Origin of the sequence: Arthrobacter oryzae (genome assembly GCF_003634095.1) — a bacterium.
Lineage (GTDB): Bacteria > Actinomycetota > Actinomycetes > Actinomycetales > Micrococcaceae > Arthrobacter > Arthrobacter oryzae.
Genome location: NZ_RBIR01000003.1, coordinates 340538 through 563493, shown reverse-complemented (window position 1 = coordinate 563493; position 222956 = coordinate 340538). Strand labels below are relative to the sequence as shown.

Annotated in this window: 203 protein-coding genes, 3 tRNA genes and 1 pseudogene (1 of these 207 cut by a window edge); 85 read left to right on the top strand and 122 right to left on the bottom strand. The window is 66.8% G+C overall.

Annotated elements, in window-relative coordinates; translation table 11 throughout:
- Positions 1 to 730: 730 nt before the first annotated feature.
- Genes rpsN through rpmB form a run of 3 tightly spaced genes read right to left on the bottom strand, consistent with a single transcriptional unit; the run spans position 731 to position 1444 of the window.
- On the bottom strand, positions 731 to 1036 hold the full coding sequence (gene rpsN / locus C8D78_RS10260) for a 30S ribosomal protein S14 (RefSeq protein WP_043485315.1): 306 nt from the start codon (positions 1034 to 1036) through the stop codon (positions 731 to 733).
- A gap of 4 nt (positions 1037 to 1040) precedes the next feature.
- The gene (gene rpmG / locus C8D78_RS10255) at positions 1041 to 1208 is read right to left on the bottom strand and encodes a 50S ribosomal protein L33 (RefSeq protein ID WP_003798558.1); all 168 of its coding nucleotides are present in this window, start codon (positions 1206 to 1208) and stop codon (positions 1041 to 1043) included.
- Positions 1208 to 1444: a 50S ribosomal protein L28 gene (gene rpmB / locus C8D78_RS10250; protein WP_011693744.1), complete on the bottom strand. Its 237-nt coding sequence runs from the start codon at positions 1442 to 1444 to the stop codon at positions 1208 to 1210. Before rpmB ends, rpmG begins: the two co-directional genes overlap by 1 nt.
- Before the next feature lie 505 nt (positions 1445 to 1949).
- On the opposite strand from rpmB, the gene C8D78_RS10245 reads away from it, so the two are divergent.
- The 3 genes from C8D78_RS10245 (at position 1950) to C8D78_RS10235 (ending at position 4727) form a co-directional block, all read left to right on the top strand.
- Positions 1950 to 3386, top strand: a complete 1437-nt coding sequence (locus C8D78_RS10245; protein ID WP_120953233.1) for a ferredoxin reductase family protein — start codon at positions 1950 to 1952, stop codon at positions 3384 to 3386.
- A gap of 290 nt (positions 3387 to 3676) precedes the next feature.
- A complete protein-coding gene (locus tag C8D78_RS20115; protein ID WP_341867116.1) occupies positions 3677 to 3931 on the top strand; it encodes an FMN-binding protein in 255 nt (84 codons plus the stop codon).
- Positions 3932 to 3971: 40 nt separating this feature from the next.
- Positions 3972 to 4727, top strand: coding sequence for an FAD:protein FMN transferase (locus tag C8D78_RS10235; RefSeq protein WP_120953227.1), 756 nt, complete (start codon positions 3972 to 3974; stop codon positions 4725 to 4727).
- 17 nt (positions 4728 to 4744) lie between these two features.
- Here the strand turns inward: C8D78_RS10235 and C8D78_RS10230 are convergent, their stop codons facing one another.
- The gene (locus C8D78_RS10230) at positions 4745 to 5506 is read right to left on the bottom strand and encodes an SGNH/GDSL hydrolase family protein (RefSeq protein WP_120953224.1); all 762 of its coding nucleotides are present in this window, start codon (positions 5504 to 5506) and stop codon (positions 4745 to 4747) included.
- Positions 5507 to 5581: 75 nt separating this feature from the next.
- Positions 5582 to 6061: a MarR family winged helix-turn-helix transcriptional regulator gene (locus C8D78_RS10225; protein WP_120953221.1), complete on the bottom strand. Its 480-nt coding sequence runs from the start codon at positions 6059 to 6061 to the stop codon at positions 5582 to 5584.
- A gap of 103 nt (positions 6062 to 6164) precedes the next feature.
- Between C8D78_RS10225 and C8D78_RS10220 the strand changes: the two genes are divergently transcribed.
- The gene (locus C8D78_RS10220; protein ID WP_120953218.1) at positions 6165 to 6452 is read left to right on the top strand and encodes a YciI family protein; all 288 of its coding nucleotides are present in this window, start codon (positions 6165 to 6167) and stop codon (positions 6450 to 6452) included.
- Between the two features lie 34 nt (positions 6453 to 6486).
- Here the strand turns inward: C8D78_RS10220 and C8D78_RS10215 are convergent, their stop codons facing one another.
- Positions 6487 to 7323, bottom strand: coding sequence for an SGNH/GDSL hydrolase family protein (locus C8D78_RS10215; protein WP_120953215.1), 837 nt, complete (start codon positions 7321 to 7323; stop codon positions 6487 to 6489).
- Positions 7324 to 7843: 520 nt separating this feature from the next.
- Here C8D78_RS10215 and C8D78_RS10205 point away from each other — a divergent pair.
- Positions 7844 to 8338 (top strand): FBP domain-containing protein, encoded by a 495-nt coding sequence (locus C8D78_RS10205; RefSeq protein ID WP_120953337.1) that lies wholly within the window; start codon positions 7844 to 7846, stop codon positions 8336 to 8338.
- Between the two features lie 136 nt (positions 8339 to 8474).
- On the opposite strand, the gene C8D78_RS10200 is transcribed toward C8D78_RS10205, so the two are convergent.
- The 5 genes from C8D78_RS10200 to C8D78_RS10180 form a co-directional block, all read right to left on the bottom strand.
- Positions 8475 to 9875, bottom strand: a complete 1401-nt coding sequence (locus C8D78_RS10200) for a flavin monoamine oxidase family protein (RefSeq protein WP_425266683.1) — start codon at positions 9873 to 9875, stop codon at positions 8475 to 8477.
- On the bottom strand, positions 9875 to 11392 hold the full coding sequence (locus C8D78_RS10195; RefSeq protein WP_244208335.1) for an APC family permease: 1518 nt from the start codon (positions 11390 to 11392) through the stop codon (positions 9875 to 9877). Before C8D78_RS10195 ends, C8D78_RS10200 begins: the two co-directional genes overlap by 1 nt.
- Before the next feature lie 59 nt (positions 11393 to 11451).
- Positions 11452 to 12885, bottom strand: coding sequence for an aminobutyraldehyde dehydrogenase (locus C8D78_RS10190; RefSeq protein ID WP_120953206.1), 1434 nt, complete (start codon positions 12883 to 12885; stop codon positions 11452 to 11454).
- 118 nt (positions 12886 to 13003) lie between these two features.
- The gene (locus C8D78_RS10185) at positions 13004 to 13738 is read right to left on the bottom strand and encodes a cache domain-containing protein (RefSeq protein WP_120953203.1); all 735 of its coding nucleotides are present in this window, start codon (positions 13736 to 13738) and stop codon (positions 13004 to 13006) included.
- The gene (locus tag C8D78_RS10180) at positions 13731 to 14504 is read right to left on the bottom strand and encodes a FadR/GntR family transcriptional regulator (protein WP_120953200.1); all 774 of its coding nucleotides are present in this window, start codon (positions 14502 to 14504) and stop codon (positions 13731 to 13733) included. The genes C8D78_RS10185 and C8D78_RS10180 overlap by 8 nt, the downstream gene beginning before the upstream one ends.
- Before the next feature lie 311 nt (positions 14505 to 14815).
- On the opposite strand from C8D78_RS10180, the gene C8D78_RS10175 reads away from it, so the two are divergent.
- A complete protein-coding gene (locus tag C8D78_RS10175; protein ID WP_120953197.1) occupies positions 14816 to 16072 on the top strand; it encodes a CaiB/BaiF CoA transferase family protein in 1257 nt (418 codons plus the stop codon).
- Here the strand turns inward: C8D78_RS10175 and C8D78_RS10170 are convergent.
- A complete protein-coding gene (locus tag C8D78_RS10170) occupies positions 16041 to 17573 on the bottom strand; it encodes a PucR family transcriptional regulator (protein ID WP_120953194.1) in 1533 nt (510 codons plus the stop codon). The two genes, C8D78_RS10175 and C8D78_RS10170, sit on opposite strands and share 32 nt — an antisense overlap.
- Positions 17574 to 17685: 112 nt before the next feature.
- Between C8D78_RS10170 and C8D78_RS10165 the strand changes: the two genes are divergently transcribed.
- Genes C8D78_RS10165 through C8D78_RS10150 form a run of 4 tightly spaced genes read left to right on the top strand, consistent with a single transcriptional unit; the run spans position 17686 to position 22720 of the window.
- Positions 17686 to 19071, top strand: coding sequence for an aminotransferase class III-fold pyridoxal phosphate-dependent enzyme (locus tag C8D78_RS10165; RefSeq protein WP_120953191.1), 1386 nt, complete (start codon positions 17686 to 17688; stop codon positions 19069 to 19071).
- Positions 19072 to 19102: 31 nt separating this feature from the next.
- Positions 19103 to 20281, top strand: coding sequence for an acyl-CoA dehydrogenase family protein (locus tag C8D78_RS10160; RefSeq protein ID WP_120953188.1), 1179 nt, complete (start codon positions 19103 to 19105; stop codon positions 20279 to 20281).
- Between the two features lie 60 nt (positions 20282 to 20341).
- Positions 20342 to 21823 carry an aldehyde dehydrogenase family protein gene (locus C8D78_RS10155; RefSeq protein WP_120953185.1) on the top strand — a complete coding sequence of 494 codons (1482 nt, stop codon included), beginning with the start codon at positions 20342 to 20344 and terminating at the stop codon, positions 21821 to 21823.
- Positions 21824 to 21853: 30 nt separating this feature from the next.
- A complete protein-coding gene (locus C8D78_RS10150) occupies positions 21854 to 22720 on the top strand; it encodes a 3-hydroxyacyl-CoA dehydrogenase family protein (protein WP_120953182.1) in 867 nt (288 codons plus the stop codon).
- Between the two features lie 80 nt (positions 22721 to 22800).
- Here the strand turns inward: C8D78_RS10150 and C8D78_RS10145 are convergent, their stop codons facing one another.
- The 3 genes and pseudogenes from C8D78_RS10145 to C8D78_RS10135 all read right to left on the bottom strand — a co-directional run bounded on the left by C8D78_RS10145 (position 22801) and on the right by C8D78_RS10135 (position 28867).
- Positions 22801 to 26343, bottom strand: coding sequence for an ATP-binding protein (locus tag C8D78_RS10145; protein ID WP_120953179.1), 3543 nt, complete (start codon positions 26341 to 26343; stop codon positions 22801 to 22803).
- Positions 26344 to 26594: 251 nt separating this feature from the next.
- Positions 26595 to 27392, bottom strand: a pseudogene (locus C8D78_RS10140) (DUF4194 domain-containing protein); the annotation flags it as partial.
- A 2-nt stretch (positions 27393 to 27394) separates the two neighbouring features.
- Complete coding sequence (locus tag C8D78_RS10135) at positions 27395 to 28867, bottom strand: DUF3375 family protein (protein WP_120953176.1); 1473 nt, start codon at positions 28865 to 28867, stop codon at positions 27395 to 27397.
- Between the two features lie 306 nt (positions 28868 to 29173).
- Here C8D78_RS10135 and C8D78_RS10130 point away from each other — a divergent pair, with 306 nt between their 5' ends.
- The 3 genes from C8D78_RS10130 (at position 29174) to C8D78_RS10120 (ending at position 32538) form a co-directional block, all read left to right on the top strand.
- Positions 29174 to 29500: a LysO family transporter gene (locus tag C8D78_RS10130; protein ID WP_120953173.1), complete on the top strand. Its 327-nt coding sequence runs from the start codon at positions 29174 to 29176 to the stop codon at positions 29498 to 29500.
- A gap of 149 nt (positions 29501 to 29649) precedes the next feature.
- Positions 29650 to 31581 carry an acyl-CoA dehydrogenase family protein gene (locus C8D78_RS10125; protein ID WP_244208346.1) on the top strand — a complete coding sequence of 644 codons (1932 nt, stop codon included), beginning with the start codon at positions 29650 to 29652 and terminating at the stop codon, positions 31579 to 31581.
- Between the two features lie 144 nt (positions 31582 to 31725).
- Complete coding sequence (locus tag C8D78_RS10120) at positions 31726 to 32538, top strand: hypothetical protein (RefSeq protein WP_120953170.1); 813 nt, start codon at positions 31726 to 31728, stop codon at positions 32536 to 32538.
- A gap of 38 nt (positions 32539 to 32576) precedes the next feature.
- Here C8D78_RS10120 and C8D78_RS10115 read toward each other — a convergent pair whose 3' ends face one another.
- Both C8D78_RS10115 and C8D78_RS10110 read right to left on the bottom strand, forming a co-directional pair.
- Positions 32577 to 32888 carry a YchJ family protein gene (locus C8D78_RS10115; protein ID WP_244208345.1) on the bottom strand — a complete coding sequence of 104 codons (312 nt, stop codon included), beginning with the start codon at positions 32886 to 32888 and terminating at the stop codon, positions 32577 to 32579.
- A 373-nt stretch (positions 32889 to 33261) separates the two neighbouring features.
- Positions 33262 to 33894, bottom strand: a complete 633-nt coding sequence (locus C8D78_RS10110) for a TetR/AcrR family transcriptional regulator (protein WP_120953169.1) — start codon at positions 33892 to 33894, stop codon at positions 33262 to 33264.
- A 127-nt stretch (positions 33895 to 34021) separates the two neighbouring features.
- Here C8D78_RS10110 and C8D78_RS10105 point away from each other — a divergent pair, with 127 nt between their 5' ends.
- The 3 genes from C8D78_RS10105 to C8D78_RS10095 all read left to right on the top strand — a co-directional run bounded on the left by C8D78_RS10105 (position 34022) and on the right by C8D78_RS10095 (position 36527).
- Complete coding sequence (locus C8D78_RS10105; RefSeq protein WP_120953166.1) at positions 34022 to 34585, top strand: NAD(P)H-dependent oxidoreductase; 564 nt, start codon at positions 34022 to 34024, stop codon at positions 34583 to 34585.
- A 155-nt stretch (positions 34586 to 34740) separates the two neighbouring features.
- Positions 34741 to 36030, top strand: a complete 1290-nt coding sequence (locus C8D78_RS10100; RefSeq protein ID WP_120953163.1) for an aminotransferase-like domain-containing protein — start codon at positions 34741 to 34743, stop codon at positions 36028 to 36030.
- Between the two features lie 68 nt (positions 36031 to 36098).
- Positions 36099 to 36527 carry a universal stress protein gene (locus C8D78_RS10095; RefSeq protein WP_120953160.1) on the top strand — a complete coding sequence of 143 codons (429 nt, stop codon included), beginning with the start codon at positions 36099 to 36101 and terminating at the stop codon, positions 36525 to 36527.
- Positions 36528 to 36532: 5 nt separating this feature from the next.
- On the opposite strand, the gene C8D78_RS10090 is transcribed toward C8D78_RS10095, so the two are convergent.
- A complete protein-coding gene (locus tag C8D78_RS10090; RefSeq protein WP_120953157.1) occupies positions 36533 to 38167 on the bottom strand; it encodes an AMP-binding protein in 1635 nt (544 codons plus the stop codon).
- Positions 38168 to 38391: 224 nt separating this feature from the next.
- Between C8D78_RS10090 and C8D78_RS10085 the strand changes: the two genes are divergently transcribed.
- Positions 38392 to 38730: a hypothetical protein gene (locus C8D78_RS10085; RefSeq protein ID WP_120953154.1), complete on the top strand. Its 339-nt coding sequence runs from the start codon at positions 38392 to 38394 to the stop codon at positions 38728 to 38730.
- A 539-nt stretch (positions 38731 to 39269) separates the two neighbouring features.
- Here C8D78_RS10085 and C8D78_RS10080 read toward each other — a convergent pair.
- The 4 genes from C8D78_RS10080 to C8D78_RS10065 form a co-directional block, all read right to left on the bottom strand.
- Positions 39270 to 40832: a dihydrolipoamide acetyltransferase family protein gene (locus tag C8D78_RS10080; RefSeq protein WP_120953151.1), complete on the bottom strand. Its 1563-nt coding sequence runs from the start codon at positions 40830 to 40832 to the stop codon at positions 39270 to 39272.
- A gap of 9 nt (positions 40833 to 40841) precedes the next feature.
- Positions 40842 to 41822 (bottom strand): alpha-ketoacid dehydrogenase subunit beta, encoded by a 981-nt coding sequence (locus C8D78_RS10075; RefSeq protein WP_120953148.1) that lies wholly within the window; start codon positions 41820 to 41822, stop codon positions 40842 to 40844.
- Complete coding sequence (locus C8D78_RS10070; RefSeq protein WP_120953145.1) at positions 41822 to 43093, bottom strand: thiamine pyrophosphate-dependent dehydrogenase E1 component subunit alpha; 1272 nt, start codon at positions 43091 to 43093, stop codon at positions 41822 to 41824. The genes C8D78_RS10075 and C8D78_RS10070 overlap by 1 nt, the downstream gene beginning before the upstream one ends.
- A 147-nt stretch (positions 43094 to 43240) precedes the next feature.
- Positions 43241 to 44359 (bottom strand): histidinol-phosphate transaminase, encoded by a 1119-nt coding sequence (locus tag C8D78_RS10065; protein WP_208641920.1) that lies wholly within the window; start codon positions 44357 to 44359, stop codon positions 43241 to 43243.
- Between the two features lie 84 nt (positions 44360 to 44443).
- Between C8D78_RS10065 and C8D78_RS10060 the strand changes: the two genes are divergently transcribed.
- The gene (locus C8D78_RS10060) at positions 44444 to 44833 is read left to right on the top strand and encodes a phage holin family protein (RefSeq protein ID WP_120953142.1); all 390 of its coding nucleotides are present in this window, start codon (positions 44444 to 44446) and stop codon (positions 44831 to 44833) included.
- Here C8D78_RS10060 and C8D78_RS10055 read toward each other — a convergent pair.
- Together C8D78_RS10055 and C8D78_RS10050 are read right to left on the bottom strand one after the other, a co-directional pair.
- On the bottom strand, positions 44781 to 46199 hold the full coding sequence (locus C8D78_RS10055) for an alpha/beta hydrolase family protein (RefSeq protein WP_120953140.1): 1419 nt from the start codon (positions 46197 to 46199) through the stop codon (positions 44781 to 44783). The two genes, C8D78_RS10060 and C8D78_RS10055, sit on opposite strands and share 53 nt — an antisense overlap.
- Positions 46199 to 46522: a hypothetical protein gene (locus C8D78_RS10050; RefSeq protein WP_120953137.1), complete on the bottom strand. Its 324-nt coding sequence runs from the start codon at positions 46520 to 46522 to the stop codon at positions 46199 to 46201. Before C8D78_RS10050 ends, C8D78_RS10055 begins: the two co-directional genes overlap by 1 nt.
- A gap of 239 nt (positions 46523 to 46761) precedes the next feature.
- Here C8D78_RS10050 and purB point away from each other — a divergent pair, with 239 nt between their 5' ends.
- The 4 genes from purB to C8D78_RS10030 all read left to right on the top strand — a co-directional run bounded on the left by purB (position 46762) and on the right by C8D78_RS10030 (position 50036).
- On the top strand, positions 46762 to 48204 hold the full coding sequence (gene purB / locus C8D78_RS10045) for an adenylosuccinate lyase (RefSeq protein ID WP_120953134.1): 1443 nt from the start codon (positions 46762 to 46764) through the stop codon (positions 48202 to 48204).
- Positions 48201 to 48872, top strand: coding sequence for a histidine phosphatase family protein (locus tag C8D78_RS10040; protein ID WP_120953131.1), 672 nt, complete (start codon positions 48201 to 48203; stop codon positions 48870 to 48872). Before purB ends, C8D78_RS10040 begins: the two co-directional genes overlap by 4 nt.
- A gap of 85 nt (positions 48873 to 48957) precedes the next feature.
- Positions 48958 to 49461, top strand: a complete 504-nt coding sequence (locus C8D78_RS10035) for a GNAT family N-acetyltransferase (RefSeq protein ID WP_120953129.1) — start codon at positions 48958 to 48960, stop codon at positions 49459 to 49461.
- A gap of 140 nt (positions 49462 to 49601) precedes the next feature.
- Positions 49602 to 50036 carry an acyl-CoA thioesterase gene (locus C8D78_RS10030; RefSeq protein WP_120953126.1) on the top strand — a complete coding sequence of 145 codons (435 nt, stop codon included), beginning with the start codon at positions 49602 to 49604 and terminating at the stop codon, positions 50034 to 50036.
- 116 nt (positions 50037 to 50152) lie between these two features.
- Here the strand turns inward: C8D78_RS10030 and C8D78_RS10025 are convergent, their stop codons facing one another.
- The 3 genes from C8D78_RS10025 to C8D78_RS10015 all read right to left on the bottom strand — a co-directional run bounded on the left by C8D78_RS10025 (position 50153) and on the right by C8D78_RS10015 (position 53120).
- Positions 50153 to 50545, bottom strand: a complete 393-nt coding sequence (locus tag C8D78_RS10025) for a nuclear transport factor 2 family protein (RefSeq protein ID WP_120953123.1) — start codon at positions 50543 to 50545, stop codon at positions 50153 to 50155.
- A 118-nt stretch (positions 50546 to 50663) separates the two neighbouring features.
- Entirely contained in the window at positions 50664 to 51854 is a 1191-nt protein-coding gene (locus C8D78_RS10020; RefSeq protein WP_120953120.1) for a 4-hydroxybenzoate 3-monooxygenase, read from the bottom strand.
- A 183-nt stretch (positions 51855 to 52037) separates the two neighbouring features.
- Complete coding sequence (locus tag C8D78_RS10015; protein WP_120953117.1) at positions 52038 to 53120, bottom strand: FUSC family protein; 1083 nt, start codon at positions 53118 to 53120, stop codon at positions 52038 to 52040.
- Positions 53121 to 53429: 309 nt separating this feature from the next.
- Between C8D78_RS10015 and mscL the strand changes: the two genes are divergently transcribed.
- Positions 53430 to 53945, top strand: a complete 516-nt coding sequence (gene mscL, locus C8D78_RS10010; protein WP_244208333.1) for a large conductance mechanosensitive channel protein MscL — start codon at positions 53430 to 53432, stop codon at positions 53943 to 53945.
- A gap of 97 nt (positions 53946 to 54042) precedes the next feature.
- Complete coding sequence (locus C8D78_RS10005) at positions 54043 to 54912, top strand: ACT domain-containing protein (protein ID WP_120953114.1); 870 nt, start codon at positions 54043 to 54045, stop codon at positions 54910 to 54912.
- Between the two features lie 69 nt (positions 54913 to 54981).
- Here the strand turns inward: C8D78_RS10005 and C8D78_RS10000 are convergent, their stop codons facing one another.
- Entirely contained in the window at positions 54982 to 55941 is a 960-nt protein-coding gene (locus C8D78_RS10000) for a diacylglycerol/lipid kinase family protein (protein ID WP_120953112.1), read from the bottom strand.
- 217 nt (positions 55942 to 56158) lie between these two features.
- Between C8D78_RS10000 and C8D78_RS09995 the strand changes: the two genes are divergently transcribed.
- Positions 56159 to 56347 carry a hypothetical protein gene (locus C8D78_RS09995; protein WP_120953109.1) on the top strand — a complete coding sequence of 63 codons (189 nt, stop codon included), beginning with the start codon at positions 56159 to 56161 and terminating at the stop codon, positions 56345 to 56347.
- 27 nt (positions 56348 to 56374) lie between these two features.
- Here the strand turns inward: C8D78_RS09995 and C8D78_RS09990 are convergent, their stop codons facing one another.
- The 12 genes from C8D78_RS09990 to C8D78_RS09935 form a co-directional block, all read right to left on the bottom strand.
- The gene (locus C8D78_RS09990; RefSeq protein WP_120953106.1) at positions 56375 to 57181 is read right to left on the bottom strand and encodes an IclR family transcriptional regulator domain-containing protein; all 807 of its coding nucleotides are present in this window, start codon (positions 57179 to 57181) and stop codon (positions 56375 to 56377) included.
- A gap of 141 nt (positions 57182 to 57322) precedes the next feature.
- Positions 57323 to 58051, bottom strand: a complete 729-nt coding sequence (locus tag C8D78_RS09985; protein WP_244208332.1) for a 3-oxoacid CoA-transferase subunit B — start codon at positions 58049 to 58051, stop codon at positions 57323 to 57325.
- Position 58052: 1 nt separating this feature from the next.
- Entirely contained in the window at positions 58053 to 58754 is a 702-nt protein-coding gene (locus tag C8D78_RS09980; RefSeq protein ID WP_120953103.1) for a 3-oxoacid CoA-transferase subunit A, read from the bottom strand.
- A gap of 13 nt (positions 58755 to 58767) precedes the next feature.
- Positions 58768 to 59967 carry a thiolase family protein gene (locus C8D78_RS09975; protein WP_120953100.1) on the bottom strand — a complete coding sequence of 400 codons (1200 nt, stop codon included), beginning with the start codon at positions 59965 to 59967 and terminating at the stop codon, positions 58768 to 58770.
- Positions 59964 to 60464 carry a 4-carboxymuconolactone decarboxylase gene (gene pcaC, locus C8D78_RS09970; protein ID WP_120953097.1) on the bottom strand — a complete coding sequence of 167 codons (501 nt, stop codon included), beginning with the start codon at positions 60462 to 60464 and terminating at the stop codon, positions 59964 to 59966. Before pcaC ends, C8D78_RS09975 begins: the two co-directional genes overlap by 4 nt.
- A complete protein-coding gene (locus C8D78_RS09965; protein WP_120953094.1) occupies positions 60461 to 61279 on the bottom strand; it encodes an alpha/beta fold hydrolase in 819 nt (272 codons plus the stop codon). Before C8D78_RS09965 ends, pcaC begins: the two co-directional genes overlap by 4 nt.
- The gene (locus C8D78_RS09960) at positions 61272 to 62822 is read right to left on the bottom strand and encodes a lyase family protein (protein ID WP_120953091.1); all 1551 of its coding nucleotides are present in this window, start codon (positions 62820 to 62822) and stop codon (positions 61272 to 61274) included. Before C8D78_RS09960 ends, C8D78_RS09965 begins: the two co-directional genes overlap by 8 nt.
- Entirely contained in the window at positions 62819 to 63394 is a 576-nt protein-coding gene (gene pcaG, locus C8D78_RS09955; RefSeq protein WP_120953088.1) for a protocatechuate 3,4-dioxygenase subunit alpha, read from the bottom strand. Before pcaG ends, C8D78_RS09960 begins: the two co-directional genes overlap by 4 nt.
- Positions 63387 to 64283, bottom strand: coding sequence for a protocatechuate 3,4-dioxygenase subunit beta (gene pcaH, locus C8D78_RS09950; protein WP_120953085.1), 897 nt, complete (start codon positions 64281 to 64283; stop codon positions 63387 to 63389). The genes pcaG and pcaH overlap by 8 nt, the downstream gene beginning before the upstream one ends.
- Before the next feature lie 42 nt (positions 64284 to 64325).
- A complete protein-coding gene (locus C8D78_RS09945; RefSeq protein ID WP_120953082.1) occupies positions 64326 to 66341 on the bottom strand; it encodes a bifunctional sugar phosphate isomerase/epimerase/4-hydroxyphenylpyruvate dioxygenase family protein in 2016 nt (671 codons plus the stop codon).
- Positions 66341 to 67222 (bottom strand): shikimate dehydrogenase, encoded by an 882-nt coding sequence (locus tag C8D78_RS09940; protein ID WP_120953079.1) that lies wholly within the window; start codon positions 67220 to 67222, stop codon positions 66341 to 66343. The genes C8D78_RS09945 and C8D78_RS09940 overlap by 1 nt, the downstream gene beginning before the upstream one ends.
- Before the next feature lie 170 nt (positions 67223 to 67392).
- Complete coding sequence (locus C8D78_RS09935) at positions 67393 to 68235, bottom strand: IclR family transcriptional regulator (RefSeq protein WP_208641919.1); 843 nt, start codon at positions 68233 to 68235, stop codon at positions 67393 to 67395.
- Between the two features lie 225 nt (positions 68236 to 68460).
- Between C8D78_RS09935 and C8D78_RS09930 the strand changes: the two genes are divergently transcribed.
- Complete coding sequence (locus C8D78_RS09930; protein ID WP_120953076.1) at positions 68461 to 69777, top strand: MFS transporter; 1317 nt, start codon at positions 68461 to 68463, stop codon at positions 69775 to 69777.
- Between the two features lie 132 nt (positions 69778 to 69909).
- Here the strand turns inward: C8D78_RS09930 and C8D78_RS09925 are convergent, their stop codons facing one another.
- Entirely contained in the window at positions 69910 to 70998 is a 1089-nt protein-coding gene (locus C8D78_RS09925) for an ATP-dependent DNA ligase (protein ID WP_120953073.1), read from the bottom strand.
- 163 nt (positions 70999 to 71161) lie between these two features.
- Here C8D78_RS09925 and C8D78_RS09920 point away from each other — a divergent pair, with 163 nt between their 5' ends.
- Complete coding sequence (locus C8D78_RS09920; protein ID WP_120953070.1) at positions 71162 to 71398, top strand: hypothetical protein; 237 nt, start codon at positions 71162 to 71164, stop codon at positions 71396 to 71398.
- 4 nt (positions 71399 to 71402) lie between these two features.
- On the opposite strand, the gene C8D78_RS09915 is transcribed toward C8D78_RS09920, so the two are convergent.
- The 3 genes from C8D78_RS09915 to C8D78_RS09905 form a co-directional block, all read right to left on the bottom strand.
- A complete protein-coding gene (locus C8D78_RS09915) occupies positions 71403 to 71717 on the bottom strand; it encodes a MoaD/ThiS family protein (protein WP_244208331.1) in 315 nt (104 codons plus the stop codon).
- A gap of 8 nt (positions 71718 to 71725) precedes the next feature.
- Positions 71726 to 72856: a WD40/YVTN/BNR-like repeat-containing protein gene (locus C8D78_RS09910; RefSeq protein WP_120953067.1), complete on the bottom strand. Its 1131-nt coding sequence runs from the start codon at positions 72854 to 72856 to the stop codon at positions 71726 to 71728.
- A gap of 104 nt (positions 72857 to 72960) precedes the next feature.
- Positions 72961 to 73170 carry a hypothetical protein gene (locus C8D78_RS09905; RefSeq protein ID WP_120953323.1) on the bottom strand — a complete coding sequence of 70 codons (210 nt, stop codon included), beginning with the start codon at positions 73168 to 73170 and terminating at the stop codon, positions 72961 to 72963.
- A 150-nt stretch (positions 73171 to 73320) separates the two neighbouring features.
- On the opposite strand from C8D78_RS09905, the gene C8D78_RS09900 reads away from it, so the two are divergent.
- The 4 genes from C8D78_RS09900 to C8D78_RS09885 all read left to right on the top strand — a co-directional run bounded on the left by C8D78_RS09900 (position 73321) and on the right by C8D78_RS09885 (position 77026).
- Positions 73321 to 73806 carry a universal stress protein gene (locus C8D78_RS09900; protein WP_120953064.1) on the top strand — a complete coding sequence of 162 codons (486 nt, stop codon included), beginning with the start codon at positions 73321 to 73323 and terminating at the stop codon, positions 73804 to 73806.
- A 211-nt stretch (positions 73807 to 74017) separates the two neighbouring features.
- Positions 74018 to 74377 carry a metal-sensitive transcriptional regulator gene (locus C8D78_RS09895; RefSeq protein ID WP_120953061.1) on the top strand — a complete coding sequence of 120 codons (360 nt, stop codon included), beginning with the start codon at positions 74018 to 74020 and terminating at the stop codon, positions 74375 to 74377.
- 66 nt (positions 74378 to 74443) lie between these two features.
- Complete coding sequence (locus C8D78_RS09890; protein ID WP_120953058.1) at positions 74444 to 74674, top strand: heavy-metal-associated domain-containing protein; 231 nt, start codon at positions 74444 to 74446, stop codon at positions 74672 to 74674.
- Between the two features lie 57 nt (positions 74675 to 74731).
- Positions 74732 to 77026: a heavy metal translocating P-type ATPase gene (locus C8D78_RS09885; protein WP_120953055.1), complete on the top strand. Its 2295-nt coding sequence runs from the start codon at positions 74732 to 74734 to the stop codon at positions 77024 to 77026.
- A 45-nt stretch (positions 77027 to 77071) separates the two neighbouring features.
- On the opposite strand, the gene C8D78_RS09880 is transcribed toward C8D78_RS09885, so the two are convergent.
- Both C8D78_RS09880 and C8D78_RS09875 read right to left on the bottom strand, forming a co-directional pair.
- Complete coding sequence (locus tag C8D78_RS09880; protein ID WP_120953052.1) at positions 77072 to 77344, bottom strand: DUF2277 domain-containing protein; 273 nt, start codon at positions 77342 to 77344, stop codon at positions 77072 to 77074.
- A 98-nt stretch (positions 77345 to 77442) separates the two neighbouring features.
- The gene (locus tag C8D78_RS09875) at positions 77443 to 78396 is read right to left on the bottom strand and encodes an EamA family transporter (RefSeq protein WP_120953321.1); all 954 of its coding nucleotides are present in this window, start codon (positions 78394 to 78396) and stop codon (positions 77443 to 77445) included.
- Between the two features lie 216 nt (positions 78397 to 78612).
- Between C8D78_RS09875 and C8D78_RS09870 the strand changes: the two genes are divergently transcribed.
- Positions 78613 to 79155 (top strand): CGNR zinc finger domain-containing protein, encoded by a 543-nt coding sequence (locus C8D78_RS09870; RefSeq protein WP_120953049.1) that lies wholly within the window; start codon positions 78613 to 78615, stop codon positions 79153 to 79155.
- A gap of 81 nt (positions 79156 to 79236) precedes the next feature.
- On the opposite strand, the gene C8D78_RS09865 is transcribed toward C8D78_RS09870, so the two are convergent.
- The 3 genes from C8D78_RS09865 to C8D78_RS09855 all read right to left on the bottom strand — a co-directional run bounded on the left by C8D78_RS09865 (position 79237) and on the right by C8D78_RS09855 (position 81660).
- Positions 79237 to 79602 (bottom strand): hypothetical protein, encoded by a 366-nt coding sequence (locus C8D78_RS09865; RefSeq protein WP_120953046.1) that lies wholly within the window; start codon positions 79600 to 79602, stop codon positions 79237 to 79239.
- A gap of 82 nt (positions 79603 to 79684) precedes the next feature.
- The gene (locus C8D78_RS09860) at positions 79685 to 80278 is read right to left on the bottom strand and encodes a hypothetical protein (RefSeq protein WP_208641918.1); all 594 of its coding nucleotides are present in this window, start codon (positions 80276 to 80278) and stop codon (positions 79685 to 79687) included.
- Between the two features lie 26 nt (positions 80279 to 80304).
- Positions 80305 to 81660: an MATE family efflux transporter gene (locus tag C8D78_RS09855; RefSeq protein ID WP_244208330.1), complete on the bottom strand. Its 1356-nt coding sequence runs from the start codon at positions 81658 to 81660 to the stop codon at positions 80305 to 80307.
- Positions 81661 to 81838: 178 nt separating this feature from the next.
- On the opposite strand from C8D78_RS09855, the gene C8D78_RS09850 reads away from it, so the two are divergent.
- On the top strand, positions 81839 to 82273 hold the full coding sequence (locus C8D78_RS09850) for a DoxX family protein (protein WP_120953039.1): 435 nt from the start codon (positions 81839 to 81841) through the stop codon (positions 82271 to 82273).
- A 151-nt stretch (positions 82274 to 82424) separates the two neighbouring features.
- Positions 82425 to 83399 (top strand): acyl-CoA thioesterase, encoded by a 975-nt coding sequence (locus tag C8D78_RS09845; protein WP_120953036.1) that lies wholly within the window; start codon positions 82425 to 82427, stop codon positions 83397 to 83399.
- A 3-nt stretch (positions 83400 to 83402) separates the two neighbouring features.
- On the opposite strand, the gene dnaB is transcribed toward C8D78_RS09845, so the two are convergent.
- On the bottom strand, positions 83403 to 84788 hold the full coding sequence (gene dnaB / locus C8D78_RS09840) for a replicative DNA helicase (RefSeq protein WP_120953033.1): 1386 nt from the start codon (positions 84786 to 84788) through the stop codon (positions 83403 to 83405).
- A 745-nt stretch (positions 84789 to 85533) separates the two neighbouring features.
- Between dnaB and C8D78_RS09835 the strand changes: the two genes are divergently transcribed.
- Together C8D78_RS09835 and C8D78_RS09830 are read left to right on the top strand one after the other, a co-directional pair.
- On the top strand, positions 85534 to 85998 hold the full coding sequence (locus tag C8D78_RS09835; protein WP_120953030.1) for a hypothetical protein: 465 nt from the start codon (positions 85534 to 85536) through the stop codon (positions 85996 to 85998).
- 3 nt (positions 85999 to 86001) lie between these two features.
- Positions 86002 to 86571: a hypothetical protein gene (locus tag C8D78_RS09830; RefSeq protein WP_120953027.1), complete on the top strand. Its 570-nt coding sequence runs from the start codon at positions 86002 to 86004 to the stop codon at positions 86569 to 86571.
- A gap of 43 nt (positions 86572 to 86614) precedes the next feature.
- Here the strand turns inward: C8D78_RS09830 and C8D78_RS09825 are convergent, their stop codons facing one another.
- The 6 genes from C8D78_RS09825 to rpsF all read right to left on the bottom strand — a co-directional run bounded on the left by C8D78_RS09825 (position 86615) and on the right by rpsF (position 90782).
- On the bottom strand, positions 86615 to 87244 hold the full coding sequence (locus C8D78_RS09825; protein ID WP_120953024.1) for an FMN reductase: 630 nt from the start codon (positions 87242 to 87244) through the stop codon (positions 86615 to 86617).
- Between the two features lie 659 nt (positions 87245 to 87903).
- A complete protein-coding gene (locus tag C8D78_RS09815) occupies positions 87904 to 88764 on the bottom strand; it encodes a PhzF family phenazine biosynthesis protein (RefSeq protein ID WP_120953018.1) in 861 nt (286 codons plus the stop codon).
- A 247-nt stretch (positions 88765 to 89011) separates the two neighbouring features.
- Complete coding sequence (gene rplI, locus C8D78_RS09810) at positions 89012 to 89464, bottom strand: 50S ribosomal protein L9 (protein ID WP_120953015.1); 453 nt, start codon at positions 89462 to 89464, stop codon at positions 89012 to 89014.
- 17 nt (positions 89465 to 89481) lie between these two features.
- Positions 89482 to 89721 carry a 30S ribosomal protein S18 gene (gene rpsR / locus C8D78_RS09805; RefSeq protein ID WP_003800144.1) on the bottom strand — a complete coding sequence of 80 codons (240 nt, stop codon included), beginning with the start codon at positions 89719 to 89721 and terminating at the stop codon, positions 89482 to 89484.
- A 125-nt stretch (positions 89722 to 89846) separates the two neighbouring features.
- Positions 89847 to 90422, bottom strand: a complete 576-nt coding sequence (locus C8D78_RS09800) for a single-stranded DNA-binding protein (RefSeq protein WP_120953012.1) — start codon at positions 90420 to 90422, stop codon at positions 89847 to 89849.
- Positions 90423 to 90476: 54 nt separating this feature from the next.
- On the bottom strand, positions 90477 to 90782 hold the full coding sequence (rpsF, locus tag C8D78_RS09795) for a 30S ribosomal protein S6 (RefSeq protein ID WP_026266755.1): 306 nt from the start codon (positions 90780 to 90782) through the stop codon (positions 90477 to 90479).
- A 271-nt stretch (positions 90783 to 91053) separates the two neighbouring features.
- Here rpsF and C8D78_RS09790 point away from each other — a divergent pair, with 271 nt between their 5' ends.
- Positions 91054 to 91740 carry a DUF1345 domain-containing protein gene (locus C8D78_RS09790; protein ID WP_120953009.1) on the top strand — a complete coding sequence of 229 codons (687 nt, stop codon included), beginning with the start codon at positions 91054 to 91056 and terminating at the stop codon, positions 91738 to 91740.
- Positions 91741 to 91753: 13 nt separating this feature from the next.
- Here C8D78_RS09790 and C8D78_RS09785 read toward each other — a convergent pair whose 3' ends face one another.
- The 13 genes from C8D78_RS09785 to C8D78_RS09725 form a co-directional block, all read right to left on the bottom strand.
- Positions 91754 to 93094, bottom strand: coding sequence for a M18 family aminopeptidase (locus C8D78_RS09785; protein ID WP_120953006.1), 1341 nt, complete (start codon positions 93092 to 93094; stop codon positions 91754 to 91756).
- Positions 93095 to 93451: 357 nt separating this feature from the next.
- Positions 93452 to 94915 (bottom strand): amino acid permease, encoded by a 1464-nt coding sequence (locus C8D78_RS09780; protein ID WP_244208329.1) that lies wholly within the window; start codon positions 94913 to 94915, stop codon positions 93452 to 93454.
- A 284-nt stretch (positions 94916 to 95199) separates the two neighbouring features.
- Complete coding sequence (locus C8D78_RS09775) at positions 95200 to 95904, bottom strand: response regulator (RefSeq protein WP_425266685.1); 705 nt, start codon at positions 95902 to 95904, stop codon at positions 95200 to 95202.
- 16 nt (positions 95905 to 95920) lie between these two features.
- Positions 95921 to 97300 carry a sensor histidine kinase gene (locus C8D78_RS09770; RefSeq protein ID WP_120953000.1) on the bottom strand — a complete coding sequence of 460 codons (1380 nt, stop codon included), beginning with the start codon at positions 97298 to 97300 and terminating at the stop codon, positions 95921 to 95923.
- Positions 97301 to 97334: 34 nt separating this feature from the next.
- Positions 97335 to 98225: an ABC transporter permease gene (locus C8D78_RS09765; protein ID WP_120952997.1), complete on the bottom strand. Its 891-nt coding sequence runs from the start codon at positions 98223 to 98225 to the stop codon at positions 97335 to 97337.
- A 3-nt stretch (positions 98226 to 98228) separates the two neighbouring features.
- Positions 98229 to 99170, bottom strand: coding sequence for an ABC transporter ATP-binding protein (locus C8D78_RS09760; RefSeq protein ID WP_120952994.1), 942 nt, complete (start codon positions 99168 to 99170; stop codon positions 98229 to 98231).
- A 214-nt stretch (positions 99171 to 99384) separates the two neighbouring features.
- Positions 99385 to 100881 (bottom strand): bifunctional phosphatase PAP2/diacylglycerol kinase family protein, encoded by a 1497-nt coding sequence (locus C8D78_RS09755; protein WP_120952991.1) that lies wholly within the window; start codon positions 100879 to 100881, stop codon positions 99385 to 99387.
- Positions 100882 to 100936: 55 nt separating this feature from the next.
- Positions 100937 to 102124 (bottom strand): MFS transporter, encoded by a 1188-nt coding sequence (locus C8D78_RS09750; RefSeq protein ID WP_120952988.1) that lies wholly within the window; start codon positions 102122 to 102124, stop codon positions 100937 to 100939.
- A complete protein-coding gene (locus C8D78_RS09745; RefSeq protein WP_120953317.1) occupies positions 102121 to 102894 on the bottom strand; it encodes a DeoR/GlpR family DNA-binding transcription regulator in 774 nt (257 codons plus the stop codon). The genes C8D78_RS09750 and C8D78_RS09745 overlap by 4 nt, the downstream gene beginning before the upstream one ends.
- 140 nt (positions 102895 to 103034) lie before the next feature.
- Complete coding sequence (locus C8D78_RS09740; protein WP_120952985.1) at positions 103035 to 104717, bottom strand: ABC-F family ATP-binding cassette domain-containing protein; 1683 nt, start codon at positions 104715 to 104717, stop codon at positions 103035 to 103037.
- A gap of 42 nt (positions 104718 to 104759) precedes the next feature.
- Positions 104760 to 106769, bottom strand: coding sequence for a penicillin-binding transpeptidase domain-containing protein (locus tag C8D78_RS09735; RefSeq protein WP_120952982.1), 2010 nt, complete (start codon positions 106767 to 106769; stop codon positions 104760 to 104762).
- Positions 106770 to 106857: 88 nt separating this feature from the next.
- Positions 106858 to 107514, bottom strand: a complete 657-nt coding sequence (locus C8D78_RS09730; RefSeq protein WP_120952979.1) for a response regulator — start codon at positions 107512 to 107514, stop codon at positions 106858 to 106860.
- Entirely contained in the window at positions 107511 to 108995 is a 1485-nt protein-coding gene (locus C8D78_RS09725) for a sensor histidine kinase (protein WP_120952976.1), read from the bottom strand. Before C8D78_RS09725 ends, C8D78_RS09730 begins: the two co-directional genes overlap by 4 nt.
- A gap of 187 nt (positions 108996 to 109182) precedes the next feature.
- Here C8D78_RS09725 and C8D78_RS09720 point away from each other — a divergent pair, with 187 nt between their 5' ends.
- Both C8D78_RS09720 and C8D78_RS09715 read left to right on the top strand, forming a co-directional pair.
- Positions 109183 to 110307, top strand: coding sequence for an ABC transporter permease (locus tag C8D78_RS09720; protein WP_120952973.1), 1125 nt, complete (start codon positions 109183 to 109185; stop codon positions 110305 to 110307).
- Between the two features lie 45 nt (positions 110308 to 110352).
- Positions 110353 to 111108, top strand: coding sequence for an ABC transporter ATP-binding protein (locus tag C8D78_RS09715; protein WP_244208328.1), 756 nt, complete (start codon positions 110353 to 110355; stop codon positions 111106 to 111108).
- On the opposite strand, the gene C8D78_RS09710 is transcribed toward C8D78_RS09715, so the two are convergent.
- The 5 genes from C8D78_RS09710 to C8D78_RS09695 all read right to left on the bottom strand — a co-directional run bounded on the left by C8D78_RS09710 (position 111105) and on the right by C8D78_RS09695 (position 117180).
- Complete coding sequence (locus tag C8D78_RS09710; RefSeq protein WP_120952970.1) at positions 111105 to 112553, bottom strand: phytoene desaturase family protein; 1449 nt, start codon at positions 112551 to 112553, stop codon at positions 111105 to 111107. The two genes, C8D78_RS09715 and C8D78_RS09710, sit on opposite strands and share 4 nt — an antisense overlap.
- A complete protein-coding gene (locus C8D78_RS09705; protein ID WP_208641928.1) occupies positions 112546 to 114015 on the bottom strand; it encodes a glycosyltransferase family 87 protein in 1470 nt (489 codons plus the stop codon). The genes C8D78_RS09710 and C8D78_RS09705 overlap by 8 nt, the downstream gene beginning before the upstream one ends.
- Positions 114016 to 114225: 210 nt before the next feature.
- Positions 114226 to 114366 (bottom strand): hypothetical protein, encoded by a 141-nt coding sequence (locus C8D78_RS19690; protein ID WP_167467887.1) that lies wholly within the window; start codon positions 114364 to 114366, stop codon positions 114226 to 114228.
- Between the two features lie 750 nt (positions 114367 to 115116).
- Positions 115117 to 115701 carry a histidine phosphatase family protein gene (locus tag C8D78_RS09700; protein WP_208641917.1) on the bottom strand — a complete coding sequence of 195 codons (585 nt, stop codon included), beginning with the start codon at positions 115699 to 115701 and terminating at the stop codon, positions 115117 to 115119.
- Positions 115702 to 117180 carry a CCA tRNA nucleotidyltransferase gene (locus C8D78_RS09695; RefSeq protein ID WP_120952967.1) on the bottom strand — a complete coding sequence of 493 codons (1479 nt, stop codon included), beginning with the start codon at positions 117178 to 117180 and terminating at the stop codon, positions 115702 to 115704. It abuts the gene before it with no gap.
- Positions 117181 to 117351: 171 nt separating this feature from the next.
- On the opposite strand from C8D78_RS09695, the gene C8D78_RS09690 reads away from it, so the two are divergent.
- From C8D78_RS09690 to trxA, 5 genes are all read left to right on the top strand, one after another.
- Positions 117352 to 117900 (top strand): NUDIX hydrolase, encoded by a 549-nt coding sequence (locus C8D78_RS09690; RefSeq protein ID WP_244208327.1) that lies wholly within the window; start codon positions 117352 to 117354, stop codon positions 117898 to 117900.
- 71 nt (positions 117901 to 117971) lie between these two features.
- Positions 117972 to 120035 carry a murein biosynthesis integral membrane protein MurJ gene (gene murJ / locus C8D78_RS09685; RefSeq protein WP_425266682.1) on the top strand — a complete coding sequence of 688 codons (2064 nt, stop codon included), beginning with the start codon at positions 117972 to 117974 and terminating at the stop codon, positions 120033 to 120035.
- Positions 120036 to 120209: 174 nt separating this feature from the next.
- Complete coding sequence (locus C8D78_RS19820; RefSeq protein ID WP_208641916.1) at positions 120210 to 121805, top strand: protein kinase family protein; 1596 nt, start codon at positions 120210 to 120212, stop codon at positions 121803 to 121805.
- Positions 121806 to 122064: 259 nt separating this feature from the next.
- Entirely contained in the window at positions 122065 to 123021 is a 957-nt protein-coding gene (trxB, locus tag C8D78_RS09665) for a thioredoxin-disulfide reductase (RefSeq protein ID WP_120953307.1), read from the top strand.
- Positions 123022 to 123058: 37 nt separating this feature from the next.
- Positions 123059 to 123385, top strand: a complete 327-nt coding sequence (trxA, locus tag C8D78_RS09660; protein WP_120952949.1) for a thioredoxin — start codon at positions 123059 to 123061, stop codon at positions 123383 to 123385.
- A gap of 6553 nt (positions 123386 to 129938) precedes the next feature.
- Here the strand turns inward: trxA and C8D78_RS09655 are convergent.
- The 8 genes from C8D78_RS09655 to rpmH all read right to left on the bottom strand — a co-directional run bounded on the left by C8D78_RS09655 (position 129939) and on the right by rpmH (position 135636).
- Positions 129939 to 131177: a ParB/RepB/Spo0J family partition protein gene (locus C8D78_RS09655; RefSeq protein ID WP_120952946.1), complete on the bottom strand. Its 1239-nt coding sequence runs from the start codon at positions 131175 to 131177 to the stop codon at positions 129939 to 129941.
- Between the two features lie 68 nt (positions 131178 to 131245).
- A complete protein-coding gene (locus C8D78_RS09650; protein WP_120952943.1) occupies positions 131246 to 132313 on the bottom strand; it encodes a ParA family protein in 1068 nt (355 codons plus the stop codon).
- An 86-nt stretch (positions 132314 to 132399) separates the two neighbouring features.
- On the bottom strand, positions 132400 to 133050 hold the full coding sequence (rsmG, locus tag C8D78_RS09645; protein ID WP_120952940.1) for a 16S rRNA (guanine(527)-N(7))-methyltransferase RsmG: 651 nt from the start codon (positions 133048 to 133050) through the stop codon (positions 132400 to 132402).
- A gap of 16 nt (positions 133051 to 133066) precedes the next feature.
- Complete coding sequence (locus C8D78_RS09640) at positions 133067 to 133651, bottom strand: Jag family protein (RefSeq protein WP_120952937.1); 585 nt, start codon at positions 133649 to 133651, stop codon at positions 133067 to 133069.
- Positions 133651 to 134628, bottom strand: coding sequence for a membrane protein insertase YidC (yidC, locus tag C8D78_RS09635; protein ID WP_120952934.1), 978 nt, complete (start codon positions 134626 to 134628; stop codon positions 133651 to 133653). Before yidC ends, C8D78_RS09640 begins: the two co-directional genes overlap by 1 nt.
- 15 nt (positions 134629 to 134643) lie before the next feature.
- Complete coding sequence (gene yidD, locus C8D78_RS09630) at positions 134644 to 135054, bottom strand: membrane protein insertion efficiency factor YidD (RefSeq protein WP_425266681.1); 411 nt, start codon at positions 135052 to 135054, stop codon at positions 134644 to 134646.
- Positions 135047 to 135457 carry a ribonuclease P protein component gene (rnpA, locus tag C8D78_RS09625; protein WP_120952927.1) on the bottom strand — a complete coding sequence of 137 codons (411 nt, stop codon included), beginning with the start codon at positions 135455 to 135457 and terminating at the stop codon, positions 135047 to 135049. The genes yidD and rnpA overlap by 8 nt, the downstream gene beginning before the upstream one ends.
- 41 nt (positions 135458 to 135498) lie before the next feature.
- The gene (gene rpmH / locus C8D78_RS09620) at positions 135499 to 135636 is read right to left on the bottom strand and encodes a 50S ribosomal protein L34 (protein WP_003800212.1); all 138 of its coding nucleotides are present in this window, start codon (positions 135634 to 135636) and stop codon (positions 135499 to 135501) included.
- 463 nt (positions 135637 to 136099) lie between these two features.
- Between rpmH and dnaA the strand changes: the two genes are divergently transcribed.
- From dnaA to C8D78_RS09570, 11 genes are all read left to right on the top strand, one after another.
- Positions 136100 to 137521, top strand: coding sequence for a chromosomal replication initiator protein DnaA (dnaA, locus tag C8D78_RS09615; RefSeq protein ID WP_120952925.1), 1422 nt, complete (start codon positions 136100 to 136102; stop codon positions 137519 to 137521).
- A gap of 597 nt (positions 137522 to 138118) precedes the next feature.
- Positions 138119 to 139243, top strand: coding sequence for a DNA polymerase III subunit beta (dnaN, locus tag C8D78_RS09610; protein WP_120952922.1), 1125 nt, complete (start codon positions 138119 to 138121; stop codon positions 139241 to 139243).
- Positions 139244 to 139344: 101 nt separating this feature from the next.
- The gene (gene gnd, locus C8D78_RS09605; protein ID WP_120952919.1) at positions 139345 to 140229 is read left to right on the top strand and encodes a phosphogluconate dehydrogenase (NAD(+)-dependent, decarboxylating); all 885 of its coding nucleotides are present in this window, start codon (positions 139345 to 139347) and stop codon (positions 140227 to 140229) included.
- A 27-nt stretch (positions 140230 to 140256) separates the two neighbouring features.
- The gene (gene recF / locus C8D78_RS09600; RefSeq protein ID WP_120952916.1) at positions 140257 to 141474 is read left to right on the top strand and encodes a DNA replication/repair protein RecF; all 1218 of its coding nucleotides are present in this window, start codon (positions 140257 to 140259) and stop codon (positions 141472 to 141474) included.
- Entirely contained in the window at positions 141471 to 142031 is a 561-nt protein-coding gene (locus C8D78_RS09595; RefSeq protein ID WP_120952913.1) for a DciA family protein, read from the top strand. The genes recF and C8D78_RS09595 overlap by 4 nt, the downstream gene beginning before the upstream one ends.
- Positions 142032 to 142443: 412 nt before the next feature.
- Entirely contained in the window at positions 142444 to 144543 is a 2100-nt protein-coding gene (gene gyrB / locus C8D78_RS09590) for a DNA topoisomerase (ATP-hydrolyzing) subunit B (RefSeq protein WP_120952910.1), read from the top strand.
- A 59-nt stretch (positions 144544 to 144602) separates the two neighbouring features.
- A complete protein-coding gene (gene gyrA, locus C8D78_RS09585; protein WP_120952907.1) occupies positions 144603 to 147338 on the top strand; it encodes a DNA gyrase subunit A in 2736 nt (911 codons plus the stop codon).
- Positions 147335 to 147967, top strand: coding sequence for a DUF3566 domain-containing protein (locus C8D78_RS09580; protein ID WP_120952905.1), 633 nt, complete (start codon positions 147335 to 147337; stop codon positions 147965 to 147967). The genes gyrA and C8D78_RS09580 overlap by 4 nt, the downstream gene beginning before the upstream one ends.
- A gap of 98 nt (positions 147968 to 148065) precedes the next feature.
- Positions 148066 to 148139 (top strand) — tRNA-Ile (locus C8D78_RS09575).
- A 62-nt stretch (positions 148140 to 148201) separates the two neighbouring features.
- The gene (locus C8D78_RS19960) at positions 148202 to 148324 is read left to right on the top strand and encodes a DLW-39 family protein (protein ID WP_341867115.1); all 123 of its coding nucleotides are present in this window, start codon (positions 148202 to 148204) and stop codon (positions 148322 to 148324) included.
- Positions 148325 to 148395: 71 nt separating this feature from the next.
- Positions 148396 to 148471 (top strand) — tRNA-Ala (locus C8D78_RS09570).
- 75 nt (positions 148472 to 148546) lie between these two features.
- Here the strand turns inward: C8D78_RS09570 and C8D78_RS09565 are convergent.
- A complete protein-coding gene (locus C8D78_RS09565) occupies positions 148547 to 148915 on the bottom strand; it encodes a cupin domain-containing protein (RefSeq protein ID WP_120952902.1) in 369 nt (122 codons plus the stop codon).
- Positions 148916 to 149031: 116 nt separating this feature from the next.
- On the opposite strand from C8D78_RS09565, the gene C8D78_RS09560 reads away from it, so the two are divergent.
- Positions 149032 to 149976, top strand: a complete 945-nt coding sequence (locus tag C8D78_RS09560; RefSeq protein WP_120952899.1) for a DMT family transporter — start codon at positions 149032 to 149034, stop codon at positions 149974 to 149976.
- A gap of 31 nt (positions 149977 to 150007) precedes the next feature.
- Here C8D78_RS09560 and C8D78_RS09555 read toward each other — a convergent pair whose 3' ends face one another.
- Together C8D78_RS09555 and C8D78_RS09550 are read right to left on the bottom strand one after the other, a co-directional pair.
- Complete coding sequence (locus C8D78_RS09555; protein ID WP_120952896.1) at positions 150008 to 150880, bottom strand: glycosyltransferase family 2 protein; 873 nt, start codon at positions 150878 to 150880, stop codon at positions 150008 to 150010.
- Between the two features lie 189 nt (positions 150881 to 151069).
- A complete protein-coding gene (locus tag C8D78_RS09550) occupies positions 151070 to 152059 on the bottom strand; it encodes a hypothetical protein (RefSeq protein WP_120952893.1) in 990 nt (329 codons plus the stop codon).
- A 155-nt stretch (positions 152060 to 152214) separates the two neighbouring features.
- On the opposite strand from C8D78_RS09550, the gene C8D78_RS09545 reads away from it, so the two are divergent.
- Both C8D78_RS09545 and C8D78_RS09540 read left to right on the top strand, forming a co-directional pair.
- On the top strand, positions 152215 to 152760 hold the full coding sequence (locus C8D78_RS09545; protein ID WP_120952890.1) for a peptidylprolyl isomerase: 546 nt from the start codon (positions 152215 to 152217) through the stop codon (positions 152758 to 152760).
- 9 nt (positions 152761 to 152769) lie between these two features.
- Positions 152770 to 153639, top strand: coding sequence for a rhomboid family intramembrane serine protease (locus C8D78_RS09540; protein ID WP_120952887.1), 870 nt, complete (start codon positions 152770 to 152772; stop codon positions 153637 to 153639).
- A gap of 1138 nt (positions 153640 to 154777) precedes the next feature.
- Here the strand turns inward: C8D78_RS09540 and C8D78_RS09535 are convergent.
- Both C8D78_RS09535 and C8D78_RS09530 read right to left on the bottom strand, forming a co-directional pair.
- A complete protein-coding gene (locus C8D78_RS09535; protein ID WP_120952884.1) occupies positions 154778 to 155383 on the bottom strand; it encodes a DNA-3-methyladenine glycosylase I in 606 nt (201 codons plus the stop codon).
- Between the two features lie 160 nt (positions 155384 to 155543).
- Positions 155544 to 155798 (bottom strand): cell division protein CrgA, encoded by a 255-nt coding sequence (locus tag C8D78_RS09530; RefSeq protein WP_120952881.1) that lies wholly within the window; start codon positions 155796 to 155798, stop codon positions 155544 to 155546.
- 441 nt (positions 155799 to 156239) lie between these two features.
- Between C8D78_RS09530 and C8D78_RS09525 the strand changes: the two genes are divergently transcribed.
- Positions 156240 to 156881, top strand: coding sequence for an anthranilate synthase component II (locus tag C8D78_RS09525; RefSeq protein ID WP_120952878.1), 642 nt, complete (start codon positions 156240 to 156242; stop codon positions 156879 to 156881).
- Between the two features lie 21 nt (positions 156882 to 156902).
- Here C8D78_RS09525 and pknB read toward each other — a convergent pair whose 3' ends face one another.
- The 7 genes from pknB to C8D78_RS09490 are packed head-to-tail and all read right to left on the bottom strand — an operon-like array spanning position 156903 to position 166662.
- Positions 156903 to 158897 (bottom strand): Stk1 family PASTA domain-containing Ser/Thr kinase, encoded by a 1995-nt coding sequence (gene pknB, locus C8D78_RS09520; RefSeq protein ID WP_120952875.1) that lies wholly within the window; start codon positions 158895 to 158897, stop codon positions 156903 to 156905.
- Between the two features lie 6 nt (positions 158898 to 158903).
- Positions 158904 to 160751: a protein kinase domain-containing protein gene (locus C8D78_RS09515; RefSeq protein WP_120952872.1), complete on the bottom strand. Its 1848-nt coding sequence runs from the start codon at positions 160749 to 160751 to the stop codon at positions 158904 to 158906.
- The gene (locus C8D78_RS09510) at positions 160748 to 162205 is read right to left on the bottom strand and encodes a peptidoglycan D,D-transpeptidase FtsI family protein (protein ID WP_120952869.1); all 1458 of its coding nucleotides are present in this window, start codon (positions 162203 to 162205) and stop codon (positions 160748 to 160750) included. The genes C8D78_RS09515 and C8D78_RS09510 overlap by 4 nt, the downstream gene beginning before the upstream one ends.
- A complete protein-coding gene (locus C8D78_RS09505) occupies positions 162202 to 163647 on the bottom strand; it encodes an FtsW/RodA/SpoVE family cell cycle protein (protein ID WP_120952866.1) in 1446 nt (481 codons plus the stop codon). Before C8D78_RS09505 ends, C8D78_RS09510 begins: the two co-directional genes overlap by 4 nt.
- Positions 163644 to 165434, bottom strand: coding sequence for a PP2C family protein-serine/threonine phosphatase (locus C8D78_RS09500; protein ID WP_120952863.1), 1791 nt, complete (start codon positions 165432 to 165434; stop codon positions 163644 to 163646). Before C8D78_RS09500 ends, C8D78_RS09505 begins: the two co-directional genes overlap by 4 nt.
- Before the next feature lie 2 nt (positions 165435 to 165436).
- Positions 165437 to 165919, bottom strand: coding sequence for an FHA domain-containing protein FhaB/FipA (locus C8D78_RS09495; RefSeq protein ID WP_120952860.1), 483 nt, complete (start codon positions 165917 to 165919; stop codon positions 165437 to 165439).
- Positions 165916 to 166662 carry an FhaA domain-containing protein gene (locus tag C8D78_RS09490; RefSeq protein ID WP_120952857.1) on the bottom strand — a complete coding sequence of 249 codons (747 nt, stop codon included), beginning with the start codon at positions 166660 to 166662 and terminating at the stop codon, positions 165916 to 165918. Before C8D78_RS09490 ends, C8D78_RS09495 begins: the two co-directional genes overlap by 4 nt.
- Positions 166663 to 167045: 383 nt before the next feature.
- Here C8D78_RS09490 and C8D78_RS09485 point away from each other — a divergent pair.
- Positions 167046 to 167128 (top strand) — tRNA-Leu (locus C8D78_RS09485).
- A 226-nt stretch (positions 167129 to 167354) separates the two neighbouring features.
- On the opposite strand, the gene C8D78_RS09480 is transcribed toward C8D78_RS09485, so the two are convergent.
- The 8 genes from C8D78_RS09480 to C8D78_RS09445 all read right to left on the bottom strand — a co-directional run bounded on the left by C8D78_RS09480 (position 167355) and on the right by C8D78_RS09445 (position 175129).
- Positions 167355 to 167744, bottom strand: a complete 390-nt coding sequence (locus tag C8D78_RS09480) for a cupin domain-containing protein (RefSeq protein ID WP_120952854.1) — start codon at positions 167742 to 167744, stop codon at positions 167355 to 167357.
- 82 nt (positions 167745 to 167826) lie between these two features.
- Complete coding sequence (locus C8D78_RS09475) at positions 167827 to 169227, bottom strand: NAD(P)/FAD-dependent oxidoreductase (RefSeq protein ID WP_120952851.1); 1401 nt, start codon at positions 169225 to 169227, stop codon at positions 167827 to 167829.
- Positions 169224 to 170093: an ABC transporter permease gene (locus C8D78_RS09470; protein ID WP_120952848.1), complete on the bottom strand. Its 870-nt coding sequence runs from the start codon at positions 170091 to 170093 to the stop codon at positions 169224 to 169226. Before C8D78_RS09470 ends, C8D78_RS09475 begins: the two co-directional genes overlap by 4 nt.
- The gene (locus C8D78_RS09465) at positions 170093 to 170965 is read right to left on the bottom strand and encodes an ABC transporter permease (RefSeq protein ID WP_120952845.1); all 873 of its coding nucleotides are present in this window, start codon (positions 170963 to 170965) and stop codon (positions 170093 to 170095) included. Before C8D78_RS09465 ends, C8D78_RS09470 begins: the two co-directional genes overlap by 1 nt.
- 96 nt (positions 170966 to 171061) lie before the next feature.
- Positions 171062 to 172252, bottom strand: a complete 1191-nt coding sequence (locus C8D78_RS09460) for a polyamine ABC transporter substrate-binding protein (protein WP_120952842.1) — start codon at positions 172250 to 172252, stop codon at positions 171062 to 171064.
- A gap of 12 nt (positions 172253 to 172264) precedes the next feature.
- A complete protein-coding gene (locus C8D78_RS09455; protein ID WP_244208325.1) occupies positions 172265 to 173410 on the bottom strand; it encodes an ABC transporter ATP-binding protein in 1146 nt (381 codons plus the stop codon).
- 153 nt (positions 173411 to 173563) lie between these two features.
- On the bottom strand, positions 173564 to 174163 hold the full coding sequence (locus C8D78_RS09450; RefSeq protein WP_120952836.1) for a helix-turn-helix domain-containing protein: 600 nt from the start codon (positions 174161 to 174163) through the stop codon (positions 173564 to 173566).
- Positions 174164 to 174436: 273 nt separating this feature from the next.
- The gene (locus C8D78_RS09445; protein WP_120952834.1) at positions 174437 to 175129 is read right to left on the bottom strand and encodes a TetR/AcrR family transcriptional regulator; all 693 of its coding nucleotides are present in this window, start codon (positions 175127 to 175129) and stop codon (positions 174437 to 174439) included.
- 184 nt (positions 175130 to 175313) lie between these two features.
- Here C8D78_RS09445 and C8D78_RS09440 point away from each other — a divergent pair, with 184 nt between their 5' ends.
- The 4 genes from C8D78_RS09440 (at position 175314) to C8D78_RS09425 (ending at position 179814) form a co-directional block, all read left to right on the top strand.
- Positions 175314 to 176702 (top strand): flavin monoamine oxidase family protein, encoded by a 1389-nt coding sequence (locus C8D78_RS09440; RefSeq protein ID WP_120952832.1) that lies wholly within the window; start codon positions 175314 to 175316, stop codon positions 176700 to 176702.
- Between the two features lie 41 nt (positions 176703 to 176743).
- Positions 176744 to 177667 (top strand): universal stress protein, encoded by a 924-nt coding sequence (locus tag C8D78_RS09435; RefSeq protein WP_120952829.1) that lies wholly within the window; start codon positions 176744 to 176746, stop codon positions 177665 to 177667.
- Positions 177668 to 177681: 14 nt separating this feature from the next.
- Positions 177682 to 179214 (top strand): APC family permease, encoded by a 1533-nt coding sequence (locus C8D78_RS09430; protein ID WP_120953305.1) that lies wholly within the window; start codon positions 177682 to 177684, stop codon positions 179212 to 179214.
- A gap of 117 nt (positions 179215 to 179331) precedes the next feature.
- Positions 179332 to 179814, top strand: coding sequence for a pyridoxamine 5'-phosphate oxidase family protein (locus C8D78_RS09425; RefSeq protein WP_120952825.1), 483 nt, complete (start codon positions 179332 to 179334; stop codon positions 179812 to 179814).
- 34 nt (positions 179815 to 179848) lie between these two features.
- Here C8D78_RS09425 and C8D78_RS09420 read toward each other — a convergent pair whose 3' ends face one another.
- Positions 179849 to 180487 (bottom strand): NADPH-dependent F420 reductase, encoded by a 639-nt coding sequence (locus tag C8D78_RS09420; protein ID WP_120952822.1) that lies wholly within the window; start codon positions 180485 to 180487, stop codon positions 179849 to 179851.
- A 51-nt stretch (positions 180488 to 180538) separates the two neighbouring features.
- Positions 180539 to 181174, bottom strand: a complete 636-nt coding sequence (locus C8D78_RS09415) for a hypothetical protein (RefSeq protein ID WP_120952819.1) — start codon at positions 181172 to 181174, stop codon at positions 180539 to 180541.
- A 206-nt stretch (positions 181175 to 181380) separates the two neighbouring features.
- On the opposite strand from C8D78_RS09415, the gene C8D78_RS09410 reads away from it, so the two are divergent.
- Positions 181381 to 181758, top strand: a complete 378-nt coding sequence (locus C8D78_RS09410) for a VOC family protein (RefSeq protein WP_120952816.1) — start codon at positions 181381 to 181383, stop codon at positions 181756 to 181758.
- Between the two features lie 29 nt (positions 181759 to 181787).
- On the opposite strand, the gene C8D78_RS09405 is transcribed toward C8D78_RS09410, so the two are convergent.
- Positions 181788 to 182396, bottom strand: coding sequence for an NADPH-dependent FMN reductase (locus C8D78_RS09405; RefSeq protein ID WP_120952813.1), 609 nt, complete (start codon positions 182394 to 182396; stop codon positions 181788 to 181790).
- Positions 182397 to 182543: 147 nt separating this feature from the next.
- A complete protein-coding gene (locus C8D78_RS09400) occupies positions 182544 to 182948 on the bottom strand; it encodes a DUF5997 family protein (RefSeq protein WP_120952810.1) in 405 nt (134 codons plus the stop codon).
- Between the two features lie 78 nt (positions 182949 to 183026).
- Here C8D78_RS09400 and C8D78_RS09395 point away from each other — a divergent pair, with 78 nt between their 5' ends.
- The 10 genes from C8D78_RS09395 (at position 183027) to C8D78_RS09350 (ending at position 190777) form a co-directional block, all read left to right on the top strand.
- A complete protein-coding gene (locus tag C8D78_RS09395) occupies positions 183027 to 183779 on the top strand; it encodes a LysR family substrate-binding domain-containing protein (RefSeq protein ID WP_244208324.1) in 753 nt (250 codons plus the stop codon).
- 228 nt (positions 183780 to 184007) lie between these two features.
- Positions 184008 to 184328, top strand: a complete 321-nt coding sequence (locus C8D78_RS09390; protein ID WP_120952807.1) for a DUF6221 family protein — start codon at positions 184008 to 184010, stop codon at positions 184326 to 184328.
- Between the two features lie 117 nt (positions 184329 to 184445).
- On the top strand, positions 184446 to 184748 hold the full coding sequence (locus tag C8D78_RS09385; RefSeq protein WP_120952804.1) for an urease subunit gamma: 303 nt from the start codon (positions 184446 to 184448) through the stop codon (positions 184746 to 184748).
- Positions 184749 to 184758: 10 nt separating this feature from the next.
- Positions 184759 to 185121, top strand: a complete 363-nt coding sequence (locus C8D78_RS09380; RefSeq protein ID WP_120952801.1) for an urease subunit beta — start codon at positions 184759 to 184761, stop codon at positions 185119 to 185121.
- Complete coding sequence (gene ureC / locus C8D78_RS09375) at positions 185118 to 186878, top strand: urease subunit alpha (RefSeq protein ID WP_120952798.1); 1761 nt, start codon at positions 185118 to 185120, stop codon at positions 186876 to 186878. Before C8D78_RS09380 ends, ureC begins: the two co-directional genes overlap by 4 nt.
- A gap of 19 nt (positions 186879 to 186897) precedes the next feature.
- Entirely contained in the window at positions 186898 to 187380 is a 483-nt protein-coding gene (gene ureE / locus C8D78_RS09370; protein ID WP_120952795.1) for an urease accessory protein UreE, read from the top strand.
- A 126-nt stretch (positions 187381 to 187506) separates the two neighbouring features.
- Positions 187507 to 188172: an urease accessory protein UreF gene (locus tag C8D78_RS09365; RefSeq protein ID WP_120952792.1), complete on the top strand. Its 666-nt coding sequence runs from the start codon at positions 187507 to 187509 to the stop codon at positions 188170 to 188172.
- A gap of 27 nt (positions 188173 to 188199) precedes the next feature.
- Entirely contained in the window at positions 188200 to 188817 is a 618-nt protein-coding gene (gene ureG / locus C8D78_RS09360) for an urease accessory protein UreG (protein ID WP_120952789.1), read from the top strand.
- The gene (locus tag C8D78_RS09355; RefSeq protein WP_425266680.1) at positions 188814 to 189722 is read left to right on the top strand and encodes an urease accessory protein UreD; all 909 of its coding nucleotides are present in this window, start codon (positions 188814 to 188816) and stop codon (positions 189720 to 189722) included. The genes ureG and C8D78_RS09355 overlap by 4 nt, the downstream gene beginning before the upstream one ends.
- Positions 189723 to 189739: 17 nt before the next feature.
- The gene (locus C8D78_RS09350) at positions 189740 to 190777 is read left to right on the top strand and encodes a HoxN/HupN/NixA family nickel/cobalt transporter (RefSeq protein ID WP_120953296.1); all 1038 of its coding nucleotides are present in this window, start codon (positions 189740 to 189742) and stop codon (positions 190775 to 190777) included.
- Positions 190778 to 190786: 9 nt separating this feature from the next.
- Here C8D78_RS09350 and galK read toward each other — a convergent pair whose 3' ends face one another.
- The 6 genes from galK to C8D78_RS09320 form a co-directional block, all read right to left on the bottom strand.
- Positions 190787 to 191959 carry a galactokinase gene (gene galK / locus C8D78_RS09345; protein WP_120952786.1) on the bottom strand — a complete coding sequence of 391 codons (1173 nt, stop codon included), beginning with the start codon at positions 191957 to 191959 and terminating at the stop codon, positions 190787 to 190789.
- The gene (galT, locus tag C8D78_RS09340) at positions 191956 to 193095 is read right to left on the bottom strand and encodes a galactose-1-phosphate uridylyltransferase (RefSeq protein ID WP_120952783.1); all 1140 of its coding nucleotides are present in this window, start codon (positions 193093 to 193095) and stop codon (positions 191956 to 191958) included. Before galT ends, galK begins: the two co-directional genes overlap by 4 nt.
- A gap of 50 nt (positions 193096 to 193145) precedes the next feature.
- Positions 193146 to 195311 carry an alpha-galactosidase gene (locus C8D78_RS09335; protein ID WP_120952780.1) on the bottom strand — a complete coding sequence of 722 codons (2166 nt, stop codon included), beginning with the start codon at positions 195309 to 195311 and terminating at the stop codon, positions 193146 to 193148.
- Positions 195312 to 195470: 159 nt separating this feature from the next.
- Positions 195471 to 196835: an ABC transporter substrate-binding protein gene (locus tag C8D78_RS09330; protein ID WP_120952777.1), complete on the bottom strand. Its 1365-nt coding sequence runs from the start codon at positions 196833 to 196835 to the stop codon at positions 195471 to 195473.
- Positions 196836 to 196939: 104 nt separating this feature from the next.
- A complete protein-coding gene (locus C8D78_RS09325) occupies positions 196940 to 197851 on the bottom strand; it encodes a carbohydrate ABC transporter permease (RefSeq protein WP_120952774.1) in 912 nt (303 codons plus the stop codon).
- A gap of 11 nt (positions 197852 to 197862) precedes the next feature.
- The gene (locus tag C8D78_RS09320; protein WP_120952771.1) at positions 197863 to 198819 is read right to left on the bottom strand and encodes a carbohydrate ABC transporter permease; all 957 of its coding nucleotides are present in this window, start codon (positions 198817 to 198819) and stop codon (positions 197863 to 197865) included.
- A gap of 171 nt (positions 198820 to 198990) precedes the next feature.
- On the opposite strand from C8D78_RS09320, the gene C8D78_RS09315 reads away from it, so the two are divergent.
- Both C8D78_RS09315 and C8D78_RS09310 read left to right on the top strand, forming a co-directional pair.
- Entirely contained in the window at positions 198991 to 200283 is a 1293-nt protein-coding gene (locus C8D78_RS09315; RefSeq protein WP_120952768.1) for a Gfo/Idh/MocA family protein, read from the top strand.
- 1 nt (position 200284) lies between these two features.
- The gene (locus C8D78_RS09310; protein WP_120952765.1) at positions 200285 to 201337 is read left to right on the top strand and encodes a LacI family DNA-binding transcriptional regulator; all 1053 of its coding nucleotides are present in this window, start codon (positions 200285 to 200287) and stop codon (positions 201335 to 201337) included.
- A 31-nt stretch (positions 201338 to 201368) separates the two neighbouring features.
- Here the strand turns inward: C8D78_RS09310 and C8D78_RS09305 are convergent, their stop codons facing one another.
- The gene (locus C8D78_RS09305; RefSeq protein WP_244208323.1) at positions 201369 to 202130 is read right to left on the bottom strand and encodes a GntR family transcriptional regulator; all 762 of its coding nucleotides are present in this window, start codon (positions 202128 to 202130) and stop codon (positions 201369 to 201371) included.
- Between the two features lie 105 nt (positions 202131 to 202235).
- Here C8D78_RS09305 and C8D78_RS09300 point away from each other — a divergent pair, with 105 nt between their 5' ends.
- The 5 genes from C8D78_RS09300 (at position 202236) to C8D78_RS09280 (ending at position 208996) form a co-directional block, all read left to right on the top strand.
- Positions 202236 to 202994 carry a LamB/YcsF family protein gene (locus C8D78_RS09300; protein WP_120952762.1) on the top strand — a complete coding sequence of 253 codons (759 nt, stop codon included), beginning with the start codon at positions 202236 to 202238 and terminating at the stop codon, positions 202992 to 202994.
- 85 nt (positions 202995 to 203079) lie between these two features.
- Positions 203080 to 204417: an MFS transporter gene (locus C8D78_RS09295; RefSeq protein WP_120952760.1), complete on the top strand. Its 1338-nt coding sequence runs from the start codon at positions 203080 to 203082 to the stop codon at positions 204415 to 204417.
- A 34-nt stretch (positions 204418 to 204451) separates the two neighbouring features.
- Positions 204452 to 206164: a 5-oxoprolinase subunit B/C family protein gene (locus C8D78_RS09290; RefSeq protein ID WP_120953290.1), complete on the top strand. Its 1713-nt coding sequence runs from the start codon at positions 204452 to 204454 to the stop codon at positions 206162 to 206164.
- Entirely contained in the window at positions 206164 to 207924 is a 1761-nt protein-coding gene (locus C8D78_RS09285; RefSeq protein ID WP_120952757.1) for an acetyl/propionyl/methylcrotonyl-CoA carboxylase subunit alpha, read from the top strand. Before C8D78_RS09290 ends, C8D78_RS09285 begins: the two co-directional genes overlap by 1 nt.
- A gap of 133 nt (positions 207925 to 208057) precedes the next feature.
- Complete coding sequence (locus tag C8D78_RS09280) at positions 208058 to 208996, top strand: 5'-3' exonuclease (protein WP_208641915.1); 939 nt, start codon at positions 208058 to 208060, stop codon at positions 208994 to 208996.
- 65 nt (positions 208997 to 209061) lie between these two features.
- Here the strand turns inward: C8D78_RS09280 and C8D78_RS09275 are convergent, their stop codons facing one another.
- The 5 genes from C8D78_RS09275 to C8D78_RS09255 form a co-directional block, all read right to left on the bottom strand.
- Entirely contained in the window at positions 209062 to 210222 is a 1161-nt protein-coding gene (locus tag C8D78_RS09275) for a glycerate kinase (RefSeq protein ID WP_120952754.1), read from the bottom strand.
- A gap of 1 nt (position 210223) precedes the next feature.
- Positions 210224 to 211711 (bottom strand): C4-dicarboxylate transporter DctA, encoded by a 1488-nt coding sequence (dctA, locus tag C8D78_RS09270; protein WP_120952751.1) that lies wholly within the window; start codon positions 211709 to 211711, stop codon positions 210224 to 210226.
- A gap of 129 nt (positions 211712 to 211840) precedes the next feature.
- A complete protein-coding gene (locus C8D78_RS09265; RefSeq protein WP_120952748.1) occupies positions 211841 to 212938 on the bottom strand; it encodes a tartrate dehydrogenase in 1098 nt (365 codons plus the stop codon).
- A 117-nt stretch (positions 212939 to 213055) separates the two neighbouring features.
- Positions 213056 to 213979, bottom strand: coding sequence for a LysR family transcriptional regulator (locus C8D78_RS09260; protein ID WP_120952745.1), 924 nt, complete (start codon positions 213977 to 213979; stop codon positions 213056 to 213058).
- A gap of 135 nt (positions 213980 to 214114) precedes the next feature.
- Positions 214115 to 214999, bottom strand: a complete 885-nt coding sequence (locus C8D78_RS09255; RefSeq protein WP_120952742.1) for a carbon-nitrogen hydrolase family protein — start codon at positions 214997 to 214999, stop codon at positions 214115 to 214117.
- Positions 215000 to 215341: 342 nt separating this feature from the next.
- Between C8D78_RS09255 and C8D78_RS09250 the strand changes: the two genes are divergently transcribed.
- Positions 215342 to 216796 carry a purine-cytosine permease family protein gene (locus C8D78_RS09250; protein WP_120952739.1) on the top strand — a complete coding sequence of 485 codons (1455 nt, stop codon included), beginning with the start codon at positions 215342 to 215344 and terminating at the stop codon, positions 216794 to 216796.
- A gap of 74 nt (positions 216797 to 216870) precedes the next feature.
- Here C8D78_RS09250 and C8D78_RS09245 read toward each other — a convergent pair whose 3' ends face one another.
- Positions 216871 to 218850 (bottom strand): APC family permease, encoded by a 1980-nt coding sequence (locus C8D78_RS09245; protein ID WP_120952736.1) that lies wholly within the window; start codon positions 218848 to 218850, stop codon positions 216871 to 216873.
- A 168-nt stretch (positions 218851 to 219018) separates the two neighbouring features.
- Between C8D78_RS09245 and C8D78_RS09240 the strand changes: the two genes are divergently transcribed.
- A complete protein-coding gene (locus C8D78_RS09240; protein WP_120952733.1) occupies positions 219019 to 219462 on the top strand; it encodes a DUF1003 domain-containing protein in 444 nt (147 codons plus the stop codon).
- A 74-nt stretch (positions 219463 to 219536) separates the two neighbouring features.
- Here C8D78_RS09240 and C8D78_RS09235 read toward each other — a convergent pair whose 3' ends face one another.
- Complete coding sequence (locus C8D78_RS09235; RefSeq protein ID WP_120952730.1) at positions 219537 to 220142, bottom strand: PadR family transcriptional regulator; 606 nt, start codon at positions 220140 to 220142, stop codon at positions 219537 to 219539.
- A 185-nt stretch (positions 220143 to 220327) separates the two neighbouring features.
- Here C8D78_RS09235 and C8D78_RS09230 point away from each other — a divergent pair, with 185 nt between their 5' ends.
- On the top strand, positions 220328 to 221068 hold the full coding sequence (locus C8D78_RS09230) for an SDR family oxidoreductase (protein WP_120952728.1): 741 nt from the start codon (positions 220328 to 220330) through the stop codon (positions 221066 to 221068).
- Positions 221069 to 221110: 42 nt separating this feature from the next.
- On the opposite strand, the gene C8D78_RS09225 is transcribed toward C8D78_RS09230, so the two are convergent.
- Together C8D78_RS09225 and C8D78_RS09220 are read right to left on the bottom strand one after the other, a co-directional pair.
- A complete protein-coding gene (locus tag C8D78_RS09225; RefSeq protein WP_120952725.1) occupies positions 221111 to 221512 on the bottom strand; it encodes a hypothetical protein in 402 nt (133 codons plus the stop codon).
- 90 nt (positions 221513 to 221602) lie between these two features.
- Positions 221603 to 222956, bottom strand: partial view of a PEP/pyruvate-binding domain-containing protein gene (locus C8D78_RS09220; RefSeq protein ID WP_120952722.1) — the 3' portion only. The gene runs 1313 nt beyond the window's last position; only the last 1354 of its 2667 coding nucleotides appear in the window; the start codon falls outside the window, past its right edge — the gene reads right to left on this strand; it ends in the stop codon at positions 221603 to 221605.

Sequence of the window (222956 nt, the reverse complement as noted above, 5' to 3'; positions counted from 1 at the left end):
AACCGCCACCCCCGGGAAAACGGGAGAAAACGGCTGCACAAAATTTGAAACCAGCTAAAAACACCAGACCACACCACGGGGTGGCGGGCCCGGCAAATTCAACCAATTCAATACAATAAATTGGTATCAACAAACTTGGCACACTATTGAGTTCTCAAACAACAGACACACCCGGCACCACCACAACCAAACAGTCGAGGATCGCTCCGGAGCAACTTTTCAAACTTACCCGAGTCCGGACCGCTTTGCAAATCAGCGTTTCCGCGACCCGCAAACCATCCAACCCGCCCCACCCGAACCCGGAGCGCACAAAACGCCGACCAGATCCGGTCTTGAAATTTAGGGGATTGGCCGCCTCCGGTTCCCAGCTTCTCGCTGGTCTCCCTCTCGGCGACTTAGAAAACAATACACCCACCACGCCCCCACCGCAAACCCACACCCCCACCCACCCAAAACCCCGCCACCACAAGCCAAAACACCCCACACACCCCCCAACCACACACCCCACCGCCACGAAACCGCCCTGTGTGGTGCGTCACCGTGACATGGGGTCGCGGGGCACGCCCGGTGCCGCCCGCCGAACCCGCCAAGGACTCCACAGACTCCACGGGCTTCAGGCCGATGGGCCGGCGTTCAGCACCCGGCTTTGGGAGGGCCGTTAAACGCAAGAAGGGCCGGCAACCAAACGGTTGCCGGCCCTTCTCAAGCCACTGGACTCAGGAGTACTGAATTACCAGGAAGACTTCGTGATGCCCGGGAGCTCACCGCGGTGAGCCATGTCGCGGAAGCGAACACGGGAGATACCGAACTTCTGGAACGTGCCGCGGGGGCGGCCGTCGATGATGTCGCGGTTACGCAGGCGAACCGGCGATGCGTTGCGGGGCAGCTTCTGCAGGCCGAGGCGTGCAGCTTCGCGTGCTTCATCGGTTGAGTTGGGGTCAACCAGAGCCTTCTTCAGTTCGAGGCGCTTTGCAGCATAACGCTCGACGATGACTTTACGCTGTTCGTTCTTAGCGATCATTGACTTCTTAGCCATGTGTTTAGCGCTCCTCTCGGAATTCGACGTGCTGGCGGATTTTGGGGTCGTACTTCTTCAGGACCAGACGGTCCGGGTCGTTACGACGGTTCTTGCGCGTCACGTAGGTGTAGCCCGTGCCCGCGGTCGACTTCAGCTTGATGATCGGACGTACGTCCTTATCCTTTGCCATTAGAGCTTCACTCCTCGTGCCAGGATGGCGGCGACGACTACGTCAATGCCGCGCACGTCGATGGTCTTGATGCCACGTGCAGAGACCTGCAGCGTGACATTGCGGCGCAGGGAAGGAACCCAGTAGCGCTTCTTCTGGATGTTCGGATCGAACCGGCGCTTGTTGCGACGGTGCGAGTGCGAAATGCTGTGTCCAAAGCCCGGCTCGGCTCCGGTCACCTGGCAGTGTGCTGCCATGACGACTCTCCTCAAAAGTTCAATGAAACGGCTAGCGGAGTTCCCGCTGACCGTGCGCTGGGCGGCGTCCGCATCCGGCTCCCGCCCCGACCGACAGTTCCCCAGGATTCTTGGCAGACGGCATAAAACCGGCTGTTTCCTCACTGCGGTGACGATTGTGGGCCACGGGCACCGGGCGTTGGCGGTCCGTGGGACAGCCGCTGCGAAGTGCCGGGATGCTGGGCGAATACAGGAATGCGCGCAACTTGAGCCCCTAACTACCGGCCGTCATGACCGTCGATTTCTCAGACGAGTCCTGCCAACCGGAGCAATTGCACACGCTCCGCGCCACCTAGCGCCTACCAAGTCTACGAGTTCGACGAATTAAAGACCAATCCGATGCCGCATGGTGTAAGGGACGGTTGTGTCCAGCATGTCCGCGGACCCGGCCCGGTTCCGCCCGAGACATATGCCTGGCGAAGCATTTTCACAGCGAAATGAAAGGCTCCCGGGCCATTCTGGATTCATGAACACACAACTTCTGACGACTCGTCCCGAGGTTCGCCGCAGCTCCCGTGGCGCCGTGAACCCCTTTAAGGGGCAGCACCGGCGGCGGTTGTTGAGAGCGGATCTGTTGACCGTGCTCTTCTGGGCGTCCCTGGCAGGCGCCGTCGCTTTGTGGCTGGCCGACGGCGGAGCGGCCGGCTTCTCGACCCCCGCCGGAGCCTTCACCGCGCTGGGCATTGTGGCCGGCCTCGCCGGCATGGACCTGGTGCTCGTCATGCTGCTCCTGGCAGCGCGCATTCCACTGATCGACCAAACAGTCGGTCACGACCGGGCGCTTGAGTTCCACCGCAAGCTGGGCAAACCGGCACTCTACCTCCTGCTCGCGCATGGAATCCTCATCGCGATCGGCTACGGCATGACGGAAGGACTGGATCCTGTCAGCGAGGCCGTGAACTTGTGGGTCCAGGTCCCTGACATGTGGCTCGCCTATATATCCATGCTTCTGTTCATCGCCGTGGTGGTCACCTCACTTGTGGCCGTCCGGCGTCGGTTCCCGTACGAATTCTGGTACGCCGTCCATCTCCTCACATATGCCGCTGTCCTGACCGCAATTCCGCACCAGTTCAGCGTCGGAGGCCTTTTCGCACCGGGCACGTGGCAGCGCTGGTACTGGCTGGCCGCCTGCATAGGCACCGGCGCCGCACTGCTGCACAACAGGGTTCTGGAGCCGATCGTGGCCACTACCCGGCACAAACTCACCGTCAGCCGCGTTGTGAAGGTGGCTCCCGGCGTCGTCAGTATTGAGATGACCGGACGTCACCTGGACGAACTCACGGGAACCGGCGGCAGGTTCTTCATCTGGCGGTTCCTCGCCCCCGGCATGTGGTGGCACCCGCACCCCTTCAGCCTTTCGGCCGAGCCCCTCCAGCTCGGCGCCAGCGGCTCGTTGAGGATCACCGTCCGGAACCTGGGCAGCGGCTCGTCCCAGTTGGTCCGGCTGAAACGCGGTACGAGGGTAGCCATCGAAGGTCCGTACGGTCTCTTCAGCACCGCGGCCCGGAGCCGGAATCACGTCGTGATGATCGGCGCGGGCATCGGGATCACGCCCATACGGGCCTTGTTGGAAAGCACCCCTTTCACCTCAGGTAACGCCACCGTGATCCTGCGTGGCCACAGCGAAAAAGAGTTGTACCTGGGCAAAGAGATCCTGGATCTTTGCCAACGCCGTGGCGCGACGCTGTACCACCTGACCGGGCGCCGCCCGGACGGCGTCGAGACGTGGCTGCCTGCCGAGGCAGCCCGCTCGGGATACAGGCTGGCGAGCTACGCACCACATCTGCTCGAGGCCGACGTCTACGTCTGTGGACCGGCGGCCTGGGCACAGAACGTCCTCAAAGACGCACGAGCAGCAGGCGTGCGGGAAGATCAGCTTCACTACGAAAGGTTTGACTGGTGAGAATTCGTGCAGCAGTTTCAGCAACCCTGGCCTCCGTCGGCATCCTATTGGTTGGATGGCAGTCCGGCAGCCACGTAAGCCCGACTGCAGGGTCCTCCATCGGCACCTCTGCCGGAACCGCCGGTTCGACCGGCAAGTCCGCCGCCACTGGTGGGGCATCCGGGAATAGTTCCGGCGCGAGCTCCTCGGGAGCAGCGTCCGGAACCGGGACCACCGGAACCGCCGGCTCAACGGCAACCACCAGTTCAGGGGCCGCTACCGGAAGCGGGAGCGGGACCTACGCGGGTTCCGTGAGCCAGACCCGCTACGGGAACGTCCAGGTGCAGATCACGGTCAGCGGAGGGAAGATCACCGATGTAACGGCCCTCCAGCTCACGGATGAAGACCGCCGGTCCGTTGCCATCAGCAGCGAGGCGGCCCCGCTCCTGCGCGACGAGGTGCTGCAAGCCCAGTCGGCGAACGTACAAACAATCAGTGGTGCCACCGTAACCAGCGATGGCTACCTCTCTTCCCTGCAGGCGGCCCTCGATGCAGCCAAGCTCTGAGCTGGGGGGATCGGCCCTGAAGGCCAGGACCTTTGACTCCATGGGCACCGTTGTCAGCCTGACCGTTCCTGCGGGTGCCCTGCCCCGCACCGCCGGAGGCGCTGAGCTCGACGAGCTCGATGAGGCAGCTGCCGCCGTCGAACGCGTGTTTGCCGGGTTTGATGAAACCTTCAGCCTGTACCGCCCCGATTCCGAGGCCAGCAGGCTGGCGCGCGGGGAACTGTCCCTGCGGAAGGCATCCGCCGGGATGCGGGACCGCTACGCGGATGCGCTCAGCTGGCGGCTCATGACGGAGGGCGCCTTTTCCCCGGAACGGCCCGACGGCGTGCTGGACCTTTCCGGGATCATCAAGGGTTATGCGATCCGGCAGGCCGGTGAGGTGCTGCGCGGCCGCGGAATCACCGACTGGTGCCTGAATGCCGGGGGCGATGTGCTGGTGATGGGCTCGCCCGTTCCGGGCACCGGAGCAGCCTGGGCGGCCGGTGTTGTTGACCCGCAGGACCGCGCGGCCCTGCTTTCCGCTTACGAACTGGGCGGCACGGGCCCCCGGCAGGCGCTTGCGACATCGGGTTCGGCGGAACGCGGTGACCACATCTGGACGGCGGGCGCAGGTGGAACCGAGTTCACCCAGGTCTCCGTCGCCGCAGCGGACATTGTCACGGCAGACGTGCTGGCGACGGCGATCGTCGCCGGCGGGACCGCGATGCTGCACCGGGCGACGGACGGCTGGGAGATCGACGTGCTCGCCGTGCGCCGCGACGGGGAACTGCTCGCGACGCCGGGATTCCGCGCCTAGCTGCCCTGCCTGCCAGGTTAGAGGTGCGTGAGCTGGCCGTACTTCGGCGCCAGGCCGTCGCCTGAGGACTTGCCGGTGACGCGCCGGACAACCCACGGGCCGGCGAATTCACGGACCCACCGGGCATTGGCCCGGATGGCGTCTCCACGGCTCAACTCCGGAACCGGCGTCATGGGCGGGACGTCAATCGAGTGATCGTGTGCCAGGACGGTGAGCACGCGCTTGGCCATGTTCGCGTGGCCAGCGGCGGACATGTGCATCCGGTCCGTGGCCCACATGCCCCAGTCGTAGTACTCGCTGAAGCGCCAGTAGTCGACCAGCAGGGCACCGTGGTCGCCGGCGATTCCGCGCACCAGTTCGTTGTAGATGGCGGTGCGGCCGCGCATGGTGCCGAAGATCTTCGAGCCGCGCGCGTCGAAGCCGGTGAACATCACCACGGTTGCGCCGGTCGCCGTGAGCTTTCGGATGCCCGCGTCGTATTCCGCGAGCAGGTCATCGATGTCGATCCTGGGCCGCAGGATGTCGTTGGCGCCCGCGTAGATGCTCACAAGGGTGGGTTTGAGTGCGACGGCGGCATCGACCTGTTCGGCCATGATCTGGCGGAGTTTCCTGCCGCGGATGGCGAGGTTCGCGTACCCGAAGCACGGATCGGCGGCGCCGAGTTGCTCGGCCACCCGGTCCGCCCAGCCCCGGACACCGTTGGGACGGCTGGGGTCGTCGTCGCCAACGCCTTCAGTAAAGGAGTCTCCAAGGGCTACATAGCGGGACGTGAAATCCATGCGTCCAGTCTGCCAGCAGTTGCCGCAAGCAACAAAGACGGGAGTGCCCGACGGCGGCGCCGTCCGCCGCCGTGCTCAGCTGTCGCGCAGGATCCAGTGGTCGTCGTCGAGGCGGGCCACGATCTTCTCGCCGATCCTGGCCAGGTCCGCGACATCCTTGGGGCTCAATGCGTCGAGGAAGAGCGACCGGACGGCCTCGACGTGACCCGGGGCGAGCTTCACGATCGTAGCCATGCCGGCGTCGGTCAGATGCGCCGTGGTGACGCGGGCATCGCCGGGGTGCGGCCGGCGCTCCAGCCAGCCTCGGCTCTGCAGCTTGGTGACCACATGGGAGAGCCGGGACAGCGAGGCGCTGGTGCGCGCCGCGAGCTCGCTCATGGGCAGGAAACGCCCCTCCGCCTCGGAAAGCATCGCCAGAACGTTGTAGTCAAACAGGGAGAGCTTGCCCGCGGCATGGAGCTGGGTATCCAGGGCGGCCGGCAGCAGGGTGTTGATGCTCAGCTGGGCCAGCCAGGCCCGGCGTTCGTCGGCGTTGAGCCAGCGGGGTTCGGTCATGGCTACATTCTAGGAGACTCGAAGCTTGACGATTCAACTTCGGCCCGGGTGATTCCGGAAAGGTCTCCGCCCGTCCGCACCCTGCTACCGGTAGGCTGACCCCATGTACGTAGTCTCCCTGACTTACAAGGTCCCCGACGATATTGTGGAGTTCCATCTTCCGGCGCACGTGACCTGGCTGCAGGCGGCCTTCGATGACGGCGTCTTCATGGTCGCGGGGCGTAAAATTCCCCGCACTGGCGGCCTGCTGCTCTCCAACGCGGACCGGGCCAGCCTCGACGCCGCATTGGCCAAGGACCCGTTCTATGTCAACGGCGTGGCCGACTTCGAGGTCATGGAATTCCATGCCAACAGGGTGGCTCCGGGCTACGAAAACCTGCTGGACAGCTAAGCCGGGTCCAGCGGCGGGGACCGGCTGCCGCCGGCTAAACGCCGCGCTGTCCATGCAGCAGCTTCTTTAGACCGCCCTTGCGCGGAACCTGCACGGGTTCGGGCCAGCGTGGCCGAAGCTGGTCACCGAGGGTGACCCCGCGGATCTTCCGCCCGAACAGGGGCAGCACCCAGTCGTGCACCCAGCGGCGCTGCCGGCGCTCCCACTCCCGCAGGCCCGGCTTCACGGGCGGCTCCCACTCTTTTGGCTTGATCTTGTGGGGCACGCCGAGATGGTCCAGGACCTGCCCCGCAAGGTATTTGTGGCCTGCCTTGGACATATGAAGCCGGTCCGAATCCCACATCCGCGGGTCGTGGAAGGCGTCGAAGCACCAGTAGTCCACCAGCACCGCTCCGTAGCGGCCTGCGACCTCGCGGACGCGCCGGTTGTAGGCGGCGTTGCGCTTCCTCAGCGGTTCCAGAAGGGCCGAGACCTTGACGTCGAAGCCGGTGAACAGGACCAGAGTGGCCCCCGTGCCGGCGAGAGCAGCCACCAGCGACTCGTAGTCCCGCATGAGGGATTCGATGTCCGTTCCGAAATCCAGGATGTCGTTGCCGCCCGCGTACAGGGTGATGAGCGTCGGTTCTATGGCCAGGGCCGGTCCGAGCTGTTCGGCGATTATGTGGCGCAGCCGTTTGCTGCGGATCGCCAGGTTGGCGTACTCCCACCCCGGCTGCGCCTTGGCCAGTTTCTCCGCAACCCGGTCCGCCCATCCCCGCACCCCGTTGGGGAGGCGGGGATCGTAGTCACCGACCCCCTCGGTGAACGAATCACCCAAGGCCACATAAAGGTGCCGCCCGCCTCGATCCGGAAGCAAAGGAATTGAAGCCACCCCAGCACACTAGCCAACCCAAAAAGCCGGCAGGGAACAGCCGGGTGAACGGGCGGGGAATCAACACCTTTGCGGGAATCCGCTAGCCACTGGGGAGGTGCAGTGCCTCAAGGAGCCCCCTGAAGGTGAGCTACCCCGGCGGAAAGCGAGACTGGACAGGGGTCCTGCGCTTTGCAAGGATGGGCTCGCCGGGGAATCGGACCCGGAGAATTCGTGAGAACGAATTGTTGGGAATTGTTCAGACGGGGGAAGTGAGCATGGGCATCGCAACGATGACTGCTGCCACGGTGAGCGGGGTGGCCGTTGTGGCCTGCTACGCGGCCGCGCCGTTGCCAGCCCCTGCCGTGCAAACCCGTCCCGCCGCGGACTAATCCCGCGCGGACGCCCGGTCCTCACCGGAATCGCAGGCTGGCGGCCCTCTGCCCACCCTTCCGCCCGGTCGCGCTGCACGTTCGCGCCGCACGTTCGACCGGCCCGGAGCCATCCGATTCCGAAAGTTTCCGTCATGCAAAAATTCGCCATGCAACCATTCATGGCCCAGCAGATCCGCTCGTCCTTCATCAATGCGAGCCGGTCAGAGGCCGCGAAACTCAACCTGCCCAAGAACTTCGACACCCTCGACTGGGAACGACTCGACTTCCTGGCTTGGCGGGACCAGAAGATGCCGCTCCGCGGCTATCTCGTGGTTCCGGGGCCGAAGGGTCCCATCGGCATCATGCTCCGGGCACCCGAAGGCGGAGCCAAGAAGAACCGTTCCGTGCTCTGCGAACTCTGCAGGGACGTGTTCTCCAAGGACGACGTTCTGCTGTGGGTGGCCAGGCGCGCGGGGCAGTCGGGCCGCAACGGGAATACCGTGGGCACCTTGATCTGCGCCGATTTCCTCTGCTGCCGCAATGTGCGGGTGGAGCCCCCGGCCAACGAGATCAACCCGGACCCCGCCGCCGTCGTGCTCCGGCAGATCGACGGGCTGGTGGCGCGGACGGCCCAGTTCGTCGAGCGCGTACAGGGAACATAGCTCCCGCACAAGCAACGCGGGGTCACTTACGGCCCATAAATGCCACCGTAATGGACCGTAAGTGACCCCGCCTTGCCGTGCCTTGCCGTGTGGAGGCACAGCCGGGTGGCGAGGAAACTGCGCGGCGGCGCGAGTGCTACGCGGCGGCCTCCGTGTTGGCGGCGTCGCGGTCCAGGATCCGGGCGGCCGTGGCCCGGCCCATCCGGACCGCTCCGTCGACATGCTGGTAGCCCTCGGCTGCCAGGTCCGAGGACGCCCAGTAGATGGATCCCACCGGGGTGAGCTGGTCCGCGCCGTAGCGATGCAGGCCGCCCAGATCGTAGCTGGAGGCAAAGGCGCCACGGGTCCATTCCTCGGAGGCCCAGTCGGACTCGTAGTACACCACCGGTTCCAGGGTCTTCGGGCCCAAGGACTCCGCCATGGCCGAAAGGATCGCCCGGCGCCGTTCGCCGGCGTCGAGCGCAAACATCGCGTCTGCCTTCTCATCCGGTACAAAGGCAACCAGGGTGCCGCGCGGGTCCTCGTGGTTGGTGTTGTCGTAGATTTCCTGGACCACCAGATCGGGACTGAAGCAGGTCCCGGAGAGGCCCTCTTCGCGCCAGAACGGCGTTTCGTAGACGGCGTGCACCTTGATGACGAGGCCCAGCGACTGGTGCTGGTGCATCTGGTGCTGCCGGCGCGGCAGCGGCGGCTCAAAGCTCACGCGCGAGTACAGGTTCGGCGGCACGGCCATGATGGCGTACCGGGCGCTCACGGTGGCCCGGTCCGAGACGGCGGTGACGCCGCCGCTGTCCCAGCGCAGGGTCCGCACCGGAGAATCAAGGACGACGTCGTTGCCCAGCCCAGCGGCGATGGTCTCCGACACGAGCTGCATCCCTCCCACCACTCGCTGGTCCAGCAGCAGGTCCTCGTCCACCAGGTTTGAGAACGAGCCCGCGGATGCCGCCATCAGCACAGCCTGCAGCGCGGAGAAGGAGTGCGCCGGCTTGGTGAGCATGCCGCCGGCCAGGAAGTGGCCGATGTTGGCGCAGGCCTCCTCGTCATCGGAAAGCTGGCGCATCCAGTGGTGCAGCGAGACGGTGTCGAGTTCGCGGGCCCGGGGGTGCGCCCAAGGCTCCTCGGCGCCGATCTCGGCGGCCAGCTCATCCAGGATGCCAATAAGCCGGCGCATTTCGGCCTCGGTGCGCTCGGACACCGGGAACATTTCCCCCGTGTAGAGGCTGCGGGTGCCGTCCGGGGCGACATAGACGGACTCACCCTCGCGGTAGCGGCTGAATGTTTCCAGGCCCAGCTCGCCTAGCAGGCCCTTGAGTGCCGTCTGGTCCGGCGAGATCCACTGGCCGCCGATTTCCAGCATGGCGCCGTCAATGGTGCTGGTCCAGGTCCGCCCGCCAACGCGGTCGCGGGCCTCGAGCACGGCAACCGTCAGGCCCGCCGCTTTCAGGTCCCGGGCCGCGTTGAGCCCGGTCGGGCCTGCGCCGATGATGACGACATCGCGTTCAATACTTTTCACCGTTTGCTCTTTCGTTTGGCACATTAGTTGACCGCAGCTTGCCGGGCACTGCCGGCACGCAGCCTGGCGGCGACGTCGATGGCGTCGCCGGCCGGCGCCGTCGACTTGGCATCCGGGCGGGCCAGCAGGAGGTAGAGGAGGCCGGTACCCGCCACAACGGCAAAGCCGATCAGGACGGTCCAGTCGGTAAGAAAGACGCCCGTGGATCCGGGCCAGGCCAGCAACACCATGGCAAAGATGCCGTAGGCCAGGGCCGCGACATTGACCGCGAACCCTGCGGCGCCCAGGCTGAACGGCCCCGCAGGACGCCAGCCCTTGAGGCGCTGGCGCAGGGAGGCCAGCACCACCGACTGGAAGGCAATGTAGATGCCCAGTACCGCAAAGGAGGTGATCTGCGTGAGCAGTTCGTCGGACCCCAGATAGATAATGACGCAGATGGCCAGGGGGATGCTCGCGGCGACAATGAGGGCGTTCGCGGGCACCTTGGCGGTCCCTGAAACCTTGGAGAGCCAGCGGTGGCCGGGCACCATGCCGTCACGGGCAAAGGAGAAGATCAGCCGGCTCGCCGCCGCCTGCAGGCTCAGCACGCAGGACAGGAAGGCCGTGATCGCAACCACCAGGAAGATCTTGGCACCCACTGCGCCGAGGGCCGATTCCAGGATGGCGGGGATCGGGTCCGTATCCTGGCCGTTGACGATCTCCTGCAGATTGGGCGCCGCCAGCACATAGCCGCCGAAGGAGAACAGCGCGGAGACGCCTCCCACCACAATGGTCATCATCATGGCGCGCGGGATCCGCCGGGCCGGGTTGGCGACCTCCTCCGCGACGTCGCCGCAGGCTTCAAAGCCATAGAACAGGAACAGCCCGGCCAGGGCGGCTCCCATGAAGGCGTTCAGGTAGCTGCCATCGCCCTGCACGCCCATCGAGTCAAAGAACACGCCGAAGCTCTGCTTGCGCTGGAAGATCAGCAGGTACAGTCCGACGGCGATCACGCCGATCAGCTCGGAAGCCAGCCCGATCCGGGCCACCCGGGCCATCGTTTTGGTGCCAGTGAAGTTCAGGACAAGTGCCACTACCAGGAGCAGCACCGTCAGTCCCAGCGTGCTTTCGCGGGTCACCTCAATCCCGAACAGGCTGGCCAGGAAGCCGCTGCCAAATTCGGCCACCGCGGTAATGGTGACAATCATGGCCCAGATGTAGACCCAGGCCGCCATCCAGGCATAGCGCCTGCCCCACAGCCGTCTGGTCCACGGATAGATGCCGCCGTGGATGGGGTATTGCGAGACCACCTCGCTGAATACCAGTGCCACCAGCATTTGTCCGGCCCCCACGATGAAGATCCAGAAGACCGACGGCGGGCCGCCGGCCGCCATGGCGATGGCGAAGAGGGAGTACACCCCCACCAGCGGCGAAAGGTAGGTGAAGCCGAGGGCAAAATTGGCCCAGAGGGACATGGACCGATCGAAGGAATCCTGGTAGCCCAGGACGGCAAGATGTTCACTATCGTTGAGCTCGGCGGTACTGCGTGGTTCGGTGGACAAAGGGGTTTCCTTCCGACGACGTTGGCGGGGGTGCTGGCGGGGGATGACGGTGGTGCGACTTAGCCGATGTAGCTCATGACGTGCTTGATCCGGGTGTAGTCCTCCAGCCCGTACATGGACAGGTCCTTGCCGTAGCCGGAGTGCTTGAATCCGCCGTGCGGCATCTCCGCCACCAGCGGGATGTGGGTGTTGATCCACACGCAGCCGAAGTCCAGTCGCTTGGCGAACTGCATGGCCCGGGTGTGGTCCTTGGTCCACACCGAGGACGCCAGCCCGTAGTCCACGTCGTTGGCCAGGGCCAGGGCTTCGGCGTCGGTGGAGAACTTCTGCACCGTGACGATCGGGCCGAAGACCTCGCTCTGGACGAGCTCGTCGTCCTGGTTCAGTCCGGACACTACGGTGGCCTCGTGGAAGTACCCCACGGCCCCGTGGCGCTTGCCGCCAACTTCTACGGTGGCGTGTTCCGGCAGCCGTTCCAGGAATCCGGCGACGCGCTGCAGGTGGTCGGCGCTGCTCAGCGCGCCGTACAGGATTCCTTCGTCGGCGGGGCCTCCGGTCCGGGCGTTCTGGCGCACTTCCTCGGCGAAGGCAGCCACGAACTCATCGTGGATGTCCTCGTGCACCAACAGCCGCGTGGCCGCGGTGCAGTCCTGGCCCGCGTTGTAGAAGGATGCCGGGACGATCCCCGCCACCGCGGTGGCGATGTCGACGTCGTCGAACACGATGACCGGAGCCTTGCCGCCCAGCTCCAGGTGCACGCGCTTGACGTCGGCGGCCGCGGCTCCGGCCACCTCCATGCCGGCCCGCACGCTGCCGGTAATGGACACCATCTCGGGGGCCTCGTCGGCCACCAGGGCTTTGCCGGTCTCACGGTCGCCCAGCACAACGTTGAAGGCGCCGGCGGGAAGGAATCCGCTGGCCAGTTCGGCAAACAGCAGGGTGGAGCTTGGCGTGGAATCGGAGGGCTTGAGGACTACGGTATTGCCGGCCGCGAGCGCGGGAATGACCTTCCATGCGGCCATCATCAGCGGGTAGTTCCAGGGGGCCACCTGGCCGATGACGCCGATGGGCTCGCGCCGGATCGAGGAACTGTGGTCCGCGAGGTATTCGGCGGTGGCGCGCCCTTCCAGAGTCCGGGCTGCGCCGGCGAAGAAACGGATCTGGTCCACGAGCACGTCGATCTCATCCGGGACAATTCCGCCCCGGGGCTTGCCGGTATCGGCGCATTCGAGGTCGGCCAGTTCCTCGGCCCGGGCCTCGACGGCGTCGGCAATGTGCAGCAGCGCACGCTGGCGTTCCGCCGGCGTGGATTCGCTCCAGATTTCAAACGCCGCCGCGGCTGCGGCGTACGCGGCAGCAACGTCCTCAGCGGTGGAAACGGGCGTTGTGGCGATGACCTCTTCGGTGGCCGGATTGTGGATCTCCAGCCGGCTCGTGGCGGCCGAGTCAACAAACTGGCCGTTGACGAAGTTCCGCAAATTCCGCACGCTCATGGGGTTCCCTTCAATGAATTGGGTACGCGGGCCACATTGCGGGCCGCGTCAGGATGTGACCTGACTCACGGCCACACAGTGAGAGTACACCTTATTCATCTGAAATGGGATGTTTAAATTATCGAGCTGTGGGCGCCATGACTTTCAGGTTGGTTCCGGGGCACGCAACAGCACTCCCCGAGGCCTGCCCGGCATCTACGAGCGTCCCGACGGGGAGTTGCGGATCAGTGGAGACAACCACCCGGCCCGCGGCGCTCACCAGCGCCGTCGGAACACCCACGGCGCGCATCAGCGGCAAAGCGTCCCGCTCCAGCCGGCGCACCAGGACGTCCGCGCCGACCACTCCCGCCATGGACCCGCCGACGACGACGGGTGCGGTGAGCGTGAGGATGTAGTCGCACGTGCACAAGTGGTCCACATACGGTCCCGTGATGTGGCGGGCACCGGTGGCTTCGGGAACCCGGTACCACTCCAGCGCACTGAGGTCCCGAAGGTAGTCGGCGTACTCGCGCGATGCCAGGTCCAGCTGGCTCGGCTCGGTGGTGGTGCCCAGGATCGGGTTGTCCTCCAGCGGGCCCAGCCACCAGGCAAAATGGAGGCCCTTGCCGCGCACCACGCCGGGCGCCGCGATGAATCCGGCGCCGATCAGGAGCGGGTCGGCGGCCGTGAGTTCGGGCTCGACCATCGCGTACACGGCGGGATCGACGTCCCCCGCGCCCCAGGCAGTTGAGGCCTCGACCTGGTTCCGCCAGTGGTCCAGGGTGCCGAAGACGCCGTTGAACAACGCCCCGATGGCCGCCGCGCAGTCCCGCACCCGGGACTGCACGGGGTCCGCGCTGTGGTTCTCAGCCATCGGCTGCTTCTCCTTGCTCAAGCCGCTCCTTGGCTGCCAGCAGCCAGGCGGAAAGGTCGCTTATCTGTGCCCGGACCGAGGCGCGGGCGCCGGCGGCGTCATGGGCGGCTATCGCCCCGGCGGTGCGTTGGTTTTGTGCGTAGACACGGGCCCGCATGGCGGGGTCCGTCAGGCACAGCCACAGCATGGGGCCAAACTCTGCCTGGAGGCGGATCTGCTCGCGCACCAGCCGGGGCGATTGGCTGACGACGGCGATTTCGAGGTAGAAACCGCCGGCGTTCCGGCCGGAATCGCGTGCGGAGCCGAAGTCGGCGTCCTGAAGCCAGGCGGTCAGCCGCTCGGCTTCATCGGCGGACGCCAGCTCAGCCGCACGCTCCGCGCACCCAGCCGCGAGTGTGCCGAAATAGACGGCGAGGTCGGCAATCTCCACCTGCGAAAGTCCGCGGAGCCTGGCCTGCAGGAGCTTCTCGGGTGTCTGCTCGGCGGCGAGCACAAAGCTGCCGCCCTCGCGTCCGCGCCGGGTCTCCACCAGCCCGGCGTCGCGGACAGCCCCAAGCCCGTCGCGCGCTGTCACGAGGGCCACGCCAAAGCGCTTGGCCAGCTCCGCCTCACTGGGCAGCCGATCGCCAGGAGCCAGCACGCCCAACAGAATGGCATCGGTCAGCCGTTGGGCCACCTGCTCGGACCTGCCCGCGCCTGTCAGCTGGGCGAAGACGGCGGCCCGGGCCCCGCGCGAGGGCGCATTGGTGGATGGTTCCTGGCTCACCGCGGTGCCTGCGCCAGGCCATGCCCCGGGCAGCCCGGTACCGGGCGGCCATGCTCCGGGCAACCCTGCACCGGGCTGCCCTGCACCGAAGGATCTGCTTCCATAGCGCCACTCTATCGGCCATACCGGGGCGCGGCCCGCCCCGCCGGCCGCAGGCCGCACACGCTTCCGGCCCATCTGTTGTGCAGACCGCCCAGCACTTAGTCGGTTCATCCAATGTCAGGCCCATTACGCCTTGTTAGGCTTCGAATCCTTGAACAGATGCCCGGGGCACGGCGATGTGCCGCGGGCAATCCACGAAGGGACTCCCCATGGCTCCGACTCCCGGCCCCGCTCCCCGCTCCGCGTCTGGTTCCGCCGGCCGGGACACCGCCAAAGAGCCCGGTCATGGCCCTGCCGGACCGTTGTCGGGTCTCCTGGTCGCGGATTTCTCGCGCGTCCTGGCCGGCCCGCTGGCCACCATGACGCTGGCCGATCTGGGCGCCCGCGTGATCAAGGTGGAACGCCCCGGCACCGGGGACGACACCCGCAGCTGGGGGCCGCCGTACTCCCCCACCGGGGCCACCTACTTTGAGAGTGCAAACCGCAACAAGGAGTCGGTGTGCCTGGACCTCACCGACCCCGGGGATCTACAGCTGGCCAGGGAGCTGGCCCTGCGTGCCGATGTCCTCGTGGAAAACTTCAAGCCCGGCGGCATGGCCAAACTGGGTCTGGGTTATGCGGAGCTTTCGGCCGCCAACCCCGGCCTGATCTACGCCTCGATCACCGGTTTTGGCTCCGCCGGCGGGGCCAACCTGATGGGCTATGACTTCATAGTCCAGGCCCTGGGCGGACTGATGAGCATCACCGGGGAGAAAGACGGCAGCCCAACCAAAGCCGGCGTCGCCCTGGTCGACGTCCTGACGGCCAAGGACACCACCATTGGCGTCCTTGCCGCCCTGGCGGCCCGTGCCGGCTCTGGGCGCGGGGCCCATCTGGAACTCAACCTGCTCTCCAGCCTGCAAGGGGCACTGGCCAACCAGGGCCAGGCCTACCTGGGCGCGGGGAAGGTTCCGCACCGCATGGGCAGCGCCCACCCCTCGATCGTGCCGTACCAACTTCTCCAGTGTGCTGACGCGCCGTTGGCGGTGGCCTGCGGCAACGACGGGCAGTTCGCCAAGCTCACCCAGGTTCTGGGTATTGCCGGGCTGGCCAGCGACCCGCGCTTTGCCACCAACAACGCGCGTGTGGAGTACCGCACGGAACTGATACCCCTACTGGAGGATGCCCTGTCGTCGTCCTCCGCCTTGATCTGGCAGGACAAACTGATCGACGCCGGCGTCCCGGCCGGCCATGTGGCAGGCATCGACGAGGGTCTTGAGTACGCCGAGTCGCTGGGGCTGGAACCGACCATCGAGGTCCGCGACGCGGCGGGCCAGCCGGCCGGGCGGCAGATCCGCCATCCCATTACCTGGACGCCGGCGTTCCCGGTGCCCGCGGCGGCCCCGCCGTCGCTTGGCGAACACAGCGACCCCGTCCGGGCCTGGCTGGCCGGCGCTACACCCAGCGCAGGGCCAGCCAGAGGCTAGCCGCGACGTCGGGATCGTCCGGATCCGCCTGCAGCAGTTCCGCCGCAATTCCCATGCGGTGGCGCAAAGAGTTCCGGTGGATTCCCAGCTCCCGCGCAGCGCCCTCCCACTGGCCCCGGTGCCGGAGGTAGGCGCGGACGGTGCCGACCAGATCGGCCCGCTGGTACCCCTGCAGCTGCGCCACCCAGCCCCGGGCCCGCGGGTCCAAGGCTCCCTCCGGGGCGTCAACAATCTGCCCGGCCGGCAGCGCTCGCACCATGGCGGCCAGCTGTCCGGCCTCATCGTGCACACGTTCCAGCGGCATCGGCCGGCTCAGCACGGCCGTGACCGCGGCGTTCCCGCCGCCGTCGCGCGGGCCCGACGGCGTGGCACCGCCGCCGTCGTACCACTTCGGCGGTGCGTCGGCGGCACGGTATTCCGTATCCAGCAGGTAGTAGCTGAGGCCGCCGGCGGCATGGCGCAGGCGGCAGGACTGCAGGGCACCGCCGACCTGCGGCCATCCGGTCCCGGCCCGCAGCCTCGACTCCAGCTCCCGATCCGTCCCCGGGGACGCGGCCGCGGGATCCGTCTCGCCGCGCATCACCAGGAGCCGGACGGCACCGGTGGGCGGGACGATCCCCAAATCCGGGGCCAGGGCCCTGCCGGCGTCAACGTGGCCGGTGAGAAAAAGCTTGGTTACGGCCGAGCCGAGCGCGGCGGCCGTGGCGTCGCTCTCCTGCTGCTGAGCGGCCTTGAGTGAGAGCAAGACGCACACTGTCATGATGATCTGCCGGTCGGCACGGGTCAGTTTGCGGCCGGCGCCAATGGCCAGGAACCCGACCGTGCGCCGCCCCACCAGAACGGGATACTCCACGACGTCGGTGCCGTGAATTTGGAAAGTGGAAGCCGAATGGGTCACGGCCATGTCAAGACGCGATGCCTCCCTGCGCAACTGCCCCACAATCGTGTGGTTGTCGGCCGGCCACAGCGTTTCCGCCCCGTTGTCCGCCGGAAGGTACGCCACCCAGCCGCCCAGCGCCTGGGCCAGCGCCTTGACCACGGACGGAAGCGCATCCGGCTGCGTCGCCGCACGGGCCAGCGCTGTCTGCGTGCCGAGGCTGGCGGTCAGGTCCGCCTGGCCTTCCCTGCCCACGAGGTCCCAGTAGGCGCGGGAGACATTCATGAACGGCGTGCCGTCGGGCACCACCAGCAGCTCCAGCCCGGCTTCGGCGCACGCGGCGCTCAACGCCGGGGGCACCTCATCCACCCCGGCCCCCAGGCCCAGGCCGAGGGCTGCAATGTTGCGCTCCACGAGGCGCCGGACGTACGCGTGCACCTTGGCGTCTCCGCCCGAGACGGGGATGCCCGTGGTGAGGAGGAGCTCGCCGCCCTCCAGATACGGCGTGGGATCGTCGAGCTCGGAGATGTGCACGCCCGAGATCTGCCGCACGGCCACGGTACCGCCCGTGGCCGGGTGGAGATCGTTGCCGAGCTGGCTGTGCAGTTGGGCCAGGCTGATCACTCGGTGGTCCTTTCAGGCAGCCACGAATCCTTTAGATATTCTATCCATAATTGGCCTAACAGTGGATGTATTATCCAATGTCAGCCGGGAGAACGGACATTACCTTGTCTACATGACCAGTTCCACAGAGAGCCTCCCCCAGACCCGCCACCTTGCCACCGCCATTCCCGGTCCCGCCTCCACGGCGCTGCACCGCGAGCGTGAAGCTCAGGTCAGCTCGGGTTTCGGCGTGACCCTGCCCGTCTTCATCAACCGCGCCTCCGGCGGCATCCTGGAAGACGTTGACGGCAACCGCATCATCGACTTCGCCTCCGGCATCGCCGTGACCAGCGTGGGCGCCACGAACCCCCAGGTCCGGGCGCACGTGGCCGCCCAGATGGGACGGTTCACCCACACCTGCTTCATGGTGACCGAATACGAGTCCTTCACACAGGTGGCCGGGTGGCTGAATGCGCACGTCCCGGGAGACTTCCCGAAGCGCACCGCACTCTTCTCCACCGGCGCGGAAGCCGTGGAAAACGCCGTCAAGATCGCCCGCGCCGCCACGGGCCGGGAGCGGGTTCTGGTCTTTGACGACGCCTACCACGGCCGCTCCCTGCTCACGATGGCCATGACGGCCAAGATCAACCCGTACAAGAAGAACTTTGGCCCTTTCCCGGGCGAGGTCTTCCGCGCCCCCACGGCCACCCGCTTGTGGGCCGGCGGCCGTGAGGAAACGACCGCTGCCACCGCCCTGGCCGGCGTCGAGGCGCTGCTGCTCGAAAACGGCCCCGAGACGTTCGCCGCCATGGTGATCGAGCCCATCCAGGGCGAAGGCGGTTTCCTGGTGCCCGCCCCCGGTTTCCTGGCCGGGCTGCGGGAACTGGCCACCAAACACGGCATCGTGCTGGTGATGGATGAAATCCAGACCGGCATCGGACGGACCGGCAAACTCTTTGCCAGCGAGCACGAGGGCGTCGCCGGCGACCTCACCCTGACCGCCAAAGCATTGGCGGGCGGCCTGCCGCTGAGCGCGGTCACGGGCCGGGCCGAACTCTTGAACGCCCCGCACGCCGGCGGCCTGGGCGGCACGTACGCCGGAAACCCGGTGGCCTGCGCCGCTGCGCTGGGTGTCTTCGAGGCCTTCGAAGACGGCACGCTGCTCGCGAACGCCCTGACCATCGAGGCAACCGCCCGCGAGGTGCTGCAGCCCCTTGTGGACAGCACGGCCATCATTGCCGAGTTCCGTGGCCGCGGCGCCATGCTCGCTGTCGAATTCGCGGACAAAGCAACGTTGGAACCGCGCGCCGATCTCGCCGCCCAGGTGGCGGCAGCCTGCCACCGGCAGGGCGTCCTGGTCCTGGTCTGCGGCACTTACGGCAACGTGATCCGGCTTCTGCCGCCCCTGGTCATCGGCACGGACCTGATCCGCGACGGCCTAAATGTGCTGCGTAACGCCATCGTGGCCGCCAATGACACTCAGACAGACACCGCCAGCGCGGCGCTGGCAGCCGTCTAAGTCCCCGCCCCGCACACTCCTGGAGAACACCATGAACGAATCCTCTGACCTGCTGAGCCCGTCTGACCTGCTGAATATCGAATCCCTCTTCAGCCCCGAAGAGCTGGCCATGCGGGACAAGGTACGGTCCTTCGTAGACAGCACCATCCGGCCCAACATCGCCACCTGGTACGAGCAGGCCGTCTTCCCGGTCGGAATCATCAAGGAGATGGCCGGGCTGGGCCTGCTTGGCATGCATTTGAAGGGCTATGGCTGCCCGGGCCGCTCGGCTGTGGAATACGGCATCGCCGCCATGGAACTCGAAGCGGGCGATTCCGGCCTGCGGACCTTCGTCAGCGTGCAGGGCTCGCTCGCAATGAGCGCCATCTACAAACACGGCTCCGAGGAGCAGAAGAACCAGTGGCTGCCCAAGATGGCCGCAGGCGACGTCGTCGGCTGCTTCGGCCTGACCGAGCCCACTGCCGGCTCCGATCCCGGCAGCATGAAGACCTTCGCCCGACGCGACGGCGACGGCTGGGTCATCAACGGCTCCAAGCGCTGGATCGGCCTCGCCTCGATCGCCCAGATCGCCATCATCTGGGCCATGACCGAGGACGGCGTACGCGGCTTCATCGTGCCCACCGACACCCCCGGGTTCAAAGCCACCCCGATTGAGCCCAAACTCTCCATGCGCGCCTCCATCCAGTGCGACATCGAACTGAGCGAGGTCCGCCTCCCGGTCACTGCGCTGCTGCCGAACGCCAAAGGACTCCGCGGCCCGTTCGAGTGCCTCAATGAGGCCCGCTACGGCATCATCTGGGGAGCCATGGGGGCCGCGCGCGACAGCTACGAGACCGCGGTGAGCTACTCGCAGGAGCGCCTGCAGTTCGACAAGCCGCTGGCCGGGTACCAGCTGACCCAGGAAAAGCTGGTCAACATGGCCCTGGAAATCAACAAAGGCATGCTCCTGGCGCTGCAGATCGGCCGGCTCAAGGAAGCAGGCCAGCTCAAGCCGCACCACATCTCCGTGGGCAAGCTCAACAACTGCCGCGAGGCCATCCAGATCTGCCGCGACGCCCGCGCCATGCTGGGCGGCAACGGCATCACTCTCGACTATTCGCCGCTGCGGCATGCCAACAACCTCGAATCGGTGCGCACCTATGAGGGCACCGACGAGGTCCACACACTGATCCTCGGCAACCACATCACCGGCATCCCGGCCTTCCGCTAGGGCGCTGCAAGCAAAGAAACGGCAGAAACGCCCACAAAAGACAGCCAGTAAGGAACGGCAATGAGCACAGCAGTCGAACTGCAGCATTACATCTCGGGCACCTGGTTTCCGGGCGACGGCGGCATCATCACCTCCGTCAACCCGGCCCGCCCCGCCGAGACGGTGGCGCATGGCCTGCAGGCCGGACCGGCCGACGTCGACCGCGCCATGGCAAGCGCCGCAGCGGCGAAGCATGGCTGGGCCCGCACCCCCGCCCACGAACGCGGCGCAGTGCTGCTGCGCACGGCGGCGATCCTCGAAGCCAACTCGCAGGCCTGGGGTCTGGAGCTGGCCCGTGAGGAGGGAAAGACGCTTGCCGAGGGCCAGGGCGAGGTGCTGCGCGCCGCGCAGATTTTCCGTTACTACGGCAACGACGGCGACCGCGAGGCCGGGGCGGTATATTCCTCCCCGCGCCGGGGGGAGAAGATCTTCGTTACGCGCAAGCCGCTGGGGGTGGTGGGCGTCGTGACGCCGTTTAACTTCCCCATCGCCATCCCGGCGTGGAAGATTGCCCCCGCGCTGACGTACGGCAACACGGTCGTCTGGAAGCCCGCCAGCACCGTGCCGCTGCTGGCCATGCGACTGACCCAGGCGCTGGAACAGGCCGGGCTGCCCGAGGGCGTGCTGAACCTGGTGATTGGACCCGGGGCCATTGGGACCGCTCTGGTGGAGCATCCGGCGCTGGACGGACTGTCCTTCACCGGATCCACCGGCGTCGGCCGTACCTTGGCCGCCGCGGCCGCGGCTCGCGGCGTGCCGATCCAGGCAGAGATGGGCGGAAAGAATGCCGCCATCGTCCTGGCCGATGCGGACCTCGAACTGGCCGCCGAGCAGGTCATGCTCGGCGCTTTCCGCTCCACAGGGCAGAAGTGCACGGCGACGTCGCGGCTGATCGTGGCGGACGAAGTCGCCGATGAATTCCTCGCCGGGCTGGCCGCCCGGGCCCAGTCCCTGCTGGTGGGCGACCCCGCAGATCCGTCCACCCAGATGGGACCCGTCGTCAGCGCCGACGCCCGGGCATCCATCCAGCGCGGCATCGCCACGGCGCTGGACCAGGGCGCCGGGCTGCTGACGGGCGGCCTCCCCTATGACGACGCGGCGCGGGCCGACGGCCACTTCGTTGCCCCGACGATCCTGGAACTCACGGGGGCACGCCACGCTGATGTCTGGCGCGATGAGCTCTTTGGCCCTGTGCTCAGCGTCCGTCGGGCAGCCTCAACGCAGGAAGCCTTTGACCTGGCAAATGACAGCGACTTCGGTCTCTCCGCGGCACTCTTCACGCAGGACGTCACGCTGGCGCTGGAGGGAATGGAGGAGCTGGACGTCGGGATCCTGCACGTGAACTCCGAATCGGCCGGCGCCGATCCGCATGTGCCGTTCGGCGGGGCCAAAAAGAGCGGCTACGGCCCCAAGGAGCAGGGGCAGAGCGCCAAGGAGTTCTACACGCACACCACCACCGTCTACCTTCGGGGCGGCCGGCCCTTGTCCGGCGCACAGTCCTAGCAGCCCTTCCCCACCGAACCGGAGAAAACGATGCCACCCCGCACCACCATCACGCACGTCCTCGTCATCGGCGCCGGCGCCATGGGGTCCCAGATTGCGCTGACCGCGGCCCTGGCCGGGTACACCACCACCGTGCAGGACGTGTCCCGGAGCCAACTGGACGACGCCGCGGCCCAACTGCGTGGACGAACGGACAAAATGGTGAATTCCGGCAAACTGGCCGCGGAGCAGGCCGAGCGAGCCCATGCCCGGCTTGAGTTCAGCACCGATCTGGACGCGGTGGCGCCCTTTGCAGACTTTGTCATCGAGGCCGCTACCGAACGGCTGGAGATCAAGAAGGCCATCTTCGCCCGGCTCGGCCAGCTTGCCCCGCCTCATGCCATCCTGGCCACGAATTCCTCCACGATCGGTTCCTCTGCGGTGGCCGGGACGACCGGCCGGCCCGGTCACGTGTGCAACATGCACTTCTTCAACCCGGTGATGGTCATGGAATGCGTGGAGGTGGTCCGGCACGCCGGAACGACCCAGGAAACCGTGGACGCCACCCTCGACTTCGCCCGCAGCCTGGGCAAGGCGCCGGTGCTGATCAACCGGGAGGTGCCGGGCTTTGTTGCCAACCGGCTGATGGGTGCCGTGCAGAGGGAGGCCCTCGCGCTGCTGGCCGGCGGCGTGGCCAGCATGGAAGACATCGACGCCACGGCCAAGACGGCCCTGCGCCACCCGATGGGGCCCTTTGAGCTGATGGACCTGGTGGGGCTGGACGTTGTGGACTACATCGCCCAGGCCACCTATGCGGCAACGGGCGACCCGGCCGACGCCCCGGACGAGTCTGTCGCCGCCCTCGTCCGGACCGGGAAGCTGGGCCGCAAATCCGGCGCCGGCTGGTACAGCTACTAGCAACGCGGGGTCACTTACGGTCCATTACGGCGGTGTTTATGGGCCGTAAGTGACCCCGCGTTGCTTTAAAGGGGGTGGGGTCAGCGCAGGACTATGTCCACCGGGTTCGCCTCGGACCGCCACGTGCCTTCCGTCCCGGGGCGGGGCGCAATCACCGGCGCGGTCAGGACACCGGAGCGGTTGGTGCGTTTGTCCCGCAGGATCTCCGTCACCGAACCCAGATGCCGGGAAAGGTCGATCACGTTCTCCGGCGCCGCCAGCAGCAGCTGGAAGCCGAACTCGTGCAGCGCCTTGATGCCCGCGCCGGCGAATTCCTCCGAGGCGAGCACGAAGGCCTCGTCCATCATCACGGTCCCGTAGGTGGTGAAGCCCTGCTCGGCGATGCCCAGCTGGTAGCTCAGCGCCGCGGCCATGATGAACGCGGTGAAGCGCTGCCGCTCGCCGCCGGACATGGAGCCGGTGTCCGCGTGCATGAACACCTCAGTCTTCTTCGCGCCCTTCACCGCACCCTTCACCGCATCTTGGGAACCGGCAGCGCTGGCACCTTTACCCGGCACCTCGCGGTGCTCCTTGCACTGGATGAAGAGGTGCCCGCGGACGTCCAGCACCTCGGCCCGCCAGCGCCGGTCCTCCGGGGTCTGCGAACCGAGCCTCTTCACGAGCGTTTCAAGCGACTTGTAGCGGTTGGTGAGCTCGGCGTCGTCGTCCGTCTCCGCCCCGGACACCGGTCCGGACGCGCCGGCCGCCGCGGACTTGCCCGGCCGGGTGTGCCGGACCTTGAGCGCGTTCTGGATGGCGTCCTTGAACTGCTTCGCCGTCGCGGGCAGCGTCTGCTTGATGTCCAGCTCCAGGAAACTGCCCTCGTGGAAGTTGACCTCGGACAGGATCCCGTTCAGCGGCAGGATGCGGCTGGTGATGGCGCGGCGTTCCTCGTCCAGCAGGTGCAGCAGCGTGGAAAAGGACTCGTGCGTGCGCTGGTTGAAGAACTGCCGGAACTCGGCCTCCTGGGCGGGCAGCCCGTCGCTGACAATCGCGTGGTACCGGGCTTCGAACTCCCCCGCCGCGCCGATCGAGGTGCCGTGGTCCGCGGAAATCGCCGTGCCCCATTCGCGGACGAAGCCCTCGAAGATGCGGGTGAGACGCTCCGAGGTGGCCTGCCCGCGGGACTCGGCCCCGTGCAGTTCCGCGAGGAGCCGGGTGCGGACCTGGTTGGCGAGGTTGTCGAGCTCGTGCATCTCCGTGATGTCGCCGAAACCGGTGAAGTACGGCGCCAGCGCCGCGATGCTGGCCTCCGACGGCGGCGACTGCGCCAGGCGGCCGCGGGCGGCGTCCAGCAGCGAATCAGCGGTTGTCATCCGCGCGTCGAGGGCCTTGTACTCGCTCTGCAGCACGGCCGCTGCCTCGGTGTGGGACTGGTGCTTCTGCCGTGCGGCCTCGATGTTGGCGCGCAGCGGCTCCAAGTCCGCCTGCGCGGCGAGGGCATCCTGGAGGCGCCGCTCAATCCGGTTCAGCTCCTCCGCGGCCACGGCCGCCGAGACCTGCTCCCAGGGCCGGTGGTCGTCGGCAACGCGGCGCAGGGCCTCCAGCTGCCGGCTCATTCCCTGGTGCGACTCTTCCCGGCTTTGCGCCAGCTCGGCGGCCTTGGCCAGTTCCTGCTGCAGGTCCTCGACCTGGCCCGCCACGAGCTCCAGCTTGGCGGCGTTGTCGAAACCAAGGACGTAGTCCTGCCGGGACGTGAAGCGGTCATCCTTTTCCACCGTGTGGCGGTTGCGCTTGACCACGCCGCCCAGGCTTAGGCCTTTGTCCAGGCCGGCCAGCTGGTCCGGATCTTCCACGCACGGGTAGGCGAAATCCAGCGCAATCCGTTCGCGGAGCCAGGCGCTGGCCTCCGCCAGCGCCTCGGCGTGAGGGCCTGCGGCCAGCCCGGCGTCGGTAAGGAAACTGAGCTTGGTCAGCAGATCGCCGTCAGTCACGGCCGCCAACGCCGGCGCTCCGCCTGCCAGGGGCCTGGAGACATCCACCGCGCGCAGTGCCCCGCGCACGGAATGGTCGTTGAGATACCGGGTCACGGCGGCGAAGTGCTCGCCCGGCACCAGCAGCGTGGTGGCCAGGCTCCGCAGCGCGCGCTCGGCGGCCGGGCGCCACTGCTCCTGGCCCTCCGCGAGGTCGATCAGTTCGCCGCCAAAAGGCATATGTTCGTCCGGCACCCCGGTGGCCGCCGCGATGGCGCTCCGGTTTTCGATGCTCGACGGCGGCAGCAGGGACTTGCGGGTCTTCAGCGATCCAAGTTCCTGCTGGGCGGCGGCAAGCTCACGCTTCCTGGTGGCGTGCCCGTCAAACGCCTCGAACCTGAGCTCCTTGAGCGCCTCGGAATCGTCCTGCAGTTCAGCCGAGCGTGCCGCGGCGTGGGCATGGGCCTGCTCCCAGCCGGCGGCCGACCACTGAAGGTCCAGTCCGGCATCGGACAGCGCCTTGCGGGTCGACTCCTCCACCTCCTGGCGGAGCTTGAGGCCCACCCGGGCGTTTTCCAGCGACTGCTCGATCGCGGAAATCGCGTTACCGCCCTGGTTGTTGTAGTCCGCTTCCAGCTGGCGGAGCTCTTTGGCGAAGCCATCGCGGACACCGCGTTCGGCGGCGAGGTCCCGGGCTTTCGCCTGGCCGAGCTCCTTCAGCGTTGCCAGGGTCTTCTCGTGGATGGTGACGGCGAGCTGCTGCCGGTAGGCCTCGAACTCCGCGCCGGAAAGCTCCCGCAGCCGGTTGGCGTCGAGCAGCGCCTGCGCGTACTCCTTGTTCAGCCCGGGGACGGGAGCCAGCTGGTCGCGCTGCTGCCGCACGTCCTCGAGGCGCTGCCGGATGGACATGAGGTTACTGAATTCCTCGACGACGTCGTCCGCGGCGGCCAGTGTGGCCGGGGCGTCGAGGACCTGGTCGCGGAAGAAGGTGTTAACGCTGCCGCCGAGCCCCTTGCCGGCCTGGATGACGCGCAGCAGCGGCAGGGCCTGATCCGAGTTGATGCCCAGGAGGCGGCGGAAGCGCTCGGCGAATGCCTTGTGGACATCGAAGACCTGCGCATCCGGGAAGGTCGCGTCGAGCGCGGACTTGGTGAACCGCTTGTCCGCGATGCCCTCGATCGCCGCGAGGTCCAGCGGCTTGTTGTCGATCACGTAGAACCGGCCGACGCTCGATTCCGTGCCGTTCTTGGGTAGATCGAACAGCGCCGAGACAGTGACCTTGGTGCCGGCGGCGTTGTCGAACGTCAGGGCGACGGCGGACCAGGTCGCCCCGGGTCGCTGGAACGCACTCGCCGAGCCCTCCCCAACAGCCTTGTCGCCTACCTTGCCACGCATGTACGTGAACGTGGTGCGCTTGTCCTCGACTGCTCCTCCGGCTCGTTGCGCCGCAGCTTCGTTGGAGCGCGGACGGGCATCGAAGACCCGGAGCATGGCGTCGAACAGCGTGGACTTGCCGACGCCGGAGTTGCCGGTCAGCAAGGTGCCGTTGCGGTCCACGTGCATTGTGTGGGCGCCATGGAACGTGCCCCAGTTGACCACCTGGACCAGGGCCAGGCGCATCTGGCCGGGGTTCGTGAGCTCGCCCATCGGCAGCATGGTTGCGATGCTCACTTGTTGGCCTCATTTGTTTCCGTGGTTGCGTTGGACGCCGACGGCGATGCCGCCCCCGCCCCTTCGCCGGACGGCCCTGCTGCAAGCAGCAGGCCGTCCGGCTCCGACAGGCCCGATGCCACTCCCGGGGCGGCATCGCCGTCGTCGTCGTTGTTCAGGTCACCTTGGGCGTCCGTAGCGGCTTCTGTGTCGTTGTCGGCGTTACCTTTGGCGACATTGCCGTCCTCGTCGCGGGTCGGCTCCGTATCGCCGTCGTCGTCCGGGTCGTCCGTGTTTGCCGGGGTGTCGCCGTCGAGCTCCAGCAGGGGTTCGGTTCCTGACTGGTCGGTGCTGGCTGCCACCAGGGCTTCGATTTGGGCCGGGATGTCGCCGATGTTTTCGAACGGGAGGGCCAGGGGGAGGGCGTTGGAGATCGTGTAGACCTCGTCCAGGCCGGTGGTGAGGAGGAGTTGGCGGGCCAGAAGTTTGGTGATGGCGCGGTTGACGACGTCGGCGTCCCGGAGCGCGTCCTGCTGGCCGGAGGGCTGGTAGTGGGCCACGAGTTCGGCGATTTCCTCGCGCGTGATCGTGGGGTCTGTCTGCGCGGTGACGTGGCGGTCCAGGAGGAGGCGGAGCCGGAGCAGGACGATGGTTTCGACCCTGCTCAGGGCGCGCTGCTGCCGCAGGATGCTGGAACGGGTGCTGCCGCCGATCGCCTCGGGGTCCACGGGGCGCAGGACGGCCACCTTGCGCTCGTGGTCCAGCTGCAGCGTCAGGAAGAGTTCGGAGAGGCGGCTGCGCAGGATCAGCTGGTTGTCCAGGAGCGTGGTCCAGAGTTTTTCGTCGCGGCCGCCGTCAATGTAGGGACCTTTGAGAAGCTTCACAAGCGCCTGCCGGACCTTCATCGGGAGCACGCCCGTGTCGCCGGGGAAGAATGCCGCGCCGTCCACGAAAGTGTCCCTTGGGGTGACCGTGAAGGGGTCGCTCCGCACGTGGTCGCCCTGGCGGACGGGCTCCGTGGCTGCGCCGGTGTCCACCGCGTCAGGCTCTTCCTGGGCGAGTTCAGTCATCTTCAATCCTTCGTGAGCGTGACGACGGGCAGGTATGCGGTACGGGTGGTGCCATCGATTTGTTCATATTCGATGGGGCCCCAGGCCTCGCGATCGAAGCCGGCGCCGTCATGGAGGGTCTGCGAGAGGAGGGCCCGGATGGAGTTGATGTGGCGTTCCCCTGCGGGGAGCTGCGCCCAGGCCTCCGTGAGGGTCGAGGCCCCGGCGAGCGCGGCGCGGATGACCTCCTGCTTGGCCTTGGCGGTCCGGGGCGAGCGGGCGCGGTCCGAGTCGGAGAACGCGATGGGGTCCGCCAGCTTGGGCGGGGCCGCGAACTCGTCGGGGTCGAAGAGCTTGACCATGGCCAGCGACTCGAAGCCGGCACTGAACAACACCGGACCGGGGACCAGGCCGGGCCGGTCGCGCTCATACGGCAGGGAGCGGATGGCCTGCTCCGCCTCCCGCAGGACCTTGCGGAGCCGGACCGACTGGCGGAAGTCATCGCTCTGGACGTACGTGTTCAGGCTCTCGCTGAGCTTGCCGTAGATCCTCTGGATCTGGCTGTGCTGGCTGCGGAGCTCGGCAACCAGGTTCTTGAGGGTCTCGCGTTCGTTGTGGCTGAGCTCGTCCGCGAACTGGCGGCTCAGCACCTCGCCGATCGCGGACCGGAATCTCAGCTGCTGCTGCGGGTCGTCCAGGAACGCGGTGAAGGAGCGGAAGGTCCGGCCTTCGGGGCTCTGCCGCAGCCGCTTGTCGGCCTCGAGCACCTGGGCCATGGTGGCGCCCTTGCTCAGCGACTCCTCGATGATCTGGTTGCGCAGCTCCCCCACGAGCTCCTCGATCCGGTCACGCATCTTCTTGTAGTCCGCGGGCAGGCTCGCGGCGAGGTCCAGGATGTTGCCGGCGGCCTCGACGGCATCGTCGTCGTCGAGCAGTCCGTCAAAGTCCCCCGAGCTGATGTCCTCCATCAATTGCCGGCGTTCGTCGATCTCCTCTTCGAGGGATTCTAGCCGCGCGCTCTGGTCCGGGTTGGTCTCGTTGGCAAGCTTCTCGACATCGCCGAGCAGGGTGCCCAGCCGTGAGCCGTTCAGCGTGGACCGTTCGCTCGACAGGCTGTCCAGGAAGGCGAGAACGCGGGCGGCCGGCTCGGTGACTTCGTAGACGATCTGGCCCGACTGGTTCCGTCGCGTCAGGAAATTCTTGCGGGTCCACTCGTCCGCGTATTTCTTTCCCGAGGCCGCGCCGCTGGCCGGGCCGCCCTGCTGCTCTCCCGTGCCGGGGGCCTGCCGGCGGAGCTGCTCCAGGAAGGCATCGACGTCGGCATGGAATTCTTCCAGCGGCAGCTGCGCGCGGGTGCGCGTGAAGGATGCCTGCAGCACGGCGATCACCCACGGCGCCGAGCGCGTCAGGGCCCAGGCGGGTCCTTTGGTGAGGAGCTCGAGGTCCCGAAGCCGGGCGCTGATGGCGTCGGCTGATGAAACGGCGGAACGGGACACGCGCTCTCCTTCGGCTTCCTGGGCTTGGTTTGGGTGGCGTGGCAGTGCAGCGGATTCGAAAAACTGCCAGGTACAAGGTTAACGCAGGGCTCCGGCAGGATTGATCGTTCTCGGCTCTCCCGCCGGTACGGGGCTGAACAGCCGGAACTGGTGAGCCTGCCGCTACCGCGCCGTGACCTACGCCCCGGTAGCATTTCGATCCCGTATCAAGAGGCGGGCAACGTCCAAAGGACCCTAGATCCGCACGTCTCCGGCACCCTACGCTCGGGCTACTGATTCAACCGAAGCAACGGTGCAGGGGGAAGAATGCAGTTCGACCTAAGCGCAGTGGAAACGGGCACGATGGTGGTCATTGGCACCCTCGTGTTCGCCCTCTTGATCGGCCTTTTCATGATGGTGTCCGTCTTCGCCGCCATGGTCCTCGTTGGCGTGGGACGGCTCGCCTGGTACCTCTTGGCCGGCGCGGTGGTGGGCTCGGTCCACGGCATCAACCGTGGCTGGGACCGCCTGGTCCGGCACGCCTCGACCGTGGAACTGCCCGGCGACTTCCAGGTCGACTTCGGCTCCGACTATCAAGGGCAGACGGCCCCTAGCACAGGCACCTACCCGCGAGTAGTATTGCGGGACAGCTGAAGGGTCCTCCACCCGCGGCGGATCCAGGCTCAAACCGGCCACCCGGTTAGAGGAGATGCCCAGTGAGCTCCGCCATTGAAGATCCCGCCACCGCTCCCCAAACGCCTACACCTAATACTCCGGCACCTCATACTCCGGCGCCGGACCACATCGGCCCCGCCGCGACTGCCGCCGACGCGCGGGCCGTTGCCGAGGCAGCACGCGAGACCAGCTGGAACCAGCCCAGTTTCGCCAAGGGCCTCTACCTTGGCAGCTTCGACCTCGGCCTGATCCACCCCTGGCCCGAGGCGCCCGCGGACGACGTCGAACGCGGCGAGGCGTTCATGGCCCGTCTCACAGACTTTTGCCGCACGATGTCCGGGCGGACCATCGAGCGCGAGGACCGGATCCCGGACGAATACCTCAAGGGACTCGCCGAACTCGGCGCCTTCGGAATGAAGATCCCCCGCGAATACGGCGGGCTGGGCCTCACGCTCGTGTACTACGGCCGCGCACTGGCCCTGCTCGGCTCGGTGCATCCGAGCCTCGGTGCCCTGCTCTCCGCGCACCAGTCGATTGGCGTCCCGGAGCCCGTCAAGGTCTTCGGCACCCCGGCACAAAAGCAGGAATACCTGCCCCGCTGTGCCGCCGGAGCCATCACGGCCTTCCTGCTGACCGAGCCCGACGTCGGCAGCGACCCCGCCCGGATGGGCAGCACCGCAGTTCTCTCCGACGACGGCGGCTACTACGTCCTGGACGGGGTCAAGCTGTGGACCACCAACGGCGTCATCGCCGAACTCGTCGTGGTCATGGCGCTGGTGCCGCCGCGCACGGACCCGGACGGGACCGACCACAAGGGCGGCATCAGCGCGTTCGTGGTGGAAATGGATTCCCCCGGCATCACCGTGGAAAACCGCAACACCTTCATGGGACTCCGCGGGCTTGAAAACGGCGTCACCCGTTTCCATCAGGTCAGGGTCCCGGCGGCCAACCGGCTGGGACGCGAAGGCCAGGGTCTGAAAATAGCCCTCACCACCCTCAACACGGGCCGGCTCTCGATCCCAGCACTGTGCGTCGCCTCCGGCCGGTGGAGCCTGAAGATCGCCCGGGAGTGGTCCAACGCCCGCACCCAGTGGGGACGCCCGATCGGCCAGCACGAGGCCGTGGGCAAGAAAATCGCCTTCATCGCGGCCAGCACCTTCGCCCTGGATGCGGTGTTCGAACTCTGCGCGGAAATGGCCGACGCCGGGCAGAAGGACGTCCGGATTGAGGCGGCGCTGGCCAAGCTGTGGTGCACCGAGATCAGCTGCCTCATCGCCGACGAGCTCGTGCAGATCCGCGGCGGCCGCGGCTTCGAAACCGCTGACTCCCTCGAAGCCCGCGGTGAGCGGGCCGTCGCCGCTGAACAGCAGCTGCGGGATTTGCGGATCAACCGGATCTTCGAGGGGTCCTCGGAAATCATGAAGCTGCTGATCGCCCGCGAAGCAGTGGACGCGCACCTGGCCGCCGCGGGAGACCTCGCCTCCGAGGACGCCCCACTCTCGGACAAGGCGAAGGCCGCAGTGGGAGCCTCCGGCTTCTACGCGAAGTGGCTGCCCAAACTCGTGGCCGGCGCCGGGATGGACCCCCGGTCATACAACGACTTCGGCCGGCTCGCCAAGCAGCTGCGCTACGTGGAGCGTTCGTCCCGACGGCTGGCACGGCAGACCTTCTACGGGATGGGCCGCTGGCAGGCCAAGCTTGAGCACAAGCAGGCATTCCTCGGCCGGATTGTGGACATTGGCGCCGAGCTCTTCGCGATGGCGGCGTGCTGCTCCCGGGCCGAGATGCTGCTGCGAACCCAGCCCGAACGCGGCGCCTCCGCCTACGAACTCGCGGAGGCCTATTGCGAACAGGCCCGTGTCCGCGTTGACGAATACTTCGACCGGCTGTGGCGGAACACCGACGACGCCGACCGTGTCCTGGCCCGGAAGACCCTGGCCGGCGACTATGCCTGGCTGGAGGCCGGGGTCCTCGACCAGTCAGAAGGCACCGGACCGTGGATCGCCGATGCCCGCACCGGCGCCTCAGTGAAGGAGAACCTGCACCGCAGATATCGCTGAGGGACCACAGACGGGACGCGGAGTGGCCGCTGACGGGCAATAACGGATAGTAAGCATCCTTGCTAACGGGATTGCCTCATGGTTAGGTGGACCCGAGACGGCACCCCTGACGTGCCGGTCATTCAGCGAAAGTGAGCAGTCCCCATGAGCAGCACCGCAGGCCCCGACGAAACGACGCCCCGCCATGCCACGCCGGAGACCGGCCAGACCGTGCCCCTGACCGCGGTCCGCACCCATGACGGATCCGGCCGCGACGAACCCGTCCGCACGCCCGTCCGCGAAGAGCCTGTCCGCGACGTACCCGTCCGTGACACCGCGGCCGGCACCGTGGTGGAAGAGGTTCCCACCCGCGAAACGGTGGTGGCCCGGGAGAAGGAACAGTTCGGCGGCATCAAGGTCGGCTCGGCATTCTTCGGCTGGCTCGCTGCCACCGGCACCGCCGTCCTGCTCACCGCGCTGGTGGCCGCCGGGGGCACCGCCGTCGGCCTGGCCACCAACACCAACGTCCCCGAGGCCGTGAACCAGGCTTCAAATAACCAGACGATCGGGCTGACCGGCATCATCGTGCTGCTCGTGATCCTCCTGGTCGCCTACTACTGCGGCGGGTACGTGGCAGGCCGGATGGCGCGCTTCAACGGCGCCAGGCAGGGGTTCATGGTCTGGGTCTGGGCCCTGATCGCCGCGATCGTGGTCGCCGTGCTGGGCATGGTCGCCGGGCAGAGGTTCAACATCCTGGCAAGCTTGAACAGCTTCCCGCGCATCCCGGTCAACGAGGGCCAGCTGAACACCATGAGCATCATCGCCGCGGTCGTCGTGGCCGTGGTGGCCCTCGTGGGCGCGGTGCTGGGCGGCCTCGCCGGCATGCGTTTCCACCGCAAGGTGGACCGGGCCGGCTTCGCCGCGGTGGCAGCGGCCGACGAGCGCCCGGCCGGGACCTCGTCAGCCGGGAACTTCTAAGCCCGGAACCGCCAGCTGCATGGCATCAATGCGTGGTGTCAGCCGGACACGACGGCGTCGAGGTAGTACCAACGGCGGTCCTCGCGCACAAAGCGGCTGGTTTCGCGTTGTACACCGCGTTCGCCGTCGTGCCGGTAGTGCGCCGCGAACGTCACCACACCTTCACTATCCAGCGGACCGCCCCGGCTGGTTGAAATGATGTCCAGGCGGCGCCACTGCATGCCCGGGTCCAGCCCCAGTTCCGCGGGACGGGTGTCCGGGTGCCAGGTCCGCAGCAGGTAATCCGCGTCCCCGACCACGAAGGCGCTGTACCGGGAGCGCATGAGCTGTTCCGCCGTTTGGCCAGGTATCGGAGCATGGACCGGTTAGTTCCGGATCGTCGTTGTCTGCGCGGATCCGGCTGCCGTGGCGGCGGGTCCGAGGGGCCGCATACAGGCCGGGATGACAAGAGTGTTCACAACTTCGGTCCTTCCGTCGTCCCCGGTCCGGCAGTGGGTTCCGCCGCCGTTTCGGGTTCATGGGGCCAGGTGTTTTCCGGCCGCCCGCAGGCCTTGCGGCTGGGTCCTTGTGGACCATGTTGCGGGTCACATTCCAGAGGAAGCTATCACATATGCCGGGCCGCCCCGGCCCGCCCCGGCCGGACACGGCAGGGCCTCTACCAGATCGTTATGAATAACTCTGTGGAATGGATTTGACCGGCGGGACGGTCTAAACGGCGCGGTTTTAGGCGCCTGCGACCACCCGTGTGACAAGCTCGCGCCAGGATTCCGCGAGCCGCTCAGGGTCGATGCCGTGCACGCCGACGGCATGCAGCAGCAGCTCCGGCTCGAGCGTCGCCGCCAGCGCCGAGGCCATAAGCCACGGGTCCGCCGTCACGCCAGCCTCGCGCAGCAGCATCTCAAGGTGCCGGTGCCAGAGGACGGCTGCCGGGACATCGAACCTGTTGTGGGCCGACGCATCGGCGGCGCGGGCCAGTTCGCCGAACTCCAGGATCCAGGAAACACGTGCCGCACCGACGGCTACCAGCCGGTCCAAGGCTGGCGCGCCGGGGCCAATGGGGGGCGGGCCGAACATGAACCTGCTCTGGAATTCGGCCTCGGCGCCACTCAGGAGCGCCATCATCAGCCCGGCGCGGCTGCCGAAGCGCCGGAAGACGGTCCCCTTCCCGACGCCGGCGCGCCGGGCCAGCAGGTCCATCGTCAGGGCGTCGGCGCCGGATTCGCCAACGATTTCCCGGGCGGCACAGAGCAGGAGCTCTCTGTTGCGTGCCGCGTCACGGCGCTCGGACTCTGCGGCGGGTCCCGCGGCAGGCCCTGCCCCGGGCTGGGCGCCGGGACGGATGGGAATGAGGCTCACATCGCTGATTGTAGCCCCTGGGAATACAAACGGACCGCAGTCCGTTTAGCTACGGTGAAGGCCATCAAAGCCTCCACGACCCGCAGCCGCGGGATCCATCCCCGCGGCGTGACGCACAGGAGTATCCATGTCCAAGAACACCGTCCTCACCCTCGTCGGCAGCCTGCGCGCCGGCTCCACCAACCTGCAGCTCGCCGAGGCCATCCAGCTCAACGCTCCGGAACAGGTGGACGTCATCATCCACGAAAGCCTCGGCAACATCCCGTTCTACAACGAGGACCTCGACATCGAGGGCCAGGTGCCCGCCGCCGCCGCCGCACTGCGCGCCGCAGCCAACGACGCCGACACCATCCTGCTCGTCACGCCGGAACACAACGGCACGGTTCCGGCATCGCTCAAGAACGCCATCGACTGGCTGTCCCGTCCGTTCGGCGCCGGCGCCCTCGCGGGCAAGCCGACCGCCGTCGTGGGCACCGCCTTCGGTCAGTTCGGCGGCGTCTGGGCCCAGGATGAGGCCCGCAAGGCGGTCGGCATCGCCGGCGCCCAGGTCCTGGAGGACGTCAAGCTGGCAGTCCCCGGCTCCATGGTCCGCTTCGCCGAGGTCCACCCCAAGGACGACGCCGAGGTTGTCGAGCAGATCAAGGGCGTGTTCGACGCGCTGGCCGCAGCCCGCACCGCAGAAGCAGCCTAGTCCGCCGCACCCCGCCATCCCAGGGCCCCCGTCAGCATGCGCCTGACGGGGGCCGCTGGGTTTTCGGTCCGCAATGCCCTGACTGCAGGCAGAGCGCCAAGTTTTGAGAAAACAATAGTTTCCCCCCGGACAACCTGAGTAGTATCGTTGGGACTGTGACCCACGAAACACTTGATGCAGCCGTAGTACTTCCGGCCGAGGCAATTGACGCAATCGAACGTGCGGCTACGTCCGCCCACCGCCACGAGATCCTGTTCTCGGAGCGCGCAGCAAACATCAAACAATCGGCCGTCCGGGATGTCTTCGACATCTCGATGCGCCCCGGCCTCGTCTCCCTCGCCGGCGGAAGCCCGTATCTGGAGTCCCTGCCGCTGGAACGCCTGGGCGAGACTGCCGCGAAGATCATCGCAGAGCAGGGCATGATCGCGCTGCAATACGGCAGCGGCCAAGGCACAGAGGAGCTTCGCGCCCAGATCTGCGAGGTCATGGCGGCGGAAGGGATCCTCAATGCCGACCCCGCGAATATTGTCATCACCGCCGGCTCCCAGTCCGCGCAGGATGTGGCCGCCAAGGTTTTCTGTAATCCGGGCGATGTGGTCCTCGTGGAGGATCCCACCTATGTGGGTGCTCTCAACACGTTCGAGGCCTACCAGGTGCAGGTCGAAACCGTTGCGATGGATGAGGACGGCATCGTTCCGGACCGGCTGGAAGCCAAGATCGCCGCCCTCCAGGCCGCCGGCAAGAACATCAAGTTCCTCTACACCATCCCCAGCTTCAACAACCCGTCCGGGATCACCCTGTCAGCCGAGCGTCGCCAGGCGGTGGTCGATATATGCCGCGGCGCGAATATCTTGGTGCTGGAAGACAACCCCTATGGCCTGCTGCGCTTCGACGGCAAGCCGCTGACCCCCTTGCGGGCAGCAAACCCCGACGACGTCATCTACATGGGGTCCTTCTCAAAGATCTTTGCCCCGGGCCTGCGGATCGGCTGGGCCCTCGTCCCGGCCCACCTGCAACGCCGCTACTATCTGGCGGCGGAGGCCGTCACGCTGTGCCCGCCGACGCTGAACCAGATGCTGGTCTCGGCGTATCTGCGCGATTACGACTGGCGCGGCCAGATCGAAACCTACCGGGGGCTGTACGAGGAACGCTGCGAGGCCATGCTGGCCGCGCTGGCCGACTACATGCCGGAGGGGCTGAGCTGGACACGTCCCGACGGCGGCTTCTTCGTGTGGGTCACGCTGCCGGAGGGTGTGGACACCTACCCGCTGCTGAAGAAGGCCATCGACGCCGGCGTCGTCTTCATCCCGGGAGCGGCATTCACGCCGTCGGACGACCCCTCGAACAAGATCCGGCTGGCATTTAGCGCCGTGCCGCCCGAGTCGATCCGTGAGGGCGTGCGGCGACTCGCGCCGGTCCTGCGTGAAGCGATCGAGGCGCTGTAGCCTGAGTCTCCAGTACGGTTAGTTGGCACGGTTGGTTTAGCGGAGTTTGTAGAACATAGGAGCGGTCCATGACCGGAATTATCGTCGTCGGCGTCGACGGCAGTGAGACTGCCCTGCGGGCGGCGCACACCGCGCGCGACCTTGCGGCTTCGGTAGGGGCCACCCTTCATGTGGTCAGCGCCTTTGACAGCGACAAGACCCAGGTCTTCGCCAGCGGCGGCGACAAGTGGATCGTCTCCGACGCCGGAAACGCGGAGGAGGTTGCGCGGACCGTCGCCGACGGCCTGCGCCGGCCCGACACCAACGTCACCTATGCGGCCGCCCGGGGCAAGCCCGCCGAGGCCCTGATCCGGGAAGCCGAACGGACCGGCGCCCGGATGATTGTGGTCGGCAACCGCCGCATGCACGGGATCGGCCGCGTCCTGGGGAGCGTTGCGAACAGTGTGGCCCACAACGCCCCCTGCGACGTCTACATCGCCAAGACCGACGCCGACTAGGCCCCCTACGCCTTCCCGGGAAGCGCGGCCGGCGCTGCCTCCGGCACAGCGGCCTGCTCCGCGGGCCGGAGCATCCGCCGCAGGATCTTTCCTGAGGCGGACTTCGGCACGGCCTCGATAAACTCCACGCGGCGGATCTTTTTGAACGGTGCCACCGTGGCCGCCGCGAAGGCCATGACGGCGTCGCCGTCCAAGGCGTCGCCGTCGGGTCCGGGCTGGCGCACCACGAACGCCATGGGCACTTCCTGGCCGTCGGCGTCGGGGGATCCGATCACAGCGGCGTCAGCAATGCCGGGGTGGGTCAGGAGCAGGGCCTCAAGCTCCGCCGGGGCAATTTGGTACCCCTTGTACTTGATCAGCTCCTTGAGCCGGTCCACGATGGTCACAACCCCGTCCGCCCGAACCGTGGCGATGTCCCCGGTGCGCAGGAACCCGTCCGCGTCAAGGGTGTCCGCAGTCTCCTCCGGCCGGTTGAGATACCCGAGCATCACGTTCGGCCCGCGGCACAGCAGATGGCCCGGCGCGCTGGTCCCTTCCGGGGGAACCGGAATGTCCTCCCCCGTAGCCGGATCCACGAGCCGGCACTGCATGTTGGGCACCGTGTATCCCACGGAGCTGACGGGGACGTCGCGGCCGTCGCGCGGAATGAGATGGGACACGGGACTCATTTCCGTCATGCCATAGCCCTGCAGTACCCGGCATCCGAGGCGTTCCGACAGTCGGGCGCCGAGCTCCCCGTCCAGCGGCGCCGCCCCGGAGAGGGTGGTGTGCACGGAACTGAGGTCGTACTCGCTGACCAGCGGATGCTTGGACAGGGCCACGGCTACCGGCGGGGCGATGAACAGGTAGCTGCACCGGTGCTCCTGGATGATCCGCAGGAACTCGGCGAGATCGAACCTGGGCATTGTGACGAGCCGGGCCCGCTGGCGCAGTGCCAGATTCAGCAGCACGGTAAGCCCGTAGATGTGGAAGAACGGGAGCAGCGCCAGGAGCCGGTCCTCGGCGCCGACGTCGAGCAGCCCCCGGGACTGTTCCACGTTGGCCACGAGATTCCGGTGGCTGAGCATGACGCCCTTGGGCCGGCCCGTGGTCCCGGACGAATACGGCAGCACGGCCACATGTGTGGCGGGATCGAACGAGATCCGGGGCGCCGGCGCCCCGGCGGCCAGCAAGTCGCCCAGCGAGGGGTGCCCGTCGGCGCCGTCGAGCACCACCAGCCGCGCGGCCGGGATGCCGCTTCTTTCGGCCGCCTCCCGGGCCGCCGGGAGCAAAGCCGAGACGGTGAAAAGCCAGCCAGCGCCGGCGTCGGCGAGCTGGCTGGCGATATCGTCGGCCGTGTACAGCGTGTTAATGGTGGTTACCGTGGCGCCCGCCCGCAGCAGCCCGTGGAAGACGGTGGCAAAGGCCGGGATGTTGGGGCACAGGATGGCGGCCACGCCATTGACCCCGAGGCCTTGGGCGGCCACGGCCCCGGCGAGGGCATCGATCTGGTCCCGCAGCGAACGGTAGGTGGTTTCCGCGCCGCTGACGCCGTCGACGATCGCGATCCGGGCGAGGTCCTCCTCTCCCAGTCCGCCGAAGAGGTAGTCGTAAATACCGAGGTTGGGAACATCGACGTCGGGGTACGGGCTTGAAAACACGCAGCATCTCCTTTGATCGGCGTCCGCCGGTCCGGCGGCGGTTGGTGTCACTCTAGTGCCGCAGTGCGTGTGCCGGACAGGACGGCACGGACTTGACGGGGATCACCCCCTTCCGTGGGCAGCCTCACCGTCTGGCGAGCCGTGGGGCAGGGAGCGGTTCACTAAAATGGGAAGTGCCCTGCGATGGTGCGGACATCCGAGAACCCACCCATCAAGGGAGCCCCATGATCACTCTTCAGCGACGCCAGCTGGTTGGCCACGACATCCTCCTCGCCCGGCACGGCAACCACATCAGCGCCATGCGCGTGGACCGCGGCGCCGGCCGCGTTGTCGCATTGCTGGACGACGGATCAACGGACAGTGCCCCCAACCTGATTGCCCCGGGCCTGCGCACGCCCGACACCTTGCGCAGCGTGCTCCGTGAGGACTGGAAGTTCCTCACCGGAATCAGTGCGTGCGGAGTGGGGCTCGCGGGCCTGATGTTTGGCGCCGTGGCCGCCCTCGCCGGCATGAGCGGCAATCCCGCGCTGGCACAGATGCTGACCGCGTACTCGGGAAACTAACCCGCCGGGCCGAGCGCCCGATGCCGGCCTCATCATGAGGGAACCCTTGACGGAGCCCCGCAGCTGACGTGTGCAGCGGCGGGGTTCTTTTTTGCCTCTTGGCCGCGGCCGTGTCCAGCGCTGCATCCCAGTTACACCCCGCTGGCCGCCGTCGCCGCGTTCCGGACCCGACGCTCCAGCCCAGTTGCACACCGCTGGACGCCGTGGCCCCCCAGGGAAACCGCGGAATCCCGCAGATCCAGGGCGGAGGAAGCCGGAGCAACTGAGAAGGAACGCTACGGCCGCCCGGATACGGGCTACGGGCTACGGACTGCGGCTTGGGCCCAACACGCCATCCCCTTGCGGACCGCGACGCCGATGCGGCCCGGACCCGACGCTCCAGCCCAGTTACACCCCGCTCGACGCCGGGGCCGCCCAGGGAAGCCGCGGAATCCCGCGGATGCAGGGCCGGGGAAGCTGGAGCAACTGGGAAGGAACGCTGCGGACTGCGGCCTCCGGGATACGGGATACGGCCTGCCGGCTGCCGGCTGCGTGCCGTGTCAGTCCAGCAACAGGGCCGGCTCTTCCAGGATGGCGGCGACGTCGGCCATGAAGCGGGCCGACAGGTCACCGTCCACCACCCGGTGATCGAACGAGCCGCCGAGCGTGGTGATCCAGCGCGGAATGACCTCGCCGTCCAGGACCCACGGCTTCTGCTTGATGGTGCCGAACGCGACGATCGCGACCTCGCCCGGATTGATGATCGGTGTGCCGGTATCGATCCCGAGTGCGCCGATGTTCGTCACGGTGAGCGTGCCGCCCTGCATCTGGGCGGGCTGGGTCTTGCCGGCCCGCGCCGTGGTGGCGAGCTCGTTCAGGGCCAGGGCCAGCTGCTTGAGCGAGAGATCCTGGGCGTTCTTGATGTTCGGCACCATCAGTCCGCGGGGCGTGGCGGCCGCGATGCCCAGATTCATGAAGTGCTTGACGTGGATTTCCGCGGAATCGCTGCCGTCCGGGTTGTCCACCCACGTGGCATTGACGCTCGGGTTGCGCGCAGCGGCCCAGATCACGGCCTTGGCCAGGATCAGCAGCGGTGAGACCTTGATGCCCTCGAAATCGCGGGAGGCCTTCAGGCGCTTGACGAATTCCATCGTGCGGCTGGCGTCGACGTCGACGAAGATGCTCACGTGCGGCGCCGCGAAGGCCGACTCCACCATTGCTTTTGCGGTGGCCTTGCGGACGCCCTTAACCGGGATCCGCTCGATCCGCTGGTCCTGCGGGCGGCCGGTTTTGCCCCAGAACGAGTCAGCCTTGTCCACCTCGGCATCACGCTGGGCCTGGTAGCTCACCAGGTCCTCGCGGGTCACCTCGCCGCGGGCGCCGGTGGGCACGACGTCGGCCAGGTTGATGCCGAGGTCCCGGGCGATCTTGCGGACCGGAGGCTTGGCCAGCACTTTGCCGACCAGGCCGCTGATGGCACCGCCGAGCGTGGGGCGCAGGTCGTCGGCGACAGCGGGCGCGGCTCCTCCGGCCGGATGGCTGACGGTATCCGGGTTGATCCAGATGTCGTGGGCCTCGACCCCTGCCCGGTCAGCGCCGGACATCGCTACGGCTGCCTGGTGTTCGCGATCCGGGGCCGGGGCTGCCGGGGTTGCGGACGCTGCGACCGCGGACGCCGGGGCCTGGGATGCCGTGGCCGGGGCTGCCGAAATCCGCCGCCGGCGTTTGACGGCGTCGGCCTTGGGGCCGGAGCCCACAAGCGGGCCGCCGGCCGGAGGACCGGCCGACTCACCGGCGTCAGACGTGTCAGCCTGCAGCGTGCCGTACATTGGTGCCGCGGCTGGCGCGGCAGGCGCCTGGGCAGCCGGAGCCGGCGCGGCAGGTGCGTCACTGACGCTGATGATCGGCGTGCCGACCTCCACCGTGACGCCCTCCGCCACCAGCAGTTCTGTGACCGTTCCCGCGAACGGGGAAGGCAATTCCACGAGGGACTTGGCCGTCTCGATCTCGCACAGGACATCGTTGATGGCCACGGTGTCGCCGGCCTTGACCTTCCAAGCGACGATTTCGGCTTCCGTAAGCCCTTCGCCGACGTCGGGAAGGTTGAACTTGTTGAGCGTCATGGGTCCTCGTTAGTACGCGAGGGCGCGGTCCAGCGCCTCAAGAATGCGGTCAATGTCCGGCAGGTAGTCCTCTTCGACCTTGGCCACGGGATACGGCATGTGAAATCCGCCGACCCGGATGACGGGGGCCTCGAGGGAGTGGAATGCCCGTTCGCTGATCCTGGCGGCGATTTCGCCGCCGATGCCGCCGAACGTGGGGGCCTCGTGGGCCACCACCAGGCGGCCAGTCTTCCGGACCGAGGCTGCGACGGTGTCGAAGTCGATCGGGGAAATGGAGCGGAGGTCGATCACTTCGACGCTGCGCCCGTCCTCGGCGGCGGCCTCGGCCGCGGCGAGGGCCACGGGCACCAGGGGCCCGTAGACCACCACGGTGGCGTCGGTTCCCTCGCGGAGAACGTGCGCCTTGAAGGGGTTTGCGGACGCGCCGGGATTCTCAGTGTCGACGTCGCCCTTGAGCCAGTAGCGGCGTTTGGGCTCGAAAACGATCACCGGGTCCTGGCAGTCGACGGCCTGCTGGATCATCCAGTAAGCATCGTGCGGGTTGGACGGCGTGATGATGCGCAGGCCGGCCGTGTGAGCGAAGAGCGCTTCCGGGGATTCCGAGTGGTGCTCGATCGAGCCGATGCCGCCGCCGTACGGGATGCGGATGACGACGGGCACGGTCAGATTGCCGTTGCTGCGCGAATGCATCTTCGCCAGCTGCGTCGTGATCTGGTTGAACCCCGGGAACACGAAGCCGTCGAACTGGATTTCGCAAATGGGCTGGTAGCCGCGCAGCGACAGGCCGATGGCCGTGCCGATAATCCCCGATTCGGCCAGCGGGGTGTCCACGACGCGGTCGACGCCGAAATCGGCCATCAGTCCGTCGGTGACCCGGTAGACCCCGCCAAGGGCCCCGATGTCCTCGCCCATCAGCAGCGAGCGGGGGTTGTTGTTCAGCGTGGCCCGCAGGCCCTCGTTGATGGCTTTCGCAATGGTCATGGTGGTCATCAGTTGGCCGCCTCCGTGACTTCGGTTTCTGCCTCAGTGGATTGGACCGGGGCGGCCGTGTCCTCGTCGGCAAACCCCGCACTGTATTCCTCGAACCAGGCCAGCTCCTCGGCGACCAGCGGGTGGGCCTCCACATACGTGTTGGCAAACGCGGTTCGAATGTCCGGGGTTTCGAGGTCGTGGGTGGTCTTGCGGACATAGGCGGCGAGTTCGTCGCCGTCGGCCCTGACCTGCTCGAAGAAGGCATCGTCGGCGAGGCCCTGCGCCCGGAGGTACTTCTCCAAACGCTCCAGCGGGTCTTTGGCCCGCCACAGGCCTTCCTCGGCGGAGCCGCGGTACTTGGTGGGGTCATCGGCCGTGGTGTGTGCCCCGACCCGGTACGTGAACGCCTCGATCAGGACGGGACCGTTGCCCTCGCGGGCCTGTTCCAGCGCCCACTCCGTGACGGCGTGGACGGCGATTACGTCGTTGCCGTCCACCCGGATCCCGGGGAAGCCGTAGCCCTTGGCGCGGTTGGCCAGCGGGATGCGGGTCTGGACCGAGCTCGGCACGGAAATCGCCCAGTGGTTGTTCTGGCAGAAGAAGACGACCGGAGCCTGGTAGGAGGAGGCGAACACCATGGATTCATGGACGTCCCCTTCCGAACTGGCGCCGTCGCCGAAGTACACCATGACGGCGGCATTGGGCTCCGCGGGCTCGGCCCCGGCCCGGCCCGCGGCGGCGGCCGCCAGCTTCTGGTCCCGCTGGATGCCCATCGCATAGCCAACGGCGTGCGGGGTCTGGGCGGCCAGGACCAGCGTGTACAGGTGGAAATTCGTGTCCTTGGGATTCCAGCCGCCGTTGGAGACGCCCCGGAACTGACGCAGCAGCTCGGCGAGATCCACGTTGCGCGTCAAGGCCACCCCGTGCTCGCGGTAGGTCGGGAAGATGTAGTCCTGCGGCTGGCTGGCGCGGCCGGAGCCGATCTGGGCGGCTTCCTGCCCGGTCAGCGGGACCCACAGGGCCAGCTGACCCTGCCGCTGCAGGGCGGTGGCTTCCACATCGAAACGGCGGATCTTGGCCATATCGGCGTAGAACCCCCGGAGGGTGCCCGGATCCAGTTTCTCGGCGTACTTTGAGAAAACCGGGTCGGAGCCCAAGGTGCCGTCAGGGCCCAGCAGCTGCACCATGGGCTCCGCCGGGGCACCCAGATGCGCCTCGGCTTCCGCTTCGAGCTGGTCATCCATGTCGGTTCCGTCGAACTCGGTAGAGGGCAGATGTGTGGTGCCCATACCGTCTCCTTGCTTGCCGCATCCGAATGCGCCGCAATCGCTGGGATACATGCCGAACCGGGAATACATTCCTAATTCGGCATATATTTTGGCTTACTCGTCCTTACTCTAGCCGCACGGCGCGGCTTGACCGCGTCATGTTAATCGCTAGGAACGCCGTGGAGGTTTTGTATAGATCGCACAGAGCTCCAGAAAACGGGTGTTGGCCTCCGTTTCGCCGATGCTGACCCGGACCCCTTCCTCGCCGAAGGCTCGCACTGACAGCGCCCGCTCCGCCGCCATCGCGGCAAATTCCGCACTGTTAGCACCCAGATTGAGCCAGACAAAGTTGCCCTGGGCCTCCGGAACGAACCACCCGAGGTCGCGCAGTCCGGCCGTGACACGGTCCCGCTCATCGACCAGGCTTTGTACCCTTTCTACAACATCGGCGAAGTGCTCAAGCGACGTGACAGCAGCGGTCTCCGCGATCTGGGACACCGCAAAGGGTGTCGCGGTGACTCGCAGGTGCTGGGTCAGGTCGGGGTGGGAGACGCTGTAGCCGACGCGGAGCCCGGCGAGGCCGTGCGCCTTCGAAAACGTTCGCAGGACCACGACGTTGGGGTCCTTGCGGTACATGGAAATGCCGTCCACGGCGTCCGTGGCACGAACAAATTCCTGGTACGCCTCGTCGATGACCACCACTACATCCGAAGGAACGGCCTTGATGAAGGCCTCCGTTTCCTCTGTAGTCAGAATGGGACCGGTCGGGTTGTTGGGCGTGCACAGCAGGATCATCCGGGTCCGTGCCGTCACGGCGGCCGCCATGGCATCCAGGTCATGACGCCCGTCCGCGGTCAACGGGATCCGCACGCTTTCGGCCCCGGCCAGACCGACGCAGATCGGATAGGCCTCGAACGAACGCCAGGCGTAGATGACTTCGTCGGCCTTGCCGTCGTCGTTTTGGCCGGCAAACGTGGCGAGCAGCTGGTTCAGGGCGCCCAGGCTGCCGGCGCCCGTGACGATGTCCTCCGCGGGAACCTCCAGGAACCGGGCGAGCGCTTCGCGAAGCTTGCTGCTGAGCGGATCCGGGTAGCGGTTGAAGTCGGTCTGCGCCGCGATGGCCTGCTGCACTGCAGGGATCGGGGGCAGCGGGTTTTCGTTGGAGGACAGCTTGTAGCTGACCAGCCCATCCACTGGGACGGGCGGTTTTCCGGCCGCGTAGCGGGGGAGGCGGTCTACCACTGGCCGGGGCCTGATGCCCCCGGCCGGGTTCTCTGATGAAGTCATGCCAACTAGCCTACTTCGGGTCTCCGGGGTTATTCGGGGATATGGTCCCTGCCGCTGCCGCCGGGCGTATGACAGCATGGGCCCATGCGCGCATTCATCGTCCGAGTCATCATCAACGCGCTGGCCTTGGCCATCGCGTGCTGGATCCTCACCGGCCTGGATATTTCCACCACCGGCAACAGCACCTTCAGCATCATCCTGGGCTACTTGTTCATCGGTCTGATCTTCGGTCTGGTCAATGCCTTCATCAAACCGATCGTCAGCCTCCTGTCGCTGCCGATCACCATCCTCACCCTGGGCCTTTTCACGGTTGTCATCAACGCGGGAATGCTTTACCTGACGTCCTGGATCAGCAGTTACACCGTCGTGCACTTCACGATCGACTCGTTCTTCTGGACCGCGGTGTTCGCCGCCATCATTATTAGCTGCGTTTCCCTCGTGGCGAGCTTCCTCCCCGCGCTCGATCGCTGGTAGCCGGGCCGCCCAGCGCCGGCCGCGACTCGCGGCGAAGTGAGAACCGGTTCACCGTCGCCGTGCCGCCGGCGCCCACGACGGCGGCCAGCGCGGCCGTGGCGTCACGCAGCGTCCTGTCCGGGCTCCTCGAGACGAGCGCGGCCCCCTCTGCGTAGTTCTCCAGCCGGTGCCCCGGACCCAATCCGAAGTCCTTAATCGGCGGAAGTTCCAGCGGGTTAGTGAGCGTCACGGTCACCCGGTCCCGAGTATCCGGGTTGGCCGCTCCGTCCGCCCCCGGCACCCAGTCCTGTTCATGTTCCAGGTGAAGGCTGCGGATCCCCGGCTCCGGGGTGATGGCGCCGACGGGCGATCCTGCCGTCAACACGAACTTGAGGTCGTACTCCGCCAGGAAAGCCCGGTCCTTGCTGAGGTTCATCGCGTGGATGCCGCCTTGGCTGTAGCCGACGGCCACGAGTTGGTCCCCGGGCGTGGCCCCGGCCTGCTGCAAGGCCTGCCGGATCGCCGCGGCCGTCGACGACGAGTCGTAGCCGAGGGCCTCTGCGATTCCGGCGGGATCAAAGGGGTTGGCGCCTTCCGGCGTGCCGCCCAGTTGGGTCCCGGGGATGATCACCACCCATGCCGGCCGTCCCGCGCCGTTAACCTCGATGACTTCGATCCGCCCGTCCTGCTCCCCCACGGCTCCGGCCCGCCGCAGCAGTCCGGCCGGGGAAAGGTCGACTTTGGCGGAAAACGTCTCCCGGCCCACCACGCTGACCGGCCGGGGTTTGAGAAACACGAGCCCCGGGGCCTCCGTCGCGGTCCGAACCAGTTCGCGGACGTCCGCAGGCCCGCTGAAGGATCCGAGCACTGCGGCCAACGGGGCAGGCAGGCCCAGCAGCGCGGCAAGATTCCGTGGTGCCGTGGTGACCCAGTCCTGGACGGCGTCGCGCACCCCGGGGAGGGCGAAGGGTCCCGGCGCGGCGCCGTACTCGGAGCCATGAAGTCCCAGCCGAAGCAGCAGGGCATTGCGGGCCTCGGCATACTCGTACTCCCGGTGGCTGGCCCGGACGTCGTCGCGGATATGCTGCAGCCTGGACCGGACACGGCCCACGTCCCGGCCCGCCTCCCCCACCGCGATGATGGCGTTGCTTCCGCTGGCGTAGGAGTCGGGCTGATACGGGAAGAGCGCATGCTTCACGCCGTCAGCCTCCATCTCAACTGCCTGTAGCTGCCGGACCAGCCCGTCGAGTGCCGAGGCGCCGGCAAGCAGCTCCTCAAACTGGAAGCTCAGCCCTCCGATCCCGCCCCGGATGCGCAGGCTTCCGTCAGGTGCCGGCGGGGAAACCCGGGGCGCGCCGCCGGAATCAGCCGGGGTAGCTTCGGCCATCAGGGGCCCGCCCGGCCCGCGGACAGTGTCACGGTCTGGGCGTGCCGGCGCACCGCGGTCACGGCCTCCAGCAGTGCATCCCTGCTGCGCCGCAGCGCCGCCGCCTGCAGGGACAGGGTCCCCCGGTAGGCCCGGCCGGCCGGCGACTGCCAATTCTGTAGCTCAACGCGGGCCAGGGCGGCGAGCACGGCGTCCGTCTCATCGGCGCACCGCGCAACGCGAGCGGCGAGCTGCTGGACTTCGTAACTGCGCGAGGCGCACGCGAGGGCGTCGGCGGCCGTCACGCCACGAGTTGCCACGCTGCCTGCGGCTCCAGACTGCATGCCACTTCCCGGCGGCCTCCCATCGCTCGGTGTTATCCCACGACCCGGCGTCATCCCAATGCTCATGAACCGACGCTAACCGGCGGCCCCAACCCACTGAAGCGCGCCGTCGGGCTATGTGGACAATGTCCCGGGTTGCCGGGCACCGCCGGGCACCGCCAGCCGGACAATTTCACGCGGCGATGTCATAAGGACAGGTGCGCTTAAGACGCGGCGGCACTTCATGAAAGAATCGGCACATGCCTGAAACTGCCGCCACAGCTGATACCCGCACGCCGTCCGGACGCCTGGCACTTGCCGCGTCGGACCACCAGATCGCGCTCGGCCCGCTGGATGGCCGCTACCAGTCCGCCGTTGCGCCGCTGGTGGACTACCTGTCCGAGGCCGCCCTGAACCGCGACCGCGTGGCAGTGGAAGTGGAGTGGCTGATCCACCTGACCGGCAACAGCGTGCTGCCCGGCACCGGCCCGCTCACGGCAGCACAGCGGGAGCAGCTGCGCGCCATCGTCACGGAGTTCGACGCCGCGTCAGTCGCCGAGCTGGCCGAGATCGAGGCCGTCACGGTGCACGACGTCAAGGCCGTGGAGTACTACATCGGCCGCCGCCTGCCCGGCATCGGGATCGATCACCTGACCGCCCTGGTGCATTTCGGCTGCACCTCGGAGGACATCAACAACCTCTCCTATGCCCTCGGCGTCAAGGGCGCGGTCCAGGACGTGTGGCTGCCTGCCGCCCGCACCCTGGTTGCCCAGATCAGCGCCATGGCCGAGGACAACCGTTCGGTGCCGATGCTCTCGCGCACGCACGGCCAGCCCGCCACGCCCACCACACTGGGCAAGGAACTCGCGGTCATTGCGCACCGGCTCAACCGGCAGCTGGACCGGATTGACCGGACCGAATACCTCGGCAAGATAAACGGCGCCACCGGTACCTACGCCGCCCACGTCGCATCCGTCCCGGGTGCCGACTGGGAGCAGGTGGCGAAGAGCTTCGTTGAAGGCCTCGGCCTGACGTGGAACCCGCTGACCACCCAGATCGAAAGCCACGACTGGCAGGCAGAACTCTATGCCGACGTCGCGCGGTTCAACCGCATCCTGCACAACGTCTGCACCGACATCTGGAGCTACATCTCGATCGGCTACTTCGTGCAGATTCCGGTGGCGGGCGCCACCGGATCTTCCACCATGCCGCACAAGGTGAACCCGATCCGATTCGAAAACGCGGAGGCCAATCTCGAGATCTCCTCCGGACTCCTGGACGTGCTGGGCTCCACCCTGGTCACCTCCCGCTGGCAGCGGGACCTCACCGATTCCTCCTCGCAGCGCAACATCGGCGTGGCGTTCGGCCACTCCCTGCTGGCCATCTCAAACGTCGCCAAGGGCCTGGACCGGCTCAACGTTGCCGGCGACGTCCTCGCCGCGGATCTTGACACCAACTGGGAAGTCCTCGGCGAGGCCATCCAGATGGTCATGCGCGCCGAGGCCATCGCCGGCGTCGAGGGGATGGAGAATCCGTACGAACGGCTCAAAGACCTGACCCGCGGACACCGCGTGGATGCCGCCCGGATGCGCGAATTCGTCCAGAGCCTGGGCTTGTCCGCCGACGCCGAAGCCCGGCTTCTGGCGCTGACCCCCGGCCGCTACACCGGCATCGCGGACAAGTTGGTGGATCACCTCAAGTGAGGCTCCTGCTCATCCGCCACGGCCAGACCCCCGGGAATGTTCTCGGGCAGCTGGACACTGCCCATCCCGGCCCGGGGCTGACGGAACTCGGCGCGCAGCAGGCTACCGCCCTGGCGAGGTCGCTGGCGAATGAGCGGATCGGACTTCTCTACGCTTCAACGTTGATCCGCACCCAGATCACGGCACAGCCGCTGGCCGCGATGCGGGGCCTCGACGTCGGGATCCTTGCTGGCCTGCGGGAAATCGAAGCCGGGTCGCTGGAGAAGCTCACAGACCAGGAATCGCACGTTCGCTACTTCGGGACGGTCGCTGCCTGGACCGCGGGGGATCTGGACCGCCGGATGCCGGCCGGCCCCAGCGGCCACGATTTCTTCGACCGCTTCGATGACTCGATTGCCCGGATTGCTGCGGCAGCCGACGGCGCAGCCGGATCCGGCGCCGTGGCCGTGGTGAGCCACGGCGCCGCCATAAGGGTCTGGGCCGGGCGGCGTGCCGTCAACGTGGACCCTGAATTCGCGCTCCGCCATGTCATCGCCAACACCGGCATTGTGGCGCTGGAAGGCGATCCCGACGCCGGATGGCGGCTCATCCACTGGGATGAAAGTCCCGTGGGCGGCTTGGCCCTCGCGGATCCGACGGCGGAGGATCCCACCGGCCGTCCGGCGTAGCGCAACGCTTACCGGCAGGAAACACAGCCGAAACCGCTGACGCCTAGCCTTAGGCTGCATAACCCTTCGGCGAATCGAGGCAGTGATGCAGACCAACCCGCGGCTCAACATCCGTCAGGTCACTTGGGCGAACCCCGTCGGCGCGGACCTGAGGGCCGCCCAGCAGGCGGAGCTCGACGCCCGCTTCGGCCGGTCCGACCACGAACCCGGACCGCCGCCGTCGGAAGCTGACACCGCGGTGTTCCTCGTGGCGCACGACAAAGCATCCGGCCAGCCGGTCGGCTGCGGCGGCCTGCGCATGCTCGACGCCCACACCGCCGAAATCAAGCGCCTCTACGTGCTGCCCTACACCCGCGGCTCGGGGGTGGCGAGCTCAATTCTCGCGGCGCTCGAAGCCCATGCTTACGCCCTGGGGATCACCACCCTGACCGCGGAGGCCGGCTCGGTACAGGCCGACGGACGGCAGTTCTACGAGAACGCCGGCTTCGTATCCGTGCCGAACTTTGGACCGTACGTCGGAGTGGCGCATTCGTACTGCTACACAAAGCCGATCGATTCGCACAGCGCCGCGCATACCGCCATGGCGTGAGGCCGGCCGGGCTGCGGCCCCGGAGCAACTCCGGCCGCCCGGTGGCCAGGGCGTTCCAGGCGTCCTGTCCTCCCGTCAGGGCATCCTTGCGCGCTGCGTCACACAACACCGGCGGCCACGGAGTCGGCTACTCTCGCACTATGGAATCGGCCGACATCACCTTCCGTACCCGCAAATGGGTGCGGCCCGAGGACCTCAACGCCAACGGCACCCTGTTCGGCGGCAGCCTGCTGAAGTGGATCGACGAAGAGGCGGCTATTTACGCGATCCTGCAACTGGGCAACGGCCGGGCCGTCACCAAGTACATCTCCGAAATCAACTTCGTCAGCTCCGCGGTCCAAGGCGACCTGATCGAAATGGGCCTGACCGCAACCCGATTCGGCCGGACATCGCTGACCATGCGCGCGGAAGTCCGGAACATGATCACGCGCCAGAGCATCCTCACGATTGAAGAGATCGTGTTCGTGAACCTGAGTCCCTCCGGGAAGCCGGAGCCGCACGGATACACCGAAATCACCTACGACCGGGACCGGATTCCGACGCACCACCTGACCGAGACCCTGGAACAGGACTAGTCGCCCCGTCGGCTGCCTCGGAGGCGGCCGGCAGCCCTGGCAGTCCTTCGGCCGCCGCGCCCTGGCGCAATCTGCTGCTGGTTGGACCTGCGTGCGTGTGCCGCCGACGTGTTCGGTCAGGTCCAGAAATCGTCGGCTTTGGCCGTGTCCTCGAAGAATTCCCGCCCCTCCGCAATCTGTCCGTCGCGGACCACGAACGTGATGACGGTGGGCATGTCCAGGGTTTTGCCGTTCGCTTCCCCATGGGTTTGCTGGATCGCGACGGTATGTTTCTCACCGCCGACGATGTCCTGGACATTGGCTTGGAAGTGACCCTGGGTGCGTGCTCCGAGTTCACCGAAGTACGCCAGGATCGCGTCGCGGCCCTGTTTGGTTCCGGACAGCACGCCGCTTCCGGCAACGTGCCAGACTGCATCCTCCGCGAACATGCCGCTGAGGGTAGCCATATCCCCTGAGTTGAAGGCCGTGTACCCTCGCCGGACCAGTTCAACATTCTCTGCGGTTCCCATGATCGAACACACCTCTCCGTCATCCTTGTCGGGCCGTGCTGGGACGGTTAAAGGCTAGTCCTGGCCCCCGGGCCTGTCGATGGAAATATGCACTCGTTCCGGGGTCCCTGCCGACGTCCTAGCGGGCGCCCGGCCAGCCGGTGTAGGCCTCGGCGAGGTAGGCGCTGCCGTGGCGGGATGACACCACGGAATGGAGCTCGCCGAGCTGGCGTGCGCGGGAGAAGTCGTCGGCGTCGGCGGCAGTGTGCAGCATGGAGGTCATCCAGTAGGAAAACTGCTGGGCCTTCCACACCCGGTCCAAGGCACGGCCGCTGTAGGCATCCAGGAGCACGGTGGAGCCGGTGGAATAGAAGCTGTCGAATCCCTCGAAGAGGACCCTGACATCGTTCAGTGCCAGGTTCAAGCCCTTGGCCCCGGTGGGCGGGACAGTGTGTGCGGCGTCGCCGGCGAGGAACAGGTTGCCGTGCCGCATGGGGGCATGGACAAAGCTGCGGAATTTCAGGACCGTCTTGTCGATCACGGGCCCTTCCTTGACCTCGAAGCCGTTGCCGTTGACGCGGCTGCGGAAAGCGTCCCAGATGCGGTCCTCGTCCCAGTTGCGGACGTCCTCGCCGGGGTCGCATTGGAAGTACATCCGCTGGACCGTCTCGGTGCGCTGACTGATCAGGGCGAAACCATGCTCTGAGTTGGCGTAGATGAGCTCTTCGGAGCTGCGCGGCGCCTCGGCCAGGATGCCGAACCAGGCGAAGGGGTACTCGTGGAAGTACCACTTGCGCTGCGCCTCGGGAATCTGGACGCGGCAGTGGCTGCGTGAGCCGTCCGCGCCGGTGATGAAGTCGGCCCGGAGTTCGTACTCGACGCCGTCCGCGTCCGTGAACCAGACTTTGGGCTTGGACTCGATGTCATGGATTGTGGCGTCCGTGACGGCGTATCGGACGTCCCCGCCGTCGGCCTTCCGGCGTGCGGAGAGGTCCAGGAACACGTCGGTCTGCGGGTAGAGCCACACCGATTCCCCGACGAGGCCTTGGAAGTCGATTCGGTGGCTTTCACCGTTGAAGCGCAGTTCGATCCCGTCGTGGCGGTGGCCGTCACGCAGGACGCGGTCGGAGACACCGCCGTCGACGAGCATGTTGACCGAGCCGGCCTCCAGGATGCCCGCGCGGACCGTTTCGGCGATCTCCTGGTGGCTGCGGATCTCGAGGACGACGGATTCGATGCCGGCCCGGGCCAGCAGGTGCGACAGCATGAGTCCTGCCGGCCCGGCACCCATGATCGCCACCTGGGTGGTGAGGACTTTACGCTGTGACATGTGCTTCTCGCTTCGTTGCGGGGTCCCGGCGGTCAGCGGCCCGGGCGATTCGATCGTCTGGCTAACAGTGTGCCCCCCGCGTCCTGATTAGCGTTACACCTTTTCCGTTCAATGGAATCCCATGCCCGGCGCCTCTCCCCAAGCCGTCTTTGCGCCGGCCCGAACGGCCGTCGCAGTACACTCCTAGGAAAGGCGCCCGGGCGCCGCCGTCCCACGGCGTGACCTCAGGCGCCGCCATGCCCCGGGCGCCAGCACGACGGCGATGCCAACTGCTGCGCCGATGACCGTCTCCACAATTCTGTCGCGGAGCAGGATGCTGGGCGGCACGGGCGCCACGAGGAGCGTGGAGGTCAAGGCCAGCGGCGTGACGAAGACCTGCGCCAGCATGTACTGCCGCGCGATGAACATCTCGGCCCCGAACTGGCACGCTGCGATCACCAGCACGGTCTGCCAGGGCGTCGGCCGCAGGAGCAGGATCCCGGCGAGCAGGACCAGCCCCAGGGCGGTGCCGGCGATGCGCTGCAGGCCGCGGCTGACGCGGTGCCGGGTGGTGTGCCCCACGAGCGGGACGACGGCGGCCACCATCGCCCAGTAGTTGTGGCCCACGCCCAGCCATTCACCGGCCAGGGTCCCCAGCGTTCCTGCCAGTCCTGCCGCCACGAGGTAGCCGGCGCTTTCCAGCCAGGCTGCGCGCTCCTCCGCCGGCGTCAGGCTCACGGGTTTCGGGCTCACCCACGGGCTCCGGCGGCCCCGGGCCACGCGGGAGGACTGGCCGATCAGCAGGCAGAAGAGGACCGTAAGGACTGCCACCAGCATGCACTGCCACAGCGGCGGCTGGTTGGGGATCGAGGCGATGGCCGCGAAGGCAAAGATATGGAACAACGAACCCGACGGACGCAGGCGCCACCGTGCGACCACCAGCGAGCAGGCGCCGGCCACCAGGGTGGTCGCCCCCACCAGGACCCACGTGGTGCCTGCGGGCGAGAGCCTTGCCAGCGCATCCACACGCGCCGTTACTGCGGCCAGGAACATCACCAGCAGCATGAGTCCGCCGGCCCGCACCTGGAGGCTGAGCCGCCGGGCGTGCGCCTCATTCCGGCCGTAGATGCCGGTGAAAGCGCCGAAGGAGGCAAAGATGGCCAGGTCCAGCCTTCCCAGCAGCAAAAGGGTGATCAGCGGGACGAACACGCCCACGGCGCAACGGAGGGCGACCCGGTGGTCTTTGTTGCCCGGAGCAATGGTGAACATCTCGGCGAGCAGCTTCACCTCGCCCGCCCGACGGGTGCACTTTCACGGGTCCGCTTCATGGCATCGGTTCCTTGGGAACGCGGCTTCACGGGCGTGCTTTCATGGGTCGGAGCGCCTTTCGCAGCGGGTCGGGTTGTTGCGGCGGCGGCGCTGGCATCCACAGTGGATTTTACGCCGGATCCCCGCGGCTGCAGCATCTGATCCCATTGATTGGGATCTGCCGGAACCCAGGCGGGGTGGTAGCGTCTATCGGTTGAATCAAGCACCCGTGGATCAGGCAGCCGATTCACGGCAGAGACATCCAGCAACGCACACCGGAGGTTCCCCATGCTCAAAGGATTCAAGGATTTCATCCTTCGCGGCAACGTGATCGAACTGTCCATCGCCGTCGTCGTCGGCACCGCCTTCACGGCCCTGGTCGGCGCCTTCACGTCAAACATCGTGAATCCGATCATCGCGGCTGCCGGCGGCGTCAAGACCGAGGGCTTGGGCTTCCATATCTGGCCGGGCAACGACAAGACGTTCGTCAACATCGGGGCTGTGCTCACGGCCTTCCTGACCTTCCTCATCACCGCCGCGGTGGTGTACTTCATCTTTGTTGCACCGATGAATCGGATCAACAGGATGGTCAAGAGCCGGCTGAGCGCGGCCGAACCCGAGGAAGAACCGATCCCGGCCGACACCGCCCTGCTGGCCGAGATCCGGGATCTGCTGGCGGGGCTGACCAGCCAAGTGCCCGACGGCGGCCGTGCAGGAGCGCAGGACGGCGCAGCGGAGTATGCGGCCGGGAACACAGAAGGGATCGTGGACGCGGACAGCCCCCGCCACGTGGCCAGCCGCTAACCTCAGCCGCTAACCGTCTGCCGCAGCCGGCTGCGGCGGTCCGAAACCGTCACGCGGCGGCAATCCGGCCGAAACAGCCGCCCGGAATCATGGGAGCATGACGCGCAAAGCCGCAGGCAGAACCCCAGATAAAGCCCAGTCCCCCGCTCCCTCCGAGTTGAGCTGCGAAGTGTGCGGCCAGATGCCCGAACCGACCAAGACCCGGCTGACCCTGGCCAATATCGCCGTGATGCTTCCCATCGAATTGCTGGTGCATGCCGCGGTAGTGGGAACGCACCTGCCCTACGTCGCCAAGGTCATGGTCCTTACCATGACCGCGACCATCCTCGTGATCTGGGTGGCCGAACCCTCAGCGGCCCGGATGCTCCGGGGCTGGCTGCACGCCCCGGCCCTGCGGCACCGTAAACGGCTCGTCGCCGCGCCTGCCCTGTGGCGGGCCCGGACCGTCCTGAAGGACAGGCCAGGGTCGCTGCAGAAGCTCACCCAAGCGTTGGCCGGGCTGGACACAAATATCCTCAGCATCCACGTTCACCCCGTGGCCGGCGGCGTGCTGGACGAGTTTGTGCTCTCCGCACCGGGGGATGTGCGCGAGGCCGAGCTCCTGCGGGCCCTGCGTGCGGGCGGCGGAGCAGATCCGCACGTCTGGCCGACCACGGCCCTGGCCATGGCCGACGGCCAAACGGGGGCCCTGAGCCTGGCCGCCCGGATCGCCGCCAGCCCGGAGGAACTGCCGCTGGCTGTCGCGGAGCTGCTGCGGGCCAGGATCGTCACGGGAACCGGAGCGGGCAGCGCCGATGTGGCGCCGCCGGCGGGCCCGGGCGGGACCGTGCTGAGGATCCCGACGGCGTGGCACGGACCCATCACGTTCTCCCGGCCCGGCGAGCCGTTCACCCCGGCCGAATCCGCCCGCGCGCACCGGCTGGCCGAACTCGCCGAGATCGTGGCGCACCGGCCGGCGGCGCACTAACTGCCCGGGGCACGCCGGCCGAACGGCCCGGGCCCCGTCAAAGAACGCGCTTAGTGCTTGGCGGGCCCGTCAGATGGCCGTCATGCGGACGGTGAGGGCGTCGTGGTCCACCGAGACCTTGAGGTGTTTGGCCTTGCCCAGCGGATCGCCGTCGAGCTGGAATTCCTGCTCGTGGGCGAGTTCGATTTCGGCTGATTTACCAGCGAAGTACTCGACCGACGCGTTCTTCGGGTTGTTCCGGCCGAAGACACCGGCCAGCACGCTCAGCCAGCCCAACCGGCCGACGGGGGCCAGGATCACGACGTCGAGGATGCCGTCATCGACCTTAGCGTCGGGGAAGATCTCCACGCCGCCCATGATTTTGCCGCAGTTTCCGACCATGACGCTGCGGATCCGGCGCCGCACGGGGTGCTCGCCGTCCATGCTGATCTTGGCCCTGATGGGCTTGCCCGGAAGGTGCCGGATGCCCGCTTCAACGTACGCGAGCCAGCCTACGCGGTCCTTCAGCTCGTCCACGGTGTTGGCCATGATGGCGGCGTCGTAACCGAGGCCGGCCATGACTAGGAAGATGTGCTCCTCCTCGGCGTGGTCCAGCGTGGCCCTGACGACGTCCACCTTGGCGTCCGCGCCGCTCAGGGCGTCGTAGCTCGCCGCCACGGGGTCGGTGATGTCGACGCCGAGGTTGCGGGCCAGCAGATTTCCGGTACCCAGGGGCACCAGGCCCAGGGGCGTTCCGGTGCCCGCCAGGACCTCCGCCACGCAGCGGACCGTCCCGTCGCCGCCGGCGGCGATCACGACGTCGACCCCGGCTGCCAGGGCCTCGCGCGCCTGGCCGATGCCGGTGTCCTCCTTGGTGGTCTCCAGCCAGAGCGGCTCGGCCCAACCCTGGGTCTCGCACAGGCGGAAGAATGAGGCCCGGAAGCTCTCTCCGGGAGACTTCATGGGGTTAATGACCACGGCGGCCCGCCTGGACGCTGTAGTGTCCACGGTCTCCAGGGTGTCCGACGTCGCGGTTTTGTTCTCTGTCATGGCGTCCTTAGGGGGCGAATGGCGGGAGAGGTCCCGAAGTGAAATCCTAGCCGCTGGGCCGCGCATCTTCGGCAGGGCGGGCTGGAATCGTGGACGCCCGCTCCGCGGTGTCACTAGACTGGGGTTCGTGATGGGCCGGGGCCTGCGCTCCGGACGCCGAAAGCGGGGGGAAATGACTGAACCAGAGAAGTATTCAGCAACGGCTGAAGCATCCAGCATGGATCCCCACGATTGGGGCCGGGCGCTGGCACTGGCGCTCACGCGGCTGGCCGAGCAGATCGCGCCCGAAGGCAGCGACGACATTCACACCCTGCTGGTGGGCCGGGACCTGCACCTGAAGATCAGTGACGAACCCGCGGGTGTCACGATCAGGGTTTCAGCGGAAAACGTCGCGAACCCCGGCTAGCCGCGACCGTCCAACCGGTCCGAGGCGTCACCGCCCCGGGGCTAGGTCCTCGGAAATGAGTTCCGCCGTGGCCACCGTCGCCTCGCGCACCGCGGCCAGATAGGCGTCGGGGTCTGGCTGGGCGGACACCGCCTGCGCCTGCAGCGAGACGTTGATCGCCGCCACCACCTTGGGCCCGTCATGGACGGGAGCCGCAATGGACATCAGTCCCAGCTCGAGCTCCTGGTTCAGCAGGCACCATCCCTGGGCACGGACGGTGTCCAGCTCGGCCAGGAGGGCTGCACGGGTGCCGATCGCCCCGGGAGTCAGGGCCCGGATCTCGGCGGCAGCGAGGTATTCCGCCAGTTGCGCCGGCGGGAGCGCCGCGAGCAGCACGCGTCCCATGGAAGTCGCGTAGGCGGGGAACCGGGTGCCCACGGTGATGCCGACGGTCATGATCCGCCGGGTCGACACCCGGGCGACGTAGGCGATGTCCGTGCCCTCGAGGACCGCGGCCGACGTCGACTCCCCCAGCTCGAGCGAGAGTTCCTCCAGGTGCGGTTGGGCGAGCTGCGGCAGCGACAGCCCGGACAAGTAGGCGTAGCCCAGCTGCAGCACCTTGGCGGTCAGGGCAAAGATCTTGCCGTCCGTGCGGACGTAGCCCAGCTCCACGAGCGTGTGCAGGAACCGCCGGGCGGTGGCCCGGGTCAGTCCGGTTCGGGCCGCAACCTCGGTCAGCGTCATCTTGGGGTGGTCCGTGTCGAAGGCGCGGATCACCGCGAGCCCGCGCGCCAGCGACTGCACGTACTGGTCGCTGGCCGCGGGCACGCCGCCGCCTTTGGCTGCTTCAATCATTTATCGCCTCCCGGTCCCGGATCACTTTATCCCTGTGCCGGCTGTCCCCGGGGTACCGGAGCAAGGCGTCCGGCGCAAGGCGCCCCGGGCAAAGCGCCCCAAGGCAGCCGTCCCGGGGCGCGCCATCCGTGCGCAGGGGTGTCAGCTTGCGTCCACGTTCGCCGCCCGGAGCGGCACGGGAACCATGTCCTGGAGTTCCTCGAGCGTGCACCCGAAGGTCTCCCGGACCTGGACGCCGTCGGGTCCGGTGAGGAAGACGGCTTTGTCGGTGTAGACGCGGGTCACGCAGCCGATCCCGGTGAGGGGGTAGGTGCACGCCTCCACCAGCTTGGACGCGCCGTCGCGGGTCAGGAGCGTCATCATGACGAAGACGTCCTTGGCCCCGGTGGCCAGGTCCATGGCGCCGCCGACGGCGGGGATCGCGTCCGGGGCGCCGGTGTGCCAGTTGGCGAGATCGCCCGTGGCCGAGACCTGGAAGGCGCCGAGCACGCAGATGTCCAGGTGGCCGCCGCGCATGATCGCGAAGGAGTCCGCGTGGTGGAAGTAGGACGCCCCGGGCAGTTCGGTCACCGGGATCTTGCCGGCGTTGATGAGGTCGCCGTCGATCTGGTCCCCGGTGGCTTCCGGGCCCATGCCGAGCATGCCGTTCTCGGTATGGAGCGTGATGTTCTGCTCCGGCGCGAGGTAGTTCGAGACCAGGGTGGGCTGGCCGATGCCGAGGTTCACGAAGGATCCGGGGGCGATGTCGCGGGCCACGAGGCGGGCGAGGTCGTCACGGCCCAGCGGCTGGTCGGACGCCTGGATCGTGGCCCGGATGCCGGCGTGGATGCCGGTCTGGGAGCCCGCCGCGCTGTTGGACTGGATGCTCATCTCAGGCCACCTGTTCTGTCTTGCCGGCGGCTGCAGCTCCGCTGGAATCGATACGGACAATGCTGTTGACGTAGATTCCGGGGGTCACGATGGTCTCCGGATCCAGGCTGCCCGTGGGCACGATCTCCGAGACCTGGACGATGGTGTGTTTCGCGGCCGCGGCCATGATGGGTCCGAAGTTCCGGGCGGTCTTGCGGTAGACGAGGTTGCCCTTGCCGTCCGCCGTGAGCGCCTTGATGAGGGCGACGTCGGCGTGGATGGGGGTCTCGAACACCTGCCATTTGCCGTCCAGGTAGCGGGTTTCCTTGCCCTCGGCGAGCATGGTGCCGTAGCCGGTGGGCGTGAAGAACCCGCCGATCCCGGCGCCGGCGGCCCGGATCCGCTCGGCGAGGTTCCCCTGCGGGACGAGTTCGAGCTCGACCTCGCCGGCGCGGTACTTGGCGTCGAAGTGCCAGGAGTCGGATTGCCGCGGGAACGAGCAGATCATCTTCTTCACCCGGCCCTCCTTGATCAGCAGGGCCAGGCCCTGGTCGCCCTGGCCGGCATTGTTGTTCACGACGGTCAGGTCCGTCGCGCCGCCGTCCAGTAGCGCGTCGATGAGTTCGAACGGCTGGCCGGCATTACCGAAGCCGCCGATCATGACGGTGGAGCCGTCCTTGATGCCGGCGACGGCCTCGCCGACCGTGTCAATGAAATTCAGCATGTCTGCGCTCTCCTTATGCCGAAGCGTCGGCGGTGACGTTTTCGAGGACGACGGCGAGGCCCTGGCCGACGCCGATGCAGATGGCGGCGACGCCCCAGCGCTGGCCGGAGGCCTGCAGGGACCTGGCCAGGGTGCCGAGGATGCGTCCGCCAGAGGCGCCGAGCGGGTGGCCCATGGCGATCGCGCCGCCGTGCCGGTTTACGATTTCCGGGTCGATGCCCCAGGCGTTGATGCACGCCAGGGACTGCGCGGCGAACGCCTCATTCAGTTCGACGGCGCCCACCTGGTCCCAGCCGATGCCGGCCTTCGCGAGGGCCTTGTTCGCGGCCTCCACCGGGGCGTAGCCGAAATACTGGGGGTCGTTCGCGTGCGCGCCGCGCCCGGCGATGCGGGCCAGCGGGTCCATCCCCAGCAGCCCGGCGGCGGCCTCGCTGCCCAGCCACGCCGCAGAGGCGCCGTCGGAGAGCGGCGAGGCGTTCCCGGCGGTGACGGTGCCGTTCACGGTCCGGAATACGGTCTTGAGCCCTGCGAGCTTCTCCGCAGAGGAGCCCGCCCGGATGCCTTCGTCGCGGACCAGGTCCGTGCCCGGAACCGGGGTGACCAAGCGGTCATAGAAGCCCTCGTCCCACGCCGCGGCGGCCAGGTTGTGGGAGGCCGCGGAGAACTCGTCCTGCGCCTCGCGCGTGATCCCGTACTTGTCGGCCAGCCGTTCGGTGGCCTCGCCCAGGGAGACGGTCCAGTCAGCCGGCATGGCCTGGTTCACCAGCCGCCAGCCCAGCGTGGTGGAGGCCAGGTTCAAGTCCCCGGCCGGGTAGGGCTTCTCGGTCTTGGGCAGCACCCAAGGAGCGCGGGACATCGACTCGACGCCGCCGATCAGCATGAGCTCGGCGTCACCGGTGTTGATCTGCCGGGAGGCGATGATCGCCGCGTCCAGCGAGGATCCGCACAGCCGGTTGACCGTGGTGCCCGGGATTGAGACCGGCAGCCCGGCCAGCAGGGTGCCCATCCGGGCGACGTTGCGGTTTTCCTCGCCCGCGCCGTTTGCGTTGCCGAACACCACTTCGTCGATCCGCTCGACGTCGAGGCCCGGGGCACGCTTCACCGCCTCGCGGATCACGTGCGCGGCGAGGTCGTCCGGTCGGACGCCGGCAAGGCCGGACCCGAACTTCCCGAAGGGCGTCCGCACGGCGTCGTACACAAAAGCCTGGTTCATGATTTCTTGTCCATTTCAGTGGTATCCGCTGCTGCGGCGTCCATGTCTGTTTCGTCCATCGCTGTGCTGTCCATTGAATGGAACACCTGCTGCGCGGTCTTGAAGGCGGTGTTGGCGGAGGGGACCCCGCAGTAGATCGCGGTCTGGAGCAGGATTTCCTTGATCTCGTCCCGGCTCAGGCCGTTGGTGATGGCTGCGCGGATGTGCATGGCCAGTTCTTCCCAGTGCCCGTGAGCCACCATGGCGGTAATGGTGACGGCTGAGCGCATCTGGCGGCTGATCCCGGGCCGGGTCCAGATGCCGCCCCAGGCGATCCGGGTGATCATGTCCTGGAAGTCCTCGGTGAAGGAATCCTTGTTCGCGTTGGCGCGGTCCACGTGCGCGGCGCCGAGGACCTCGCGGCGGACTTTCATGCCGCCGTCGTAGATCTCCTGGCTTGTCGCGCCGGGCTGGACTACACCATTGCGTTCGGGCCCGGTCAGTTCGGCGCCGGTCATTCGCGCGCTCCCTGCGTCTCGGTCCAGGTGATGAGGCTCTTGAGCAGCTCGGCGACGTGGCCCGGCGCTTCGAACGGCGCCAGGTGTGCCACGCCCTCCAGGCTGACGGCCGTGGCGGTGCCGCCGCCGGCCGTGATGCCCGCGGCCACTTCCTCGGCCATCGACGGCGGGGCAACAGAGTCCAGGGCCCCGGCGATGACCTGGGTGGGGACGCGGATGGTGCCCAGCTGGTCCCGCACGTCGAAGCCGGCCAGGGCCTCGCAGCAGAAGGCGTAGCTGAAGCGGTCGGCGTCCCGGAGGGTGTGCAGGAGCCGGCCGCTGAGCTCGGGCTGACGCTCCATGAACCCCGGGGCGAACCAGCGCTCCGCCGAGCCCTGGATCATTACCGGGGTACCCTGCGTGCGCACGGTTTCGGCGCGTTCGAGCCAGTCCCCGGGCGTGCCGATTTTCGCGCCCGAGCACTGCACGGAGAGGCTCTTAAGCCGGTCGCCGTGCTTGATGCCCAGTTGCAGGCCGGTCGCCCCGCCGAGGGACACCCCGGCGTAGTGGAAGCGCGCGCCGGGGGCGATCGAATCGACCAGGCCGATCACGGCGTCGGCCAGTTCGGCGACGGTGAAGGTCTCCTGCGCCGCGGGCGAGACGCCGTGCCCGGGAAGATCCCAGGCGACGACGTCGGCGTCGGCTCCAAGGATGGTGCCGGCCTGGCTCCAGAGCAGCGAGGACGTCCCGAGCGAGGGCCCGACGACGAGGAGGGGCTTGTCGCCGAGCGGGCGCTGGGGCGAGAGCAGGACTGCTTTGACAGTGGGTCTAGCCACGGGGGGCTCCGTTCTGGAGTTGGTGGGCGGTGGAGCGGTCGTATCCCGGTGAGGCCGAGCCTGCGGCGTATTCCGGATACGCCGCCAGGATGCGACGGGAGATCACGGCGGCCTGGCCGAGGTAGTTGGCAGGGTCCAGGAGCTCCGCAAGCCGGGCGTCCGTCAGCAGCTCTGCGGGGACTGCCGCGCGGAGCAGTGTCCGGTAGGTGCCCGCCTGCTCCGCGGCCGGGGCCTGGAGCGTTTTGTCCACGACGTCCTGCAGGCGTTGCTTGCCGGTCCGGCCCGATCGCGCGTCGGCGCCGTGCACGTCCAAAGGCGGAGGGCCGTCCAGAAGCGGCGCGACGGCAGCGCTGACAGCTTCGGAGAGCAGCAGCGGTCCGGCGAGGCCGAGGTTGCGGCGCATCGCCGCGGGGAAGACCTGCAGCCCTTCGGTGAGTTCGCGCAGCAGACCCGCGGCGCCCAGGGCCAGGCGGAGCAACTGGCGCAGGGCGGCCCATTCGCTGTGCCAGGCGCCGTCGGGGCGTTCGTCGTTGAAATTAGCCGCCGCGAGGTGCAGCTGTGCGGCCAGGGCCGGGGACTGCAAGGCGGCGCTGCGGATCAGCACGGACAGCATCGGGTTCTGCTTCTGCGGCATGGCCGAGGACACGCCGCGTCCCGCCGCGCGGGGTTCCGCGAGCTCAGCCACTTCCGGCCGGCTCAGGAACAGGACGTCGGCGGCCAGCTTCCCGGCCGCGTCCGTCACGGCGGCCAGGGCATCGCCGAGTGAGGTCACGGCCAGGCGGTTGGTGTGCCACGGGGCGGGAACGGTGGCCAGGCCCAGCCGGGCGGCGAGCCGGTCCGCGAGGTCGAACGGGGTGGGCGGCACGGCGGCGGCTCCAGCCCCGGCGTCCCGCCCGGCTCCGGACGTCAGCACGGTGCCGGCGGCAAGGGTCCCGGCGGCGCCGCCGGTCTGCACCGGCAGCTCGAGGGTCTCGAGCCGGCGTGCGGCGGCGGCCAGCCCGGCGAACCACTGCGCGGCCCGCAGACCGAAGCTGTAGGGCAGCGAGTGCTGGGTCAGGCTCCGGCCGACGCAAAGGGTGTCTGCATGGGCGTCGGCAAGGGCGGCGAGGGCGGACGTGGCCGCCTTGACCTCGGCGAGCACCTCGCGGACGGCCCCGGCGGCCAGCAACATGAGGGCCGAGTCGAGTACGTCCTGGCTGGTCAGCGAGGTGTGGACCGCCTGGACGGCGCCCAGGCCGGCACTATCGAGGCTCCTGACCTGTTCGCGGAGGTCGGCGAGCAGCGGGATAACGGGGTTGCCGCCGCCCTGCGCCCGGACTGCGATGCCCGCGACGTCGTAGCGCTGCACGTCCGCGGCGGCGGCCACCACCGCGGCGGACCCGGCCGGGGCGAGGCCCGTCTCGTCCAGGACCGCCGCCCAGGCCGCCTCGACCTTCAAGACGGCGGCGAGCACGGCACGGTCCCCGGTCAGCGCCGCCACAATCGGCGACGCCGCCACGGGACTCAGCAGGCCAAAATCGCCGTCGGTTTCGAAGAAGGTCACTTCGAGGCACCCTCTGCGTCGCTAAAGTCCAGGAACACGGTCTCGCCGTCGCCCTGAAGACGGATGTCCCAGGTCAATCCGCCGTCGGCATCCCGGCGCGCTATGAGGGTCCGGCGCCGGTCCGGCGCCAGGGCGGACAGGAGCGGATCCTTGGCCAGGGCCTCCTCGTCCTCCGGCAGGTAGACCCGGGTGAACAGGCGGTTCATCAAGCCCCGGGCAAAGACGGCGACGGCAATAAACGGCGCCGCGCCCTCCTCGGTGGGGCCCGGGTTGACCGTGGTGAAGGTGAAGTCGCCGGTGTTGCCCACGGCGCTCCGGCCGAAGCCGGTAAAGGTGTAGCCGTCTCGAACCAGGGAGCCCGTGCGGTGCGGCACCTTGCCGTCCGCGTCTGCCTGCCAGATCTCCAGGATCGCGTCCGGGATCGGGTGGCCGGCGCCGTCATAGACAGTGCCCTGGAGCCGGATGGAACCCGGGGAGCCGGGGGCCAGGAGCTCGCGGTCCTTGGCGTAGGGCAGCGCGTAGCCGTAGAACGGGCCCACGGTCTGGCCCGGTGTCGGGGTGAGTTTACTCATGGTCATCTCCTTCTGCTCCCAGGGCTTCGTTTTCGGTCCAGGTGCGCTTGGACCCGGTCAGGACAATGTCCCAGTTGTACGCCAGAGCCCATTCAGGCTTGGTCTGCTCGTGGTTGTAGGTGGCCACGAGCCGGTCGCGGGCGTCCTGGTCCACGATCGACTGATAGATCGGGTCCAGCGGGAAGAGCTGGTCACCGGGGAAGTACATCTGGGTGATGATCCGCTGGGTGAACTCCTGCCCGAACAGGGAGAAGTGGATGTGGGCGGGCCGCCAGGCGTTGAGGTGGTTCTTCCACGGGTAGGCGCCGGGTTTGATGGTGGTGAAGCTGTAGGAGCCGTCGGCACCCGTGATGCAGCGGCCGACGCCGGTGAAGTTGGGGTCCAGCGGTGCCGGATGCTGGTCCCGCTTGTGGATGTAGCGGCCGGCGGAGTTCGCCTGCCAGATTTCCACAAGCTGGCCGGCCACGGGACGGCCGTCACCGTCGAGCACGCGGCCGGAGACGACGATGCGTTCGCCGAGCGGTTCGCCGTTGTGCTGGATGGTCAGGTCCGCTTCCAGCGCGTGCACGTCCATGTGCCCGAACGCCGGGGAGTAGAGCTCGATGGTTTCCGGGTCCGCGTGGTGCAGGTCCTTGGTGGGGTGGCGCAGGACGCTGCTGCGGTACGGAGCGTAGTCAAGACGCGGCTGGGTTTCGGCCGGGGCGCCGTTCTTGAGCGCCTGCGCGTAGGCCTCGCCGATCGCCTTCATCTCCGCGCTGAGGTCCGCCTGGGACTCTGCGGCGGCATCGAGCGGCGCGTACGTTTTCGGTGCGGCCTCCGTGGCTTCGTCGGACACGTCCTCGGTCAGCGGATCCGCGTTGTAGATCTCCAGATTGATTTCTTCAGGCACAGCAGCCTCCTTTCGTTGGTGTGATTGTTGTTCGGGCGGGGATCAGGAACTGCGGGTTAGCTGGTGCAGGTGGTCGTACTGGACGGCGTGCCGTACCGGGGCGTTGGGCGCTCCGTAGCCGTCGTAGGCTCCCCGGCGCTCCACCATTTCGAAGAACACGCTGCCGACCGTCGCCGTGTAGAAATGCAGGAATTCGCCGTCGGCGTCACGGTCATAGAGCAGGTTGAGCTCGCGGAGCGTGGCCAGGAATTGGGGGTCCAGCGCGAACCGGGCATCGAGGTCCTCGTAGTAGTTCGCCGGGATCTGCAGGAAGTCCAGGCCGCGGTCCCGCGCCGCCCGGGCCGTGGCCACGAGGTCATCCACCGCGAACGCCACGTGTTCCTGGTAGGTGCGGCGGTGCCCTGTCCCGGACCCGCCGGCCCCGGACGTTCCGGCGGCTTCCTGCTGCAGCAGCGGCGCCAGGTTCAGCACCAGCCGGACGCCCCGGTCCTGTGTCAGCATCACCTGGGACCGGACCAGTCCGCTGGGGCTGGCCACCTCGGCGTACGGCTGAGGTTCCAGCGCGAGGGCGCTCGTGTAGAACAGGACGGCCTCATCAAAGTGCTGCCACGGCTGGGCGAGGTTCACGTGGTCGATCACCGCGCCGGCCCCTGACGCGTCCCGCGGCAATGCCTGTGCGGACACCCCGGGTTCCCCGAATTCACCGACCCAGGCTGGAATGCCGTCCGGAGTGCCCTGGCACAGGAAGATCTCGGTCGAGTCTGGCGCCGCGAAGCCCTGGAAGACTTCCTCGTTGGCCTGGCTCTTGCGCGGCACGGCGGGTGCCTTGAGCTGCTGGGCGCGTGCCGCGGCGACGACTGGAGAGTCGACGTCGAACCCCACGGCCGAAATTGCTGCGGAAATGGGAGCGTCGGCGGCCGTCCGCTGGCCCGGGGCGCCGGCCGCGGCGCCACCGGAGACACCGCCGGACGCGGCCGGCTCTTCATTGATGATCAGACGGGCATGGCCCATAGTCCACAATTGCACGTTCTTGGTCCGGTGCCGCCCGTCGAACGCAAACCCCAGCTGGCCGAGCAGGGTTTCCAGGCCGGCGGTGTCCCCGGCCCGGACCTCGGCGAAGTTGAATCCGGCGGGCTCGGCCACCCGGGGCAGCGTGGCGAGCTCCATCGGGTACCGGCGCCGGGCACCTGCGGGGGCCACGCCGCCCGTCGCACCGGCCGCGGCGGGGGCCGGGTTGGCCTCGAGCCACCGGGCGCTCTGCTCCTCGAGCCAGATCAACGACCGCATGGCATCGACGGCCGTGCGGTCGACGTCGGCCTGGCGGAAGACGTCGTTGAAGACCTCAAGGGACACCGGGCCGCTGTAGCCGGCGCGGACCACGTGGCCCATGAACTTGGCGAGGTCGAACTGGCCCTCACCCGGGAACACCCGGTAGTGCCTGCTCCAGGACAGCACGTCCATGGACAGTTTGGGGGCGTCGGCCACCTGGACGAAGAAGATCTTGTCCGCGTTGAAACCCCCGATCGGGGCGGTGTCCCAGTCGCGGGAGAGGATGTGGAAGGAGTCCAGGCAGGTGCCCAGGTTGGGGTGGTCCACCAGGTCCACCAGCCGGTGGGCGTGCTCGTAGTCGTTGACATACTTCCCCCAGGCCAGGGCCTCGTAGGCGACCCTGACGCCGTGCTCCCCCGCGAGGTCCGCGAGCCGGGCGAGCTGGGCGGTCCGGAGCTCGTCATCGTCAATCGTGGCGGTGCCGACGTTGGAGCACAGCAGCATGGTGTCCATGCCCAGGCGGGACATGAGCCGGAACTTGGCGTCCGCGCGGCGCAGGTTGGCGGCGAGCAAGTCCTCGGGAACGCTGTCGAAGTCGCGGAACGGCTGGTAAAGGTCCAAGGTCAGGCCGAGATCGGCGGCCAGCTTGCGGACGTCTTCCGGGCTCAGCGGGGACGTGACCAGATCCTGTTCGAAAATTTCGATCCCGTCGAACCCGGCAACGGCGCAAGCCTGCATCTTTTCCCGCAAGGTTCCGGACAGGCAGACGGTGGCGATCCCGGTGCGCATCAGGCGGCCACTTCTTCTGCGGCCACGAGGTCCAGGAAGTGGGACCGCATGCGGTCGGCGTCCGGCTCGCGCCCGGTGAAGATCCGGAAGGAGTCCGCCGCCTGGCCCACGGCCATCCGGCCGCCGTCGAGAACCTCGCAGCCCTTGGCCCGGGCGGCCCGGACGAGTTCGGTTTCGATGGGCCGGTACACGATGTCGGCCACCCAGTGCCGGGACTCCACGAGGGACATGTCCAGCGGCACGCCCGGATGGGCCGCCATGCCCACCGGGGTGCAATGCACGAGTCCGTCGGCCAGCGGCATGAGTTGCGGCAGCTCTGCCGTCGTCCGCGCGGTGACGGTCCGACCCGGGAAAAACCCGGCGAGTTCGGCCGCGCGGGCGGCGCCGCGCGCCACATCGGTGTCCACGAGGTCAAGCTCCCGGACTCCCGCCGTGAGCAACGCGTAGGCGACGGCGGATCCGGCGCCGCCGGCCCCCAGCTGCACCACGCGGTCCAAGGTGGCGCCGGGGAGCCCGGAGGCCAGCGCGGCCGCGAACCCGGAAAAGTCGGTGTTGTGGCCAATGAAGCGGCCGTCGCGGATGACCACGGTGTTGACGGCGCCGAGGCGCCGGGCGTCGGGCGAGATCTCGTCGAGGTAGTCCAGCACGAGCTGCTTGCAGGGGTGCGTGATGTTCAGTCCGTTGAACCCGAGGTTCCGGGCGCCGGCCAGGAGCTCTCCCACGGCCTGGCCGGGCAGGCCGAGTTCCATGAGGTCGATGGGGCGGTAGAGGTACCGGAGGCCCTGAACGTCGCCTTCGCGTTCGTGCATGTAGGGCGTGAGGGAGGGCATGACGCCGTCTCCCACGAGGCCCACGAGGAAGGACTCTGCTCGATTGCTCATCCGGTTAGCTCCTTTGACAACGGCACTCGGCGGGCGGTGACGCTTTGCAGCGTCCGCGGCGGGCCGGGTGATAGGGATTACACTACAGACTTTGTTCACATGTTGCACTAGTGTTCGAATGACGAACATATTATTACGGCATCGGCGCCTGTGGCCTCAGCCGCGGACGGTCACTGCTGGGGCAGGCGGGCGGACAACTCCGCCGCGGCCGCCTGCAGGAGGGGCACCAGGGCCACGAGGGCCTCCATGCTCAGCCGGAACACGGGCACGGCCGTGGCGAGGGAGGCGAAGGCGTGCCCCTGGGCATTCAAAACGGGCACGGCGACGGCGCGCATGCCGAGCTCGTTTTCCTGGTCCATCGTGGCGTAGCCGCGGCGGCGGACCAGTTCTATTTCCGCCCGGAACGCCTCACGGTCGGTAATGGAGTGCTCCGTCAGCGGCTCCAGGGGCAGGTCCTCAAGGAGCCGGGCCCGGGTGGCGTCATCGGCAAACGCCACCAGCGCCTTGCCCACCGAGGTGGTGTGCAGTGCGCCGAGATGGCCGGGGTCGCTGGTGACCCGGAAGGTCTGCGGGCCGTCCACTTTGTTGACCGTCAGGTGGTGGAGGCCGTCCCGGACCGAGAGGATGGTGGCCTCGCCCGTTTCCTCTGTCACCCGCCGCAGGATGGGCAATGCCGTGCCGGCGAAGCCGTGGTGGTTGGAGACGCGCTGGCCCAACTGAAAAACACGCAGGCCCAGATGGTAGCGGCGGCCATCCGGCTCGTAGTCCACAAAGCCGTCCCGCGTCAGCGAGCCGAGGAGGCGGTACGTGGTGCTGAACGGCAGCTCGGCCCGGCGCGAGATCTCCGCGGCACTGGCACCGCGCGGCTCGTCGCCCAGCAGGACCAGGAGCCCCAGGGCCTTGCCCACCATGTCCGTCCGCGAGTCTTCCTTGGCGGCCCTAGCCGGCTTGGCAGCGGCTTCCGCCGCGTACTCGGGGGCGGCGGTCTCGTCTGTGGCTTGATTCACCCTCATGAAACGATGTTCCCACATAGTGAGAGCTATTTCTAGATGGTGATTATTTTTCTTGACAAGTGACCACGCTCACAGCCAAAATTGCTACATGGCACAAGTAGCTCCCACCATGTGGCTACTAGTCCGGGTCTTTCCACGGACCTCCGGCTGCACCACACTTAACCAAGCGGCAGCCGAGACCTTCCTGATCCATCCGCGACAACGTCGTCACACAAAAGGAACATCATGAGCCACACCGTCCCGTCCACGACGCCGGGTACCATCACCGGAGGGACGCCAAAGAAGGCGGCCCTTGCCAGTTTCCTGGGCAGCGCCGTCGAGTATTACGACTTCTTCATCTTCGGCTCCGCAGCGGCGCTGATCTTCCCGCACGTCTTCTTCCCGGACGCCGACACCAACGCGGCGATCATGTCGTTCGCCACCTTCGGGTTCGCCTATGTGGCCCGCCCGATCGGCGCCGTCGTCCTGGGCCACTTCGGCGACAGGGTGGGCCGCCGGAAGGTCCTCATGTTCACGCTGCTGCTGATGGGCGCCTCCACCTTCGTCATCGGCTGCCTGCCGGACTTCAAGACGGTTGGCTGGTGGGCTCCGGCTCTGCTGGTGCTGGCCCGTCTCTGCCAGGGCTTCTCCGCGGCCGGCGAGCAGGCCGGCGCCTCCTCCATGACGCTCGAGCACGCCCCGGACAACCGCCGGTCCTTCTTCACCTCCTGGACCCTGACCGGCACCCAGGGCGGCCAGATCCTCGCCGCCCTCGTCTTCATTCCGGTCCTGGCCTTGCCTGATGACATCAAATACACCATCGGTTGGCGCATCCCGTTCTGGCTCAGCGCAGTGGTGGTACTCATCGCGTTCTTCATCCGCCGCACCCTGCACGAGCCGCCGGCATTCGAGGAAGCCCGGCAGACCGCCCAGATCTCCAAGCTCCCCGTTGCCGACCTGCTCAAGAGCCACTGGCGCGACGTGCTCCGCGTCATTGCCTGCGCCTTCATCGCCGCCGTGTCCACCGTCTTCGGGACCCTGGCCATCAGCTACGCCAAGAACGTCGCCGGTGTGGACGGCACCACCACCCTCTGGCTGGTGGTCGGCGCCAATTTCCTGGCCTTGGGCACCCAGCCGCTGTTCGGCATGCTCGCGGACAGGATCGGCCGCAAGCCGGTCTTCATCTACGGCGCCCTGTCCAGCGCCGTCCTGACCCCGGTCTTCCTGCTAAGCCTCGAGTCCGGCAGCGTCCCGCAGATGTTCCTGGCCGCCGTCGCGTTCTTCTCCTTCGGCTACGCTGCGGCGAACGCCGTCTGGCCCTCCTTCTACGCCGAGATGTTCAGCACCAATGTCCGGTTCTCCGGCCTGGCGATCGGCACCCAGCTGGGCTTCCTGATGGCCGGGTTTGCCCCGGCGATCGTGGCTGCGATGGGTGGCATCAAGCCCGGCGGCTGGGTCCAGATCACCATCTTCACCGCAGTCATCTGCGTGATCGCCGCCGTCGCGGCACTGACGGCCAAGGAAACGTTCCGGGTCCCCACCAAGGAACTCGGCCTCCGCTAAGCCGGAGCTGCGCTCCCGCCCGCTTGCCGGCCCGATTGCCCGGCGTGTCCACAGGACACGCCGGGCTTTTCGGTGTGTCGGGGCACGGCCGGAAAAGCAACCGGGAAGGAGCGCAGAGGAGGCCGGCCGCGACTAGCCGTTGCCGGCGCTGAGCACCGAGGCCAGATCGAACTTCACCGGCTCCTCCAGCTGCTCATACGTGCAGGAGCGCGGATCGCGGTCGGGACGCCAGCGCACGAACTGGGCCGTATGGCGGAACCGTGCCCCCTCCATATGGTCGTACTTCACTTCCACCACGCGCTCGGGCCGGAGCGGAACGAAGGACAGGTCCTTGCCGCCGCTCCAGCGGCTCCCCTCGGCATTCCGCGGCGTCCGCGTCCCCTCCTCCTGCCGGCCCCAGGCCCAGGGGTGGTCCTCGAATCCGGCGACCAGCTCCTGCAGCTCGGCAAACAGCTCCTTGCGCCGCGCCATCGGGAAGGCGCCCACCACCCCGACGCTCGCCAGAACCCCCGCGGCGTCGTAGAGCCCCAGCAGGAGCGAGCCGATCCTGTCCGCGCCGGACGTGTGCACCCGGTATCCCGCGAGCACGCAGTCCGCGGTGCGTTCGTGCTTGACCTTAACCATCGCCCGCCTGTCCGGCTGATAGGTGCCGTCCAGCGCCTTGGCCACGATGCCGTCGAGTCCGGCGCCCTCGAACTGGCGGAACCAGCGCTGGGCCGTGTCCCGGTCGGGGGTCGCGGCAGTGAGATGGACCGGTGCCGCGCTGGCTGCGAGCACGCGTTCAAGCTCCTGCCGGCGTTCCGCGAAGGGTTTTCCCGTGAGGTCCTCGTCCCCGAGGGCCAGCAGGTCGAAGGCCACGAAGCGCGCCGGGGTCTGCTCCGCGAGCAGCCTCACCCGGCTGGCGGCCGGATGGATCCGCTGCTGGAGTGCGTCGAAGTCGAGCCGGTCCCCGGAGGCCGCCACCAGGATGATCTCGCCGTCCACCACGCAGCGTTCCGGCAACTGCGCCTTCAGCGCCGGGACGAGTTCGGGGAAATAGCGCGTCATCGGCTTGCCGTTCCGGCTGCCGATCTCCACCTCGTCGCCATCCCGGAAGATGATGGAGCGGAAGCCGTCCCACTTCGGTTCATACAGCCAGCCCGTTCCGGCGTCCGGCGCCGGCAGCGCGGGAAGGGCTTTGGCCAGCATGGGCGCCACGGGAGGCATCAGCGGCAGTCGCATATCGCCCATTCTTGCGCCGCGGACCCGGCGCCGCCAGCCCCCGGCGCCGCGAAAAAATAAACCGGCCCCTTACCGTGCCGAAACGCAGCCGCAACATTGGCGCCGGACACTGGAAGTGCCGGCAAGAGCAGGCACTTCCAGCTCCAGTCCAGGAGGCCCCGCCATGTTGAAGGAAGCGAAAGCCCATGTAACCCGGATCCGCGCCCTCGACCAGCTGCACCGCGGCGACGAGATCGAGGCGCGCCTGCGTGTCGGCCCGAACTATGACGACGTCGTGATCCGCCGCGGCAGCGTCCAGGAAACAGCCCCCGGGATCGGCGTCGTGTGGATCATGGACCGCCATTCCGGCATGCGCAAGGCAATCAACGCGGACGAATGCACCGTGTGGCGGGTCGCCTGAGCCGTCAGCCTCCTGCCACGGACTGGATGACAAGGACCTCTTGGCCGGGCGCCACCGGCGTCACCAAGCCCTGCAGCCGCCGAATCTCATTCCCGTTGACGTATATATTCACGTAACGGCGAACGGATCCGGTCTCGTCCCGCAGCCGCCGCGACAGTGCCGGGTACTCCCCGGTCACCGTGTCCAGCAGCCACGCCACCGTAACCGCCGCCTCCGCGGGCGCAGTCAGGACCGACTGCCCGCCGGCGAGCGGTTGGAGGACGCTGGGCAGGACCACACTGATCGCTGAATCCGGGGGTGCAGGCAGGCCGGTATTCACGCCCCCGCCTATCCCTTTGACTGGGCCGGCAGCAGGGCCGCGGTGACGGCTGCTGCCCGCACGCACAATACGTCCGGCAGGTGCGAGGCGACTTCCGTGAAATTCTCCCCCTCGTCGGCGCTGGCGTAGACGCTGCCGCCGCGAGTTCCGAAGTAGACCCCTGCAGGCTCGGCCTCGTCGACGCACGCAGCATCGCGCAGCACGGCGTTGTACTCGGGGTTCGCCAGCCCGGCGTCGAGCCGTTTCCAGCTGGCTCCGGCGTCATCGGTCCGGTGCACCGCCAGCTTCCCGTCCGGCGGAATCCGCTCGCCGTCGGCCTTCAGCGGGATCACCCAGGCCGTGCCGGCCCGGCGCGGATGCGTCAGCATGACAAAGCCGAAGTCCGCCGGCAGCCCCTCGGCGATCGACTCCCACGATTCGGCGTCGTCGTCGCTGCGGTAGACACCGTGGTGGTTCTGCGCGTACAGCCGGCCGTCGACGGCGGCGTCCGCGGCGATCTTGTGGACGCACTGGCCGAATTCCGGGAAGGGATCCGGCATGAAGCGCGCGGAGATCCCTTTATTGCGCGGCTCCCAGGAGGCCCCGCCGTCGAGGGAGCGGTAGACCCCTCCCGTGCTCATGGCAACGTGGACCTTCTCACCCGTAGGGTCAACGACGATCGAGTGCGCCGCCGCCCCACCGTAGCCGGCACCCCATTCGCTGCGGTGCGGGTGGTCCCAGAGGCCCGTGTTGAGTTCGAAGTGTTCGCCGCCGTCGGTCGATTTCCACACCGAGATCGGCTCGCAGCCTGCCCACACGACGCCGGGACGGGAGTCGGCGTCGGGATAAATCTGCCAGACCCGTTCCAGTGCGGCATCGGTACCGTCGGGGAAGGTGATGGCGCCGTTTTCGGGTTCGTTCCAGGTCTCGCCCAGGTCATCCGAGTGGAAAACGGTGGGACCCCAATGCTCGGAACGGACGCCCACAAGGATCCGGGTCCGGCCGTCCCGGGTATCGATGCCGATACTTGGGACTTCACTCATCAGGAAGTGCGGGCCGGAAAGGGACCAGTCTTTGCGGTCCGGGCTCGTCGCCAGCCAGAGACCTTTCTTGGTGCCGATCGCCAGGACGTAACTATCTGCAGTAGCCATGCCCCCCATGCAACCATCCGCGTCGGAAGGCCGCAATGGTTTTCTTCCGGCGCCGCAAGATTCCGGCTCAACCGCACGGCGCCGTCAATGTCCTGCCCGTCCGGATTGCGCCATCAGTCGACGAACTCCGACTGCGTCTCGATGAAGTCCCAGTCCGCGACCGTCAGAGCCGCGCCGCCGGCGGGCAGTTCGCCGGTCCGCGGTCCGCCGGCATCGGCGATCCCCCGTTGCACGGCCTCGGGCAATTCGGCGGTCCGGAGGTTTTCCCGGAGCCATTCCTTGCTCGCCAAATCCAGATCCAGCCACCACATGTAAATCTCCACGGCGGCCACCTCCTCCTGTGTCCTTCAACCGTAGGCCCCGTTCCCGGGGTGTTCAAGGGAAGCGGCGGCAAGGAGCGCCCGCAACCCCGGAGCCGCGCGAACGGGGAGTAAGCCCCTGTTCAGGGCCGCGTCACGCCGCAACAATGAAGTATGTCCGCAGAGTCTGTCAACGGCCCGTCGCCTCTCGTGGTGGGCGTGCTTCCGGGACAGCACCCCGAGGTGCTGCAGACCGCGGCAATGCTCGCCAAGCGCCTCGCGGCGCCCATGGTCTGCGCCTACGTGGATGAGGCAAGCTACCTCGTGGAGTGGGATCCGGCCCGGTCCGCGCACCGGCTCTCACGGCATCCGGATGCTGACAACGCCCGGATCCGGGAGACAACCCAGAAGTTGCATGCGGTCCTGGAGGAACACTGCGCGGGCCTGGGCGTCGAGTGGACCCTGCGCACGCTCGCGGGCGACCCTGCCCGGGCGATCGGGAAGCTCGCTACGGATGCCAACGCACTCATGATCGTGGTGGGGACACCCGAACGCGGCATGGGCCACCGCATTACCGCCGCGCTCAACGGCTCCGTGGCGGCCTGGCTGAGCCACCATCAGGAGCATCCGATCCTGATCGTTCCGGCCGCGAGAAAATAAACCGAAAGTTGTTATTCGAGGTGCTGGCGCTATCCGTCTACCGCCGAGTAAGCTCAATGTGTAGGCCGAAGGAACCGACGCCTACCCCAAAAGCTGCTCCGGAGTGCGTATCCCCCAATAACGCACTCCGGAGCTCTTTAATTTCCGGAGCATGCCCGCGGAATGGCCCCGGACACTTGAAACATACCCCTAGGGGGTATATGTTTGGGGCATGAGCCAGCCCGAAGTTGCCGTCGCTAACCCCCTGGAACCGGCCCCCACGGAGCCGGCGCCCCACGAGCACGGGTACACCGCCAACAAGGAGGCGTACCTGCGCCGGCTCAAGCGGATCGAAGGCCAGGTGCGCGGCATCGCCCGGATGGTTGACGAGGACAAGTACTGCATTGATATCCTCACCCAGGTCGCCGCTGTCACGAAGGCCTTGCACGCCGTAAGCCTGGGGCTCGTGGAGGAGCACATCGGCCACTGCGTGGTCGGAGCCGCCTCCGAGCCGAATCCGGAACTTCGCGCTGAAGCCATTGATTTCAAGGTCAAAGAGGCCACCGACGCCATCGGGCGCCTCCTGCGCTAGAACCTGAACCATCCACCACACCACCGGGCCAGGGAACCACACCTGCCCAGCGACAAGGAGCACGCCATGGCCACCGTTTCCACCACTGTCAACGTTTCCGGCATGACCTGCGGCCACTGCGTGTCCTCCGTCAGTGAAGAAATTGAGGCACTCTCAGGCGTCGAAGCTGTCGATGTCGACCTGAAAGCCGGCGGCATCTCCACCGTCACCATCACCTCCACCGGCACTCTGTCCTCCGCCGAGATCGGCGAGGCTGTCGCCGAAGCGGGCTACTTGATGGTCGCCAGCGAAGCCTGAGGGACCTACACGCCCCGGACTGCACCCAGGGAACAAGCGTAAGAACAGGAAGGCACCGTGAGTACCGAGCAGTTGCTGGATCAAGCCGGACGCCGCGTCGTCGACCTCGAGATCGAGGGCATGACCTGCGCCTCCTGCGTCGGCCGCGTCGAACGCAAGCTCGGAAAGCTCGACGGCGTCGAGGCCACCGTCAATCTCCCCCTCGAGTCCGCCCGCGTCACCGTGCCGGCGGCCATCACGGACGCTGAAATCACCGCCACAGTGGCGGCGGCAGGCTACAAGGCCACCATCCGCCCGGCCCGGGACACGCGCGCGGCCGAGCCGACGGCACCTCCCGCCGGCGACGGGGTGGCGCCCGGCTCGGCAGCAGCCAGGCTCCGCCCCCGGCTCTTCGTGGCAGCCGCCCTCACCGTCCCGGTTTTCGCGATCTCGATGATCCCGGCGCTGCAGTTCCCGAACTGGGGCTGGGTGGCCGCGGCCCTTGCCCTCCCGGTGGTCGCCTGGGCGGCGTGGCCGTTCCACCGGGCCGCGGCGGCCAACGCCCGGCACGGGGCCTCGACCATGGACACCCTTGTTTCCATCGGCGTGATCGCCGCCTACGCGTTCTCCGTCGGTCAGCTCCTGGCAGATCCGCGCCTGACCGAGCACCCGGCCATGGAAGGCCCCGGCTCCGGCAGCCTCTATTTCGAGGTCGCGTCCGTGGTTACCACCTTCCTGCTTTTGGGCCGGTACCTGGAGGCCGGCGCCAAGCGCAGGGCCGGTGATGCGCTCAGGGCACTGCTCAGCCTTGGCGCCAAGGATGCAACCGTGCTGCGCCACGGCCGGGAGGAAAAGGTTCCGGCCGGGCAGCTGCTGGTGGGAGACCTGATGGTTGTCCGCCCGGGCGAGAAGATCGCAACGGACGGCGTGGTCCTGGACGGTTCCTCGGCCGTGGACGCCTCGCTGGTGACCGGGGAATCGGTGCCGGTAGAGGTCGGTCCGGACAGCCAGGTCATCGGGGCCACCATCAACACCTCGGGCCGGCTCCTGGTCCGGGCGACCCGCGTCGGCTCGGAAACCACCCTGGCGCAGATGGGACGGCTGGTCTCGGCGGCGCAGACGGGAAAAGCTCCCATCGCCCGGCTCGCAGATCGGATCAGCGCCGTCTTTGTGCCTGTCGTCCTCGCCGTCGCGGCCCTGACCTTCGGCGCGTGGTTTCTAGCTGCGGGACCGGCAGCCGGACCAGACGGCGTCCGGGCTGCCTTCACCGCCGCTGTGGCCGTGCTGGTCATTGCGTGCCCGTGCGCCCTGGGGCTGGCCACGCCGGTGGGGCTGCTGACCGGGACCGGCCGAGGCGCCCAGCTCGGCATCCTCATCAAAGGCCCGCAGGTCCTGGAAGACACCCGGACCGTGGACACTATCCTGCTGGACAAAACCGGAACCGTCACCACCGGCCGGCTGGCCGTGGACGGCATCCAGGGCTTCGGAGCGTACGGCGAGGCCGAGGTATTGAGTCTGGCCGGGGCCGTGGAGAACGCCTCCGAGCACCCGATCGCCCGTGCCATTGCGGCTTCGGCGCTCTCGGCCGGGCCCCGCGACGGCGGCTCCGGCAGCCTTCCCGCCGTCGTCGATTTCCGCTCCGCTCCCGGTGGCGGAGTCCAGGGAACCGTCCGGGGCCGGCTCGTGACGGCAGGCCGTTTGGGATGGCTGGAGCAGAACGGCATTGCTCCCACCGCCGGGCAGCTGGAGGTCCTCGACGCCGCCGAACGCTCCGGGGCCACAGCGATCTGGCTCGCCGTGGACGGGAAGCCCGCCGGCATCATCAGCCTGCGGGATACGCTCAAGCCGGGATCCGCTGCGGCGATCTCGCGGCTGCGCAGCCTCGGGCTCCGGCCGATCCTCGTGACGGGGGACAACGCCGCGGTGGCCGCGCAGGTGGCCGCCGCCGTCGGAATCGCTCCGGAAGATGTGTTCGCGGGCGTGCTGCCGGAGGGCAAGGTCGAGGCGGTGCGGAAGCTGCAGTCCGGCGGGGCCACCGTTGCGATGGCCGGCGACGGCGTCAACGACGCCGCGGCGCTGGCCCAGGCGGACCTCGGCATCGCGATGGGCTCCGGCACCGACGTCGCCATCGAGGCCGCCGACCTCACCGTCATGGGCAGCGACCTCGGCCAGGTTGCGCAGGCCATCGAGCTGTCCCGGCGGACCCTGGCGACCATCAAGACAAACCTCTTCTGGGCGTTCTTCTACAACGCTGTAGGCATTCCCGTCGCCGCCTTGGGCCTGCTGAACCCGATGATCGCCGGCGCAGCGATGGCCGCGAGTTCAGTGCTTGTGGTGGCTAACTCGCTGCGTCTGCGCAGCTTCGGCAAGTAAGCGCGGCACAGGCACGTAGGCCGCCCTCCGGCCGGCCAGCGTCCCTCAGGCCGCGCCGAAGCGGACGGCTGCCTTGGCTTTCGCCTTGGCGGCTTCCTCCCCGCGGTCCTTGGCCGGGGCGTGGGTCACCAGGGCGTCAAGCAGGTGCTGCGTGGCATGGGCAATCTCGTGCACGGCCCGGTTGAAGGCCTCTTCATTGGCCTTGGACGGGTTGGTGCTGCCGCTGATCTTGCGCACATATTGCAGGGCTGCGGCCTCCACCTCGGCGGTGGTCGCGTGGGGCTCAAAATTGTGGAGGGTCCGGATGTTTCGGCACATATGCCCATGCTAAACGCCTTCGCGTCCGGGAACGAGGGGCACGGGCGTGAAAGGGCGCACCCGGCGAGCAGAATGCCGGCGCCGGGCGACATGGCCTCTTACGGCACGGGCTCGCAGTCGTTCGCGTGGTCCAGCGCCGCCGCACCGGCTCCGGACGGGGCCCGGAGTTCGTCCAGCCGGACCAGCATCACGCCCCCGACGATCAGCAGTCCGCCCAGGAGCTGGACGGGTCCAGGCAGTTCGCCGAGCAGCAGCCACGCCCAGATGACGGCGAACAGCACCTCGGTGAGCGAGACAAAGGACGCCACTTTCGAGCCGAGCGCCCGCGCGGCGACAATTCCGGACACGTATGCCACAACCGTGGCCAGGACCACGAGGCCGCCCAGCGCCACCCACCACGGGGTGATCCAGGGTCCCAGCCGCGTGTCGGCGGTGCTGAAGGTCATCGGCAGCAACCCGGTTGCCGCCGTCAGCCACATGACGACGGCGCCCACCATGAGGCCGCCGGAGGCCAGGACGATGGGCGGCAGTGTGTCATTTTCCTTGGCCGTGATGAAGAAGTAGATGGCGAGGCAGACGGCGGCCGCGATTCCCCACAGCACTCCGATGAGGTCGATCCTTACGGCTCCCGTAAGGTCCAGGACCAGGATCAGGCCGCCAAGCGACAGCAGGGTGCCGGCAATGGTCAGGGGCCGCGGCCGCTTCCGGCTCGCCACCCACAGCCAGAGCACGATCAGCACCGGCGCGAGGTACTCCAGCAGCAGCGCGACGCCGACCGAGAGCCGGGACACGGCGTTGAAGTAGAACAGCTGGCAGGCGGCGACGCCGATGAATCCAAACAGCAGGACGGTCAGCCAGTTGTCGCGGAGCCGGTGCCAACGCCCGCGCAGGGCGGGAATGGCGGGGATGGCCAGAATAAGGGCCGCACCCGTGAGCCGGGCCGTGACGGCCGCACCGGGTGTCCAGCCGGTCTCCAGGAGCGCCTTGGCGAACGATCCGGAGAGTCCGAACACTGCGGACGAGAACAGGGCGACGCCGAGGCCCGAGGCCATGAAGCCCCGTGCCGCGCCCGGCTGCCCGGTTCCCTGCCCAACGGCCGGCCCCGCGCCGCGCGGGGCCGCGTCCGGCGTGGAGGCGGTCCGCTGGGCGGCAAGGTCTCGATCCGGAACGGCAACGGGGCGCTGGGGGGCAGGCACGGGCATTCTCCTGTCAGGAGTAAAATAGGGTTATGCTCATGACATTACGCCGCGGCAAGGTAAGGAGTCAAGATGGTTTTTGCCCCTGACACAGAAGTGGCTCTGCGTTCGGTCGTCAACCTCATCAACACCGCCGCCAACGGTGGCGAACATTTGGCCACCCTCAAGGATCTGGACGACTTTCTGGACGCTGAGGGCTTCACCGGCTCCCGGACCCGGGACGAGGCGGAGCTGGCAAGCGTGCGGCGGCTGCGCGGCGAGCTCACCGAGCTCTGGCTGGCGGACGAGGCGACGGCCGCGGAGACGGTGAACCGGCTGCTCCGGGAGGCCGGGGCGCTCCCCCAGTTGGTCAAGCACGACCCCTGGGACTGGCATCTGCACGCCACGACGCCGGAGGCCCCGCTGGCCGACCGGATGAGCACGGAGGCAGCCATGGCGATTGTCGATGTGATCCGCAGCAAGGAAATGGACCGGCTGCTGGTGTGCGCCGCGGACGACTGCGACGCCGTCGTGCTGGATCTGAGCCGAAACCGCTCCAAGCGTTACTGCGATACAGGTAACTGCGCCAACCGGGCACACGTCGCGGCGTACCGGGCGCGGAAAGCGGTTTCCTGACGCCTGCGGCACTGGAACCTGCCGGAACGAACACCCGCGGAACTTAAGGCCTGCCGGGCGCTCAGACCCGCCGTGCCAAGCCTAGGCCTGCGGTGAGTCGCCGCGGGAATCGCCGGCGCCGCGGTCCTCGGGCCCGGACTGGGCTGACGGGCCGCCGTGGCCCGCCGGGGTCCGCTTGGAACTGAGATTGACGCCGGAGCCCTTCCCGAGGTCCTCGGCGTTGTCCTTGTGGCTCATCGAGAGCATGGCGGCCACCACGAGGATGACAATGAAGGCGATCCCTGCGCCCGTAAGGGCGAGGTCGAAGCGCGGCGGGCGGGAACTGCCGCCCGAGGCGAAAATCAGGACGCCGAAGAAAACCACCACGGCCCAGAAAGCGGAGAACATGAGCGGTCCCTTGACCGAGGTCCGCAGGCTGCGGGGCGCTCCGGGTTTCTGCTGTGCCAACGTGATTTCCTCCTGCAGCCGGCGCCGAAGCGTGGCTGTCTTGTTACCGCAATCGTTCTACGCCGGGTAGAACCTGTCCGTACTAGTTTACGGCCTCGGCGGAATTGCCCCGAGCATCGTGCCGCAGGGTAAGACCCGAAAGCACCCACAGGACCCCGCTGATGATGGCCCCGCCGCCCGCAACGCCGAGGAGCGCGTGCGCGCCGAGGCCGATGAAGAACGGCAGCGCCATCGCGGTGCCCAGGCCGATCACGCCGGAGGCGATCCAGTCGCGGGCCAGCACGGACCGGCCGCGGCCCAGAATGCCTGCGGCCAGTTCCGCCGCGCCCGCCGCGCCCAGACCCACGGCCGCGATTGTTCCGAAAACGAGGGATGAGGGCATCAACGCTACGGCCGCGCCGGCTCCGGCAAGGACGGATCCGCCGGCCGACAAGATCTTGCCTGCGCCTTCCCGTGGACGGAATCCGGCCTTGGTGGCAGTCCAAATCACCGCCACCCCGGTGGCCAGCAGGTAGATACCGCCGGCCCAGCCCATGCCCGCCTCGGGTGGGGCGGCCCAGAACACGGTCACGGCGCCGAATACGAGCGCGACGGCGGCCCTGACAAGCACAGGCTTCCAGAGGTCGGCCGCGGCGCGGAGGGCAGGGGTCGCGTCAGGCGCTGCGGGGAGAGTCACCCGTCCAGTTTAGTGCGAAGCCGGATTCACGTCGCACCGAGGATCATCCACCGGTCCGTCCGGGCGCGCAGGCCCAGCGTCAGCGCCCGTGCCGCCATGTAGCCCAGGGAGAAAGCGGCCCAGAGCCAGAGCAGTCCCGCGCCCCCGCCGGCGCCGGAATACCCCACCGCCAGCAGGAGCGGCAGGTAGGCGGCGAGATTGACGACGCCGGCGATCGCCAGGTAGCGGGCGTCTCCCGCCCCGATGAGGACGCCGTCGAGGACGAACACATATCCGGCGAGCGGCTGCCCGGCGGCAAGCATCCATAGCGCGAGAGTCAGCGCCGCCCGGACGTCGGCGTCGGCGGTGAAAAGGGCACCCGCCCACGGCGCTGCAACGGCGAGCAGGATCCCGGTCAGGACGCCAAAGCCCAGCCCCCACCGCGTCATGGTGCGCGTCAGCGTGCGCACCTCCGCGGGCCGCCCCGCGCCGAGTGCCTTGCCGATCAGGGCCTGAGCCGCAATCGCGAGGGCGTCCAGCGCGAAGGCGAAGAACGTGAATATGGTCATGGCCAGCTGGTGCGCGGCGAGATTAACGGGGCCCTGCGCCGTAGCCACCACCACCGTGGCGAGAATCGCGATGCGCAGGCTGAGCGTGCGCATCATCAGCCAGGAGCCCACCCTGGTCAGGGCCCGGATGCCGCGCCAGTCCGGCAACAGGGACACTCCGTGGTTGCGGGCGTTGCGCCCGACCATCAGCACATACACGGCCGCCATGGCCCATTGCGCGATGCTCGTGCCCACCGCCGAGCCGGTCACTGACCAGCCCAGCCCGTACACGAGCACCACGTTCAGCCCGATGTTCAGGGTGAAGCCGGCGGCCGCTACGGCCAGGGGGGTCCGGGTGTCCTGGAGTCCCCGCAGCACACCGGTGCCCGCGAAGATCAGCAGCATCGCCACGAGGCCCGGCATGGACCCCCGGAGGTAGTCCACGGCGAAGCTGTGCACGTCGCCGCGGGCACCCATCAGCTCCAGGAGCGGCCCCGCCGCCACGAACCCGGCCACCGCCAGGACGAGCCCCAGCACGAGCGCCAGCCAGACGCCGTCCCGTCCGGCAGCGAGGGCCTTGGCCAACTTGCCATTGCCGATGGCCCGTGCCACTGCCGGCGTCGTGGAGTATGCGAGGAACACCATGAGTCCCACGGCCGTGTGAAGCACCGCCGATGCCAGCCCGACGCCGGCCAGCTCGGCCACCCCGAGGTGGCCCACGATGGCCGAATCAGCGAGCAGGAACAGGGGTTCGGCGATGAGGGCACCAAAGGCCGGCACGGCGAGCCGGAGAATTTCCCGCCGGTGCCCCGCGGAGGGCAGCACGGTCACGGACAGCGGAGGCGAGGAAGGCACGGCTTAACCCTAGCGGGGCGCATGGAACACCGTCGGGCACGCCGCCTTCCCGCGTCATTTAGTTGACATGACAACTAAATGACGACAACATTAAAGTTGAAACTACAACCTTCCGGCTGTTGCCGGCCGGCATTCCGGCTTTGCCGCCACAGCGTCCCGACCCCAGAAAGGGCCCATCATGAACCAGCCCGCACTGACCACCTCCGCCCGGACCATCCTGCGCGTCATCACGGGCTTCCTGTTCGCCGCGCACGGTTGGCAGAAGTTCAACGAGTTCACCATCTCCGGCACCCAGGCAGCGTTCACCCAGATGGGAGTCCCGGCGGCCCAGGTTGTGGCTCCCGTCGTAGCCACCCTCGAACTCGTCGGCGGCGTCGCACTGATCCTGGGCGTGCTCACCCGCGTGTTCGCCGCACTCCTTGCACTGGACATGCTCGGTGCCCTGATCCTGGTCCACGCCGGCGCCGGCGTCTTCGTCGCAACCGGCGGCTACGAGCTCGTCCTGATCCTGGCTGCGGCCGCCGTCGCCGTGGCCCTAGTCGGCGCCGGCAACGCCTCGGTGGACAAGGCGCTTTTCGGCCGCAGCGCCTCGAGGCTCCGCGTCCTCGCCTAAGGCCGTTGCCCCGGCACCTTTCAGCGCTCCCCGGCGGGTGGCCCCCTTACGGCGGCCGCCCGCCGTCGTATATTGGCCCGTTATGGCGCCCCGGCCGGCGATTGTGTCACCGGCCGACGGCGTCTGTCGGTTGCTTCAGTAAACTCACAGCATGAGCGAGAACGCGTCCAATTCCGTGACCCTGCGCTTCCTGGCGGCCCCCACCGACGTCGGCCACAGCGGCTCGGTCGACGCCGGCACCGTGCTGGAGTGGGTGGACAAGGCGGCCTACGCTGCCGCCGTGGGCTGGGCAAAGTCCTACTGCGTGACGGCCTATGTGGGCAACATCCACTTCGCGGATCCGGTCAACAGCGGTGACATGGTGGAGGTCGAGGCCACCATCGTCTACACCGGGCGGTCCTCGATGCACATCCGCACCGTGGTGTCCTCGGGCGATCCCAAGGGCGGCCCCGCCACCATGCGCAGCCAGTGCATCGTGATCTTCGTGGCCGTGGGCGCGGACGGCAGGCCCATTCCGGTGCCGCAGTTCGACCCGGTGACCGCGGACCAGATCGAGCGGCGGGACGACGCGCTGGCCCGGATCAAGGTCCGCGAAGAGATCGTGGAAGCCATGAGCGGACAGGTATATACCGATGCCGGCACGGCCGAGCGCGTGGTGCTGCGGTTCATGGCGGCGCCCACGGACGTGAACTGGGGCGGCAAGGTCCACGGCGGCATCGTCATGAAGTGGATCGACGAGGCCGCTTACGTCTGCGCCTCCCGCTACTGCGGTAAGGACACCGTGGCCGTGTTCTCCGGCGGTGTGCGGTTCTACCGCCCGCTGCTGATCGGCCACGTGGTCGAGGTGGAGGCCCGGCTCGTCTACACGGGCACGAAGGGCATGCACATCGCCGTCCACGTCCGGTCGGGAGATCCCAAGGGACGCGAAATGAACCTCACTACCTACTGCCTGACGGTCATGGTGGCCCGCGACGAAACCGGCACCTCAGTCCCCATCCCGCAGTGGGTGCCGGTGTCCGAGGAGGACGTCCGGCTCCACGACCACGCCCGCGAACTCCTGGAAATCCGCGGCCGGGCCCCCGGGAACCGGCTGCCCAACCACCTGCTCGCGGCCGGCGGGAGCTAGCGGCTAGAAGCCGCCGCCGCCCCCCGCGTCCGCGGCCATGTTGGCAAACCTCGAGTAGTGGCCCTGGAAAGCCACAACAATGTCCTTCGTGGGGCCGTTACGGTGCTTGGCGATCAGGATGTCAGCCTCGCCGGCGCGCGGGGACTCCTTGTCATAGACGTCTTCACGGTGCAGCAGGATCACCATGTCGGCATCCTGCTCGATGGAACCGGATTCACGCAGATCCGAGACCATGGGCCGCTTGTCCTGGCGTTGCTCCGAGCCACGGTTCAGCTGCGAGAGGGCGATCACCGGCACCTGGAGTTCCTTGGCCAGGAGCTTGAGCGCACGGGAGAACTCGGAGACTTCCTGCTGGCGGGACTCCACCTTCTTGCCCGAGCTCATGAGCTGCAGGTAGTCCAGAATCACCAGCTTGAGGTCATGCTGCTGCTTCAGGCGCCGGCACTTGGCGCGGATTTCCATCAGCGACATGTTGGGGCTGTCATCGATGAACAGCGGGGCATCGTTCATCCGGCCCATGGTCGTGGCGATCTTAGACCACTGCTCGTCCTTGATGGTGCCTTTGCGGAGGTCCTGAAGACCAATGGTGGCCTCGGCGGAGAGCAGGCGCATGGCGATCTCGTTGCGGCCCATTTCGAGGGAAAACATGACAGTGGCGAGGTTGTTCTTGATGGCGGCCGAGCGGGCGAAGTCCAGCGCGAACGTGGACTTGCCGACGGCCGGGCGGGCGGCGATGACGATCATCTGCCCCGGGTGCAGGCCGTGGGTCAGCTCATCCAGTTCGTAGAATCCGGTGGGGACGCCCGTCAGCCCTTCGCCGCGGTGGCCGGAGGCCTCGATCTCGTCGACCGTGGATTCCATGACGTCCTTGAGGACCACGTAGTCCTCGGCGGTGCGGCGTTCGGCCACGGCGTAGATCTCGGCCTGGGCCTGGTTGACCAGGTCTTCGACCTCGCCGTCCTGTCCGTAGCCGAGCTGGACAATCTTGGTACCGGCGTTGACAAGGCGGCGCAGGACGGCGCGTTCGCCCACGATTTCGGCGTAGTAGCCGGCGTTGGCGGCCGTGGGAACGGTCTGGATGAGTTCGTGCAGGTAGGCGGGTCCGCCGATCCTGTTGATTTCGCCGCGTTTGGTCAGCTCGTCCGAGACCGTCACGGCATCAGCGGGCTCGCCGCGGCCGTAGAGGTCAATGATGGCCTCGTAGATCGTTTCGTGGGCCGGCCGGTAGAAGTCCTGGCCGCGCAGGATTTCCACGACGTCGGCGATGGCGTCCTTGGACAGCATCATGCCGCCCAGGACCGACTGCTCCGCGGGGATGTCCTGCGGGGGCTTGCGACTGCCCTCGGCTCCCCGAGTGCCCTCGGCTGAGTCCAGATGCGTAACTGACAAAACTGCCGTCCTCCATTGTGTGCCGCGGCGGATATCCGTTCGCCGTGGCGCGTAAGCCCTGTGCCTTGATGCCCAGCTGCCCTGATGTCCAACTGCCGCGGCGACCGGCCGCGGCGACCCAACAACTGCGGTGAATCCGTTGCTGCGGTGAATGACCGGAGACATGAACCCGGGCCCTTGCCGGCTGGCTCATTCCTATCAGTCAGCTCCGACAGTCCGCGCCCATCCGCCGCCACGCTGTTGTCCACAGCGCTGGTGTCCACAGCGCTGGTGCGGCCGTGAGCCAAGGACTCCGGCCGCGGATTCCTCCCGGGCAGCGCCCGGCAACCGCAGGATTTCCGCTTCCGGGCCCCGATATCCTGCAACGTTATCCCCCGAGCGGGCAGGCACCAACCCGGGCGGTGCGCTCACCTGTGGATAACCTGTGCACTAGTGGCCGATGCTTGTGCACAGTCTGTGGGCAGTGCTGTGGATAGAAAAAAAGTTATACCCGAAATGCTGCCTTGACCTGCGGAAACATTGGGTTCATCTTGTGGACACAAAACATTTTTCGGCAAGCTTCATCCACAGCCTGCACCTTGCGGCTGGGGATATACCGCGGCAGAGGACCACATACTTGCCGCCGGATAGACGCATTTTGTGATGGGATTCACTCCGGCCGGCGGAATTGACGCTTGCCGCGACGCACTGTACGGGTGGAGCAAAACATGCTGTGGATAACCGCAATCTGGCATAAGCTCTATCCATGGGCGATGTACTGCTAGTCATCTTGCCTGCCCTCATCCTGACGGCGGTGCTCTGGGCGGTGGCCACGGCCCTGAAACCGCGCAATTTCGGCATTTCCGAGGCGGAGCAATACCAGCGGGAATTGGCGGTAAAGTCCCAGGCCCACTATGCCGCCCAGGTCCAGACTGCCGTTGCCGCCCGCGCCAAGATTGAGGCGACCACGCGTCCCAGCCAGAACTCCCAGCAGCAGACCCAGCAGGCAGACCACGCCCGGTCCGCCCAGCTTGCCCGCACCGCCTCCAAGGCGGCCGGAACCGGCGGTCACGGGGACACCCTGTACGCCGTCGGACACCTAAGCCCCCAGCTCCTCCTGGAGCTGCAGTCGCTGGCCCGCAACGGCCACAAGTTCAAGGCCACGCGGCTGCTGCGGCAGTCGACCCCCTTAGACTTCAAGTCCGCAAAGAATTACGTAGATCGGCTGTAGCGCATGGACTCACTGCTCATTCCCGCACTGATCCTGGTACTCGTGGCCGTCGGAGTGCTGCTGGCCGCCCGGGCTTGGAGTCACCGCGGTGAACGCTCCCGTCCGGCGGCACCACCGCCGGCGCCCGACTCCGGCGAGCTTGCCCGTGCGTCGGCCGCGAAGCTCAACCAGGAACAGCACCGGCGAATTTACGCGCTGATCGCACAGGGCCAGGCCATGGCCGCCATCAAGGTCTACCTCGAAGCCACCGGGGAGGGCCTGCGTGCGTCCCGCGACGCCGTTGCGGCACTCGCGGCGCACCCCCAGCCGTTCCGCGCCCCGGAGGCCGTCCCCGAGCCGGTGCCGGACGAGGACGACACGCCTCAGCGGTTCTCCTACCGCTACCGCGCGATCGCCAGCAAGGGCGATGTCACGCGCGAGGTGAGCAGCAACATGCTCAACGATGAGATTTACGGCAGGATCCGCACCCTGGCCAAGAGCGGCGACACCGAGGCCGCAGCCATGGCCCTGACCCGCCACTCGGATATCTCCATGAAGCAGGCCAGGGAGTTCATCGCTCTGCTGGGCGACTGAGCACCGCGGGCGGCCCTCCTTAGCGCTGCGCCCTGCCTTACCTCTACCGCTGCGCGGAGATTCCGGCCAGCAGCTGTTCAAACGGCAGTGATTCCAGCGCGGCCGGCTTCTTTTGCGCTCCCGAGTCCTTCAGCAGCTCTGCAAACTCGCCCGCCGCCCGGTCCACCCGCACAGACAGCGGCGAGCCGCCGTCGTCGTTGGTGTTTCCCCAGTCCTGGGGCCCGGCGAAAACCGCGGTGGCGGCAACCCGGGTGCGCAGGTACGTGAAGAGCGGCCGCATCGCGTAGTCCAGCACCATCTGGTGCCGGTCCGTCCCGGCTGTGGCGCCGAGCAACACGGCCTTGCCCTCCAGCGACTTGGGGTCGAGCACGTCGATGAAGGACTTGAAGAGGCCGCTGTATGAGGCACTGAACACGGGGCTGACCGCGATGACGCCGTCAGAGGAGTCGACGCCGGCAATCACGTCGGCCAACCGAGGGCCCGCATACCCGGTCACAAAGTTGTTGGCGATGTCCACGGCGAGGTCCCGCAGCTCCACGACCTCGATCTCCACGGCGTAGCCCGCCGCGGCAAGCTGCCGCTCGGTCGACGCCGCCAGCTGGTCGGCCAGCAGGCGGCTGGACGAAGGGACGCCAAGTCCGGCGGAGATAACGGTGATACGGCGGGTTTCCACGGGGAGCTCCTATGTTGGATCCAGGTCAGCAACGCCATTACATGCGTTTGCATCTACCTGAACAAGGGGCGGACGCGTGGATTTATTCCCGCACCGCAAAACTCGACTCCCACGGGATCTCGCGCGCGGGCCGCCGGGTTCGGCTGCGTTATGCGGCGACGGGGATCAGGTCCAGCGCTCCCAGTGGTCGTCCGCGGCTTGAAGAAATTTCCGCCTGCTGGTCCGTTCCCCGAACAAAGGGTAGCTGGCTGGACTTCCCACTGGGCCGGATGCCTCATTGCCTGGAGCAAAGGTGACGGCCAACAGCCCCACCATTGCAGGTACTGATACGCAGGTGAGCAGGGACAGGACCAACCCGTAACTCCGCCCTGGCGCCAGTCCATGCCGGGTCCGGATCCGAAAACCGCCCACATAGGTTCCCAGCGTGGTTCCGCGGGCATACAGCGTCCAGTTGGCTCCCACCGCAGCCAGCACGGTCCCGGCGGCGAGCGGAAGGGCGTGAGCGGGAGCGAGGAGGAAGACGGCGACGGCCGGGCCCCACACGAGGAGTGAGTCGACCAGAAACGCGACGACCGCTGAGGGCCAGTTCACTATTGGGGGGTCCGGGGCATCCACGCACCGATTCTGCCATGCGCCGGCCACAAGCCATCCCTAACGGGTCAGAGAAGGACCCATCCTTCGATGCAGCTCACGGAATCGCCGCCCACCCAGATGTCCTCACCGGCTGCCTCGACGTAGATCCGCCCTGCCCGGCCCAGGGCTGTCCCCTGGGCCGCGAGGTAGGACTCCGGAGCCCGCCCGCTGCGGATCAGCCATTGGGCCGCTCCGGCGTTGAAGCTGCCCGTGACCGGATCTTCCGCGGCGGCGTCCCCCGGAACGAAGGTGCGAACCTCGAATTGGACGGCGGATCCGTGCCCGTGGGGCCCGATAACGCCGACCTTGAGTCCTGCCATGGCGGCATAATCCGGGCGGATGCCCAGCACCTGTTCCGCCGATTCCAGCAGCACCCCGATCCAGTCCGGGCCGTTGACCAGCCAGGACGCGTCCAGCAGCGCTTCCCGGGGCAGACCCAGGCCCGCGGCGACGCGCATCAGGTCATCCTCCGCCACCGTGCCCGAGCGGGTCAGCGGCGGGGCCGCGAACGCGAGGCGTCCGCCGTCGCGCCGGACCCTCACCAGCCCGGCACCGCATTCCTGGACCACCACGCCGTCCCGCTGCGGGATGCCGCCCGCCTCCAGCCAGGCGTGCGCGGATCCCAGGGTGGGGTGCCCCGCAAAAGGGAACTCTTCGCTGCCGGTGAAGATCCGCACCCGGTAGTCGGCGTCGGGGTGCGTGGGCGGCAGCACGAATGCCGTCTCCGAGAGATTGGTCCAGTTGGCGAACCGCTGCATCGTCTCGGTCTCGAGGTCCTCGGCCTCGACGACGACGGCCAGCGGATTTCCGCGGTACGCCTCGGCGGAAAACACGTCGACCTGGGTGAAGGGACGAAGGCGGGGTGCTGCGGAGGGGCCGGTGTTCACCGCAGCAGGCTATCACCGACGCCGGCCGGGGCGGACCGCACGGCTCGGGGCATCCTGGGACTGCCCTCATGGCCGAAAAGGCAACGCGGGGTCACTTCCGGCCCATAGTGGGACCCAGAATGGGCCGGAAGTGACCCCGCGTTGGAGTTAAAGCAGGAGACCCCCGCTTCGGTTCCCAGAGGAATCCGAGGCGGGGGCCTCCCGGCAGCCTAAGACTGCCTAGCCGAACAGGCTGTAGCCCTAGGGACTACTTGCCTGCGACGACGTCGAGTTCGATCACAGCGGAAACGTCGTTGTGCAGACGGACGTTTGCCTGGTAGGAACCGGTCGACTTGATGTGAGCCGGCAGTTCAACCTTGCGCTTGTCGATGCGGCCCAGGCCAGCGGCCTCAACAGCGTCGGCGACGTCGCCCTGCTTGACGGTGCCGAACAGGCGTCCGGTTGCGCCAGCCTTGACGACCAGCTTGACCGGCTTGGCGGAGAGTGCAGCGGCCTGCTTCTGAGCGTCTTCCAGGGAAGCGTGCTCGCGGGCAACGCGGGCAGCCTTGATGGACTCAACCTGCTTCTCGCCGCCCTTGGACCAGGTCAGGGCGAAGTTGCGGGGCAGCAGGTAGTTACGTGCGTAACCGTCCTTGACCTCGACAACGTCGCCAGCAGCACCGAGACCGGTTACTTCGTGGGTCAGAATGAGCTTTGCCATGTTAGTTAATCCCTTCCTTAGCCGCGGCCAGCGCCGGAGTAAGGCAGCAGAGCAACTTCGCGGGCGTTCTTGATTGCCTGGGCGATCTTGCGCTGTTCCTGCACCGTGACGCCAGTGACGCGACGGGCGCGGATCTTTCCGCGGTCGGAGATGAACTTGCGCAGCAATGCTACGTCCTTGTAGTCGATGACGGTGATGTCAGCGGCCTTCAAGGGGTTGGACTTTGGTTTGGGCTTACGGAGTTCAGCCTTAGCCATCGTGGAGCTCCTATTCGATGGAGCCCGTGGATATTGATCCACGGGATGGTGGTGATCCGGCGCAGTGTGCACCCGGGCGCCTCGCGGCGTCCCGGCGCTTTTCAATGCCGGACCTTAGATGTTGTTTAGAAGGGAGGTTCGGAATCCGGGCCGTTGCCCCAGCCGCCGCCTGCATTGCTGACCCCGGGCGTGGCCCAAGGGTCTTCCTGCGCTGCGGGCTGGTTGCCGCCCCAGGTTCCACCGGAGTTGCCGCCGCCCTGGTTTGCACCAGAGTTGCCACCGAAACCGCCGCTGTTGCCGCCGCCGAAGCCGCCCTGGCCACCCTGGCCGCCGGAGCGCTGGGTGCGGTTGACCTTGGCATTGGCGTAGCGCAGGCTCGGGCCGATTTCATCGACCTCGAGCTCGATAACGGTGCGCTTCTCGCCTTCTTTTGTTTCGTAGGAACGGCTCTTCAGACGGCCTGAAACAATCACGCGCATGCCCTTGGTCAGGGATTCGGCGACGTTCTCGGCTGCCTCGCGCCAGACCGACGCGCGGAGGAACAGGGTTTCCCCGTCCTTCCACTCATTGGACTGCCGGTCGAAGGTGCGGGGAGTAGAAGCGATGGTGAAATTCGCTACGGCCGAACCTGACGGTGTGAACCTGAGTTCGGGGTCATTGGTGAGGTTACCGATAACCGTGATAGTGGTTTCGCCTGCCATCTACTGCCTCCTTGTGCGTTCCTGCGGGATGAAGATTGAAAGTTGAGCGCTGAATTATTCAGCAACAACTTTCTGCTCTTCGGGGCGGGTGATCTTGGTGCGCATGATGGTCTCGTTGAGACTCAGCTGGCGGTCAAGTTCCTTGGCGGTAGCCGGCTCAGCGGTGAAGTTCACCACGGCGTAGATACCTTCGGACTTCTTCTGGATTTCGTAAGCCAGGCGACGACGGCCCCAGATGTCAACCTTTTCGATGGTTCCACCATCGTTGGTGATGACATTCAGGAACTTCTGAAGCGACGGCTCAACGGCACGCTCTTCGACCTCGGGGTCGATGATTACCATCAATTCGTAAGGACGCATATGTGAACCCACCTCCTTTGGGCTAAGCGGTTACGGCATTTCCGTAACAGGAGGTTCATTTGCGGTGCCATGCAATGCCCGGCCACCGGAACGGGGGCAGGACTCAGCACAGACTTCAACAGCTTAGTGCATGCGGACCGGATTCCGCGATTCCGTGCCCCCACCCTACGGCCCCGCACCTTGTCCGGGAAGAGCGCCGGCGGCCATGTGGATAACCGCCACACGGCCGGCGGTCGGGGAGTGGCCCAACCTGTTGTGCCATGATCTGAAAATGGACACCGACCCCGATTCCTCAGCCGTGCCTCCACCGCTTCGCCGCAGCCGGCTCCGCTTCGCCGCCATGGTGCTGGTTGGCCTGCTCGCTGCCGGGGCGACCGTGGCGGCAGGGCGCTGGGTGCTGGCTCCCACGATTGGCTGGTGCGCGGCTGCCTTGACCTACATCGTCTGGGTCTGGCTGGTCATCGGGCGCCTCGATCCTGCAGGAACACGGTTGCACGCCACAGCCGAAGACCCGGCCCGGAGCACGACCGACCTGCTCATCCTGGCCGCAAACGCCGCCAGCCTGGCGGCAGCGGGCGCGGTCATCATGGACTCCCACAACAACACTGACACGGTTTCCCGGATTGCCGGGGCCCTCCTCGCGGTAGTTTCGGTGGCAATGTCCTGGACCTTGGTCCAGACGCTTTTCACGCTGCGCTACGCGGAGCTGTACTACGGCACGGGCACGAAGGCAGGCTCCCGGGTGGGCGGCATCGATTTCAACCAGAGCCGGCCGCCGCAGTACACCGACTTCGCGTACCTGGCCACAAGCCTCGGCATGACGTACCAGGTCTCGGACACGGCTCTGCAGAACCACGGCATCCGGGCCGAGGCCCTCAAGCACAGCCTGCTGTCCTACCTCTTTGGCACCATTATTCTGGCAACCACCATCAACCTCGTGGTCGGCGTCGCCGCGTAGGGCACCGAGGCGCTTACGCCGTCGTGCGGAAGAACGCCTGGGTGACCGTGGCCAGCCGGTGCGGGTCTTCGACTCCGCAGAGCTCGCGCGCCGAGTGCATCGACAGCAGGGCCACCCCGACGTCGACCGTCCGGATCCCCAGCCGCGTGGCGGTTAGCGGGCCGATCGTCGAGCCGCAAGGCATCACGTTGTTGGAGACGAATTCCTGGTACGGGATGCCGGCGTCGGTGCACAGCGTCGCCCAGAAGGCGGCCCCGGCGGCGTCGGTCGCGTAGCGCTGGTTGGCGTTGATCTTCAGCAGCGGCCCGCCGTTGAGGACCGGCCGGTTGGCGGGATCGTGCCGCTCCGCATAGTTCGGGTGCACGGCATGGCCCGCATCCGCCGAGACGCAGAACGACGCCGCGAAGGCCTGGCGCCGCTGGCTTGCCGAGGCGCCGAGGCCGTCGGAGATCCGCACCAGGACGTCTTCGAGGAGGGGCCCGCACGCGCCGGAGCGGGATGCCGAGCCGATCTCCTCGTGGTCGAAGGCGGCCAGGACGGCGATTGGGGCGCCCTGCGGCCGCGGCGTGCCGGCGTGGGCGATCAGTGCGGTGAGCCCGGCGTGCGTCGCTGAGAGGTTGTCGAGCCGGCCGGAGGCGAAGAATTCGTTGTTCGCGCCGAACACCGCCGGGGCCTGGGTGTCCGCGATGACGACGTCGTAGCCGCCGATCTGCGCCGGATCCACTTTGGCGCCGGCGACCCTTGCCGCGAGGAGCCCGAGCAGGTCCGCGCCGGCAGGATCTCCGAGGCCGAACACCGGGTTCATGTGCTGCTGCTTGTCCAGGGCCAGGCCCTCGTTGACGGCCCGGTCCAGGTGGATGGCGAGCTGCGGGAAGCGCAGGAGCGGGCCCGTGGCCGTGAGGTGCTCGGTGCCGTCGCGCATGACGAGGCGGCCGGCGAGCTGGAGTTCGCGGTCCAGCCAGGAATTCAGGAGCGGTCCGCCGTAGACCTCGACGCCGGCCTGCAGCCAGCCGAACTTGCCCGTGGTGGGCTTCGGCTTGAGTTTGAAGGACGGCGAATCGGTGTGGGCGCCGAGGATGTTGAAACCCGTGGTCGGTCCGGCGCCGGCAGGGACCACCCAGGCGACCAGGGCGCCGTCGCGGATCACATAGTATTTGCCGTCCGCGGCCGGGGGAGCCGCTGCCCCGGCACCACTTGCCGCACCGTCCCAAGCCTGCAGCTCGCTCAGGGCCGTGAAACCTGCCCCGTCCAGCCGGCGCGCGGCTTCGTGGACGGCGTGGAAGCTCGACGGCGACGCGCTCACATACGCGCCGAGGTCCTGGATGTGGTCTGCGGCAGAGCTGGGTGTTGGCATGGCTTCGAGTCTAGCCCGGTGCGCACAGGCCTCCGGGGTGGGCCGGACGCCGTCGACGGGGCATGTCCCGCCGACATACTCGGACATGCCCCCCGCTCGCGCCGGGGGATGAGCATGTCCCTTCCTGCGCCCAAGGACATGCCCACCCCATGCGCCGGGAAATGGACATAGTGGTGCTGTGTCCACTGGCGGGCGCAAGGGGTGGGCATGTCCCGTGATTCATCATGGCTGGGGTGGGCATGTCCGGTGGTTCAGGGTCGCTGCGATGAGCATGTCCCGTGGTGCACGATCGCTGCGGGGGCCAACGTTCAGGCCGGGCAGCCCGTGCCGCTTCGGGCACGGGCTGCCGGACCGAATCTACGACGCCGGGCGGCCGCCCGTAACTGCTTCCTCGAGCGACGTCCCGGCGACCGCTGCTGACGTTTCCTCGACCGGAACCTCGGCGGTGCCCGCGGCGGGAGCGGCCGGCTTGGCACCGTTCTTGCGGTAGCGGAAGACACCGAGTCCCACCACGACCGCGGCAAGGGCCAGCGAAAGCACCAGCGACTCCCGCGTGGATTCCAGGATCACCATGCCGATCAGGAGGGCGACGATGCTGATGATGGCCAGCCAGGTCAGGTACGGGAAGAGCCACATCTTGAGCTGGAGATCCTTGGCTGCGGCGCCCATGCGGCGGCGCAGGATCAGCTGTGAGGTGGCGATCACGAGCCATACGAACAGCGCGATGGCACCGGAGGTGTTGACCAGGAACAGGAAGACCGTGTCCGGTGCGATGTAGTTCAGGCCGACGGTGATGAACCCAACCACTGTGGAGGCCAGGACCGCGGCCGACGGCACGCCGCTCTTGGAGATCCGCATCCAGGACCGGGGGGCGTCGCCGCGCCGGGACAGCGAGAACAGCATGCGGCTGGCGGTGTAGAGGCCCGAGTTCAGGCAGGAGAGTACGGAGGTCAGCACCACAATGTCCATGATGGTGCCGGCGCCGGGGATGCCGAACAGTTCGATGACTGCCACGTAGGGGCTCTTGGCGACGGAGGCCGAGTTCCAGGGCAGCAGGGTGACCACAATGGCGATCGAACCGATGTAGAAGACGAGGATGCGCCACACGGTGGACTTCACGGCCTTCTTGACGGCATCGACGGGGTTCTCGGATTCGCCGGCGGCGATGGTGGCGATTTCAGCCCCGAAGAAGGAGAAAACGACGACGAGGATGCCGGCCAGGACGGCGCCGGGACCGTTCGGCATGAAGCCGCCCTTGCCGGTCAGGTTGTCCAGCCCGGGTGCCGGGACGCCGGGGATGAGCCCGAGGATCGCGGCGGCACCGAAGATGAGGAAGAGCGCGATCGCCGCCACCTTGATGGACGCGAACCAGAATTCGAACTCGCCGAACGACTTCACGGATCCGAGGTTGGTCAGCGTCAGCAGCACCATCAGGGCCAGCGCCCAGACCCACTGGTCAATGCCGGGTACCCAGCGGTGCATGATGGCCGCACCCGCCGTGGCCTCGATTCCAAGGACGATGATCCAGAACCATGCGTAGAGCCAGCCGATGCTGAACCCTGCCCAGCGGCCCAACGCCTTGTCCGCGTAGGTGGAGAAGGAGCCTGTTTCCGGGTTGGCCGCAGCCATTTCGCCGAGCATGCGCATGACCAGGATGACGACCAGCCCCGCCGCGGCATAGGCCACCAGGATGCCCGGACCGGCCTGCTGGATGGCGGCACCGGACCCGACAAACAGTCCGGCCCCGATCACGCCGGCGATGGCGATCATGGACAGATGCCTGGGTTTTAGGGATTTCGAAAGCTGTTGGTCAGCATGCATGGAAGCGGGTCCTTCGTGGGGGTCAAGGGCCGTTCGTATGCCGGCGCAGCATGGGGTCCATACTGTGCGGCGGGCCACAATGTCGTTTCACCCTAGACCGCGCCGAGCACCGCCGGTCTTGTGCAGTCCCACAGATGACGGCCGATCAAACCGGGCGCAGGCCCAACATGAAGGCGCAGGGAACAACCAAAGTTTACTCATGAGCAATTCCGCAATGTGCCTGAAACCACTGCTTCACGCACTGCGCCCACCGCCGGCCCGTCCGGGGAGGTTAGTCCGCGTGTTCAGTAGTCCGTGTTGCTGGGCACCACGAGGCCGGTTTCGTAGGCGTATACGACGGCCTGGACTCGGTCGCGGAGATGGAGCTTGTTCAGGATCCGCCGCACGTGCGTCTTGACCGTGGCCTCGGAAAGGAAGTACCTGTGCGCGATTTCAGCGTTGGAGAGCCCCTCCGCCATCGCCCCGAGCATCTCGTTTTCGCGCGGCGTCAGGTCCTCCAGCAGCGGGTCTTTCGCCGGGCGCGCCGCAGCCCCGGCCTGCTGTGCGCCGGAGCTGTCCGTTCCGGTCCGGCCCGTCCCCGCCAGGTCCGCACTACCGGCGCCGGCTCCGGAGCCCCGGACGTAGGTCTCCAGCAGCCGCTGCGTGACGCGCGGGGCCACGACCGCATCGCCGCTGGCGACGACCCGCACGGCGCTGATCAGCTCGGCGGGGGCCACATCCTTGAGCAGGAAGGCCGAGGCGCCGGCCCGCAGCCCCGCGAAGGCGTATTCATCCAGGTCGAAGGTGGTCAAGATGATGATCTTGGCGAACGAGCCCGTGGCCGCGATGGCCCGGGTCGCTTCGATCCCGTCCAGCACCGGCATCCGCACGTCCATCAGGACGACGTCGGGCGCCAGTTCGCGGACCTGCCGGACCGCTTCGGCACCATCGGACGCTTCGCCGGCGATGTACAAATCGTCTTCACCCTCCAGGATGAGGCGGAACCCCATCCTCAGCAGCGGCTGGTCATCCACCAGCAGAACGCGTATGGGTCCTTGGTCGGCCACTAATCCCCCTCACTTGCGATGCTGTGTCTTCGTTGCAGTTCAATTCCGCATGCACCCGCCACCCGGCGTCGCCGAAGCGTCCGGCCCGGACGGTGCCTGCGTAGATTCTGGCCCGCTCCCGCATCCCGGCGATTCCCTGGCCGGTGCCGAGGGACTCCGGCGACTCGGACCTGCCCGGGCCCCCGGCCGCCGTGCTGCCGGATTCAAGGGTGCCCCGGCCGTCGTCGGCGACGTCAATGGTGACGAGGGAACCGTCCCGGACAATACTGACGTCCACACGGCTGAGCGCCCGCGCGTAGCGCAGAACGTTTGTCAGCGACTCCTGCACGATCCTGTACACCGTGAGCTGGAACGCCGCGTCGGAAGGCAGCGACGGGCCGGTGTGCGTGTAATGCAGCGGCAGGCCTGCCGTGCGGAAGCCCTCGAGCAGATTGGCCAGGTTGTCTCCGGCCACCAGCGGCCCGCGGGGAGCCTGTCCGGCGGCGGAGTCGTCGCGCAGCACGCCGAGGACGCGCCGCATGTCGGCCAGCGCGGTACGTCCTGTGCGGGAAAGCTCCGCGAGAACGCCTACGGCGCGTTCGGGATCCTTCCTGGCCACGACGGCGGCGCCGTCCGAGAGACTGATCATCACGGTCAGCGAGTGCGCCACGACGTCGTGCATTTCGCGTGCGATCCGGTTGCGTTCCGTGACCGAACCCAGCCGCTGGGCCCGGGCCGCCCAGGCGGCAATCTCGTGCTCGTGCTCGCGGCGCTGGCGCACCGAGATCCCCATTCCCGTCGCGATCACATTGGAAAGCGTGATGCCGATGCCGGCCGCGATGCTCGCGACCAGCTGGAAATTCTCCGGCGAGCGGAGCGCCATGTCCGGGAGCCGCCCGTCCAGCGGGCCCACGGCCAACAGGAAGTACACGAGCACCAGCGGGGCGGTCGTCAGGGCCAGCGCCGTCCAGGCGAACCGGCGGGTGCTGACGACGGCGACGCCGTAGAGCGAGAACCAGAGCCCGGCCGAGACATTGGACCCCCAGGGATGCAGGACGGTGACCGCCAGTTCCAGGACCCCCACCGCCACCGCCACCTGTACGGGATAAAACCGCCGGAAGGCCAGGACCGGCGCGGCCGCCGCGAACAGCACAGCAACCGGCCAGTCCCCATGGCCGAGCGCCTCGACGGCCGTAGGCGTGACCAGAACCAAATAGCAGAGCACCACCAGGACGTCCATGACCCGCGGATTGGCCAGCAGGTAGCGCCGGAGCCGGCCGCGGCGGCGGGCAGTGAGCTCGGCAAAGGACGCGTCGGCCGGTCCGGCCGGCGTGTCCCTCAACGGCAATGCATCGATCATGCGCCGAGCCTACGCGCCAGGCCTGCGGACCGGCCTAGACATCGCGCCTCTTGAGCAGGAAGGCGGCCAGGAGCACCGGGACGACCACCCACGCGCCCAGGACCAGGCCGGCCTGCCAGGCCTCCAGGGTGGCCGGGACATGGTCCAGCGCGGTCAGCGGGGCCACGGTGTTGCCGGGCAGGTACTTGCGGGCTTCCACGAAGAAGTCGCCGGGAATGAGCTGGAAGGCGATCGGCGCCACGAAGAACAGGCCGACCAGGCTCATGATGCCGCCCGCGGAGTTGCGAATCAGGGTGCCCAGTGCCAAGCCGATCGCCGCCACCGCTGCCACGTAGATGCTGTTGACAATGAGCATCTTGACCGACTGCGAGCTTGCCAGGTCCAGGTTGAGGCCGTAGTTGCCCAAGATCGGCGTTGCCAGGAAGCCGGCTGCCAGGGTGGACACGGCCGTGACGACGAAGGATGTCACCACCACCACCACGAGCTTGGCCGCGAACGCGGGAAGGCGCTTTGGCACAGCGGCAAACGTGGACCGGGCCATGCCGGTGGTGAATTCTGAGCTCATCAGCAGCACGCCGAGGGAGCCGAGGATCAGCTGCGCGAATGCGATGCCGGAGGTGGGGACGCCGACGGCGAGGTCCCCTCCCTGCGCCGCAAGCCTGGCGGCCGCCTGCGGGTCCCGGGTCGCGGCCTGGGAGAACTGTCCCGTGCCCCAGGCGGACAGCGCCCCGAATCCCACCATGACGATGACGGTGGAGCCGAGCAGGATCAGGGTGGACAACAGCGTGCGGAACTTGATGAATTCGGAGTTGAGAACCCTCAGGAAGGTGGGACCCGGGCCGGCACTGGTGCCGGAGCCGGTCCGCCGCGTGCGGGAGCCGGCGTCGCGCGGTGAAGGCGTTGATTCAACGGTAGTGGAGCTCATGGCTTATTTGCCTCCGGCTTCGACGGGAACGGCGCCCGTGGTGATCAGTGAGTGGTATTCCACCTCGTCCTTGGTCAGTTCCATGTAGGCCTCCTCCAGGCTGGCCTGGAGCGGGGTCAGTTCGTAGATCATGACGTGGTTTTCCAGCGCTGCAGCGGCGATCTGCCGCGGGTCGAGGCCCTTGACCTCGAGGAGTTCGCGCTCCTGGACCTCCACCGAGACGCCGGTGCCGGCCAGCAGTTGCATGAGCCGGTCCGGCTGGTCGGTCCGGACCCGCGTGCTGCGCTGCCCCTTGCCGGTAATAATCTCCTGGATCGGGGCGTCCGCGATGATCCTCCCGCGGCCGATCACAATCAGGTGGTCAGCCGTGACGGCCATCTCGCTCATGAGGTGGCTGGAGAGGAAGACCGTGCGGCCCTCGGAGGCCAGGTACTTCACCAAGTTGCGGACCCACACCACCCCCTCCGGATCCAGACCGTTGACGGGCTCGTCCAGAATGACGGTCTGCGGGTCGCCCAGGAGGGCGGCGGCGATTCCCAGGCGCTGGCCCATGCCCAGCGAGAACCCGCCCACCTTCTTCTTGGCGACCTCGGCGAGCCCGGTCATCTCAATGACGTCGCGGACACGCTTCTTGGGGATGCTGTGCGTCGCGGCCATCGCCAGCAGGTGGTTGTAGGCGGAGCGGCTCGTGTGCACGGCCTTGGCGTCGAGCAGCGCCCCGACGTCGCGCAGCGGGGCGGTGTGCCTGGTGAGCGGCGATCCGTTGACTGTCACGGAGCCCGACGTCGGACGGTCCAGTCCCATGATCATGCGCATGGTGGTGGATTTTCCGGCTCCGTTCGGTCCCAGAAAGCCGGTGACACGGCCGGCCTCGACGGTGAAGTTGACGCCGTCGACGGCGGTCTTCTCGCCGTAAACCTTGGTCAGGCCTCGTGCTTCGATCATGGAAGCGTTCCTTTGCGTAGCGGGAGACATCCAGGGACACCGCAGTTGCGGGCCTGTCTGCACCCACGCTACCGAGGCCGGAGGACTATTTCGCCGGTCTCAGGGATGATTCAGGGGCGAATCAGGGTAGTCCGGGAGGATGACGCGCCCGGCCGCCGGGTTGGATGCCTGCGGCGGTCCGGCTGGATGCCTGCAGCGGTCCGGCGGCGATGGCTCAGCTGAGCGGCGAGTAATAGGTCAGCGCGCCGCCGCGGACGGTGAATTCCACGCTCCGCACACCCGGCATCACTTCCCCGTCGACGGCCAGGACCATGGGACCGTTCCCGGGCTCCACCGTAATCCGGTCCGTTTCGGTGAGGTGGGTGATCCCGGAGCTGGCCACGGTGCCGGTCAGCACGGCCCAAAGCAGCCGCACCCGGGCGAACGGCTCGTCCGCCGTGATCATGCGCAGGTCCAGGACCCCGTCCGCCAGCACGGGACGGACCAAGGGCGCGTGGTCCCGGGGGTAGTAGCGGCCGCGGCCGATGTACAGGATCCACAGCCGGTGCCGCACCCCGTTCACGGTCAGGGTGGTGGGGGTGCCCGCCGCGAAGGTCCGGAACATGGCCACCACGCCGGCCAGGGGCTTGCCCAGGGCCGGCTGGAGCTGCTCCCGCCGGCGGACCAGGTTCGGGTACAGGCCGATGCTGGCGGTGTTGAGCATGCTCATTTCAAGATGTTCGGGGTTGTCGGGGAGGCCGCGTTCAACCCTCACGTGGCCGAGGTCGGCCACTGCAGCCTCGCCGTGCGAGGCTGCCCGGACAGCCGCCTCCAAGGTGGGCGTCCCGGCGTCGCGGGCGAAGTGGTTGAGCGTTCCGCCGGGGAGCACAAGCAACGGGAGGGAATGTTCAGCGGCCGCCGCTGCCGCCGCGCCGACCGTTCCGTCCCCGCCCCAGACGCCCAGGGCCGCAATGCCCGGGCGCGTTGCGATTCCGGCGATTGCGGTGGCGACGTCCTCGTCCTGCCCGATTTCCTGTATATACGCCTTTGGGAATATTTTTTGCAGGGCGTCAGCCGTTTCGTCCGCGTAGGACCCGCCGAGAGTGTTGACCGCGATGCAGAGCCCCTCGCCGTCGGGAAGTTCTGCGGCACGGGCGGCGCTGCGGCGGGTGTCCGGGAAGGGCGGGCGCACCGGCCACCACCTCCGCGTCACCAGGGCCGCCCCGGCGCCGATCGCTGAGCCGAACAGCACGTCCGAGGGCCAGTGCGCGCCGGTGTGGACGCGGGAATAGGCCACCCCGGCAGCGATGGGGGCAAGCGCCGACCCTAGAGCCGGACGGACCATGCCGACGCCAAGGGCAAAGGCCACGGCGGAGGCGGAGTGCCCCGACGGCATCGACGAACTTGTGGGCTGGGGATTGACGAAACGGAAGACCGGAAGGTGTTCGGGCAGGGGGCGGGCCCGGGGCAGGAGGGACTTGAACACCACGTTCGTGACCGCCGATGCCACGCCCTGGGCGATGAGCCCGTGCACGGCTGCCCGGCGCGTTTTTCCGGGCACGAGGGCCATGGCCCCGGCGATGCCGAACCAGAGCCTGCCGTTGTTCGCGGCGGCGGACAGGCGGCGGAAGAACTCATCGTGGCCTCCGGCCGGCAACTTCGAGACCGCCCGCACCAGTTTGCGGTCGAATTTCGACAGGCGCCCGGGGGCCTTCCTCAGCAGGGTTCGCATTTGACCACCATACTGCCGGATGCGGCGCGGGGCAGGCGGGACCGGCCGCTTCCTGCTACTTGGCGGGCAGGGGCTTCGCCGCACCGGCGAGCACCAGGGCCACGAGGATCGGGACCCCGATCGCCAGCAGCGCGGTCCTGATCCCGGTCGCATCGCCCAGGTAGCCCAACAGGGGCGGCCCGGCGAGGAACGCTATGTAGCCCAGCGTGGACACGACGGACACCCGCGCGGCCGCCTTCCCGGGCTCATCCGCCGCGGCCGACATCCCGATCGGAAAGGCCAGGGCGGCCCCGACGCCCCACAGCACGGCACCGGCCGCTGCCACCCAAATGGTGCCGGCGAACACAAAGAGGCAGAGGCCCGCTGCGGCGGCGGCCATGCTGGCGCGGAGAACGGCCACCCGGCCATAGACGTCGATTGCGCGGCCGCCGAAGAAGCGCATCGCGGTCATGGCCAGCACAAAGGCGGCGAACAGCAGCGCCCCCGTGGATTGTTCGGCGCCCAGGCCGTCAACCGCGGCCTTGGCAATCCAGTCGTTGCCGGCGCCTTCGGTCAGGGTGGCGCCCAGGACAACGACGCCGATCAGCAGCGTGCGGCCGTCCCGCCAGGCGGACCGGCCCCTGGCCGGGTGCGGTTCCCCGTCTACGGGTGCGGCAACGGGCAGATGGGGCAGGAAGTACCGCGGGGCAACCGTGGTCAGGACGGCAACGACGCCGGCGATCACCAGCAGGTGCACCGGGAGCCCGACGCCCAGGGTGGAGAGGCCGGCGCCGATCAAGGCCCCGACGAACGCGCCGCCGCTGAAGGCGGCATGGAACTGCGGCATGATGGTGCGCCCGAGCCGGTGTTCGACGTCGGCCCCTTCAATGTTTTGCGAGACATCCCAGAACCCGACCCCGATTCCGAAGAAGAACAGGGCAATCGCCGTTGCCGGGATCGACTCCGCCATCAGGGAAAGCGCCACGCCGACCCCTGCTGCCGCGGCAACAAGTCCGGCACTGCGCACGGCGTTGGCGGTGCCAATCTTGCCCACGACAAACCCGGCCGTCGGCAGTGCGATCAGCGAACCGACCGCCACGCACAGCAGCAGGGTTCCCATCTGTCCCGCAGTGATGTGAAGGATGTCCGTTACCGCGGGGATGCGTGCGGCCCAGCTGGCGAAGACCAATCCGTTGATCCCGAAGACGAGGAAGGTGGCCCCGGCGGCGGCCTTCAACTGCGGGCCGGTTGCGGTACTGGTCATACGATCACTGCTTCCACTGAGTGTTGTGCGAGTTGGGCATGTTCTTCCGGACTGAGCTGCCGGTCCGTCACGACGGCATCCACGGCGTCGAGGGAGGCCACGAGCGCGACGGCGCTGGCATCCCACTTGGACCCGGCGCAGGCGACGATCACTCGGGCCGCGGATTCGAGCCCCGCGCGCTTCACCGCGGCATCGTCAAGATCGTGGGCCAGCAGCCCGTCTTTGAGGTTCAGGGCGCAGGGGGTGAGCACCGCGGCGTCGAAGCGCAGCGAGCGGATGTTGGACTCCGTCATCGGCCCCCGGAAGGACAGTTCGCCGGGGACGAGGCTGCCGCCGGGCATCAGGACATCCGGACGGCGGCCGGCCGGCGCATCATCCGGGCACAGCAGGCTGACTGCCCGCAACGACATCGGCATGATGGTCATTTCGCGCTTGCTCAGCTGGCGGGCGATTTCCGTGGCGGTGGTGCCGCTATCCAGCCAGACGTGCCCCCGGTCCTGGAGCATGGCCGCGACACCCGCGGCAATCCGGACCTTGGCGGCGTGGTCCTCCAGCTCGCGTTGTCCGTATTCCGGATTTTCGCCGCCCATGACCAGGCTCATGGCTCCGCCGTGCACCCTCCGCAGCACGCCGTGGAGGGCCAGGACGTCGAGGTCGCGCCGGATCGTGGCCCCCGAGGCCCCGCACGCGGTCATCAGTTCGTCCACGGTCACATGCTCCCGACGGCGCAGCAGCGCGCCGATCAGGCGGTGCCGCTCATCAGTGTTCATGATCAAATGCTAACAGTTGGTGATCATTTAATCATTTAGTCCACCACTTAAAGGCAACGCGGGGTTACTTAGCGCCCATGACGGCCCCCGGCATGGGCCGTATCTGACCCCGCGTTGCTTTCTGGAGTCCGGCGTGCCGGTTAGCGGGCCCGCTCGACGCGCTTCTCGTCCCAGACCGGTTCCGCCGATTCGTAGACTCTGCCGTCGGACCCAAAGACCATGAACCGGTCGAAGGTGCGGGCGAACCAGCGGTCGTGGGTGACGGCCAGGACCGTGCCCTCGAAGTGGTCGATCGCCCTTTCCAGGGCCTCGGCGGAGTGCAGGTCCAGGTTGTCCGTGGGCTCGTCGAGCAGCAGAAGGGTGGCGCCGGAGAGCTGCAGGAGCAGGATCTGGAAGCGGGCCTGCTGGCCGCCGGAGAGGGATTCGTACTTCTGCTCGGACTGGCCGGCGAGGCCGTAACCGTCCAGGGCACCCGCGGCGGCCTCGCGGCCGAGCCCCGAACGGTGCTCGTCGCCGCGGTGCAGGATCTCCAGCAAGGTCTTGCCCAGGAGGTCGGGCCGGACATGGGTTTGGGCGAAGAAGCCGGGCCGGATCCGGGCACCGAGTTTCACCGTGCCCTCGTGCGGAACCTCCGCGATCTCGACGTCGGACACCGGCAGGTGCTCCCGCTCCGGATCGGTGCCGCCGGTGGCGAGCAGGCGCAGGAAGTGGCTCTTGCCCGACCCGTTGGAACCGAGGACACCCACCCGGTCGCCAAACCAGATCTCGGTGGAGAACGGCTTCATGAGGCCCGTCAGTTCCAGCTTCTCCGCCACAATGGCGCGTTTGGCCGTGCGTCCGCCCTTGAGCCGCATTTTCACGTTCTGCTCGATCGGCAGGGCCTCGGGCGGCCCGGCCTCGAGGAACTTCGCCAGCCGGGTCTGCGCGGCGTGGTACCGGTTGGCCATGTCCGAGCGGAAGGCGGCCTTGTTCTTGTACATGTTGACGAGTTCCTTGAGCTTGACGTGCTCCTCGTCCCAGCGTTTGCGCAGCTCCTCGAACCGCGCGTTCCGGTCCTCGCGGGCATCCACATACGAGCCGAAGCCGCCGCCGTGGACCCAGGCGCCGGCGCCGTTGATGCCGGGTTCCAGCGTGACAATGCGTCCCGCGGCGTTGTTGAGCAGTTCGCGGTCGTGGCTGATGAAGAACACGGTCTTCTTCGACTCGTTCAGCTTGGCCTCAAGCCAGCGCTTGCCCGGCACGTCGAGGTAGTTGTCCGGCTCGTCGAGCAGCAGCAGTTCATCGGGGCCGGCGAAGAGCGCCTCGAGCACCAGCCGCTTCTGCTCGCCGCCGGAGAGGCTCGACGCCGGGCGGTGCTGCGCGCGGTCGAACGGCAGGCCGAGGGCCGCCATGCAGACCTCGTCCCAGACGGTCTCGACGTCATACCCGCCGGCGTCGCCCCAGTCCACGAGCGCCTGGGCGTACTGCATCTGGGTGGGCTCGTCGTCGTGTTCCATCATGGCCAGTTCGGCCTCGTCCACAGCCCGCGCGGCGGCGGCCAGCGCGGGCGGGGCGGCGGACACCAGCAGGTCGCGGACCGTGGAGTCGTCCCGGACCTGGCCCACGAACTGGCGCATGATGCCCATGTTGCCGGAGCGGCCGATCACGCCTTCGTCCGGGACGAGGTCCCCGGAAATGATCCGGAACAGCGTGGTCTTGCCGGTTCCGTTCGGCCCGATCAGCGCCGTCTTGGTGCCGTCCGGGACCTTGAAGGTCACCCCGTTGAGCAGCTGGGTGCCGTCGGAGAGGAAGTAGTCGATGCCGGAAACGTCAATATGAGCCACGCGTCCAATCTTCCCACGTGCAACTTCCCGCGAGGGCGGGCGTTAGCCGGCGGCCGTGAGGAATTCCTTCAGCAACGGCCCGGAGGTGGTGGCGCCCAGGCCGCCGTCGTCCACGAACACCGCAACGGCGAGGTCGCCATGCACGGCCACGATCCAGGCATGCGTCTTCGGCGGGTTATCCGTTCCGAACTCGGCGGTGCCGGTCTTGGCACCCACCGGCGCGCCCGGCACCGAGGCAAGGAAGCCGGCGTGGCCGGAGGTCACGACGGCGCGCATCATGTCCGCCAATTGGGCTGCTTCCGCTGCCGTCACCGGCGCGGCGGAGGTCTTGGCGGGAGCGGACGGTGACGCGTCGCCTGCTGCCGTGGGCGTGGCCGAAGGCGAGGCTGTCGCAGCTGCGTTGCCGGACGCCGGCGGCTGGGCGGCGGCCGAGGCGTTGGGATTCAGCACCAGTTTTGCCGAAACGGGCGCTCCCTTGGCCACCGAGCCGGCCATGATGGCGGCCGCCAGCGGGGACAGCAGAACCTTGCCCTGGCCGATCATCGAAGCGGCATGTTCGGTGCCCTCGGCCGCGCCCGGGACCGAACCGAGGAAGGCCGCGGCGCCCAGCGCCGGCGCTTCGACGGCGACCCCCAGGGATGTGGCGGCGGCTTCCAGCTCGGCCTGCGTGACCTTGTCTCGGGCGTTGATGAAAGCGGTGTTGCAGGAATGTGCGAAGGCCTCGCGGAGGGCCACCGAACCCAGCGAGGATTCGGGGTAGCCCTCGGCATTCTTGAACGTCCGGCCGTCCACGGTGAGGGTCGGGGTGCATTGGACCTTGGAGTCCGGGGTCATTCCCTTGCGGAAGAGCGCCAGGGAATCCACCATCTTGAAGATGGAGCCGGGTGCGTACTGGCCCAGCAGGGCCGTGTCGTAGCCGTTGCTGCCGGGCCCGGAAGCGGCCGCGAGGACAGCACCGGTCGACGGGCGGATCGCCACGATGGCCGAGGCCGGGCCGACGTTGCCCAGGACGTCCTCCGCCAGCTGCTGGAGCTTAGGATCGAGCGTGGTCTTCAGCGGGGTCCCGGGCTTCATCTGTGCCTGGAAAAGGATCCGGCGCGGGTCGGTGGGCGCCGCCTTGATCTGCTCTGCGGTCAGGCCGGCCTTCTGGGCGCGGATCACGAGGCCGTTGGAACCGCGCAGCTGCGCGTCGTATTGCTGCTGGAGGCCGCCGTTGCCGGTGGTGTCTCCGGCTTTGAGCGCACCGCCGGACTTTTCGATCTGTTCGGCGCTGGCCTCGGCGGCGGTTCCCAGCAGGGCCCGGGCGAAAGTCCGGGTGGGCGCCAAGGGCAGGGTGTCAGGGATGGCGCGGCCGCCGGGGATGGCGGAGATCTGTGCATTGGTGATGGTCCGGTGGCCATCTTCGCGCAGTGTGATGGCGGGAACGAACGCCTGGGCACCGGCTGCCGCCAGCTGCTTGGAGTAGGCGGCCGGGTCCACGCCGACCAACTGGGCGAGCTTGGTGGCCGAGTCCGCGGCGTCGGCGCGGCCGAGCTGGGTCTTGTCGATGCCGACGTGGACCACCGGCCGGTAGGTGACCAGGGGGACGTCCCCGGCGCCAAGAATGGGTGCCCGCTGGGGGGTCTCGCTCGATGTGCTGAGGACTTCCCCGTCAGCCAGGTCCGGCACCAAAAGGGCCGGGGTCCAGACGGTGAGCCATTTGTCGCCCGTCTTCTTCAGCTGGGCAGACACGGTGTACTTCCACTCGTCGGCGCCGATTTTCCAGGTGTAGTTCAGCGGGACTTTTGCCGTGCCGGCGTCCAGTTTCAGCTCTCCGGCCTGCACTGACGGCTTGGCCGGATCGAGCGCCTTGAAGACCTCTTTGAGCTGGTCATTTGCCGCCCCGGAGTCCTTGCCGTCGAAGGCGACGGACCCGACGTCGAGCGCGGACACCGCGGTAGCGAGCTGCGTGGCAGCGCCCTGCGCGCCGGACCGCCCGTCATCGCAGGCCACCAGGGAGGCGCCAAGAACGAGGCCCACGAGGGCAAGTGAAAGTTTTGATGAGTTCCCCATCGCGCCATTATGCACTGAACCGCTGACAACTCCGTTGTCACATGACATAAGCACCCGACGGGCGGCCGCCGCGGGAGGGCGACGGGGCCTAGGGCCGCCGGATGATCCTGCGCTGGGCGGCCACGGCGATTGCGGCGGTGCGGTTGTCCACGCCGAGCTTGCCGTAGATGTGCACCAGGTGGGTCTTGACCGTGGCCTCGGAAATGAACAACTGCTTCGCGATCGCCCGGTTTCCCATGCCCGTGGACAGCAGTTCCAGCAGCTGGATCTCGCGGGCGGACAGGGCCGGCGCGGGATTTCTGATCCGGCCCATCAGCCTGGCCGCGACCTCGGGTGCCAGCGCCGTCCCGCCGGCCGCAGCGGAGAGCACTGCCTGCCGGATTTGTTCGGGCGGGGCATCCTTGAGCATGTAGCCTGCGGCGCCGGCCTCGACGGCCGCGAGGATGTCGGAATCGGAGTCATAGGTGGTGAGGATGAGCACCGGGGGTGCCGGCTCCCCGGCGTCTCCGGCTTTGATCCGGCCGGTGGCGGTGACGCCGTCCATGCCCGCGCCCATCTGCAGGTCCATGAGCACCACATCGGCGGGCTCGCCCAGGGTGTGGAGCTTGGCCAGTCCGGCCAGGGCGGCGGCACCGTCGGCGGCCTCGGCCACCACGGTGATGCCCTGCAGATCGCCCAGCATCGCCCGCAGCCCGGCCCGGACCACCGGATGGTCGTCCACCAGGAAGACCCGGATGGTGTTCACGGCCTGCCCCCGCCGGCTTGCGCGGACGCGGAGGGTGACGCGGAGGGTGGCGCGGACGGCGCGGCCAGCGGCAGCCGGATGGCCACCACGGTGCCCTCGCCCGGGGCGGATTCGATATCCAGCTGCCCGTGCAGGGCTGCCACCCGTTCCCGGAGCGACGTCAGGCCATAGCCGGAACCGTCCGGACGGGCGGTCACGGCCGCCGGGTCGAACCCGGTGCCGTCGTCGTAGATGTCCATGGCCACTTCGGAACCGACGAAGGACAGCGTGACGACGGCGGTGCCGGCCTGCGCATGAACCCGGACGTTGGCGAGGCTCGCCTGTGCGGCCCTGAGCAAGGCGGCCTGATGGGCGGCGGGGAGCTCCGCCGGCTGGCCCTCGACGTCGAGGCGGCAGCGCAGGCCGGCACCGCGGGCGGCGGCTTCCGCTTCGGTCTCTTCGCACAGCCGCTGCAGGCTGGCCACGAGCGAGCCGTCCTCGAGCGCGGGGGACTGGAGTGCACGGACGAAGTTGCGGGCCTCGGCAAGGTTGGCGGCGGCCGTGCCCCGGACGATGCGGAGCCTGTCCCGTGCCACGGCGGGATTACCGTCGTCCAGGGCCTTCTCGGCCGCGCGCCCCATCAGCACAATGCTGGACAGGCCCTGGGCGAGGGTGTCATGGATTTCGCGGGCCAGCCGGGCGCGCTCGGCGAGGGTACCGGCGTCGTGCTGGGTGCGGGCAAGTTCGGCGCGGGTGCGGCGGAGTTCCTCGGCCGCCAGCCGCTGGTTTTCCGCCTCCAGGAAGAGCGCCCGGTAGGCCAGCCCGGTGACCACGGCGAAGGCTGCGCCGAACGCCGGGCCCAGCACCATGGGCAGCTGCAGCGCCACGCCGGCCGGATCCGCGCCGGCTGGCCCCCATGGCGCGATGCCGCCGTTGTGGAACCAGAGGGCCGCGATGACCAGCACCGTGCTCAGTGCGATCGCCGGCATCGCCAGCCGGCGCCGGAGCACGTGAAGCTGCAGGAAGAACAGCGGAAACACCAGCCATGCGAAGTCGGCGCTGGCCCAGATCAGCAGCAGCCAGAGGAGACTGACGCCGCCCAGCCACCAGCCCGAGTAGGGCCGCGGATCGAACCCGGCGCTGCGGGCGGCATGGCGCTTCTCCAGGACGGTGCCCAGAAGGTATAGGGCGGCGAGCAGCAGGGCCAGCAGCAGCGTGATCCAGCCCGTGCCGTGGATTCCGCCGCTGAGGAGCCGGACCACCGCCACCAGGAGCAGCACCGCGAAGCCGACGTGAAGACTGACTCGCAGGACGCGCAATATGACCGCCGCCCCGGTGGGTGCCGCGACTTCGGGCCGGGGATCCTCCTGCTGGAGGCCCGCATGCCGGGGACTCTCGTGCCGGGGGGCGCGTTGCGGCGCGTCTACTTGCCGTGGGCCGCCTTGCGGGGTGCCAACGTGCCGTGTGCCGTCGTGGACCGTGTTGCCGGCGTCGCCCTCCATCCTTCCAGCGTAGTGCCGGCAGCGCGGCGCGCCGGCGGGAAACGGCCAGGCGGCGGCCGAATCAACCTATTGGTTGACTGTGCCGCCGTCCGTCCGGCGCCGGCGGTCCATCCGGGCGGCCGATGTCCCCAAGGCCATCCGCGGAGAGGCTTGAAGCAAGGCCACCAACGTCAGAAAAAGGACAACCATGTATCTCGCCATCCGCGATATCCGCTTCGCCAAAGGGCGGTTTGCCCTCATGGGCGCGGTCGTCGCCCTCATCACGCTCCTGCTCGTCATGCTCTCCGGCCTCACGGCCGGACTCGGCAACCAGTCGACGTCGGCCCTCGCCGCCCTTCCGGCCGACCAGCTGGTCTTCGGCGCCCCGGCCGGGGGCGCGGCCAAGGCCTCCTTCACGGAGTCCGAAGTCACTCGCGCCCAGCAGGCCAAGTGGGCGGCACGCGAGGGCGTCGCCCGGGCCGAGGCCCTGGGCATCAGCCAGAGCCGGTTCCAAGTGCTGGGCGCCGGGGGCATGCCGGGACGCACGGCGAGCGTCGCCGTCTTCGGCACCGAGCCCGCGGCCGGGCTCGCGCCGGCCCCGCTGTCTGAGGGCACCGTGGCCGTCGGAGCCGGCCTCGCGACCGACCTGGATCTCAGCATTGGCAGCCACGCCTCGGTCGGCGGTTCGGAGCTGATCGTGGCCGCCATCGTTCCGGAGCAGTGGTATTCGCACACCGGCGTCGTCTGGACCACGCTGGCCGACTGGCAGAAGTTGGCACACATTCCTGACGGCGGCGCCGCAACTGTGCTCGCCGTGAACTTCGACGCCGCAACATCCCACGCAGGAGACTCCGACGCCGGAACCGGGGTGGACCTCGGCGCCGCGAACGCGGCCGCGGGAACAGTCAGCACTTCAGTCGACGGATCCTTCCAGGCGCTGGGGTCCTACAAGAGCGAGAACGGCTCGCTGATGCTCATGCAGGCATTCCTCTACGGCATCTCGGCCCTCGTGATCGTCGCCTTCCTGACCGTCTGGACCGTGCAACGCACCCGGGATATCGCCGTGCTGAAGGCCTTGGGTGGGTCCGCCCGCTATATCCTCCGGGACGCCATGGCGCAGGCCGCCCTGGTGTTGTTGGCAGGAGCCGCGGCCGGCGGTTTGGCGGGCGTAGCCGGCGGGGTCCTGGCGTCCCGGGCAGCGCCATTCCTGCTCACCCCCGGGACGGCGCTGGTGCCCATCGCCGGCATATTCGTCCTCGGCATGGCCGGGGCAGCCCTGGCGGTCCGCGGCGTCGCGCGCGTCGATCCGCTCATCGCCCTCGGCGGCAACTGACCGGGCTACAACCCCGTCCCGTATATTCCCAGAAAGGCATATTCCGTGAATTCCCTCCCGAGCAACTTCGAAGTGAACAATTCCGTACCGAAGAATTCCGCCCTGAACCTTGTCAACGTGACACTGGAGTACCCGGACGGAGACGGCACCCTCAAAGCACTGGACGGCGTGAGCCTCAAGGTTCGCCCGGGGGAGTTCGTGTCCCTGATCGGCCCCTCGGGGTCCGGAAAGTCCTCCCTGCTGGCGGTAGCCGCCACGCTTGTGCGGCCCTCCGCCGGCCTGGTGATGATCGACGGACAGGACGCCGGCGGGCTGTCCGACGCCGGCCGCACGGCACTGCGCCGGGACAGGATCGGCATCATCTTCCAGCAGCCCAATCTCCTGCCGTCCCTCACCGCGGTGGAGCAACTCGTGATCACGCAGCGCCTTCGCGGCGGGGGCGCCCGGGCGGCCGCGGAACGCGCCGCCGGACTGCTGGACCTCGTGGGCCTGGGACAGGCCATGGCGAAGCGGCCCCACCAGCTCTCCGGCGGTCAGCGGCAGCGCGTCAACATTGCCAGGGCACTCATGGGAAACCCTGCCGTGCTGCTGGTGGACGAGCCGACCGCCGCATTGGACCACCACCGCAGCGAGGCAATCGTCCGGCTGCTGCGGCGGGTCACGGACGAATTCAGCGTCGCGACCGTCATGGTCACGCATGACACGGATTTCGTCCCGCTCACGGATGCCGTGGCCGAGATGCGCGACGGACGGCTGTCCGCCCCGGTGACGCCGGCGGTCGCTGCCACGCGGCTGGGCTAAGGGGCCTGGTACCCGAGTTCCGGCACGCCCAGCCCGAACATGTCCCTCAGCGCATATCCGGCCGCGTGGAAGCCGGGCATTCCGGAGACCCCGGGCCCCGGCGGAGTGGAGGACGAGCACAAGTAGACCCCGGCCAGCGGCGTCCGCCAGGGCACGCGGCTCAGCACCGGGCGGCGCAGAACCCCGCGGAGATCCATGCGGCCGGCGCTGAAGTCCCCGCCGACGTAGTTCTCGTCATACGCCGCCAGGCCCGCCGCCGTCGTCACCTTGAACTGGACCACCAGATCCCGGAACCCTGGAGCGAAGCGCTCCAGCTGGGCCATGACGGCCTCGCTCATGTCCACCGTGGAGCCGGCCGGAACGTGGCAATAGGTCCAGAGGATGTGCCGCCCCGCCGGCGCCCGGCCGGCGTCGAACCGTGAGGGTTGCGAGACCAGAACGTACGGCCGCTCTGGATGCCGGCCGGACGCCACCTGGCCCTCCGATTCGGCGGTCTCGGCCCGGGTGCCGCCCACATGGACCGTCCCGGCGTCGGCGAGCCCGTCCGCCGCCCACGGCACCGGTCCGGAAAGGATGAAATCCACTTTGCAGGCAGCGTTTCCGAAGCGGAAGGACTCCAGGGCGCGGCGGTAGCCCGCGGGGAACCTGCCCGCGGCCAGGCGCAGCAGCGCGGGGGGCGCCACATCCAGCAGGGTGGCGCGGGCTGGCGGGAGCTCCGCGAGCGAACTGATCCGCTTCCCGGTCTCGATCACGCCGCCGTGGGCCTCGATGTCCGCGGTTAGCGCCCGGGCTATCGCGGCCGATCCGCCCAGTGGAACGGGCCAGCCGCCGGCGTGCCCCAGGGCGCCCAGCATCAGGCCGGCGCCTGCGGCGGTGACAGAGGGGAGCGGCGCCACGGCGTGCGCGGCGGCGCCGCTCAGCAGTGCGGGGGCCAGGTCCTCGCTGAATCTGGCATTCCACAGCCGCGTCCCTTGTTCAAGCGTCCGGGCGCCGAATATGGCGGCCGCCGCAGGGTCCGCCGGAATCCGCAGCAGCTGGTTCAGGGTCAGATCGGCGACGCCGTCCATCCGCCGCACGAGGGGCGCCATGAGTCGGCGGTAGGCCGGGCCGTCCCTCCCGAGTTCAGCAGCAGTGCGGTCCAGGGAACGGTAGGCCAGGGCCGCGCGGCCGCCGTCGAGCGGGGATCCGTACGAGATATCCGGCACCGCCAGGGGCACGCGCCGGGACAATTCGAACCGGCGGAAAAAGGGCGAGGCAAGGACCATGGGATGCACTGCCGAGCAGACATCGTGGAAGTGTCCCGGTTCAATCAGTTCGGCCGTGCGCAGTCCGCCTCCGGCCGTGCCGGCCGCCTCGAACACCCGGACTTTGAGGCCGGCACGTGCCATGGTGAGCGCCGCCGCCAGCCCGTTGGGGCCGGAGCCGACGACGGCGACGTCAGTCACTTGCGGTGGCCTTCCGCCACGGCAGCAGCGACGCGGCGGGCCGGCTGAGGTCGACCCGCAGCCAGTCCGGGGTGCCGTCAAAAGGGCCGCCATGCGGGTCGTCGACGCGGTCCCGGCGGATTACGTCGTAGGACGGATCCCAGATATCCCAGACGACACGCACCATCAGGTACGCGGTGGCGAGCATGTGGGCAAGCACCGCCAGGACGTAGTACGGCATATCGATGTTGTGCTGGGTCGAACCGCCGCTAGTCGCCTGCCCCAGGTACATCCAGATCGCGCCCCAATGCAGGGCCTCAATGGCCTGCCAGATCAGGAAGTCGCGCCAGCGGGGCCGGGCGAGGGCGATCAGCGGAATCAGCCACAGGACGAACTGCGGTGAGTACACCTTGTTGGTCAGGATGAATGCCGCCACGATCAGGAATGCCAGCTGCGCGATCCTGGGCCGCCGGGGTGCACTCAGGGCGAGTACCCCGATCAGGATGCAAGCCAGGAGGAACAGGTCCATGGCCAAGGAGTTAATGGCCCCGGCCTCGAGCGGGTTCCAGCCGAGCCGGCCGGCCAGCAGATTGTAGGCGAACCAGGGTGAGCTGTACCCGGCCGGGCGCTCCTGGGTGAACTGGTAGAAGTACTTCCAGCCGTCCGGGTTGGCGGCCGCCACTGGGACGTTGACCACCAGCCAGGCCCCGGCTGCGGCTCCGGCGGTGACCAGGAATGCCCGGATGCGACCACTGCGGAGCGCCAGGAGCAGAACGGCGCCGAGGATGAGCAGGGGGTAGAGCTTGGTGGCCGTGCCCAGCCCGATCAGGATTCCGGCGAGGACGAGCTTGTTGCGGGCGAAGAAGTACATGCCAAGGGCCAGCAGGCACACGGCCCACATGTCCCAATTGATGACCCCTGCCAGGACAATGCCGGGAGCGAGGGCCACCATCGCCGCGTCCCAGGACCGGCGCCGGTTCGTCCGCGCCGTGGCCAGGACCGCGATGATCCAGACGGCGGCGATCAGGGTGGCGTTGACGTCGAAGTAACCCAGGATGCGGGGCTCACCGGTGCCGGTGCCGGGCACCAAAAGCGCGGTGGCGCCCGCGATGAACCCCATCAGTACCGGGTACTCAAAGAGGCTCCCCTGGGTGATGAAAGGGAAGACACCGTCGCCGAGGCCGCGGTTGCGGAAGAGTTCGGGGAAGTCCGAGTAGCACGTTGCGTAGAACTGCCCGGGCGTTTCCCAGCCGTGGGTACGGCAGAAATTCTTGAGGAGAATCCCGGTCAGGGCAGCGAGGACGGTAAGGATCACCAGAACACGCTCCACCGTGAAGAATCCCGGCGACACGATCCCCGGTGCCGTCCGGTTGCCCAGCGGCCCGCCCACCACTTCCGTCAAATTTCGAAGAAAAGGGTCGCTGCGGCTTGGGATCACCAATCGGACCCGTTTGCGGTGTTCCGGCGGCTTTGTCTCCTGCATGACCTTGAGCTTACCGGGGGCGATTGCCACCTGCCGCGCTCCTGCGGGCCGGGCACGGCGGCGGGGCTTAAACGAGGGAGCCCGCGCGTCGCCGCACGGGCTCCCAGGGGATCGGTTGCCATGTCAGTCATGAGGTCCTCCTTCACTGCGGACGGTCCTGCCGGCATCCGGCTTCATCCCTTACGGGACGGCGGCGGAAGCGTCCGGCGCTCAGCGAAAGAGTCCGGCTTGATGCATTGCGAGGAAGACGTCGTCGCGCTTCTGGTCCAGCAGGTGGCCGTTGAAGCGGGTGGATTCTTTGAGTTCCGGCTTCCGGGTCTGGAACAGGACCGTGTAGAGCTTCTTCATCATGGTTGTCACCTCCTTCCGGCGATGTGATCGGGAACTTGACCGCCGGGGCGGTGCGGCTGCCCAGGGCGGTGCGGCTGTCCGGGGCGGTGGTTGTAGTAGTCACGGGGACCTTTCGTTGGAGGAGACGGCAGATCGATAGGTGAAGGGCAGGAATTACCGGTGAAAAGAACGGCCTTTTTTGGGCGCGACAAATAACGGCCTAAGTGCAAAGGATTCGAAGAGCCAAATCCGGGCGCGGCAATTACCCCGCGAAATTCTCCGACTTTAGTCAAGCCGGGGGATTCCGGGTGCGGAAAGATATCCAATGGGAAAAGGCCCCTGAATGCGGTAGCGTCGCAAACCCCAACAAGAAGCTGGGTTCCGAACTATGGGGAGGCTGCGCAACCGCGTGGTTCCGCCTGTTCAGGCTGCCGTCACAGGGCTTCCCGTCGGGGAAGCCTCCGCCGCGGGTCCCAGGCTGAATTACCTGGGACGGGAGGGGCGGTTAGGAAGTGGTCAGTCCGATATTCGGGCGCGGTACAGCGACAGAGGCCGGGGTGGCGGTGGTGGAGTACATCCATCCGCTAGTCAAAGTAATCATCATTTCCCAACCTCCTTTTCTGTCCTGCCGTGGCTCCGGCCGACAAGCCGGGCGACGCGCGCCGTGACCCCGGCAAATCGCCCTGGGGTCAGAAATAAAAATACACCACAAATGCGGCAGTTGCCTACCGAATTCATAAAGATTTTTGAACTTTGTTTTACAAGCCGGTTTTAGAGTCCCCAGCGCACGACGGCGGGAGTCTTTTTGTCCCATCCCAACGTGCAGACTTTGGCGGTCCCGAGCACGAAATGCCGGCCCTCGTGCGGGTCGAGTCCAAGCCACCGGGCGGTCAGAATTCGGGAGAAATGCCCATGCGCGACGATCAGCACATTGTCCAGGCCCGATTCCAGCACCCGCGCCACAATCTTGTCGGCCCGCGCGGCGACGTCGTCGAGCGCCTCACCGTTGGGGACGCCGTGCGTCCAGATCAGATATTCGGGGTTGTCCTTGCGGATGAGGTCCGAACTGATGCCCTCGTAGTCGCCGTAGTCCCATTCCACCGCCAGCGGCTCCAGTTGGGCGTCGGGGTAGCCGGCGAGTTCCGCGGTCCGGCGGGCGCGGCGCAGCGGCGAGGTCAGCACGAGATCAAAGTCGACGGTCTCGAGTACCTTGCGTGCCTCGACGGCCTGCTGCTCGCCTTCCACGGTGAGGGGCATGTCGGTCAGCCCCGTGTACTGTCCGCTCTTGGACCACTCGGTTTCACCGTGACGCAGGATCCACAGTTGGGGGCGGGGACCGTTTGAAGGTGCAATCACTTAGGGCTCCTCAGTGGTGGATGAATCGGCGCCGTCGGGCGCCGCCTCGGGCTGGGCCGCCCACCAATCCCGCAAGCGGGATTCGGCGACGGCGGGATCGAGCGGGCCGTGTTCCATGCGTTCTTCCAGCAGGAATTTGTAGGCTCGGCCCACCACGGGGCCGGGCTTGAGTCCGAGCAGGGCCATGATCTCGCCGCCGTCCAGGTCCGGGCGGACTGCCTCGAGGGATTCCTTCTCCCGCAACGCCGCAATCCGGTCCTCGAGGTCGTCGTAGGCAAATGACAGCCGGTCCGCTTTGCGCTGGTTCCTGGTGGTGACGTCGGAGCGAGTGAGCCGGTGCAGACGCTCCAGGAGGGGCCCGGCGTCGGTGATGTAGCGGCGGACCGCGGAATCGCTCCAGCCGGCCTCGCCGTAGCCGTAGAAGCGCATGTGCAGCTCCACGAGCCTGGCCACGGCTTTGATGGTGTCGTTGTCGAATCGGAGGGCTTTCATGCGCTTTGCTGTCAGCTTGGCGCCCACCATGTCGTGGTGGCGGAAGCTCACCGCGCCGCCCGGTTCAAATCGGCGCGTAGCCGGCTTTCCGACGTCGTGCATCAGCGCCGCGAACCGCAGCACGAAGTCCGGGCCCGGCACCGGTCCGTCGGCCGCCGTTTCCAAGGCGGCGGCCTGTTCCAAGACCTGGAGCGAATGCTGGTAGACGTCCTTGTGGCGGTGGTGCTCATCGGATTCGAGGCGCAGGGCGGAGACTTCGGGCAGCACGAGGTCCGCGAGCCCGGTGTCCACCAGCAGGTCCACGCCGGCCCGGGGATGTGCGGCGTTCAGGAGTTTGACCAGTTCATCGCGCACCCGTTCGGCAGAAATTATGCTGATCCGTTCAGCCATGCGGACCATCGCCTCGCGGACGTCGGGATGCAGCGAAACCCCGAGCTGGGCCGCGAACCTCGCCGCGCGCATCATGCGCAGGGGGTCATCGGAGAAGGACGTTTCCGGCGGTCCCGGTGTGTTGAGGATGGAGGCGTGCAGGTCGCGGACGCCGCCGAAGGGATCAACCAGCTCCAACATGGGCAGCCGCAGGGCCATGGCGTTGATCGTGAAGTCCCGCCGCAGCAGGTCATCCGTCAGTGATGTTCCGAACGCCACCACCGGCTTGCGGGATTCAGGATCGTAGGCGTCGGCCCGGTAAGTGGTGATTTCGATCTGGAAGCCGCCCTTGCGCATCCCGATGGTGCCGAAGGCGCGCCCGATCTCCCAGTAGTTGTCCGCCCATTTCTTGATCAGGGCGACCGTCTGGTCCGGCGTGGCGTCGGTGGTGAAGTCAAGGTCGGGGGAGATGCGGCCAAGAAACAGGTCACGGACGGGGCCCCCCACGAGGGACAGCTCGTGGCCGGCGTCGACGAAGCGCTGCCCAAGCTCCAGAACCACCGGGTCCACCTGGAAGGAAACGGTGTGGGAGTCAGTCTTTTGATGTGCGTGCGCCATAGTTACTTAAGCTTGTCAGAAAACCGCGCCAGCACCACACCGTAACCCCGGGGGATCCGGCGAGTTCGTCACTATTGCGGGTGAAGCGCCGCGGGCCCACTTTCCCGGCCGTCCACTTTCCAGCCATGTTTAGGTCATCAACAGCGGGCAAGAGTCGTTAGAGTGGACCTCATGGCCCATCCCGTACCGAGCGCTCCCGGCAGGAGGACAAACGCACCGTTGCCGTCGGCAATAGGTGCCAATGTCGCGCCTGTCCAGCACCCGGGCCATGCTTCCCTGCCCACCGTCGAGGAAATCTCCGCCGGCGGCGTCGTCGTGGACATGTCCGACGCCGAACTGCGGGTTGCGATTATTGCCCGCCTCAACCGCGGCGGCCGGCTCGAATGGTGCCTGCCGAAGGGACATCCGGAGGGCAAGGAAAGCAACGAGGAAGCTGCCGTCCGCGAGATCGCCGAGGAAACCGGGATCGAGGGCAAGATTCTGGCGCCGCTGGGCAGCATCGACTACTGGTTCACGGTGAGCGGCCACCGCGTCCACAAGACCGTGCACCACTATCTCCTGCGTGCCACCGGCGGGGAACTGACCATCGAGAACGATCCGGACAAGGAAGCCGTCGACGTCGCGTGGGTTCCCATCCAGGAACTGGCGCGCAAGCTGTCGTTTCCCAACGAACGCCGCATCGCCGATCTGGCCAAGGAAGTCCTTCCGGAGGACCGCTGAGGCTTTCGGTCACGGCCGGTCACGGCCACCGATAGCGACTAATGCCCCGCCCGGGTGAGACGATGAAGACGATGTCATCAGCCAAACCCGCCCCCGTACCCTCCGGCCCCGCCGATTCCAAGGCCGTCCAGCCCGGAGAAGCCCGTTCCAGCGCCATCATGGCGGCCGGAACGCTCGTTTCCCGTTTCCTGGGCTTCGCCAAGACGTGGATGCTGGCGGCGGCCCTGGGCCTGGGCTCCTCCGTCAACGACACGTTTATCAATGCCAACAACCTTCCCAACCTGATCTTCCTGCTGGTGGCGGGCGGGGTGTTCAATGCTGTCCTGGTGCCGCAGATCATCAAGGCCAGCAAGGCGCCGGACAAGGGTGCGGACTACATCAGCAGGCTGCTGACGCTGGCGGTCCTGGTGCTGCTGGTGCTCACGGTGCTGGTCACGGTGCTGGCGCCTTCGGTCATTCAACTGACCACACAGGGCTACTCGCCGCAACAGAAGGCCCTCGCGGTGTCGTTCGCGTTCTGGTGCCTTCCGCAGATCTTCTTCTACGGCCTGTACGCCTTGCTGACCCAGGTCCTCAACGCCCACGGGGCGTTCGGGCCCGCAATGTGGGCGCCGATCATCAACAACATCGTTGCGATCGCCGGGCTGGGCATGTTCATCGCCATCATGGGCGCCAACGCCGTCAACCCGCACACCATCGACAACTGGGGGTCGCTCCAGACCTTCCTCGTCGCCGGGTTCTCCACGATCGGCGTAGTCGCCCAGACCGCCATCCTCCTCATTCCCGTCTTCCGGCTGCGGCTGGGGCTGCGCCCGCGCTTCGGGTGGCGCGGGGTGGGGCTGGGCCACGCCGCGAAGCTGAGCGTCTGGACCCTGGCGACGGCCGCCGTCGGCCAGCTGGCCTTCCTTTACGTCATGCGCATCGCCACGATTCCGGGCGCGGAACGGGTCCGCCTCCAACAGGCGGGGGATCCCGCGGCGGCCAGCATTCCGGGCAACGCTGTGCTGGAGGTGGCCAGCCAGCTGTACCTGCTGCCACACTCGATCATCGCCCTGTCGCTGGCCACCGTGCTGTTCAACCGGATGACCCGGGCGTCCCAGGACGGAGACCGGGCCGCGCTGCGCAACGCGCTCTCCCACGGCCTGAGGACCATGGCCGTGGCCACCGTCTTCGGCGCGCTGGCGCTCTTCGCGCTTGCCGGGCCGCTGGGCATGTTCTTCTCCGGCGGGGTGCGCCAGGACGGCGTCATGCTGGCCCAGACCCTCACCATCCTGGCCCTCAGCACCCCCTTCATGAGCGCCAACTTCATGATGTCGCGCGTGTTCTACGCCAACGAGGACGCCCGGACACCGTTCTTCATTCAACTTGTCCTGGCGCTGGTCAATCTGGCGGCCGCCTTCATGATCCAGTTCCTGCCGTTCGATCAGATCATCTTCGCCATTGCCATCCTCTACACCGGCGGCAATATCCTCTCCGTGATGGTCAGCGCGATCTTCCTGCGCCGGCTCCTGGGCCACCTGGACGGCCCCCGCATCGCCAGCTCCTACATCCGCATGGGCTACGCGGCCCTGGGTTCCGCCCTGGCCGGGGCCGTGGCGTTGTGGCTGCTGGGCAGCTATAACCCGGACGGTTTCGCCTGGAGCGACCGGATCGCCGCCCTGGTGACGATCGTCGTCGTCGGTCCCGTCATGCTGGCCGCCTACTTCCTGCTGCTGAAGCTCTTCCGGGTAACGGAACTCCAGGACCTCCTGCAGCCGCTGCTTGGGCGGCTCCGGCGCCGCTCCGCCGCCGAACGCGGCACCGAAGCGGGCCCCGAGGGGCAGGCCGCAGGCGCAGCGGAGGTGCGCAGGGCTCCGGAGCGGGCCACCATCTCGGTGGATACCGGCCTGATTCCGCGAATTTCCGGCGGGTTCGACGCCGAATCCTTCCGCGCCGGCCCCGACATCCGGGAAGAGGACTCGTTCCCCTACGGCCGGCCCGCCGGTCCGGAGGGCGGGTACCTGCCCGCCGAAGATCTTCCCAGCACCGCGCTGGGCGGCTTGGGCCGGGGCGATGTTCCGTTGCCGGGCCGCCGGACCTATCAGGGCCCGGCCGGACACAACCCCTATTTCCCCTTTAACCGAAAAAAGAAATAATGAACCCCGCTCCGTTTCAAACAGCCGCGCTCACGCGGCCCGTACAGAGCATCGGCTAGGATCGAAGACTAACAAGGGGAGTTGCGGACCAGTGGTCAACCGGCTTACCGGAGGATTCACGGTTGCTCGCGGAGTGACCACGTCGGCAAACCCCGGACAGTCTAGGAGGAGCCCGTGTCCCACCCGATCGATGTCGGATCAGTACTCGGTGGCCGCTACAAGGTCACTGCCACCGTACTGACCTCACATGACCAGGATCTGGTGCTGGACGGTGTCGACCAAGTGCTCAATCGTCCCGTAAGCATCCTCGTCGCCGGGCCGGGCAACGCCGATCAGGTGGCCCGGAGCGCCCGGGAGGTCGCCACCGGCGAGCGGCCCGGCAGCGTTCAGATTCTTGACCTGGGCGTCAGCGAGGCCACCACCTACCTGATCACCAACCACACGTCCGCGGCGGACCTGCTCGATTTAGTGGTCTCTTCCAACCCGCCCTATGTTGAGCCGTTCTTCACGGACACCCTCGGCAGCGAGATCTTCGGACAGGCCCGATCCAGCGAACCCGAAACATACGACGGACTCTACGACGACGAAGAGGTCGATGCCGGGTACATCGATTACGGTCACGCCCAGCAGGCCGGCGGGCCGCAGGGGTCCCCGGCCGCCCCGCCCGCCGGTGTCCCGTCCCGCCCGGCATCCGCACCCGCTGCCGGTGCCGCTGGCGCTGCGGCCGTTGGTGCTGCGGCCGGTGCTGCCGCCGGTGCGGCTAAAGCTCCCGGGGCGCCCCGAACCGCTCCGCAAGAGGCCGCACGGCGTGAACCCACGGCACCCCAGCCGGTTCAGGAGGGCACGGCGCCCCGCCCCGCCGGAACGGCAGCCCCGCAGCCGGCTACGGCCGCAGCGCCCAAAGTCTCGCTGTGGTCCGACGACGACTACAGCGGCGCCGATCAGCGGCGCGGCGAGGATCATGAGGGCGGCGCAGCAGGTGCGACCGGACTCGCCGCAGGCGGATACGCCGCCGACCGCGCTCCGGGCAACTTCCCCGCGTCAGCCCGATCCTCTGTAGATGAGGACGGAAACGGGGAGTACGACGACGAATACGACGACGAGCCGAGCCGGGAGCCCCGTTCCATGCGCTGGCTCGTCGGCGCCCTGCTGGCCGCCGTCCTGGTCGTGGGCCTGGTCTTCGCGGTCACCAACCTTGGCAGCCTCTTCAAGAGCAACCCCCAGACGACTGCGGCTACATCTCCGTCCTCCAGCGCGCCGAAGCAGTCCACCGGCCAATCGTCGGGGAAGCCGTCCTCGACGGCCAGCCAGGCGCCGGCCGCTGGTCCGCCCGCGATCCAGGACGTGACGCGGCTGGGCAACTTCGATTTCGCCGCAAACTACGACTCCGATCTCGTCAAGACCTTTGACGGGAACGGCGCGAGCTTCTGGTCGGACATGGAATTCGCCACGGAGGACTGGGGCGGCCTGGCCTCCGAGGTTCCCCTGGTGGTCAAGCTGAAGAGCCCCTCCAAGGTCTCCTCCGTCACTTTGAGCCAGCTCGGCGCGTCCGGCGGCAGCATCAGCGTCTACACCAACGATCAGCCGTCCCTGGACGGCGCAAAGTTGGTTGGCAGCAACAGCTTCACGTCTCCGGACCTGACCATGCCGCTGCCGCAGCCGGTCACGGCACAGTACGTGATCGTGTCCATCAAGACACTGCCGAGGCTGGCGGCGCCCAAGACCCGCTACGGATACGGCCTGCGCCTGGCCGAGATCAAGGTGCAGTAGGGGCCAGTAGCGTAACGGGCCGGTAGCGTAACGGCCCCGTGCAGTGGCGGGCCCGCACGGCAGCCGGGGCAGTGCACTGGGCCTCGCTGCTGTAATCCGGGGCTGTCTCCGGCTCCGGCCCCGGCAAACCGGTACCCTGAGTAGTGGCGTCGCTCCGTGACGCCCATTTCGGCCGGAATATTCAGTGCCCGGCAATAGTTGTGCCATGTGGCCGGCCATCGAGGCGGGCGCATCGACAAAGGAAGAGGTTCACCGTTCAGTGAGCAACGCAGAAAACACCGCCTCCGAAGTGCGTGATGTCATCATCGTCGGCTCCGGCCCTGCGGGCTACACCGCAGCGGTGTACACGGCGCGCGCGAACCTGAAGCCGCTGCTCCTGGCAGGCTCGGTCACCGCCGGCGGCGAACTGATGAACACCACGGATGTGGAGAACTACCCCGGATTCCCCGACGGCATCATGGGCCCGGACCTCATGGAGAACTTCGAGAAGCAGGCTGCCCGCTTCGGCACGGAAATTCAGTTTGAGGACGTGACCGAGCTGGATCTCGACGGCGACATCAAGACCGTCACGATCGGCACTGGGGAGACCTTCAAGGCCCGTTCCATCATCCTTTCCACTGGCTCGGCGTACCGCGAACTCGGCCTGCCGAACGAGAAGCGGCTGTCCGGCCACGGCGTCAGCTGGTGTGCAACCTGCGACGGTTTCTTCTTCAAGGACCAGGACATTGCCGTAATCGGCGGCGGCGACTCTGCCATGGAAGAGGCGCTGTTCCTTACCAAGTTCGCCAAATCCGTCACCGTGGTGCACCGCCGCGATGCGCTGCGCGCCTCGAAGATCATGGCCGACCGCGCCCTGTCCCACGAGAAGATCAGCTTCGTGTGGAACACCGGCGTGGAGGACGTCCTGGGTCAGGACAAAGTCACCGGATTGCAGTTGAAGAACCTTCTGGATGGTACGGAGACCCAGCTGGCCGTGACCGGGGTGTTCGTGGCGATCGGCAACGATCCCCGCACCGACCTCGTCAAGGACAAGCTTGAGCTCACGGCAGAGGGAACTATCGCCGTCGACGGCCGGACCTCCAAGACCAGCATCGCCGGTGTTTTCGCCGCCGGAGACGTCATTGATCCGACCTACCGCCAGGCGATCACAGCCTCGGGTTCCGGCTGTGTGGCAGCTCTCGACGTCGAGCACTACCTCGCAGATATCCACGCCTAAACGGCGCAGCAACCAACCGAAGAGAGAGACACAGGGTATGAGCAACGCAAAAGACGTAACCGACGCCAGCTTCAGCACCGACGTACTGGCTTCCGCCAAGCCGGTCATCGTGGACTTCTGGGCAGAATGGTGCGGCCCGTGCCGCAAGCTCGGCCCGATCCTCGACGAGATCTCGGTCGAATACAGCGAAAAGGTTGACGTAGTCAAGGTAAATGTTGACGACAACCCCGCTATAGCCGCGGAGTACGGTATCACGTCCATCCCGGCCGTGTACCTGTTCCAGGGTGGCGAGGTCAAGAGCACTGTGATCGGCGCCCGGCCCAAGCAGTTCTTCGAGAAGGAATTCGCGGACGTCTTGTCCTAGTTCCAGTCGTAGTTCCAGATTGGGCCCCTCAGTAGTTTGCGGGGGCGTCCTTTCAAGGCTTCGAACAGCCAGGTGCTTATTTTCTGGTGCGACACACTAGTCAGGCCCCGGGTGGCCTCCGCTAAAAGCGGGGGCCACCTTTTTTGTGTCAGTATTTCCCCCCGCAGAAGAGGGCCGCCGGTAGGGGGCTGGCATGGCGGCGTACCCCGAATCCATGAAGCAATCTTTTGTCATTGTTTACCACCTACTTTTGGCGTATACGTAATCCTCGGCGAGACCGTGGGCGCCGACGCGGAAGTTGGGGTGCGGATCAGCCCACGCTGTTCCCGTTTGTGGGGCATCGCACGCTGGCCGCGCTGATTTTCCTTGTTTCACGTGAAACATCGCCGGCGGTATATGCCTAACTTGAATCAAGGAGGATCTGGCTGGGCCGGTTGTACCCCGGCACGGTCAACCGACCCAGCCGTACCCGCAGCCGGCAACTTACCGATAAATACCCGTCCCAGATCCAGGAGAAATGACCGTTTCACGTGAAACAGCGGAATTCGACGACACATTCAACCTCTCCAGGACGCGCTGCACCTTTGCAAAATCAAGATGTACTACCCGGCGCATGGAGGTCCACTCGCCAGCAGGCAACGCATCGGTCTCGAAGCAATGCCGCGAGCCGCTCCCGCACCGAATATGAGGCTCAAGAGCAGGAATAGGGACCCTGTCACAAGTCCCCGTCTATGCACGCTATTGAGCGCCGAGCCGCCCTAAAGCCAGTGGCGTAGCTGCTAGACCACTTCGGCGGCTCCTAGGGCGCATTCACTGTCTACCCCTGGCTCAGCGCAGCCTTCGTCGTCCAGGCTGTTCGCATGATCGAGCCCTGTCGTACTACCCGGCTGTCCGGTGGCGGGGAGGAGGTCCGGGGAGGAGTCGCCGGAAGAGGTGCTGGACACCGTGTTCGGCCTGACTGAGGCGCAAAACCAAATTATGTGATTCTGCCAGCTTCGACAGGGATCGCATCAGCCGAGAGCGCGGCTGAGCATGGACTTGCGTCGATGCCGGCCCTGGAGGGCATGGCGACCGGAAACAGGAAGGGTCTGCTTGGACGCGGGAGCCCGCCTCGGGTCAGGCAGGCCATGTTTCACGTGAAACGTCACCATCCCGTGCTCCTGCGGGCAAACTGACGCGATATGGGCCTCCATTCGCCGGCACGTTCCTCCCCAGAGTCTTGACTGCGCCCGTTGTTTCTTGATGTTTCACGTGAAACGTCGTCCACTAGTGTTTCTTGCGGGCTAAGTGACGCGATATGGGCCTCCATTGGCCGGCCCGTTCCTGCTTGGGGCGGAAACAGCTCCCAAATTCCTCAACGTTTCACGTGAAACACCAGTAAATGAGGCAACATGGAACATCTAATTGATATGGCACTCTTAGATAAAGAGTCCAAGCTCCCCTTCTCGGTCCCGCCCTGCGTCCGGACTTCGGCGCGATTGAGGAGGGATCAGCCCTGAATCGCCCATCGTCTTCGATTGACCGGTCGTTTCCAAGCCACCCAGGCCCGTACTTTGGATTCCCTGAGCCATGAAGCTGCCTGGGCCTCGGGGGTCGTCCAGGGTCAACACTTGGCAGCTATGGGGGATAGACAAGGCCCTCCACCAGCGTTGAGACAGGTTCAGTCCGAATCTCCTCGGCGTCAACGCGTCCAGAATTTGTCCCGGTTGCCCTCTCTGGAAAACCCTCCGCGAGCCCCTCGCAGCCGCGTCGCCGTTTCACGTGAAACACTCCAAGGCGACCATTGATGCCGGCCGCTTCACCGGACTGAAAAGAAGCCCGATCACCACACCAAAGAAACACTGGAAGCCATCAGCGGGACCTATGACCCTTGCCAGCCGGCCAAAGAACTGACGAGACGTCCAAGGGGATTCCCGCGAAGCCTCAGGCGGGGGACCGACCAAGGCGCCTGGTCCAGAGCGCCCACAGCAGTTGAGGCTATCCCATCTGCCCCTGGTTCAGCAGCGGCGCCGACCCGACGTGCTTCCGGTTGCACCCCGACTGTTCCCTTGCGGAGCAACGCACTACACCCTCCCAGCGCCCCACGCATGTGCCCTTCCGACGCACGCGGACTGCCTTCCGACCCAACGGACCGTACCGCCGTGGCGCAGTCGGGATGTGCCCCTCGGACTCAGCTCTGCCCGGTCCGTCCGGCGCACCCGGACGTGTCCTTCCGACCCAACGGACCGTACCGTCGCGGCGCAGTCGGGATGTGCCCCTCGGACTCAGCCCCGCCAGGTCCGCCGGACGCAGCCCTGCACGATCCGCCAAACGCCGCCGGTGAAACGCCCCAGAAATCTATTGGTGCTGCTCCGCGCCGCACCTGTGACCCGCCGCTGGCGCGATGGGGGGATGGGGGTTCCGCTCCGCCGGCGTCCGTTAGTCAAGGCCCGACCGGGGCGTCGGGAGGGAGCCAGTCGCGATCCGCTCCAGATGGGGATGCGGGCAGGTCTGCGGCGGAGATGGATCCGTCTGGCAGGTCGGAGTCGTTGGCACCGTCCGGACCGTCAACGGCCCAGCCGACAAATATCCGGCGTCGACCACGGGGCACTGTCCGTTTGCTGTCCGAGGGACCTTTGAACTTTGGTGCTACGGCAAGTGGCCCCCGTGGTGCTTTCGCAAGAGAGTCCGGTGACATCGGCCCGTCACCCACGGCGCCAACCGTCGGTGGTCCGGGGCGCGCTGCCAGGCGATCCGTGGCGTTTCCTTTGTGCCGCTGTCTCGGGAGTCGAGCCGCCCGTCCGACACCGGCTCCTGGCTTCGCTGCAGGTGGCCACGGCCAGCGGCCCGTGGGTGCTCTTCGCAGGATATTGGGGTGCGTGACGCAACACCTCCTGGGGCAAACTTCGGCAGCAGTTTGTCAGTTCGTGGTGCCAGTTGGGCCTCCGTTGGTGGTCCGCTCCCGGGCCGGATCCGGCACTCGCAACGGGCAGTAGCCTCACTCCCGCTACGGAATATCGCAGTGTTGTCCACAGAAGTTATTCACATCGTTATCCACAGGCCCTGAGAGATTGTTCACACCCTGCGGCAGTACTCCACGGGAGAGTCTGCAGGTCGTCGCAAACTGCTAATCCTGCATGCCTCACGGATACTCTGGTTGGTACGCAGTGCAGCTTGGGGCTGGCGGGGAAGCGACTTCGAAAATGCGTCAAAATCACCGAAAAATTAACCCCTGCATGGCGATTTGACACCTCGCGTAAGGAGCCGCGGTAATCTGTGCCGACGACTGCAGTCATGTTTCACGTGAAACCGAATCGCCATTTCGGTAGCCTAGTCGGGAAGAGGCAAGACCGTTCTGCACACCCGCGGTCGAGCAGGCGAAACAGGTACTTACCGTCGATTAATCCACAAAGTTATCCACAGTAATATCCACCGCCTTATCCACCGGGGAATCCGAAAACTAAGGGACCCTCACGGGCTCCATGGAACCATCCCAGAAGCATCGCACGGTCCCGCATCCCGCCGTCAATCGGTACTACGGCGTACGCCTGTGGACGATGGCCAGTCCGATTCCGGACGGTGGGAGTCACCCTGCTGGTACCCGCCGCAGGAACCAACATTGCGACCGGACGGCGGACCGCGCCCTCCCAATCAGGCCCGCTGCGTATCCGTGCGCGGGCAAATCGGAAAGACACCATCACCTACGGCGGACCACCGAATCTTCGACCTCCCACAGGCGGCTCGGCTGGAGTCAGGTCGTTGCGAACTGCGCAATGGCCTTTGAGGAAAGATCATTCCGAATCGCCAATCGACCTCCGAGGGTCAACTGTCCTACCCTCAGGCACCCCGCGCGCCGCGGACTGCTGCCGCCGTGCCAGGGCCACGCCACGGCGTGGTCACAGAGCCAGTGGCCAGCAGCATGCGCCCCGGCGGAAGGTGCTTGAGGAGGGCCCTGCGGTATGCGTCCTACGGGAGAGTGAAGACTGGAGGGCCTGGGGGATGCACCCTACGGGGGAGTGAAGACTCGAGCGCCTGCGGGATGCACCCTACGGGGGAGTGAGGACTAGAGGGGCTTCGGGATAGATCCTACGAGGGAGTGAGGACTAATGGAGTCGGGCGACACTGCCGGCGTCGCAAGGCTGCATTGGACGCTGCGACAGGCAGCACCATGAATCATCCTCCGGGCTCCGCGATGCGTCCACCCGCAAATCCATGAGCCCCCAAGTCCATTGCGCCATGAGCATATCCAGCGGCGGGTTTCCACAACGCGGCGTCCACAGGATTGGACGAGACCTCCCGACGGGCTCACAGGCCGGCCTCGACTCCCGCCATTGAAGGTCCGGATGGATCCGGGCATTCCGCCGATTTCCCCAACAGGTCACAGTAGCTACGGCGCAGGTCCGCTTCTGCCCGGAGAAACCCAAGCAATCAAAGACAGCCACGGGCAAGATAGCCACTGGTTCCTGAAGTTCGCTGCAGCCCCCGTCGAGATGCTCGGAGTCCATTATGGCGCGCTTCTGAGGTCCGGTCCGCCGGGACGCTCGCTCGGAGTCGCCCCTTTGTTGCGAGATCACCATGCGCGACGGGGAAGCGGAGGAGACACCAACAGAGAACTAAGACAGAACGGAAGTCCACGGGGTCGAGGCTTTTGAGGAAGTACGGAAGTGTCTGTGCCCTTGAGGTGCCCGGACTGGGCTCGTCTGCCGCCGAATCCTGCTGAACGTTGAGCGACCGTCCGTGTAACAGGATGGGCCTCGCCGCAGACTGCACCGCGGAGCCGCGGCACCCCACGCCGCCACAAACCTCTTCGCTGGTTCCTATCGAGCTTCTCCCCGGCGTAGACAGCCATGTTCCGCAGCCACCTATTCCCACGATTACGCATTCGTCGACGCCACGCAGTGTGAGCTCGCTCCACCGATTTCCTGCCCGGTGGCTGCGCGGCCAGCGCCGGTCGGCAGGCTGGGAGGAAACCGGGTCAGGGGGCGTCGGCTAGACCGGGAGGGGTGCCGCAATGGCAAATGCCGGCGCCAGATGCTTCCCTTTGGCGTCCGGGTTGTTCTCCCTTCAACTGATGTCCCGCCCGAAACTATGTTGGGGGTGGTCTGCCAGTGGGCCCAAGGCCACGAGCAGGGGCAACTGGAGCTTCGCCTGGATGGTTATCTATAGAAGGGGATAACCGATAGGTAGACCATTTGGCCGGCATTCGGACGATTGGCGCTATGCCGCGGATGCTCCTCAATGGGCAAGGACCAGAAGGTGAACGCGTTCGTACGATACTCATGGTTACGGTGCCAAAGCCTCCAGGCCTTTGTTTGCCCTTGGGGCTCGGTGGGCACAGCGCCAAGTTCTCTGTCCTGCGTCAAGAACGCAGGTAGTCACAGCCTCGCCGGCAGTGTTTCACGTGAAACCTGGCCCGCTGCTCCGAACCGGCCATAGCGTCCCAGCTTCAGGGGCGATGACGTCAACGGTGACTGCCGGCTAGATAGCATCCCCAACGTCTGCCCACGCGCGGACGCCGAACGTTCAACACCCAGCGCGCGGACGCCCAACGCCCAACCCCTGAAGACATCGCACGCGGCTGGAGCGTTGAGTACCTCCGGCCCGGACGGACAAATATTGGGACTTACGCGATGAACGGCCAGAAGACTGACTCAAGTCCGGACTGAGGCTCGAATTTCGGGCTACCCCGAAGAAAAGCATCCAGAATTCCCGCGGCGAAGCGCGCGTGTCCGTGCAGTGTCGCGCATCCCCACCCGTCCTCGCGGCGCTCCATCAAGGGCCGGCAAAGCTGCCAGAGACGGAATGAGCGATCCTGCGGAAGATGGACGAGGCAACACAGAGGTGCATTCCGCAGCAGATGCGCCCAGAGACCGGGAATAGGAGACCTGGATGTCTTCTTGTTGGTGAAGGAAGCATTCCGGTCTATCCGAGGACTTAGGAACGCTGTCTACTACTGCGGCGGAACGTGACCGGTCCGTCGTACATAGTGGCGCACTTCTGCAGCTGAACCGTCTGGTGCAGTGCGCTGCGGTCCGATGCTGCCACGACGCCGTCCATACGCGGTCCTGCGGGCCCGCTATAGCCCGGGCTCGGGGGTCCCTGATCCCACTGACGCCGGCGCATAGGCAGACAAGCCCCACGGGCGTGGGCTCGTACAAGGGCAGTCGCAGCGCCCGCGCATCAGCGCCTGCGTGGGCACAGGGCCACGCAGGCCAGGCAATCGCCTTGGCGCAAAAGGTTGGATTGCCTAGAAGGACCAGGGACAGGACTCTCAACGTAGAGTGCAGATCCCGCGACGCAAAGGGGATCCCCGGCGCACAGCGCAGACCACTCAATTCAAACCCCGCGCACTCCAAACTCCACTCAATCCAAACCCCGCGCACTCCAAACTCCACTCAATCCAAACCCCGCGCACTCCAAACCCCACTCAATCCAAACCCCGCGGAGTCCAAGCCCCCGCAGGCCGAGCCACCAGAGGCCACGCCTGGCAGTCTGATGCGCCGTAGGCGCCAAAGAAGAAGGGCCTGTTTCACGTGAAACAGGCCCTTCCAGGAAGTATGCGGGATTAGCAGCCCTAGCTGGATGCTCCAGGCGACAAGACGTCCATGATGCGGTTCAGGTCCTCGACGCTGGCGAACTCGATGCTGACACGTCCCTTGCGGGCGCCGAGCGAGATCTTGACGTTGGTGTCAAGACGGTCAGACAGCGACGACGCCAGGTAGTCCAGCCGCTCATGGCGGGCCCCCGGCCTCGGGATGTTGTTCTTCGCCGGGGAGGCCGGACTCTGGTATAGCGTCACGGCTTCCTCGGTGGCACGGACCGACATACCCTCCGCGACAATCTTCTGAGCCAAGCGCTCCATGGCCGCGGCATCAGGAAGAGCCAGCAACGCACGTGCGTGGCCTGCGGAGATGACACTTGCGGCCACCCGGCGCTGTACAAGCGGGGGCAGCTTCAGCAAGCGCAGGGTATTGGACACCTGCGGGCGCGAGCGGCCGATCCGGTCCGCCAGCTGCTCGTGGGTGGTGCCGAAGTCTTCGAGGAGCTGCTGATAGGCGGCGGCCTCTTCGAGAGGATTTAGCTGGCTGCGGTGGAGGTTCTCCAACAGGGCATCGCGAAGGAGGTCATCGTCGGTGGTGTCGCGGACAATTGCCGGGATGGTTTCGAGGCCTGCGGCCTGCACTGCCCGCCAGCGCCGTTCACCCATGACCAGCTCGTAGGGTTCGCCACCCTCTTCAGTTGAAGTGCGGACCACAATTGGCTGGAGAACGCCGATTTCGCGTACGGAGTGCACCAGCTCTGCCATGTCGTCCTCATCGAAGACGGAACGGGGCTGCTTGCGGTTGGGATGAATGTCGGTGACCGGAATCTCGGCAAACCTGACGCCGGGGATGGCCACAAGTTCAACACCGTCATCGCCGTCGGTTTCGGGGGCCGAGTCGAACGCCAGCTGGGTGCCGGCGTCCGGTGCGGCCGGCTTCGTGGCCGGAGTCGATTTTGACACGGACGGCTTGCGGGGCGGCGCTTTCTTGGTTCCCGCGCTTACGGCGTCGGCGGGGGCGTCGGCGGTGAGCTCAGACGAGTCCCCGGTCTTGGCAGCTGCGGACGCAGCCGCCTTGGGCTGGGCTGCTTCGGGCTGAGGGTCGGGAACGTCAAGCAGTGTCTCGGTCTCGGGAGCCTTCTTCCGGGCCTCGGGAAAAAAGAGATCCACGGGCCGAGACGGGGCAGCACCATTTCCGGAGGCGTTAGCCGAGGCGGAACTTGGAATGAGTGCGCCAAGTCCACGGCCGAGGCCGCGTCGCTTATCGCTCATGGATAAATCCCTCCGGTGGAAGAGCCGGGACTCACCTGGCTCTGGCTAGTGCAATTCTTGAAAAGATTCTAACGTTCAGCGATTTCCGCTGCGGCTTCCAGATAGGACAAGGCACCGCTGGAAGAGGGATCGTACGTCATGACAGTTTGCTGATAGCTCGGCGCTTCCGAGATGCGTACCGATCGCGGCACCACGGCCCCCAGCACCTGCTGCGGGAAATGTTCGCGGACCTCCGCGGCCACCTGGGCTGCGAGATTGGTCCGGCCGTCGTACATGGTCAGCAGGATTGTGGAGACCACCAGATCAGCGTTCAGGTGCTTCTGGATCATCTCGATGTTCTTCAGGAGCTGGCTCAGGCCTTCAAGGGCGTAGTACTCGCACTGGATCGGGATGAGAACTTCGCCGGCCGCACAGAAAGCGTTGACCGTCAGCAGACCCAGGCTTGGCGGGCAGTCAATGAAGATGTAGTCAAGGCGTTCCTCGCCGTTCTTGGCGCGTTCCTTGGAATACACGTCGATTGCCCGGCGCAGGCGCTGCTCGCGGGCTACGAGGCTGACAAGTTCGATTTCAGCACCGGCCAGATGGATGGTGGCCGGCGCGCAGATCAGATTGTCGATGTCAGGGCACGGGGCAACGACGTCCTTTAGGGGCACGTCGTTAATCAGGACGTCGTAGATGCTGTCGACGTCGGCATGATGTTCAATGCCCAGCGCGGTCGAGGCGTTGCCCTGCGGGTCGATGTCGATCACGAGCACGTTCAGGCCGGCGGCCGCCAGGGCGGCGGCGATATTGACGGTGGTCGTCGTCTTCCCGACCCCGCCCTTCTGGTTGGAAACGGTGAAGATCCGGGTCTTTTCCGGTTTGGGCAGTTCCCGGCCCAAAAGCCGCTCGCGGCGCCTGTTCTCGTGTGCGAGCTCACGGGCGATGGGGCTGGAGTCATCGAGGGAGTCCAGCACATTGCCGGTCTGCGGAAGAGATGTTTCACGTGAAACACCAGCCATACCGGTGGTCTTTGCAACCGAAGCCGTGTGATTTCCGGAGTAGTCGTAAGCGACGGCAGGTGCCGTAAACGCCCGTGCGGACCCCAGGGACACAAACGGCGGAATCCGTTGTGTGGAGGCTTCGCTACTGCTCACTATGACACTCTCACTCTCGTTCGGCTTTACTGCCGGTTACTAGCCTAACCTCTTCCCCTCAGACTCCCCGGGCACCGGGGCCGGTGCTAGGCAATCTTTTGAGGCTTGTTCACTACGATTCGAACGACGGTAGTCGGTTCCTCGAGCAGGTCTTCGCCTACCACCACCACGGACGTCTCAATGCCGCCCAGCTTGCGGATGACCTTGGCCGCTTTCTCGATTTCCTCGCCGGCGCTGCGTCCCTTGATGGCCACGACCTCGCCCTTGCCGGCCAGGAGGGGGATGGTCAGTCCTGCGAGGTTGGACAGCGCGGACACCGCGCGAGCCGTGACGACGTCGGCGTTCACCAGTCCCACCGCAAGTTCCGCGCGGGTGCGCATGATCGTGACGTTCTCGAGCCCGAGGTCATCTACAACCTCCTGGAGCCAGATGACGCGGCGTTCCAGCGGTTCAATCAGGGTAAGTTCCAAATCCGGCCGGGCGATCGCCAGGCACAGGCCGGGCAAGCCGGCGCCGCTGCCGACGTCGGCCACATGGCTTCCGCGGGCAATCTGGCTCTCGATGACGGCGCAGTTAAGTACATGCCGGCTCCACAGCCGCGGGACTTCCCGGGGCCCTATCAGGCCGCGCTCGGTCCCGGACGTCGCCAGGTGTTCGACGTAGCGCTTCGCCAGGTCCAAGCGATCGCCGAAGATGGACTCTGCCGCCTTGAGTTCGGTCGCGGTAATTTCAACCATCAAGCTAGTCAACGGTTCAGTCTGCGGAGACTACGATGTGCCGGTCGGCGCCTTCGCCTTCGGACTCGCTCACGAGCCCCAAATCAGCGACGGCGTCGTGGACGATCTTGCGCTCGTAGGCGCTCATCGGCGCCAGGGCTACGGCCTCGCCGGACTCCTTGACGGCGGCGACGGCGTCCTCTGCTATCTTCTGCAGGTCGCCGGCACGCTCGGCACGGTAACCGTTGATGTCCAGCACCAGCCGGGACCGGTTCTCCGTCGCGGACAATACGGCAAGCCGCGTCAGCTCCTGCAGCGCCTCAAGGACTTCACCGTCGTTGCCTACCAGGCTTTCCAGCCCGGCCGATTCTTCCTCGGCCACGATTGAGATGTAGGTGCGTCCGTTACGGACCTCGATGTCGATGTCGCCGTCAATGTCCGCGATGTCGAGCAATTCCTCAAGATAGTCGGCAGCAACGTCGCCTTCTTCTTCAAGGCGGTTAGCGGAACCTGTTTTGGCGCCGTTCCCTTCTTGAGGGGCGTCCTGGGATGCCTCCTGGGCGTCATCCCGGACGTCGTCGAATTCGGGGGAAATAGCGTGTTCGGTGCTCTCGGCGGACATTACTTCCTCTTCCTGTTCTTACGTTGCGGCTGGACGCGCTGGGTCTTCGCTTCCACGGCGGCGGCAGCTGCGGCCTCTGCCGCCTCGGCATCGACCTTCTTACCGCCCAGGAGGGGCAGCGCGGGCAGGCCCTTGGCTGCACGGCGCTCGGCGAGAGCCTTGGCAGCCGGGGATCCGGGCGTCGGCATCCGGCGGATCACGAAGAACTGCTGCCCCATGGTCCAGAGGTTTGTGGTGGTCCAGTAGATCAGCACACCGATGGGGAAGTTGATGCCGCCGACGCCGAAGACGACCGGCAGGATGTAGAGCATCATTTTCTGCTGGCGCATGAACGGGCTGGCCAGGGCCTCTTCGGACATGTTCTTGGCCATGATCTGCTTCTGCGTGATGAACTGTGAGGCCGTCATGGCCAGGATCATCACGATCGAGAGGATCCACACGGCGACCTCGCCGCCAGCGGTGCTGCCGTGGAGCAGGGAGGCGGAGAGCGGGGCTCCGAAGATGGTGGACTCGTCGAACTGCTTGACCTGCTCGGCGCTCATGGCGCCGATGCCCTGGCCACTAACTTTGGCAGAGCTGATGCCGGAGAGGACCTGGAACAGTGCGAAGAAGAACGGCATCTGGATCAGCATGGGCAGGCAGGCCGAGAACGGGTTGGTGCCGTGCTTCTTGTACAGCGCCATTTGTTCCTGGGCCATGGCCTGGCGGGACAGTTGGTCTGTCTTGCCCTTGTACTTGTCCTGCATCTTCTTCAGGTCCGGCTGCAGCAGCTGCATGCCGCGCTGGGCCTTGATCTGCTTGACGAAGACGGGAATCAGGGCGGCGCGGATGACCAGCACCAGCCCGATGATGGACAGGGTCCAGGTCCAGCCGTTGGCCGGCGACATGCCGATGGTGCTGAGTCCGTCATGGAAGCCGACCATGATGGCCGAGACCAGCCATTTAAACGGGGCCAAAATTGTTCCAAAGATGTCCATACGATTCCCTATTCGTCAGACCGCACTGCGGCCTTCTCCATCAGGCTGAGCAGCCAGGTATATATCCGGATTGTTCAGCACAACAATTGTGGGGGTGCGGCCGGCCGGCCATTCCCGATGCCCGGCGGGGACGTGGTCCACACCACCGGCATTCCATGGATGGCAGCGCAACAGGCGCCGCGCGGCCAGCCAACTTCCTTTCACAGCACCGTGCACTGTGATCGCTTCAAGGGCGTAGGCCGAGCAGCTGGGGAAAAAACGGCACACCTGGCCGTAGAGCGGCGAGACCACCTTGCGGTAGGCCATCAGCAGCAGAATGAGGATGTTGCGCGGCAGGTTCCAGAACACTGTGCCCAACCGGCGCAGTGCGGATCCGAGGGTCACAACGGACGGACGGGGGACGACGGCGGCAGTTGAGTTATGCACGCGGGGTCCCTTCCTGTGTTGTCTCGTAAGAACCTGACGAAGCAGCCTTCGGAAGGCGGTTGCCCAGCCGTTTCATGTTTGTTTCCAAAGCGGCGTCATAGTCGGCGAGCAGCTGGTCCCAGCTGGCCCCCGCCGCAGCGGGCAGTGCCCGCACCACGATGGCGAACCCGCTGCCGTATTTCTGCAACGACAATGCGCCGGCTTCTCTCAGTCTCCTCTTAACGAGGTTCCTGACAACAGCGTTCCCGACACTCTTGGAAACGATGAATCCGATCCGGCTTGGTTCATCGGCAGCGAGAGCTGCCGTATATAACACTACGTTCCGGCGTCCATTGCGGACACCGGAACGTACAGTTGTTGAAAAATCGGTTGAAGTCCGCAGACGGTTCCTGGTGGCTAGCACCGTTAAACTCGCACAGGGATATGGACCGACGAGTCAGTTATTTAGGCCGACAGTTCGGTGCGGCCCTTGCCACGACGGGCTGCCAGGATGGCACGGCCGGCACGGGTACGCATACGAAGGCGGAAGCCATGCTTCTTGGCTCGACGGCGGTTATTCGGCTGAAAAGTCCGCTTGCTCACGTTAGTTACTCCAGTGGATCAAAGGTGCGCCCACCCGATCAAGGGGAAGAACTGGCCGACGCTAAGTTTTGGTATGTGCCACTTCCCCCGGACTCGCACGACGCGGGGCGTCGGGAGAGATTCAGATGAGGCGTAAAGCGTACACATGGGACTTCACAACGTTAGGGCTTGCCGACCTCCCGAGTCAAACCGGGGGTCCCGTCGCAACCTATCCCCAGCTGTGGCTAACCGCTCTGCGGGCCTGTGGATGAAGCCCGGTACAGGCCCCGTTCGAGAACCACAACGGTGTAATTATCCACAGGACTCAACCCAGCTATCTTCTGGCCTTTTCATCCCCTACAGTGTCTCAGTAACCCCTTATCCACGGACTGTGCATAACCCTGTGGATTAAGCAGGCCCGGTGCCCGCGCCGGACCGTGTGGATGCACGTAATGCAGGCCAGCAAGTTTTGAGGAACTGATTGATGACAGTAGACGAAGCCAACCAAGCCAACACTGTCGGAAGTTCCTGGCGGCGGGTTGTGAGCCTTCTGGAGAACGACCACCGTGTTTCACCACGGCAGCGCGGCTTCGTCATCCTCGCCCAGGCCCAGGGCCTGATCGGTTCCACCCTTCTGGTGGCCGTCCCCAACGAGCTCACCCGCGAAGTCCTCCAGACCCAGGTCAAGGAAGCTCTCGACGACGCTCTGCGGAACGTCTTCTCCGACGAGATTCGCTGCGCGATCGACGTCGACACCGACCTCGTGCCCCTCCACACCGAACCCGAGCCCGCCGTCGAACTTTCCCTCGTCGCCGACCCGACCGTGGAAGCGAAGCCGCAGCCGATGCTGCCAAGCACCTCGCACGAATTCGGCCGCCTGAACCCGAAGTATGTCTTCGACACCTTCGTGATCGGATCTTCCAACCGGTTTGCCCATGCGGCCGCTGTGGCTGTGGCCGAGGCGCCGGCGAAGGCTTACAACCCGCTGTTCATCTACGGCGACTCCGGACTGGGCAAAACCCACCTGCTCCACGCGATCGGCCACTATGCCCGCCGGCTCTACAGCGGGATCCGGGTGCGCTACGTCAACTCCGAGGAGTTCACCAACGACTTCATCAACTCCATCCGTGACGATGAAGGCACCAGCTTCAAGACGACGTACCGCAACGTCGACGTGCTGCTCATCGACGACATCCAGTTCCTGGCCGGCAAGGACCGGACGCTGGAGGAGTTCTTCCACACGTTCAACGCGCTGCACAACAACAACAAGCAGGTGGTCATCACCTCCGACCAGCCGCCCAAGCTGCTCGCCGGCTTCGAGGACCGGATGAAATCGCGCTTCGAGTGGGGCCTGCTGACCGACATCCAGCCGCCGGAACTGGAAACCCGCATCGCCATCCTGCGGAAGAAGGCCCTCAGCGAAGGTCTCTCCGCCCCGGACGATGCCCTCGAATACATTGCCTCGAAAATCTCCAGCAACATCCGCGAGCTTGAGGGAGCCCTCATCCGCGTCACGGCATTCGCCAGCTTGAACCGGCAGCCGGTGGACGTGGCCCTGGCCGAGATGGTGCTCAAGGACCTCATCACCGATGACGGCGCCCAGGAAATCACCTCCGCCCAGATCCTCACGCAGACGGCCGACTACTTCAAGCTCAGCATGGAGGAGCTCTGCAGCAAGTCGCGGACCCGCACCCTGGTGACGGCACGGCAGATCGCGATGTACCTGTGCCGGGAGCTGACGGATATGTCCCTGCCCAAGATCGGCCAGGAACTTGGCGGCCGCGACCACACCACCGTGATCCATGCCGACCGCAAGATCCGTGAACTGATGGCCGAGCGCCGGGTCATTTACAACCAAGTCACCGAGCTGACCAACCGGATCAAGCAGCAGCAGCGCAATTCCTGAGCTGAATCCTGTCCTGGCCGGACGCGCACTCTTACCTTATTAACAGGGCCCTGTGGACAACCCTGTGGATACTTAAGGGGACAACCGCGGTTAATGGGCTTAAAACCCTTAAGCCGCCTGTGGATCAGCGGATGGGCCAAAAAACTTGTCCCCATCCACACCCTGTTTAAAACCTCCGCCGCCCACAGCCCATGAACAGGGCTTAACCGCGGATTCCCGGGCCGAGATCGAGTTATCCACAGTTTCCACAGCAGTTATTAACACTACTAATCCCAAGAAAATGAAATTCCCTCAAATAACAATCTCGTTCCCGCCTCCCGCAGTGCCCCGGCCCGTTCCGGACCGGCACAGGAGACCGGCCCCGCAAACAACACTCATGTAAGCCGGGGATGGGAGAATCGCTCACCTTGGGGCTAAGCTGTCTCCAGTGCGTCCGTCCCGGACAACTTTTGTGGTTCCGTAACGGCCCAGGAAGCCCGGGAAGGGCGGACCATTCCCTTGTTGACGGAGTTCGGCAATCCCGCCGGGGTCTGTAGCAGCGTGAGAAGTTTCAGCGATTTCAGCACTAACAGCAGCAATGAAAGGCGGCACCCTTCCGTGAAGTTCAGAGTCGAACGGGACGTCCTGGCAGAAGCCGTGACATGGACCGCCCGGTCGTTGTCTCCGCGGCCGCCTGTCCCCGTACTTTCAGGCCTGCTCCTGAAGGCTGAAGCCGGTACCGTCAGCCTCTCGAGCTTCGATTACGAGACCTCCGCGAGGCTCGAAATCCCTGCTGACATCAGCGTGGAGGGAACTATCCTGGTGTCCGGCCGCCTGCTTGCCGACATCTGCCGCAGCCTGCCGTCCGCCCCGGTCGAGGTCGAAACCGACGGCAACAAAGTGACGCTCACGTGCCGCCGAAGCAGCTTCCACCTGGCCACCATGCCCGAGGCTGAATACCCGCCGCTGCCGGCTTTGCCCACGATCAGCGGCACCGTTCCCGGTGACTCGTTCGCCCAGGCCGTGTCCCAGGTCATCATCGCGGCCAGCAAAGACGACACCCTGCCGATCCTGACCGGTGTGCGGATGGAAATCGAGGATGATCTCATCACCCTCCTCGCCACTGACCGCTACCGCCTGGCCATGCGCGAAGTACCTTGGAAGCCCGCCACTCCCGGCATTTCCACGAGTGCCCTGGTCAAGGCCAAAACGCTTAACGAAGTCGCAAAAACGCTCGGCAGCAGCGGCGATATCAACATCGCCCTAGCCGACGACGACAGCAGGTTGATCGGTTTTGAGAGCGGCGGCCGGACCACCACCTCCCTTCTGGTGGACGGCGACTACCCGAAGATCCGCTCGCTCTTCCCGGACTCCACCCCCATCCACGCCACCGTGCAGACGCAGGAACTGGTTGAGGCCGTGCGCCGCGTCTCGCTCGTGGCCGAACGGAACACCCCTGTCCGGCTCGCCTTCACTCAAGGCCAGCTGCACCTGGACGCCGGCACCGGCGAGGACGCTCAAGCCTCCGAAGAGCTCGAAGCACAGTTGTCCGGCGAGGACATCACGGTGGCCTTCAACCCGCACTACCTGATCGAGGGCCTGAGCGTCATCGAAACCAAGTTTGTGCGCTTCTCTTTCACCACGGCACCGAAACCGGCCATGATCACGGCCCAGCAGGATGCCGAAGGCGAGGACCAAGGCGACTACCGCTACCTCGTCATGCCCGTCCGGTTGCCCAACTAACTGACAGTTGGCGGCCGTTTTGAGGACTCAGAACGGCCCTGCTGCCAGTCAGTTGCGTGATACCACCCCGAAGTACCCCAGCGCAGAAAAGAGTTCATCCCGTGCACATCGGACTAATCGGCCTTGGAAAAATGGGCTTCAACATGCGCGAACGCCTGCGCAACGGCGGCATTGAGGTCACCGGGCTTGACCGCAACCCGGACCTCACCGACGTCGCCACCGTGGACGAACTCATCGCCACCGTCCCGGCTCCACGAATCATTTGGGTCATGGTCCCCTCGGGCGACATCACCGATGCCGTGATCACGGAACTCGGCACCAAGCTTGACGCAGGCGACCTCGTGATCGATGGCGGTAACTCCCGGTTCACCGAAGACCAGAAGCACGGCGCGGCACTGGCCGAAAAGGGAATCCACTTCGTCGACTGCGGCGTCTCCGGCGGCGTCTGGGGTCTCCAGAACGGCTATGGCCTCATGGCTGGCGGCGATGCCGCGGACATCGAACGAGCCCTTCCCATCTTCGATGCCCTCCGTCCCGCCGGCGAACGCGCCGACAGTTTCGTGCATGTGGGCGGCGCCGGCGCCGGTCACTACGCCAAGATGGTCCACAACGGGATCGAATACGGCCTGATGCAGGCCTATGCGGAAGGCTACGAACTCCTGGCCGCCAAGGACATCGTTGCCGACCTGCCCGGAACCTTCCGCGCGTGGCAGAAGGGCACCGTGGTCCGCTCCTGGCTACTGGACCTCATGGTCAAGGCCCTCGACGAGGACCCCGGACTGGAATCGATCTCCGATTATGTCGAGGATTCGGGCGAAGGCCGCTGGACCGTCGAGGAAGCGATCGCCAACGCCGTGCCCGCCCCGGCCATCACGGCCGCGCTTTTCGCCAGATTCTCCTCCCGCGAGGACAACTCGCCGACAATGAAGATGGTGTCCGCGCTGCGCCACCAGTTCGGCGGCCACGCGACCCGGCCGGCCAAGTAGTCCTGCCCGTGAGGTCTTGAATCCCGCGTGTACCTAGAAAAACTCTCGCTCACCGATTTCCGCAGCTACGCCCAGGTCGATCTCAGCCTTGAGCCCGGAGTCACCGTTTTGGTGGGTTCCAACGGCATTGGCAAGACCAACCTGATGGAAGCGATCGGGTATCTGGCCACGCTCAACTCGCACCGGGTGAGCACGGACGCGCCGCTGCTCCGCTTCGGCACCGAGCGGGCGATGATCCGGGCCAAAGTGGTCCGCGGTGAGCAGGCCACGGTGCTGGAACTGGAGATCAACGCGTCGCGGGCGAACCGCGGACGGATCAACCGCAGTAATCCGGTCCGCGCCCGGGACCTGCTGGGTATCTGCCAGACGGTGCTGTTCGCCCCGGAGGATCTGGCGCTGGTCAAGGGCGATCCGTCCAACCGACGCCGGTTCCTGGATGAACTCCTGGTCAGCCTCATGCCGCGCCACGCCGCGACCAGGAGCGATTATGACCGCGTTTTGAAGCAGCGTAATGCACTGCTCAAATCAGGACGGACCGGAAAATTCACCGCCGGCCATGAGGCGACGCTGGATGTCTGGGATCAACACATGGCCCGGGCCGGGGCGGAACTCCTGCACGCTCGCCTGGAGCTGGTGGACCGCCTCCAACCGCATCTGAAAAACGCCTATGCCCAGCTCACCGATGGGTCCAAGGAAGCGTCCGCGGTCTACCGTTCCACGCTGCAGGACATCCTGGACGACGACGGTGCCGCGGCCAGATCCGTTGCCGGAACCGGAACGGAGCCCGGTGCGGAGTCCCCAGCGGAAGACCTGCGCCTGCTTTCCGTCGAGCAGCTCACGGAACGGTACATCCAGGCCTTCGCGGCAGCCCGCCGCAGGGAACTCGAACGGGGCATCTCTTTGGTGGGGCCGCACCGCGATGAGCTTGAACTCGTGCTTGGATCCGCGCCGGCCAAGGGCTACGCCTCGCACGGGGAAACCTGGTCCATGTGCCTGTCCCTGCGCCTGGCCTCGTATTACGTCATGCTCGACGATGCCCGGACCGGCGGATCGCCGCCCATTCTGATCCTGGACGATGTGTTCGCCGAGCTGGACGTCCAGCGGCGGCGTAAACTGGCCGCAATAGTATCCGGCGCCGAACAAGTACTGGTGACCGCCGCCGTCGAGGACGATATCCCGGCCGAGTTGACCGGACGGCGGGTGAAGGTCATCCCGGGAGGAATCGATGAGCAGGGCGATCGATGAATAAGGATACCGACGGCGGCCTGCAACCGGGCCGCGACCCCGACGACATCGATGCGGCCCAGGCTGCCCTGAACCGGATGCGCGACGCCGCGGCAGCCCGGGGCGAAATCCGGCGGGCTCTCCCGCGCTCAGGGAAGGCCGCCCAAAAACCCGCCCGCAGCGCGCGCGGAACCCGCGGGTTCTCGCAATTCCACGGCACCGGCCGCGATCCGATGGGTCTGGGAAAAGTCGTGGGACGCCTCGTGGCCGAACGCGGCTGGAGCTCGCCTGTCGCCGTCGGCTCCGTGATGGCGCAATGGGCGGCACTGGTGGGACCGGAAATCTCGGCGCACTGCACCCCCGAAAGTTTCACGGACACCACCTTGCATGTGCGGACCGATTCGACGGCGTGGGCGACGCAGCTGAGGCTGCTGAGCAGCAGCCTGCTCGAAAAATTCCGCACCGAACTCGGTGACGGCGTTGTGACCAGCATTCAGGTACTCGGACCCGCCGCGCCGAGCTGGCGCAAGGGCCTCCGGACGGTCAATGGCCGCGGACCCCGTGACACCTACGGATAGGTCTGACGTCCGCGCACCTGCCGGATCTGAAGCACTTCTTGCAAAAAACCTTGAAAAATCCACGAACGGCGTGTAGGGCGCTCGAACGCCCCGGAGTCGTATAGGAACCCTAGGGCTGGACCCCGAACGCCTTGCAGGGGGAGCCAGCGGCCTCTCAGCGGCACTTTCCCGCCCGTTTAGGGCCCTGGAATGCGGGTTTGGGCCCTATAACACGATAGAATCCTTGTAGATAACTGGGCGCCGGTGAAACGTCGACTGAGTCCGTTTCCGACGCAATTTCAGCGTGTGGAGAACGGATCCTCAAGTCAGCGAAGCAACCTGCGCCGTCAGTGACGTGCCTGTTGGCAGGAGCCCTTTCCACGGAAGAGGCAACCGCCGGCCTTCAACGAACATAGAGGAGTCGAAAGCGCCTGTGGCTAACGACAATGCAGAGATCCCGGCAGTGGAAGACGTAGCGGAAGCGGTAGCGGGGGAAGCGCCGGCGCCGGCTTCGTCCGGGACCGGGACAACGCACGAATACGGCGCAAGCGACATCACCGTCCTTGAAGGCCTGGAGGCGGTCCGGAAACGTCCCGGCATGTACATCGGCTCCACCGGACCCCGCGGCCTGCACCACCTCGTCTACGAAGTGGTGGACAACTCGGTCGATGAGGCCTTGGCCGGCTACTGCACCCACATCGAAATCGTGCTCCAGGCCGACGGCGGCGTCAAAGTGGTCGACAACGGCCGCGGCATCCCGGTCGACATGCACCCCACCGAGCACAAGCCCACGGTGGAAGTCGTCATGACCATCCTGCACGCCGGCGGCAAGTTCGGCGGCGGGGGCTATGCGGTCTCGGGCGGCCTGCACGGCGTCGGCATCTCGGTGGTCAACGCGCTCTCCAGCCGGGTCGACACCGAAGTCCGCCGGCAGGGCCACGTCTGGCGGATGTCCTTCGCCGACGGCGGCAAGCCGCAGGGCGGCCTGGTCCAGGGCGAGGAAACCACCGACACCGGAACCACGCAGACCTTCTACCCGGACGCCAGCATATTTGAGTCCACGGACTTCGACTTCGAGACCCTGCGCGCACGCTTCCAGCAGATGGCGTTCCTGAACAAGGGCCTGCGCATCACGCTGACCGATGAACGCCGCGCCCCAGAGGAGCCGTCCGACGACGCCGACCTCGACCTGGACGCCGTCGCCGTCGAAGGGGAAGTCCCCGCCGAATTCCACACCGTGGTGTACCAGTACGACAACGGCCTGCTGGACTACGTCAAGCACCTGAACTCCGGCAAAAAAGTGGACGTGGTCCACGAGGACGTCATCGCCTTCGAGACCGAGGACACGGAACGCCACATCGCCCTGGAAATGGCCATGCAGTGGACCAACGCCTACTCCGAGAGCGTCCACACCTACGCCAACACCATCAACACCCATGAGGGCGGCACCCACGAAGAAGGCTTCCGCGCCGCGATGACCTCGCTCATCAACCGCTACGCGCGCGAGAAAAGCATCATCAAGGAAAAGGACGATAACCTCACCGGTGACGACATCCGCGAAGGCCTGACGGCGGTCATCTCCGTCAAGCTCTCCGAGCCGCAGTTCGAGGGCCAGACCAAGACCAAGCTCGGCAACTCCGAGGTCAAGGGCTTCGTCCAGCGGGTTGTCACCGACGGGCTGGGCGACTGGCTGGAACGCAACCCCGGCCCCGCCCGGGACGTCATCCGCAAGGCCATTTCCGCTGCCCAGGCACGCATGGCCGCACGCAAGGCCCGCGACAACGCCCGCCGCAAGAGCCCGCTGGAATCGTTCGGCATGCCCGGCAAGCTCTCGGACTGCTCCTCGAAGAACCCGGAAAAGTGCGAGGTCTACATCGTGGAGGGCGACTCGGCCGGCGGCTCCGCCAAGCGCGGCCGCAACCCGGAAACCCAGGCCATCCTGCCGCTGCGCGGAAAGATCCTGAACGTCGAACGGGCCCGCCTGGACAAGGCCCTCGGCAACGCCGAGGTCCAGTCCATGATCACGGCCTTTGGCACCGGCATCGGCGAGGACTTCGACCTCGCCAAGCTCCGGTACCACAAGATCGTGCTCATGGCCGATGCCGACGTCGACGGCCAGCACATCACGACCCTGCTGATGACCCTGCTCTTCCGCTACATGCGCCCGCTGATCGAGAACGGCTACGTCTACCTCGCGCAGCCGCCGCTGTACCGGATCAAATGGTCCAACGCCCCGCACGACTACGTCTACAGCGACCGCGAACGCGACGCAAAGTTGGTCTCCGGCCAGGCCGCCGGCCGCCGCATCCCCAAGGACAACGGCATCCAGCGTTACAAGGGCCTCGGCGAGATGGACTACACGGAACTGTGGGACACCACCATGGACCCGGACCACCGGACCCTGCTGCAGGTCACCATGGACGATGCCCTCGCGGCGGACCAGACCTTCTCCACCCTGATGGGCGAGGACGTGGAATCGCGCCGAAACTTCATTCAGCAGAACGCCAAGGACGTTCGGTTCCTGGATATCTAGCGGCGAAAGCCTCCGAATATTCCAGAGCTGATATATACCTGAAACGGAAAATATAGACTATGAGTGACGAAACACCCGAGGTCCCGGCCGGTTCGGCCGGCTCCGAGCCCGTCCTTGAAGGCGCCATTCTCGACGGCGACGTGCTAACCGACCGCGTCGAGCAGGTGGACCTGCAGACCGAAATGCAGCGCTCCTACCTCGACTACGCCATGGCCGTCATCGTCGGCCGGGCCCTGCCCGATGTCCGCGACGGCCTCAAGCCGGTCCACCGCCGCGTGCTGTACGCGATGTTCGACGGCGGCTACCGCCCGGACCGCTCGTTCAACAAATGTGCCCGCGTCGTCGGCGAGGTCATGGGCCAGTACCACCCGCACGGCGACACCGCGATCTACGATGCCCTGGTGCGGCTGATCCAGGACTGGACCATGCGCTATCCGCTGGCCCTCGGCCAGGGAAACTTCGGCTCGCCCGGCAACGACGGCGCCGCCGCCCCGCGGTACACCGAAACCAAAATGGCGCCGCTTGCCATGGAGATGGTCCGGGACATCGACGAGGAAACCGTCGACTTCCAGGACAACTACGACGGCAAGAACCAGGAACCGACCATCCTGCCGGCCCGGTTCCCCAACCTGCTGGTCAACGGCTCCTCGGGCATCGCCGTCGGCATGGCCACGAACATCCCGCCGCACAACCTCCGCGAAGTCGCCGACGGCGTCCAGTGGTATCTCCAGAACCCGACGGCCAGCCGCGAGGAGCTGCTCGAAGAGCTCCTCCTGCGGATCAAGGGACCGGATTTCCCCACCGGCGCCACCATCTTGGGCCACAAGGGCATCGAGGACGCCTACCGCACGGGCCGCGGATCCATCACGATGCGCGCCGTGGTCAACGTCGAGGAGCTCCAGGGCCGCACGTGCCTGGTGGTCACCGAACTGCCGTACCAGGCCAACCCGGACAACCTGGCGATCAAGATCGCCGAACTGGTCAGGGACGGCAAGATCTCCGGCATCGCCGATCTCCGCGACGAGACCTCTGGCCGCACCGGCCAGCGCCTGGTCATCGTGCTCAAGCGCGATGCCGTGGCAAAGGTGGTGCTGAACAACCTCTACAAGCACACCCAGCTGCAGGACAACTTCGCAGCCAACATGCTTGCCATCGTCGACGGCGTGCCGCGCACGCTCAGCCTCGACGCGTTCATCCGGCACTGGGTCACCCACCAGATGGACGTCATCGCGCGCCGCACGCGCTACCGCCTCCGCAAGGCCGAGGAAGAAGCACACATCCTCCGGGCCCTGCTCAAGGCGCTGGACATGCTGGACGAGGTCATCGCACTCATCCGCGCCTCCAACACCACCGAGGCCGCACGCGACGGGCTCATGGAGCTGCTGGACATCGATGAACTGCAGGCCCGGGCCATCCTGGACATGCAGCTGCGACGGCTCGCGGCGCTGGAACGCCAGAAGATCCAGGACCGCCACGCCGAGCTCGAAGCCCTGATCGCCGAGTACAACTCGATCCTGGCCTCCGAAGAGCGCCAGCGCGAAATCATCAGCACTGAGCTGGGCGAAATCGTGGCCAAGCACGGCGACGACCGACGCACCAAGGTGCTCATGGGCTTCGACGGCGACATGTCCATGGAAGACCTGATCCCCGAAGAGGAAATGGTGGTCACCATCACTCGCGGCGGCTACGTCAAGCGCACCCGCAGTGACAACTACCGTTCCCAGCAGCGCGGTGGCAAGGGCATCAAGGGCGCCCAGCTGCGCGGCGACGACGTCGTCGAGCACTTCTTCGTCACCACCACCCACCACTGGCTGCTCTTCTTCACCAACCTCGGACGCGTTTACCGCGCCAAGGCCTACGAGTTGGCCGAAGCCGGACGGGACGCGAAGGGCCAGCACGTGGCCAACCTGCTGGCCTTCCAGCCGGACGAACACATCGCCCAGGTGCTGGACCTGCGGGACTACCAGCACGCCCCGTACCTGGTGCTCGCCACCAAGCGCGGCCTGGTCAAAAAGACCCGGCTGGAGGATTACGACACCAACCGGTCCGCCGGCGTCATCGCCATCAACCTCCGCGACGGCGACGAGCTCGTCTCGGCCCAGCTGGTCTCCGAAACCGACGACCTCATGCTGGTCTCGCGCAAGGGCCAGTCCGTGCGGTTCACCGCGACGGATGATGCCCTGCGCCCGATGGGACGGGCCACCTCCGGCGTGACGGGCATGAAGTTCCGTGAGGACGATGAGCTGCTCGCGGCCGACGTCGTCAAGGACGGATCGTTCGTTTTCATTGTCACCGAAGGCGGCTTTGCCAAGCGGACCGCCGTTGAGGAATACCGGCTTCAGGGCCGCGGCGGCCTCGGTATCAAGGTGGGCAAGTACCAGGAGGAGCGCGGACATCTGGTCGGCGCCCTCATCGTCCAGGAAGAGGATGAAGTCCTGGTGGTCATGGAGGGCGGCAAGGTGGTCCGTTCCTCGGTCACCGGAGTGCCGGCCAAGGGCCGCGACACCATGGGCGTCATCTTCGCCAAGCCGGACAAGAACGACCGCATCATCGCGGTGGCACGCAACAGCGAACGCGGACTCGTCGGCGACGATTCGGCCGACGGCGACAACGCCGGTGAAGTTGCAGGTGAGGATGCTGAAAGTCGGGCTTCCTCGCCGGATGACGTAACGTTGGCTGAAGATCGCGGACTGCAAGAGACGTCCGCAGCGGCAGAATCAGTACCGGCCCCGGAGTCAGATGAGTCATCAGGCAATGCCGAGCTGGACGAAGACAACACCGGAGGTAACGAGTGAGTAATTCCGACTCATATCCCAAGCAGCCGAGCAGCGGCGTGCCGGGCGGAGTGCGGCAACCCGCCACAGCGCCGCGAGTGGGCGCTCCCTCGCGTCCGCAGCAGCGCCCCGCCTCGGGTGCAGCCGCAGGGCAGGGGCAGCGTCCCGCGGCCCCAGGCCAGCGTCCGGCGGTGCCGGGCCAGCGCCCCAGCGTTCCCGGCCAGCGTCCCGCCCAGTCCGGCGGACAGAACAACGCCGGGCTCATCAAGCCTGCTCCCAAGGCCAAAGTCCGCCGCGCCAGGCTGCTGGTCAGCAAGGTGGACCCCTGGTCCGTGCTGAAAATGGCGTTCCTGCTCTCCGTGGCCCTGGGCATAGTCACCGTCGTGGCGGCAATCGTGCTCTGGACCGTTCTGGACCTCACCGGGATCTTTGACCAGGTGGATAGCCTTCTCGGGACTCTCGCGGGTTCCGAAGGCGGCGGCTTCGAACTGAAGAAGGTCGCGTCCCTCGGGCAGGTGGCCTCTTTTGCGACCATCATCGCCGTGATCAACGTGGTGCTGCTGACGGCCTTGTCCATGCTCTCCGCCGTGCTCTACAACATCGCGGCCACCCTCGTGGGCGGCATCGGTGTGACCCTCACGGACGACTAAATCCCTCACTTTTCCCCGGAATTCTGCGGGAAAATGCCTCGATTTGAGATCGGGCCGGGATGTGCTGTACAGTCATATCTCGGCCCGATGAGGCATCGGGGCGTATAGCTCAGGCGGTTAGAGCGCTTCGCTGATAACGAAGAGGTCCCAGGTTCAAGTCCTGGTACGCCCACGGAACCTGTACTGGTTCTGCGGAGAATAGTGAAGGTTCGTCGATGACTGAACCGGAACGGGGTGCGTGTGAAGAAGTTGCTGGTTATCGCAGCTACGGTCGCAGGCGTTTTCCTCTACAGAAAAGTGCAGGAATCCGAAGCCCGGAAAGTGATCTGGAGCAACTCAACCGACACGGTTGATTAGCCCGGGGCCCTGGGATGGAAGCTGGAAGACAGTCTCCGGAACTAGGGTATGATTGACGGGTTGCTTCTTATGGGGGCATGGCGCAATTGGTAGCGCACCTGCTTTGCAAGCAGGGGGTTCGGGGTTCGAGTCCCCGTGCCTCCACCATAGGAATGGCCCCGGATCGCGGAAACGCGGTCCGGGGCTTTTTGCATGTCCGGCCCAAGGGAGGTGCCGACGCCCTCACTCCTTCGGCTTGGCGTAGTCGGCCATACCCTGCCAGTCAATGAACACGTAGGGTTCGTCGCCGAGTACCCACGCATCATGACCCGGCGGGATGACGCCGAAGTCGCCGGGCCCGTATTCGATCTCTTCACCGTCGTCCATGACGACTTTCAGCCGGCCGGAAACCGTGTAGCCGACGTGGGCAGCCATGCAGCTGTCCGTCTGGACAATTGGTTTGACGTGCTGGGACCACTTCCACCCCGGGAGAAAGGTCGCACGTCCCACAGCGCCGGCGTCAAGATTGACTAGCTCCAGCTGGCCGGTCGCGTCCTTGAAGGGGCGCGTTTCTTCCGGATCATCGAAACTCTTGCGGATCATTGAAGCCATGTTGGTCTCCTTCTGCTCTGATGGCGAGACCGCGATTAAAGACTGACACCACGCCAAGCAGCGGTCAAGGACGCGCGGAAGCACCCTTCGTCGCCCTGCCCCACTACTGTTGGAGCGTGAACTTCTTCCTTGCCGCGATTGGCGTACTGGGCGTTGCCTCCTCCGGGCCGCTGATCGCTGCCACGCTGGGTGCCACCTCCGTGAGTGCCCTCGCCATCGCCTTCTGGCGCAACGCGATTGGCTCCGTCGTGATGGCCGGTCCTGTGTTGGTCCGGAGCCCCCGTGAGTTCGGAAAGGTGACCGGTGCCGAGTTCCGTTGGTCGCTGGCCGCGGCGGTGGCCCTCGCCTTGCACTTTGCCTGTTTCATTACCTCGCTGCAATTGACGTCGGTCGCGGCCGCGACGGCATTGGTGTGCCTTCAGTCGGGCTGGATTGCCCTCTTCCAGATGTTCCGGGGTGTCCGGCACCGCTGGCCGGTCCTGGTAGGGCTGGGGACCGCATTCGCCGGCGTCGTGACGATTACCGGCTTCGACATGGGGACCTCGCCAGGGGCGCTCCTGGGCGATCTCCTCGCCGTTGCCGGCGGCGCGCTGGCGGGGATCTACACGCTCGCCGGGGGCAAGGCGCGTCAAAGCATGAGCACGGGTGTCTACACAACACTTTGTTATGGCATGTGCGCCGCGATCGTGGCGGGCATGGCTTTGGTGGTCGGACAGCCGCTGGCGGGGTTTGAAGCGTCCGGGTGGCTGGGGATCCTGGCCATCACCGTGTGCGCGCAGCTCGTGGGGCACACCGCGTTCAACCACCTGCTGGCCACCATGAGCCCGCTGCTCGTATCCATGATCATCTTGCTGGAGATTCCGGGAGCAGCCCTGCTGGCCGCCGCTTTTCTGGGCGAGACGCTGCCGGCCGGGACTTATGCGGGACTCGCGATGATCCTGGTGGGGCTCGCCGTCGTCGTCCTGGGACAGCGCGGGTCACGTTCCGGCGGGCGCGGTGGTGCGGGCCGCGGCGGCGAGGCGCCCGGAACCGAGCGGCTGGCGGAGCTGGGGACCGATTAGGCGGCCGTTGGCCGTGCCAGTGAAGCTGCGGTTATTGGCCGCCGCGGCGGGCCGGCTGGGGGGCGTTGACCGTGTGAATCGCCCGGAGCAGTTTTGCCGGGAAATAAACAGAGAAAAACACCACCATGGGCGCCTTCAGGGCCATTTTTTTGACGTTGTGCGCCTTGTAGGTGCGGTCAAACCGCGTCACGTAATAGCGGTAATCCCGGGGGGAGTCCTCCAGCCGCCGGGCTGACATGCCCGAGATCATCTGCGGCCAGTACTGGATCCGGAGTTCGTGATCGGCAAGATGCAGCGAAAGATCTATGTCCTCGTGCATTTCGTCCCGCTCGTCGCGGCAGGTCTCGGCGCGGATGGTTTCCCACGCGGAGCGGCGGAGCGCCATGTTGGACCCGAAAAGAAAGTGGTACTGGTGCTTGGCAAGTTTGAGCATCAGCTGACGCATTTTGTCGTCTGCTTTGAGCCCGAACCGGCGCATCGGCATGTCGTAATAGACCACCGGACCGGTTGCCGCGTGGACCGAGTCGTCCCGGAAGGCATGCTGAACCTGTTCCACCCAGTCTGGCTCCAGCACGGAGTCGGCATCGATCCGGCCCAGGATATCGCCCGTGGCGTGGTCCAGACCGAAATTGCGGGTGGGGATGAGCCCCTGGTCGCGGTCCTGGCTGAGCAGGATGATGGGACTTTCCGGGTACTCCAGCTGCATCTGCCGCACGATATCCGCTGTGCGGTCCCGGGACATGTTGTCCACCACGATGATTTCGTGGGCGGGCACCGACTGATACACCGCGGCGATCAGACACTGCCGGATCACACTTTCCTCGTTGTACGCCGGAATCACAATAGATACAGCCGGTGGCGGCGCAGTGAGCAAGGCGTCCTGGGGTGATCTATGGGGTGACATCCCCACAAATTTAGCATCCGGGCCACCATCCAAACCGGGGCGGCGCGACAGCGGGGTAGCCCAGGACGAAACAAAGGGAGGGACCCCGCACCGTGGCGGAATCCCTCCCTTGGACAGGTGGACTACAACTGCCGGAAACCGGACGGCGCCTGGCGCCTCGTCCGTTCCGTCCGCGTAGGCCGGACTTTGTTACTTGCCCGGCTTGTCTTTGCCGTTGTTCAGGCTGGCTGCGATGTTGCGCACAGCGGTCTTGGCATCGGTGGCAGCCTTGGCAGTTGCCTCTGTGGTGTCCTCGGCAATGGCCGCGGCGGCGGCCTTTGCGTCGTCCGCCGCGGCAGCGGCGGAGTCGGCTGCCTCTGCTGATGCGTCCGCCACAGAATCCGCTGCCGCAACGGCTGCGGAACCGGCCTGGTCGGCGGTGTCCTTAAGCGCGTCGCTGACAGTGGTGGCCGCCGTCGGGGCCGGCGTCACCGGCGTCGGTACCTTCCAGGGATCCTCCACCGGCCGGGAAGCCCTCCACGCGGCGACACCGGCGGCGACTGCAGCGGCCAGGATGCCAAAGATCAGCAATCCGCGGTGCTTGGGCTTCTGCGGCTTGCCCAGCTTCGCGCTAGCGGTCTTGCCGGCGTCGCTGGCGGCTGCCTTGATGTTCTTGCCGGCAGCCTTTGCGTGCCGCTTGGCCGTCTTTGCCTGGCCCTTGACGTTGTGGACCACACCGGAATCAACAAGCTTCTGCGCCACGGCATCGACATGGGCCGGAGCGTTTTCCAGCGTCCGGTGAACGGCGTCGGAAGCGTAGCCGATCTGGTCGGAAAGCCTGGGCAGGTAATCGACGACCACCCGGTCGCGGGCGTTGGCAATCACCGGTGCTGCCTTGTCCACGGCCTCGTGCAGACGCGGGGTGGCGCTGTCCGCGGCGTCGTGGATTTTGGGTGCAAGCTGGGCCAGGCTGTCCTGAAGTCGCGGGGTGACCGTGGCAACGCCGCCCGCCAAATTCTGGGCGGCCGACTTGAGACCCTCCTGGATCTTGGGAGAAGCCGTATCCAGCCCATGCTGCAAACGGGGAACAGCCCAGTTCACGGCCGCTTCAACCCGCGGGGCCGCCCAATCCTTGGCGGTGTCCACTCCCGTGCTGACTGACTGCTCAAGGTCACGGGCAATACGATCCGTTTTCTTCACAACTACCTCCCGATTAATGTGACGGTTCTGCTGTTAGCCTACGTGTCTAGGAACGCACCGGCTATTCTTCAGACCGATTTCCAGTGGATTTCACCCAGCGCGGAACTGACTGTGCGGCCCTATGCGTGCGCAGCCGCCGTGGAAGAATAGGGCCTATGACTGCCAACGCAACCGCAAAAGCCACTATCCACACGAGCCTCGGCGACATCGTCGTCAACCTCTTCGGCAACCACGCGCCGAAGACGGTCGACAATTTCGTCGGCCTGGCCACCGGTGAGAAGGCCTGGACCCACCCGGAAACGGGCGAGGACAAGACCGGCACGCCGCTCTACAACGGCACCATCTTCCACCGCATCATCAAAGACTTCATGATTCAGGCCGGCGACCCCCTGGGCCGCGGCACCGGCGGACCGGGCTACAAGTTCGACGATGAAATCCACCCGGAACTGACCTTCAACGAACCCTACAAGCTGGCCATGGCCAACGCCGGGGTACAGATGGGCCGCGGCACCAACGGTTCGCAGTTCTTCATCACCACCATCCCGACGGGCTGGCTGCAGGGCAAGCACAGCATCTTCGGCGAGGTCGCCGATGATGATTCCAAGAGGGTCGTCGACGCGATCGAGGGTGTCCGCACCGGCATGGGCGACCGCCCGGTCGAGGACGTCACCATCAACAGCATTGACATCGAACAGCTCTAACCCACCCCAATGAGCTACGGAGTTCCGGCGGCTGAGCCGTCCGCGGAGGTCCCGGTCTGCCCCAGGCACCCGGACCGGCCCGCCTATGTGCGCTGCCAGCGGTGCGGGCGCCCGGCGTGCCCGGATTGCCAGCGGGCGGCCGCCGTCGGATTCCAATGCGTTGACTGCGTCAACGAAACCAAACACACGACGCCGAACGTCAGGACCGTCTACGGCGGCGCCGTGACCACGGGCAAGCCCATCGCCACGTTCGTGATTATCGGGCTGTGCGCCCTCATCTATGCGCTGGAGTGGATCGTTCCGAACGACGGGGTCTACCAGCAGTTGGCGTACGCCCCCGCCTACACGGACAGTGAACCGTGGCGGATGCTCACCTCGGCGTTCCTGCACTCCCAAGGATTCCTGCTCCACATTGTCCTGAACATGTACACGTTGTGGATTTTCGGCCAGATCCTTGAACCGCTGCTGGGCCATGTGCGCTTCCTGGCCATCTACTTGATTTCCGCCATCGGAGGCTCGGCCGGCTTCCTCTTGCTGACCCCGGTCTACCCCGTCAACGGACCCGTGGGCCTGGTTGGCGCCTCCGGCGCCATCTTCGGCCTCTTCGGTGCGCTGCTTGTGGTCCAGCGTCAACGCGGCGGAGACGTACGGCAACTCCTCGTCTTGATCGCCATCAACGGTGTCATCGGGTTCATGGTTCCCCAGATCGCCTGGCAGGCACATCTGGGCGGACTCGTCACCGGTGTCCTGAGCGCCGCCGTCATTGCCTATACGCCCCGCGGCCCTCGGCAGGTCTTGGTGCAGGCAGTCGGCCTTGCCGCCGTGCTGGCCCTGGTGATTGTCGCATCAGCCGTGCGGATGGCCGGCGCCGTCGCTTAGGCGCTGCCGTCAAACTTTCAGGCCGCCGCAGTGCCGGCCGCCGCCCCTATTCCGCGGCGTGCGCCACGCCTTGTTGTACCTCGCCCCGCCGCCTGGCGCCCGCCACAGCTTGTGCCTCGCCCCCGGGCCCGGCGCCCGCCACAGCTTGTGCCTCGCCCCCGGGCCCGGCGCGCAGGGCCCCGCTGTCGAATGCTCCCACCACGCAGTCGCACACCCCACTCGGTCGCATACCCGCTTATTTGCCGGCAGTACCAGGCGGCCGACCGACACCCCGCAAAGCCTCGAGCCCGGAACCGGGGATGAACCCAGGAACCGGCGGCTGACGCCGGAAGTTATCCACAAGGGTTATACACATTGTTAATAACTTACAAGCTTGTAGTTCATCCGCGTTATCCCGATCTGGCCGCCCTGGCTGGCGAATTTCTGCAGGTGTGGAGAGCGCGGTTTGCCGATCTCCACACCTGTGGATAACTTCTGTGGGTTGTCCTGTTAGTAAGTGGACAACTTTCCCGGGTCCAAGCTGGTCACACCTCGGGGCTGCTCTCCCCGCCGGAAGTAAAGCCGCTGGCTTGCCGGGCGTATCTGCGGCCCGCGAGGTGTTTCAACAGGGTTATTCACAGTGTTAATAACCTGATGAGCCGAATAATTGCGGCAAATCCATCGGCTCACGGTGTCGCCCCGGGGTTTACGGCCTTTCCTGCGCGGCGGTTATCCCCAGCTGTGGATAACTTGTGGGTAGAACCCTGTTACTAAGTGGATAACTTTTCCTGGGCCCTCGGCGGGTGTGACAAACATTCCTGCGGGCGCGTAAGGGGCACGGGTGCCAGTGCCCATACGGCGACGCAGCGTCCGTCGCGCGGTCGAAGACTCTTTTCCACAGGCAATCCACACTGTTAATAACTTACAGCGCTGTAATTCACATCCTGTCGGGCAAGTGCCGGTCCGCTGTGCGCCCGGCGGCAGCCGGTAGCGCGCCTCGGGACGGGCGCATATGAGCAAACTTATAAACAATGTGGATAAGTTTCCCCAGACTTGTGCACAGCTGTGGATAACACATCCGGGCGCCGCGGGACGCGCATCAAGGGGCGTCGGGAGTGCGCGCGAGGCCGGTGTCCGGACCCCTCGCCGGCGTGACGGGTCAGTGCGGCCAGACGCCGGACGTGCCGCGCCGGTGGCTGTCCAACAGATGCGTGTCGACCATCCCGATGGCCTCCATGAGCGCGAACATGGTGGTGGGCCCGACGAAAGCGAATCCCTTCTTGCGCAGCGCCTTGGACAGTGCGATGGACTCGGCCGAGGTGGTGGGGACTTGATCGATGGAGGTGGGCCGGGGGGTGGTCGCCGGCTGAAAGGCCCACACGAAGTCAACCAGGCCGCCCTCGTCCCTCAACGCCACGGTGGCGCGGGCATTGGTGATGGTTGCCTGGATCTTGAGCCGGTTGCGGACGATGCCGGCATCCAGCATGAGCCGTTCCACGTCGGAGTCGGTGAAGGATGCCACTACGTCCGGGTTGAAGTCCATGAACGCGGACCGGAACGCGGGCCGCTTGCGCAGAATCGTTGCCCAGGACAGCCCGGCCTGGAAACCTTCGAGGCTGATGCGCTCGTAGAGACCCTGCTCGTCCCGGACGGGCATCCCCCACTCGGTGTCGTAGTACTCGCGCAGCATGGGGTCCACGGCCGCCCACGCAGGGCGGCCCAGTCCGTCGTCGCCAATTGTCGAGCCGCTTACTGCCGGGGTCATCTGTAATCCTTTGCTGGGTTATGCCGTTTTGGGCAATGTCGGTTACAAGGAGCGTGCCAGGCGGCGCCGGAGCCGCCCGACGGCTGTACCCGGGTTTAACGACGACGGGCCGGCACACTTTGTGTGCCGGCCCGTCAGGACTTTAGCTGCGGGTCGCGCTTCAGGAACGCCAGCGCGTGGTCATCAAGAAGCCGACGATCGCGATTCCGAATCCGGCGACGATGTTCCATGAGGCCCAGGCCTGCACGGGGAAAGCGCCTTCGGTGATGTAGAAAGTGATGATCCACAGCAGGCCAATGATCATCAGGCCGAACATGACGGGCTTGAACCAGACCGGATTGGGCTTGTAGGTCTCCGCAGTAGAAGTCTGCGGGGCCACACGGGCAGTCCTTTTACGCGGCTTGGACTCGGGCACTGATCCTCCTTGGCGGGCTGGAACAAGAGCGGCAAGCTGGCTTGATGTCCTGCACGGAAGCAAGCCGCCGGGGCCAACACGCTCTTGGTCAAGTTTGAATTCTTTTGCTCGCACAATTCTAGCTGTACTCCAGGCCACACCGATGACGCCGCGATTGCCCGACGGCGCGCTCCTGGCGAGGAATCGAATCTACGGTCTGACGCACGGAGGCTACTATGGCTACGTGTTCCGGAGCAGCCCGACAGCCGCCCGACGCACCTTCTGTTGCGGACAAATGCACTGCTGCCGGTGCGGCTGAAGCAGTGATCCAGTGTGGCTCAGGATTGCGGCGCCGCTGGTGCTGTCGGCCGGAGCACTGGTATTGATGGTTCAGGTCCTTTTCCCCTGTCTGGCGCAATTCACCCAGTTCACAGATTCAACGATTGGTTCAGCAAGGCACCCATGAGCACAACCAAGATCTTGGTCGTAGACAACTACGACAGCTTTGTTTACACCCTGGTGGGTTATCTCCAGGAACTCGGCGCTGAGACCACGGTGGTCCGCAACGACGACGTCACCCTCGCCGAGGCGATCGAAATGGCAGAGGCGCGAGACGGCGTCCTGATTTCTCCCGGTCCGGGGAATCCGGCCGAAGCCGGGGTCTGCATCGAGCTGATCAAGTGGTGCGGCAGCCATGGCAAGCCCATGCTGGGGGTCTGTCTTGGCCACCAGGCGCTGGCCGAGGCCTACGGGGGCACAGTGACGCACGCCCCAGAACTGATGCACGGCAAGACGTCCCTCGTCGAGCACCACGGAACAAGTATCTTCGCCGGACTCCCGTCCCCGCTGACGGCAACCCGATACCACTCGCTGGCCGCCGTCCGCGAGAGCATTCCGGAGGTCCTGGAGATCACAGCGGAAACGGGTACCGGCGTCGTTATGGGGCTGCAGCACCGTGCCGCGCCGCTGTGCGGCGTCCAGTTCCATCCGGAATCTGTCCTGACCGAGGGCGGCTACCAAATGCTGGGGAACTGGCTCGAGTCGCTCGGCATGGCCGGAGCCGCTGAACGGGCCGCAGACCTCAGCCCGCTCATCAAGCACTAACCCGGCAAGCACCAATCCGGGTTACGGTACCAGCCCGCCCAATGACGCGTCCTCTTTGGACGCGGACTTCGAGGACGTCGGCGTCGGGGTGGGCGTCGGCGTCGGCGAGGGACGCGGCGCAGGTGCCTTCGCCACGATCACGGCGATGGTCTTGCCTTGATCCACGAGCGAATCCGCGGCATCTGTCTGGCCGGTCACCTTACCCGGCGCAACCTGGGAGTTTTCCACCTCGGTGGGATTGAGCTTCAGGCCCAGAGCGGTCAGTTTCGCCTGCGCCTCCGCCAGCGGCAGCCCGATGAGCTGCGGCACGGCCACTTTCCCGGTGGAGACGACGATTTCGATGTTGTCCGCCACTCCCACAGTCTGGCCCGGGGCCGGGTTGGTGGTGATCACGATGCCGACCGGAACCGTCGGGTTGTTGGACATCTTGGTGGTGAGCGCACCTGTCAGTCCCTTTTGGTGGAGGAGGTCCCGGGCTGCCGCCTCGGTGCGGCCGGGCAGGTCGGTCGGGAGGGTGATGGCGCTGGGGCCTGCAGAGATGTTCAGGATGATGTCCGAATTGGCGTCCATGGAACTTCCCGCCGTCGGCACCGTGCCGATGGCGGTTCCCTTGGGGATCGTCTCGTGCTGCAATCTCATGAGCTGGGGTTTGAAGCCTGCGTTGTAGAGCCGTTGCAGGGCCTCTGACTCGGTCAGCGAGTTCACGGTGGGAACCAGGACCTTGACTGCCGGCGCTGGGGCCTGGTTCATGAGGTTATAGAGCCACAACCCGCCGCCGGCCAGCACCAGCAGCGTCAGGACCGCCAACGTGGCGATCCAGGTGCGGCGCCGGGACGTCTGCCGTTGTGTGTGCTCGCGTTCCGCCGGCAGCGCCAAGGGCAGGCTGCCGGTGTCCGCAATGCCGTAGAGTTCCGTGCCCGCGGGCTGCTGAATGTCGTCGTCGGACGTTTCCTCGGCGGGCGTTTCCTCGGCGGGCCGGAGCCGGCCGCCGTGTGAATCGTCCAGGAACTTTGTCCCGGTCAGCGAGAAGGCCGCCGTGGGCGCCGAGGAGTCGTGCCGGGGCACGGCGTTGGTGGGGTCGGTGGGTGCCTCACTGGCGGCCGGAGCGGTTACAGGAACGCCGTTGCGGGCGGCCCGCAGGGCGCGGCGGAAGGCGGCCGCGTCCTGGAAACGGTCCGCGCGGTTTTTCTGCAGGGCCTTCATCAAAACGCTGTCCAGCGCCGCCGAGACCTCGGGATTGAGGCTGCTGGCGGGTTCGGGGATCTCCCTGACGTGCTGGTACGCCACAGAGACGGGGCTGTCGCCGATGAAGGGCGGCCGGCCGGTCAGCATCTCATACAGGAGGCATCCTGCGGAGTAGAGATCGCTCCGTGCATCCACGGCCTCCCCCCGGGCCTGCTCCGGGGACAGGTACTGGGCGGTGCCCACCACGGCCTGTGTTTGCGTCATGGTAGCCGCCGAGTCCGCTATGGCACGCGCGATCCCGAAGTCCATGACTTTGACGCTGTTGGAGCCCGGGCAAAACATTACGTTAGCCGGCTTGATGTCCCGGTGCACGATGCCGGCTTTGTGACTGTAGTCGAGGGCGGACAGCACGCCGAGCGTGAAGTCGATCGCCTGATCGATGGTGACGTCTTTGGCCCTGACCAGGTCACGGATCGTCTTGCCGGAGACGAATTCCATCACGATGTAGGGGACCCGGACGGTGTCTTCGTGGTCACCGGGGACCGCGTGGTCCCCGGTGTCGAAGACAGCCACAATCGACGGGTGGTTCAGGCCAGCGACAGCCTGCGCTTCACGCTTGAAGCGCGCCTGAAACTGCGGGTCCCTGGCCAAATCCGGGCGTAGCAGCTTGACGGCGACGGTGCGTCCCAGCCGCGTATCGACGCCGCGGAAGACGTCCGCCATGCCGCCGCGACCGATCAGCTCACCCAGCTCATAGCGTCCGCTGAGGACGCGCTGCGTGTTCACGGGGCGATCCTCCCGGTGCGACGGTGTGCGGGGTGTATTGCTCATGGCTGCTTAGGGTCCGGACTTGGTGGGAGACGGTGTCGTGTCGGCGGCAGTGGCCTGGGCGAGGTGGTACGTCACCACGCTGCCCGCGACCACCTTGCTCCCGGAAGGAGGGTCGGAGCTCACGAACGTTCCCGGGTCCTCATTCTTTTTGCTGGGAGCGACGTCGGCTCCCTTGGCCCAGCGCAGGCCAGCGTTCTGGATTGCCTGTTGGACCTCAGTTTCGCTGGCGCCTGACGCGATGTTCGGCACCGCTACCATTTCCGGTCCCTTGGAGTAGGTAACCGTGATGGTGGTCCCGGGTTGGACCGGACCGGAGGGGTTGATGTTGGTGACGGTGCCGGGCGTCGCGTCGTTGACAACCTCGGCGCCGGTGACCTGCAGCCCCTTGCCGATCAGATCATTGCGGACCTCGTTGTAAGGCCGCCCCAGATAGGCATCCGGGATCAGGTTGATGGCCGCGGGAGTGGACGCGGTAGGCGCCGCCGAGCTGGCCGTCGGGCTGGGGGTCTCGGATGGCGGCGCTGACGACGCCGAGGACGTGGCGCTGCTCGGCGTCGCGGCGCTGGACGTGGCTCCGCCGGTGACGGGCGCCTTCGAGGGGAAGATGTTGCCGGCCTGGCTCAGCACCACGCCGGCCAGGACGAACAGTACGAGTAGGATCAGGGCAATCAGCGGCCAGGTCCATGGGCTGCGACCGCGGCGCTTCGGCTCCTCGGCCGTCTCGTCGTAATCCTCCTCATCCTCGTCGTCCTGCACCCAGCTCCGCTCGGCCGCTAGGGCATCGGCGCGGTCGAGCGCGTTGCGGGCCCCGTAGCCGCTGGCAGCGGCCGCACCGGCCGCCAGGCCTGCCGCGGCGCCGGCACCGGCGGCGCCGACGACCGGCAGTGCGGAGGTTGCAGACGCCGACCTGTCCTCAGCCGCGCTGGAGGCAAGGACGCTGGTGGCTTGCGTGGGGACATCCACCGGGGCCGTGATGGGGCCGGTTGTCGCCTCGAAAAGGAGCATGCCCGGAACCGCCGCCTGTGCCGCGGCGATGTCTCCGTTGCGGATGGCTTCTGCCGCCTCGGACAGCTTGATGGCGTCGGCCGGGCGGTTCTTGGGGTCCTTGGCCAGCATGGACATCAGCAGGGCGCGGACCGGCCTGGGCAGTGTGTCAGGTAGCGGCGGTGGTGCGTCGTTGACCTGGGCCAGGGCGATGGCGATCTGGGATTCCCCGGAGAACGGCCGGTGGCCCGTAAGGCACTCGTAGCCGATCACGCCCAGGGAGTAGATGTCAGAGGCTCCCGTGGCCGTCTGCCCGGTGGCCTGTTCCGGCGCCAGGTACTGGGCCGTGCCCATCACTTGGCCGGTCTGGGTCAGCGGAACCTGGTCGGCCAGTCGCGCGATGCCGAAGTCTGTGACCTTGACGCGGCCGTCCGGGGTGATGAGCAGGTTTCCCGGCTTGATGTCGCGGTGCACCAGGCCCTGCGCGTGGGCGACGGCCAGGGCACGTGCCGTTTGCGCGATCATGGAGAGGGTGCGGTCCGGGGAGAGCACCTGCTCGTGTTCGATGATGCTGCTCAGCGGCTGGCCCGGAACCAGTTCCATGACCAGGTAGGCCGAGCCCTCCTCCTCGCCGTAATCGAAGACGTTGGCGATGCCCACGTGGTTCAGGAGGGCGGTGTGGCGTGCCTCGGCGCGGAAGCGCTGCAGGAATCCGGGATCACCCGTGTATTCCTCCTTGAGCACCTTGATGGCGACAATGCGGCCAAGGACCAGGTCTTTGGCTTTCCAGACTTCTCCCATGCCGCCGATCGCAATACGCGTGGTCAGCTGGAATCTGCCGCCGAGGGTGATTCCTGAAGTAGGCCTCACTTATTCAACACCGCCTCAAAAATCTTCTTCGCGTTCGGACTGGTTAGGTTTGCGCCTGTGGTGATGTCTACGCCTTCCATGACGATGGTGACGGCCACCTGCGGGTCATTTGCCGGGGCGAACCCGGTAAACCATGAGTTGTTCAGGCCGTTGCCGAGTTCCGCGGTACCGGTCTTGCCGGCCACCTGGACACCGGGCACGGCGGCCCGGCTGGCGATGCCGTCATCGACAACGCTGACCATCCACTCGTTGATCTGCCGCGCGACTTCCGGGGAGGTGGCGGTGCGCAGCGGCTGTGGTTTCGGCTCGCTGATGGCCCGCAGGTCCGGGGCGCGTACGGCCTTGATCAGGTTCGGCTGCATTTGCACGCCGTCGTTGGCAATCGCGGCCGTCATCGTGTTGATCTGGAGCGGGGTGGCCCGGACGTCCCGCTGGCCGATCGAGGACTGCGCCAGCCCGGCGGCGTCCAGCGGTTCGGTCGGGAAAAAGCTCGGGGCACTGTCCAGTTTCAACTGATCGCCGAAGTCCTGTCCGAAGCCGAACTTCCCGGCTTGTTCCGCAATGGCCTTCTGCCCCAAGTCCTGGGCGATGCTGGCGAAAGGCGTGTTGCAGGACTGCTGCAAGGCAAAAGCGAACGACGCCGTGGTGCGGGTGTAGCAGTTTCCGCCGGCGTAGTTGGGGAGCTTGTAATCGATGCCGGGGAACGACATCTCCGCCGGGTTGGGCAGGACACTGTCCTTGTTGTACTTTCCCGAACCGAGGGCAGCAGCCGTGTCCACGAGCTTGAACACCGAACCCGGTGCCAGCAAGGCCCCGGTGGGCCCGCTGACGTTCTGGTTCAGGTTGATCCCCGGGACCGCGTTGAGCTTGTTGTAATTGGCCTGTTCGGCCGCCGCGTCCTGCGTCGCAATCAGGTTGGGATCGTAGGACGGTTTGGAGACCATGGCCAGGACGGCGCCGGTCTTCGGGTTCGTGACCACGATCGACCCGCGCTGGCCGTCCGGGATGAGATCGTAGGCGAGCTTCTGGATCTTGGGATCCAGGGTCAGTTCCACGGACGCGCCCTTGGGCTGGTTGCCGAGGAACAGCTGGCCCACCCGGTCCAGGAACTGCTGGTCCGAGCTGCCGGCCAGTACGTCGTTCATCGACTTTTCGAGTCCGGTGAGACCGTAGTTCTTGGAGAAGTATCCCGTGATGCCCGCGTAAAGCTCGGGCTGGGAGTAGGTCCGCTGGAACTTGCAGCTCTCCGAGCCCGGAACGGACTCTGCCACCGGAGTCCCGCCAACAATGATGGCGCCGCGGTCGTTGCAGTAGTTCTGCAAGATGGCACGCCTGTTCCAGGCGTTGGCCTTGAGCTCGTCGGCGCCAACCACCTGCACGTAGCTGAGCGCGCCGAAGATCAGCACGAACATCGCGATGGCCGCGATCCATGAATTGCGGATGGCCTGGTTCACAGCTGTTTCACCGCCTCGGTGGGTGCGTCGGGATTGGTTCGGGGGTCCGGGGCCGGCTTGGACGGCGTGGCAGGGAACTTCCTGCCCGCGCCGGGTTCCTGGCCCGGCGGCAGCGGCGTCGTGTCCACCGGACCGCGCGCGGTATGGGAAATCATCAGCAGCAAGCCCACAATGATCCAGTTCGCCAGGAGCGAGGACCCGCCGGCGGCGAGGAACGGCGTCGTGAGTCCGGTCAGGGGGATCAGGCGCGTGACGCCGCCGATCACCACAAAGCACTGCAGGGCAATCGCGAAGGAAAGCCCGGTGGCGAGCAGCTTGCCGAACGCGTCGCGGGTGCCCAGCGCGGCGCGGAAGCCGCGGGTGAACAGCAGCAGGTACATCAGGACGATCGCGAAGACGCCGATCAGGCCGAGTTCCTCACCGAAGGAGGCGATGATCATGTCACTGTTGGCAAAGGGGACAAGGTTGGGCCGGCCCTGGCCGAGCCCGGTGCCGACCAGCCCGCCGTTGGCCATGCCGAACAGGCCCTCGACAATCTGGAGGCTGCCGCCGAACTCCCGGCCGTAGACCTCAGGGGTGAAGGCGTTGACCCAGCCGTCGATTCGCAGGGCCACGTGCGAGAAGACCTGGGCTGCCACGAAGCCGCCCACCACCATCAGGACCAGGCCGATGATCACCCAGCTGATGCGGCTCGTGGCGACGTAGATCATGACGAGGAACAGGCCGAAGAACAGGATCGAGGTCCCGAGGTCGCGCTGGAACACCAGCACGCCGATGCTCACCAGCCAGGCGGTGATCATCGGTCCCATGTCCTTGAACCGCGGGAACTGCACCGGCCCGACCTTGCGGCCCGCCAGCAGGATCAGGTCCCGGTTGGAGGACAGATACCCGGCAAAGAAGATGGCCAGCGTGATCTTGGCGATTTCACCGGGCTGGAAGGTCATGGAACCGATCTTGATCCAGACGCTGGCGCCCAGGACTTCTCCGGCAGAGATGCCGGGAACCAGCGGCAGGATGAGGAGCACCGCACTGACGGCCAGGGAAATATAGGTGAAGCGGCGCAGGATCCGGTGGTCCTTGAGGAACCAAATCACGGCGATCGCGACCGCCATGGCCACCAGGGTCCAGCGCAGCTGGTTGTTGCCGGTATCTTCACCCACCCGGTCCAGCCGGTGGATCATGGCCAGGCCGAGTCCGTTGAGGGCTACTACCAGCGGAAGTATTACCGGATCGGCATATTTAGCACGGATCCGCAGCACCACATGGAACGCGAGGGCGGCCAGCGCCAGGAGTCCTGACTGGAACCAGAAGTCACTGTCGAATGCCTTCTGCCGGTCCACACCCACCAGGGCCTGCGCGCCGATCCCGACGGCGAGGGCGAGGACCAGCAGGACCAGTTCTACGTTCCGCCGCGGCCTGGCTACGGGGTCGATGGGTGTCATTTGGCCCCCTCGCAGGTTGTAGTCGGGGTGGGAGACGGCGTCGGGTTCGCCGCGCCGGGGGCTGCCGTGGCGCCCTGTGAGGCTGTGGAGTGTGGAGTCGGGGTGGGGCGCGCAGAGGCGGTGGCGCCGGCCTTCGCTGTGGGTGACGGGGTGGCGTGGACGGAGGCGGTAGCGCCTGCCGTTGCTGTCGGCGAAGGGGTAAGGCACTCATCTGCCGGGGCGGTGGTGCCGGTGCGCTCAAGGTTCTTGACGATGCGCTGCGCGTCATAGAGATCGCGGGCGGGCACAGTCTGGCGCACACGCTGCTGCGAAAATTCGGGAAGATCGGACATCTTGATATCGGTCACCGCTTCGAGGGTGGAAAGCTGGATGGGCCCGAGGCGCTGGGAGACGCCGTTGAAGATGGCCACATGCTGATCGTGTTCGCCGATGTAGTAGCGCGTCTGGGTCCAGGCGTAGCCAAGCCAGAGACCGGCGGCCAACAGTGCGACGATCGCGGCGGCAATGGAGACGGTAAGCCACCGGCGCGGTCGCCTGACGGGCCGGAGCTCTTCGGCGTCCTCGCGGTCCTGGTCCGACTTGTGCGTGAGGACCGTGGCCGCGCGGCGGGCCACGGTGCGTCCGGCGATCGAGGGAATGGACCCTGATTCCGCGGCGGAGGCGGCGGCTCCGACAAGTTCGTGGGGGCGGGTGGAAAGTTCCTCGCGCAGGACTTCGGCCGAGAGATGCTCACCCAGATGCGGATCGGTGGTGGGCTCCGGCTCTTTGGTACCGGCGGCTTCGTCGGTTTCCGTGCGGTCGCCTGCCGGGCCGGGGGCTGGAGATGCCGCCGGGCGGCCCGTGGCGGCACCGGTGATTCCGGCGTCGGCCGCGAGTGCCGGTTCGCCGGAGGATGCGGCGGCACCGGCGAGGCCGCCGGTGAGCGGCCCGGCAGGTGCAGACGTGCCGGCGGCCGGGGCTGCGGGCGCCTGGACGACGTCGACGGCGGCGGTCCGGACGTCGTCGGGCATCTGCTCGCCGATGTCCAACACGACGACCGTCACGTTGTCCGGGGCTCCGGCCTCCAGTGTCAGTTCAATGAGCCGGTCGGCGCATTCGTTCAGGTCCTTGGTTTCCCGGACCGTGCGCTCAACGACGTGGCCCGCCACGTAGTTCAGGCCGTCCGAGCACAGCAGCCAGCGTTCGCCGGCTTGGACATCCAGCGTATCGAGGTCCAGTTCCGGGCTGGCATCCACGTCCCCCAGTACGCGCATGAGGACGTTCTTGTGCGGGTGTGTTTCCGCCTCTTCGGGGCGCAGACGGCCTTCGTCGATCAGCCGCTGTACGAACGTGTGGTCCACGCTGACCTGTTCGAATTCGCCCTTGCGCAGGCGGTAGGCCCGAGAGTCGCCGATGTGGGCGAAATGGAGCTTGCCCTCGGCGAGCAGCAGGGCCGTGACCGTGGTGCCCATTCCGGCGAGCTTGGGGTTGATGTGGACCAGCTCGGAGAGCAGGGAGTTAGCCGTCTGGATTTCGTCGGCCAGTACGGTGCCGGCGTCGCCGTTGTAGTCCTCATGGTCCAGGTGGATCATGTCCAAAACGGTCGCGGCGGAGGCGACATCGCCGCCGGCGTGACCGCCCATGCCGTCGGCAACGACGGCGAGGTACCGGCCCACGTAGGCGGAGTCGTCATTCTTGGCGCGTACGCGGCCGACGTCTGAACGCGCGGCGTAACGCATGATGAGCGGCCGCTTCGGGGCCGCTGCTTTGCCTTCGTCCCTGTCGGCGGGGCGATCCGGGGCAGCCACGGCTACGGCCTCAATTCGATGACCGTCTTGCCGATTCTCACGGGGACGCCCAACTCCACCGGGAGGGCCCGGGTCAGCTGCTGGTCTGCCAGGTAGGTGCCATTGGTGGAGCCGAGGTCCTCAATGAACCACCGGCTGCCCTGCGGAAACAGCCGCGCGTGGCGGCCCGAGGCATAGTCGTCCTCGAGGACGAGGGTGGCTTCCTGTGCGCGGCCAAGGAGGATGGGGCTCGCGGCGAGGGGGACCGTGGTGCCCTTGAGCGGACCTTCAGTCACCACCAGCTGGCGGGCCTGCTGCTTGACGGGGGCCGGAGCGGGCTCGGCGAGGGACGGATTCTTGCGCACCTGGCGGGCCGTGGGGGCTCCGGCCGCTGCCTTGCGGCCGATCATCAGATCGCGGCGCATCGCAGAGACAATACTGAAGATCAGCACCCAGAGGAGGATCAAAAACCCGAAGCGAAGAGCCGTAATGGTCAGTTCGCTCATGCGCGGCCGCCTGGGGTGGCGGGCAGTAGCCGGAAGATAATTTTGGTCCGTCCCATCGTGATCGTGGCGCCGTCGGCAAGTTCGGAGCTGCCCACGATCTTTTGGCCGTTGACATAGCTGCCGTTCGTGGAGCCGAGGTCGATGGCCTGGGCGGTGCCCGGCCCCGTCCGGATTTCCAGATGGCGTCGCGAAACACCGGTGTCGTCAATGAGGATGTCCGCTTCCGAGGACCGTCCGAGCACAATCGAGGGCGCGTTCAGTGAATAGCGCTGACCGTCGATGTCCAGCACGGGCTGAAGCTGAGCGGGCTGGCGCGTCGGAGCAGCCGGCACATTGCCGTGCACGCCCGGCGGCGGGACGGACGGGGCGGAGGCCTTCTCGGTCCGCGAGGTGATGTCGAATTCCCCGGCGCGGCGGTCTTCGTCGCGGCGGAAACTAATCCGGACCGGACCCTGAAGCGTGTAGCCCTGGCTGCGGACGTGGTTGATGACGACGTCGCACAGCTCCTCCGCGAGCGGTGTGCCCCATTCCTGGGCGCGCTGGAAGTCGTCGCTGCTTAGGAGCACATCAAAAACGTTGGGCGCGAGCGTGCGCCCAGCGGCGATGGTGATGGCTTTGTTGTCCACTTCGGTGCGGAGACGGCTTGCGATTTCGACAGGCTCAACCTGGGCGCGAGAACCGGTGGAGAAGACTCCGCGGACGGCCTTTTCGATGCCGCGCTCGACTTTGTCCAGCAATCCCATGGTCCCTCTCCTTTCCTGATGGCTGCGGGGCAGCGTTCGTTCCGGAACTCGGTTTCCAACTTTTGCGAGCCCGCGCTCAGCGGACACTCCTACATCAGATACTACTGGGCGTGTCTGGGAATGGCCTCAACGGACGCCGCCAGTAAGCCGCCTAAAAGCGCCGCGGGGGCGCCCTGACGTGCGCAGACATCCTCCGTGCTGGCGCCTCTGCCGGACCTGCCACGGGGGGCGGTGACCGCCGACGCCGGGCCCCGGAATCCCGTTGGGCGGGGGCATTCCGGCTCGATTGGTGTTTTCCCGCAGTTGTCCGTTATGCTTGATCTCGCTGCTTTTACGAGGTTCGCGGTCCGGGAAACCGACCCTTTCCGAGTGGAAGAAGTTGCGCGCGAGTGGCGGAACGGCAGACGCGCTGGCTTCAGGTGCCAGTGTCCGAAAGGGCGTGGGGGTTCAAATCCCCCCTCGCGCACGCAAATCGAAAGAACCCCGGTCTTCGGACCGGGGTTCTTTCGTTTAATCGCCGCTAACCCGGCGATGGCACGGGTTATGGGGTTATAGGACAAAATGTGTGTCCGCCCCGGGCGTGTCAGGTGCGTCCTGCCCGGTCTTTCCTGGTCCAAAGGATGCTCGGTGAAGACGATAAATCCCGTCTCGATCTAGTAAGCCCTGGGCGGTGGGCTCCGGCCACGATATTCCTACCCGGGGAAAAGGACGTACGTTTTTCGAATTTTTTCCCTGATGGTCCAGGTTCCGCGCCAGCCCGCCGGGAGTACGAGTAAGGATCCCGCTTTCAGATCGGCGCTTGTTCCGTCTTCTCCGTGGACGCTGCCGCTCCCGCTGAGGACCTGGCAAATTTCGGAGTAGCCCTCCCGGGCAGAAGTGAACTCGCCGGGTTCGCATTCCCACACCCCTGCCGACGTTGCCGGGTGGGCATTCCAGATGCTGAGGCTTGATTCGGCCTGTCCCGTTGGGCTTGTCGACTTGGCATGCGGGTCGGGGAGGGGGAGGTCGATGGCGCAGACATGGAGCAGGCTGGCAGGTCTGGGGCCGCCGGGTTCGTTGCCGGGGTCATCGGAACGGGTCATCGTTTGCTCTCTTCTGATTGCTTCAATTCGGCTGTGCGCTGGTTGCCGGCCGGGACGCACCTCCTTGATTGGGTCCGTCGAGTCAGGACGGGGGCATCACGGGTGCCAGCAGGGTGGTGCGTTTGGCGTTCCGTTGTGTGCGTTCTTCGTAGTGGTCTGCGCTCGACAGGACTTTGACGATTGCGCTGGAGGCCAGAAAGCGAAGTGGCTCGGGCTCCCAGTTCCTGGAGCGGTGCCCCACCCAGGGCAGGTGGGTCAGGTCCGTGTTGCGTCGGAGCACGAGGTCTGCGAGGGTCCGTCCGGAGATGTTCGCGGCGGTGACACCGTGTCCGGAGTAGCCTCCTGCCGTGCCGAATCCAGTGCGCTGGTCATAATTGATACCCATTGACCAGTCGCGTGGAACACCCAGGGGGCCTCCCCAATGGTGCGTGATTGCTGCTTCGCGGGCCGCAGGGAATGCCGCGTGCAGCGTGGCGATCAGCCTGGCACGCACTTCGGTGTCGCGTTCCCGCCGCTGGTCGATCGGGTGCCTGAGGGTATACGGTGCGCCCCGGCCGCCGATGGCGATACGGTCATCGGGCGTGCGCTGGGCGTAGAAAAACAGATGCTTAAAGTCCCGGACGGTGAGTCCTCTGGCCCAGCCGAGTTCCTCCCAGACGTCCGCGGGCAGCGGTTCCGTGGCGATCATCAGGGATGTCAGGGGAAGATAGCTCCTTGATTTGCCCGGCAGCTGCGTCGTGTATGCCTCGGTGGCGCGGATGACGGCGTCGGACTTCACCGATCCGTGGGGGGACCGGACGACGCCCGGTGCCACCTCTATGGCCTCGGTGCCCTCGTAGATTACGACGCCCCGCGATTCGCAGGCGCGTGCCAGGCCCCGGATGAACCTGGCGGGGTCCATGCCGGCGCAGTGCGGGGTATACAGGGCGGACTTCCAGCCTTCAACGTGGACGAGCCGTTCCGATTCGGCGCGATCGACTACCCTGTCGCCGGGACAATGCGTTCCGACCCGCGTGGCTGCGCTGAACCCTTGCATCATCCGGCGCTCCTGCGGTGCTGACGTGGCGACGGCGAGGCTTCCTTCCTTGGCGAATCCGCAGTCGATACCTTCCTCGGCGATCACGCGGCCGATCTCATCGACGGTGGTGCAGGTTTCCAAAATGGCGCGGCGAACGGCGTCCTGGTCGTGGCGTTTGGCATAGACGCTGGCCGATCCGGCGATGCCTGCCCCGACCCAGCCGCCATTGCGGCCAGAGGCACCGAATCCGGCAATCTCGCGTTCGAGCACGGCTATCCGCAGATCGGGCTGGTGGACGGAGAGGTAATAGGCGGTCCATAGCCCGGTCATTCCGGCGCCGATGATCGCGACGTCGGCGGTCGTGTCGCCTTCCAGGCTTGGACGCACCGTGAGCGGCTCATCGAGCTGGTCCAGCCACAGGCTTCGGTCACGGTACTTGCTTGCGGGTGATGCACCGGTGGTCACTGCTTGCCTCCTGCAAGTGCTTGGGTCAGTTCTGAGGATGATCCTCCGCCGCGGCGAAGGACGAAGCCGACGGCCGCCAGCGACAGTACGGTCAGGAGCAGCATGACCGTGGACATAGACGCCAGCTCAGGACGCAGGGTTCCCCGGACGGCGCTGAACACGTAGACCGGCCAGGGGGTTGACCCTGCGACGCTCACGAATGAGGAGATGATGGTGTTGTCCAGGCTCAGGCTGAAGGAGAGCAGGAACCCCACCATTACGGCGGGAAAGACCAGAGGCAGGGTGATCTGGCGGAACCGCCGCCACGGTGGGGCGTAGAGGTCTGCCGCTGCCTCTTCGAGCGATTCGTCCATCCCTGAGACGCGTGCCCTGACGATGAGCACGACGACGGCGGTTGAGAAGATCGCATGCCCGAACCAGAGGCGCATCAGGCCGTAGTCGACGAACTGATTATCGGGGCCGAACGGGCCGCCCATCCGGACGAACCAGATGAGCAAAGCGATGGCATCGACGATTTCCGGGGTGATGAGTACGAGGGTGACGACGACCAGGAACACGGCGGCCCACTTTCCGGGCCGCCGTGCCGCTGCGATTCCAGCCAGGGTGCCGATGACGGCGGCGAAAGCAGCCGAACCGAGGGCCGCCTTGATCGAGGTGAGCACGCTGGAGGCCATGGTCGGATCGGCCATGGCACGCACATACGGGTCCAGGCTGAAGCCGTCCCAGACCACGAGGGTCCGTCCCGCGTTGAAGGAGTAGACGACGATCGTGATGATCGGGGCGAAGAGGAATATGAAGACGATAATTCCCCAGGTCCACAGGCCGATCGAGACGCCGTCGGTGGGTGTGGGCCGGCCGCGGGACATCAGTTCACCGCCCCGGGCAGGGTGACGCTGCGGTGTGCGCGCAGCACCGCAGTGACGATGGCGAGGCCGGCCCCGGCGGCCAGGACGGTCATGATAATCGCGATAATCAGCACGACGGCCGTGGCTGAGCCGAGGGCCCAGTTCTGGGCCATCAGGAACTGGGCGGCGACGAGTTGTCCTGCCATGTTGGCGCTGGCTCCGCCCAGGATGGACGCCGTGATGTAGTCCCCGCAGAGCGGAACGAAGACGAGCAGGCAACCGGCGACCACGCCCGGCATGGAAAGCGGGAAGGTCACCTGCAGGAAGGTCCGAAGCCGTCCGGCCCCGAGATCCCGCGAGGCTTGGCGAAGGGATGGGTCCATCCGCTCCAGGACGACGTAGAGGGGCAGGATCATGAAGATTAGGTAGTTGTAGACCACGCCGATCTCCACCGCGTCGCGGGTGAAGAGGATGTTCAGCGGCTGGTGGATGATGCCGGCGGACATGAGCGCCTTGGACAGCCAGCCGTCGCCCGAGAGGATGATCTGCCAGCCGATGGTCCGGAGCAGGAAGTTCGTCCACAAGGGGACCAGGACTACGGCCAGCAGCGTAGACCGGTACCGGCTTGCGACGTGGTGGGACAGCCAGTACGCGAAAGGGTAGGCAATGAATAGGCACAAGGCAGTTCCGAGAAGCGCGATCTGCAAGGTGTTGCCGAACGTGAGCAGGAAAGTGTCGTTGAGCGCCTCCCCGTAGCGGTCCAGGGAGAGCCGGTCGACTCCGATTGAACTGAGGAGGCCCGGTTTGTAGCCGAAGCTGTAAAAGATGATGAAGCCGATGGGGACGAGGAAGAACCCCGTCAGCAGGAGCCCCGCCGGCAGCGCCGGTATCATCCCCTGCAGGCTGATTCTGGTCCGGCGTAGGGTCCTGGTCCGATGTAGGGTCCTGGTCCGGCGCGGTGTTCTGGTCAGTGTTGTCATGGTGGGCGGCTACTTCGCCGAGGCGGCTTTGGCCTTGGTCAGAATCTGCACGAGGCGGTCGGTTCCCGAATTCAGGGCACCGGATTTGAAAGTCGCGACCTGCTGGTCGGTGAAGAAGATCATCTCCGAGAGCGGGAGCTTGTCCGCCTTAGCCTTTTCCCGGAGCCCGGCGATGCCCGTGTTATAGCCGGTGAACTGCAGTTCTTTATAGGACACGACGGGGTCGAGGACATAGTTGATCCAGGAGTAAGCGGCATCGAGGTGTTTTGCTCCCTTGAGAATGGTCCAGTTGTCCATCCACAGTTCCGTCGTCGGTGCCCCGAGCACCCAGCGGTAGCGTTCCGGGTCGGATGCGTGCACAGCCATCAGGCCTTGACGGGCGTCGCCGTTCCAGCACATCATGAGGGCCGATTTGCCCTGGGCCAACGCGGCACCCGGGTAGGACTCATAGGCGTTGATGTGCGGGGCGACGTCGTTCAGGATGAATTTCTCCACGTCATCGAGGAAGCCGGCGTCCGTGCTGGTCCAGTCCATCCCCGTGCGCCACGCGTAGAGGCCCGCCAGGTAGTTGGGTGAGTCCATGATCGAGGTCTTCCCGCTCGCCTCGTTCTGCATGGCGTCCACGAAGTCACTCCAGGTCTTCAGGTCCCGCTTGATGACCTTGGTGTCATACAGGAACCCCGTGGACCCCCAGTCCTTGCAAACCGAGTACGTGTTGTCCTTGTCCCAGGCCTGGTTGAGGAAGGCAGGATCGACCTTTGCCAGGTTGGGGAGCTTGGAGTGATCGAGCTTTTCCAACAGCCCTGCCTGGGCGATCTGCGGGATGTAGACCCCGGTCGGAACAAAGATGTCGTATCCGCCGGTTCCGGCGGCCGCACCCAGCTTCGCGATGGCCTCTTCATTGGAATTGTAGACGTCCAGCCGGATGTTAACGCCGGTCTTCGTCGTGTAGCTCTTCACGGTGGCCGGGTCGTCGTAGGAGGCCCAGTTGAAGAAGTTGAGCTCTGTACCGAGCTGGACAGGCGCGGCTGCCGCCGCCGGGGCCACAGACGTGCCCGGGGTGGCGGCGCAGGCGCTCAGAAGGGCGCCGGTGGCGGCGATTCCCATGCCGCCAAGGAACCCCCGCCGGGAGAGCCGCATGGCCGTTGCGGTCGGCGCGAGGACCCGGATTGCCGGAATGGACGTGTCTTTGCTGTTCATGATCTGGGCCTTTCAAACGGCGACGGCCTCGGCCAGAGAGGCCGAGTCGGATGCGGAAGAGACTGATTCGGGGGAGTCGAACAGATAGGTCTTGGAAGGAGACCAGCAGCAGTACACGCTGGAACCGACGGTCATGGCGGGGGCACCCGCAGGTGGACATTCGACAATGACCTCGTGACGTCCGCCGATGTCGACGATGTACTGGACGGTCGACCCCAGATGGGCGCGGTTGATCAGCACTCCGCGCACATGGTTGTCGTCCCCGACCGGGGGCTGTTCAGAGATGGTCATTGACTCCGGGCGTACCGCGGCCATGCCTTCGGCGCCAGGCGCCAGGCCGGGCTGCGTCCGGGTGCTGCGCACGCTTAATCTGTCCGAGGCGAGGGTCGTCCCGTCAGTCTGGACGCGCCCGTGGAAGAAGTTCTGCCGCCCGATGAAGCCGGCAACGAAGGCCGAAGCCGGCGCATCGTAGATCGTGAACGGGTCGGCGAGCTGTTCGATTCGGCCGGCAGCCATGACGGCGATGCGGTCGCTCATCGACATCGCCTCGCCCTGGTCGTGGGTGACGAAGATAAACGTCATTTGCAGCTCGTGCTGCAGCAATTTGAGTTCGATCTGCATCTTTTCGCGCAACTGCCGGTCCAGAGCCGCCAGCGGCTCGTCCAGGAGCAGCACACTGGGACGATTGATGATGGCCCGGGCCAGCGCGACCCGCTGCTGCTGTCCCCCCGAAAGCTGCTGGGGTTTCCGGTTCGCCAACGGTGCCAACTGCACCATCTCCAGCGCTTCGGCGACCTGCTTGCGGACTTCGGTGCGTGAAGCCCTCTTCTGCCGGAGGCCGTAGGCGATATTCTCCGCCACGGTCATGTGCGGAAACAGCGCGTATGCCTGGAAGACCGTGTTCACATCGCGCCGGTGTGCCGGAGTCTCCTGCACGGCCTGACCGGAAATACGGATAATGCCCTCATCGGGGTATTCGAATCCGGCGATCATCCGCAACGTCGTGGTTTTGCCGCATCCGGACGGGCCCAGCAGCGACAAGAACTCCCCGGGGCGGACCGTAAGGTTGATCCCGTCGACGGCGGGAACATCGCCGAATCTGCGCACGACACCGGTGAGCTCGACGGTCCCGCGTTCGGATCGTATTCCAGGAATCACGCGCGACCACCTGCCGGCAGGCACGGACGCGGCAGCTGCGGCTCCCCGGACCGGCTCGAGGACACGGGGGGATGAGGACATGGTCTCACAGGGTTCTCCTTTGAACGCGGTGCAGCAGATCCGGCGATCGTGCCGGCCAAGTGGCTGTTGAAACTAGGTGTTTGAAGACGTCGGCGGACTGATGATCCAGAGCACTTCGGCCGGCTCATCACTGGAATTGCGGACGGTGTGCAGGACGGATGTGCGGTATTCGGCGCTGTCGCCGAGGTGGAGCGGGTATTCGACGCCGGCAAGCTCCAGGGTCACGGCCCCCGCAAGAACGATGATCATTTCCTGCGCATCACCATGTGCGTAGGCTTCCCCGGCGTCCCCTCCGGGCAGGAACTCGGCCGTGTACACCTCGAAGTTGCGCAGTGGCTTTTGGGATAACAGGTATTTCGACGTCAGGTTGCTCGCATGGATGTTCGGCCGGTCCCCGCGACGCAGCACCTGCGGCCGGTTGGCATCATCGCTACGGAACAGGTCAGGCAGCGTGATGCCCAGTCCCTCCGCCAGCTTACGGAGCGTGCCGACACTGGCATTGACCTGCCCGCGTTCCAACTGGCTCAGGAAACCGGGCGAGGTTTGTGCCTCCGTGGCCAGGGCGCGAAGGCTGAGCTTGCGCGCCACGCGGAATTCACGGATCCGTGCCCCCAGCGCGTCTTCAGGCGACAACTCCCGGAAGGCGGTTGAGCGCCCCGCACCATCAGTCATGCGAACACCGATCCCAATAGCGGAACTTTGATCGTTCCCAGCGAACAATGTGTTCGCTGGGAACAATCTAGGCAGTAACCTGCCGAAGCGCAAGGGCTAAATCGAAATTAGTTGGCAGCACTTTCGGGCACCGCCGCGCAATGCAGAGGCCACCGGTTCCGGTGACCCCGCCGGCTTCAGAATTGATGCGTCGCTCATGCGCAGGGAATCACAGGACCCCGTCGCGGCCGGGTTCCCGGCCGAAACCCGCCCGCTCCCCGCCACCGAAAGAGGCTAGGCCGACCGCAGGGCCCCGAGTCCGGCTAGAAGCGCCTCAAGTCCCAGGCTGAAGGCGACGTCTGCAGGCTTTTCGTCGACGTTCTCGGCCAGGCGCCGCACGGCGGAGGTGAAATGCGGGGTCGCGGCGGCCATGCTGCCGGAATCGAAGATATCGGCCGGCGCCGTGACGTCGTAGGCGGAGCCAAAGATGAAGGATTCGAGTGCCACGATGGCGGGGATGATGCGCTCCTGCGGAAATCCCGCGCGGCCGAAGCCCGCACTGACCGCCTCATACATGGCCAGCGTCTTGGGTGCATCGGTGACGGGCAGCACGGCGATGACGGGGATCAGGGGAGTGTGTTTGGAGAAAACATCCCGGTAACTCCAGGCCCAGTCCCGAACGGCTTGCTCCCAGGGCCCGGTTTCGAAGCCCGCGACGTCCACGAACGAGGTCAAGTGGTCCTGGACCAGGACCAGCACGTCACGTTTGGAGGAGACGTGGTTGTACAGCGCAGAGGGCGCCACGTTGAGGGTTCTCGCCAGGGCGGCCATGGTGAAGCCGTCGTATCCGCTCCTGCCGATCAGCTGCAGGGCTGCCGTGGTAATGCCGTCCTGGCCCAGTACGGCCGCGGCGGGCCGGCCCGCGCGGCGTCGGGGCCCCGCATCGGGGCTTTGCGGATCGGCGGGGACGCCGGTTGGTGCCGTCATTCCGGGCCTTTCTTCTAGCTCTGCTGGCGGTCTCGGGGCAATAGCCCGTTCTGCCCTTACTTTACGGGCGAAATTCGTTAGGCGGAGGGTCTTCCCTGAAGCGTACGCAACGTCTATCATTCTAAATGAACGTCATTCATTTAGTGGTCCGCATCACTCTAGCGGACATGGAAAGGACATCATCATGCTGAATCTTGACCGCGACGTCGTCATCGTAGGGGCCGGCCCGTCCGGGCTGACCGCCGCCCGCCAACTGAAGAAGGCCGGACTGAGTGTCGCCGTCCTCGAGGCGCGGGACCGCGTGGGCGGACGGACGTGGACAGACACGATCGACGGCGCCATGCTCGAAATCGGCGGCCAGTGGGTTTCCCCGGACCAGACGGCGCTCCTGGCCCTGATCGAGGATCTCGGTCTGCAGACCTATTCCCGCTATCGCGAGGGCGAGTCCGTGTACATCGGCGCGGACGGAAAGCGCACCCTTTACACCGGCGAGAGCTTCCCGGTCAGCGAAACCACCGCCGCCGAAATGGACAAGCTCACGGTTCTGCTCGATTCCCTCGCCGCGGACATCGGCGCGGAGGAGCCATGGGCACACCCCAAGGCCCGCGAGCTGGACACGGTCTCCTTCCATCACTGGCTGCGGCAGAACTCCACGGATGAGGAGGCCTGCAACAACATCGGCCTGTTCATCGCCGGAGGCATGCTGACCAAACCCGCCCACGCCTTTTCCGCCCTGCAGGCCGTCCTCATGGCCGCCTCCGCCGGGTCCTTCAGCAACCTCACGGATGAGGACTTCATCCTGGACAAGCGGGTTGTCGGCGGGATGCAGCAGGTTTCGCTGCTGCAGGCCGCGGAATTGGGTGAGGACGTTGTCCTCGATAGCCCCGTCCGCACCATCAACTGGACCGAGGACCCGAGCGGGGGACACCGCGTCACTGCCGTCTCCGAACGTGCCGTCGTGAACGCCCGCTTCGTCATCATGGCCGTGCCGCCGAACCTGTACTCCCGCGTTTCCTTCAACCCGCCGCTGCCCCGCCGTCAGCACCAGATGCACCAGCACCAGTCACTCGGCCTGGTCATCAAAGTCCACGCCGTGTACAGCTCGCCGTTCTGGCGCGAAGAAGGCCTGTCCGGAACCGCTTTCGGCGCCGACGCCGTTGTGCAGGAGGTCTACGACAACACTAACCACGAGGACCCCCGCGGCACGCTGGTGGGCTTCGTCTCGGACGAGAAGGCCGACGCGATGTTCGAACTTAGTGCCGCGGACCGGCGCCGCGCCATCCTCGAGTCCATAGCCTCGTTCCTCGGCGAAAAGGCCCTGAACCCCGAGGTCTACTACGAGTCCGACTGGGGCTCCGAGGAATGGACCCGCGGGGCCTACGCCGCAAGCTATGACCTCGGCGGCCTGCACCGCTATGGCAAGGACCAGCTGAAGCCCGTTGGCCCCATCTACTGGTCTTCCTCCGACCTCGCGGCCGAGGGATACCAGCACGTCGACGGCGCCGTGCGGATGGGACAGAGCACGGCGGCCAGGATTGTCGCCGCCGCGGACCGGGTGTCCGTGGCCCAGTAGCCAAGAGCAAGCCCACATAATTCAGCAGAGAGGACGGCCAGATGCGCTACGTAGTGGGGTATTCAGCCAATGCCAGGGGCCATGATGCGGTCAATCTGGCCGTTTCCCTGGCGCTGGGGCGCGGAGCGAGCCTAGATCTTGTGCTGGCGGTTCCCGAGGTGCAGCAGTTCGGGGCCGCCCACGCACCCAGGGCCGGATATGAACACCTGCTCACCGAGCAGGCCCAGGAGTGGCTTGACCAGGCCATGGCACTGGTTCCGTCCGGCGTCCCGGTCCAGGCGCATCTCCGCAGCGGTGAGTCGGACGCGCACGCGCTGATCGAGGCGGCCGAGGAGTTCGGAGCGGATCTGCTCGTCATCGGCGCGACCAGCAACGGGATCTTCAAGCGGTTCTCGATCGGATCGGTGGCCAGTGCCCTGCTCCATGCCGCGACCGTCCCGGTGGCCCTGGCGCCGCGCGGCTACCACCGCCAGGAAGCCCTGACCCGGATCAGCTGTGGGCTCGGAAGCCGGGCGGGTGCCGAGAAGCTGCTCGATTTCGCCATCGGCATCGCCGTGAACCGGGACGTGCCACTGCGCGTGGTGTCGCTGCTGGAGCTCGACGGCGGCGATCCGGCCGGTGCCGCCGGTGCCGCCGATGCGGCCCGCGATTACGCGGAGGAGCACCTTGCCGCGGCCCTTCCTGGCGCCGGCCGCGAAGCCGGCCAGGAACCGAAAACGGAAGTGGCCGTCGCGCACGGACGGAGCATCGAGGAAGCGGTGGACCGGCTGGACTGGGAAGACGGCGAGGTCCTGCTGATCGGATCGAGCCGGCTTGCCAAAGGCCGGTCCATCTTCCTCGGCAGCACGGCCAGCCGCATTCTGCGCGCCCTGCCGGTGCCGATGATTGTGGTCCCGAGCAACTATGAACTCAAACAACCCGACCAGCCGGCGTCGAACGACATTCCCGGAGAGGCACAAAAATGAGCACCGAACACGGGATGTCGAAGACCTCCCACGCCGGACCGCATAAGGGCGAGCACGGCGAGAACCACCACGGGCTGAGCGAAAAGGGCTTGAAGGCAGGGTCGGTGGGGCTGATCGGCGCCGTCGTCATCGGCGTTTCCTGTATTGCCCCGGCCTACACCCTGACGGCGGCCTTGGGCCCCACCGTGGCCGAGGTCGGCGTTCAGCTGCCGGCGGTCTTCCTGGTGGGCTTTATCCCCATGCTGCTGGTGGCGTTCGGCTACCGCGAGCTGAACAACGCCATGCCCGACGCCGGCACCTCCTTCACCTGGGCCTCGCGGGCCTTTGGCCCATGGATTGGCTGGATGGGCGGGTGGGGGCTGATTGCCGCGACGATCATCGTGCTGTCGAATCTGGCCGCCGTGGCTGTGGACTTCTTCTACCTCATGCTGGGGCAGATCTTCGGCAATCCGGACCTCGCCGACCTCACCAAAAATCTGCCGCTGAACATCGCCACCACGCTGGTGTTCATCACCCTCGCGTGCTGGATCTCCTACCGCGGCATGGAAACCACTAAGACCGTCCAGTACGTGCTCGTGGGCTTCCAGTTGCTGGTTCTTGGCTGGTTTGCGGTGGCCGCCTTCAGCCACGTCGCCAACGGCACCGCGTTTGACGCCACTGCAATATCCCCGGACTGGTTCAACCCGTTCGCCGTGGGATCCTTCTCCGCTTTCGCCGCCGGCGTGTCGCTGTCCATCTTCATCTACTGGGGCTGGGACGTCACGCTGACCATGAACGAGGAGACCAAGAATCCGGAGAAGACCCCGGGCCGTGCCGCCACGGTCACCGTGCTGGTCATCGTGATCATCTACATGACCGTTGCCCTGGCCACGCTGTCCTACGCCGGCGTCGGCGACACCGGGCTTGGGGCCGGCAACCCGGAAAACCAAGGCAGCATCTTCGCGGTCCTCGCCGGCCCGGTAATGGGCCCGTTCGCCATCCTGATGTCCCTGGCCATCCTGAGCAGCTCGGCCGCGTCACTGCAGTCCACGTTCGTCTCACCGGCGCGCACCCTGCTCTCCATGGGTCACTACAAGGCCCTGCCGCAGAAGTTCAGCCAGATCAGTCCCACGTACAAGTCGCCTAGCTATGCCACGATCGCCTCGGCTGCGGCCGCGGCCGCGTTTTACGTCATTACCCGCACGACGTCGGAGAATGCGCTGTGGGACACCATCACGGCGCTGGGGATGATGATCTGCTTCTACTACGGCATCACCGCGTTGGCCTGTGTCTGGTTCTTCCGCGCACAGGCATTCACTGGGGCGCACGCGTTCTTCTTCAAGTTCCTCGCGCCCCTCCTGGGCGGGGTCATCCTGCTGGTCATGTTTGTCAAGACCGCTTATGACTCCATGGATCCGCAGTACGGTTCCGGTTCGTCCATCGGCGGTCTGGGTCTGGTCTTTATCCTCGGCATGGGCGTTATCCTGCTGGGCGTGGTGCTCATGCTGGTCATGGCCAAAGTCCGCCCGGAGTTCTTCAAGGGCACGGTGCTCTCCCGCGGGAATTGAGTCAGAGGCCGGTCCCGGGAAGGTCCCCGCCCGGCAGCCATTGGAAAGTAAGCACACTTACCAATAGGCTGTCCGGAGGGGGACCTTCCTCCGTTTGACCAAGAACGAGGTGAGAGCATGTCGGATGCCGAAAGCATCAGCAAAGTCACGGACATCATCAACGATTCGCACATCGGAATGTTCACCACCATCAACGAGGCCGGCGCGCTGGTTAGCCGGCCGCTGGCCGTCCAGGAGGTCAAGGACGACGGCGACATGTGGTTCTTTACGTCGGCGACCACCTCGCAGGTGGCCCACATCCGCGCGAACCCGGCCGTGAATGTCTCCTTCGGCCAGCGCACCGAGTGGGTCTCGGTGGCGGGAACCGCTGAAGTGGTGGCTGACCGGCGGCTGATCCACGACATGTGGAACCCCGTGGTGGAGGCCTGGTTCCCGGACGGTCCGGACACCCCGGAAGTGGTCCTGCTCCACGTCAGTTCGGACTCCGCCGAGTACTGGACCAGCCCGGGCGGCACAGCGGCCACGGTGCTGCAGTGGATCAAGTCCAAGGTCACCAACAGCCGGATGAGCGTCGGCGAAAGCGCGACAGTAGAGCTGTAGGGCGCTGAGCCGGCCCGGCGGGGGCGGGCCGCTCCTAGTCGATGATCTTCAGGGCCGTGCCCCAGTTGAAGTTTGGATACGCGGGGTTGACCTGCAGGGCCATGATCAACAGCTGGAAGCCCTCGAGTTCACGGGCATGGCGCAGGCCGCCGACTTGGAGCGGACGCAGCCCGGCGGCCTCGGCGAATGCCGCGACCTCGTTCCGGGCCTGTTCGGAGTCCGAGGCGATGAAAACATCCAGCGGCATGCCCCCCGCGGTCCCGGCGGCGAGGGGGCCGGCGAACGTGGTGTTGAAGGCTTTCACCACCCGTGCGCCCGGCAGCAATGCGGCGATTTCCTCGGCGGCTGACGTGCCTGGACCGACCACCAGCGAGTCAAACGTTTCGGTGTCGATCGGATTACTGATCTCCACCACGGTCTTTCCGCCCAGCGTGTCGCCGAAATGCGTGGCGACCTCCTTGGCGGGCCCGAAATAGAGAGCCAGGACCACGATGTCGCCCTCGGGGACCTCCCTTAGACCGCCGGAGCTGGAGGTGCCGCCAAGTTCAGCAGCGAGCTTGGCGGCATTCTCCGGCGTCCGGTCCAGGATTTGGACGGAACGGCCGGCGGCGACGGCCCGAGTGCCGATCGCCCGTGCCATGTTGCCGCTGCCGATGATCGTGATGTCAGTCATGATGCTTCCTTCCGGGTTGCCGGAAACTGCTGAGGACAGCACTTCCGGGAATCAGCTGTGCGCGCGGTCCGGTCCGGACAGCCCCGCGGGGCTGACTCCGGCCGCACGCTCCGCGGCAGCCAGGGCCTGTTCCAGCCGGTCCACGGCCGAGGCGTAGGCGGGGTCGGCCGAGGCGGGGTCCGTGCCGCCGCCGGGACGCCCGGCAGCTTTGATGGCCCGGATCAGGGCAGCCGTTTCCGGCTGCCGGGGATCGCTCATGGCGGGATAGTCAATCGAGTAGCCGGGATCGAGTTCGTAGCGCTGCCACCGGGCGAGGGCCTCCTTGTGCCGCACAGCCGCGGCCTCATTCATGATCTGAGTAGTCCGGCCGGCCCGGCGGTTTTCCTGCCGGCGGAGCAGCCGCGGGGCGGCGGCAAACGCCGCCAGGGCCGCCCCGGCCGCCAGCACAGTGAGTGCCAGGCCGGCCCAGGCCCAGGTGAAGGACGCCACGACGACGGCGGGCACAATGACGGCGAGCCCGGCGAAGGCATCCCAGAAGGCGCCGTCTGCGCCACCCGAAGGGCCGGCGTCGTTTGCCAGATGCTTCCGGGCGAGGAAGGCCGCGATGGATGCCGCCCCGGCCACCAGGATTGCGAGGGCCAGGAACTGCCAGGCCGCGAGGGCACCGGATTGTGAGAGCGACGTCATGGCACACCTCCCCGGAACGGTCCCGGGCGGGCGCTGTTCCGCTAGTTCCATTGGAATCCCTGGCGGCTGGGCCGTCAATGGCCGTCGGGCCCTGGCCGTTGCCCCGCTAACCCGGACCCCGGACCCCGGACGGCGTGCCCGCGGACGGCGGCGCGGCGGCTGTCGCGCGGTTCCTTCAGGGTTCCGCCCGGCGTAGCCTAGGGCCCATGCGAATTAAGATGTGCAGCGTCCATGTCAAAGATCCAGCCTCGGCCCATGAGTTTTACACCGGCATCCTGGGTTTCGAAACCCTGATGGCCATGCCGGAACACAACCTCTACATCATCAAGGATCCGGACGGTTCCGGCGGTGCCGGGCTGCTGCTGGAGCCCAGCGACAACCCGATCGGGGCGGCCTACATGAACGCCCTGCACGACGCCGGAATTCCGGCGATCGTGTTTGGTGTGCCGGACGTGCGTGCAGAATATGCCCGGCTGTCGGCCAAGGGCGTGATGTTCCAGGGCGAACCGTCCGAGGGCCCCGGCGGGACCGCCGTGGTGATGGATGACGGCTGCGGGAACTTCGTGCAGCTGCACCAGGACTAGCGGCAGGCCTGCTGCGCCGGGCAAGGGGCTTAGCGGCTGACTTTGTCCTTGTCCGGGTGCTCGTCGCCGATATGGCCGGGGGCGTTGGCGGCCAGAACCCGCTCCACGAAGGAGCCGTACTCCTCCATGTAGTGGCGCAGCAGCTTCGCCGTCGCTTCGTCTTTGACCTCGCCGTCCTCGCCGTAGATCTCCGGGACGAAGCGGATGTACGCCTCCGGCGCGTTGAGCTGCGGCGCATCGAGGAAGCTCAGCACGCTGCGGAACGAGGACTGCATCACCGCCGTGCCGATGCCCCCGGGGGACGCGCCGATAATTCCGGTGGGCTTGCGGGCGAAGGAGTTGGTGCCCCAGGGCCGGGATCCCCAGTCGATGGCGTTCTTGAGCGCTCCGGGGATGGAGCGGTTGTACTCGGGCGAGACGAACAGGATGCCGTCGGAAGCGGCGACGGCATCCTTGAGAGCCTGGCCTTCGGGCGGATAGGCGGCATCAAAATCCGGGCTGTACAACGGCAGGTCCCTGATGGGGATTTCCGTGAACTCCAGACCCGCGGGTGCAAGCCGGATCAGGGCCCTGGACAGGATGCGATTGATTGACGTACTCGAAAGGCTCCCGACGAAATATCCGATCCTGAAGGCCATGGCCCATTCCTTCCCGATGTTCCGCCGGTGGCTGGTGAACTGGGATTAGGGGGATCGGGCCGGCGGCCCCGACTTTCGCGAGCATAGTCCTGCGTTCGCGGGATGAAAATAGGCGCGGGACAGAGGGGCGAAAGGAAGCGCGTGCCGCTATTCGGCCCGGGCGCGGTCCTTCTTGGCATCCTTCTTGGCGGCCTCGTCCTTGACCCGCTGGGCCTCCGCACGGACGGCGGCGTGAGTGGAGCGCTCGGCGACCAGCCAGGCGGGGGGAGCCTGCAGCAGCGCGGTGATTTCCGCCGTCGTCAGGGCTTCCTCAACACCGCCGCGGGCAAGGCCGCTGATGGAGACGTTGAGCTTCTGCGCGACCACCGGGCGGGGGTGCGGGCCGTTGCGGCGCAGTTCTGCGAGCCACTCCGGCGGGTTGGCCTGGAGCTCGGCGAAATCGGCGCGGGTGATGACCGAATCCTGGAACTCCTGGGGCGTTGCGGGCAGGTAGATGCCAAGCTTCTTGGCAACGGTGGCCGGCTTCATGGACTGGGAGTTTGCAGAGGTCATGCTTCAAGGGTATCCGGCCAGAGCCTGACTGGGCACCGGCACTAAGCTCTGCGCCAGCCCGGGCGGTACTGTGAACATGTGTCCGCAGCCGATGAAAAACCCCAGACCCCCGACGAAACCGCCGTCGTCCCCGCCGAAGCAGCAGTGCGGGAGCTGCGCTTCGCGTATGTCGCCGGCGTGACGCCCGGAAAATGGATCCGGCGCTGGGAGGAACGGATGCCCGATGTTCCGTTGACCTCCTTTATGTCCGACGACGGCGCACAGCTCGCCGTGCTCCGCGACGGTTCCGCGGACCTGAGCTTCGTCCGGCTGCCGGTGGAACGCGAAGGGTTGAGCGTTATTCCCCTCTATGAGGAACAGCCCGTGGTGGTGGCGCCCAAGGGACACGAGATCTCGGTGTTTGAGGAAGTGGACCTGGCGGACCTCTCCAAGGAGACCTTCCTCGACGTGGACGAGCTCGGCGGCTCCGCGATGGCCCTGCAGATTGTGGCCTCGGGCGCCGGACTGGTGATCCTGCCGATGTCCGTGGCACGTCACTTCAATGTCAAGGACACCGTGGCGAGGAAGCTCACCGGCGCGCCCGCGACGGAGATCGCCGTGGCGTGGCGCAGCGACGCGACGGACGAGGTGATCGAGGAGTTCATCGGAATTGTCCGCGGCCGCACTGCGGCGAGCTCCCGCCAGCCTTCGGCGCAGCAGGAGAAACCTAAACGCGAGCCCAAACCGGACCGCCGCGGCCCGGCAGTCAAGAAACCCAAGGTGGCCCAGCGCTATGCGCCGAACCCGGACAAGGGCCGCGGCAAGGGATCCCGGAAGAAGGGGAAGCGCTAAGGGCGGGTTTTCACGCGGATACCACTGTGTGGTCAACCGCGGACCGGGACGTCACGCACGGCAGGCTTTCGGCCGCCGTCAGGGCGTTCGACGCCGGAAATCCGCCTTAGTGCCTCGGTGAGTCTGCCAAGACTTTGCTCTGCGTGACGCCGTCCCCGCAGAGCACGCCGCTTCCATATCCATCGTTGGGCATAGCCGTCCGGGCGCCGGCGCGCATAGGCTCGGATCGTGGACATCGTCGAGTTCCTGACTGCACGAATTAGAGAAGACGAAGCCGCGGCCCTGAAGCTGCTCGGCGACCCCACGCTGGCGGTTTCCGGAGAATGGTACGAACGCCGCTTGCTTCGCGAGTGCGAGGCCAAACGCCGGCTCATTGGCATCATCGAATCGGCCCGCCAGTCCGTGCTGGCGGCGCTGGTCAGCCAGGAACCCGCTGACGCGGGATGGGTGCCGGACGTCATCGAATGGACCACGCTGTCCCTGAACACCCTGGCCCTGCCGTACGCCGACCACCCGGAGTTCCAGGCCCGCTGGCGGATCCCCGGTTAGGAGACTTGGATGCGCTCCACCGGTGCCGGAAACCTGCAGGAAACCTCACGGGCTTACGCTGGTCACACCGCAGCCTCTGCGGTCCGCCGGCCGGCTGGTTCCTGAAGGGATTCCGTCATGCACCTTTTGCCCCGTGAGCAGGAAAAGCTCATGATCGTGGTCGCCGCGGACCTCGCCCGGCGGCGCCAGGCCCGCGGACTGAAGCTGAACTTTCCGGAGGCCGTGGCCGTCATCAGTTACGAACTGATCGAGGGCGCCCGGGACGGCCGGACCGTGGCGGAGCTCATGAGTTACGGAACCACCCTCCTCGGCCGCGAGGACGTCATGGAGGGCGTGCCGGAAATGATCCACGACGTCCAGGTCGAGGCCACCTTCCCGGACGGCACCAAGCTCGTCACCGTCCACGATCCCATCCGTTAGGAGAGCCCCGATGATTCCCGGAGAATACGTTCTCGGCACCTCACCGCTGGTGATCAATGCCGGCCGCGAGGCCGTCGACGTCGCGGTGACCAACACCGGCGACCGGCCCGTCCAGGTGGGCTCGCACTACCACTTTGCCGAGGCGAACCCCGCGCTGCAGTTCGACCGGCAGGCTGCCTATGGCCGCCGCCTGGACATTCCCGCCGGGACCGCGGCCCGGTTCGAACCCGGGGACAGCAGGACCGTGAGGCTGATCGAGCTCGCGGGCCGCCGCGAAGTCTACGGACTGAGCAACGCGGTCAACGGCACACTCGAGACCCGCCTGCATGTTTCCGAAGTCCACGTTGCCGAGCGGAACGGGGATTCACAGTGAGTTTCGAATTGTCCCGGAGGCAGTACGCGGACCTCTACGGCCCGACGACGGGCGACGCCATCCGCCTGGCAGACACCGATCTGTTCCTCGAGATCGAGAAGGACCTCACCGTCTACGGCGAGGAAGTGGTGTTCGGCGGCGGCAAGGTGATCCGCGACGGCATGGGCCAGAACGGCCAGCTGACCCGGGACGGTGACGCCCAGTGGGGCGCCGTGCCGGACACCGTGATCACCAACGTGGTGGTACTGGACTACACCGGCATCTACAAGGCCGACGTCGCGCTCCGGGACGGCCACATCTTCCGGATCGGCAAGGCGGGCAACCCGCAGATTACCGACGGCGTGGACATCGTGATCGGCGCGAGCACCGAGATCATTGCGGGCGAGCGGAAAATCCTGACGGCCGGCGGGGTGGACTCGCACATCCATTTCATCTCCCCGGACCAGGTTCCCACCGCCCTGTGCAGCGGCGTGACCACGATGGTGGGCGGAGGCACCGGCCCTGCTGAAGGCACGAAGGCCACCACAATCACCCCCGGAAAATGGCACATCCAGCGCATGCTGCAGGCCGCCGAAGGGCTGCCCATCAATATCGGCCTGTTCGGCAAGGGGCACGCTTCCGCCGTCGAACCCCTGGCCGAGCAGATCCTTGCCGGCGCAATCGGGCTGAAGGTCCATGAGGACTGGGGCTCCACGACCTCCTCGATCGACACCTCGCTGAAGGTCGCGGACCAATACGACGTCCAGGTGGCCATCCACACCGACACCCTGAACGAGTGCGGCTTCGTGGAGGACACCATCCGGGCCATCGACGGCCGCGTCATCCACACCTTCCATACCGAGGGTGCCGGCGGCGGCCACGCCCCGGACATCATCAAGATCGCCGGGCTGCCCAACGTGCTGCCGGCGTCCACCAACCCCACTCTGCCGTACACGCGCAACACCATCGAAGAGCACCTTGACATGCTCATGGTGTGCCACCACCTGAACCCGGACATCCCGGAGGACGTGGCGTTCGCGGACTCCCGCATCCGGGCCGAGACCATCGCCGCCGAGGACGTCCTGCAGGACCTGGGCGTCTTCGCTATCACGTCTTCGGACTCCCAGGCCATGGGCCGGGTGGGCGAGGTGATCATCCGCACCTGGCAGGTGGCGGACAAGATGAAGAAGCAGCGCGGAGTTCTGAAGGACCCCGGCGGGGGTGTGCACGGCGCTGCCTCGGGTCTGGGCGCGGACAGCGACAATTTCCGGTTGAAGCGCTACGTGGCGAAATACACGATCAACCCGGCCATCGCACAGGGCATGGCTGACTCGATCGGCTCGGTGGAGGTCGGCAAGTTTGCCGATCTGGTGCTCTGGGACCCGGCGTTCTTCGGGGTCAAGCCTGAGCTTGTGCTCAAGGGCGGCCAGATCGCCTACGCCCTCATGGGCGACGCCAACGCCTCCATTCCCACCCCGCAGCCGCGCACCATGCGGCCGATGTTCGCCGCCTACGGCAAGGCGCTGCAGCAGTCCTCCATCACGTTCCTGTCCCAGGCGGCCATCGACGCCGGGGTCCCGGCAGAGCTCGGCCTGGAGAAGGTGATCCGGCCGGTGTCCGGCATCAGAAGCCTCACCAAAGCGGACCTGAAGTACAACGACGCCACCCCGGACATCGAGGTGGACCCGGAGACGTATCAGGTGCGCGTCGACGGCGAGGACGTCACGTGCGAACCGTCAGACGTGCTGCCCATGGCGCAGCGGTACTTCCTTTTCTAGGCCTCCGGAGGAGACGACCATGATCATCGACAAGGTCCTCGGCAACACCCACGACCTTCCGCCCGGGCCGGACCCGTATTTCGGGCTCCACCGGGAAAGGGTGGTGCTGCCCAGTGCCCAGCTGGTCAAACGCATCCAGCGCGTCACCACCGACCACGGGAAGGAACTCGGCATCCGCCTCCCCGCCGGTTCCGGGGACCTGCGCGACGGCGACATCCTGCACGTGGCCGAAACCAACATGATCGTGGTCTCGGTGCTGCCCACCGACGTCCTGGTGATCGCCCCGCGCTCGATCCACGAGATGGGGGTGGTGGCGCACTCCCTGGGCAACCGGCACCTGCAGGCCCAGTTCTTCGACGCCGCCTCGGAGTACGGGGCCGAGGTGATGGTCTGCCAGTACGACCACACCGTGGAGGACTATCTCAAACACGTCGGAGCGCCCTACGACCGCCAGGAGCGCGTGATGCCCGTCCCCTTCCGCCATGCCGAACACTCGCACTAGCCCCTGCCGAGAAGGCTGGGGCACCGCCCCGGAATTGGGGCCGTGCCCGCTTCGCGGTGCCCGCCACGCCGCGGCCCCAAATTCCGGGTCGGCGGCTTGCAGGATCGCTTTTCGGGGGAGGTGACCATGACTTACCAGTTGGCTTTGCAGCAGTTGACGGATTCCGCTTTGCCTACCGGGGCGTTTGCTCACTCCCTGGGGTTTGAGGGTTACATTGAGCGCGGGCTGGTGCACGATGAGGAATCGTTTGGGGTGTGGCTGGGGGCGTTCATTTCCCAGCAACTGACCTATTCGGATGCCCTCGCTATCCGGTTCCTGTATGAGGGTGCTCCTGTTGCTGAACTGGATGCCCTGGTGACGGCCCAGTTGCTGCCCCGGCAGCTGCGCGAGGCCAGCATCAAGATGGGCGGCCGGCTTCTGGAGATCGGCGCCGAGATCTTTCCGTCCACGGAGCTGGCGCAATACCGGGAGCTGGTGAATTCCGGCCGGGCCGCCAGCCACCAGCCGCTGGCGTTCGGCGTCGTCGCACGGTCCCTGGGGGTCCCGCTGGGCGACGCCCTGGCCGCCTACCTGTTCGCCACGGTCACCTCGCTGACACAGAACGCTGTCCGGGCGATCCCGCTGGGACAGAACGCCGGCCAGCGGATCCTGCGGAAGGCGGCCGACTGCGTCGCTGCCGCGGCCGAGCGGGCCGGCCACCTCACACCCGACGACTTTGGGGCCGTCAGCCCCGGACTCGAGATTTCGCAGATGCGGCACGAACGCCAGCGCGCCCGCATGTTCATGAGCTGACCACGAGAAATATGTCTGGAGAAGAATATGTCTGAACCCATCAAGATCGGCATCGGCGGCCCGGTGGGGGCCGGCAAGACCCAGCTCGTCGAACGGCTCACCCGCCACATGAGCCGGGAGATCTCCATGGCGGCCATCACCAACGACATCTACACGATCGAAGACGCGAAAATCCTGGCTGCCAACGGGATCCTCCCGATCGACAGGATCATCGGCGTCGAAACCGGCGGCTGCCCGCACACCGCCATCCGCGAGGACACCTCCATGAACACCGCGGCCATCGAGGAACTGAAGAAGCGGCATCCGGACCTGCAGGTGATCTTCGTGGAATCCGGCGGCGACAACCTCTCCGCCACCTTCAGCCCCGAGCTGGTGGACTTCTCGATCTACATCATCGACGTGGCCCAGGGCGAGAAGATACCCCGCAAGGCCGGCCAGGGCATGATCAAGTCCGACCTCTTCATCATTAACAAGACCGACCTCGCGCCGCACGTCGGCGCGGACCTCGCCGTGATGGAGCGGGACTCCAAGGAATTCCGGGGCGAGAAGCCGTTCTGCTTCACGAACCTCAAAACCGACGAAGGGCTGGAGCGCGTCATCGACTGGGTGCGGCGCGACGTTCTGATGCTCGACCTGGCGCCATGAGCACGACGGCGGCCGTTCAGTCTCAGGCGGTTGTCTCACCCGCGTCCGCTGATCGGCCCGTGATGGGTCACCTTGAGCTTCTTGTCGCTGAGCGTGGGGGACGCTCGGTGGCCACGCACCAGTTCCATCGCGGGGCCTTGAGGGTTTTGAGGCCGCATTATCTGGATGATTCCGGGCAGGTTTGCTATGTGCTGGTCAATCCTGGCGGGGCATATTTGGGGGCTGACCTCTATGTGATTGATGTGGAGGTGGCGGACGGGGCGAAGTTGCTGCTTGCCACGCAGTCGGCCACCAAGATCTACCGGACTCCGGGGTCGTTTGCCGAGCAGCGGATGCGGTTGCGGCTGGGGGACCGGGCCCGGGTGGAGCTCGCCCCGGATCAGGTGATCGCCTACCGGGAGGCCAGCTACCGGCAGAACACGCACGTCACGGTGCGGCCGACGTCGAGCCTCATCATGACTGAAATTGTTACCCCGGGGTGGTCCCCGGACGGGGCCTCGTTCCGGTACGAGGAGCTGCGGCTGCGGACCGAGGTACGGGTCGAGTCCGGGGACTCGGGTGCGGGTGAGAGCGGGCTGCTGGCCCTGGACAATGTGCTCATCCGCCCGCCGCTGGGCGATGTCACCGGCATGGCGTTCATGGAGGGCTTCAGCCACCTGGGGTCGCTGATGGTGGTGGACCCGCGGGTGGACCAGGCCCTGGCTGACGAGCTGCACGCGAGCACTGCCGGTTTCGGCGCCCATACCGGGATTTCGCTCACGGCCGCCATGCTGGGTACGGCCGGGCTAGTGCTGAGGTCGCTCTCAGACAGCACGGAGGAACTCAGGCGGGTTCTGGGGGCAGCCAGCGCACTGCTGCGAAAGCGCTGGTATGGGCAGGATCCCCTGGACCTGAGGAAGTACTAACGGCCACCATGGAACAGATGACAGCGCTGCACAGGCTCTACCGTGAGCGGGCGCACCTGCCGCTGAAGACGCGGCTGCTGGTGACCTTCGGTGCGGTGGCCGCACTGCACGCTGCCACCGTCGTGCTCCTGGCTGTTGGGGCGGCCGGGGGCGGACAACCGCTGACCATCGGACTTGTGCTGACCGCATATTTTGCGGGCGTGAAGCACAGCTACGACTGGGATCACCTCGCCGCGATCGACAATTCCACGCGTAAGTTCGCGGCCGAGCACCGCCATCCGGTGAGCGTGGGCTTCGCGTTTAGCCTGGGCCATAGTTCCGTGGTGATCCTGGCCGGGGTGCTTGTGGTGGCGGGTGCTTCACTGGTGGGGAGTCTCATGGCCGAGGGGACGCCAGGAAACCTGCTGCTCGGCATCATCGGCAGCGGGGTGTCGGGGCTGTTCCTGCTGGCCATGGGCGCCTTCAACGGCGCCGCCTTCGTCCGCACGCTCACGTTCTACCGCGAGGCGCGCAACGGTGCCACGATCTCGCACGAGGACCTGGCCACGCAGGGATTCGTGGCCCGGCTGCTCGCGCGTCCGCTGGCCCGGGTCCAACATCCCCGGAACATCTACGTGATCGGGTTCCTGTTCGGGCTGGGCTTCGATACCGCCACCACGATCGGGCTGTTGGTCATGGCGACGGCGGCCTCGCTGGCCGGCGTTTCCCCGCTCGCCCTGCTGGCGCTTCCGCTGGCCTTCGCTGCCGCCATGACGCTGTGCGACACCATCAACGGCGTGGCGATGATGCGCATGTACCGCTCCGCCCTGACGGATCCGCGGCGCAAACTCGGCTTCAACGCGGTCATTACCGGCATTTCTGCGGTGTCCGCCCTCTTCATTGCGGTTATCACCCTGGGCGGTACCGCGCATGAGGTGTTCGGTCTTGACGATCCGCTGACCAGCTGGCTCGGGTCCGTGGACCTGGGCGACGCCGGTCTGTTGCTCGTGGCGCTGCTGGTGTCCGTCTGGGCTGCGGCCGCGCTGCACGGCCGGGCGTCCGAAGGCACCCGTTAGGGGCGCTGATCACAGCCGCCGAGCCCCCTCCGCCGGCAGCACCGCGAAGACGTCCGGTGTCCGCAGCCCCCGTCCGGCGAAGCCGGCAAGGACCGCCGACCGGACCCGATCGGCGTCGTCCGCAGGAACCAGGGCGATGGCGGACCCGCCGAACCCACCGCCTGTCATCCGGGCTCCGATGGCCCCGTTGGCGCGGGCCGTGTCAACAGCGAGGTTCAGTTCAGGGCAGGAGATCTCGAAGTCGTCCCGCATGGAGCGGTGGCTGGCGTCCAGCAGTTCCCCGATGGCCAGCGGCCCGCGGGCTGCGAGCAGATCCGCGGTCCGGGCGACCCGGTCGTTCTCCGTGACGATGTGCCGGACCCGGCGGAAGGTCACGTCGTCCAGGAGGCGCTCGGCCCGGGGCAGGTCGGCGGCCGCGAGGTCGCGGAGGGCGCCGACGCCCATGGCCCGGGCGCCCCGGAGGCAGGCGGACCGGCGGTCGGCGTACCCGCCGGTGGCGTGGGCGTGCGAGACCTTCGTGTCGATCACGAGGCAGACCAGTCCGGACTCCTCCAAACCGAGCGGCACCGGGCGGGAGGTGAGATCGCGGCAGTCCAGGTAGACGGCGCAATCTTTGGTGCCGAGCATCGAGGCGGACTGGTCCATGATGCCGGTGGGGGCGCCGACCACGTTGTTTTCGGCGCGCCGCCCGATGGCCGCCAGGTCTGCGCGGGCCAGGCCGGCCCCCGTGAGGTCGGACAGCGCCAGGGCGACGGCGCATTCCAGGGCGGCGGAGGAGGACAGCCCGGCCCCGACCGGGACGTTGGAGGACACGAACAGGTCAAAACCCGGGACCGTGATGCCGGCGCGTTCCAGCTCCCACGCCACACCGGCCGGGTACGCGGACCAGCCGGCCGCCTGGTCCGGGGTGAACGTGTCGAGCTCGAAGGCCACCGCTTCCGCGTCGCCGAAGGATGACATTAGCCGCACGGTGCGGTCCGCCCGGGCCGCCACGGCCACGGTGGTGGTGCGGTTGATGGCGAACGGCAGGACGAGGCCGTCGTTGTAGTCGGTGTGCTCGCCGATCAGGTTGACCCGCCCCGGCGCCTGCCACACGCCGTCGGCGTCGCGGCCGAAGTGTTCGGCGAAGGCGCTGGCCGGCGCGTCCGCCAGGGCCGTTCCTGTGGTGTCGGTGGTGGTCATGCCGTTCCTGTCCTGGCGTCGCGGAGCCGGGCCGCGACCTCTTCGGGGGTGGTGTCATTGATGAAGGCGCCCATGGCGGCCTCGGAGCCGGCCAGGAACTTGAGTTTGTCCGCGGCCCGCCGGGGCGAGGTGAGCTGCAGGTGCAGGTTCCCGGACCGGCGGAGCACCGGGTCAAGGGGTGCCTGGTGCCAGGCGCTGATGTACGGCGTCGGGCTGCCATAGAGTGCGTCGAGCCTGCCCAGCAGGTCCGGATAGAGGACGGCGAGCTCGTCACGTTCGGCGCCGGTCAACGCCGCCAGGTCCGGAACCTGGCGGTGCGGCACCAGATGGATTTCCAGCGGCCAGCGCGCGGCGAACGGCACGTAGGCGCTAAAGAACTCGCCCTCCATCACCATCCGGTCGCCGTCGGCCCGTTCACTGGCCACGATGCTCCCGGTCAGGGTGGCCGTCCCGCCCGCTGCCTCATGGAACCGCCCGGCGGCCGCGGCCATTACCGCGGCCCGGGGCGTGACATACGGGTAGGCGTAGATCTGGCCGTGCGGGTGATGCAGGGTCACGCCGATGTCCTGGCCGCGGTTTTCGAAGCAGAACACCTGTGCCACGCCGGGCAGGGCGCTGAGCGCCTCCGTCCGGTGCGCCCAGGCATCGATCACGGTGCGCACACGCCTGGTGCTGAGCGCGGCGAACGTCCCCGTGTGCTCGGGCGTGAAGGCCACCACCTCGCACCGGCCGCCAGCCAGCCCGCGGCTGCCCCAGCCCGGCGCGGCCGGGGCCGCGGCGAAGTCCGGACCGAGCGAGGGGAAGCGATTTTCGAACACGGCGACGTCGTAGTCCGCGGCCGGGATCTCCGACGGCCGCGCGTCGGTGCTCGGGCACAGCGGGCACTCGTCCGCCGGCGGCAGGTGCGTCCTGTGCTGCCGGTGCGCGGCGACCGCCACCCATTCCCCGGTCAGCGCGTCGTACCGGATTTCTCCGGACGGGCCGCGTTCGGGAAGCTCCCGGCGGTCCCTGGACGGGCGTCGCAGGGGGTGTGCGGTGTCGTCAAAATACAGGAGCTCGCGCCCGTCGGCGAGGCGCGTGCTGGTCACCGCGGACACCGACGCCGGGGCGTCAACGCGGCCAAGGATGCTGGTCATGGCGATTCCTTCAGGGATGGGGACAGGCTATGCCGGTCCGAAGTCAGCGGTCAGACGGCCTGGACGTGCAGAAGCAGGGCGTGCTCCGGGTTCAGGGCCGGAAGGGGCAGGCCGACATGCTGGAGGAAGGCGCCGGACGCGACGGCTCCGTCTTCCAGCCAGGCGGGCGGCTGGACCTGGGTGAAAGTGTGCGCGTAATCGCCGTCGAGGGGTGTCGGCAGCTCCGCCCGGACTCGGTAGGTGCGCTTCGGGTCAAGGCCCGGCAGCGAGGCCAGTCCGGGGACCTCGGCCGGGGCGGACGCCAGGGACACGGCCGCGAACAGGGCCTCGCCGGCGTCGTGCGCCACCACACCGTGGACACTCAGGGTGGGCTCGGCGGTGTCGGCGTTCACGCGCTTGCCAGAGTGGATCAGTGCGCGGTGGCGCTTGTAGAGCGCGATTGCCCGGCTCAGCGTGGCCCGCTCCTCGTCCGTGGCGGCGCGGATGTCCCATTCCATGCCGAAATGGCCGAAGAGGGCCGTGATGGCGCGGAAGGAGATGTCGTGGGTGCGGGCCGTGGTGTGCGAGGTGGTGGGGCCGATGTGCGCTCCGACGAGTTCGGGGGGAAGAACTGCCTGGGTCCATCGCTGGATGGTCTGGCGTTCCAGCGCGTCGTTGCAGTCCGAGGCCCAGACCCGGTCGGTGCGCTGCAGGATGCCGAGATCCACCCGACCCCCGCCGGAGGAGCAGCTTTCGATCTCCACGTTCGGGTGGGCTGCCTTGAGCGCGTCGAAGAGACGGTAGGCGGCGAGTGTCTGGTCGTGGACGGACGGGCGGCCGCCGCGGCCGTGCTCGGTGAGGTCGCGGTTCTGGTCCCACTTGAGGTAGCTGATGGTGTTCTCGCGCAGCAGGGCGTCGAGGCGGTCGTAGATGTACTGCCAGGCCTCCGGGTTGGCGAGGTCCAGGACATGCTGATGGCGCCACGTGTGCGGGAGCCGGCCGCCGTCCTTGTAGGAGAGCGCTGACGGGCCGACCACCCAGTCCGGGTGCTCGCGGGCGACGTCGGAGTCCAGGTTGACCATCTCCGGCTCCACCCACAGGCCGAATTCCATGCCGTGGCCGGTGACGGCCTCGATCAGCGGGGTGAGGCCGTCGGGCCACAGGCCCTCGTCGACGTACCAGTCGCCGAGGCCCGCGTGGTCGTCTCGGCGGCCGCGGAACCAGCCATCGTCCAGGACAAAGCGTTCGACGCCGAGCCCGGCGGCCGCATCGGCCAATTCGAGCAGGGGTTCGAGGCGGTGGTCAAAATACACGGCCTCCCACGTGTTGAGCACCACCGGGCGTACGCGCCCGGATGTGGTGTCCACGTGCTGCGGCCGGGCCCGGAACCAGTCATAGAAGGCCTCGGTGATGCCGTCCAGGCCGCGGCCGGAGTAGGCGGCGAAGAGCGGCGGCGTCCGGTAGCTTGTGCCGGGCTGGAGCACCACTTCGCCGGAGCCGAGCAGCTCCGCGGCGCCGAGCATGCTCCGGCCGTTGCTAAGGCTGTCGAGGTATTGCTCGTGGTTGCCGCTCCAGCCGAAATGCGTGGCCCAGACCTGGCCGCCGCGGTTGGAGAAGCCCGCGGTCCCGGCGGCCACAAGCAGTGACGAGTCGTGGCCGGTGCGGCCGTGCCTGCCGGTGCGGACCCAGGTGCCCTGCTGGATGGCGTGCCGCTGCGGGTGCTTTTCGCGGCACCAGCGTCCGGTGAGGTCGAGCAGTTCCGTGGCGTCCCGGGGCACCGGCAATACCGAGGCCAGTTCCTCGAGCTGGTAGGCGGCCGTGCCGCTATTGGTGAGCGTGTGCGCCAGCTCCAGCAGGCCGCCCGGGTGAAGGGTGAGCTCGGAGCGGACCTCGAGACCGGCGTCGGCGTCCCGGTGGATGATGATGACCCCGCGGCCGCCGTCGAGCACCTCGGCGGAAACCACCCGCAGGGCCGGCGAGAAGTCCCGACCCGGGAGGCCGTCGGCGCTCCGGTGCCCGCGCAGCCCGGGCCGCCCGGCCCAGCCGGAGGAGGCCTGCGGGAGCAGCCCGGCGGTGACCGGGATGTCGAGGGCGGAGTGAGTGACCGGCCCGCGGATGATCGCCAGATCGGGGAGGTGGTCGCCGAGGTCGGCGCCCCAATGGACGATCTCGGCTTCGCCGGAGTCGAAAGCCAGCAGGAGGCTGGTGCCGGCAGAACGCAGGTGCACGGGGTGCATGGGGATTCGCTTTCAGTAGTGCGGAAGTCAGGTGCTGGTGCGCGGGATCCGGGATGGGGATCCCGCGCACCGGGCGCCGCCGTTGCGGTCGGCTGCGGCTCCAGGGGCTTACTTGCCGAACAGGTCTATTTGCTGACCAGGTCTATTTGTTGAACGGGCCTATTTGTTGAAAAGGGAGTTGACCTGGTCGTTGGCCTGGGAGAGGGAACTGGCCGGCTGCTTGCCCGAGACCACGGCATCCATGGCCGGCTTCATGATGCCGTCCACCTTGGCCGCCTTGTCCGCGATGGGGAACAGGAAGGTGGTGTCCTCCTTGACTTGCTGGGTGAAGGGGGTGACGTCGACGCCCTTGGCCTTGAAGGCGGCCTCAGCCTTGTCCGAGGAGGATTTGATGGCGGGGAACACCACGGCCTTGGAGGCCACGACGTCCTGGCAGGCGGCGGAGCCCAGGTACTCGGCGAACTTCACGGCGGCGGCGGGCTTCTTTGTGCCGGCCCAGACGGAGTCGGCCAGACCGTTGAACATGGAGGCGCGCTTGCCGTCGGGGCCGGTGGGGGTCGGGGCAATTCCGACATTGACTCCCTTGTAGCCCGTGTACTGGCCGATCATCCATGAACCGTGGGCGTTGATCACCGATTTACCGGCGGCGAAGGTGTCCGCCATGCTCGCACCCACGGTGGTCTCCAGCTTGGGCATGTAGCCCTTTTCTGACAGGCTGGCGAACCAGGCGATGGACGCCTGGAACTTGGGGTCGTCGTAGTTGAAGTGTGTGCCCCACGGGTTCTTGTCCGTGTGCGTCCACCCGGTGGTGCCGGTTAGGTAGCTCCACTCGGTCTGGCCCTGGCCGGAGCCTGAGCTGTTCAGGCCGAGGCCGTAGACGGCCACGTTCGTCTTGTCGAAGCCGGGCTCGTCCCCGCGCTTGCCGTTCTTGTCGACGGTCAGGTGCGCGATCGCCTTTTCATAAGTGCCGCCGTCCTGCGGGTTCCAGGTCAGCGCCTTCATCTGGCTATCGGTGACGCCGGCGGCGCCGGTGAGCTTCTTGTTGTAGAACAGGGAGATCGTGTCCCAGTCCTTCGGGAGACCGTAGCGCTTGCCGTCCTCGCCCACCCAGAGGTCGGCCAGGCCCTTGTTGTACTTGGTGACGTCGACGTGGTCATTGGCGACGGCGTCGTCCAGGGCCAGGAGCTGGCCGGTCTTGGCGAATTCGGGGTACTTGGCGAGGTGGTCGGTGAAGACGTCCGGGGCGGTGCCGGCGACGAACCCGTTCGTCAGGGTGCTCCAGTAATCGTCCCAGCCGCGCTGGGTGATCTTGACGGTGATGTCCGGATTGGCTGTGTGGAAGTTATCAGCGCACTGCTGGTAGGCCGGAAGCTGATTGGCGTCCCAAAGCCAGTAGCTGATCTCGCCCTTGGCTTCCTCGCCCGAGGCGCCTCCGCCGCTTCCGCAGGCGGAGAGGGCGAGGACAGCGGCGGCCGCGGCGGCGAGGGCGCCGACTGCTTTCTTGCCGGTTGCTTTCGTGTACATGGGGGTCCTTTCGGGACTCTGTTTTTCGGGATGGTGTCTTTGGGATGGTGTCTTTTGGGATGGGGCGCGGCTGAAACGTCCAGCACGGGGTTTCTGGGTGGGGCTTACTTGATTCCGGAGAAGCCGATGGAGTTGACGATCCTCTTGCCGAAGGCGACGAAGAGCAGAAGGACCGGCAGGGCAGAGATGAGGGTGGCGGCCATGAGGCCGGACCAGTCCGGCGCACCCTGGGGTGACTGGGACTTGAAGACGCCCAGGCCGACAGTGAGCACGCGGACGTTGTCCTGGTTGCCGACCAGCAGCGGCCAGAAGTATTCATTCCACTGCCCGATGAACGTCAGAAGCGCCAGGGTGGCGATCGGTGCCGCGGCGTTGGGCAGCACAATCTGGAAGAAGATGCGCAGGTGCTTGGCGCCGTCGAGCATGGCCGCCTCCTCGACTTCGCGGGACATGTTCAGGAAGAACTGCCGCAGGAAGAAGATCGCGAACGGGGTCATGAAGAGGTAGGGCAGCACCATGCCAAGCATGGTGTTCAGGAGGCCGAGGTTCTTGATGAGCAGGAAGTTGGGCAGGGCGGTGAAGATCGGCGGCACCATCATGGTGGCCAGGAAGAGGCTGAAGACGGCGTTCCGGCCCCGCCAGCGCAGCCGGGAGAAGGCATAGGCGGCCATGGAGCTGAAGAAGACCGCGCCGGCGGTGGTGACCGCGGAGAAGATGACGGTGTTGCGCAGGTAGATCCAGAAATCGATCTTGGCCCCGGAGCCGCCCTCCGCCATGGACTCCTGGGCCGTCTGGAGGCCGAAGACCCGCTTGTACGCGCCGAGGTTGAAGTCGGCCGGCAAGAGGTTGGAGGCGTTGGAAGCCAGTGCGCTGTTGGATGACAGCGACGTCCGGAGCACCCAGTAGAAGGGCAGTATCGAGACCGCGACCGCAAGGACCACGAGGGCCCAGGCTCCGGCGCGGCGCCAGTTGAGGCGGCGTGACCGGGCGGGAATGGCTGATGTGGCAGTAGTCATGCTGGGACTCCTTAGTCCAGGTCCGACTCGTTGCCCCTGAGGAACTTCATCTGGATGAAGGCCACCAAGGCGAGGATGACGAAGAGGATGACAGCGAGGGCCGAGCCGTAACCGAAGTCGGATTCCGTGAAGGCACGCTGATAGATGTAGTACTGCAGGACGCGGCTGGCGTTGATCGGGCCGCCCTGGGTGGTGACGGCGACGGTGTCGAAGACCTGGAACGAGCCGATGACGGTGACCACCAGGACCAGCACGATGACGGGCCGGAGCAGCGGCATGGTGATCTTCCGGAAGGTCTGGAAGGGTGAGGCGCCGTCCAGGTTGGCGACCTCGTACAGGTGCTGCGGGATGGCCTGGAGGCCGGCGAAAATCAACAGGGCCGTGTAGCCCATGTGGCGCCAGGTATTAATCAGGGCCTGGGTGGGGATGGCCCATTCCTCGTTGCCGAAGAAGGCGATCCGGGGCAGTCCCATGGCGTCGATGAGGTTGTTGACGATGCCGATCTGGTAGTCCAGCAGCCAGAACCACAGGAGCGCGGCGATGACGTTGGCCATCAGGTAGGGCAGCAGCAGGCTGCCGCGGATAAAGGTCGACTTGGCGACCCGGTGCATCAGGAGGGCCAGGCCGAGGGCCAGCGCCGTCTGCAGCACGATGTTGATCAGCACGTACTCGGTGGTGACGCCCAGCGCGTTCCAGAACAGCGGGTCCTTGGCGATGGCCGCGTAGTTGGCGCCGCCGATCCACTTCGGTGTGCCGAGGATGTTGTATTCGGTGAAGCTCAGGTAGAGGCCCCGGATGCTCGGCACCAGGTAGAAGACCACGAAGCCGAGCATGGCCGGGGCGATGAAGAAGAGGGCGACCCTCAGGTCGCTGCGGGGTCGGCGCCGGGCGCGGGGGGCAGCGCTGCCCGGTCCCGTGCCGCTCGCCTTGCGGGCCGGAACGGCTCCGCGGGCAGTTGTGGTGGTCATTGGTGGTTCCTCCGCAGTTACGTGGATGCTGTGACGTGGATTACAACTGAGGCTTGAATCTACACGAGTAACTTTCTAATGCGCAACCATTTCTTTTATGTTTCCGGGCGGAAAAATTTCGCTCACCATCAGGTATTGACTCGAGTAGAAACGGATGTGAAACTTGCGTGCATGACGTTCTCACTAGGCATTGTTGGCGCCGGGCAGTTCGCAGGCGCCTTCGCCAAACTCTTCGACGCCCATCCCGCGATTTCTGAGGTCCATGTCACCGACGTCCTCCCGGAACGGGCCGAGGCCCTCCGGGCCCGGCTCGGCCTGGCCGGGACCTATCCCAGCTTCGAGGCCATGCTCGACGGCGGCCTCGACGCCGTGGCGATCTTCACCCAGCGCTGGACGCACGGACCGCTGGTGCTCCAGGCGCTCCGGGCGGGCAAGCATGTGTACTCGGCAGTGCCGATGGCCGTCACCGAGGACGAAATCGCCCGGATCATCGACGCCGTCCGGGAGACGGGCCTGACCTACATGATGGGCGAGACAAGCTACTACAACCCGGCCACCGTCTATGCCCGCAAGCGCAAGGCCGAAGGCGCCTTCGGCCGCATCTTCTATGCCGAGGGCGACTACGTCCACGATATGGATCTCGGCTTCTACGAGGCCTACCAGTACAGCGGCGGGGAGGACTGGAAGCGCACCGCCAGCTACCCGCCGATGCTGTACCCGACCCACTCCACCGGCGGCGTGCTGGGCGCGATCGGCGGCCATGCCGTCAGCGTCAGCTGCATTGGCGTCCCCGACGACCGCGGCGACGGCGTGTTCGACAAGGACGTCAGCATGTTCGGCAACGACTTCTCCAATGCCACCGCGCTGTTCGAGCTCTCCACCGGCGGGTCCATGCGCATTAACGAGATGCGCCGCGTCGGCTACCCCTCCCACCTGCGCGAAAGCCGCTTCCGGTACTTCGGCACCGACGCCAGCTTCGAGCAGCTGGCCACCGTCAGCGTGTGGCAGGACAAGGAGTCCGTGACCGACGTCAGCGCCGAACTGGCCACCGCGGCCACGCTCGGCGCCGACGATCCGGCGCTGGCCGGTGTCGCACCTGCCCTGCGGGACGCGTTCAGCTCCGGGCTGGCCGCCGTGCACGACGCCGGCCGGCTCCCCGCCGAGTTCCGCGGACTTCACAACGGGCACGAGGGCAGCCATCACTTCCTGGTGGATGACTTCGCCACCGCCGTTGACACCGGCACGCTCCCGCCCGTCAATGCCTGGGAAGCCGCCCGCTACACCCTCCCGGGGATCGTGGCGCACGAGTCCGCCCTCCGCGGCGGCGAGCGGCTGCCCGTGCCGGACCACGGCGACGCGCCGGCCAGGTTGTCGGCGGGATCCGGCGCGGAAGGGCCCCACCGAGAAGGACCCTGCGGGGAAGGATCTGAAGGGGAAGGCTTTGCCGGCAAAGCCCGGCGGTAGCATGGTCACTGTGCCACACTCGCCCACCTCCGCCAGGCCCACGATCACCCGCAAAGACGTGGCCAGGCTGGCCGGCGTCAGCACCGCCGTCGTCAGTTATGTAGTGAACGGCGGCCCCAAACGGGTTTCCCCGGTGACCGCCGCGAAGGTCCGGGAGGCCATCAGCGCCCTCGGGTACCGGCCGAACGCCGCGGCGAGGGCACTGAAACTGGGCTCCAGCGAGATGCTCGGCATGGTGGTCCCGGACACCACCAACCCCTTCTTCGCCACCCTGGCCCGCGCCGTGGAGGAAGCCGCAGCCGCGCGCGGTTACGCCCTGCTGCTGGCCAACTCGGGCGGATCGGCGGCCAATGAGCGCCGGCAGGTCAGGAATCTCGCCAGCCGCCGGGTGGACGGGGTCTTCCTCTCCAGCGTGCTGTTCGAACCCGATCTGACCGAGCTGGAGCATTCGGAGATTCCCGCCGTGCTGCTTAACCACAGCACCGAGGTGCCGGGCTTCAACTCGGTGGGCGTGGAGCTGCAGGAAGGCTCCCGGCGGGCCGTCGAGCACCTGGTGGGCCACGGCCACCGCAACATCGCGCTGGTCATGGGCATGAACTCCGGCAATGATCTCGATGGCCGCGAGGTCGGGTGGCAGCAGGGCCTCGCGGAGGCGGGCCTCCCGGAAGGGCCTATTCTGCGTTGCAACTTTGACCGGCAGGGCGGCTACCGGGCCGGGCAGCGGCTGGTCGCGGCCGCGGACCGGCCCACCGCCGTGTTTGTCAGTTCCGACCTGCAGGCGGTGGGGCTGCTGCGCGCGGTGTCCGAGGCCGGCCTGCGCGTCCCCGAGGACCTGGCGGTCTTCTCCTTCGACGGCTCGGCCGAGGCGGAGTACAGCTGGCCGCCGCTGAGCACGGTCGCGCAGCCTGTGCAGGCCATGGCCGAGGCTGCCGTGGAGGCGCTCATCGACTTCGACGGTGTGTCTCCCACTCGGAACCGGACCTTCCCCGTGGACCTGGTCCTCCGCGCGTCGTGCGGCTGCGTGCCCGTGCCCGCAGCCGTGCCGGGCGCGTAGCGCCGCCGGGGCTTCACCGGCCGGGCGTGCGTTACTCCGCGTGCACCGCTGACTGGCGTTCCTCTGAACGGTCCAGATAGGCCAGCAGAAGGTCTCCGGCGCGGCCCGGGTCTCCGGCTTCCAAGGCCGCGCAGATTTCCTCGTTGTCCGCCAACCAGCCCCGGTAGAAGTGCGCGTCCAGGGTGGCCTTGTGGAAGAAGAGCCGCATCTCGGCCAGGACCTGGGCCATGATCGTGTCCAGCCGCCGGCTGCCGGCCAGGGCCACGATCGCGCCGTGGAAATGCTGGTTGGCGTTGCCTAGGCCTTCTTCGTCGTCGGCGGCGGCCGCGGCCTTGCCTTCCTCCACCGCCGCTCGGACCGCTGCCACCCGTTCGGGGCTGCCGCCGCCGCGGATGGCGCTCACCTCGATGGCGCGGCGCACGGCGTAGACGTCGTGGATGTCGCCGGGCTCGAGGCTGGCCACGAAGACGCCCCGGTTCGGGTGGCGGACCACGAGGCGTTCGGCCGCCAGCTCGGCGAAGGCCTCCCGGACCGTGTTCCGGGAGACGCCCAGGTCCTCCGCGATGGTCGATTCCGTGAGCCGGGCTCCCGGCAGCAGCAGCCCCTCGGCCAGCTGCAGGCGCAGTTCTGCCGCCACCCGGTCCGCCACGGACGGAACCGCCACGCGCAGCCGGGCCGCCGCGCCCAGCGCGGCACCAGCTCCGGCATCGCGCTTGTTCCCTGCCGCGGCTCCGGGCGCTGCTGTTTGCTGCCTGGCGGAAAGGACTCGGGATCCCGATTCGGAGCTGGTCATACTCCAGAATTTACACGATCGTCACATCGTGGGATTGAAGGATCGTTGAACAATCTGAACTTTTGGTGCATCCTAGAAGGGCACAACCATGAGATGAGGATCACAATGGCAACGATCGACCTGAACAGCGACGTCGGCGAGTCGTATGGACGCTGGACGCTGGGCGACGATCTGGCGATGTTCCGCTCCGTCTCCAGCGCCAACGTGGCGTGCGGATTCCATGCCGGCGACCCCAGCGTGATCCGCCGGACCTGCCGCGAGGCCGTCACCGCCGGCGTCAGGATCGGCGCACACGTCGGCTACCGCGACCTCGCAGGCTTCGGCCGCCGGTTCCTGGACATCGATCCGGGCGAACTGGCGGACGACGTCGTCTACCAGATCGGTGCGCTGCAGGCGCTGGCCGCGGCCGAGGGCGGCAAGGTCACCTACGTCAAGCCGCACGGCGGACTCTACAACGCGATCGTGTCGCACACCGCCCAGGCGCGGGCCGTCGTCGACGCCGTGAAATCGGTGGACCCGAACCTGCCGATCCTGGGCCTCCCTGGCTCCGAGGTGCTGCGCCTGGCCGAGGCCGCCGGGCTCAGGGCCGTCACGGAAGCCTTCGCTGACCGTGCCTACAACCCGGACGGCACGCTGGTCTCCCGCACGTTCCCCGGAGCCGTGCTGCACGACCACGCAGAAGTCACCGAGCATGTCCTGCGGATGGCCACCGACTCCGCCGTCCGCACAATCGACGGCTCCATCCTGAAAATCCGCGCCGAGAGTATCTGCGTGCACGGCGACTCGCCAGGAGCCGTCACCATGGCCGCTGCCGTCCGCGCTGCGCTCACCGCCGCCGGGATCGAAACCGCCGCGTTCGTCTAAGCCCGTTTACGGCTGATCCGCGGCACACCCCACCACTGCACACACCAAGCAACAGGCAGCACCCCCGCACACCTGGAGGAAAATCATGACCACACCGCAGCAGGCCGCTCCGGCCGCCAGCAAGAGGAAGCTGCCGCCCGGCGCTCTCAAGGCGTACATCGCCAGCCTGACCGGCACGTCGCTGGAATACTACGACTTCGCGATCTACTCCGTGGCCTCGGCGCTGATCTTCCCCAAGATCTTCTTCCCCGTTGGCGATGAGCTGGTCGGCCTGCTGCTCTCCTTCTCCACCTTCGCGGTCGGCTACCTGGCCCGCCCCATCGGCGGCGTGATCTTCGGCCGGCTCGGCGACAAGATCGGCCGCAAGCACGTCCTGGTGGTCACCCTCATGCTGATCGGCGTCGCCACCGTGCTCATAGGTGTGCTGCCGGACTACGCGGCCATCGGTGTCGCCGCCCCGGCCATCCTGGTCCTGCTGCGCCTGGCGCAGGGGATCGGCGTCGGCGGCGAATGGGGCGGAGCCGTCCTGCTCTCCAGCGAATTCGGCAATGCCCGCAAGCGCGGCTTCTGGTCCTCGGCTGCCCAGATCGGCCCGCCGGCGGGCAACCTGATGGCCAACGGCGTCCTGGCCCTTCTCGCCGCGACCCTCAGCACCGAGGCCTTCCTTTCCTGGGGCTGGCGCGTGGCCTTCCTCGCCTCCGCCGTGCTGGTGGTCTTCGGCCTCCTGATCCGGCTCAAGCTCGAGGAAACCCCCGTCTTCAAGGCCATCCAGGCCCACGGCGAGGCGCCCAAGGCCCCCATCAAGGAGGTCTTCACCAAGGAACCCCGCGCCCTCGTGGCCGCCGCCCTGTCCCGCATCTGCCCCGACGTGCTCTACTCCCTCTTCACGGTTTTCATTGCCCTCTACGCCACCAAGCAACTGGGCATGACCACGGGCAACGTCCTCGGCGCCATCCTGATCGGCTCCGCCTTCCAGCTGGTGCTGATCCCCGCCGCCGGGGCCCTTACCGACCGCTTCAACCGCCGGCTGGTCTACGGCATCGCCACTGTCGGTACCGCCCTGTACATACCCCTCTTCTTCCTCATGATCCAGGGCAAGTCGGTGCTCATGCTGACCATCGGCGTCGTGATCGGGCTCGCGTTCCACGCCTTCATGTACGGCCCGCAGGCCGCCTTCATTACCGAGCAATTCCCGGCCCGCCTGCGCTACGCCGGCAGCTCGCTGGCCTACACCCTCGCCGGTGTGATCGGCGGCGCCGTGGCACCGCTGATCTTCACCGCCCTCTACGCCGCGACCGGCAACTGGTACATCATCGCCGCGTACCTGGCCGTCGCCGCCGTCGTGACAGTGATCGGTCTGGTCATCGGACGGAACCCCCACACCGAGGAAGAAGAGCGGCTCCTGCAGGAAGCCCACGCCTGAGCGGCACGGACCTTCCCAGAAAACGGCGGCAATGATGGAGACAGCAATGGAAACCCTGGCAGTTCAAAAGGACACGGCCCGCAAGGTCCGCGCCGTGCGGGCCGTGGGAACGCGCGCGGTCCTCGCCGAGCTCTCCGGGACCCAGGACGTCCTGGCGCTGCAGGCGCTGCTGCTCGAAAAGCCCCTTCCCGGGCAGCTGGACATCCTGGCCGCGGCCGAGACCGTCCTGGTCAAGGCCGATTCCCCGGCCTCGGCCCGGCGCATCGCCGCCCGGCTCCTGCAGCTCGACCTGACCGCTCCCGTGCAGCGCGGCGGCGAGCTGGTGGTGATCGACACCGTGTACGACGGCGAGGACCTCGCCGAAGTCGGCCGGCTCACCGGCCTGGGAGCCGAGGGCGTCATCGCCGCCCATTCCGGCCAGGTCTGGACCGTGGCGTTTGCCGGCTTCGCGCCCGGATTCGGCTACATGGTGGGGGAGAACCAGCAGCTGGAAGTGCCCCGCCGCGGCTCGCCGCGCACTGCCGTCCCCGCAGGCTCCGTGGCGCTGGCCGGCAACTACTCGGCCGTGTACCCGCGCCGGTCCCCGGGCGGCTGGCAGCTGATCGGGCGAACCGATGCCCGGATGTGGGACCTGGACCGGGACCAGCCTGCCCTGGCTGCCCCCGGCCACCGGGTACAGTTCCGTCCCGTCCGGGCCGCAGTCACGCTGGCCGGACGGTCAGTCGAGGAACCCGGCGCGCCGGAACCGGCCGGACAGGACGTGACCTCCGGACTCCGGATTGTCTCGCCGGGCATGCTGAGCCTGGTCCAGGATCTCGGCCGGCACGGCCACTCCGGCCTCGGCGTCTCCGCCGCCGGTGCGCTGGACCGGGCCTCGCTGCGCCGGGCCAACCGCCTGGTCGGGAACGCGACGTCGGCCGCCGCCGTCGAGACCGTCGCCGGTGGACTCAAGGTCCGTGCGGTGCGGGACCAGGTTCTCGCCGTCGCCGGGGCGCCGTCGAGACTGACCATCGAGTCGGCGCCCGACAGCGCCGGGGACACCCGGCACCGCACCGTGCCGATGGCCACCCCGTTCGCGCTCCTCGACGGCGAAACACTCAGCCTGGGTGCGCCGCACAGCGGTTTCCGCAGCTACCTCGCAGTCCGGGGCGGGGTGGACACCGCCCCGGTACTCGGCAGCCGCTCCACAGACACGATGTCCGGGATCGGTCCCGCGCCTCTGGCTGCCGGGCAGGTTCTTGCCGCCGGCGGAGAGGCCGAATCCGGCGTCGTTGGCCATCCCGAACTGCAGCCGGAATACCCGGGGACCGGCGTGACCGTCCTCGACGTCGTCCCCGGCCCCCGCGCGGACTGGTTCGATCAGGCCGCCCTGGACGCCTTCACCGGCCAGGACTGGTCCGTTCTGCCGCAGTCCAACCGGGTCGGCATGCGCCTGGACGGGACCCCGCTGCAGCGCAGCCGCCAGGGCGAGCTGGCCAGCGAAGGCACCGTCGCCGGCGCCGTCCAGATCCCGCCGGAGGGCCTGCCCGTGCTCTTCCTGGCCGACCATCCGGTCACCGGCGGCTACCCGGTCATCGCGGTCGTGGTTGACACCCAGCTGGACCTCGCCGCGCAGGTCCCCATCGGCGGCAGGATCCGCTTCCGCTGGACCGAATCCGACCCGAACCTGGCGCCGGCCAGCCCCGACGCCACCCCCGAGCCTGCCGGCACCGAACACGCCACCCCCGACGAAGAAGTGAGTAACTGATGCGCAAGGTCCTGATCGCCAACCGCGGAGAAATCGCGGTCCGTATAGCCCGGGCCTGCGACGACGCCCAGCTGGCGTCCGTCGCCGTGTACGCCGACATCGACGCCGATGCCCTGCACGTCTCCGCCGCGGACGAAGCGTTCAGCCTGAACGGCAACTCACCCGCAGACACCTACCTGAACATTCCCAAGCTCCTCGCCGTGGCGGCCGAGTCCGGAGCCGACGCGGTCCACCCCGGCTACGGATTCCTCTCCGAGAACGCCGACTTCGCCCAGGCCGTCCAGGCCGCCGGGCTGACCTGGATCGGCCCCAGCCCGGACGCGATCCGGCTGCTCGGCAACAAGATCACCGCCCGCGACGCTGCCGTGAGGGCCGGCGCGCCACTGGTCGCCGGCAGCGACGGTCCGGTGGACACGGCCGCCGAGGCCCGCGCCTTCGCCGAGCAGCATGGCCTCCCCATCGCCATCAAGGCAGCTTTCGGCGGCGGCGGGCGCGGCATGAAAGTGGTCCGGGCTCTGGACGAGGTGGAGGAAGCCTTCGATTCGGCCGTCCGTGAAGCCGTGGCCGCCTTCGGCCGCGGTGAGTGCTTCGTGGAGCGCTACCTGGACCGTCCCCGCCACGTCGAGGCCCAGGTCCTGGCGGACGCGCACGGCAACGTGGTGGTGGTCGGAACCCGCGACTGCTCCCTGCAGCGCCGGCACCAGAAGCTGCTTGAGGAGGCTCCCGCGCCGTTCCTGAGTGCGGAGCAGACCACACTGATCTACGCCGCCGCCAAGGCGGTCTGCCGGGAAGCCGGCTACTCCGGCGCCGGCACGGTGGAATTCCTGGTCGCGGCGGACGGGACGGTGGCATTCCTCGAGGTCAACACCCGTCTGCAGGTGGAGCACCCCATCACGGAGGAAACCACCGGGATCGACCTCGTCCAGGAGCAGTTCCGGATCGCCGCCGGGGAGCCGCTGCGCCTGACCGAGGACCCTGCGCCGCGCGGGCACGCCTTCGAATTCCGGCTCAACGCCGAGGACGTGGGCCGCGGCTTCCTGCCCTCGCCCGGCACCATCGGCGAGTTCGCCGGTCCCACCGGCCCGGGCATCCGGCTCGACACCGGGGTCCGCTCCGGCTCCTTCGTGGCGCCGCAGTTCGACTCCCTGCTCGCGAAGCTGATCGTCACCGGCGCGGACCGCCAGCAGGCCCTGCGCCGCGCCCGCCGGGCCCTCGCCGAAATGCGCATCACCGGGGTTGCCACCGTGCTGCCGTTCCACCGGGCCGTGCTGGAATCCCCGGACTTCACGTCCGAGACCGGGCTGGGCATCCACACCCGATGGATCGAAACCGACTTCGCGGACAATGTCTCCATCTCCGCCGATCCGGACTTCAGCACCGCCGCGCCCGACGGCGCACGCCGCACCATCACGGTTGACGTGGACGGGCGACGCCTTGCCGTCGGCCTGCCGGCCGATCTGCTGGACGGCTGGGCACGCTCCGGCGGACCCCTGCCCGCCGGCGTGTCCCTGGAAGCAGCGTCCGACGGCGGCGCCGCCGCTGCCGACCCGGCCGAGCTGTGCGCCGACATGGCCGGGACCGTGGTGAAGTGGCTCGTCGAGCCGGGCGCCGAGGTCTCGGCAGGGGACCCGGTGGTGGTCCTTGAAGCCATGAAGATGGAAACCCAGGTCTCCGCGCACCGGGACGGCACTGTCACGGACGTCTGCGCCGGAGCCGGCGGGGTTGTCACGGCCGGAGCGGTGCTGGCGCTCATCGGCTAGCTGCTCTAAGGGAGTGCACCGGCCCGTTCCGCCGTGCGGAAGCGGCCCGTTGGTGTGTGGGGCGCGGGCAGTCATGGGGGCCGTCCTGCTTTCGAATGCAACCCGAGCGGGCGCATCCGTGTCAGGATCAGTTATGGCCGACCGTTTGATGTTGCTCGACACCGCGTCGCTGTACTTTCGCGCGTTCTATGGCGTGCCCGACACGATCCGCCGGCCCGACGGCACGCCGGTCAACGCCGTTCGAGGGCTGCTCGACATGATTGCTCGGCTGACGACCGACTACGGCGCGACGCATCTGGTTGCGTGCTGGGACGACGATTGGCGTCCGAAGTGGCGGGTCGCCCTCATCCCGAGCTACAAGTCGCACCGGGTCGCGGAAGTGGTGGCCGGCGGCCCCGATGTGGAGATCGTGCCGGACGCGCTCGAGGCCCAGATTCCGATGATCCGCCGGGTGCTCGGGCTCGCCGGCATCGCCATCGTCGGGGCAGCCGAACATGAGGCCGACGACGTCATCGGCACCTACGCCAGCCACGCCCGGCTGCCGATTGACGTGGTGACGGGCGACCGCGACCTCTTTCAGGTCGTCGACGACGCCCGTCAGGCACGGGTGATCTACACCGCCCGCGGCATGAAGAACCTCGAAATCATGACTGACGCGGTCATCGTCGGCAAGTATCGCGTGCTGCCCGGGCAGTATGCCGACTACGCGACCCTCCGCGGAGACGCCTCCGACGGGCTGCCGGGCGTGGCTGGCATCGGCGAGAAGACCGCCGCGTCGCTGCTCGGAGAGTACGGCACGCTCGACAGCCTGCTCGCGGCTGCCGCCGATGCCGGAAGCGGGCTGTCCACGGCCGTGCGGTCGAAGCTTTCCGCGGCCTCCGACTACCTCGCCGCAGCGCCCGCAGTCGTGAAGATCGTGCGGGACCTCGACCTGCCGACGCTCGAGGAGGCAGGCGCGCAGCTGCACCCGGTGGCCGGCAGTTCGCGGGCCGAGCTTGAGCGCCTCGCTGCCGAGTGGAATCTGGGCGGCTCGGTCAGACGGCTCCTTGAGGCGCTCGACCTGCGCCACTGAGGAAGAGACGTCACTGGAATGTGTACGTCCTACCGTCCACGTCTCTGCCGCGCAGGGTGGGAAAGTTACAGCAGGCTCGCGCCGATGTCCTTCCCGATCCGACGGAGCAGCGCGGCGGAAAGCTCAGGGTCCTTGGCCGAGTCCTGGTCGGTGTACTCGGTCAGGGTGTAGACCCGGGTGAGTTCCATTTCGGACCACCGTTCCTGGGGCAGGAGGGAGCGGCCGGCGACGGCGATGACCGGGCGCGACCCGGACCGCCGGGCGACGGCGGCGGGCAGTTTCCCGGCAAGGGTTTGCTCGTCGAGGCTGCCTTCGCCGGTGATGACGACGTTGCAACCGTCCTTGCGGGCATTGAAGTCCAGCAGGTCCAGGAAGTAGTCGGCGCCCGAGACCTGGGTGGCCCCGAGCAGGAGGCACGCGTAGCCGAGCCCGCCGGCGCTTCCGGCCCCGTCGCGTTCGGCCAGCGCCGCCGCATCGGGGCATCCCGCGGCCGCCATCGCGGCGACGAAGTGGTTGAGGCCTTGCTCCAGTGTGGCGATGTCGTCCGGTCCGGCGCCTTTTTGGGGGCCGAAGATGGCCGGCGCCCCTTGGGTGCCGAGCAGCGGGTTGTGGACGTCGCTGGCGACGATGAGTTCGGTTTCCGCCAGTTCTGGGAGTGTGGTCCGGTCGACGGTGTGGATCTGAGCCAGCGCCCGGCCGCCGCCGCAGAGCTGCCGGCCGGCGGCGTCCCGGAAACTGAAGCCCAGGGCGGTAAGCATGCCCATGCCGCCGTCGGTGCTGGCGCTCCCGCCCAAGGCCAGAACGATCCTGGCCGGGTTGAGACTGAGCGCGAAAAGGACGGCCTCGCCGAAGCCGCGGCTGGAGGCGTTCAGCGGCTCGGGCGTTCCGCCCGGCAGGAGTCCCAGGCCGCAGGTGTTGGCCACCTCGACGACGGCCGTGACGCCGTCGAACGCGATGCTGGACCGGACGGGCTGGCCGGTGGGCCCGGCGACGGTGTAGCTGCGCCGGGTGAATCCGGAGGCGACGGCGGCGTCGACGCTGCCGTCACCCCCGTCCGCCAGGGGCAGCAGTTCACAGTGGACGGATCCGGCTGTGGCGGTGGAGCCGGCTGCGGAGCGGAGGCCCGCTGCCAGGGCGTCCGCCACCTCGGCGGCGGTGAGGCTGCCTTTGAATTTATCCGGGGCGATGAGAGCACGCACGGATGCCGGGGCGGTTGTTGTGAGCATGTCAGATGCTTTTCGAGTAGGCGGGCCGGCGGCCGTTCCCGGCGGGGAGGTCGACGTCGTCGGCAGGTTCCGTGTGCTGCGCGTCGGGGTCAGGAGCCGTGTGGGGGTGCCCACTCAGGTCGGCGGCGATGTCCGTGAACTCATCGAGTGGTGTCGGATCCTCGCTGGGCAGCGGCTCCACGCTTTCGCCGTTGAAGACCCGGCGGACACGGTCCGAATCCAGCGTCCGGTCCCACCAGGCGATGAACAGTGTGGCGACGGCGTTGCCCGTGAAGTTCACCAGGGCACGGCACTCGGACATGAACTTGTCGATGCCGAAGATAAGCATGATGCCGGCGGCGGGGATGGTGCCGAGGGTGGCCAGGGTGGCGGTCAGGGCGATGAAGCCGCCTCCCGCGACTCCGGCGGCGCCCTTGGAAGTGAGCAGCATGACTGCGATGAGGCCCAGCTGTTGGCCGATGGTCAGGTTGGTGTTCGTGGCCTGGGCGATATAGACGGCGGCCAGCGAGAGGTAGATGGCGGCGCCGTCGAGGTTGAAGCTGTAGCCGGTGGGCACCACAAGCCCGACCGTTTCCTTTTTCACTCCGGCGTGCTCGAGTTTGCGCATCAGCCCCGGCAGCGCGGGTTCGGCCGTGGAGGTGCCGAGGATGAGCAGGTATTCCTCCTTGAGGTGGCGGATCATCTTGAAGATGTTCAGTTTCAGGAAGGCCATAACGGACCCGAGGACCACGACGACGAAGAGGATCGAGGTGGCGTAGAAGAGGGCGATCAGCCCGCCCATGCTGGAGAGCGACGAGACACCGTACTTGCCGACCGCGAAGGCCATCGCGCCGAACGCGCCAAGAGGAGCGGCCTTCATGATGAAGCCCAGAATTTTGAACATGACCCCGGTCAGGCGCTGAACGCCGTCCAGGACGGGCGAGCCGACCTTGCCCATGGCGTTTAGGGCGATGCCGAAGATCACGGCGATGAAGATGATCTGGAGGATGTCGCCCTCCACGAAGGGCGCGGCGATGCTGGTGGGGATGATGTGGGTCAGGAACTGCCACCATTCTTGGTGGGCTCCGGCGTCGATCAGCTTGGCCGCGGAGTCCGTGGTCTTGATCGCGCTGGCGTTGGCGTTGACACCGTCCCCGAGGCGGAAGACGTTGATGGCGACCAGGCCGAAAAGCAGTGCGAAGATGGTGCCGACCTGGAAGTATGTCAGGGCCTTCAAGCCTGTCATGCCGACCTTTTTCAGGTCCGCGACGCTGGCGATGCCGCCGACGATGGTTAGGAATACGATCGGGCCGATCAGCATTCTCATGGCGTTGACGAACGTGGTGCCGATCGGTTCCAGGGCGATGCCTGCGGCCGGGGCGAGCCAGCCGACGAGAACGCCGAGGACGATGCCGGTCAGTACCCAGAAGTACAGCTGCCTGTACCAGCGTGTCTTGGGGGAGGTTTTTCTAGCTGCCGCGGTTTTGCCTGCGGTGGTGGTGTGTCCCATGATTCCTACCTCATTGTGGAATGTGAATGCCAGTGGTGCTTGAAGAATGAAGGAGCTGAGTCGGGGCGGGCGGCGGCGGTGCGCGGCACCGCCCGCCCCGGGCCTGACGGACCTGCTGGCTGACTGCGGCTAGACGGCGGCCAGGGTGTGAGTGAGGGCCTTGATGATGGCGTCGGTGACGTCGTCCGTGTTGGCGTCGCCGCCGACGTCGCGCGTGAGGTAGCCGGCGGCCGTGGTCTGCTCGATGGCGGCCTCGACCTGGCGCGCTTCCTCATGCAGGCCGAAGTGGTCCAGCATCAGGGCGGCGCTGGCGATCGCGCCGATCGGGTTGCTGATGCCCTTGCCGGCAATGTCCGGGGCCGAGCCGTGGACCGGTTCGAACATGGACGGGAAGCGGCGTTCCGGGTTCAGGTTGGCGCTGGCTGCGAGGCCGAGGCTGCCGGCCAGGGCCGAGCCGAGATCCGAGAGGATGTCCGCGTTCAGGTTCGAGGCGACGACGACGGAAAGGTCCTCGGGGTGCAGGATGAACTTGGCGCTCATGGCGTCGACCAGGACGCTCTCCGTTGCCACGTCCGGGTAGTCCATGGCCACGCGACGGAACGTCTCGTCCCAGAGGACCATGCCGTACTGCTGGGCGTTGGACTTGGTGACGGAGGAGACCTTCTTCACGGTGCGGGTCCGGGCGAGGTCGAAGGCGAAGCGCATGATCCGCTCACAACCCTTTTCCGTGAACAGTGCGGTCTGGAGGGCCACTTCATTGCCGGGTCCGCGGCCGCTGAGGTTCCGTCCGCCCAAGCCGGCGTACTCGCCTTCGCTGTTTTCGCGGACCACGATCCAGTCGAGCTCGGTGTGGTCGGCCTTGCGAAGCGGAGACTGGACGCCTGGCAGGAACTTCACCGGGCGGATGTTGGCCCACTGGTCAAAGTTCTGGGTTATGTTCAGGCGCAGGCCCCAGAGGCTGATGTGGTCCGGGACGTTCTCCCAGCCGACGGCGCCGAAATAGATGGCGTCAAAGTTCTTCAGGGCCTCCAAGCCTTTCGGGTCCATCATCTGACCGGTCTTTTCAAAGTAGCCGCAGCCCCAGGGGAACTCGGTCCATTCGAAGGCAAACTTGCCGGCAGAATTCTGTGCGAGGGCGTCCAGGACACGGCGCCCGGCGGAGACAACTTCCTTGCCGACGCCGTCGGCGGGAATGGAAGCGATGCTGAATTTCTGGGTGGCGCTCATGGGCCTACCTCCTCGTTGAGTGTGTTAGCAGCGTCACACTGCCTGTCCTCTTCAAGTAGACGGTCCGGCACTACCCGGCGTCCAAGACCAAGATCCGATCCGTGAAATAGGTTCAGCCTATTGATCGGGCTCGCGAGCGTGATTGTGCGGCCCCCGTGCCGCCGCATGCTGCTCCGCGACGCTGAGGAATGCCCGGGCGGCAGGGGTCAGGTCTTCCTTCCGGCTCAGGACGGCAACGTCCAGATGGGACACCGGTTCGATCAGCAGGGTCCGCAGCCCTGACGTGTGCGCCAGCGGTGCCCAGGACGCGGGCATCACGGCGTGGCCGACCCCGGCCAGGACCAGCGGCAGGATGGAGGTCCGGTGCGCGACCTCCACCACGATCTCCGTGTTGACGCCGCGGGCCAGGGCGTCGTCGACCAGCCAGCGCATCAGGGACCCTCGCTGGCTGGCAATCAGGCGGTGGCCGCCCAGGTCCTCGCGCTGGATACCTGATGCCGGGCCGAACGTATCGGCGCGGGGGTTGACGATGAGGATCAGCGGCTGACGCTCCAGCTCCAGGACCTGGACGCCCGGGACCCGGATGGGGGTGGGCGATCCCGCTAGGCCGATCTCCGTGCTGCCGCTGCGCACTGATTCGATGACCTCTTCGGGCGTGAACGCGGCACTGACGTTGAGCCGCACTGAAGGATGTGCCTGCGTGTATTCGGCGATCATGGAAGTCAGAGGTTCTATGCCGGGGGAGGGCATGGTGATGATGTCCAGACGTCCGCTCCGCACGCCGAGCAGCGCCTGCACCGCGGACTGCGCGGCATCAAGGTCCCGCATGACCACCCTGGCCGGCCCGACGAGTTCCCTGCCCGCCTCGCTGAGCACGGCGCGCCGCCCGATGCGGTGAAAGAGCGGCACGCCCAGCTCCTTTTCCAGACCCGCTATGGTCTGGGACAGGGAGGGCTGGGCGATCAGCAGATGCTCAGCGGCGCGGCTGAACCCGCCGTGGTCAACAACTGCCAGAAAATACTTCAGCTTCCGGGTGTCCACGCGAGCTCCTTCGCCGGTTTGTTGGCTTCCGACGCCGGTGGGATTGTCCCCGTGGGCAGCCCGGGATCCGTCCGTGGTGCGGCGCTGAAGCATAGATAGCCTACGCCTATCAGTCTTCCGGTGGACGCGGCCGGGCTACGGCTGGCTCTTGGTGTGTGCGACTGGCGTCCAGGTGGCGGGAGTGATCCTGCCGCCATAGATGGGGAGCTCGATGGCGGCGTCGTCGGCCCGCAGCTGCGACCACATTCGGTTCAGCCCCGCGGTTCCGCCCGAACGGACCCGCCCCGGATGTCCCATGTCCAGCTGTGCGGCTAGTACGCAGGGGGAGTCGTCCGGGGCTTCGGACAGCACCGCGCCCTCGGGGTCGACGATGATGCTGCGGCCCTGTCCGGTGGGTCCGGCACAGTTCACGCTGACCATGAACACCTGGTTGAAGATGGCATTGGCGCGGGCCAGGACCAGTTCCTGGGCCCGGTCCGGGGTGGTGGTCTTGACGACATTGATGATGACGTCGGCCCCCATCCAGGCAAGTTGGCGGGTGACCTCGGGGAACCACGAGTCATAGCAGATGGACAGGCCGGCCCGGCCGAATCCTGGCAGGTCCACGGTCACAAACTTGTCGCCCGGGTCATAGGGTTCGAACGGGCGCCAAGGGAAGATTTTGCGGTAGCTGGCTGCCAGCGCGCCCTCCGGGGAGAGAACCAGGGAGGTGTTGAACAGCTGGCCGTCTGGCCCGCGTTCGCAGATGCTTCCGGGGACCAGCCACAGCCGGAGATCTCCCGCGAGTTGCCTCAGCTCACTAACGAGCGGCCCGTCCAGAGGCTGCGCGGCCTCCCGAAGCGCTTCGGACCGCTGCCGGTCCGGGTCGCCGTCGCCGAAGAGGTGGAGCTCGGGAAAAACCATCAGCTGCGTTCCGGGGTATTCCGCCAGGACGCGGGTTGCTTCGTCTGCGAACGCTGGGAATGGCTCACCGATCAAGCGGGGAGGGGCCTGGACGGCTGCAACGGCAAGGCTGGACACGGGCGGTTACCTTTGAACGGGCGGTGACGGGCGGCGATCGACGGCGGGGCCGGATCTTAACGCCCGCTCCAGTTCCGTCCGCCGGGCGGCCGGTGTGGGCAAAGATCCGCTGATGCCTGCAACGGAGCCGAGAAGCACCCTGTGCAGGCTATAGACATTCCGGGAAAAGACGTTCACGCTTTCTTTCATCCCCCACAGGGGACGGCACGGTTCGAGTTTACTCTTGTCCACGATTTGCACGTGATTCGCTTCAATGCTTCTCAGGGCCGGCGCGGTTTCCGGCGCTGCGGCCTTAGATCCCGCACCGATGCCGGCAGCATCGCACTTACTAGGAGACATGTCATGAGTACAGCCACGGGTCCGGCGACGGGCCGGGGACTGGAAGTCCGGTCGATCGACTATGTTCCGCTCAATGAGCGGCATGGAAAGGTCTCACACATAGGCCCGCTGTGGTTTATGAGCAACGCCCAGATAGCCACACTCGCGGTGGGGCTCATCAGCATCACCACCGGCGGGAACCTGATCTGGTCATTGATCGCGATCGCAGTCGGCGTCCTGGTGGGCACACTGTTCATGGCTGCGCACTCTTCTCAGGGTCCGCAGCTCGGGTTGCCTCAGATGATCCAGTCCCGTCCGCAGTTCGGGTACGTGGGCGCCCTGTTGGTGTGGCTGTTTGCCTACCTGCAGTACGCGGGATTCAACGTGTTCAACACCGTCCTGGCCGGCGAGGCCGTGGCCGGATCCGTTCACCTCGGAAACGAAACGCTCTGGTTCTGGATCATCACGATTGTCGCAGCGGCCGTCGCGCTCTTTGGCTATGACCTGATCCACGGCTTTGAGCGCTATCTGACCTACCTGACGATAATCATGCTGGCGCTTCTGACGGTGGCGGTGCTCACTCACCTTGAGCTGCCCGGCGGCGCCTTCAACCTGGCCGACTTCCACCTCGTGCCGTTCCTGGGCCAACTTGGCGTGGCGGCCGGCTACCAAATTTCCTGGGCCATCTACGTCTCGGACTACTCCCGCTATCTCCCCCCGGAATCCGGCCGCGGGACGTTCAAGTGGACGTTCTGGGGGAGCGCGCTGGGCGGTATCTGGGTCATGTTCCTGGGCTCCTTCATCGCCGCGGCGGCCGGCGAGGGCTTCGATACCATCAGCTCGATCCAGAACACTGCCGACAAGCTCTTCCCGGGCTTCGGATCGATCGCGTTGTTTATTGCGGCCCTTGGACTGGTGTCTGTCACGGCGCTGAACATGTATGGCGGCTCCCTGACCCTGATCTCATCCATCGACAGCCTGCGCCGGATCCGGCCCACCGTCCGGATCCGCATCGTCACGATCGTGATCACCGCGGCCATCTCGCTCGTCTTCGCCAACATCGCCTCCGCCGACTTCCTCGCCAACTTCAACGACTTCCTGCTCCTGGTGCTGTACTTCTTCATCCCGTGGACCGCGGTGAACCTGACCGACTACTTCATCGTCCGCAAGGGCCATTACGCCATCGCGGAGATCTTCCACCCCAACGGCATTTACGGACGCTGGGGTTGGCCTGGAATCACCGCGTACCTCGTGGGTTTTGTGGTCATGATTCCGTTCTTCGCCGCCGGAAAGCTCTTCGTCGGTCCCGCGGCCGAGGCCATGGGCGGCGCTGATATCTCCCTGTTCATCGGCCTGCCGGTTTCAGCCGTCATTTACTGGGCCCTCACCCGCCGCATCGACACGGCCGCGGAATGGCGTCTCGCGAAGAGCCAGGCCGACGAACTGGAGACTGCCGCGAAATTGCACGTCGAGCCCTAATTCTGACGGACCGCTTGCGGTGGCCCCCCGGTTGGCCGGGGGGCCACCGCCGTTCGTTGCCTGTCCGGCGGTCGTCAGCCGACGTGGATGGCCGGCCGGAGGGCCGGGTCGGGCTCCACCGTGCGCAGGATTTCACGCACCAGCGGGGCCGTGTCGCCCTTGCCCAGGAACAGGTATCGCATGAGGTGGCCGACCGGGTTGCCTTCAGCCCATTCGAAATAGCACTGGGGCTTCGTGCCGGTCGAGTCGCGCAGGGCCAGCAGGACCGCGGCGATCGCGTTCGGCACCGCTGGGGACTTCACCCGCAGGGCCCGGTAGCCGTCCACCTCGACACCTTCGACCCGGAGCGCGTGGCTGAACGCGGACGGGTCGGAGATCTCCACCTCCAGGAAGATGACGTCCGCCGGACCCGGAACCGGGTTTAATCCGCGCTGTTCGTACTCCTTGTCGGCGTACTCTGCCTTGTCCCCGGCCTGTCGCTTGTTGGCGATGACGTTCAACTGCCCATCGAACGCGATCGAGTCGGTAATGAACTGCCTGGCGGCGTCGTCGAACTCGATGGTTTCCAGACGCAGCTCGGTCGTGCGCTTCACCCGGGAGATGAGCGAGACGACGATGATGCCGGCGATGAAGAACGCCGAGATCGCAATGCCGTCGGGCTTTTCGATGACGTTGGCACCCAAGGCGTAGAGCAGGACCAGGGTCAGGGCGCCGAAGCCGAGGGTGCCTGCACGGCTGTGCCGGCGGACCGCGGAGACGGTCACGGCGACCGCGCCGGAGACCATCATGGCCAGGATGCCGGTTGCGTAGGCGCCGGCCTGGGCGTTGACGTCCGCGTTGAAGGCGACCGTGATCCCGACGCTCAGTACGGTGTAGACGATCACGACCGGGCGGACCGCCCGGCCCCATTCGGGCGCCATGCCGTAGGCCGGAAGGTAGCGGGGGACGATGTTGATGAGCCCGGCCATGGCGGAGGCGCCGGCGAACCAGAGGATCAGGGCGCTGGAAATGTCGTAGACGGTCCCGAACCCGGCGCCGAAGAGGTCGTGGGCGAGGAACGCCAATGCGCGGCCGTTGGCCTGTCCCCCGTCCTGGAATTCCTTGGCCGGGATCATGACGGTGGTGAGGAAGCTGGTGGACATCAGATAGACGCTCATGATGGCAGCCGCCGTCGTGAGGAGTTTGCGGGTGTTCTTGACCCGGGAAGCCATGACGTCCGCGGGGGTGTCGCCGGTCGCTTTGATCAGCGGCATCATGGACACGCCGGTCTCAAACCCGGAGAGTCCCAAAACCAGCAGCGGGAAGGCAACGACGGCAGGCCCAATGAGGCTCATCGGGCCGCCGCCTGTACTCGAAAGCAGCCGGTCCTGCCAGCCCGCGATCAAGGACGGGTCGGAGAAGACGTGCGCAAACCCGGCGGCGACGACGGCGGCGTTCAGGAGCAGGTAAACGGCCACGAGCGGGATGGCGACGCCGACGGCCTCGTTGAAGCCGAGCAGGAAGACCCCACCCAGAATCAGCAGCAGGATCACGGTAATGATGACGGCGCTGCCTTTCAGGCCCTGCGGGATCATCGGGTTCTCCAGCAGGTGCACCGTGGCATCGGCACCGGAGAGGGTGATGGTGATGATCCACGACGTCGCGACGAACCCGAGCAGAATCAGGACGAAGAATTTGCCGCGCCAGAACGGCAGCAGCTTCTCCAGCATGGCAACCGAGCCCTGTCCGTGCGGGCTCTCCTGGGCGACGCGGCGGTACATGGGGAGCATGCCCAGCAGGGTCAGCGCCACGATCAGCAGTGTGGCCAGCGGGGAGAGCGCGCCGGCGGCCAGGGCTGCGATGCCGGGGAGGTAGGACAGGGTGGAGAAATAGTCGACGCCGGTCAGGCACATGACTTTCCACCAGGCGTTGGGCTTGTGGTCTTCCTGGGCCTCGGGGCCGGCCGGCGCAACCTGGTTGGCCAGCAGCCAGCGGACCAGCGGTTTGCGGCTCGGGGTGGCGCCCTGCTTCAGGTCGACCTGGGCCGGAACGGCGTGGTCAGAAGTGGTGGTCATGGGGTCTTTCTGTCGGTGGCCGGGCGTCTGTGGGGCCGGCACGCAGGGCAGGAACCGGCCAATTCTAGTGCGGATCCCTGTGTGCCACCGTTTCAGCAGGGGTTTGCGCCGCTTCTGGCCTAGCGGGTTCCGGGCTCTCCAGACCCAAGCGCCGGGCTAGGGTGGGGCATGAGTGATAAGCAAAAGACCTGGCACGAAAGCCACAAGGAATCCCTGACGAGGGGTCAACGGGCCGCCGATGTCATGCGGAACGGGATGGGCAGCTGGCCGTTCGTCGGCGGGTTCATCGCCTTCATGATCGTGTGGGCGGCAATCAACAGCTTGGCATTGGCGAACCATGCCTGGGATCCGTACCCGTATATCCTGTTGAATCTCTTCCTCTCAATGCTGGCCGGGCTGCAAGGGGCGATTCTTCTGATCGCGGCCAAGCGGCAGGACGCGATTGCCGCGGCGATGGCCAAGCACGATCACGACACCAACCTGCAGTCCAAGGAGGAGATCGACCTGCTCATCGCCATCAACAACCAACAGCTGGAGATCCTTCGGGAACTGCAGGTCCTTGCGGCCGGCCGGAACGTCAGGGTTGACGCAGGCGCCGGCGCCTCAAACTGATCGCTCCGGCCGGGAAGGCCCTCACCGGCTTTCGAATTCTCGAGCGCCTGATGCGGGGCTCCGGTACAACCGCGCTAATCGGCGAGGATGCGGTAGAGAGCCCGGCGGGTTTCGTCGATTTTTTCCATGGCGGCCGTGCGTTGTTCCTCGGTGGCCGAGAAGCGGAATTGGTGGATGACTCCCATGAGCTTCCCCACGCTCTCATGAAATGCCGGGCCCGATCCCTGAGGCTCGGTGTTCCACGCGTTCCCCAGCTCCTCTGCGTGATCGGCCACGTAAGCCTTGCCCGCGTCGGTGAGCGTGAATTCAGTGCGCCGGCCGTCCCCTACCGGCGCGATGAGCTCTTCGTCAACGAGCTGCTGCAGGGTCGGGTAAACGGAACCCGGACTCGGACGCCAGGCTCCTGACGTCTTATCGGCAATGGTCTTGATCAGCCCGTAGCCGTTGGACGGTGATTCGGCCAGGAGCGAGAGAATCGCCAAGCGAACATCGCCCCTGCTGGCCCGCCGTGACCCGCCGGGTCCAAACCCTGGTCCAAAGCCGGGGCCGAAGCCTGGCCCGAACCCGCGGCCCGGTCCGAAGCCGCCGTGTCCGTGCGGTCCGCGGTGGCTCCTGCCCCGGCCAAACCGCCCCAGCGCAGGTCCGGCGACTGTGATTTTATCGTCGTGAATGCCTTTCATAGCGGCATCGTCCTTCCATGTCAGTTGCTTTCGTCTGGTAACCGTCGATCTGTCGGCGATAGTTAACGATATATCGGCGAGTGTCGCCGATCAAGGGGAAACTGGCGGTCGCTTATCTTCGCGGGAGACCTGCCAGGAGGGCCCAGAACCGCGGTCAACGTCGGCTTCTGCCCTAGGATCAACGAATGACCAAGCAACGTCCCATCGTCTTGATTACCGGCGTCGGCCGACGCATCTCCATCGGTACCGAGATCGCCCGCCAGCTTGCCGCTGAGGGGTGGGACATCGCCTTCGCGAACCACGGCCCGGACCATGGATTTGTGGATGAGTTCACTCTTGAGCTGCACCGGCTTGGGGCCACAACCTTCTCCGCCGATGCCGATCTGGCAGACCCGTTGGCTCCCGAGACGTTGGTGCAGGCGGTCACGGAACAGCTGGGGCCCATCCGGGCACTCGTCTCCAGCCATGCCCAGTCCGTCGACAGCAGCATTCATGACACGTCCATCGAGAGCTTTGACCGTCATTTCGCAATCAACACCCGCGCGAACTGGCTACTGATCAAAGCGTTCGCAGAGCGGTACGCGTCGGGTCCTGGCCTGGGCCGGATCGTGGCGTTGACGAGCGACCACACAACCCACAACCTTCCCTACGGGGCCAGCAAGGGCGCGCTTGATCGAATCGTGATCGCGGCCGCCGGCGAACTTGGGCACCTTGGCATCACCGCAAACCTGGTCAACCCGGGCCCGGTCGACACCGGCTGGATCGGTCCGGAACTCCGGGAAGCCCTAAGCAGCGAGACCGCGCTGGGCCGGCTTGGCACGCAACGGGACGCGGCGAATCTGGTGTCCTTCCTGGTCTCGGAGCGCGGCGGCTGGATCAATGGCCAGCTCCTGCACTCAAACGGAGGTTTCCACCTGCCCGTCTAAGCCGGCGCCCTTACCTCAGCCCGAACTAGGCACGGGGTGCGCTCAGCTGCCATCCTCCGGATCCTGCGGCGCCGGCCGATCGGCTGCTTTCCGCAGCGGACCCACGGTCCCGTCGGCGCCGTAGTCGCCCTCGGAGTACCGGCCGATTTCAGACTCTGCGGTGCGGCCAGGTGCCGAGCCGGCCTCGCCGTAGTCGGCCTTCACGTAGCGTCCAGATTCCGCGGCCTTGTCTCCGAGAGGCTCGGGCAGGCCGCCTTCGCTGCCGGCCGCACCGTAGTCCCCTGCGATGTATTGGCCTTCCTCGTCCTCCGCATGGCGGCCGCCCTGCGCCCCGGCCTTGCCATAGTCTCCTTCGACGTAACGGCCCCGCAGGTCCGGTTCTTCTGGCTTCTTTGCCGACCCTGCCTCATTCGGGGTGTCTTCGAAGTCGCTGTTGTCGGTCATGTTCGTGCCTTTCCCGAAACGAACTTTGCGTCTTCTGCGGCGCAATTCAAGTCTATCGAGGGTCGCTGTCGCGCAACAGAAGGGGTCCGGTCACGCACGCTGCGTACCGGCGGGATGTTCGATCGTGACGGTGCCGGCGTCGCCGTCGACCCGGATCCGCTGGCCGCTGGTCAGCCGCTGGGTGGCGACGCCTGTGCCGAGCACGGCCGGAATGCCGTACTCCCGGGCCACGATCGAGCTGTGGCTCAAGGGGCCGCCGACGTCGGTAACCACGGCGGAGGCCATCGCGAACAGCGAGGTCCACGCCGGAGTGGTGATCCGGGCCACCAAGACGTCTCCGGGCACCATCCGGTCGAAATCCCCCGGCCCGTTCAGGACGCGAGCCGGTGCGGTGACCCGGCCGGAGCTGGCGCCGACGCCTTTGATGACGTCGCCGGACTGGTCCTGTGAGGCTGCGGGCATCATCGACCCGAAGGCGCGCTCCATCCATCGGTTCTCGGGGAGCAGCTGCGGGGCGGCGGCTTTGGCTTGGCCCCGCCACAGCATCTTGCGCTCCTCGACGGCGCCGGCGCGGACGGGCCGGTCTGCTCCGGTGATTGCCACCGTCGCCGGAGCGCCCGGCCCGGCGAGGCCGAATTCGACGGCGCTCCTCAGCTCCCGGTGGCGCAGCCAGAACACGTCCGCGGGCTCGGCGATGACACCGGAGTCAACCAGCCGCTGTCCCAGTTCGAACAGCATCCGCCGCAGCAGCGGCCAGGCCAGGCCGACGTCGGCAAGCGCATCCTCGCGGATCGGCGCGGCACGCTGTGCCCACCGGAGCAGCCGAAGGAATGCGGCCCTGCGGTTGGGCCCAAGCCTGGCGATCGTCCGGCTGGTTTGAGCCTCCCTTTGGGCGGCCGACAACCGCTGGCGCTCGTGCGGGTCATTGCCCTGGCCGCGCAGGTAAAACTTCACCGTCTCGAGCAGCGGCGCCGGATCATCGGCTGGCACAGGGGTGATGAAGTCCAGGTTGTAGACCGCGTGGCCGAACCGGCCGAGGTGCTCCTGGAAACGGGGATGCCATTGCTGCCACAGCGCCGGGTCCATGCCGGCCGGCGGGATCCCGGTGCGCTGCGACTCAGCCAGTGCCGCCGTGGGTTCATCGAGGATGATCCGGGCCAGTCCCGGAACGTCACGGGCCCAGGCCGCGAGGTCGTACAGCGACTTCTCCGCCCGGATGGGTTCGCTGTCGTAGCCGAGGAGGAACGTCTGGGCAGCCGGGTCGCCGGTGCGCCGAACCAACCTGTCGTAATACATCCGGAATGAGATTTCGCTGGTTGCGGCGAGCGGAATGATGGACTGCACGGCCGTGTAATACACGGTGCCGGCATCCAGCAGCGATTGGACCCCTTCGAGGAGTTCCGCTCCGGAGAGCTCCCGGACTGGCCTGGCCTGCCAGTCCTTG

Bases quoted from the DNA above. Each gene is read 5' to 3' on its own strand.
- rpsN (WP_043485315.1), bottom strand. From the start codon at position 1,036: ATGGCTAAGAAGTCAATGATCGCTAAGAACGAACAGCGTAAAGTCATC.
- rpmG (WP_003798558.1), bottom strand. From the start codon at position 1,208: ATGGCAAAGGATAAGGACGTACGTCCGATCATCAAGCTGAAGTCGACC.
- rpmB (WP_011693744.1), bottom strand. From the start codon at position 1,444: ATGGCAGCACACTGCCAGGTGACCGGAGCCGAGCCGGGCTTTGGACAC.
- C8D78_RS10245 (WP_120953233.1), top strand. From the start codon at position 1,950: ATGAACACACAACTTCTGACGACTCGTCCCGAGGTTCGCCGCAGCTCC.
- C8D78_RS10235 (WP_120953227.1), top strand. From the start codon at position 3,972: ATGGGCACCGTTGTCAGCCTGACCGTTCCTGCGGGTGCCCTGCCCCGC.
- C8D78_RS10230 (WP_120953224.1), bottom strand. From the start codon at position 5,506: ATGGATTTCACGTCCCGCTATGTAGCCCTTGGAGACTCCTTTACTGAA.
- C8D78_RS10225 (WP_120953221.1), bottom strand. From the start codon at position 6,061: ATGACCGAACCCCGCTGGCTCAACGCCGACGAACGCCGGGCCTGGCTG.
- C8D78_RS10220 (WP_120953218.1), top strand. From the start codon at position 6,165: ATGTACGTAGTCTCCCTGACTTACAAGGTCCCCGACGATATTGTGGAG.
- C8D78_RS10205 (WP_120953337.1), top strand. From the start codon at position 7,844: ATGCAACCATTCATGGCCCAGCAGATCCGCTCGTCCTTCATCAATGCG.
- C8D78_RS10200 (WP_425266683.1), bottom strand. From the start codon at position 9,875: ATGTGCCAAACGAAAGAGCAAACGGTGAAAAGTATTGAACGCGATGTC.
- C8D78_RS10190 (WP_120953206.1), bottom strand. From the start codon at position 12,885: ATGAGCGTGCGGAATTTGCGGAACTTCGTCAACGGCCAGTTTGTTGAC.
- C8D78_RS10185 (WP_120953203.1), bottom strand. From the start codon at position 13,738: ATGGCTGAGAACCACAGCGCGGACCCCGTGCAGTCCCGGGTGCGGGAC.
- C8D78_RS10175 (WP_120953197.1), top strand. From the start codon at position 14,816: ATGGCTCCGACTCCCGGCCCCGCTCCCCGCTCCGCGTCTGGTTCCGCC.
- C8D78_RS10165 (WP_120953191.1), top strand. From the start codon at position 17,686: ATGACCAGTTCCACAGAGAGCCTCCCCCAGACCCGCCACCTTGCCACC.
- C8D78_RS10160 (WP_120953188.1), top strand. From the start codon at position 19,103: ATGAACGAATCCTCTGACCTGCTGAGCCCGTCTGACCTGCTGAATATC.
- C8D78_RS10155 (WP_120953185.1), top strand. From the start codon at position 20,342: ATGAGCACAGCAGTCGAACTGCAGCATTACATCTCGGGCACCTGGTTT.
- C8D78_RS10150 (WP_120953182.1), top strand. From the start codon at position 21,854: ATGCCACCCCGCACCACCATCACGCACGTCCTCGTCATCGGCGCCGGC.
- C8D78_RS10130 (WP_120953173.1), top strand. From the start codon at position 29,174: ATGCAGTTCGACCTAAGCGCAGTGGAAACGGGCACGATGGTGGTCATT.
- C8D78_RS10120 (WP_120953170.1), top strand. From the start codon at position 31,726: ATGAGCAGCACCGCAGGCCCCGACGAAACGACGCCCCGCCATGCCACG.
- C8D78_RS10105 (WP_120953166.1), top strand. From the start codon at position 34,022: ATGTCCAAGAACACCGTCCTCACCCTCGTCGGCAGCCTGCGCGCCGGC.
- C8D78_RS10095 (WP_120953160.1), top strand. From the start codon at position 36,099: ATGACCGGAATTATCGTCGTCGGCGTCGACGGCAGTGAGACTGCCCTG.
- C8D78_RS10085 (WP_120953154.1), top strand. From the start codon at position 38,392: ATGATCACTCTTCAGCGACGCCAGCTGGTTGGCCACGACATCCTCCTC.
- C8D78_RS10080 (WP_120953151.1), bottom strand. From the start codon at position 40,832: ATGACGCTCAACAAGTTCAACCTTCCCGACGTCGGCGAAGGGCTTACG.
- C8D78_RS10075 (WP_120953148.1), bottom strand. From the start codon at position 41,822: ATGACCACCATGACCATTGCGAAAGCCATCAACGAGGGCCTGCGGGCC.
- C8D78_RS10070 (WP_120953145.1), bottom strand. From the start codon at position 43,093: ATGGGCACCACACATCTGCCCTCTACCGAGTTCGACGGAACCGACATG.
- C8D78_RS10065 (WP_208641920.1), bottom strand. From the start codon at position 44,359: ATGACTTCATCAGAGAACCCGGCCGGGGGCATCAGGCCCCGGCCAGTG.
- C8D78_RS10060 (WP_120953142.1), top strand. From the start codon at position 44,444: ATGCGCGCATTCATCGTCCGAGTCATCATCAACGCGCTGGCCTTGGCC.
- C8D78_RS10055 (WP_120953140.1), bottom strand. From the start codon at position 46,199: ATGGCCGAAGCTACCCCGGCTGATTCCGGCGGCGCGCCCCGGGTTTCC.
- C8D78_RS10050 (WP_120953137.1), bottom strand. From the start codon at position 46,522: ATGCAGTCTGGAGCCGCAGGCAGCGTGGCAACTCGTGGCGTGACGGCC.
- purB (WP_120953134.1), top strand. From the start codon at position 46,762: ATGCCTGAAACTGCCGCCACAGCTGATACCCGCACGCCGTCCGGACGC.
- C8D78_RS10035 (WP_120953129.1), top strand. From the start codon at position 48,958: ATGCAGACCAACCCGCGGCTCAACATCCGTCAGGTCACTTGGGCGAAC.
- C8D78_RS10030 (WP_120953126.1), top strand. From the start codon at position 49,602: ATGGAATCGGCCGACATCACCTTCCGTACCCGCAAATGGGTGCGGCCC.
- C8D78_RS10025 (WP_120953123.1), bottom strand. From the start codon at position 50,545: ATGGGAACCGCAGAGAATGTTGAACTGGTCCGGCGAGGGTACACGGCC.
- C8D78_RS10020 (WP_120953120.1), bottom strand. From the start codon at position 51,854: ATGTCACAGCGTAAAGTCCTCACCACCCAGGTGGCGATCATGGGTGCC.
- mscL (WP_244208333.1), top strand. From the start codon at position 53,430: ATGCTCAAAGGATTCAAGGATTTCATCCTTCGCGGCAACGTGATCGAA.
- C8D78_RS10005 (WP_120953114.1), top strand. From the start codon at position 54,043: ATGACGCGCAAAGCCGCAGGCAGAACCCCAGATAAAGCCCAGTCCCCC.
- C8D78_RS10000 (WP_120953112.1), bottom strand. From the start codon at position 55,941: ATGACAGAGAACAAAACCGCGACGTCGGACACCCTGGAGACCGTGGAC.
- C8D78_RS09995 (WP_120953109.1), top strand. From the start codon at position 56,159: ATGGATCCCCACGATTGGGGCCGGGCGCTGGCACTGGCGCTCACGCGG.
- C8D78_RS09990 (WP_120953106.1), bottom strand. From the start codon at position 57,181: ATGATTGAAGCAGCCAAAGGCGGCGGCGTGCCCGCGGCCAGCGACCAG.
- C8D78_RS09985 (WP_244208332.1), bottom strand. From the start codon at position 58,051: ATGAGCATCCAGTCCAACAGCGCGGCGGGCTCCCAGACCGGCATCCAC.
- C8D78_RS09980 (WP_120953103.1), bottom strand. From the start codon at position 58,754: ATGCTGAATTTCATTGACACGGTCGGCGAGGCCGTCGCCGGCATCAAG.
- C8D78_RS09975 (WP_120953100.1), bottom strand. From the start codon at position 59,967: ATGAACCAGGCTTTTGTGTACGACGCCGTGCGGACGCCCTTCGGGAAG.
- pcaC (WP_120953097.1), bottom strand. From the start codon at position 60,464: ATGACCGGCGCCGAACTGACCGGGCCCGAACGCAATGGTGTAGTCCAG.
- pcaG (WP_120953088.1), bottom strand. From the start codon at position 63,394: ATGAGTAAACTCACCCCGACACCGGGCCAGACCGTGGGCCCGTTCTAC.
- C8D78_RS09945 (WP_120953082.1), bottom strand. From the start codon at position 66,341: ATGCGCACCGGGATCGCCACCGTCTGCCTGTCCGGAACCTTGCGGGAA.
- C8D78_RS09940 (WP_120953079.1), bottom strand. From the start codon at position 67,222: ATGAGCAATCGAGCAGAGTCCTTCCTCGTGGGCCTCGTGGGAGACGGC.
- C8D78_RS09935 (WP_208641919.1), bottom strand. From the start codon at position 68,235: ATGAGGGTGAATCAAGCCACAGACGAGACCGCCGCCCCCGAGTACGCG.
- C8D78_RS09930 (WP_120953076.1), top strand. From the start codon at position 68,461: ATGAGCCACACCGTCCCGTCCACGACGCCGGGTACCATCACCGGAGGG.
- C8D78_RS09925 (WP_120953073.1), bottom strand. From the start codon at position 70,998: ATGCGACTGCCGCTGATGCCTCCCGTGGCGCCCATGCTGGCCAAAGCC.
- C8D78_RS09920 (WP_120953070.1), top strand. From the start codon at position 71,162: ATGTTGAAGGAAGCGAAAGCCCATGTAACCCGGATCCGCGCCCTCGAC.
- C8D78_RS09910 (WP_120953067.1), bottom strand. From the start codon at position 72,856: ATGGGGGGCATGGCTACTGCAGATAGTTACGTCCTGGCGATCGGCACC.
- C8D78_RS09900 (WP_120953064.1), top strand. From the start codon at position 73,321: ATGTCCGCAGAGTCTGTCAACGGCCCGTCGCCTCTCGTGGTGGGCGTG.
- C8D78_RS09895 (WP_120953061.1), top strand. From the start codon at position 74,018: ATGAGCCAGCCCGAAGTTGCCGTCGCTAACCCCCTGGAACCGGCCCCC.
- C8D78_RS09890 (WP_120953058.1), top strand. From the start codon at position 74,444: ATGGCCACCGTTTCCACCACTGTCAACGTTTCCGGCATGACCTGCGGC.
- C8D78_RS09880 (WP_120953052.1), bottom strand. From the start codon at position 77,344: ATGTGCCGAAACATCCGGACCCTCCACAATTTTGAGCCCCACGCGACC.
- C8D78_RS09875 (WP_120953321.1), bottom strand. From the start codon at position 78,396: ATGGCCTCGGGCCTCGGCGTCGCCCTGTTCTCGTCCGCAGTGTTCGGA.
- C8D78_RS09870 (WP_120953049.1), top strand. From the start codon at position 78,613: ATGGTTTTTGCCCCTGACACAGAAGTGGCTCTGCGTTCGGTCGTCAAC.
- C8D78_RS09850 (WP_120953039.1), top strand. From the start codon at position 81,839: ATGAACCAGCCCGCACTGACCACCTCCGCCCGGACCATCCTGCGCGTC.
- C8D78_RS09845 (WP_120953036.1), top strand. From the start codon at position 82,425: ATGAGCGAGAACGCGTCCAATTCCGTGACCCTGCGCTTCCTGGCGGCC.
- C8D78_RS09835 (WP_120953030.1), top strand. From the start codon at position 85,534: ATGGGCGATGTACTGCTAGTCATCTTGCCTGCCCTCATCCTGACGGCG.
- C8D78_RS09830 (WP_120953027.1), top strand. From the start codon at position 86,002: ATGGACTCACTGCTCATTCCCGCACTGATCCTGGTACTCGTGGCCGTC.
- rplI (WP_120953015.1), bottom strand. From the start codon at position 89,464: ATGGCAAAGCTCATTCTGACCCACGAAGTAACCGGTCTCGGTGCTGCT.
- rpsR (WP_003800144.1), bottom strand. From the start codon at position 89,721: ATGGCTAAGGCTGAACTCCGTAAGCCCAAACCAAAGTCCAACCCCTTG.
- C8D78_RS09800 (WP_120953012.1), bottom strand. From the start codon at position 90,422: ATGGCAGGCGAAACCACTATCACGGTTATCGGTAACCTCACCAATGAC.
- rpsF (WP_026266755.1), bottom strand. From the start codon at position 90,782: ATGCGTCCTTACGAATTGATGGTAATCATCGACCCCGAGGTCGAAGAG.
- C8D78_RS09790 (WP_120953009.1), top strand. From the start codon at position 91,054: ATGGACACCGACCCCGATTCCTCAGCCGTGCCTCCACCGCTTCGCCGC.
- C8D78_RS09785 (WP_120953006.1), bottom strand. From the start codon at position 93,094: ATGCCAACACCCAGCTCTGCCGCAGACCACATCCAGGACCTCGGCGCG.
- C8D78_RS09780 (WP_244208329.1), bottom strand. From the start codon at position 94,915: ATGCATGCTGACCAACAGCTTTCGAAATCCCTAAAACCCAGGCATCTG.
- C8D78_RS09775 (WP_425266685.1), bottom strand. From the start codon at position 95,904: ATGGGGTTCCGCCTCATCCTGGAGGGTGAAGACGATTTGTACATCGCC.
- C8D78_RS09770 (WP_120953000.1), bottom strand. From the start codon at position 97,300: ATGATCGATGCATTGCCGTTGAGGGACACGCCGGCCGGACCGGCCGAC.
- C8D78_RS09765 (WP_120952997.1), bottom strand. From the start codon at position 98,225: ATGAGCTCCACTACCGTTGAATCAACGCCTTCACCGCGCGACGCCGGC.
- C8D78_RS09760 (WP_120952994.1), bottom strand. From the start codon at position 99,170: ATGATCGAAGCACGAGGCCTGACCAAGGTTTACGGCGAGAAGACCGCC.
- C8D78_RS09755 (WP_120952991.1), bottom strand. From the start codon at position 100,881: ATGCGAACCCTGCTGAGGAAGGCCCCCGGGCGCCTGTCGAAATTCGAC.
- C8D78_RS09750 (WP_120952988.1), bottom strand. From the start codon at position 102,124: ATGACCAGTACCGCAACCGGCCCGCAGTTGAAGGCCGCCGCCGGGGCC.
- C8D78_RS09745 (WP_120953317.1), bottom strand. From the start codon at position 102,894: ATGAACACTGATGAGCGGCACCGCCTGATCGGCGCGCTGCTGCGCCGT.
- C8D78_RS09735 (WP_120952982.1), bottom strand. From the start codon at position 106,769: ATGGGGAACTCATCAAAACTTTCACTTGCCCTCGTGGGCCTCGTTCTT.
- C8D78_RS09725 (WP_120952976.1), bottom strand. From the start codon at position 108,995: ATGGAGGGCGACGCCGGCAACACGGTCCACGACGGCACACGGCACGTT.
- C8D78_RS09720 (WP_120952973.1), top strand. From the start codon at position 109,183: ATGTATCTCGCCATCCGCGATATCCGCTTCGCCAAAGGGCGGTTTGCC.
- C8D78_RS09705 (WP_208641928.1), bottom strand. From the start codon at position 114,015: ATGCAGGAGACAAAGCCGCCGGAACACCGCAAACGGGTCCGATTGGTG.
- C8D78_RS19690 (WP_167467887.1), bottom strand. From the start codon at position 114,366: ATGATGAAGAAGCTCTACACGGTCCTGTTCCAGACCCGGAAGCCGGAA.
- C8D78_RS09695 (WP_120952967.1), bottom strand. From the start codon at position 117,180: ATGGCGCACGCACATCAAAAGACTGACTCCCACACCGTTTCCTTCCAG.
- C8D78_RS09690 (WP_244208327.1), top strand. From the start codon at position 117,352: ATGGCCCATCCCGTACCGAGCGCTCCCGGCAGGAGGACAAACGCACCG.
- murJ (WP_425266682.1), top strand. From the start codon at position 117,972: ATGTCATCAGCCAAACCCGCCCCCGTACCCTCCGGCCCCGCCGATTCC.
- trxA (WP_120952949.1), top strand. From the start codon at position 123,059: ATGAGCAACGCAAAAGACGTAACCGACGCCAGCTTCAGCACCGACGTA.
- C8D78_RS09655 (WP_120952946.1), bottom strand. From the start codon at position 131,177: ATGAGCGATAAGCGACGCGGCCTCGGCCGTGGACTTGGCGCACTCATT.
- rsmG (WP_120952940.1), bottom strand. From the start codon at position 133,050: ATGGTTGAAATTACCGCGACCGAACTCAAGGCGGCAGAGTCCATCTTC.
- C8D78_RS09640 (WP_120952937.1), bottom strand. From the start codon at position 133,651: ATGTCCGCCGAGAGCACCGAACACGCTATTTCCCCCGAATTCGACGAC.
- yidC (WP_120952934.1), bottom strand. From the start codon at position 134,628: ATGGACATCTTTGGAACAATTTTGGCCCCGTTTAAATGGCTGGTCTCG.
- dnaA (WP_120952925.1), top strand. From the start codon at position 136,100: ATGACAGTAGACGAAGCCAACCAAGCCAACACTGTCGGAAGTTCCTGG.
- C8D78_RS09595 (WP_120952913.1), top strand. From the start codon at position 141,471: ATGAATAAGGATACCGACGGCGGCCTGCAACCGGGCCGCGACCCCGAC.
- gyrA (WP_120952907.1), top strand. From the start codon at position 144,603: ATGAGTGACGAAACACCCGAGGTCCCGGCCGGTTCGGCCGGCTCCGAG.
- C8D78_RS09565 (WP_120952902.1), bottom strand. From the start codon at position 148,915: ATGGCTTCAATGATCCGCAAGAGTTTCGATGATCCGGAAGAAACGCGC.
- C8D78_RS09555 (WP_120952896.1), bottom strand. From the start codon at position 150,880: ATGTCACCCCATAGATCACCCCAGGACGCCTTGCTCACTGCGCCGCCA.
- C8D78_RS09545 (WP_120952890.1), top strand. From the start codon at position 152,215: ATGACTGCCAACGCAACCGCAAAAGCCACTATCCACACGAGCCTCGGC.
- C8D78_RS09540 (WP_120952887.1), top strand. From the start codon at position 152,770: ATGAGCTACGGAGTTCCGGCGGCTGAGCCGTCCGCGGAGGTCCCGGTC.
- C8D78_RS09535 (WP_120952884.1), bottom strand. From the start codon at position 155,383: ATGACCCCGGCAGTAAGCGGCTCGACAATTGGCGACGACGGACTGGGC.
- C8D78_RS09525 (WP_120952878.1), top strand. From the start codon at position 156,240: ATGAGCACAACCAAGATCTTGGTCGTAGACAACTACGACAGCTTTGTT.
- pknB (WP_120952875.1), bottom strand. From the start codon at position 158,897: ATGAGCAATACACCCCGCACACCGTCGCACCGGGAGGATCGCCCCGTG.
- C8D78_RS09505 (WP_120952866.1), bottom strand. From the start codon at position 163,647: ATGACACCCATCGACCCCGTAGCCAGGCCGCGGCGGAACGTAGAACTG.
- C8D78_RS09495 (WP_120952860.1), bottom strand. From the start codon at position 165,919: ATGAGCGAACTGACCATTACGGCTCTTCGCTTCGGGTTTTTGATCCTC.
- C8D78_RS09490 (WP_120952857.1), bottom strand. From the start codon at position 166,662: ATGGGATTGCTGGACAAAGTCGAGCGCGGCATCGAAAAGGCCGTCCGC.
- C8D78_RS09480 (WP_120952854.1), bottom strand. From the start codon at position 167,744: ATGACCCGTTCCGATGACCCCGGCAACGAACCCGGCGGCCCCAGACCT.
- C8D78_RS09470 (WP_120952848.1), bottom strand. From the start codon at position 170,093: ATGTCCCGCGGCCGGCCCACACCCACCGACGGCGTCTCGATCGGCCTG.
- C8D78_RS09465 (WP_120952845.1), bottom strand. From the start codon at position 170,965: ATGATACCGGCGCTGCCGGCGGGGCTCCTGCTGACGGGGTTCTTCCTC.
- C8D78_RS09460 (WP_120952842.1), bottom strand. From the start codon at position 172,252: ATGAACAGCAAAGACACGTCCATTCCGGCAATCCGGGTCCTCGCGCCG.
- C8D78_RS09450 (WP_120952836.1), bottom strand. From the start codon at position 174,163: ATGACTGATGGTGCGGGGCGCTCAACCGCCTTCCGGGAGTTGTCGCCT.
- C8D78_RS09445 (WP_120952834.1), bottom strand. From the start codon at position 175,129: ATGACGGCACCAACCGGCGTCCCCGCCGATCCGCAAAGCCCCGATGCG.
- C8D78_RS09440 (WP_120952832.1), top strand. From the start codon at position 175,314: ATGCTGAATCTTGACCGCGACGTCGTCATCGTAGGGGCCGGCCCGTCC.
- C8D78_RS09435 (WP_120952829.1), top strand. From the start codon at position 176,744: ATGCGCTACGTAGTGGGGTATTCAGCCAATGCCAGGGGCCATGATGCG.
- C8D78_RS09430 (WP_120953305.1), top strand. From the start codon at position 177,682: ATGTCGAAGACCTCCCACGCCGGACCGCATAAGGGCGAGCACGGCGAG.
- C8D78_RS09425 (WP_120952825.1), top strand. From the start codon at position 179,332: ATGTCGGATGCCGAAAGCATCAGCAAAGTCACGGACATCATCAACGAT.
- C8D78_RS09420 (WP_120952822.1), bottom strand. From the start codon at position 180,487: ATGACTGACATCACGATCATCGGCAGCGGCAACATGGCACGGGCGATC.
- C8D78_RS09415 (WP_120952819.1), bottom strand. From the start codon at position 181,174: ATGACGTCGCTCTCACAATCCGGTGCCCTCGCGGCCTGGCAGTTCCTG.
- C8D78_RS09410 (WP_120952816.1), top strand. From the start codon at position 181,381: ATGCGAATTAAGATGTGCAGCGTCCATGTCAAAGATCCAGCCTCGGCC.
- C8D78_RS09405 (WP_120952813.1), bottom strand. From the start codon at position 182,396: ATGGCCTTCAGGATCGGATATTTCGTCGGGAGCCTTTCGAGTACGTCA.
- C8D78_RS09400 (WP_120952810.1), bottom strand. From the start codon at position 182,948: ATGACCTCTGCAAACTCCCAGTCCATGAAGCCGGCCACCGTTGCCAAG.
- C8D78_RS09385 (WP_120952804.1), top strand. From the start codon at position 184,446: ATGCACCTTTTGCCCCGTGAGCAGGAAAAGCTCATGATCGTGGTCGCC.
- C8D78_RS09380 (WP_120952801.1), top strand. From the start codon at position 184,759: ATGATTCCCGGAGAATACGTTCTCGGCACCTCACCGCTGGTGATCAAT.
- ureE (WP_120952795.1), top strand. From the start codon at position 186,898: ATGATCATCGACAAGGTCCTCGGCAACACCCACGACCTTCCGCCCGGG.
- C8D78_RS09365 (WP_120952792.1), top strand. From the start codon at position 187,507: ATGACTTACCAGTTGGCTTTGCAGCAGTTGACGGATTCCGCTTTGCCT.
- ureG (WP_120952789.1), top strand. From the start codon at position 188,200: ATGTCTGAACCCATCAAGATCGGCATCGGCGGCCCGGTGGGGGCCGGC.
- C8D78_RS09355 (WP_425266680.1), top strand. From the start codon at position 188,814: ATGAGCACGACGGCGGCCGTTCAGTCTCAGGCGGTTGTCTCACCCGCG.
- C8D78_RS09350 (WP_120953296.1), top strand. From the start codon at position 189,740: ATGACAGCGCTGCACAGGCTCTACCGTGAGCGGGCGCACCTGCCGCTG.
- galK (WP_120952786.1), bottom strand. From the start codon at position 191,959: ATGACCACCACCGACACCACAGGAACGGCCCTGGCGGACGCGCCGGCC.
- galT (WP_120952783.1), bottom strand. From the start codon at position 193,095: ATGACCAGCATCCTTGGCCGCGTTGACGCCCCGGCGTCGGTGTCCGCG.
- C8D78_RS09335 (WP_120952780.1), bottom strand. From the start codon at position 195,311: ATGCACCCCGTGCACCTGCGTTCTGCCGGCACCAGCCTCCTGCTGGCT.
- C8D78_RS09330 (WP_120952777.1), bottom strand. From the start codon at position 196,835: ATGTACACGAAAGCAACCGGCAAGAAAGCAGTCGGCGCCCTCGCCGCC.
- C8D78_RS09325 (WP_120952774.1), bottom strand. From the start codon at position 197,851: ATGACTACTGCCACATCAGCCATTCCCGCCCGGTCACGCCGCCTCAAC.
- C8D78_RS09320 (WP_120952771.1), bottom strand. From the start codon at position 198,819: ATGACCACCACAACTGCCCGCGGAGCCGTTCCGGCCCGCAAGGCGAGC.
- C8D78_RS09315 (WP_120952768.1), top strand. From the start codon at position 198,991: ATGACGTTCTCACTAGGCATTGTTGGCGCCGGGCAGTTCGCAGGCGCC.
- C8D78_RS09310 (WP_120952765.1), top strand. From the start codon at position 200,285: ATGGTCACTGTGCCACACTCGCCCACCTCCGCCAGGCCCACGATCACC.
- C8D78_RS09305 (WP_244208323.1), bottom strand. From the start codon at position 202,130: ATGACCAGCTCCGAATCGGGATCCCGAGTCCTTTCCGCCAGGCAGCAA.
- C8D78_RS09300 (WP_120952762.1), top strand. From the start codon at position 202,236: ATGGCAACGATCGACCTGAACAGCGACGTCGGCGAGTCGTATGGACGC.
- C8D78_RS09295 (WP_120952760.1), top strand. From the start codon at position 203,080: ATGACCACACCGCAGCAGGCCGCTCCGGCCGCCAGCAAGAGGAAGCTG.
- C8D78_RS09290 (WP_120953290.1), top strand. From the start codon at position 204,452: ATGGAGACAGCAATGGAAACCCTGGCAGTTCAAAAGGACACGGCCCGC.
- C8D78_RS09285 (WP_120952757.1), top strand. From the start codon at position 206,164: ATGCGCAAGGTCCTGATCGCCAACCGCGGAGAAATCGCGGTCCGTATA.
- C8D78_RS09280 (WP_208641915.1), top strand. From the start codon at position 208,058: ATGGCCGACCGTTTGATGTTGCTCGACACCGCGTCGCTGTACTTTCGC.
- C8D78_RS09275 (WP_120952754.1), bottom strand. From the start codon at position 210,222: ATGCTCACAACAACCGCCCCGGCATCCGTGCGTGCTCTCATCGCCCCG.
- dctA (WP_120952751.1), bottom strand. From the start codon at position 211,711: ATGGGACACACCACCACCGCAGGCAAAACCGCGGCAGCTAGAAAAACC.
- C8D78_RS09265 (WP_120952748.1), bottom strand. From the start codon at position 212,938: ATGAGCGCCACCCAGAAATTCAGCATCGCTTCCATTCCCGCCGACGGC.
- C8D78_RS09250 (WP_120952739.1), top strand. From the start codon at position 215,342: ATGAGTACAGCCACGGGTCCGGCGACGGGCCGGGGACTGGAAGTCCGG.
- C8D78_RS09245 (WP_120952736.1), bottom strand. From the start codon at position 218,850: ATGACCACCACTTCTGACCACGCCGTTCCGGCCCAGGTCGACCTGAAG.
- C8D78_RS09240 (WP_120952733.1), top strand. From the start codon at position 219,019: ATGAGTGATAAGCAAAAGACCTGGCACGAAAGCCACAAGGAATCCCTG.
- C8D78_RS09235 (WP_120952730.1), bottom strand. From the start codon at position 220,142: ATGAAAGGCATTCACGACGATAAAATCACAGTCGCCGGACCTGCGCTG.
- C8D78_RS09230 (WP_120952728.1), top strand. From the start codon at position 220,328: ATGACCAAGCAACGTCCCATCGTCTTGATTACCGGCGTCGGCCGACGC.
- C8D78_RS09225 (WP_120952725.1), bottom strand. From the start codon at position 221,512: ATGACCGACAACAGCGACTTCGAAGACACCCCGAATGAGGCAGGGTCG.